Origin of the sequence: Lysinibacillus sphaericus (genome assembly GCF_001629735.1) — a bacterium.
Classification (GTDB): domain Bacteria; phylum Bacillota; class Bacilli; order Bacillales_A; family Planococcaceae; genus Lysinibacillus; species Lysinibacillus pinottii.
In genome coordinates this window covers 3,341,128-3,571,813 of sequence record NZ_CP015224.1, presented here as the reverse complement: position 1 = coordinate 3,571,813, position 230,686 = coordinate 3,341,128, and the positions used below count along the sequence as shown (strand labels likewise).

225 protein-coding genes, 9 tRNA genes, 3 rRNA genes, 1 pseudogene, 2 riboswitches and 2 other annotated features (1 of these 242 cut by a window edge) are annotated in these 230,686 nt (G+C 37.3%); of the genes and pseudogenes, 173 read left to right on the top strand and 65 right to left on the bottom strand.

Annotation, left to right across the window (positions count from 1 at the left end):
• Positions 1 to 272: the 3' end of a ring-cleaving dioxygenase gene (locus tag A2J09_RS17545; protein ID WP_031416660.1), read on the top strand. It extends 667 nt beyond the left edge of the window; the window shows 272 of its 939 coding nt (coding positions 668-939); its start codon lies beyond the left edge, outside the window; its stop codon occupies positions 270 to 272.
• Positions 273 to 432: 160 nt separating this feature from the next.
• On the opposite strand, the gene A2J09_RS17540 is transcribed toward A2J09_RS17545, so the two are convergent.
• On the bottom strand, positions 433 to 822 hold the full coding sequence (locus A2J09_RS17540) for a RidA family protein (protein ID WP_012295979.1): 390 nt from the start codon (positions 820 to 822) through the stop codon (positions 433 to 435).
• 436 nt (positions 823 to 1,258) lie between these two features.
• Here A2J09_RS17540 and A2J09_RS17535 point away from each other — a divergent pair, with 436 nt between their 5' ends.
• The 3 genes from A2J09_RS17535 (at position 1,259) to A2J09_RS17525 (ending at position 3,614) form a co-directional block, all read left to right on the top strand.
• Positions 1,259 to 2,311 (top strand): AI-2E family transporter, encoded by a 1,053-nt coding sequence (locus tag A2J09_RS17535; RefSeq protein ID WP_012295978.1) that lies wholly within the window; start codon positions 1,259 to 1,261, stop codon positions 2,309 to 2,311.
• A gap of 94 nt (positions 2,312 to 2,405) precedes the next feature.
• The gene (locus A2J09_RS17530; protein WP_036162936.1) at positions 2,406 to 2,939 is read left to right on the top strand and encodes a GNAT family N-acetyltransferase; all 534 of its coding nucleotides are present in this window, start codon (positions 2,406 to 2,408) and stop codon (positions 2,937 to 2,939) included.
• Positions 2,940 to 3,158: 219 nt separating this feature from the next.
• On the top strand, positions 3,159 to 3,614 hold the full coding sequence (locus A2J09_RS17525; RefSeq protein WP_012295975.1) for a GNAT family N-acetyltransferase: 456 nt from the start codon (positions 3,159 to 3,161) through the stop codon (positions 3,612 to 3,614).
• 44 nt (positions 3,615 to 3,658) lie between these two features.
• Here the strand turns inward: A2J09_RS17525 and A2J09_RS17520 are convergent, their stop codons facing one another.
• Together A2J09_RS17520 and A2J09_RS17515 are read right to left on the bottom strand one after the other, a co-directional pair.
• Positions 3,659 to 5,002 carry an MATE family efflux transporter gene (locus tag A2J09_RS17520; protein ID WP_036162418.1) on the bottom strand — a complete coding sequence of 448 codons (1,344 nt, stop codon included), beginning with the start codon at positions 5,000 to 5,002 and terminating at the stop codon, positions 3,659 to 3,661.
• Positions 4,989 to 5,456, bottom strand: a complete 468-nt coding sequence (locus A2J09_RS17515; protein ID WP_012295973.1) for a GNAT family N-acetyltransferase — start codon at positions 5,454 to 5,456, stop codon at positions 4,989 to 4,991. Before A2J09_RS17515 ends, A2J09_RS17520 begins: the two co-directional genes overlap by 14 nt.
• An 86-nt stretch (positions 5,457 to 5,542) precedes the next feature.
• On the opposite strand from A2J09_RS17515, the gene A2J09_RS17510 reads away from it, so the two are divergent.
• The gene (locus A2J09_RS17510; RefSeq protein WP_012295972.1) at positions 5,543 to 6,373 is read left to right on the top strand and encodes a MerR family transcriptional regulator; all 831 of its coding nucleotides are present in this window, start codon (positions 5,543 to 5,545) and stop codon (positions 6,371 to 6,373) included.
• A gap of 33 nt (positions 6,374 to 6,406) precedes the next feature.
• On the opposite strand, the gene A2J09_RS17505 is transcribed toward A2J09_RS17510, so the two are convergent.
• Both A2J09_RS17505 and A2J09_RS17500 read right to left on the bottom strand, forming a co-directional pair.
• Positions 6,407 to 7,816: an alpha/beta hydrolase family protein gene (locus tag A2J09_RS17505; protein ID WP_036162417.1), complete on the bottom strand. Its 1,410-nt coding sequence runs from the start codon at positions 7,814 to 7,816 to the stop codon at positions 6,407 to 6,409.
• Positions 7,817 to 7,933: 117 nt separating this feature from the next.
• Positions 7,934 to 8,575: a TetR/AcrR family transcriptional regulator gene (locus A2J09_RS17500; RefSeq protein WP_012295970.1), complete on the bottom strand. Its 642-nt coding sequence runs from the start codon at positions 8,573 to 8,575 to the stop codon at positions 7,934 to 7,936.
• 285 nt (positions 8,576 to 8,860) lie between these two features.
• Between A2J09_RS17500 and A2J09_RS17495 the strand changes: the two genes are divergently transcribed.
• Together A2J09_RS17495 and A2J09_RS17490 are read left to right on the top strand one after the other, a co-directional pair.
• The gene (locus tag A2J09_RS17495) at positions 8,861 to 10,138 is read left to right on the top strand and encodes an SMI1/KNR4 family protein (RefSeq protein ID WP_012295968.1); all 1,278 of its coding nucleotides are present in this window, start codon (positions 8,861 to 8,863) and stop codon (positions 10,136 to 10,138) included.
• A gap of 29 nt (positions 10,139 to 10,167) precedes the next feature.
• Positions 10,168 to 11,343, top strand: coding sequence for a DUF4272 domain-containing protein (locus tag A2J09_RS17490; RefSeq protein ID WP_036162416.1), 1,176 nt, complete (start codon positions 10,168 to 10,170; stop codon positions 11,341 to 11,343).
• A 44-nt stretch (positions 11,344 to 11,387) separates the two neighbouring features.
• Here the strand turns inward: A2J09_RS17490 and A2J09_RS17485 are convergent, their stop codons facing one another.
• From A2J09_RS17485 to A2J09_RS17475, 3 genes are all read right to left on the bottom strand, one after another.
• Positions 11,388 to 12,797, bottom strand: coding sequence for an erythromycin esterase family protein (locus A2J09_RS17485; protein WP_012295966.1), 1,410 nt, complete (start codon positions 12,795 to 12,797; stop codon positions 11,388 to 11,390).
• Positions 12,798 to 12,958: 161 nt separating this feature from the next.
• The gene (locus A2J09_RS17480) at positions 12,959 to 13,312 is read right to left on the bottom strand and encodes a hypothetical protein (protein WP_012295965.1); all 354 of its coding nucleotides are present in this window, start codon (positions 13,310 to 13,312) and stop codon (positions 12,959 to 12,961) included.
• Between the two features lie 22 nt (positions 13,313 to 13,334).
• Complete coding sequence (locus A2J09_RS17475; RefSeq protein ID WP_012295964.1) at positions 13,335 to 14,018, bottom strand: DUF2225 domain-containing protein; 684 nt, start codon at positions 14,016 to 14,018, stop codon at positions 13,335 to 13,337.
• Between the two features lie 324 nt (positions 14,019 to 14,342).
• On the opposite strand from A2J09_RS17475, the gene A2J09_RS17470 reads away from it, so the two are divergent.
• Both A2J09_RS17470 and A2J09_RS17465 read left to right on the top strand, forming a co-directional pair.
• Positions 14,343 to 15,116, top strand: a complete 774-nt coding sequence (locus tag A2J09_RS17470) for a Cof-type HAD-IIB family hydrolase (protein WP_031416644.1) — start codon at positions 14,343 to 14,345, stop codon at positions 15,114 to 15,116.
• 91 nt (positions 15,117 to 15,207) lie between these two features.
• Positions 15,208 to 15,804 carry a DedA family protein gene (locus A2J09_RS17465; RefSeq protein ID WP_012295962.1) on the top strand — a complete coding sequence of 199 codons (597 nt, stop codon included), beginning with the start codon at positions 15,208 to 15,210 and terminating at the stop codon, positions 15,802 to 15,804.
• A gap of 29 nt (positions 15,805 to 15,833) precedes the next feature.
• Here A2J09_RS17465 and A2J09_RS17460 read toward each other — a convergent pair whose 3' ends face one another.
• From A2J09_RS17460 to A2J09_RS17440, 5 genes are all read right to left on the bottom strand, one after another.
• The gene (locus A2J09_RS17460) at positions 15,834 to 16,571 is read right to left on the bottom strand and encodes a cyclase family protein (RefSeq protein WP_031416641.1); all 738 of its coding nucleotides are present in this window, start codon (positions 16,569 to 16,571) and stop codon (positions 15,834 to 15,836) included.
• Between the two features lie 88 nt (positions 16,572 to 16,659).
• Positions 16,660 to 16,766: riboswitch (SAM riboswitch) on the bottom strand.
• Between the two features lie 100 nt (positions 16,767 to 16,866).
• A complete protein-coding gene (locus A2J09_RS17455) occupies positions 16,867 to 17,268 on the bottom strand; it encodes a YuzC family spore coat inner layer protein (RefSeq protein ID WP_031416640.1) in 402 nt (133 codons plus the stop codon).
• A gap of 162 nt (positions 17,269 to 17,430) precedes the next feature.
• A complete protein-coding gene (locus A2J09_RS17450; protein ID WP_036162414.1) occupies positions 17,431 to 19,002 on the bottom strand; it encodes a helix-turn-helix domain-containing protein in 1,572 nt (523 codons plus the stop codon).
• A gap of 78 nt (positions 19,003 to 19,080) precedes the next feature.
• Positions 19,081 to 20,031 (bottom strand): ABC transporter substrate-binding protein, encoded by a 951-nt coding sequence (locus tag A2J09_RS17445; protein WP_012295958.1) that lies wholly within the window; start codon positions 20,029 to 20,031, stop codon positions 19,081 to 19,083.
• Positions 20,032 to 20,193: 162 nt separating this feature from the next.
• Positions 20,194 to 21,378, bottom strand: coding sequence for an MFS transporter (locus tag A2J09_RS17440; protein ID WP_036162412.1), 1,185 nt, complete (start codon positions 21,376 to 21,378; stop codon positions 20,194 to 20,196).
• A 109-nt stretch (positions 21,379 to 21,487) separates the two neighbouring features.
• On the opposite strand from A2J09_RS17440, the gene A2J09_RS17435 reads away from it, so the two are divergent.
• On the top strand, positions 21,488 to 21,871 hold the full coding sequence (locus tag A2J09_RS17435) for a winged helix-turn-helix transcriptional regulator (protein WP_012295955.1): 384 nt from the start codon (positions 21,488 to 21,490) through the stop codon (positions 21,869 to 21,871).
• 53 nt (positions 21,872 to 21,924) lie between these two features.
• Here A2J09_RS17435 and A2J09_RS17430 read toward each other — a convergent pair whose 3' ends face one another.
• Entirely contained in the window at positions 21,925 to 22,770 is an 846-nt protein-coding gene (locus A2J09_RS17430) for an aldo/keto reductase (protein ID WP_012295954.1), read from the bottom strand.
• 349 nt (positions 22,771 to 23,119) lie between these two features.
• On the opposite strand from A2J09_RS17430, the gene A2J09_RS17425 reads away from it, so the two are divergent.
• Positions 23,120 to 23,560: a VOC family protein gene (locus tag A2J09_RS17425; RefSeq protein WP_012295953.1), complete on the top strand. Its 441-nt coding sequence runs from the start codon at positions 23,120 to 23,122 to the stop codon at positions 23,558 to 23,560.
• 283 nt (positions 23,561 to 23,843) lie between these two features.
• Here the strand turns inward: A2J09_RS17425 and A2J09_RS23505 are convergent.
• Positions 23,844 to 24,088, bottom strand: a pseudogene (locus A2J09_RS23505) (transposase); the annotation flags it as partial.
• A gap of 419 nt (positions 24,089 to 24,507) precedes the next feature.
• Between A2J09_RS23505 and A2J09_RS17420 the strand changes: the two are divergent.
• The 8 genes from A2J09_RS17420 to A2J09_RS23160 all read left to right on the top strand — a co-directional run bounded on the left by A2J09_RS17420 (position 24,508) and on the right by A2J09_RS23160 (position 31,506).
• Positions 24,508 to 25,176, top strand: a complete 669-nt coding sequence (locus A2J09_RS17420) for a response regulator transcription factor (RefSeq protein ID WP_012295951.1) — start codon at positions 24,508 to 24,510, stop codon at positions 25,174 to 25,176.
• A complete protein-coding gene (locus tag A2J09_RS17415) occupies positions 25,173 to 26,555 on the top strand; it encodes a sensor histidine kinase (RefSeq protein ID WP_012295950.1) in 1,383 nt (460 codons plus the stop codon). Before A2J09_RS17420 ends, A2J09_RS17415 begins: the two co-directional genes overlap by 4 nt.
• Before the next feature lie 101 nt (positions 26,556 to 26,656).
• The gene (locus tag A2J09_RS17410; RefSeq protein ID WP_031416626.1) at positions 26,657 to 27,568 is read left to right on the top strand and encodes an ABC transporter ATP-binding protein; all 912 of its coding nucleotides are present in this window, start codon (positions 26,657 to 26,659) and stop codon (positions 27,566 to 27,568) included.
• On the top strand, positions 27,565 to 28,275 hold the full coding sequence (locus tag A2J09_RS17405; protein ID WP_012295948.1) for an ABC transporter permease: 711 nt from the start codon (positions 27,565 to 27,567) through the stop codon (positions 28,273 to 28,275). The genes A2J09_RS17410 and A2J09_RS17405 overlap by 4 nt, the downstream gene beginning before the upstream one ends.
• Positions 28,275 to 29,012 carry an ABC transporter permease gene (locus tag A2J09_RS17400; RefSeq protein WP_012295947.1) on the top strand — a complete coding sequence of 246 codons (738 nt, stop codon included), beginning with the start codon at positions 28,275 to 28,277 and terminating at the stop codon, positions 29,010 to 29,012. Before A2J09_RS17405 ends, A2J09_RS17400 begins: the two co-directional genes overlap by 1 nt.
• A gap of 19 nt (positions 29,013 to 29,031) precedes the next feature.
• The gene (locus A2J09_RS17395) at positions 29,032 to 30,291 is read left to right on the top strand and encodes an erythromycin esterase family protein (RefSeq protein ID WP_012295946.1); all 1,260 of its coding nucleotides are present in this window, start codon (positions 29,032 to 29,034) and stop codon (positions 30,289 to 30,291) included.
• 68 nt (positions 30,292 to 30,359) lie between these two features.
• Complete coding sequence (locus A2J09_RS17390; RefSeq protein ID WP_012295945.1) at positions 30,360 to 31,244, top strand: helix-turn-helix domain-containing protein; 885 nt, start codon at positions 30,360 to 30,362, stop codon at positions 31,242 to 31,244.
• Positions 31,245 to 31,347: 103 nt separating this feature from the next.
• Positions 31,348 to 31,506: a DUF1540 domain-containing protein gene (locus A2J09_RS23160; protein ID WP_004231699.1), complete on the top strand. Its 159-nt coding sequence runs from the start codon at positions 31,348 to 31,350 to the stop codon at positions 31,504 to 31,506.
• Between the two features lie 49 nt (positions 31,507 to 31,555).
• Here A2J09_RS23160 and A2J09_RS17385 read toward each other — a convergent pair whose 3' ends face one another.
• Together A2J09_RS17385 and A2J09_RS17380 are read right to left on the bottom strand one after the other, a co-directional pair.
• Positions 31,556 to 31,798 carry a hypothetical protein gene (locus A2J09_RS17385; protein WP_031416620.1) on the bottom strand — a complete coding sequence of 81 codons (243 nt, stop codon included), beginning with the start codon at positions 31,796 to 31,798 and terminating at the stop codon, positions 31,556 to 31,558.
• Between the two features lie 74 nt (positions 31,799 to 31,872).
• Positions 31,873 to 33,210: an aminotransferase-like domain-containing protein gene (locus A2J09_RS17380; protein ID WP_012295943.1), complete on the bottom strand. Its 1,338-nt coding sequence runs from the start codon at positions 33,208 to 33,210 to the stop codon at positions 31,873 to 31,875.
• Positions 33,211 to 33,328: 118 nt separating this feature from the next.
• Here A2J09_RS17380 and A2J09_RS17375 point away from each other — a divergent pair, with 118 nt between their 5' ends.
• From A2J09_RS17375 to A2J09_RS17365, 3 genes are all read left to right on the top strand, one after another.
• Positions 33,329 to 34,252, top strand: coding sequence for a DMT family transporter (locus tag A2J09_RS17375; RefSeq protein WP_036162410.1), 924 nt, complete (start codon positions 33,329 to 33,331; stop codon positions 34,250 to 34,252).
• Positions 34,239 to 35,117, top strand: a complete 879-nt coding sequence (locus A2J09_RS17370; RefSeq protein WP_012295941.1) for a DMT family transporter — start codon at positions 34,239 to 34,241, stop codon at positions 35,115 to 35,117. The genes A2J09_RS17375 and A2J09_RS17370 overlap by 14 nt, the downstream gene beginning before the upstream one ends.
• A gap of 65 nt (positions 35,118 to 35,182) precedes the next feature.
• Positions 35,183 to 35,728, top strand: a complete 546-nt coding sequence (locus A2J09_RS17365; protein WP_036162928.1) for a histidine phosphatase family protein — start codon at positions 35,183 to 35,185, stop codon at positions 35,726 to 35,728.
• A gap of 40 nt (positions 35,729 to 35,768) precedes the next feature.
• Here the strand turns inward: A2J09_RS17365 and A2J09_RS17360 are convergent, their stop codons facing one another.
• The 4 genes from A2J09_RS17360 to A2J09_RS24480 all read right to left on the bottom strand — a co-directional run bounded on the left by A2J09_RS17360 (position 35,769) and on the right by A2J09_RS24480 (position 37,786).
• A complete protein-coding gene (locus A2J09_RS17360) occupies positions 35,769 to 36,413 on the bottom strand; it encodes an SIMPL domain-containing protein (protein ID WP_012295939.1) in 645 nt (214 codons plus the stop codon).
• Positions 36,414 to 36,467: 54 nt separating this feature from the next.
• Positions 36,468 to 37,091: a DUF2238 domain-containing protein gene (locus tag A2J09_RS17355; protein ID WP_036162408.1), complete on the bottom strand. Its 624-nt coding sequence runs from the start codon at positions 37,089 to 37,091 to the stop codon at positions 36,468 to 36,470.
• 121 nt (positions 37,092 to 37,212) lie between these two features.
• Positions 37,213 to 37,515: a YunC family protein gene (locus A2J09_RS17350; protein ID WP_008175342.1), complete on the bottom strand. Its 303-nt coding sequence runs from the start codon at positions 37,513 to 37,515 to the stop codon at positions 37,213 to 37,215.
• Between the two features lie 148 nt (positions 37,516 to 37,663).
• On the bottom strand, positions 37,664 to 37,786 hold the full coding sequence (locus A2J09_RS24480; protein ID WP_012295936.1) for a hypothetical protein: 123 nt from the start codon (positions 37,784 to 37,786) through the stop codon (positions 37,664 to 37,666).
• Positions 37,787 to 38,044: 258 nt separating this feature from the next.
• On the opposite strand from A2J09_RS24480, the gene A2J09_RS17345 reads away from it, so the two are divergent.
• Positions 38,045 to 38,782: a polysaccharide deacetylase family protein gene (locus A2J09_RS17345; protein WP_031416614.1), complete on the top strand. Its 738-nt coding sequence runs from the start codon at positions 38,045 to 38,047 to the stop codon at positions 38,780 to 38,782.
• 66 nt (positions 38,783 to 38,848) lie between these two features.
• Here A2J09_RS17345 and A2J09_RS17340 read toward each other — a convergent pair whose 3' ends face one another.
• A complete protein-coding gene (locus A2J09_RS17340) occupies positions 38,849 to 39,100 on the bottom strand; it encodes a hypothetical protein (protein WP_012295934.1) in 252 nt (83 codons plus the stop codon).
• A 105-nt stretch (positions 39,101 to 39,205) separates the two neighbouring features.
• Here A2J09_RS17340 and A2J09_RS17335 point away from each other — a divergent pair, with 105 nt between their 5' ends.
• The 5 genes from A2J09_RS17335 (at position 39,206) to A2J09_RS17305 (ending at position 44,872) form a co-directional block, all read left to right on the top strand.
• On the top strand, positions 39,206 to 40,000 hold the full coding sequence (locus A2J09_RS17335; RefSeq protein WP_012295933.1) for a DUF2268 domain-containing putative Zn-dependent protease: 795 nt from the start codon (positions 39,206 to 39,208) through the stop codon (positions 39,998 to 40,000).
• Between the two features lie 18 nt (positions 40,001 to 40,018).
• Positions 40,019 to 40,531: a DNA-deoxyinosine glycosylase gene (locus tag A2J09_RS17330; protein WP_036162405.1), complete on the top strand. Its 513-nt coding sequence runs from the start codon at positions 40,019 to 40,021 to the stop codon at positions 40,529 to 40,531.
• Positions 40,532 to 41,687: 1,156 nt separating this feature from the next.
• Positions 41,688 to 42,050 carry a hypothetical protein gene (locus A2J09_RS17315; protein ID WP_036162402.1) on the top strand — a complete coding sequence of 121 codons (363 nt, stop codon included), beginning with the start codon at positions 41,688 to 41,690 and terminating at the stop codon, positions 42,048 to 42,050.
• Between the two features lie 360 nt (positions 42,051 to 42,410).
• The gene (gene abc-f, locus A2J09_RS17310; RefSeq protein ID WP_036162926.1) at positions 42,411 to 44,039 is read left to right on the top strand and encodes a ribosomal protection-like ABC-F family protein; all 1,629 of its coding nucleotides are present in this window, start codon (positions 42,411 to 42,413) and stop codon (positions 44,037 to 44,039) included.
• 71 nt (positions 44,040 to 44,110) lie between these two features.
• Positions 44,111 to 44,872: a hypothetical protein gene (locus A2J09_RS17305; RefSeq protein ID WP_036162400.1), complete on the top strand. Its 762-nt coding sequence runs from the start codon at positions 44,111 to 44,113 to the stop codon at positions 44,870 to 44,872.
• 44 nt (positions 44,873 to 44,916) lie between these two features.
• Here the strand turns inward: A2J09_RS17305 and A2J09_RS17300 are convergent, their stop codons facing one another.
• Positions 44,917 to 45,402 carry an SRPBCC family protein gene (locus tag A2J09_RS17300; RefSeq protein ID WP_012295926.1) on the bottom strand — a complete coding sequence of 162 codons (486 nt, stop codon included), beginning with the start codon at positions 45,400 to 45,402 and terminating at the stop codon, positions 44,917 to 44,919.
• A gap of 137 nt (positions 45,403 to 45,539) precedes the next feature.
• On the opposite strand from A2J09_RS17300, the gene A2J09_RS17295 reads away from it, so the two are divergent.
• A complete protein-coding gene (locus A2J09_RS17295) occupies positions 45,540 to 45,908 on the top strand; it encodes a YybH family protein (RefSeq protein ID WP_012295925.1) in 369 nt (122 codons plus the stop codon).
• Here the strand turns inward: A2J09_RS17295 and A2J09_RS17290 are convergent.
• Complete coding sequence (locus tag A2J09_RS17290) at positions 45,901 to 46,647, bottom strand: sulfite exporter TauE/SafE family protein (RefSeq protein WP_012295924.1); 747 nt, start codon at positions 46,645 to 46,647, stop codon at positions 45,901 to 45,903. The genes A2J09_RS17295 and A2J09_RS17290 overlap by 8 nt on opposite strands.
• 194 nt (positions 46,648 to 46,841) lie before the next feature.
• Between A2J09_RS17290 and A2J09_RS17285 the strand changes: the two genes are divergently transcribed.
• The 9 genes from A2J09_RS17285 to A2J09_RS17245 all read left to right on the top strand — a co-directional run bounded on the left by A2J09_RS17285 (position 46,842) and on the right by A2J09_RS17245 (position 55,917).
• Positions 46,842 to 47,306, top strand: a complete 465-nt coding sequence (locus tag A2J09_RS17285; RefSeq protein ID WP_012295923.1) for a DinB family protein — start codon at positions 46,842 to 46,844, stop codon at positions 47,304 to 47,306.
• Positions 47,307 to 47,316: 10 nt separating this feature from the next.
• Positions 47,317 to 48,147: a helix-turn-helix domain-containing protein gene (locus tag A2J09_RS17280; protein WP_012295922.1), complete on the top strand. Its 831-nt coding sequence runs from the start codon at positions 47,317 to 47,319 to the stop codon at positions 48,145 to 48,147.
• A 204-nt stretch (positions 48,148 to 48,351) separates the two neighbouring features.
• Entirely contained in the window at positions 48,352 to 49,332 is a 981-nt protein-coding gene (locus A2J09_RS17275) for an ABC transporter substrate-binding protein (protein ID WP_031416602.1), read from the top strand.
• Positions 49,333 to 49,436: 104 nt separating this feature from the next.
• Complete coding sequence (locus A2J09_RS17270) at positions 49,437 to 50,444, top strand: FecCD family ABC transporter permease (protein WP_036162397.1); 1,008 nt, start codon at positions 49,437 to 49,439, stop codon at positions 50,442 to 50,444.
• Between the two features lie 28 nt (positions 50,445 to 50,472).
• Entirely contained in the window at positions 50,473 to 51,468 is a 996-nt protein-coding gene (locus A2J09_RS17265; RefSeq protein WP_012295919.1) for a FecCD family ABC transporter permease, read from the top strand.
• 29 nt (positions 51,469 to 51,497) lie between these two features.
• Complete coding sequence (locus tag A2J09_RS17260; RefSeq protein WP_012295918.1) at positions 51,498 to 52,280, top strand: ABC transporter ATP-binding protein; 783 nt, start codon at positions 51,498 to 51,500, stop codon at positions 52,278 to 52,280.
• Positions 52,277 to 53,047: an alpha/beta hydrolase gene (locus tag A2J09_RS17255; protein ID WP_036162395.1), complete on the top strand. Its 771-nt coding sequence runs from the start codon at positions 52,277 to 52,279 to the stop codon at positions 53,045 to 53,047. The genes A2J09_RS17260 and A2J09_RS17255 overlap by 4 nt, the downstream gene beginning before the upstream one ends.
• Positions 53,048 to 53,175: 128 nt before the next feature.
• A complete protein-coding gene (locus tag A2J09_RS17250; protein WP_012295916.1) occupies positions 53,176 to 54,744 on the top strand; it encodes a BCCT family transporter in 1,569 nt (522 codons plus the stop codon).
• Positions 54,745 to 55,389: 645 nt separating this feature from the next.
• Positions 55,390 to 55,917, top strand: coding sequence for a YfiT family bacillithiol transferase (locus A2J09_RS17245; protein ID WP_012295914.1), 528 nt, complete (start codon positions 55,390 to 55,392; stop codon positions 55,915 to 55,917).
• 98 nt (positions 55,918 to 56,015) lie between these two features.
• Here A2J09_RS17245 and A2J09_RS17240 read toward each other — a convergent pair whose 3' ends face one another.
• Both A2J09_RS17240 and A2J09_RS17235 read right to left on the bottom strand, forming a co-directional pair.
• A complete protein-coding gene (locus A2J09_RS17240; RefSeq protein WP_031416594.1) occupies positions 56,016 to 56,630 on the bottom strand; it encodes an exosporium glycoprotein BclB-related protein in 615 nt (204 codons plus the stop codon).
• A 169-nt stretch (positions 56,631 to 56,799) separates the two neighbouring features.
• Complete coding sequence (locus A2J09_RS17235) at positions 56,800 to 57,999, bottom strand: hypothetical protein (protein WP_012295912.1); 1,200 nt, start codon at positions 57,997 to 57,999, stop codon at positions 56,800 to 56,802.
• 235 nt (positions 58,000 to 58,234) lie between these two features.
• On the opposite strand from A2J09_RS17235, the gene A2J09_RS17230 reads away from it, so the two are divergent.
• The 4 genes from A2J09_RS17230 to A2J09_RS17215 all read left to right on the top strand — a co-directional run bounded on the left by A2J09_RS17230 (position 58,235) and on the right by A2J09_RS17215 (position 60,539).
• Entirely contained in the window at positions 58,235 to 58,873 is a 639-nt protein-coding gene (locus A2J09_RS17230) for a BMQ_0737 family morphogenetic spore coat protein (protein WP_012295911.1), read from the top strand.
• Positions 58,874 to 58,958: 85 nt separating this feature from the next.
• Complete coding sequence (locus tag A2J09_RS17225) at positions 58,959 to 59,537, top strand: hypothetical protein (RefSeq protein ID WP_012295910.1); 579 nt, start codon at positions 58,959 to 58,961, stop codon at positions 59,535 to 59,537.
• Entirely contained in the window at positions 59,524 to 59,808 is a 285-nt protein-coding gene (locus A2J09_RS17220) for a hypothetical protein (protein ID WP_012295909.1), read from the top strand. The genes A2J09_RS17225 and A2J09_RS17220 overlap by 14 nt, the downstream gene beginning before the upstream one ends.
• Positions 59,809 to 59,819: 11 nt before the next feature.
• The gene (locus A2J09_RS17215) at positions 59,820 to 60,539 is read left to right on the top strand and encodes a hypothetical protein (protein ID WP_012295908.1); all 720 of its coding nucleotides are present in this window, start codon (positions 59,820 to 59,822) and stop codon (positions 60,537 to 60,539) included.
• 76 nt (positions 60,540 to 60,615) lie between these two features.
• On the opposite strand, the gene rpmG is transcribed toward A2J09_RS17215, so the two are convergent.
• Positions 60,616 to 60,765 (bottom strand): 50S ribosomal protein L33, encoded by a 150-nt coding sequence (gene rpmG / locus A2J09_RS17210; RefSeq protein ID WP_012295907.1) that lies wholly within the window; start codon positions 60,763 to 60,765, stop codon positions 60,616 to 60,618.
• A gap of 174 nt (positions 60,766 to 60,939) precedes the next feature.
• Here rpmG and A2J09_RS17205 point away from each other — a divergent pair, with 174 nt between their 5' ends.
• Positions 60,940 to 62,127, top strand: coding sequence for a GTP-binding protein (locus tag A2J09_RS17205; protein WP_012295906.1), 1,188 nt, complete (start codon positions 60,940 to 60,942; stop codon positions 62,125 to 62,127).
• Positions 62,128 to 62,145: 18 nt separating this feature from the next.
• Here the strand turns inward: A2J09_RS17205 and A2J09_RS17200 are convergent, their stop codons facing one another.
• Positions 62,146 to 62,688 carry an isoprenylcysteine carboxyl methyltransferase family protein gene (locus A2J09_RS17200; RefSeq protein ID WP_012295905.1) on the bottom strand — a complete coding sequence of 181 codons (543 nt, stop codon included), beginning with the start codon at positions 62,686 to 62,688 and terminating at the stop codon, positions 62,146 to 62,148.
• A 1-nt stretch (position 62,689) separates the two neighbouring features.
• Positions 62,690 to 63,772, bottom strand: coding sequence for a type III polyketide synthase (locus A2J09_RS17195; protein ID WP_036162393.1), 1,083 nt, complete (start codon positions 63,770 to 63,772; stop codon positions 62,690 to 62,692).
• 390 nt (positions 63,773 to 64,162) lie between these two features.
• On the opposite strand from A2J09_RS17195, the gene rsgA reads away from it, so the two are divergent.
• The 4 genes from rsgA (at position 64,163) to metG (ending at position 68,404) form a co-directional block, all read left to right on the top strand.
• Positions 64,163 to 65,242: a ribosome small subunit-dependent GTPase A gene (gene rsgA, locus A2J09_RS17190; protein WP_171821127.1), complete on the top strand. Its 1,080-nt coding sequence runs from the start codon at positions 64,163 to 64,165 to the stop codon at positions 65,240 to 65,242.
• Between the two features lie 10 nt (positions 65,243 to 65,252).
• A complete protein-coding gene (gene fosM / locus A2J09_RS17185; RefSeq protein WP_031416589.1) occupies positions 65,253 to 65,678 on the top strand; it encodes a FosM family fosfomycin resistance protein in 426 nt (141 codons plus the stop codon).
• A 15-nt stretch (positions 65,679 to 65,693) separates the two neighbouring features.
• Positions 65,694 to 66,341 (top strand): HAD-IA family hydrolase, encoded by a 648-nt coding sequence (locus A2J09_RS17180; protein WP_012295901.1) that lies wholly within the window; start codon positions 65,694 to 65,696, stop codon positions 66,339 to 66,341.
• A 110-nt stretch (positions 66,342 to 66,451) separates the two neighbouring features.
• Positions 66,452 to 66,712 (top strand) — a binding site (T-box leader).
• A gap of 57 nt (positions 66,713 to 66,769) precedes the next feature.
• Positions 66,770 to 68,404, top strand: a complete 1,635-nt coding sequence (metG, locus tag A2J09_RS17175; protein WP_036162391.1) for a methionine--tRNA ligase — start codon at positions 66,770 to 66,772, stop codon at positions 68,402 to 68,404.
• Between the two features lie 47 nt (positions 68,405 to 68,451).
• On the opposite strand, the gene A2J09_RS17170 is transcribed toward metG, so the two are convergent.
• Positions 68,452 to 70,023 carry a 2-isopropylmalate synthase gene (locus A2J09_RS17170; protein WP_036162389.1) on the bottom strand — a complete coding sequence of 524 codons (1,572 nt, stop codon included), beginning with the start codon at positions 70,021 to 70,023 and terminating at the stop codon, positions 68,452 to 68,454.
• A gap of 92 nt (positions 70,024 to 70,115) precedes the next feature.
• Positions 70,116 to 70,354, bottom strand: a binding site (T-box leader).
• Positions 70,355 to 70,849: 495 nt separating this feature from the next.
• Positions 70,850 to 72,544, bottom strand: coding sequence for a methyl-accepting chemotaxis protein (locus A2J09_RS17165; RefSeq protein WP_012295897.1), 1,695 nt, complete (start codon positions 72,542 to 72,544; stop codon positions 70,850 to 70,852).
• 311 nt (positions 72,545 to 72,855) lie between these two features.
• Between A2J09_RS17165 and A2J09_RS17160 the strand changes: the two genes are divergently transcribed.
• The 4 genes from A2J09_RS17160 (at position 72,856) to A2J09_RS17145 (ending at position 75,355) form a co-directional block, all read left to right on the top strand.
• Complete coding sequence (locus tag A2J09_RS17160) at positions 72,856 to 73,350, top strand: DUF1648 domain-containing protein (RefSeq protein ID WP_012295896.1); 495 nt, start codon at positions 72,856 to 72,858, stop codon at positions 73,348 to 73,350.
• A 145-nt stretch (positions 73,351 to 73,495) separates the two neighbouring features.
• Positions 73,496 to 73,675 (top strand): hypothetical protein, encoded by a 180-nt coding sequence (locus A2J09_RS17155; protein ID WP_012295895.1) that lies wholly within the window; start codon positions 73,496 to 73,498, stop codon positions 73,673 to 73,675.
• A 277-nt stretch (positions 73,676 to 73,952) separates the two neighbouring features.
• Positions 73,953 to 74,330, top strand: coding sequence for a VOC family protein (locus A2J09_RS17150; protein WP_012295893.1), 378 nt, complete (start codon positions 73,953 to 73,955; stop codon positions 74,328 to 74,330).
• A gap of 44 nt (positions 74,331 to 74,374) precedes the next feature.
• Positions 74,375 to 75,355 (top strand): GNAT family N-acetyltransferase, encoded by a 981-nt coding sequence (locus A2J09_RS17145; protein ID WP_012295892.1) that lies wholly within the window; start codon positions 74,375 to 74,377, stop codon positions 75,353 to 75,355.
• 48 nt (positions 75,356 to 75,403) lie between these two features.
• On the opposite strand, the gene A2J09_RS17140 is transcribed toward A2J09_RS17145, so the two are convergent.
• On the bottom strand, positions 75,404 to 75,841 hold the full coding sequence (locus A2J09_RS17140) for an Rrf2 family transcriptional regulator (protein WP_012295891.1): 438 nt from the start codon (positions 75,839 to 75,841) through the stop codon (positions 75,404 to 75,406).
• 190 nt (positions 75,842 to 76,031) lie between these two features.
• Between A2J09_RS17140 and hmpA the strand changes: the two genes are divergently transcribed.
• From hmpA to A2J09_RS17085, 11 genes are all read left to right on the top strand, one after another.
• Positions 76,032 to 77,198, top strand: a complete 1,167-nt coding sequence (hmpA, locus tag A2J09_RS17135; RefSeq protein ID WP_036162387.1) for an NO-inducible flavohemoprotein — start codon at positions 76,032 to 76,034, stop codon at positions 77,196 to 77,198.
• A 180-nt stretch (positions 77,199 to 77,378) separates the two neighbouring features.
• Entirely contained in the window at positions 77,379 to 77,639 is a 261-nt protein-coding gene (locus tag A2J09_RS17130) for a metal-sensitive transcriptional regulator (RefSeq protein WP_012295889.1), read from the top strand.
• Positions 77,640 to 77,681: 42 nt separating this feature from the next.
• Complete coding sequence (locus A2J09_RS17125; RefSeq protein WP_012295888.1) at positions 77,682 to 78,023, top strand: rhodanese-like domain-containing protein; 342 nt, start codon at positions 77,682 to 77,684, stop codon at positions 78,021 to 78,023.
• 11 nt (positions 78,024 to 78,034) lie between these two features.
• Positions 78,035 to 78,334: a rhodanese-like domain-containing protein gene (locus A2J09_RS17120; RefSeq protein WP_012295887.1), complete on the top strand. Its 300-nt coding sequence runs from the start codon at positions 78,035 to 78,037 to the stop codon at positions 78,332 to 78,334.
• A 63-nt stretch (positions 78,335 to 78,397) separates the two neighbouring features.
• Positions 78,398 to 78,946 carry a sulfurtransferase TusA family protein gene (locus tag A2J09_RS17115; RefSeq protein WP_031416580.1) on the top strand — a complete coding sequence of 183 codons (549 nt, stop codon included), beginning with the start codon at positions 78,398 to 78,400 and terminating at the stop codon, positions 78,944 to 78,946.
• A gap of 16 nt (positions 78,947 to 78,962) precedes the next feature.
• The gene (locus tag A2J09_RS17110) at positions 78,963 to 79,358 is read left to right on the top strand and encodes a DsrE/DsrF/DrsH-like family protein (protein WP_012295885.1); all 396 of its coding nucleotides are present in this window, start codon (positions 78,963 to 78,965) and stop codon (positions 79,356 to 79,358) included.
• A gap of 84 nt (positions 79,359 to 79,442) precedes the next feature.
• Positions 79,443 to 80,570: an MBL fold metallo-hydrolase gene (locus tag A2J09_RS17105; protein WP_031416578.1), complete on the top strand. Its 1,128-nt coding sequence runs from the start codon at positions 79,443 to 79,445 to the stop codon at positions 80,568 to 80,570.
• A 145-nt stretch (positions 80,571 to 80,715) separates the two neighbouring features.
• Positions 80,716 to 80,943: a sulfurtransferase TusA family protein gene (locus tag A2J09_RS17100; RefSeq protein ID WP_012295883.1), complete on the top strand. Its 228-nt coding sequence runs from the start codon at positions 80,716 to 80,718 to the stop codon at positions 80,941 to 80,943.
• Between the two features lie 68 nt (positions 80,944 to 81,011).
• A complete protein-coding gene (locus A2J09_RS17095) occupies positions 81,012 to 81,797 on the top strand; it encodes a sulfite exporter TauE/SafE family protein (protein WP_012295882.1) in 786 nt (261 codons plus the stop codon).
• A 2-nt stretch (positions 81,798 to 81,799) separates the two neighbouring features.
• On the top strand, positions 81,800 to 82,504 hold the full coding sequence (locus tag A2J09_RS17090) for a DsbA family oxidoreductase (protein WP_012295881.1): 705 nt from the start codon (positions 81,800 to 81,802) through the stop codon (positions 82,502 to 82,504).
• Positions 82,505 to 82,735: 231 nt separating this feature from the next.
• Positions 82,736 to 83,686, top strand: coding sequence for a c-type cytochrome (locus A2J09_RS17085; protein ID WP_012295880.1), 951 nt, complete (start codon positions 82,736 to 82,738; stop codon positions 83,684 to 83,686).
• Between the two features lie 38 nt (positions 83,687 to 83,724).
• Here the strand turns inward: A2J09_RS17085 and A2J09_RS17080 are convergent, their stop codons facing one another.
• Positions 83,725 to 85,419 carry an FAD-dependent oxidoreductase gene (locus tag A2J09_RS17080; protein ID WP_012295879.1) on the bottom strand — a complete coding sequence of 565 codons (1,695 nt, stop codon included), beginning with the start codon at positions 85,417 to 85,419 and terminating at the stop codon, positions 83,725 to 83,727.
• 249 nt (positions 85,420 to 85,668) lie between these two features.
• Here A2J09_RS17080 and A2J09_RS17075 point away from each other — a divergent pair, with 249 nt between their 5' ends.
• Positions 85,669 to 87,657 (top strand): ABC1 kinase family protein, encoded by a 1,989-nt coding sequence (locus A2J09_RS17075; protein ID WP_036162384.1) that lies wholly within the window; start codon positions 85,669 to 85,671, stop codon positions 87,655 to 87,657.
• Positions 87,658 to 88,005: 348 nt separating this feature from the next.
• On the top strand, positions 88,006 to 89,142 hold the full coding sequence (locus A2J09_RS17070; RefSeq protein WP_012295877.1) for a C40 family peptidase: 1,137 nt from the start codon (positions 88,006 to 88,008) through the stop codon (positions 89,140 to 89,142).
• 84 nt (positions 89,143 to 89,226) lie between these two features.
• On the opposite strand, the gene ytvI is transcribed toward A2J09_RS17070, so the two are convergent.
• Positions 89,227 to 90,285, bottom strand: coding sequence for a sporulation integral membrane protein YtvI (gene ytvI / locus A2J09_RS17065; RefSeq protein ID WP_012295876.1), 1,059 nt, complete (start codon positions 90,283 to 90,285; stop codon positions 89,227 to 89,229).
• 90 nt (positions 90,286 to 90,375) lie between these two features.
• On the opposite strand from ytvI, the gene A2J09_RS17060 reads away from it, so the two are divergent.
• From A2J09_RS17060 to A2J09_RS16965, 20 genes are all read left to right on the top strand, one after another.
• The gene (locus tag A2J09_RS17060) at positions 90,376 to 90,927 is read left to right on the top strand and encodes a hypothetical protein (RefSeq protein ID WP_012295875.1); all 552 of its coding nucleotides are present in this window, start codon (positions 90,376 to 90,378) and stop codon (positions 90,925 to 90,927) included.
• Between the two features lie 86 nt (positions 90,928 to 91,013).
• Positions 91,014 to 91,559 (top strand): glutathione peroxidase, encoded by a 546-nt coding sequence (locus A2J09_RS17055; protein ID WP_012295874.1) that lies wholly within the window; start codon positions 91,014 to 91,016, stop codon positions 91,557 to 91,559.
• Positions 91,560 to 91,661: 102 nt separating this feature from the next.
• Positions 91,662 to 91,862, top strand: a riboswitch (cobalamin riboswitch).
• Positions 91,863 to 92,025: 163 nt separating this feature from the next.
• Positions 92,026 to 92,583, top strand: coding sequence for a hypothetical protein (locus tag A2J09_RS17050; RefSeq protein ID WP_031416569.1), 558 nt, complete (start codon positions 92,026 to 92,028; stop codon positions 92,581 to 92,583).
• Positions 92,567 to 93,517 carry an ABC transporter substrate-binding protein gene (locus tag A2J09_RS17045; protein WP_012295872.1) on the top strand — a complete coding sequence of 317 codons (951 nt, stop codon included), beginning with the start codon at positions 92,567 to 92,569 and terminating at the stop codon, positions 93,515 to 93,517. Before A2J09_RS17050 ends, A2J09_RS17045 begins: the two co-directional genes overlap by 17 nt.
• 135 nt (positions 93,518 to 93,652) lie before the next feature.
• Entirely contained in the window at positions 93,653 to 94,417 is a 765-nt protein-coding gene (locus A2J09_RS17040) for a tyrosine-protein phosphatase (protein WP_031416567.1), read from the top strand.
• A 149-nt stretch (positions 94,418 to 94,566) separates the two neighbouring features.
• Positions 94,567 to 95,922, top strand: coding sequence for an MATE family efflux transporter (locus A2J09_RS17035; RefSeq protein ID WP_012295870.1), 1,356 nt, complete (start codon positions 94,567 to 94,569; stop codon positions 95,920 to 95,922).
• Positions 95,923 to 95,924: 2 nt separating this feature from the next.
• Positions 95,925 to 96,758, top strand: a complete 834-nt coding sequence (locus tag A2J09_RS17030; protein WP_012295869.1) for a putative RNA methyltransferase — start codon at positions 95,925 to 95,927, stop codon at positions 96,756 to 96,758.
• A 79-nt stretch (positions 96,759 to 96,837) separates the two neighbouring features.
• Positions 96,838 to 97,440 (top strand): lysophospholipid acyltransferase family protein, encoded by a 603-nt coding sequence (locus tag A2J09_RS17025; RefSeq protein ID WP_012295868.1) that lies wholly within the window; start codon positions 96,838 to 96,840, stop codon positions 97,438 to 97,440.
• A gap of 61 nt (positions 97,441 to 97,501) precedes the next feature.
• Positions 97,502 to 97,963, top strand: a complete 462-nt coding sequence (locus A2J09_RS17020; RefSeq protein WP_036162380.1) for a low molecular weight protein-tyrosine-phosphatase — start codon at positions 97,502 to 97,504, stop codon at positions 97,961 to 97,963.
• A 201-nt stretch (positions 97,964 to 98,164) separates the two neighbouring features.
• Positions 98,165 to 98,884: a YebC/PmpR family DNA-binding transcriptional regulator gene (locus tag A2J09_RS17015; RefSeq protein ID WP_031416559.1), complete on the top strand. Its 720-nt coding sequence runs from the start codon at positions 98,165 to 98,167 to the stop codon at positions 98,882 to 98,884.
• A 71-nt stretch (positions 98,885 to 98,955) separates the two neighbouring features.
• Complete coding sequence (locus A2J09_RS17010) at positions 98,956 to 100,251, top strand: arsenic transporter (protein ID WP_036162377.1); 1,296 nt, start codon at positions 98,956 to 98,958, stop codon at positions 100,249 to 100,251.
• Between the two features lie 76 nt (positions 100,252 to 100,327).
• Positions 100,328 to 102,076: a methyl-accepting chemotaxis protein gene (locus tag A2J09_RS17005; protein WP_036162376.1), complete on the top strand. Its 1,749-nt coding sequence runs from the start codon at positions 100,328 to 100,330 to the stop codon at positions 102,074 to 102,076.
• A 208-nt stretch (positions 102,077 to 102,284) separates the two neighbouring features.
• Complete coding sequence (locus A2J09_RS17000; RefSeq protein ID WP_012295862.1) at positions 102,285 to 104,027, top strand: methyl-accepting chemotaxis protein; 1,743 nt, start codon at positions 102,285 to 102,287, stop codon at positions 104,025 to 104,027.
• Between the two features lie 77 nt (positions 104,028 to 104,104).
• Complete coding sequence (locus A2J09_RS16995; protein WP_036162374.1) at positions 104,105 to 104,680, top strand: YdcF family protein; 576 nt, start codon at positions 104,105 to 104,107, stop codon at positions 104,678 to 104,680.
• 77 nt (positions 104,681 to 104,757) lie between these two features.
• Positions 104,758 to 106,455: a M3 family oligoendopeptidase gene (locus tag A2J09_RS16990; protein ID WP_036162372.1), complete on the top strand. Its 1,698-nt coding sequence runs from the start codon at positions 104,758 to 104,760 to the stop codon at positions 106,453 to 106,455.
• 210 nt (positions 106,456 to 106,665) lie between these two features.
• On the top strand, positions 106,666 to 107,763 hold the full coding sequence (locus A2J09_RS16985; protein WP_012295859.1) for an AI-2E family transporter: 1,098 nt from the start codon (positions 106,666 to 106,668) through the stop codon (positions 107,761 to 107,763).
• An 11-nt stretch (positions 107,764 to 107,774) separates the two neighbouring features.
• Positions 107,775 to 108,398, top strand: a complete 624-nt coding sequence (locus A2J09_RS16980) for an NUDIX hydrolase (RefSeq protein WP_012295858.1) — start codon at positions 107,775 to 107,777, stop codon at positions 108,396 to 108,398.
• Between the two features lie 130 nt (positions 108,399 to 108,528).
• Positions 108,529 to 108,990: a hypothetical protein gene (locus tag A2J09_RS16975; RefSeq protein WP_012295857.1), complete on the top strand. Its 462-nt coding sequence runs from the start codon at positions 108,529 to 108,531 to the stop codon at positions 108,988 to 108,990.
• A gap of 23 nt (positions 108,991 to 109,013) precedes the next feature.
• Complete coding sequence (locus tag A2J09_RS16970; protein WP_012295856.1) at positions 109,014 to 109,205, top strand: hypothetical protein; 192 nt, start codon at positions 109,014 to 109,016, stop codon at positions 109,203 to 109,205.
• Between the two features lie 18 nt (positions 109,206 to 109,223).
• A complete protein-coding gene (locus tag A2J09_RS16965) occupies positions 109,224 to 109,832 on the top strand; it encodes an alpha/beta hydrolase (RefSeq protein WP_031416552.1) in 609 nt (202 codons plus the stop codon).
• Between the two features lie 47 nt (positions 109,833 to 109,879).
• On the opposite strand, the gene A2J09_RS16960 is transcribed toward A2J09_RS16965, so the two are convergent.
• From A2J09_RS16960 to A2J09_RS16950, 3 genes are all read right to left on the bottom strand, one after another.
• A complete protein-coding gene (locus A2J09_RS16960; RefSeq protein ID WP_012295854.1) occupies positions 109,880 to 111,991 on the bottom strand; it encodes an MMPL family transporter in 2,112 nt (703 codons plus the stop codon).
• 107 nt (positions 111,992 to 112,098) lie between these two features.
• Positions 112,099 to 113,115 (bottom strand): inorganic phosphate transporter, encoded by a 1,017-nt coding sequence (locus A2J09_RS16955; RefSeq protein ID WP_012295853.1) that lies wholly within the window; start codon positions 113,113 to 113,115, stop codon positions 112,099 to 112,101.
• A gap of 21 nt (positions 113,116 to 113,136) precedes the next feature.
• Complete coding sequence (locus A2J09_RS16950; RefSeq protein WP_012295852.1) at positions 113,137 to 113,757, bottom strand: DUF47 domain-containing protein; 621 nt, start codon at positions 113,755 to 113,757, stop codon at positions 113,137 to 113,139.
• Positions 113,758 to 114,180: 423 nt separating this feature from the next.
• On the opposite strand from A2J09_RS16950, the gene A2J09_RS16945 reads away from it, so the two are divergent.
• The gene (locus tag A2J09_RS16945; RefSeq protein WP_012295851.1) at positions 114,181 to 114,867 is read left to right on the top strand and encodes an ABC transporter ATP-binding protein; all 687 of its coding nucleotides are present in this window, start codon (positions 114,181 to 114,183) and stop codon (positions 114,865 to 114,867) included.
• A 1-nt stretch (position 114,868) separates the two neighbouring features.
• The gene (locus A2J09_RS16940) at positions 114,869 to 116,188 is read left to right on the top strand and encodes an ABC transporter permease (protein WP_012295850.1); all 1,320 of its coding nucleotides are present in this window, start codon (positions 114,869 to 114,871) and stop codon (positions 116,186 to 116,188) included.
• 119 nt (positions 116,189 to 116,307) lie between these two features.
• Here A2J09_RS16940 and A2J09_RS16935 read toward each other — a convergent pair whose 3' ends face one another.
• Positions 116,308 to 117,468: a class I SAM-dependent methyltransferase gene (locus A2J09_RS16935; RefSeq protein WP_012295849.1), complete on the bottom strand. Its 1,161-nt coding sequence runs from the start codon at positions 117,466 to 117,468 to the stop codon at positions 116,308 to 116,310.
• Positions 117,469 to 117,657: 189 nt separating this feature from the next.
• On the opposite strand from A2J09_RS16935, the gene putP reads away from it, so the two are divergent.
• From putP to A2J09_RS16875, 12 genes are all read left to right on the top strand, one after another.
• Positions 117,658 to 119,145 (top strand): sodium/proline symporter PutP, encoded by a 1,488-nt coding sequence (gene putP / locus A2J09_RS16930; RefSeq protein ID WP_012295848.1) that lies wholly within the window; start codon positions 117,658 to 117,660, stop codon positions 119,143 to 119,145.
• 137 nt (positions 119,146 to 119,282) lie between these two features.
• On the top strand, positions 119,283 to 120,569 hold the full coding sequence (gene hflX, locus A2J09_RS16925) for a GTPase HflX (protein WP_031416550.1): 1,287 nt from the start codon (positions 119,283 to 119,285) through the stop codon (positions 120,567 to 120,569).
• A gap of 415 nt (positions 120,570 to 120,984) precedes the next feature.
• Positions 120,985 to 122,472, top strand: coding sequence for a peptide MFS transporter (locus tag A2J09_RS16920; RefSeq protein WP_031416549.1), 1,488 nt, complete (start codon positions 120,985 to 120,987; stop codon positions 122,470 to 122,472).
• 207 nt (positions 122,473 to 122,679) lie between these two features.
• Entirely contained in the window at positions 122,680 to 123,825 is a 1,146-nt protein-coding gene (locus A2J09_RS16915; RefSeq protein WP_031416547.1) for a M20 peptidase aminoacylase family protein, read from the top strand.
• Positions 123,825 to 124,649, top strand: a complete 825-nt coding sequence (locus A2J09_RS16910; RefSeq protein WP_012295844.1) for a GNAT family N-acetyltransferase — start codon at positions 123,825 to 123,827, stop codon at positions 124,647 to 124,649. Before A2J09_RS16915 ends, A2J09_RS16910 begins: the two co-directional genes overlap by 1 nt.
• 21 nt (positions 124,650 to 124,670) lie before the next feature.
• A complete protein-coding gene (gene menC, locus A2J09_RS16905) occupies positions 124,671 to 125,777 on the top strand; it encodes an o-succinylbenzoate synthase (protein ID WP_036162369.1) in 1,107 nt (368 codons plus the stop codon).
• 51 nt (positions 125,778 to 125,828) lie between these two features.
• The gene (locus tag A2J09_RS16900) at positions 125,829 to 126,881 is read left to right on the top strand and encodes a YkvI family membrane protein (protein WP_031416543.1); all 1,053 of its coding nucleotides are present in this window, start codon (positions 125,829 to 125,831) and stop codon (positions 126,879 to 126,881) included.
• 286 nt (positions 126,882 to 127,167) lie between these two features.
• Positions 127,168 to 128,118: an ABC transporter permease gene (locus A2J09_RS16895; protein WP_031416542.1), complete on the top strand. Its 951-nt coding sequence runs from the start codon at positions 127,168 to 127,170 to the stop codon at positions 128,116 to 128,118.
• On the top strand, positions 128,111 to 129,064 hold the full coding sequence (locus tag A2J09_RS16890; RefSeq protein ID WP_031416540.1) for an iron chelate uptake ABC transporter family permease subunit: 954 nt from the start codon (positions 128,111 to 128,113) through the stop codon (positions 129,062 to 129,064). Before A2J09_RS16895 ends, A2J09_RS16890 begins: the two co-directional genes overlap by 8 nt.
• A complete protein-coding gene (locus tag A2J09_RS16885) occupies positions 129,061 to 129,822 on the top strand; it encodes an iron ABC transporter ATP-binding protein (protein ID WP_008175175.1) in 762 nt (253 codons plus the stop codon). The genes A2J09_RS16890 and A2J09_RS16885 overlap by 4 nt, the downstream gene beginning before the upstream one ends.
• A gap of 64 nt (positions 129,823 to 129,886) precedes the next feature.
• The gene (locus A2J09_RS16880) at positions 129,887 to 130,906 is read left to right on the top strand and encodes a siderophore ABC transporter substrate-binding protein (RefSeq protein ID WP_012295840.1); all 1,020 of its coding nucleotides are present in this window, start codon (positions 129,887 to 129,889) and stop codon (positions 130,904 to 130,906) included.
• A gap of 1 nt (position 130,907) precedes the next feature.
• The gene (locus tag A2J09_RS16875; RefSeq protein ID WP_012295839.1) at positions 130,908 to 131,222 is read left to right on the top strand and encodes an antibiotic biosynthesis monooxygenase family protein; all 315 of its coding nucleotides are present in this window, start codon (positions 130,908 to 130,910) and stop codon (positions 131,220 to 131,222) included.
• A 104-nt stretch (positions 131,223 to 131,326) separates the two neighbouring features.
• Here the strand turns inward: A2J09_RS16875 and A2J09_RS16870 are convergent, their stop codons facing one another.
• Positions 131,327 to 131,866 carry a hypothetical protein gene (locus tag A2J09_RS16870; RefSeq protein ID WP_012295838.1) on the bottom strand — a complete coding sequence of 180 codons (540 nt, stop codon included), beginning with the start codon at positions 131,864 to 131,866 and terminating at the stop codon, positions 131,327 to 131,329.
• A 340-nt stretch (positions 131,867 to 132,206) separates the two neighbouring features.
• Between A2J09_RS16870 and A2J09_RS16865 the strand changes: the two genes are divergently transcribed.
• From A2J09_RS16865 to zupT, 8 genes are all read left to right on the top strand, one after another.
• Positions 132,207 to 133,109 carry a polyprenyl synthetase family protein gene (locus A2J09_RS16865; RefSeq protein WP_099805356.1) on the top strand — a complete coding sequence of 301 codons (903 nt, stop codon included), beginning with the start codon at positions 132,207 to 132,209 and terminating at the stop codon, positions 133,107 to 133,109.
• Positions 133,110 to 133,123: 14 nt separating this feature from the next.
• Positions 133,124 to 133,288 carry a competence pheromone ComX gene (gene comX / locus A2J09_RS16860; RefSeq protein ID WP_012295836.1) on the top strand — a complete coding sequence of 55 codons (165 nt, stop codon included), beginning with the start codon at positions 133,124 to 133,126 and terminating at the stop codon, positions 133,286 to 133,288.
• 5 nt (positions 133,289 to 133,293) lie between these two features.
• Positions 133,294 to 135,582, top strand: a complete 2,289-nt coding sequence (locus A2J09_RS16855) for a sensor histidine kinase (RefSeq protein ID WP_031416533.1) — start codon at positions 133,294 to 133,296, stop codon at positions 135,580 to 135,582.
• Complete coding sequence (locus A2J09_RS16850; RefSeq protein ID WP_031416532.1) at positions 135,557 to 136,177, top strand: response regulator transcription factor; 621 nt, start codon at positions 135,557 to 135,559, stop codon at positions 136,175 to 136,177. Before A2J09_RS16855 ends, A2J09_RS16850 begins: the two co-directional genes overlap by 26 nt.
• 414 nt (positions 136,178 to 136,591) lie before the next feature.
• Entirely contained in the window at positions 136,592 to 137,491 is a 900-nt protein-coding gene (locus A2J09_RS16845) for a hypothetical protein (protein WP_012295833.1), read from the top strand.
• 24 nt (positions 137,492 to 137,515) lie between these two features.
• Positions 137,516 to 137,680 carry a hypothetical protein gene (locus A2J09_RS23795; RefSeq protein ID WP_155726279.1) on the top strand — a complete coding sequence of 55 codons (165 nt, stop codon included), beginning with the start codon at positions 137,516 to 137,518 and terminating at the stop codon, positions 137,678 to 137,680.
• 48 nt (positions 137,681 to 137,728) lie between these two features.
• Positions 137,729 to 138,337, top strand: a complete 609-nt coding sequence (locus A2J09_RS16840; RefSeq protein WP_012295832.1) for a phosphatase PAP2 family protein — start codon at positions 137,729 to 137,731, stop codon at positions 138,335 to 138,337.
• Between the two features lie 166 nt (positions 138,338 to 138,503).
• Positions 138,504 to 139,313, top strand: coding sequence for a zinc transporter ZupT (zupT, locus tag A2J09_RS16835; protein ID WP_036162366.1), 810 nt, complete (start codon positions 138,504 to 138,506; stop codon positions 139,311 to 139,313).
• Between the two features lie 54 nt (positions 139,314 to 139,367).
• On the opposite strand, the gene A2J09_RS16830 is transcribed toward zupT, so the two are convergent.
• From A2J09_RS16830 to thrC, 3 genes are all read right to left on the bottom strand, one after another.
• Positions 139,368 to 140,054 carry an MtnX-like HAD-IB family phosphatase gene (locus A2J09_RS16830; protein WP_031416525.1) on the bottom strand — a complete coding sequence of 229 codons (687 nt, stop codon included), beginning with the start codon at positions 140,052 to 140,054 and terminating at the stop codon, positions 139,368 to 139,370.
• A gap of 114 nt (positions 140,055 to 140,168) precedes the next feature.
• Positions 140,169 to 141,083, bottom strand: coding sequence for a homoserine kinase (gene thrB, locus A2J09_RS16825; RefSeq protein WP_012295829.1), 915 nt, complete (start codon positions 141,081 to 141,083; stop codon positions 140,169 to 140,171).
• The gene (gene thrC / locus A2J09_RS16820) at positions 141,080 to 142,132 is read right to left on the bottom strand and encodes a threonine synthase (protein ID WP_031416520.1); all 1,053 of its coding nucleotides are present in this window, start codon (positions 142,130 to 142,132) and stop codon (positions 141,080 to 141,082) included. The genes thrB and thrC overlap by 4 nt, the downstream gene beginning before the upstream one ends.
• Before the next feature lie 204 nt (positions 142,133 to 142,336).
• Between thrC and A2J09_RS16815 the strand changes: the two genes are divergently transcribed.
• Positions 142,337 to 143,566: an MFS transporter gene (locus A2J09_RS16815; protein WP_031416519.1), complete on the top strand. Its 1,230-nt coding sequence runs from the start codon at positions 142,337 to 142,339 to the stop codon at positions 143,564 to 143,566.
• 317 nt (positions 143,567 to 143,883) lie between these two features.
• Positions 143,884 to 144,750 (top strand): MurR/RpiR family transcriptional regulator, encoded by an 867-nt coding sequence (locus tag A2J09_RS16810; protein ID WP_031416518.1) that lies wholly within the window; start codon positions 143,884 to 143,886, stop codon positions 144,748 to 144,750.
• Positions 144,751 to 144,854: 104 nt separating this feature from the next.
• On the opposite strand, the gene A2J09_RS16805 is transcribed toward A2J09_RS16810, so the two are convergent.
• A complete protein-coding gene (locus A2J09_RS16805; RefSeq protein ID WP_031416517.1) occupies positions 144,855 to 145,658 on the bottom strand; it encodes a GNAT family N-acetyltransferase in 804 nt (267 codons plus the stop codon).
• 395 nt (positions 145,659 to 146,053) lie between these two features.
• On the opposite strand from A2J09_RS16805, the gene A2J09_RS16800 reads away from it, so the two are divergent.
• Complete coding sequence (locus A2J09_RS16800; protein WP_012295824.1) at positions 146,054 to 146,980, top strand: manganese-dependent inorganic pyrophosphatase; 927 nt, start codon at positions 146,054 to 146,056, stop codon at positions 146,978 to 146,980.
• Positions 146,981 to 147,015: 35 nt separating this feature from the next.
• Here the strand turns inward: A2J09_RS16800 and A2J09_RS16795 are convergent, their stop codons facing one another.
• Positions 147,016 to 148,395 carry an FAD-dependent oxidoreductase gene (locus tag A2J09_RS16795; RefSeq protein ID WP_012295823.1) on the bottom strand — a complete coding sequence of 460 codons (1,380 nt, stop codon included), beginning with the start codon at positions 148,393 to 148,395 and terminating at the stop codon, positions 147,016 to 147,018.
• 125 nt (positions 148,396 to 148,520) lie between these two features.
• On the opposite strand from A2J09_RS16795, the gene A2J09_RS16790 reads away from it, so the two are divergent.
• From A2J09_RS16790 to A2J09_RS16780, 3 genes are all read left to right on the top strand, one after another.
• Positions 148,521 to 149,228: a DsbA family oxidoreductase gene (locus A2J09_RS16790; RefSeq protein WP_012295822.1), complete on the top strand. Its 708-nt coding sequence runs from the start codon at positions 148,521 to 148,523 to the stop codon at positions 149,226 to 149,228.
• Between the two features lie 195 nt (positions 149,229 to 149,423).
• On the top strand, positions 149,424 to 150,050 hold the full coding sequence (locus A2J09_RS16785; protein WP_012295821.1) for an FMN-dependent NADH-azoreductase: 627 nt from the start codon (positions 149,424 to 149,426) through the stop codon (positions 150,048 to 150,050).
• A gap of 304 nt (positions 150,051 to 150,354) precedes the next feature.
• Positions 150,355 to 152,715: a bifunctional 2',3'-cyclic-nucleotide 2'-phosphodiesterase/3'-nucleotidase gene (locus A2J09_RS16780; RefSeq protein WP_036162363.1), complete on the top strand. Its 2,361-nt coding sequence runs from the start codon at positions 150,355 to 150,357 to the stop codon at positions 152,713 to 152,715.
• Between the two features lie 21 nt (positions 152,716 to 152,736).
• Here A2J09_RS16780 and A2J09_RS16775 read toward each other — a convergent pair whose 3' ends face one another.
• On the bottom strand, positions 152,737 to 153,108 hold the full coding sequence (locus tag A2J09_RS16775; protein WP_012295819.1) for a DUF2500 domain-containing protein: 372 nt from the start codon (positions 153,106 to 153,108) through the stop codon (positions 152,737 to 152,739).
• Between the two features lie 35 nt (positions 153,109 to 153,143).
• On the bottom strand, positions 153,144 to 153,656 hold the full coding sequence (locus A2J09_RS16770; protein WP_275406140.1) for a YceI family protein: 513 nt from the start codon (positions 153,654 to 153,656) through the stop codon (positions 153,144 to 153,146).
• Between the two features lie 372 nt (positions 153,657 to 154,028).
• On the opposite strand from A2J09_RS16770, the gene A2J09_RS16765 reads away from it, so the two are divergent.
• From A2J09_RS16765 to A2J09_RS16710, 12 genes are all read left to right on the top strand, one after another.
• Entirely contained in the window at positions 154,029 to 154,334 is a 306-nt protein-coding gene (locus A2J09_RS16765) for a winged helix-turn-helix transcriptional regulator (protein ID WP_012295817.1), read from the top strand.
• Between the two features lie 208 nt (positions 154,335 to 154,542).
• Positions 154,543 to 155,457, top strand: a complete 915-nt coding sequence (gene murB, locus A2J09_RS16760; protein WP_012295816.1) for a UDP-N-acetylmuramate dehydrogenase — start codon at positions 154,543 to 154,545, stop codon at positions 155,455 to 155,457.
• A gap of 54 nt (positions 155,458 to 155,511) precedes the next feature.
• Entirely contained in the window at positions 155,512 to 156,267 is a 756-nt protein-coding gene (locus A2J09_RS16755; RefSeq protein ID WP_012295815.1) for an exodeoxyribonuclease III, read from the top strand.
• Positions 156,268 to 156,582: 315 nt separating this feature from the next.
• Positions 156,583 to 158,952 (top strand): penicillin acylase family protein, encoded by a 2,370-nt coding sequence (locus tag A2J09_RS16750; RefSeq protein ID WP_012295814.1) that lies wholly within the window; start codon positions 156,583 to 156,585, stop codon positions 158,950 to 158,952.
• Positions 158,953 to 159,096: 144 nt separating this feature from the next.
• Entirely contained in the window at positions 159,097 to 159,468 is a 372-nt protein-coding gene (locus A2J09_RS16745) for an ArsR/SmtB family transcription factor (protein WP_008177117.1), read from the top strand.
• Entirely contained in the window at positions 159,449 to 161,572 is a 2,124-nt protein-coding gene (locus A2J09_RS16740; protein WP_012295813.1) for a heavy metal translocating P-type ATPase, read from the top strand. Before A2J09_RS16745 ends, A2J09_RS16740 begins: the two co-directional genes overlap by 20 nt.
• 164 nt (positions 161,573 to 161,736) lie before the next feature.
• A complete protein-coding gene (locus A2J09_RS16735) occupies positions 161,737 to 162,039 on the top strand; it encodes a late competence development ComFB family protein (protein WP_031416504.1) in 303 nt (100 codons plus the stop codon).
• Between the two features lie 122 nt (positions 162,040 to 162,161).
• Positions 162,162 to 162,581 carry a transcriptional regulator MntR gene (gene mntR / locus A2J09_RS16730; RefSeq protein ID WP_008177112.1) on the top strand — a complete coding sequence of 140 codons (420 nt, stop codon included), beginning with the start codon at positions 162,162 to 162,164 and terminating at the stop codon, positions 162,579 to 162,581.
• Positions 162,582 to 162,610: 29 nt separating this feature from the next.
• Entirely contained in the window at positions 162,611 to 163,468 is an 858-nt protein-coding gene (locus tag A2J09_RS16725) for a CvfB family protein (RefSeq protein WP_012295811.1), read from the top strand.
• Between the two features lie 137 nt (positions 163,469 to 163,605).
• Positions 163,606 to 164,520: a DUF1002 domain-containing protein gene (locus A2J09_RS16720; RefSeq protein WP_012295810.1), complete on the top strand. Its 915-nt coding sequence runs from the start codon at positions 163,606 to 163,608 to the stop codon at positions 164,518 to 164,520.
• Positions 164,521 to 164,652: 132 nt separating this feature from the next.
• On the top strand, positions 164,653 to 164,934 hold the full coding sequence (locus A2J09_RS16715) for a GNAT family N-acetyltransferase (RefSeq protein WP_012295809.1): 282 nt from the start codon (positions 164,653 to 164,655) through the stop codon (positions 164,932 to 164,934).
• Between the two features lie 432 nt (positions 164,935 to 165,366).
• A complete protein-coding gene (locus tag A2J09_RS16710; RefSeq protein WP_008177106.1) occupies positions 165,367 to 165,675 on the top strand; it encodes a hypothetical protein in 309 nt (102 codons plus the stop codon).
• Between the two features lie 17 nt (positions 165,676 to 165,692).
• Here the strand turns inward: A2J09_RS16710 and A2J09_RS16705 are convergent, their stop codons facing one another.
• From A2J09_RS16705 to A2J09_RS16695, 3 genes are all read right to left on the bottom strand, one after another.
• A complete protein-coding gene (locus A2J09_RS16705) occupies positions 165,693 to 166,835 on the bottom strand; it encodes an MFS transporter (protein WP_031416502.1) in 1,143 nt (380 codons plus the stop codon).
• 121 nt (positions 166,836 to 166,956) lie between these two features.
• Complete coding sequence (locus tag A2J09_RS16700) at positions 166,957 to 168,477, bottom strand: succinyl-CoA:acetate CoA-transferase ScpC (RefSeq protein WP_012295807.1); 1,521 nt, start codon at positions 168,475 to 168,477, stop codon at positions 166,957 to 166,959.
• Between the two features lie 349 nt (positions 168,478 to 168,826).
• Entirely contained in the window at positions 168,827 to 169,477 is a 651-nt protein-coding gene (locus A2J09_RS16695) for a LytTR family DNA-binding domain-containing protein (protein ID WP_008177095.1), read from the bottom strand.
• A gap of 505 nt (positions 169,478 to 169,982) precedes the next feature.
• Between A2J09_RS16695 and A2J09_RS16690 the strand changes: the two genes are divergently transcribed.
• The 4 genes from A2J09_RS16690 to A2J09_RS16675 all read left to right on the top strand — a co-directional run bounded on the left by A2J09_RS16690 (position 169,983) and on the right by A2J09_RS16675 (position 172,940).
• On the top strand, positions 169,983 to 170,777 hold the full coding sequence (locus A2J09_RS16690; protein WP_031416499.1) for a helix-turn-helix transcriptional regulator: 795 nt from the start codon (positions 169,983 to 169,985) through the stop codon (positions 170,775 to 170,777).
• Between the two features lie 168 nt (positions 170,778 to 170,945).
• Complete coding sequence (gene yidC / locus A2J09_RS16685; protein WP_012295804.1) at positions 170,946 to 171,704, top strand: membrane protein insertase YidC; 759 nt, start codon at positions 170,946 to 170,948, stop codon at positions 171,702 to 171,704.
• Between the two features lie 51 nt (positions 171,705 to 171,755).
• Positions 171,756 to 172,007: a hypothetical protein gene (locus A2J09_RS16680; protein ID WP_012295803.1), complete on the top strand. Its 252-nt coding sequence runs from the start codon at positions 171,756 to 171,758 to the stop codon at positions 172,005 to 172,007.
• A 150-nt stretch (positions 172,008 to 172,157) separates the two neighbouring features.
• A complete protein-coding gene (locus A2J09_RS16675) occupies positions 172,158 to 172,940 on the top strand; it encodes a M15 family metallopeptidase (protein ID WP_012295802.1) in 783 nt (260 codons plus the stop codon).
• Positions 172,941 to 172,990: 50 nt separating this feature from the next.
• Here the strand turns inward: A2J09_RS16675 and cls are convergent, their stop codons facing one another.
• Entirely contained in the window at positions 172,991 to 174,448 is a 1,458-nt protein-coding gene (cls, locus tag A2J09_RS16670) for a cardiolipin synthase (protein WP_031416497.1), read from the bottom strand.
• 167 nt (positions 174,449 to 174,615) lie between these two features.
• Positions 174,616 to 175,776 carry an MFS transporter gene (locus tag A2J09_RS16665; RefSeq protein ID WP_031416495.1) on the bottom strand — a complete coding sequence of 387 codons (1,161 nt, stop codon included), beginning with the start codon at positions 175,774 to 175,776 and terminating at the stop codon, positions 174,616 to 174,618.
• Between the two features lie 334 nt (positions 175,777 to 176,110).
• Between A2J09_RS16665 and A2J09_RS23995 the strand changes: the two genes are divergently transcribed.
• Positions 176,111 to 176,248, top strand: coding sequence for an Lmo0850 family protein (locus tag A2J09_RS23995; RefSeq protein WP_164908744.1), 138 nt, complete (start codon positions 176,111 to 176,113; stop codon positions 176,246 to 176,248).
• Between the two features lie 57 nt (positions 176,249 to 176,305).
• Here A2J09_RS23995 and A2J09_RS16660 read toward each other — a convergent pair whose 3' ends face one another.
• Entirely contained in the window at positions 176,306 to 177,493 is a 1,188-nt protein-coding gene (locus tag A2J09_RS16660; protein ID WP_031416494.1) for an FtsW/RodA/SpoVE family cell cycle protein, read from the bottom strand.
• A gap of 341 nt (positions 177,494 to 177,834) precedes the next feature.
• Between A2J09_RS16660 and A2J09_RS16655 the strand changes: the two genes are divergently transcribed.
• The 8 genes from A2J09_RS16655 (at position 177,835) to A2J09_RS16620 (ending at position 186,559) form a co-directional block, all read left to right on the top strand.
• On the top strand, positions 177,835 to 178,587 hold the full coding sequence (locus A2J09_RS16655) for a hypothetical protein (RefSeq protein ID WP_036162361.1): 753 nt from the start codon (positions 177,835 to 177,837) through the stop codon (positions 178,585 to 178,587).
• Positions 178,588 to 178,701: 114 nt separating this feature from the next.
• Entirely contained in the window at positions 178,702 to 179,781 is a 1,080-nt protein-coding gene (locus tag A2J09_RS16650) for a D-alanine--D-alanine ligase (protein ID WP_031416492.1), read from the top strand.
• 11 nt (positions 179,782 to 179,792) lie between these two features.
• Positions 179,793 to 181,160: a UDP-N-acetylmuramoyl-tripeptide--D-alanyl-D-alanine ligase gene (locus A2J09_RS16645; RefSeq protein WP_012295796.1), complete on the top strand. Its 1,368-nt coding sequence runs from the start codon at positions 179,793 to 179,795 to the stop codon at positions 181,158 to 181,160.
• 75 nt (positions 181,161 to 181,235) lie between these two features.
• Complete coding sequence (locus tag A2J09_RS16640) at positions 181,236 to 181,928, top strand: alpha/beta hydrolase (protein WP_031416489.1); 693 nt, start codon at positions 181,236 to 181,238, stop codon at positions 181,926 to 181,928.
• 352 nt (positions 181,929 to 182,280) lie between these two features.
• Positions 182,281 to 183,807: a degradosome RNA helicase CshA gene (locus A2J09_RS16635; RefSeq protein WP_012295794.1), complete on the top strand. Its 1,527-nt coding sequence runs from the start codon at positions 182,281 to 182,283 to the stop codon at positions 183,805 to 183,807.
• Between the two features lie 124 nt (positions 183,808 to 183,931).
• A complete protein-coding gene (locus tag A2J09_RS16630) occupies positions 183,932 to 184,411 on the top strand; it encodes a PH domain-containing protein (RefSeq protein ID WP_012295793.1) in 480 nt (159 codons plus the stop codon).
• Positions 184,404 to 185,876, top strand: a complete 1,473-nt coding sequence (locus A2J09_RS16625) for a PH domain-containing protein (protein WP_012295792.1) — start codon at positions 184,404 to 184,406, stop codon at positions 185,874 to 185,876. Before A2J09_RS16630 ends, A2J09_RS16625 begins: the two co-directional genes overlap by 8 nt.
• Before the next feature lie 107 nt (positions 185,877 to 185,983).
• Entirely contained in the window at positions 185,984 to 186,559 is a 576-nt protein-coding gene (locus A2J09_RS16620) for a GNAT family N-acetyltransferase (RefSeq protein WP_012295791.1), read from the top strand.
• 71 nt (positions 186,560 to 186,630) lie between these two features.
• Here the strand turns inward: A2J09_RS16620 and A2J09_RS16615 are convergent, their stop codons facing one another.
• Positions 186,631 to 187,254: a rhomboid family intramembrane serine protease gene (locus A2J09_RS16615; protein ID WP_036162360.1), complete on the bottom strand. Its 624-nt coding sequence runs from the start codon at positions 187,252 to 187,254 to the stop codon at positions 186,631 to 186,633.
• Between the two features lie 64 nt (positions 187,255 to 187,318).
• On the opposite strand from A2J09_RS16615, the gene acpS reads away from it, so the two are divergent.
• The 23 genes from acpS (at position 187,319) to rrf (ending at position 203,485) form a co-directional block, all read left to right on the top strand.
• Entirely contained in the window at positions 187,319 to 187,672 is a 354-nt protein-coding gene (gene acpS / locus A2J09_RS16610; RefSeq protein WP_036162359.1) for a holo-ACP synthase, read from the top strand.
• A 125-nt stretch (positions 187,673 to 187,797) separates the two neighbouring features.
• Positions 187,798 to 188,856, top strand: coding sequence for a LolA family protein (locus tag A2J09_RS16605; RefSeq protein WP_012295787.1), 1,059 nt, complete (start codon positions 187,798 to 187,800; stop codon positions 188,854 to 188,856).
• A gap of 195 nt (positions 188,857 to 189,051) precedes the next feature.
• Positions 189,052 to 190,173, top strand: a complete 1,122-nt coding sequence (gene alr / locus A2J09_RS16600) for an alanine racemase (protein ID WP_036162357.1) — start codon at positions 189,052 to 189,054, stop codon at positions 190,171 to 190,173.
• Between the two features lie 295 nt (positions 190,174 to 190,468).
• Entirely contained in the window at positions 190,469 to 190,732 is a 264-nt protein-coding gene (locus tag A2J09_RS16595) for a hypothetical protein (RefSeq protein ID WP_036162355.1), read from the top strand.
• 4 nt (positions 190,733 to 190,736) lie between these two features.
• Positions 190,737 to 191,087, top strand: a complete 351-nt coding sequence (locus tag A2J09_RS16590; protein WP_008177055.1) for a type II toxin-antitoxin system PemK/MazF family toxin — start codon at positions 190,737 to 190,739, stop codon at positions 191,085 to 191,087.
• A gap of 352 nt (positions 191,088 to 191,439) precedes the next feature.
• The gene (locus tag A2J09_RS16585; RefSeq protein WP_012295785.1) at positions 191,440 to 191,841 is read left to right on the top strand and encodes an anti-sigma regulatory factor; all 402 of its coding nucleotides are present in this window, start codon (positions 191,440 to 191,442) and stop codon (positions 191,839 to 191,841) included.
• 12 nt (positions 191,842 to 191,853) lie between these two features.
• Positions 191,854 to 192,852 (top strand): PP2C family protein-serine/threonine phosphatase, encoded by a 999-nt coding sequence (locus A2J09_RS16580; protein WP_036162353.1) that lies wholly within the window; start codon positions 191,854 to 191,856, stop codon positions 192,850 to 192,852.
• Between the two features lie 69 nt (positions 192,853 to 192,921).
• Positions 192,922 to 193,254, top strand: a complete 333-nt coding sequence (locus A2J09_RS16575) for an STAS domain-containing protein (RefSeq protein WP_031416479.1) — start codon at positions 192,922 to 192,924, stop codon at positions 193,252 to 193,254.
• The gene (gene rsbW, locus A2J09_RS16570) at positions 193,254 to 193,724 is read left to right on the top strand and encodes an anti-sigma B factor RsbW (protein WP_008177047.1); all 471 of its coding nucleotides are present in this window, start codon (positions 193,254 to 193,256) and stop codon (positions 193,722 to 193,724) included. Before A2J09_RS16575 ends, rsbW begins: the two co-directional genes overlap by 1 nt.
• Positions 193,702 to 194,487, top strand: coding sequence for an RNA polymerase sigma factor SigB (gene sigB / locus A2J09_RS16565; protein ID WP_012295782.1), 786 nt, complete (start codon positions 193,702 to 193,704; stop codon positions 194,485 to 194,487). Before rsbW ends, sigB begins: the two co-directional genes overlap by 23 nt.
• 143 nt (positions 194,488 to 194,630) lie before the next feature.
• Positions 194,631 to 196,802, top strand: a complete 2,172-nt coding sequence (locus tag A2J09_RS16560) for a Tex family protein (protein ID WP_012295781.1) — start codon at positions 194,631 to 194,633, stop codon at positions 196,800 to 196,802.
• A 67-nt stretch (positions 196,803 to 196,869) separates the two neighbouring features.
• Positions 196,870 to 197,328, top strand: a complete 459-nt coding sequence (locus A2J09_RS16555; protein WP_012295780.1) for a SprT family protein — start codon at positions 196,870 to 196,872, stop codon at positions 197,326 to 197,328.
• A 91-nt stretch (positions 197,329 to 197,419) separates the two neighbouring features.
• Positions 197,420 to 197,496 (top strand) — tRNA-Asn (locus A2J09_RS16550).
• Position 197,497: 1 nt separating this feature from the next.
• Positions 197,498 to 197,569: transfer RNA gene (locus A2J09_RS16545), tRNA-Glu, on the top strand.
• A gap of 28 nt (positions 197,570 to 197,597) precedes the next feature.
• Positions 197,598 to 197,673 (top strand) — tRNA-Asp (locus A2J09_RS16540).
• Positions 197,674 to 197,678: 5 nt separating this feature from the next.
• Positions 197,679 to 197,753, top strand: a tRNA-Gln gene (locus A2J09_RS16535).
• Positions 197,754 to 197,768: 15 nt separating this feature from the next.
• Positions 197,769 to 197,841 (top strand) — tRNA-Lys (locus A2J09_RS16530).
• 66 nt (positions 197,842 to 197,907) lie between these two features.
• Positions 197,908 to 197,993: transfer RNA gene (locus tag A2J09_RS16525), tRNA-Leu, on the top strand.
• A 30-nt stretch (positions 197,994 to 198,023) separates the two neighbouring features.
• A tRNA-Arg gene (locus A2J09_RS16520) sits at positions 198,024 to 198,100 on the top strand.
• A gap of 16 nt (positions 198,101 to 198,116) precedes the next feature.
• Positions 198,117 to 198,190, top strand: a tRNA-Gly gene (locus A2J09_RS16515).
• A 206-nt stretch (positions 198,191 to 198,396) separates the two neighbouring features.
• Positions 198,397 to 199,948, top strand: a 16S ribosomal RNA gene (locus A2J09_RS16510).
• A 307-nt stretch (positions 199,949 to 200,255) separates the two neighbouring features.
• Positions 200,256 to 203,183: ribosomal RNA gene (locus tag A2J09_RS16505) — 23S ribosomal RNA — on the top strand.
• A gap of 186 nt (positions 203,184 to 203,369) precedes the next feature.
• A 5S ribosomal RNA gene (gene rrf / locus A2J09_RS16500) occupies positions 203,370 to 203,485 on the top strand.
• Together the 16S, 23S and 5S rRNA genes with 8 tRNA genes alongside form the textbook arrangement of a ribosomal RNA operon.
• A gap of 38 nt (positions 203,486 to 203,523) precedes the next feature.
• On the opposite strand, the gene A2J09_RS16495 is transcribed toward rrf, so the two are convergent.
• The 5 genes from A2J09_RS16495 to A2J09_RS16475 all read right to left on the bottom strand — a co-directional run bounded on the left by A2J09_RS16495 (position 203,524) and on the right by A2J09_RS16475 (position 208,906).
• Positions 203,524 to 204,975, bottom strand: a complete 1,452-nt coding sequence (locus A2J09_RS16495) for an alanine/glycine:cation symporter family protein (protein WP_012291911.1) — start codon at positions 204,973 to 204,975, stop codon at positions 203,524 to 203,526.
• Positions 204,976 to 205,243: 268 nt separating this feature from the next.
• A complete protein-coding gene (locus A2J09_RS16490) occupies positions 205,244 to 206,464 on the bottom strand; it encodes an NAD(P)/FAD-dependent oxidoreductase (RefSeq protein ID WP_012291912.1) in 1,221 nt (406 codons plus the stop codon).
• The gene (locus A2J09_RS16485) at positions 206,454 to 206,795 is read right to left on the bottom strand and encodes a (2Fe-2S)-binding protein (protein ID WP_012291913.1); all 342 of its coding nucleotides are present in this window, start codon (positions 206,793 to 206,795) and stop codon (positions 206,454 to 206,456) included. The genes A2J09_RS16490 and A2J09_RS16485 overlap by 11 nt, the downstream gene beginning before the upstream one ends.
• A complete protein-coding gene (locus tag A2J09_RS16480) occupies positions 206,792 to 207,061 on the bottom strand; it encodes a (2Fe-2S)-binding protein (protein ID WP_012291914.1) in 270 nt (89 codons plus the stop codon). Before A2J09_RS16480 ends, A2J09_RS16485 begins: the two co-directional genes overlap by 4 nt.
• Positions 207,062 to 207,199: 138 nt before the next feature.
• A complete protein-coding gene (locus A2J09_RS16475) occupies positions 207,200 to 208,906 on the bottom strand; it encodes a sigma-54 interaction domain-containing protein (protein WP_231112972.1) in 1,707 nt (568 codons plus the stop codon).
• 153 nt (positions 208,907 to 209,059) lie between these two features.
• Between A2J09_RS16475 and A2J09_RS16470 the strand changes: the two genes are divergently transcribed.
• The 5 genes from A2J09_RS16470 to A2J09_RS16450 are packed head-to-tail and all read left to right on the top strand — an operon-like array spanning position 209,060 to position 214,574.
• On the top strand, positions 209,060 to 210,241 hold the full coding sequence (locus A2J09_RS16470; protein WP_036160363.1) for an NAD(P)/FAD-dependent oxidoreductase: 1,182 nt from the start codon (positions 209,060 to 209,062) through the stop codon (positions 210,239 to 210,241).
• Entirely contained in the window at positions 210,238 to 211,257 is a 1,020-nt protein-coding gene (locus A2J09_RS16465; RefSeq protein WP_012291917.1) for a proline racemase family protein, read from the top strand. Before A2J09_RS16470 ends, A2J09_RS16465 begins: the two co-directional genes overlap by 4 nt.
• A gap of 12 nt (positions 211,258 to 211,269) precedes the next feature.
• Positions 211,270 to 212,142 (top strand): proline racemase family protein, encoded by an 873-nt coding sequence (locus A2J09_RS16460; RefSeq protein ID WP_012291918.1) that lies wholly within the window; start codon positions 211,270 to 211,272, stop codon positions 212,140 to 212,142.
• A gap of 27 nt (positions 212,143 to 212,169) precedes the next feature.
• Entirely contained in the window at positions 212,170 to 213,072 is a 903-nt protein-coding gene (dapA, locus tag A2J09_RS16455) for a 4-hydroxy-tetrahydrodipicolinate synthase (protein ID WP_012291919.1), read from the top strand.
• 20 nt (positions 213,073 to 213,092) lie between these two features.
• Positions 213,093 to 214,574: an aldehyde dehydrogenase family protein gene (locus tag A2J09_RS16450; RefSeq protein WP_036160366.1), complete on the top strand. Its 1,482-nt coding sequence runs from the start codon at positions 213,093 to 213,095 to the stop codon at positions 214,572 to 214,574.
• 69 nt (positions 214,575 to 214,643) lie between these two features.
• On the opposite strand, the gene rpoN is transcribed toward A2J09_RS16450, so the two are convergent.
• Both rpoN and A2J09_RS16440 read right to left on the bottom strand, forming a co-directional pair.
• Positions 214,644 to 215,930, bottom strand: coding sequence for an RNA polymerase factor sigma-54 (gene rpoN / locus A2J09_RS16445; protein ID WP_012291921.1), 1,287 nt, complete (start codon positions 215,928 to 215,930; stop codon positions 214,644 to 214,646).
• 181 nt (positions 215,931 to 216,111) lie between these two features.
• On the bottom strand, positions 216,112 to 217,176 hold the full coding sequence (locus tag A2J09_RS16440) for a M24 family metallopeptidase (RefSeq protein WP_012291922.1): 1,065 nt from the start codon (positions 217,174 to 217,176) through the stop codon (positions 216,112 to 216,114).
• Positions 217,177 to 217,314: 138 nt separating this feature from the next.
• Between A2J09_RS16440 and A2J09_RS16435 the strand changes: the two genes are divergently transcribed.
• Positions 217,315 to 218,991, top strand: a complete 1,677-nt coding sequence (locus tag A2J09_RS16435) for a peptide ABC transporter substrate-binding protein (protein ID WP_012291923.1) — start codon at positions 217,315 to 217,317, stop codon at positions 218,989 to 218,991.
• A gap of 40 nt (positions 218,992 to 219,031) precedes the next feature.
• On the opposite strand, the gene A2J09_RS16430 is transcribed toward A2J09_RS16435, so the two are convergent.
• The 4 genes from A2J09_RS16430 to opp3b are packed head-to-tail and all read right to left on the bottom strand — an operon-like array spanning position 219,032 to position 223,356.
• On the bottom strand, positions 219,032 to 219,397 hold the full coding sequence (locus A2J09_RS16430; protein WP_227256952.1) for a DUF3899 domain-containing protein: 366 nt from the start codon (positions 219,395 to 219,397) through the stop codon (positions 219,032 to 219,034).
• Positions 219,394 to 221,385 carry an ABC transporter ATP-binding protein gene (locus A2J09_RS24555; RefSeq protein WP_012291926.1) on the bottom strand — a complete coding sequence of 664 codons (1,992 nt, stop codon included), beginning with the start codon at positions 221,383 to 221,385 and terminating at the stop codon, positions 219,394 to 219,396. Before A2J09_RS24555 ends, A2J09_RS16430 begins: the two co-directional genes overlap by 4 nt.
• Positions 221,386 to 221,398: 13 nt before the next feature.
• Positions 221,399 to 222,430 carry an oligopeptide ABC transporter permease gene (opp3C, locus tag A2J09_RS16420; RefSeq protein ID WP_012291927.1) on the bottom strand — a complete coding sequence of 344 codons (1,032 nt, stop codon included), beginning with the start codon at positions 222,428 to 222,430 and terminating at the stop codon, positions 221,399 to 221,401.
• Positions 222,427 to 223,356, bottom strand: a complete 930-nt coding sequence (gene opp3b / locus A2J09_RS16415) for an oligopeptide ABC transporter permease (RefSeq protein ID WP_036160369.1) — start codon at positions 223,354 to 223,356, stop codon at positions 222,427 to 222,429. Before opp3b ends, opp3C begins: the two co-directional genes overlap by 4 nt.
• Before the next feature lie 149 nt (positions 223,357 to 223,505).
• Here opp3b and A2J09_RS16410 point away from each other — a divergent pair.
• From A2J09_RS16410 to tsaD, 6 genes are all read left to right on the top strand, one after another.
• Positions 223,506 to 223,581 (top strand) — tRNA-Asp (locus tag A2J09_RS16410).
• A 471-nt stretch (positions 223,582 to 224,052) separates the two neighbouring features.
• Positions 224,053 to 224,391 carry a hypothetical protein gene (locus tag A2J09_RS16405; protein WP_012291929.1) on the top strand — a complete coding sequence of 113 codons (339 nt, stop codon included), beginning with the start codon at positions 224,053 to 224,055 and terminating at the stop codon, positions 224,389 to 224,391.
• A 274-nt stretch (positions 224,392 to 224,665) separates the two neighbouring features.
• A complete protein-coding gene (tsaE, locus tag A2J09_RS16400) occupies positions 224,666 to 225,115 on the top strand; it encodes a tRNA (adenosine(37)-N6)-threonylcarbamoyltransferase complex ATPase subunit type 1 TsaE (RefSeq protein ID WP_012291930.1) in 450 nt (149 codons plus the stop codon).
• Positions 225,112 to 225,819: a tRNA (adenosine(37)-N6)-threonylcarbamoyltransferase complex dimerization subunit type 1 TsaB gene (gene tsaB / locus A2J09_RS16395; protein WP_031416319.1), complete on the top strand. Its 708-nt coding sequence runs from the start codon at positions 225,112 to 225,114 to the stop codon at positions 225,817 to 225,819. Before tsaE ends, tsaB begins: the two co-directional genes overlap by 4 nt.
• Complete coding sequence (rimI, locus tag A2J09_RS16390; RefSeq protein WP_036160375.1) at positions 225,812 to 226,264, top strand: ribosomal protein S18-alanine N-acetyltransferase; 453 nt, start codon at positions 225,812 to 225,814, stop codon at positions 226,262 to 226,264. The genes tsaB and rimI overlap by 8 nt, the downstream gene beginning before the upstream one ends.
• Complete coding sequence (gene tsaD / locus A2J09_RS16385; RefSeq protein ID WP_012291933.1) at positions 226,264 to 227,280, top strand: tRNA (adenosine(37)-N6)-threonylcarbamoyltransferase complex transferase subunit TsaD; 1,017 nt, start codon at positions 226,264 to 226,266, stop codon at positions 227,278 to 227,280. The genes rimI and tsaD overlap by 1 nt, the downstream gene beginning before the upstream one ends.
• A 438-nt stretch (positions 227,281 to 227,718) precedes the next feature.
• Here tsaD and abc-f (A2J09_RS16380) read toward each other — a convergent pair whose 3' ends face one another.
• A complete protein-coding gene (abc-f, locus tag A2J09_RS16380; RefSeq protein ID WP_036160378.1) occupies positions 227,719 to 229,662 on the bottom strand; it encodes a ribosomal protection-like ABC-F family protein in 1,944 nt (647 codons plus the stop codon).
• A 253-nt stretch (positions 229,663 to 229,915) separates the two neighbouring features.
• On the opposite strand from abc-f (A2J09_RS16380), the gene A2J09_RS16375 reads away from it, so the two are divergent.
• A complete protein-coding gene (locus A2J09_RS16375) occupies positions 229,916 to 230,551 on the top strand; it encodes a redox-sensing transcriptional repressor Rex (protein ID WP_012291935.1) in 636 nt (211 codons plus the stop codon).
• Positions 230,552 to 230,686: the final 135 nt, after the last annotated feature.

Here is a 230,686-nt window from a genome sequence, read left to right as displayed (position 1 = left end):
AAGATAATACGGATCATTTAGAATGGCAAGAGTATGTTATGAATCATGGACAACATGTAACGGAAGTCAAAGATCGTAATTATTTTAATGCGATTTATTTCCGAGAACCCGGTGAAATTTTATTCGAAATTGCTACAGATCCTCCAGGATTTGCTCATGACGAAACAATAGAGACGATGGGAAGTCAATTAATGTTACCATCTCAATATGAACAACATCGAGAGCAATTAGAAAGAACACTAATTCCGATTAAAGTACGTGAGCTTGACTAAGATATAGAATCTACTTAAATGAATGCGAAATGTTGAGAACTCAACATTTTCGCATTTTTTTGATCCGGCAAATCCTCATCTGCCGTTGAGCGCACGGGCCATGGCATTTTCTATGATTAAAGACAAATCACATATTTATAAAGCTCAACATAAAATGAATCTATAATTCTTTACAAGCCCAAGCATCGATTTCAACTTTTATGGCCGGAGCAGCCAGTGCCACTACATACAGCAAGGTTGTACATGGAAGATGCTCTTGCAAAAAATCATTAATTATTTCTTTTCGTTGATGAGCCTCCATATCGCCTACCAAATAAAACACGAGCTTTGTAATGTCTTGAATCCCCATATTAGCATGATCCAGATTTTTCCGAATATTCTCTAGCGCTATCTTCAATTGGGCGACAGGATCTTCAGGTATAGACCCATCAATATTCATGCCAATTTGTCCAGATAATGTTAACCATCTGCTTGGTTCTGTTATTTCAATTTGATGTACATAAGGGGCTACAGGTGGATGAATGTTTTCAGGATTTCTACTAATTTTCATGGAATCAGTCCTTTGCTATTATTCATTATTATCTCTCCATAAAAATAGCATAAAGTATTCATGGGTAAAAGTTATACAAATACCATTATAAATGAACTTTCAAATTGGATATGTGGTTTCAAAGGGTTATAATAGATTCATAAAATAAAGGCTTATACGCTGATAAAGCATTCAAAATAGATAAAAGTATTAACTTTTTAATTTGACTAGACATACAATTCACTTCACGCCCTTAGGTTTGATACAGATACTTCTAAAGAAACATGAATTTCGTCTTATTTTGAAGGTGGATGGTTATACTCATTAAATGAGAGGGAAATTTTTACATAAGAATGATGCGTATTGATGTAAATTAATGTTTACTACTGATGTTTAGTTACTAGTGCAACCTTAGGTAGCAGAGGCAGCGAGGCCGTTTTGTAGAAGGAGTGAATAAATGAGTAAATTCTTTCAGAGTAATGGATTTAAACGTTTTATTATTCTAGTTGGAATTGCTATTGCATTATATTTAATGCGAAGTATGATCAACTTAATTTTGCTTACGTTTATTATTACCTATTTGATGAATCAGCTTACTACGAAGACAACAAAAAGCATAAGAAAATACACACCTATGAATGAAAAAGCTGTTACTGTAACATTATATTTGTTACTGGTCGCTGGTATTGTCGCTGTGATCTACAAATACTTGCCAATTGTCACACAGCAAGTTACACAGCTTTTTGATCTTATTGCCAGTTTTAACCTTGATCCAGATGACAATGAGATTGCGAGATATTTAGCTCCGACTTTTGAGAAGATTGAGCTTGGCAAGTATTTAGAACAGGGTGTGGATATAACTCTCAAAAATATTACGAATATTGGTAAAATCATTATGCAAATTTTGATTTCCCTAATATTGAGTTTGTTCATATTGTTGGAAAAGAAGCGAATCATTGAATTTACGGCAAAGTTTAAGGATAGCAAAATTGGACCTCTTTACGATGAACTGAATTATTTTTCAAGAATATTCATCCGTTCATTCGGTAAAGTGATTGAGGCACAGTTTATTATTGCTGCTGTTAACTGTGTATTATCAGTGATTGCCCTTTCGATTATGGGCTTCCCACATCTAATTGCTCTTGGGATTATGCTCTTTATCCTTGGCTTAGTGCCAGTTGCAGGTGTTATTATTTCATTAATCCCACTCAGTATTATCGCCTATAGTATTGGTGGCTTAATGTACATTGTCTACATTTTAGTAATTGTTATGGTCTTACATGCAATTGAAGCTTATTTCTTAAATCCAAAGCTTATGTCAGCTAAAACAGATTTACCGATTTTCTACACATTCATGGTCATTCTTTTCTCAGAGCATTTCCTTGGTGTTTGGGGATTAATCATTGGTATCCCACTGTTCATGTTCTTGCTTGATATTCTAGGTGTTACTTCCTCGGAAGAAACTAAACAGAAAATGGACGCCGTAGAGAACAAAAAATTGATGGAATAGCTTTACAAAAGGATTCATCTCGTACGTAGAGATGATCCTTTTTTACTTTCTGGCTTAGCTCATTTAAAATAAGTAGGGGGTGTTTTTTACAATGATGGTAAAGGGACAGAAGGTATATTTAAGGGAAATCTCTGTTAATGATAGTGAAAGCGTTGAAAGATGCTTTCAAAATGAGGAAATCATGTATATGACAGGGACTCGTAACTTGCTAACAAAAGAACAGATTAAAGAGGCTATCTACCGCTTTAAAGAAGATTCTACACGCTATGATTTTGCTATTTGTTTAGTAGATAATGATCAAGTAATTGGTGATTTAGCTATTATGGAAGTTGATCGAGATAATAAAAAGGCAATGTTTCGTATAGCCCTGCATGAGTTAGAGGATTGTGGCAGAGGATTTGGATCAGAAGCAGTTCAACTTGCTCAAAAATTCACATTTGAGGAGCTATGTCTGAATCGTTTGGAATTACAAGTGTACTCTCATAATATAAGAGGGATTAAATCCTATGAAAAGGTCGGCTTCAAAAAAGAAGGAGTGTTGAGGCAGGCATTATTGATGAACAATACCTATTCAGACGAAATCATTATGAGTATTCTTCTGGAAGAGTATATGAACAGATCAAAATAGACATGGAGCCAGCATAAAAATTCTTTGTGCTGGTTTTAATTTTGCTAAAAGAAAAAAATGTTAATCGTGTATAAAAAAGTATGTTATTATAGGTGTGAATCTTTGTTGAAGGGGGCGGTCATTATGACAAATACATTTATTTTTATCGTTCAATACTGGGGGACAACGCCTTATTAACAGAGTGTTTAGCGTTTCCCTAAATTCGGAAGGGGACCATATATGTCTAGCAATACTGTAAGAATCGAAGAAGTAAATAATAATAATTGGTATGATTGCTGCCTATTAGAAATATCAGAAGAGCAAAGGGATTATGTTGAATCCAATGCTATTTCTATTGCGCAATCAAAGTTCGAACCGACTTTAAAGCCGTACGCCATTTACTATAAAGACCAAATTGTTGGGTTTTTAATGTTCAATGCTGTAAAGGAAGAGCTTGGCGGGTACTGGATCTATCGCATAATGATTGATCGGCACTTTCAAGGCAAAGGTATTGGCAAAGAAGCCACAAAGCAAATAATAAATGAAATAGCTAAGTTACCGGATGCTACAAAGGTTATAGTAGGCTATCATCCAGAAAATAAAGCCGCGCATCATCTGTATGCAAGTTTAGGGTTTGTCGATAACGGTGATCGTTTCGGTAAAGAAATGGCTGTTATTCAATATTTAACTGAGTAAATAGTAGGAAAAGGGACCTGTTTAATGACAAGGTCCCTTTTCATTTAAGCATCGCCAGGAGAGGCAATTATTCGTGGATTTTTTTTGATATACCCGTAAATAAGCAAGGCTGTAATCCCTTCTGCCACTGGGAAAGTCCACCAAATAGCTTGAGAGCCAAACACTTTAGGTAGAAGAATAAGCGTTGGAATAAATAAAATAATACTCCGAAGTAACATAATAGTCGTGGCAATACGAATTTTTTCGATAGATTGAAAGAATTCGGCGAGCACCATATTGATACCTAAAAATACATAGCCTATAGCAAAATGAACAAAGCCTTGAGTTGCCATATGACGAATTTCGAATGAACTATCTCCGAATAACGCCATGAGCTGTGAAGGAAAAAGCATGGCTATAAGTGCTGTTGTTAATCCTAAAATAAAAGCCGTAGCTAATCCGATTTTTAGTAATGCTGTTAACCTCTCCAATAATCTTGCCCCATGATGATAGCTAACTAATGGCTGTAGGGCCATGCCAATACCTAGAAAAATTGTTAACAGGACTGTATGAATATAATTGACCATTGCATAGGCTGTCACGCCACTTGCCCCTAGATAGTGTAAAAAGGTAACGTTATATAAAATGATAATAACTGCTACAGAGGCCTCGACAATAAAACTAGGTAAGCCTATAGCAAAAATTTTTCTTAAATCTGTTTTATTGAAGAATGAAGAGACAAACTTTAATTCAGATTGTGGACGGAAAAAATGAAGACATAGTACAGCTGTACCTATGATAGTAGCTATTGCTGTTGCTAATGCACAGCCTGTTACACCATAATCTAGAACGAAGATAAAAATATAATTTAAGATAATATTCAATACGGATGTTGTAATTAAACCTAGCATAGCTAGCTTTGGATTACCATCATTGCGAATAAAAATACTTAAAAGATTTTCAATTGTATAAAACACCCCAAATAACAAAATAACGTGTAAATACTCTTGCACATATGGATACGTATCATCACTCGCACCGAATATATAAGAAATATCTTTTAAATTAAACGCAAGGAACCCGATAATTGTTAACACGACCACAAGCATTGTAGTAAACGCCAACGTAAAGAGCTGATGGGCTCGTTGCTTATTGCCCTCCCCAAGAGAAATGGAATAGAGTGTAGCTCCACCCATCCCAATCCAAAGAGAAATAGACAGCAGAATAGAGAAAATCGGAACAGCAATATTAACGCCTGCTAACGCTGTAGGACCCACGCCGTGACTGACGAAAATGCCATCCACTAAAATATTCACGGACATTAGGAGCATGCCAATCATCGCTGGAAATAAATAGGATAAAAACAGTGGTTTGAGCGGCCTTGTTTCTATTGGATTAATGGTTGTCATGTCCATGCACCTCTAAGACCATTACTTTTTCCCCTTTATCATCTAGTTCACCATTAAATATAAAGCCAAACTGTTTATATAGCTGAATAGCTACTGCATTATTGTCATAAACACTTAAATATATTTTGTGACAGTTGAATTTTTCTGTTAAGTAATGTATAAGCTGCTGTAAAAAATGTTTACCTAAACCTTGTCGCTGATAGCGCTCATCAATTAAATAACGATCAAGCCATACTCGTTGACTATGATCCTCATGAGGAAATACGCCATACATAGCGAAGCCTATCACGGTGCTATCCTTATACAAGCCTAAAGGTGTAAAGCGCCGATCCATTTCCGCCTCTGCTAAGCATTGGTCTGTACTTTCGATAAAATTTTGCTGATTGTCAGCAATGCGTAATGCTAATATTTCTTGTTTGTTAAAAGCTGTAATGTCACGAATCTCCGTGAACATAATGTCAAAACCTTTCTATTTTTATTGTGAATAGGTACAATTTAAAGTATATAGTTACTATATAGTCAAGAGAGGATACTCAAAAAATGCTTAATAAAAATGTAAAATATTTTACAACTGGTGAATTTGCTAAAATATGCAAAGTTAATAAACAAACTTTAATTTATTACGATCAAATTGGCTTGCTATCTCCTGTTATGAAAGATAGTAAAGATTATCGATATTATTCACTCGCTCAGTATGATTTTTTTGGTGTCATTGAGTTATTAAAGGCTGTTGGCATGTCTTTGAAAGATATTCAGCAGTATATGGCTGAGAAATCACCTGAAAATTTTTTAGAATTGATGCATCTACAAAAGGAAATTGTTGCGAAAAAGCGGCAAGAACTGGAGATGATTGAAGGTATTATTGATGTCAAAATTGATTTAACGAAGGAGTCCCTACAACTTGATTTTGATAGCATTACAATTGAACATTTTCCAGAGGCAACCTTGTATTTAAGTCAAAATATTGAGGATTCAACGGAAGAACAATTTGTGAAGGCGGTCTCTGATTTTATTGATGAATTGGATCGCTCTCGCTTAGACACAGGTTATCCCATTGGCGGAATTACCAAAAGGGAGCAGGTATTAGCGGGCAACTATGATAATTATAGGTATTTATATATTGAACAGCCACATCCACAGGAAGGTCATCCTTATTTTAAAGCGATTGAAGGAAAGTTTATTGTTGGATACCATGTTGGAACATCTACGACACTAGGTGAAACTTACAAGCGATTATTTCAGGTCATGAGAGAACAGGGGTATGAACTGGGGCAATATGTTTATGAGGAATATATTTATGATGCGGTTATTAAAAACCGTGAAGAAGAATATGTAACAAAAATTATGGTGGAAATAAAAGAAGGCTGTTGATGCATCTCTGCCTATCAACAACCCCAAATGTACTTAATGCAATGTTAAGTTTATTTCCGGATGTGCCTTTTGTATTTTATTTAATTTATTGTCTTGGATTCCTTTTAAATTTTTATCGAAAAAGCCAAGTGATAATTCATTAATCAATTTATAAATTGCATTTACGTCTGCCCCAGATTCATTAATAATCGGCGAAACGGCTGCTAAATCTGTAAAACTTCCGTGATTTGTTTTTGGAATAATAGCTGTGTAGACACCAGGCTTTTCAATTGTTTTATTTCGTAGATAAGCTTCTGCAAACAATTCATCACGATTACCAGGCTGCTGGTTATACGCATCTTTCATAAAGTTAATGGATGCCTCAGCATTCATCAGCATAAAAGGCTTTTTAGGACCATTTTTTGGCATTGGATCGCCATATAACCCACCATCCATATCAATGGCTGCTTTAATACGATTATCCTTTACTAGCATTTGAGCTGAAGTAGCACCGCCAAAAGAATGACCTAGCATACCAATGCTATCGTAGTCAATTAGTGAGGCTATTGCACGAAAGTTCTTATCAAAATCGCCTTTAATGACTTCATCTAAAACAAATGATGCATCCTGCTCCCAAAGATGGATTCGATTATTCAAGAATGTAATGGTGTTTTCAATTGGTGTAAAATCAACCCGATCACCATCGGGGAATATTGTTGTTGCCGCATCACCTGTAAAGTTAAGAGCAACGACAATATAGCCATGACTCACTAATTCTTCTAGTTGGAAGGTATTTTGGCGACTATATAAACTCATACCATGTGCAAATAATAAAAGTGGAAATTTTTCTTTAGACTTTATAGCTGTGGCATCTTGATAAGAATGGGTTTTCGTCAGTCCTAAATGCGTTGTCGCGATATTGGGAAAACCCTGTGTCGTTGCTAACTGTTGTGTTAACGCATCTATATCTTTAAAGTAGGGTGACGGTTGTCCTGTCTCTTTTTCAGCAGGATAATAAACTTGAATCATCAGTTCGCGATTCACCTGATGATTAGGTACGACAAATTCTTTGCGATTCTTATCGGTCAGGTGAAATGTCTGTGTTCCTACTGTGTATTTTCCTGTTGGCTCAGGAAAAGACATGATTGGAAATAACGTTGGTAATGTGAACATTGTAATAGTGGCCACAACAATACCTGAAGTTTTAATTATTTTCATCCTTAATTTTTTTGAAACAATTGTACTTTTTGGCTTCACAAAAACTTGTAATGTTAATAACATCAAAACAAAATAAGCAGGGATCATGCGCCAGTTAGCACCAATTGTCATAACTGTTCCAATTAACAAAACATAATTGGTAGCTATCATAATAAGATTTATTGTAGTTACTCCACGTTGTCTAAAAGTTAGTGAGATACTCGATAGTATTAAAATAAGTGTAAATAGTACTTCTAAGGTTTTCATCATTTATCTCCTTTTTCATACATACAAATGTATGAAATTAATTAAAAATATTTTTAAGTATATATACATACGAATGTATGTATAAGATTAAAATAATAAACTACATATAGTAGTTTATTATTCCTGCACTTTATCAAATAATGCTAAAAAAACATCTTTCAATTCATCATTCATAAGTGGTATGCCAATTCCTTTGAACATCAAACTTATATGTTCAATTTTATGAATAAATTCAGCTCGGCTTACACGAAATATTTCAGGATTCATCCAAATGTCAAAAAGCATTGTAAAAGTTTCAGCTGCTTGCTTCGGGAAAGCAACTTGCAGTGAGCCGTCTTGATTGCCCTCATCAATAATTTTTTGAATTCCTGGTGCAACAACCTGAATTCCTTCTGTGATGCGGCTATAAACAAACTCGGCAGAATTCATTTTCAAATGAATCGAGGATAAGTTTTCTTCCTTTCCGCTTTGAGAAATTGAGAAAGAAATGCCTTGTCTTAAACGCTCTAAAGCATTTAAGTTTTCCAAATCTGAGATGTCATTAAAATAATTATTTGCTGTTAGCATTTCCTTTGTGATGGCATCAATAACATCAGCACGCGTTTTAAAATGATGATAAAATGCTCCTCTAGTAATATCCCCTACATCATCGACAATTTCTTGAATCGTTACATTATCCCAACCGTTTAAAGTAAATAATTTAACAGCTGATTCAATGATTCTTTTTCTCGTAACTTCTGGATATTTATTTCTGGCCATAAAATATCTCCTTATAGATACATTCGAATGTATTTATAATAATAGGCGCATCCTTCCAAATTGTCAACATGATACGATTTATGAGAATTGCTGAAGAAAACTGGAAAGAACTAGTAAAGGTAAGTAATTTAGCATATATTTTGAATTTAAATAGAAGTAAAATCCGAGTGTTTTTAGGCAAAGTAAAACCAAACTCTAATACATAAATGACTTTCTGACGATACATTAGTAGAGAAAAAAGTAGAGCATTATCCGAAATATTTTTCTAAGCATGGAGGAATAGATATGCAAATATGGGTTGATCGATGGACGCAATTATTAAAACAGCTTGAACAGCAGGGTGCTTGGATTCATCCACTGGAGATAAAGCCTATGGCTACTGTGCATGAACTATCAATGGTAGAGATGCGGCTCGGCGTCCCGATTCCTTCTGAGTTCCGTGATGTATTACTTCATTGTTCTCGGCAAGTGGGGGTGTATTGGTCTTTACCTGACGAGGCACTACTTCCTATTGAGCTGGAAGACACACCTTTAGGTGATTTTGGCTGGAGCTTGGAAGAACTCGAATTCCCTGATTTTGGCGGAGATAGTGATAATGCAAAAGAACAACTATACCTACAATTTCATACGGCTGGCAATGGTGATGCGCTTCTGATTAAGATTGAGGATGGTTCCGTTTGGTATTGGAGTCATGAGGGGGGTGAGTATGACCTTCTTGCCTTGAATTTTAAAGATTATGTAGAGAGAGCTACAACTTTAGGATGCATAGGGGCAGATTGTGGACAGTATCTACAGTTTTGTAGTGAAGGTGGACTAGATTTAAGTCTGACCACTTCTCAAATCTGGCTGAAGTGGTTTGAACAATTTTTAACTTCAACGTGGGAGAACGTTATGTATCAACTGGATACTTTACTCCTATATGTGTCGATGCATGGTATGAAGGATACTAGGGTTCGTGAAGCATTTACACGGTTAAATACTGGGGAAGTGTTTGCCGCACTTCAAAATCAAATTGAACAATCACGGCGTTTATCGGATAAAGAAGTATGGTGCAAAGTGCTAGTAGAGGTTTGTGCAACAGAGGCCAGTCATTGGGTGATGACACTTTGGGAAGACCAAAATGATTTGCCTACTAGTATTAGAGATTATTTAACCGCCTACTGTCTACCAGAAGAAGTGGGGTTATCACTTGTTCTTCAAGATATTGTAAAAAGGAGAATTGAATCTTATACAGCTTTACATCGACTACGTCATTTTCATAACCCTAGAACAATAGCATGGATGAAACGTTATGTTTCTTTTCCGATAGAGGGGTGGGATACGCTTTTAGTAGAATCACAGCCGAGTGCAGAAACTTTATTTGAGTGGTTGAATGGTAGGGAAGTAGAGCGTCAAATAGCAATACGAGCCGTATGCCAAATGTTGCAGCAGGGAATTAAACCGACAACTCCAGTGGATATGGAGAAATGGCTGTCATTGCTTATGTTTTGGAAGGACAATGAAGTACTACGAAAACATAAACAATTTTTTAGCCAAGCTCTAGAGGGCATTGAACTTTGGTGAAATCTAATAATTGTAAGGGGGAGAAATAATTGAACAATTTCACTATATTCGCTTCTATGAATAATACAAAAGAAATCGAATGTAAGATTTTCGATGTTTTTAGTAAAGGTTTTGCTATTGAAAAAAATGAAGATAACTATCTTATAAAATCCAAAGCATTTTTTAACAAATATAAATTGATGGTTAGGGTGATGTCTGAAGATACAAACTCAGAATACTTTGTCAATAATATCCCTGGAATGATGAGCTATTACAACAGTATTCCATTTGAGGATAACCATTTAAAAGAATTAGTTTTAACGCAAATTTCTGTGTTAAATACAGTAATTGCGATCGAATGTGAAAAAGAAATAAAGGATGAACAAATGCAGTTATGTTTGAGCCTGCTATTAACCATTGGAGGAATTGGATTTTTACCAAATGGTACCTTGTTAGACAAAGAAGGTGCAGTCATTGTTTATCCTGATGGGCAATCAGGGCCATCTAACTTTAGGCCTTATGCTTGTACACTGAAGGTGAGGGGACAAGAGGTGACATCGGAAGAAGGTCATCAAAGAAAGAATAAAACGATAGCGTATTTAAAAGAAAACGGTATTCCATACACAGATTCACTCCCGCAACTTCCGCCAATTGGAGCTTGTCAGCTTAAAGCCAAAGAGGATATTGCTAGAAGAGCTGTAGCTTTACTAATTGTTATTCAATTTGCTTGTGATGTGGCACAAGGAGAAAATGTTGAAGAATCAAGAGATTTCTTCATCAATATGTTGCATAAATATGAAGTCGAGGCAAATCTAACGGACAATGAAAGGGCCTTTTTATATGATCAACAACCAAATGCACAAGACGCCATTAATATTTCATGGCAATATGAAGCTTATTGGATACTGATTTGGGTACTGGGATTTGTTAAAGAGCTTGATTTCCCTGATGAAGTATGTGATTGTGAGTACGCTATTCAAGTTATTTCTAACTGCGAAACGTTTGAGCAATTTTATCTTCAAATTATGATGCGTAGTCAGAAAGAAATAATGGATGAAGCCGACAAGATATTCAGATTACACTGGGCGTGCGTAAATAGTCGTATACAAGAACGACCGGCTCCTGTTGGAATGAATGAAAGTATTGTTATGGAAAGACGTAGAGCCTTATTCTGGTTGATCGGTCATCAAAATGAAGAGTGGGAAACGATATCAATGGATACTTAGAAAGTAATAGCAAACTAGGATACTAGTTTGCTATATTATAAAGGTTATTTTACATATGTGGGTTTATTCACCTTATCAATTAAAAGAATACCATCGTATTGATCTCGTGGAACAAGACTTTCTTGGATAACTCCCCAGCTATAGGATAAGCGAGGTTCAAACATCCATGAGTTACCACGTTCATTTTGACGATTACGTAAATCAATGAATGTGTAAGGTTCGTTGACTGACGATACAATATCTTCTATGGATCCTTTTATAGGTGGTAAAACGGCCATCGTCTCGCCCATATTATTGGCAGTCTCTCCGCTTGTCATATATAGACCTAATACATAGCTGTATTTTTTGTAGATATCCGGTAAACGTTCACCCATTAATTTAACTGGATATGGGGAGCCCATTACGTCTGATTGTGCCTTACGAATATGGTCATTATGCGCCCAAACGATAAACTTTTCGGTTGGATAAACTTCCTCAGCTAGCCAAAGTAAGTTCTCCATCATTGCCTGATCACGCCACTCCATTGTTTTTAAAAATGACTCATATTTATTTTGCTCCATCTCGATGTTGGACTGAATTGTTAGCTCTACATATTCGTCTGCCAAACGGATACGGTCTGCTAAAGTGCGCTCCATCAATTTTACTATTTGAAGTTCATTCGGATAAACCTTTTGAAGCTCTTTTTCTTTCTGTTGAACTTGAGATTTTACTTGTTTATATACGTTGATAATAGCTGTTTTTTCTTTCTGGTAGCCTTTTAGATCTTTGCTAGAGCTCCACTCCGCGAGTTGCTTCTCCGCATCCCTAAACTGCTTAGCCAATTGTGGGGTTTGCAACCAATCCCCATTTGTAAATGCCCCTTGCTGTTGAATATCAAAGCCTGCTAGAACAAGAGGCTTCTCTGTAGCTTGAGTTGTTTTTGCATATTCAAAAAGAGGTAAAGTTTCTTTTGTCCACCATACTCCAAAAATAGCATCCTTCATTGTTTGTTGAGCAGCTTGTTTGTCAATTTTTCCTTGGGCATTCATGACATCGCCAAGACCACTTTCAAAGGCTAAAACATTGTAACCCATTTCTTGATGTAAAAATTGTATTAAACGTGTTTTAACGAGATTAAACTGTGCCACTCCATGAGAGCTTTCTCCTAAAAAAACAATGCGTTTATCGTGTAATATCGGCTTGAGCATCTCTAAATCCTCGAATTTATTAGAAGGGATTTTTTGCGAACTAGCTGGCTCTGGCTCAATGGAAGTCAAGCTGTAAGCATGATCATTCATCCATTTTTTCCAATCCTCTAATGTTTCAGTAGTAGTTCTAGCCTGTTGAACCACTCCGTATTTTTCCTGCTCCTTTAACGCAGGGGTAGCCGCTGAAGCACTTGCTATACCACTAAATACGATTAAGCCTGTCAGTGCTGTGTTTAATAAAGCTTTCCATTTTCTATAACTTTTCATTAAGAATCAGCCCTTTTCTTTATGTTAATCTCCTAAGTATAAGGGGCTATGTTTAAAGCATAGGAGAAGTTTGTTTAAATTTTGTTTAAATTTGGACTGATTATAAAAAAGAAAGCATCTCCATTTGTAAGGCAAGAAATACAAATGGGGATGCTCAATAGCTATTTATAATGATACGTACTAGCTCTAACATGGTTACGTTGAATTTGGTTAAACCATGCCCGATCCTTTTCCTCTTGATTTAGGGTGCCAATAATAGAGGAGGAGCAGCTCACGCAAATTTTCGCTTGAGTAATTTGTCCACATCTTTCACAAGGTGCTCCTAAATTTGGGAAAATGGAATTTTTTAATTTTCCGGCTTTGACCCATTTGTACAGTAGCTCAGATGATACACCTGTCAAAGTCACGACCTCTTCGTTTGTTAAATAACGATTATTTTTTCTTAATAAAAAGTGATGTAGCTCTGAAAAGATATCCTCTTCTCTCACATCTATCTTTTTTTGAAATAGCAACATAACTAGTCATCTCCTCGATACATCAATGAATGCTTTCATTAACTGTTATAGGTTGTTCATCATATTTATAATTTTCCCAACGATTACGTGCTAGCTTTCGATATTTTGGCGAGACGTTCCTATCAGCAATTAACCTTGAAAATCCTTTTTTAGCTTCTGTCATATCACCAAGTCGGAGGCTTAGCTCGGCATGTAAAAATTGAATTCGCTCTCCACCTTCCTGATTAGAAGCAAATGATTTACTGTAAAAATCTCTAGCGGCAAAAAGGTAGCGTTTTTCTGATTCTTCATCGTTTTTTATACGATATAACCAGGCAATTTTTAAGGCGAAATTAGCCATCAAAAGCGATTCTTCCATTGATGCGCGAGATACTAAGTAAGCAAGCTTAAAGCTTATAATGGCATCATCGATTGTACGCTCTTGACAGATACTCATAGGTTTCTGTAGCTCTTTAATGTATAGTTCATCTATAAGCTGCATGAAAGGTCCGTATGTACGTGTCATGGATTTATGGAAGGCAAAGCCACAATGTGGGCACACGGCAACTTCATACAGCAAAGGGTTAAGACCATCATAGACGGGCATGAAATCTGTTTGTTCCTCGATAATTTTATATCGATTTGGGCGTACTTTATACGTTGTAAAATGCTTTTTGCAAAATTTACAATCTACGCTACTTTCATAGTAGTAGATGTTAAATGCCATAAGAATCAACTCCTTTGCATGCTCAATAATATTATTTCTTTTGTTCTATTTATACGTAATCAATAATCGTTCAATGTATTTAATTCATTATCTTCCATTTTAACAATTCTGTGTTCTTTGGTATACTCCTTTGGAATTATAAAATTAAAAATAATACTCGTTTTTTTAGTTAAATATCATTAGAAATGTGCTTGTAATAGTATTTATCGGTGTAGTTAAAGTAAGTTATATAGTTACCGAAAAGTTTGTCGAATTATGTACAATTTATTTAATGGACAGTTCGAATTGTATAGTTCAAAAGTTTACTATGAGAGGGTGGAGCAGATGACGTATAAAATAGTATTTTTTGATGTGGATGGTACACTAATCAATTATGAGAATGGTGCTGTGGAGGAAAGTACGAGGCAGGCTATTCGACTATTACAGGAAAAGGGAATCTATCTTGTGGCTGCGACAGGAAGACCGTTGTCCATGTGTGAAGAGCTGAAAAATTTAGGGATTGAAACCTTTATTACGGCGAATGGGGCATATGTGAAACACAAGGATGTTGTGATACATAAAATTCCGATTGAGAAGGGCATTGTTCAAAATGTTCAAGCTTTTGCACAGCAACATCAGCATTCCTTAACATTTTTTACAGAACAACTTACGATGAATGATATACAAAATCCATTAGCCTTAAGCGCGATGCAAGAGACATTGTCTTTATGTGATTTTCCAGTTAGAAAAGAAAGCATTATGGATGAAGAGGTTTTTCTTATGTGCCTTTATGCTGATGAACAGGCTGAAAAAAGATTAGCTCGTCAATTTTCGAATATATTACGGCAACGATGGCATCCTTATATTGTGAATGTTTTACAGCAAGATGTGTCCAAGTCGATAGCCGTAAAGGCTGTACTGGATTATTTTGAGATTAATGCTAAGGATGCCATAGCTTTTGGAGATGGAGAGAATGATATAGATATGCTAGAGCTGGTTGGCCTTGGGGTAGCTATGGGGAATGGGAGCCAAGCTCTAAAAAATGTTGCAGATTTTGTTACAAAGAAGTCCATTGAAGGCGGCATAGATTTTGCTTTACGAAAGCTGCATATTATTTAACGACATGGAAAGGAAGTAAAGTGGAGGCTTGAGAGACTCTTTTGGTATACAGTTATGAGTATATAGAACAATGTATTAGGTGGGATGAAAAATGGCGCAGCATGTGCAATCTCTAATTGAACATTACGGGTATTTTGGCATCATCGTGATCCTAATTGGAGGCATTGTTGGGTTGCCACTTCCCGATGAAGTATTTTTAACTTATGTAGGCTATAGTGTTTATCGAGAAAGCCTTGGACATATCCCAGCTTTAGTAAGTGCTCTGATTGGCGCAATGGGGGGGATTACTTTAAGCTACTATATCGGCCGTCGATTTGGCTTACCGCTCTTGCAGAAATATGGGCCAAAGATTCATATAACTGAGCAAAAAATTGAATTTACTAAAAAAATGTTTATGAAAGTGGGGCCTTTTTTATTAATTGCTGGCTATTTTATTCCTGGTGTACGCCATCTAACAGCCTATATCGCCGCTATTAATAATTATCCATATAGGAAATTCGCTTTCTTTGCTTATACAGGGGCATTTATATGGACTTTTACATTTATAACCTTAGGAAAAGTGCTAGGAGAGAAATGGCGATTCGTCGGTTACTATTTATCTCATTACAGTATGTACGTCATCTTGCTGTTTGTCCTAGTCATGTTAATTGTTTATTATTTATTTAAAAAAAGAAACGTACAAAAGTAAAAGTCAGTAGGATTCCTACCGACTTTTTGTTATGGCAAGATGGCAAATGAACGTACAGGGAATCCAGATGCTTTTTCAGGCTTGGGTACTATATTAAAAATAATAGCACCTTTAGGAGGTAGCTTGTCTAAATTAGTCATGAGCTCAATTTGATAAGTGTCTTGATTGAGGACAAAATATTCACCAACCAATTGGCCACTTTGACGAAAATCAGTGGCAGAATCAGTATCAAAAGTTTCATGACCTATTGCACTTACTTTACGTTCCTTGAATAGAAATTGTAAGGCCTCCAAGCCCCAACCTGGGAGATGATTATCTCCATTGACATCTTTATTACTAAATGCCTCTTTATCTGGCCAACGCTTACTCCAATCTGTTCGCAGTGCCACAAATGTACCTTCTTCAATCTGTCCATAGTGTGTCTCGAATTCTAGAATATCTTGTACACTGAGCGTAAAGTCATGATTACTAGCAGCCTCCTGTGATTTATCAATGACGATAAGCGGAAGAACAAGCTCCTTTAGTGCTAATTCATCTAGAAATCGAGTATCTCTTACAAAGTGAATGGGTGGGTCAATATGTGTTCCATATTGTCCAGGAAAAGAAAACTGCTGTGCAAAAAATCCATCATCATGCGAGAATAATGTTTCAAATTTAGCATCTTCAAACATGAAAAAATGAGGTGAGTCTGGGCCGAAGGTATGTGTCAAATCGACCCACTGTTTTGATTTTAGTAAGTGCAATGCTTGTAAAAGTTCGTTAGACATTAAATTCCCTGCTTTCTAAAAGTAGTAGTCAATAAAAAAGAGTCCTCAATCGAAGAGGACTCCCGGAATCAAACATAGGTAGTGCGTCTTCTCATCTTTCAGGCTTAAATTTTGCCAATAGGAATTAGCACCATACTGCTTGAGCTGGTTGCTGAGACTTCATCGGGCCGATCCCTCCGTCTCTCTAGATAAGAAATAGGATATAAGAATTTTCAGAAATAATAGTATAAATACTTTAACATATATTTTTATAGTTTACAACTTTGATAGGATTACAGGGTTAAAATTAATTTACTTACCAATTCAAAATTAACGTTACTCGACAGCAGGCACTATCCATAAGCTGTATTCTAAAATTATCTGGTGTATAGTTGGTTTCAAATTTTGTAGTAATGCCTGTGGATGTAATTAATTTTTCGACCTCTGTTTTATTTGAAAGCTGTGCAGCATTCTTTAAGTCATGTGCAAATTGTTGAGAACTATCAATTTTATCTGTAAGTAATTGTGCCTGCTGCATAATCGTCTTTATCCGCGTAGCTGAAGATATTAATTTTTGTGTATCAACAGGGGGAAAGGGACTATTACTAGTCGGCATTGCTAAATGTTGTGAAAAGGTTCTAGCTGCAAGTTGATGGTCTGTCGATGGTATCGGGTAATGGTAGGGGTGAATAAAATAAGGATAAGGATTATAATACAAATCAATTCCTCCTAGCCAGAAGCTGATATCTTATCTTATGTATCATGATCTTTTTAGGTGTTTGAATAACGCCATTCCTGTACTGAAGTGTTAATATACTATGCTGAATGGTATGCCACACAAACTAAAAAAGGAAGCGATGGCGCGCTTCCCTTTTGTTCTTTAGCCAAGAACGTTTAATACATCATCTATTTTTTTGCTATGTGACAGGATTCCATAATTCATCCACGTTAAAAAATCCACCTCATAGACACAGTTTCTTTTAACAGCCCTTAGGTTTTTCCACATAGAGGATGTTAAAATAGTACGCTCTTCATTCTCATAAATGGAGTGTTGCTTGTCGAAGGTGATAAACAAATGATCAGCTTCTAGTTGTTGCAGCTGATTTGAAGTCAGATGAGCTTTACGCTGATTAAGCGGTATTTTCCACACCAATGGATCAGGCGTTAAGCCTAAGTCACGGTATAGAATTGGCCCTGTATAACCGCAATCAGGGCCAGCATACAGTGTAATGCCAATGGCTGAAATGCGAAGAAATGCCACACTTTGTCCGTAAACGGATCTACCTAGAATTTTTCGAGCCCTCTGTACCTTGTCCTCATATTCCGTAATAATATCTTGCATCATAGCGGTTTTCCCTGTTAAATCTGCAATTTTAAATAGAGTCGATTGCCAGTCCTCTCCAGGGTTGTTTAGGTGACAGATTGGGGCCAACTTATTTAAATGAAGACAGGTTTCCCAACGCTCTATACCAGCATCTAACATAATTAATGTTGGTTTATAGTGAAAGAGGTGTTCCATTTTTCCATACTGTACATCGATATCAGGCACATCCTGTAGACCTAAATAGTCTTGTTTTCCCCACTTGGAATGACTGAATTGCGCAATGGGCGTAATACCTAAAGCTACAAAGAAGTCCTCTAAGAATGGTGCGAATACACGTACATTATTGCTCTGACTTCGTCGGAATTGCCCTGGGGAAATACCTACATGCTCTTTAAAACGACGATTGAAATAGTATTCATTATTAAAGCCAATAGACTGACTTATTTCAAATACACGATCATTCGTTGTCATTAATAACTGTTTGGCTTTTTCAATACGTATACTATTTAAATAATACAGAGGTATTTGTCCCGTAATATCTTTAAAAATGCGTGAGTAACTCCATTTTGGTACACCTGCCAGTTCTGCTAGCTGTTCGACAGTCCAATCCTTTCCAAAGTGGTTGTGCAAATATTGGATAGATTGCTCTACAGATTGACGATCACTTTGTTGTAGAGGCTTCGTTCGGTTTTGCTCAAAAATAAATAATATCAATTCTTGGAAACGAACATGCTGCTCAAAAACAGTGTGCTCATCTTTTGTTTGACGACACCGATAAATAGCTTCTAATAGTCTATTGCATTGAGAGAAGGGAAGAAGACGTAGTTCTCTAACACTTGTAAAGAGACTAGTAGGAGTATGAGCTTCACTAAGATAAATCGTATTAAATGTCAATTGGTAATAGCAGAGTGTCTCATCGGCAATGTGAATTTCGACAGGGCTATTAGGTGGAATAATCACACATTTTCCTTTCATAAGGTGGATAGTTTCATGGTTTGTCTTAAGTGTTCCGTTACCACTAATAAGGATGAAAAGAGAATAGTATGTATTGCTATATGACTGCATACCTGCTGAGAGAATAGTATATGAAATAGTTTGTAAATGATAGATTTGTATTAAATTACCCATTGTCCACGCACTCCTAAGTAAAGTTTAAATTTGGAAAACAACACAAAGAAAGCCCCATAAAGAGCTTTCTATTGTAAATTATTTCACGAACCATTTCTCAAGATCATCATATTTTAGTAGGTTTGCAGTAATGGCACCAGACTGCCAATAAGTTCGATCAGCAATATAAACTTGTCCATTTTTTACAGCAGGAACTGTATTCCAAAGCGTACTATCTAACCATTTAATCGCCTCTTGATTTTCTTCAGTTTCCCAAGTGCCATTTGAAGGGAAGAGTATAATATGATCAGCATCTAATTCTGGAATAGCTTCTTCAGACAAGACCTCGTGGAACTCTGTCATATCCCGAGCTAATGGATGTGGATTTAAACCAGCTTCCGTATAAATGTAGCCCGTGTAGCGATTCTTTATACCGAATAATGCCAACGTTTTATCTGCCACATTTAGGCGGACAACGGCAACAGTTTCGTCACCAACGGATTCTTCTAACTTAGCTTTTAAATTCGTAACACGTTCCTCATATTTATCAACGATTTCATTCGCTTTCTCAGGGATATTTAAAACATCAGCTATCGTTTTCACAATTTCACGTGGATCTTGTAGTATGTCTTCTTTTAAGCGATAAGTAGGTGCAATCTTTGAATATTCTTCATACTTTGCCTTATCTGCTGCACCATCTACAATGATTAAATCCGGCTTAGCTTGAAGTAATGTTTCTAGACTACCTGTAACGTCAAACTCAGGTACGTCTAAGCCTAAATAATCTTGTTTACCCCAGGAAGGGTGATACCATTGCACAACAGGCTTGACATCTAAGGCAGTTAAATAATCTTCCATATAGATGGCTGCTACTCGCTGTGGATTTGTTGGAATTGTTACTTCTCCAAACTCATCCTCTACAACTCGTGTATCTTCTTTTGTTGGATTCACACTCTCTGAACTTGTTTGTGTTTCATTTGAACCACAGGCACTTAAAACGAACAGCAGTACAAGAATAAGTACAAATGTAAAATATCGACTGATACGCATGGCTATTCACTCCTATAAATTTACTAAAAACTGATAAATGTTTATCTTAATTTAGAATGATAATCATTCTCGTTTGATTCAAATAAATTATAGGATACCATATAAAAACAAACAATACATATTCTCAACATCTTTTTTATACAAAATGAAGAGTTTAGAGTCCTATTGATTCTTTTTATCAAAAAGTAGCCATAGGAGTGTAACGACCGCTGCCAGCATAACCATAAGGAATCCATATACAGGCGTTTGTGCTAATGATTGATGACGAATAATAAAACCACCCATATACGAACCTAAAAATATACCAATATTGAAAGCAGAAATATTTAATGCAGAGGCCATTGAAATAGCTGATGGTATATATTTTTCAGACAGTATAACTGCATATAGTTGCAAGCCTGGGACATTCATGAACATAAATAAGCCCATTATTAGGACCATGAATAACCCAATAATTGGCGATTCAAGAGTAAAGCCAATACCAAGTAAAGCTAATGCAAGTCCTACAAAAATAATAAAGATGGAACGAAGCGGATTTTGATTTGCAAAATGGCCTCCTAGTGTATTACCAATAGCAACGCAAATACCATAGACAACTAATATAATAACTACCGCGTGTGGTGAGTAACCCATATATTGCTCTAAAATAGGTGAAACATACGTGTAGACCACAAAGGCACCACCATAGCCAATTGCTGTAATGAAAAGAATTAATAACATTCGAATATTGCCTAATACTTTACCGATATCACGAAGAGAGATTGGGTTACCTTTTGATAATTGGCTTGGTACTAACAAAGCATTACTTATTAAACCAATTATCCCTATAATAACAATAAAAATGAATGACATACGCCAGTCTGTTACCTGTCCAATGAATGTACCTAATGGGACACCCGTCACAGTAGCTAATGTAAGTCCAGTAAACATAAAGGCAATTGCACTTGCGCGTTTATTTGGTTCAACTACATCTGCCGCTATGACAGAAGCGATGGACATAAACACACCGTGTGCTAATGCTGAAATAATACGTCCTATTAATAAAATCGAGAAATTTGGTGCCATAGCTGCAGTTAAGTTCCCAATTATAAAGATTGTCATGACTAACAATAAAACAGTTTTTCGACTAAGGCGAGATGTTAGGGCTGTTAATAATGGAGCTCCAACAGTAACGCCTAATGCGTATATTGAAACAGTTAAGCCAGCTGTGCTTAAAGATATACCGAAGTCATCTGTCATTAACGGTAAAAGCCCAACACTGATAAATTCAGTGGACCCTATTCCAAAAGCACTGATTGCAAGTGCTAGCAAAGTTAATTTAACACTTGGCTTTTTTGAATGTGACATACTACTAATATCTCCTTTGATTTTTTTTATCATGTATAGTAATATTCATACATACCTAAAAGATATGTAGAGTACTTTTGGTTACTTTTGAATATAACGGGGGTTTACAATGCAAAAAATTTATAATATTGGTGTAGAAGCTACACTTGAAGTCATTGGTGGTAAATGGAAACCAGTCATTCTTTGTCATTTAAACCACCATGGTAAAATTCGCACAAATGAGTTTCGACGATTAATTCCAGGAATCTCGCAAAAAATGCTCACTAGTCAATTAAGAGAGTTAGAGCAAGCTGGATTGATCCTTCGAAAGGTCTTCAATCAAGTTCCGCCGAAAGTTGAATATTCCTTAACGCCTTATGGACAAGGAATGGAGCCTATTTTAAACATGCTTTGTACTTGGGGCGAGAAGCATGTTGAAGTATTACAGGATAAAGGCGAAGATGTACTATTAAAACAACGTGACGAAGATATAGCTATGCAGCAAACATCGTAATGAGGGAAAAAGAGACTGTCAAACACGCGACAGTCTCTTTTCCTTTTTAATGCTTATAGAGCGAAGTCATATTCATCAGGATTAGGTCCAACACGTTGTTCAAGGTTCATCGCATTGATGATAGCCATCTCTGCTTCTGTTAAAGTAAAGTCAAAGATATCGGCGTTTTGTATCATGCGTTCTCTACGCACAGATTTAGGAATAGTAATCACGCCATTTTGTACATCCCAACGCAAAATAACTTGAGAGTTTGATTTTCCGTATTTTGCTGCTATTTTAGAAATCGTTTCATCTTCAAGAAGCCCACCTTGCATTAAAGGTGCCCATGCTTCAAGTTGAATTTGGTGCTCTTTACAGAATGAACGAAGCTCCGCTTGCTGTAAGCGTGGGTGGAATTCCACCTGATTCACAACAGGTTTAATACGAGCAAATGATAATAAGTTTTCCAAGTGTGCCACAGTGAAATTACATACGCCAATGGCTTTGATCTTACCTTGTTTATATAGGTCTTCAAGAGCTTTCCAAGATTCAGCAAACTTATCTTTACCTGGCCAATGAATCAGGTAAAGATCTAAATAATCTAACCCTAACTTTTGTAGGCTCTCTTCATAGGCAGCCTTCGTTTCATCAGAGCTTAATCCATCATTCCACACTTTTGATGTTATAAACAGATCTTCACGATTTAAGCCAGTCGATGCTAGCGCCTGTTTAATGCCTTCCCCGACACCTACTTCATTGCCATAAATAGCGGCAGTATCGAGGCTGCGATAGCCAACTTCTATAGCGTTTTTAACCATTTCAGCAGTAGCATCATTTGCTACTTGAAAAACACCTAATCCCATACCAGGCATTTGAAGACCGTTATTTAATGTAATTGTATCTTGTAAATGATTAATCATTGCGATTCCTCCAATTGTTTGGATTGCTTATTGCTTTTTCATTATGCTGCTAACATACCTTCAAAAAAAGTACGCACTTTTTTGTGTCATAGAAACGTAGAGGTAACTTTTGTGAGCTAACAATGGCTAGAGGGATAAAAATATTCATCAGCCTCTTATTCAATATCAGATAAATGAAGTTGTCCAATAAAATAGTAAGCACCTTTATTGGCTATATCTACTAGTCGTTGTGGCAAGATAATTGTCTACAAAATGAACAGACGGAAATCTTGGCTTTATTTAAGTAGTAAAAGGAAATGTTTGTTCGATGGAGAATATATGTAGTAATACTGTAAAAGGGGTTTTGAAGATGAATCGTTTAAATTTAATTACATTAGGTGTTAAAGATATGGTGAAGTCTCTCGCTTTTTACCGAGAAGGTCTAGGTTTTGAGGTTGTAGTTTACGGAGAGGAAACAAATCCTGATGTTATATTCTTTAATAATGGTGGGACAAAAATATCACTATTTCCAATTGAAAGATTGGCAAAAGATATTAATGAAGCTAACCCACCTGAAATTGACCATGGCTTTGGCGGAATCACTCTTGCTTATAATGGTAAATCAAAAGAAGAGGTGGACAGTATTTTTGCATTAGCTAAAAAGGCTGGTGCAAAAATTATTAAAGAGCCTGAAACTGTATTTTGGGGTGGTTATAGTGGCTACTTCCAAGATCCGAATGGCTTCTATTGGGAAATTGCTTACGGCGATATGTGGCAGTTCGATGAGAACGATATGCTGATTATTCAATAATTGATATAGATAATTTAGATAAGAAGAGCGTCTATTTTTTATTTTATAACATAAAACGCAACTTTTTTAATTAATAAAAAGTTGCGTCAGACTGTCGACAAAAGGAATTGAGAAGTTCACACTCGATTCCTTTTGTCACTTTTTTTCTTTCATTATGTTTAAAAATGGTAATTTTATATCCCATAAAACAGACTCTTCAAGTATAAGAACTCTTTTAAACCGCCAGCCACGTCCAAGTAGCTAGTTTCTTTAAATTCATGGCAGCAAGAGTAAGCATCGCCTACATGGACAATTTTTTCAGACCTCTAGGTTGTCCATCGCATACCATGCTTTTCCTTTGCATCGGCAAAGACACGCTCAATCGTTACTTTACGCTTGCATAAATTTGTTTGATGTCATAGGAATGGCGTAAATGTTCAGCTTCCTCCACATACAGTTCCCAAATATGAAGTTGAATGAGTTTTTTGTGATCCTTACTTTCCGTACATTGGGAAAGGCTTGACACTTAGTACAAATCAAAGGTTTCGATGTATTATCACCTCAAAAATTTACTTTTCACCCTATGTAGGTGGGGTACTTTATGTAGAAGTTGATGGGAACGAAGAGCGGTGACTCCAGTGGGAAAAGCGGGAAAGTCGAGATTCTGGACTGAGCGAAGCGAGGGAAGCAGCTCGACCCCGCCCGCGGAAAGCGTCCGCCCGTAGTGGAAATCAACGGCTTTACTTTATTTCATTGAGTTTGTCTGCAGTCTGATGCAACTTTTTTAAATTAGTAAAAAGTTGCGTTTTTTTCACTTTCACGTTAAAAAATAGGAAGAAAATAAGTAGGGGATTACCATATAATAACCAAGTATGGAATTTATCTTGTACTTCAATTTAAGATAAATGTATAATGCAAAATATGGTATTTTGGGATAGCTTTCGAATAGATATAAGGAGGGTGAAACAATGATTCGTATATTATACATAGAGGATGAAAAGGAAATAGGATATTGGGTTAGTAAAGAGTTAACTGAAAGGGGCTATGAAGTAACATGGTTAGAGTCTGGGGACGGTATGGAACAACATATTTCCTCAAAGGATATTGCCATACTGGATGTGATGTTACCTGGTTTAGACGGCTTTTCTATCGGTAAAAGAATTAAAAGGGAAAATAAAGAACTGCCGATTTTAATGCTATCTGCTAGAACGGCAGTCGAAGATAAAATAGAAGGTTTGAACTTCGCAGATGATTACTTAACAAAGCCATTCCATCCAGATGAATTAGTAGCAAGGCTAGAAGTATTACTAAGAAGATATCAAAAAAATGATGATGTGTTGGAACTACAGCATCTTAAAATGTATACAAAAGATATGAGGATAATGAATACATTGACTAAAGAAGAAATTCTCTTGACGGGTAAACAGTTTTATCTTTTACAGTATTTCATTCGCCATCTCAATCAAATTTTAACGAAAGAGCAACTTTATGAGGGGGTTTGGGGTGAGAGCTATATCGAAGGTGATAAAACATTGATGGTACATATTCGATATTTAAGAGAAAAGATAGAAATAAATCCCGCAAAGCCAACGATTATTGAAACGATTCGAGGGATTGGTTATAGGGTGAAACTATGAAATTCTTCCAATCATTACAAGCTAAATATATGTTGATCATCATATTAGCCTTATCAATTGTTCAAATTTCTTATATGGTAACAGCCATGTTTGTATTAGGAATTACAAAGACTGGGGTGGGCGAGTTTTCTAGTGAGGTACTTTTGGAAAGTGAAATCGAGAAACAATGGCATGCACAATCTAAAAATATAAGCAATGTATCAAATGATGCCATTACCCAGCTTTTTCAAAAGTGGCAAGAGCAATTACCTTCGGCTTCTATGTTCTGGGTAAGTGAGGATGGGACATTATTGACTACAGTAAATGTTCAGGAGGAGCTTCCAGCAAAGTGGACACCCGCATTTACTACTAAATTCATAAAACAGCGGTATGGGGAAGACCCATTTACAGTTATTTCCTTCTTGGGCGATGATGTATCCAATGGCTTTATTGTTTTAGAAGTTCCAAGGAACGTATTTAATCCGCCACTTATCAATATTTATGAAAACTATGGTAACTTCTTATTTCTTGGCGTTATAGCCATTATTCTATTTTTCATAGTCGTATCTTGGTTATTTTTCAAAGGAATCCGAAAGAGACTTTTATATCTTCAAGATGCCATGGAAATACGGGATGTAGATGGTTTACCTATTGAAATCCATGTGAAAAAGAAAGACGAAATTGGGCAACTGGAGCATAGTTTTAATAGGATGGTTTGTGAGCTGAGAGAAAGCAAACAGCGTCAGCAAAAAGAAGAGCAACTAAGACGGGAGCTGATTGCGAATCTCTCACATGATTTGCGAACACCTTTAACAAAGGTAAGAGCTCAATCCTACTCAATTAGTAAAGAAGCATTGTCAGAGGAAGGTACGCATGCATTACGAGCGATGGAAACATCTATAGTGAATATTGATGCTTTAATTGAAAATTTAATGTCCTACACATTGCTCATGTCAAGTAAATATAAATTTGAACCGAAAGAAATCAATGTTATTCGTTTTGTACGAGAGCACCTGACGACCTGGTATCCCGTTTTTGAACGAGAAGGCTTTGCCATTGATATTGAGCTACAAGCATTTGAGCATCAGGAATGGTATATAGACCCCATTTGGTTAGGCCGTATACTGGATAACCTCTTCCAAAATGTACTACGACACGCCAATAGCGGGAAATACATAGGTGTGAAAACAGAGTCGACAGCGAGTTATACGGCATTTATTATTGAGGATCATGGAAATGGTATGAAAAATGAATCAAATGCAAAGGGTGCAGGAATAGGTTTATCAATTGTAGATGTTATGGTAAAGGGCATGCATTTAGATTGGGATATTTGTTCGGATCCATCGGGTACAAAAATTATAATAAAACATGTAAATCCATCTGCGAAGCTTGGTCTGTAAAGGCTCGCAGATTTTTTTTAGGCTTTTTTAAACAAAATTTAAACTTAGCCCTTACCTGTTTTTAAACTTCTATTCTTATGATAGTTAAAGAGGTGAGGAAATTGGAATATATCGTACAAACACAAAACTTATCAAAAAACTTTGGAAAAGAACAAGCTGTATCAAATATAAATTTGCAAATACGCAAAGGTGAAATTTATGGGTTTTTAGGGCCTAATGGAGCGGGGAAAACAACAACGATTCGTATGCTTCTTGGTCTAATGAAGCCATCCTCAGGAACAATAAAAATTTTTCAAAAGGACATAGTGAAGGATCGTATTCAAATATTAGCGAATGTAGGTTCATTAGTTGAAAATCCATCTTACTACCCACATTTGACGGCCTATGAGAACTTGGAGGCACTACGAAAAATACTAGGTGTACCAAAAACCAGAATCGATGAAGTTCTGCAAACTGTTCGTTTGAAGGAAGCTGCAAATAAGAAAGTAAAGGGCTTTTCACTAGGAATGAAACAACGCCTTGGTATTGCTGCTGCTTTACTGCACAACCCGGAGCTACTCATTTTAGACGAACCAACGAATGGTCTCGACCCTTCAGGTATTATTGAAATTCGCAATTTAATTAAAAGACTACCAAAGGAATACGGGATGACCATTATTATTTCCAGTCATTTATTATCAGAAATCGATCAAATGGCTACACAGGTAGGTATTGTTTCTAAGGGGACATTGATTTTTCAAGATTCCATTGAGGGAATGCGTAAATTTGCACAACCAAAGGTTACTTTTAAAGTGAGCAATGGTGAAAAAGGATGGCGTTCCCTTTTAGCAAATGGCATTAAGGCAAACTATCAGGATGACGTCATTTTCTTAGAGGAATGTTCTGACGAGAAAGTAGCACATATTGTTCAGGTCCTGGTTCAGGAAGGGATTTCAGTATTTCGAGTAGAGGAAGAAAAACGCTCATTGGAGGATATATTCCTGCAAATGACGGCGGGAGAGCTAAAGTTATGATGAGTAAACTATTAATTGCTGAATTTTTAAAGATCAAACGGAAAGGTATATGGTTTTTAACGCTTTTAGGTCCCGTTGGCGTAGTTGCTCTGCAAATGGTCAATTACGGTGTGAGGAAAGACTATCTTTTACAGCAGAGCGAGAATGATTGGGGTTATTTTTTACTGAACATTCATTCCTTTACACCGTTGGCAGTTGTATTAGGTATTGCTATCCTAACGTCATTCATGGCGAGTATAGAAAACGAGACAAATGCGTGGAAACAGCTCATCGCTTTACCTGTTTCAAAGCTATCCGTGTATTTATCTAAATTTACAGTATTAACGATTCTGTTATTTTTGTCTTCAACACTATTAATGATTTTTACACTGGGTTACGGACTAATTTTAAGCTTAGGTGAAACGGTCCCTTACTTAGAGCTTGCCAAGTATAGTTACTTCCCAGCTCTTGCAGCATTACCAATACTAGCTCTTCAGCTGTGGATTGCTAGTGTTTGTCATAACCAAGGTATCTCGATTACTGTAGGAATTTTCGGAGTGATTTTTTCCTATTCTTCCTATGTTTTACCGGATTGGATGATATGGAAGTGGCCATCATTGATGAATCAATGGGATGAGCCGATCATCAATGTCATGTTAGGAGTGGGGATTGGTATCTTACTCTATATTGCTGGCATGATTGATTTTGCAAGAAGGGACGTGAAATAATGACGGCTATACTGCGAGCTGAATGGTTTAAATTACGAAAATCAAAAATGGTACCAATTATCTTAGCAGGACCCATTATTGGGCTATTTATCGGATTATCAGCCAATTTAGAGGATAATATGTCAGGGGTATCAATCAATGAATGGTATATTGCGTTGTTCTCCATGAATTTAACATATGCTTTATTATTCTTACCACTTATTACGGGGGTTTTGGCTAGTCTCATTTGTAGGTACGAACATCATTCTGGTGGCTGGAAGCAGCTATTAGCATTGCCTGTAACGAGGGGGAAAGTATTTGTAGCTAAATATGTGTTAATCGTACTGCTTGTTATGGCGATGCAGCTACTGTATCTATGTTCAGTTTTTGCTGTAGGGATGATAAAGGGGTATACGGATCCTTTTCCAATGGAGATTGTATGGAAAAGCATTGTGGGAGGATGGGTAGCGACATTGCCTTTAGTAGCCCTTCAATTATGGATATCGATAATGTTTAAAAGTTTTGCTGCTCCTTTTGCAGTCAATGTGGTATTTACCTTACCCTCTATTTTTGCTATTAATTCTGAACGTATTGGACCTTACTATCCATGGGCACAGCCCTTTTCGATGATGTATATTGGTGGCAGTACAGACGATGTATTTTTTGTGCCATGGGAGCAATTGTTAACAGTTGTCGGTGGTGGCTTCATCCTATTTTTTCTTGGTGGGTATTTCTACTTCCAACGAAAAGCCATTTAACCTAAAGGGGAGAATTGACATGAAAATGAAACGAAGTTTGAGAATATTAACTACATGTATACTACTAGCAGTTTTAGCTGGCTGTGGACAGGGGGCGGCTGTCAAAGATGCCTCTCAATATAGTAGTGAAATAAAAGATATTACTATACCTGATGATGTAAAAGTTATTGGCTTTGGAGAGGCAACACACGGAAATGTGGAATTCCAAGCCTTAAAAAAGGATCTATTTGAAGCAATGATGAAGAATGAAAATGTTCGTGTCTTTGTTTTAGAGGGGGATTTTGGAGGAGCCCAACAAATAAATCAATTTATTGTCAATAGTGTTGGCACGGCGCAAGATGCTATTAAAGCACTGGATTACGGCATTTATCAAACTGAACAAATGGTGGACTTTGTGCAATGGATGCATGACTATAACCTAACAGTCAAGGAAGAAGATAAAATTTATTTTTATGGTAATGATATGCAGCGCTATGATGATAGCAAAAAGGGCTTACTTGATTATTATGGGGATGTCGATGCTGAAACAGCTAAGCAATATACGGCTCAGCTTGAACATGTGTCCAACAAAACAATGAGAGATTTATCGAATAGCCAGTTAGTAGAGCTAGATAAAACAATTGATGCCATCATCAAAGATTTACAATCAAACAAGGAAGCCTATGAGAAAAAGTCATCAAAGGATGCCTTCTCTTTTGCGGCGCAATATGCACAAATTTTAAAGCAACGTACGCAATTGTTTTTAAACGATGGTAATTACATGAATTTACGTGATGAATACTTAGCTCAAAATTTACAATGGATTGTTGATTTCGAGACGACGAAGGGCCATGATAAAGTATTGATGTCTGGTCATAATGGCCATATAGATAAAACGTCTGCTACAATGGCAGGTTATAAGTCGATGGGACAATATTTAAATGAGTACTATAAAGATCAGTACTTTGCCATTGGTACGGATTTTGTGACAAATACATTCCAAGCACCGAATGGGTCTGGTGAACGTAAGGAGTATACGATAGAACATCATAACGCTCTAGTGGATGCCTTTAGTGATATCCATGACAACATCTTTTATGTGGATTTTGAAAATGCTAGTCAATCAGAACAGCTATCTAATATCCTTACAAAGGAGCAAAGAATGGGCAATATAGGCGATGATTTTCGTCCTTGGTATAAGCTTACAAAAATGCTCTATACCATTAAAATGACACCAGCAGACGCATATGATGGTCTAATAATTGTGCAGGAAGCGACACCAACCAAAGTAACCGATTAGTTAAATATAGCAATCTCCATCAAAAAATCTTTGTTCTTCTCCATTATGATAAAAGTGAGGTGAGAAATATGGAGTATAGTCAGGCAACACAAAGGATTATTACTTATATCGAGGAGCAATTGATGGAAGAAATAGAACTTGAGTTTATGCCGAGTATTACGGGCTATTCGAAGTTCCATCTAAGTCGAATCTTTAAACAAGAAACAGGGCTTACGATTGGTGAATATATTCGGATGCGGCGATTAGCTGTGGCTGCCAGTTGTTTAATATACTCCAATGCATCAATCATAACGATTGCCTTTAAATTTCAGTTTCAATCTCAAGAGGCTTTTACAAGAGCTTTTAAAGAAGTGTATGCTTTACCACCAGGAAAGTACCGAAAATTGATGCAATCATTAGCTATGATGGAGGAGGAAAAGTTGATGGAATTAAATGAACAGGTTAAGGGATGGATGCTGAGCGGCGCAAATCCAGAATTATATCAATTTCATACGGATGATAAGGTATTTCATTCAGGAAAGCGCAGTGGTGTATTATTTTCCACCAATGCATCAGCAAATAATGGGCAATTTGCTACGATGATGCAAGGATTTCAGGCAGCTGACTATAAAGGCAAGAGGCTGAAAATGTCATGTTACTTAAAAACGGCTGAAGCTACAAAATGTGGGGCGTGGATGCGTATAGATAATGGTACGGGTGATACGATTCAATTTGATAATATGGATCAGCGCTCTGTGACAGGAACTACTGAATGGAATCATTATTCTATTGTTCTAGATGTACCCGAGGAAGGTGATTCCATTTATTTTGGTGTGTTGTTAATCGGCTCAGGAAAAGTGTGGGCAGATGGTTTCCGCTTTGAAGAAGTCAACAATTGGGTACCCACAACCAATATGCTTTCGCAGGAACGTTTACCGAAACAACCAGCTAATTTAGACTTTAGCATGGAGTGAATTGGATACGCTACACTCACGTGTGAACCGAGAATGGACTTTGTTGAACAACGTATTGTTTATCTCTAATTTGTTAAAGCTAACAAAGAGGAGGTGTGAAACGATGGCACAAGAAATTCTTTGTGAAGTCAATAACTGCACATTTTGGGATTCTGGAAACAAATGCACAGCAGAAAAAATTTATGTTGTCAGCCAGAAGGGACAACATGCTTCCAACAGTGAGGAAACTGACTGTAAAACTTTTGAACCTGAAACGCATTAATGCAAAAAAGGGTAGCCACTTATATGGTTACCCTTTTTCCCTGTCTTTATTAATAAGCATCGACCTTTTCTTTATTAAATAAAAGTTCATGTGCATTGTTTACTTTTTCCTCTACGTAATCCAAGGAGTACTTACCCACCGAATCTGTTAAATCACCAATTGCCCGCGACAAGTTATCAATGATCGAGATTAATTTATGCATTTCCGTGTGGTCTTTTTCTTGGTGCATCTCATCCATAATTTCATATGCAAGACGCTGAATTTTCCTTAGTCGCAATTTCTCAGAGTGCATTGAATCCTCCTTATTGAACCAATTTATGATGTCTAAATATATGAAAAATAAGTAGGTTTCATGAATGACTTTTTTTAAAAGTAATTGTTAGGATCATTAAGGGACAATGAAATTTCCTTTATACCAACATCAATTTTTGACTCTTCCACATTGGAAACATTTAATTTCAACATTCGCTCATGAAAAAATCCCTCTAAATAATTACGGTTAATCGAATCTAAAAGTATATTGCTTTGTTTCAAGTGCTGGATAAGCTTATCGATATTGACCTGTCTTGGTAGAATAATATGGCTATGCATACAGATTTCCTTAGAAGCTTTAAATTTTGCTAAATGGGCTGTTATAGATTGTTGAAGTCTGTTAGCACGTATGGCATAAGACTCGCTGACCTTCTTTTGATAACGTTCAAACATACCACTTTTTAAGTAAAGCTCTAAGGCTGCCTGGGAGATCATTGAGCTATCAATATCAGTTGTATTTTTAAATTGCCTAAATGTTTGAATGAAGACCTCTGGTAAAACGGCTAGCCCTATACGTAAACCCGGAAACATGATTTTAGAGAAACTTTTTAAATAAATGACATGTTGCTGTGTATCATCTGTATAAATAGGATCTATTTTCGAATTTTGCTCGAAATCCGCTAAATAATCATCCTCAACAATGTATACATGATATTGATAAGCAAGTTGACGAATCATATCTTTCTCCTGTTTGCTATAAGAAGTCCCTAGAGGGTTGTGCAAGCGAGGCATAGTGTAAAAAAACTTAATGTCATAACTATTAAAAATGCGCTCTAACTCATATAAATTAATGCCATCTGTTGTTCTTTTTATGCCGATGGCAGGAATTCCATAGGTTTTCAAATAATCCATATACAAATGATAACTAGGTTGCTCCACTAAAATTGTTGAGCGACCATTTGGAAATGGCATAATACTCAGCAAAGACAGGGATTGTTGTACGCCCGAAGTGATAAAAATGTTTTCTTCTTTAGTGAACACTTGATAGTTTGTTAATAGTTTTTTTGCCTCTTTTATTAAGGAGGGTAAGCCTTGTGATGTCCCATATCTAAATAGGTCTGCTTGGTATGTATCGATTGCCTTGTTGAGGCAATGTTGAAAGTCTTGGTACGGAAAAGCATGCCAGCTAGGTGAGGAGGTAGCAAAATCTATATGGTCTTGAACCTGTGGCTGAAGGGGTAATTGATGATCAACAACATAGTGGCCGCTTTTCGGTAATGCATAGATAAGATGCTGATCCTCAAGTTTTTTTAAAGAAGTTAAAATAGTACTTTTACTGCAGGAATATTGTAGTGATAACTGACGTATTGAAGGGAGCTTTGCCCCTGATTGAAGAGTACCTGTTTGTATTTGAGTCAAAAGCTGTGAATAAATCCATTCATATTTAAGCATATTTAACCTCCAGCACACCTGTATCGGTACAGATGCGTTTTTTTCATATCGTCAATGTGTGTTCTTTTTTATACGATAACATTACCGGCCGGAAATGATGGAGAAGGAGCGTTATCGTATGTTAGAAAAAAGAAAAGCCTATATAGCAGCAATTTCGTATGCATTTGTTATTGGACTTTCATTCCTATGTGTGAAACTTACTTTGTCGGTGGCGAGCCCTATTGATACATTAGCTCACCGCTTTACAGTTGCTTTCATCGGCATTGTTATTTTACTAGTATTTACGAAAAATAAGCTAACAATAAAAAAACAGGATTTATTAAAAATTTTACCTTTAGCCCTATTGTACCCTATAGTTTTTTTCACGTTTCAAGTGCTTGGGCTTGCTAGAATTTCATCCTCAGAAGCTGGAATTATTCAAGCAACAATCCCTATTTTTACATTAGCACTAGCAAGTTTATTGTTAAAGGAAAAAGCTACATGGGGACAGTATGTTGCTATCTCGATTTCTGTACTTGGTGTGATTTATATGCTAATGATGAATGGGGCAAATGCTACTACTGGAAATATTTTTGGCAGCGGATTTATTTTGCTTTCAGCTTTTGCAGCATCAATTTATAACGTCTTTGCAAGAAGGCTTACAAAGCAATATTCTTTACTGACATTAACCTATGTCATGACGTTATGTGGATTTGTTATTTTTAATGGGATAGCTATAGGAGATCATGTGATGAAGGGCACCATCCATGATTTTTATAAGCCATTTCTACATGTTGACTTTATCATTGCCATTTTATATTTAGGCCTATTATCCTCGCTAGGCACGTCTTATTTATCAAATTATGCTCTATCTATATTAGAGGCCTCTAAAATGAGTGTTTTTAGTAATTTGGCTACGCTTATTACTATATTTGCGGGTGTTTTATTTTTACATGAAACCTTCCAGAAGTACCATTTAATCGGGGGAGTCATGATTGTTATGGGGGTTATAGGAACAAATTATTTCGGCATGAAGAGGGTAGCGAAAAATGAGCAAATATAGCCTCTTATTATTAATAAGCTGTATATGGGGGTCTCAATTTTTCTTTGTAGCGCTAGTGACAAATGATGTTGGTGCAATAACCTTATCGTTGTTGAAAGCGCTAATAGGTGCCATTTGTTTAAGTGTCATTAGCATATTTTTGAAAAAGGACAGCAATCAGGTGAATAGTAAATACTATTGGGCAATCGCCATTTTTGAAGTAGTAATTCCATTTGTCCTGATTGCACAAGGTCAAAAATATGTTAGCAGTAGTAATGCATCTATGGTAATAGCTATGGTTCCCATAATCACGTTAATTTTTGTCGTTTTTTTCTTTAAGAAAAAGGTTAGTAAGTTCCAACTCATTAGCATTTTATTAGGTCTCGTGGGAATCAGTATTCTTTCATGGCCAACACAAGAGATGGACGGTTCAAGTACAGTATTTGGCAATGCATTACTGCTCTTGGCCGCAATGAGCTTTGCACGATCATTAATATTAATGGAAAAGCTGGGGGCTGGCTCACCTATCGTACATATGCGAAATGTTTTAGGAATAGCCACGGTCATTTTATTACCAATGGCGATGATCTTTGAACAGCCATTCCAACTAAATATGAGTGGCATACAGATTGTTGCCGTAACCATTTTGGGGATTTTCCATTCGGGGATTGTTTACATGCTTTATAATTTATTGATAAAAAAAGAGGGTGCCTTATTTGCATCTCTTAGTAATTATGTAGTTCCTGTAGTAGGTGTACTATTGGGTTATTTTATACTAAAAGAGACATTGGAAATCAGACAATTCGTAGGCATATGTATTATCCTTTGTGCCCTGCTATTATCTAAAGAGCGGGTTGTTTATAAAAAGACAAATGATGAAAATTAATGATTTGGGATTATTTAATGACGTACTATTCTAATAAAACTACTTTTTCAAGACGAGAGGCATTTATGAGTAATATCTATGTCATTAGACATTGTCTTGCACAAGGGCAATCACCTGACGCCCCTTTAACACAGACAGGCATGAGGCAAGCAGATAGCTTAGCTGATTTTTTCAAAGATACTACCATTCATCGAATTCTCTCAAGCCCCTTTTTACGCGCAGTCCAATCCATTGAAGCTATCAGTAAAGAAAAGGGTATTCAAATTGAAATAGATCATCGATTGTCTGAACGACTTTTAAGTACAAAAGATTTGCCAGATTGGTACGAAAAATTACAGGCAACATTTATGGATATGGACTTATCATTTGATGGGGGAGAATCCAGCAAAGAAGCAATGGACCGCATTGTGAATGTTGTAGAGGAGGCTGTTGCTCGAAATGTTGAAAATACCTTACTAGTGAGTCATGGCAATATCATCACCTTATTATTGAAACATTATAATAAAGATATTGATTTTCAATGTTGGAAAGATTTAAGTAATCCAGATGTTTTTGTATTACAGGTAAAGCACAATAACATCGTAATAGAACGGGTATGGAATCCACAGTAGGAAAGCCTTCTGCCGTTGCTTCGCTGAAGGCTCAAATCGTTCAATATTGAAAGTTCACACGGACAGAGGCATTTATGTCGATTTGCCCTTGTTCAATAGGTGTCATATCGGAGGAAATTGCCATTGAGCGATATAGAATAGGCGTATTAACTTGTTCTTCCACAATTTCAGTGGGGAGTAGTTGCAAAGGTAAATGCATCGTTTCAGCAATGGTTTTCGCCTTTGCCTGAGCATTATGCAGCGCTAAACTCAATGCTTGCTGATAATAGGCATCTACATGGTCAACTTTGAATTGAATGTTTGTGATACGATTTGCCCCATTATCTACTGCTGTATCAATGATTAAGCCAATACGTTCAGGATTTGATACATGGACGGTAATGGCATTAGTTACTTCATAACCATTAAAGATTTGTTGGCCGTCTTCAAAATGATAAAGTGGGGTAATTGTATAGGCAGCTGTTTGAATTTGTTCGCTTGGAATGCCAAGGGCTGTAGTGGATTGAATAACTCGATTCATAGTTGCCGCATTCTCCTGCTGTGGCTCTTGTACATTTTGGCCTCGCGTTTGAACTTCTATTTGAAGTTGAATGGAGCTTGGCTTAGCCTTTACCTGCCCATCGCCCCTTACAGTTATAACACGTGGGGGAATGGATGCCTGATGATGGAGCTGAGCATAGTACATACAATACCACCTTTCATAAGATTTTTTATTCATCATAGTATGCAAAAAATGATTTTATTTGTTTAATCTCTTTAAATATTTATCATGGAGCTTTGTCAATAAAAGCAAGGTAATAATAGAACCTAGCAACGCTAAAGACATGTCCCATTGAGCGTCCCAACGATCTCCCTGCATCCCTAAAAAGTCTTTGGCCCCTTTACTGCCCTTGGAGATTCGGGTGCTTAACCATTCAATGATTTCATAAAATGCAGCAATCGCAAGTAAAATACTAATGGAAATGAACGATAGCCAAGCGCCTTTTGTAAGAGGCGTTTTTCGAATTAAAATTTCCCTTATAACAATCGCCAGCAAGCCTTTTAAAAAATGTCCGAAGCGATCGTAATTATTACGGTGCAAATTAAATTCTTCTTTTATCCAATTAAATAGTGGCACCTCCGAATACGTATAATGCCCACCAATAAATGTTAGAATCGATAATAAGGCAATGATTGAGTAAGAAATGGTTGTGAATCGAAATTTAGGATAGATACAAACTACAATAATAATCGCAACTATTCCTGGGCTAACTTCAGCCAGCCAATCTAAGTAGGAAGATGGTTTAATAACAGACCAGATCAAAACAATTAAAGTGATGGCAAGAAAAGTTACATGTATTTTAAAATGCTTATTACTATTCATGACAACACGCTCCTTTGTCCCACAGTATGGGGAAGTAGGAGTTTGCTTATTCAACCGATGCTGCGTTAAAAAAAGGAAAAGCGTCTAGTTATTCGTTCTAAAACTGACGCTTTTGTACACATTAAATCATTTTTAAAAGTGCCTCGACACCACTCATACCTTCTGTAATGCCAAGTTGCTCGGCTTCATAAGTCACGGATTCTAACGGGGCTGTTAATAACTCATCAATCGTTTTTACACCAACTGCCCGACCAGCAATGATTTTTCGATCCACTAAGCGACTATTTAAAAGACCTACATCTAATGCGCCGCACATAATGTAGCCTGTATTATTGGAAATGGTTAATAGTGTTGTTTTAGGTAATTGAACAACTACTGCAGTAAAGAAATGCCCCTTAATCATGATAGGTTCAATTGTCACCATTGAAATCACTCCTTTTCTCTATATACATATGGCGATAACTAGCAAGGTGTTCGACATTTCTAATAAAAAATCTTTTAATAGTAAAGAAAAGAAGTCCAATATCAAAATAAAAGGAATCTACTCTTGGCGAATAGATTCCTTTTAGCATTTACTTGGTATAAGACAATAAAGCTGTTTGTTTAAATGTATTTAATGCAATGGTTGCTTCACTTTTAGAAGTATATTCAAACATACGATACGTGTTTTCTTCAAATACGGTAATGATCCACATTTATATTATCCCCTTTTGTGTTACATAACATTTATTAAATTTAATTAATTGTTATATATCAGTGATGATTTTATTTTACATGAATAAAGAAAAAAATAAAGGAATATTAATGATGTTTCACATTTCGTTCAAATTTATAAAATTTTTTTAAAATAATTAAAACAGGAAAACAGACAATCCTTCACAAGTATAATTCACTGTAAATCGCAAATAGTAAGTTGACGGAGTTCTGTGAATATGGACTTGGGAGGTGATGCTATGACACGTAAATATGTAAGGGTTTTAACGGTTTTCGTTTTAATCATCTCGGGATTTTTTGTAGGATACAAAGCCCAGGCTAATAAAGGACGTCCGTATTATGAGGAAACAGGAAAAGTTGTGTGGGATATTAACACAGAGGATAAAATAGTGGCACTTACCTTTGATGATGGACCACATCCCAAATACACAGCGGCGGTGCTTGATTTATTAGCCAAATATGATGCCAAAGCTACCTTTTTTATTATTGGAAAAAATGCTGACAAATATCCAGAGCTTGTTTTACGTACTTATACAGAAGGGCATGAATTAGCGAATCATACGTATACACATCCGTTTAAAGTTTCCATCAATAAATTGCAAGAAGAGCTTCGACAGACGAATAACACGATATATGGTATTACTGGATTTTCCCCAGTTTTATTCCGTCCTGTTGGTGGAAATTACACAGATGCTATGATAAATGCCGCTGTTAAGGATGGCTACAAGGTCGTGATGTGGTCTTGGCATCAGGATACTCAAGATTGGAAAGAGCCCGGTGTAAAGAAAATTGTACAAAAGGTTATGAAAGGCACAAAGCCTGGCGATGTCATATTATTTCATGATGGTGGCGGTAACCGTACACAAACCATTAAAGCATTAGAGGAGATAATACCGGCATTAAAGAAGCAGGGCTACACATTTGTTACAATATCCGAGTTGATTGAAAGTAAACAGCAGCAAGAACAAGTTCAATAATGAAAAATGAGCCATCTCAACAATGTTTGAAATGGCTCGTTTTTCACATATATAAAATCGCTTAGGCTAGAAGAAAATAATTGGAGCTAGTGCAATACCTAGAACAGTCCCTAGTGCAATACCAACGCCAAAGCCGCCTCCACTAAATCCCCAAAAGCCTAAACCATAACCACCATATCTTCTATCAGGTAGAATCCATACCTGTCTTCTGTCGACCCTCGTGATTTCCCCAACATGTACTCTACCAGATGTATCCGAAATTCTAACTCGTTTACCGTGATATTTACAACAAAGATTGTAAGCATCAGTTGGATTCACAATAATCCCTCCTTTCTACTTCATTACAAGTTAATATATGCTAATTAATGCATTTATCTTTAGCCGATTGTCTATCCATCACATATACTATCAAGAGGTGATGACATGGCAGTTATGCCTACAGATAAGTGGCTTGAGGAGTATGAATTTTCCAGAAAATCTAAGAGCAGTGATGAGCTATATAGCTTACAATGCTCGGTGCTATGTGATCGTTTGATCAAACTATTTCAAGAGGGATATACAGAGGAAATACACTTTGAATTACAGCAGCAAGGTCTTTTCCTACCAGAGGAAGAGATTAATTTAAAGAGACTAAAACAGATGAATGTGTGGGGCTGCGTGGAGCAGGAGTTTATGTATCTACAGCAGAAGTGGAATGGTCCAGCTATACCTATTTATATCTTTCCAATTACAAGGCAGCAGAATATCACTAATAAAAATGGTGTGGCTTATCCTCATTCGCTTTTTTTATTTGTGGGAGAAGTAGAAAAACAGGAGCTTCAAGCATTACTCGCCCATGAATACAACCATGTTTGCCGTTTACATTATCTTAAAAAATCCTTAGATGAAATGACTTTATTGGATTCTCTTATATTAGAGGGTTTAGCAGAATGTGCTGTGAAAGATCTTTACGGAGATAGATGGCTAGCACCATGGTTAACTAACTATACATTTGAGAAGCTTATCAAACTATGGAAATCTCAGTTTTTGCCAAACCTACAACTGCAGGGATTGGAAAAGCATCGACCATTCTTATACGGTGGGGAGCTTCCGCTGTGGATAGGCTATTGTATAGGCTATCAAATTGTTCGGTCATATATGAAGAATCTTTCATCACAGCTTCCTTTATTAATAACAAGCCAAGATATACTTGCTGGCTCAGAGTTTCCGCTACAATAGAGTAAAGGAGTGATTGCTGTGTCTAGTGAAATAAAAAATGTATTATTACCAATTGTAGATTCATCCACAAAGGTGCTAATTGTTGGATCCATGCCAGGAAAACAGTCATTAGTAAAACAGCAGTATTATGGTAATCCACGCAATCACTTTTGGCCTATCATTGGCCAGCTATTACAGGTCGAGGTTCCTGAAGATTATTGTGAGAGAATAGCTTTATTAAAAAAGCGTGAAATCGGTCTTTGGGACACAATTGAAGCCTGTGAGAGAGAAGGGAGCTTGGATGCAGCGATTCGTAATGAAAAGCCAAATGATTTTCAAACCCTTTTTGAAACCTACCCGAACATCAAGTTAGTACTCTTTAATGGGGCGAAGGCATTCGATGTTTTTAAAAAGCATATTGGATTAGAGCTTTTAGCAGGACGAGCCTATAAAAAAATGCCATCAACGAGTCCGATACCCGGGAAAAATATTAAATCCTTTGACGAAAAAGTTGAGGAATGGCGAATTATATTGTCATATTTATCACAATAGTTTGCGGGTCATTCAAGCATTGCTTTGTACATAAAAATTTACATAGTTAAGGGTGATGATATGGCGAGAAAGAATGATAAAAAATCGTTAATGAACTCGTTTTCGCTTCCTGCATAAAAAGATGTATGAAGAATGTTCATAAGAAAAGTCACGAAAACGTTGATATCTCAACATTCGTGGCTTTTTGATGTGTTTTCAAACTTTTATTTGGGAACGTTTTTTTGTTTGAAATTTATATTATATTTACTAAAAAAGCGATAGTCTATCAGCCTTCTATAGTTGGCTAGAAGAAAGGGAATAAAAAAAAGAGTAAGAGTAGCAACTTCTAATCCATTTTAATTTTCTTATACTTTGTGAAATACATTATAGAAAAAAATATAATCCAAAAAATAATTATTAAATACACAAGAGCAGTGAGAGGTTCGGTAAACGGATTAACATTATTTTGATAATCTTTAATAATTAGAATAGCTAACACCAAAATTGAACTCCAAAACATAATCATCAAATATAATTTCATAAGATTCTAGACTCCTTTCTATTAACATTTTTTTATTTATAATGTAAATTATGGATATATCGTTAAAAGGGATGGAGGAAAAGTATACGACTGTTAAAACTAGTAACAATTTAAAATTTTTAACTTCTTTCGTTACCATCTTTTTATTAAGTGTAATTTATTTTTCGGAAAATTCCAACGTTGAAGAAAATATTACTCATACAGTAATTGAAGTGCATAAACGTGAAGAAAGTAAGAGCATGGAGCGTTAGAAAGAGATGTATATTTTTAAAACAGAGTTTTTTTTCGGAGCAAATAATAAATATATATTTATTATTAAAAAGATTAATTACTTTATTTATATTTTGGACAGGCTATAAACCTTAGAGCTGCAAGTGTTTCAGGTTTTAAATGTGTATTTAAAATCGTTCCTAAAGACGCAACTTATCCGTTAGTTTGTTGTTGAAAATAAAAAGACATATCAAAAAATACTTTTCCTATGCGATAAAGTTGGAAATCATAAATATACTTTATTAGAAATGCCAAAGGTTATAGGATGAGGAAAATTGGCCTGTTATTATCTTCGCTTAGGTGGGCAATGGCTCAACGGTTAAATGCCCTATTACATATATTGAATTATGTAAAAGGAGGGCTTGTGTGTACAATAATCCATTTAGAGAAGATAATTTTAGAAGACCTGGCTGGGGTGGCAATGATAATTTTGAAACACCGCCATTTGGTCCACCTAATTTTGGTCCGGCTCCAGCTGGACAAATGCCAATGAGTGCACCACCAGGCTTTTCACCGCCAGTGCCCGCACGGCGAGAAGGATCAAGTGGTATTCACTCCTGCTTATTTAGAAACACCTTTATTTGGTTGAATACAGGTAGGAGCTTTTGGTTTTTCCCCACAGTTATAGGAAGAGATTTCATTGCGGGTTTTCGTTGGAGTAATCGGTATGGCTGGTATTTCCGTACCATAACAAGAAATCAAATTCGTTCATTTGAATGTTTTAGATAAAGCTCACACAAAGAAAGTTTCATTTTCAAAAAAATGGTGTTACAATGACGGTAATAAAAGATGAAGGGACGATGGGTGGCTAATGAATAACTAATCTTATTTTTTAAAGATGAAATTAAAATTTCACCAGCAATAAAAATAGGATTAGTCTGCCCATTTTCCATAAATAACACTTGTATTGGTCTTAATCTGCCAATATAAAGCGATTCCGCAAGCTTATTTTACTATGTCTAAAATAAGTAATGGAGTAACAAATATAGCTGTTGCAACAGTTTATTTGTGTATATGTAGCGATGACTAATCCTTCCAAAATACTTGGAGGGATTTTTTTGATTCCTCCTACTGGAGAGGATGAATGTTATGAAGGAGCTTTTAAAATTACAGGATATTAGTTATGAAATAAAGGATACATTCCTATTTGAACATGTGACTGCTACCGTAAAGCAAGGTGAGGTAATCGGCATTATTGGTAGAAATGGTGCTGGAAAATCCACATTGCTTCAATTGATTCGAGGTATGTTAGTGCCCACAACAGGAGAAATCAAGGGGCTACAAACTGTAAAAACGGCATTTGTAGAGCAGGAATTAGCTCATTTTAATAGGATGGAAATAACAACTAAAGAGGCAGATTTGCTATCTAAATGGAAAGTGCCGAATGTGCCATTTGCAGCATTAAGTGGTGGGGAAAAACTCAAAATGCGCCTGGCGGAAGGTTTCTCGCAGGGAGTTCAACTTCTAATGCTGGATGAACCAACCAATCATTTAGATGAACAGAGCACCAATTTTTTGATTAAACAAGTACAAAACTATAGGGGAACGGTTATTGTTGCCTCGCATGATCGATACTTTTTAGATAGCGTAGTGACCAAAATTTGGTCGATTGAGGACAATAGACTTATAGAACATAACGGCAATTATTCAAACTATATGGCTGAAAGAGAGCATCGAAGATTAACACAACAACGTGCATACGACAAGCAGCAAAAAAATATTGAGCGCATTGAGGCACAGATGCAGGAATTGACAGCATGGTCTCAAAAGGGCCATGCTCAGTCTACAAAGCTAGAAGGTTTTAAGGAATACCATCGTGTGAAAGCAAAGCGTCTTGATTCCCAGGTGAAATCCAAGAAAAAGCGATTAGAAGCAGAGCTTGAGAAGGCAAGGGTGGAAGCTGTAAAGCCTGAGGCAGAAATACGCTTTTCTTTAGGCACCCATCAACGTGTCGGTAAACGCTTTTTAGAGACCAAAAATGTATCCTTACACTTCAATGACAGAGTGTTGTTTAAGGATGTGAACGTCACTGCGCAGTTTGGAGATAAAATTGCCATCACAGGAATAAATGGTAGTGGAAAAACAAGTTTTTTAAAAGTCATCTTAGGTCAATTAAAGGCAGAGGGCAGAGTATGGCTATCTCCGGCTGCTAACATTGGTTATTTATCACAAGAAGTCTTTGATCTACCTCTTGAACAGACACCGGAGCAGTATTTTTATCAAGAAACGTTTGAAGAGCGAGGGAAAGTCCGTAATCTCATGAAAAATCTAGGGTTTACTTCTACTCACTGGACATCTGCTATAGGGGAGATGAGCATGGGTGAGCGGGTAAAATGTAAACTGATGGCTTATATATTAGCAGACAAGAACGTTCTTATTTTAGATGAGCCAACGAATCATCTTGACCTGCCTTCCCGTGAGCAATTAGAGCAAACGCTTGCCCAATATAATGGGACATTACTTGTTGTCTCACACGATCGCTACTTTCTAGAAAAGGTAACGAATAGTGTATGGGAGATTCATGCTCAACAGATAGAGAAAAAATGGAGAAAAGAGGTTAAGCAAGACGAGGGTGTAGTGACACTTCGCTTAAAGCTAGAAACCGAGCGGCAGGAAATATTAGGTAAACTTAGCTTTCTCACAGCTAAAGATAAGGACTATGTAATGCTTGATGAAAAATTTAATGAACTGACGAAGCGAATTAACGACCTAAAATAGATAACGTTTAAGATGGTTTTCACTAGGGAAAAATACCGAGAGAGGGAAATTAATAGATGGAGGTACACGCAATGAAAAGAAAGCTAGTTCTCCTTTTTTTGAGTATTTGCTTTATAGGTGCCTGTGCTAATCGGGAAGAAAATCAACAAGCACATGAAAGTGAGACCCAAATACCTGTCGAACAAGCTAATCAACATGATAATGGAACAGCTATGGAACAAACAGAGGTCCTGCAACAAATCAAGGATCAAATACAAGCTGATTTCACCATAAAAATGCCAACAACTTTACCTATTACACAGGATTCTTTTTTATCAGCTACTACAAGGACAGAAGGGAATCAGGTGGAAATTGTCTTTTATGAAAGTAAAGAGAGTATGCCGATTAATGATATTCGATTAAAGAAATCAGCAAACGTTATAGCACGATTGCTCGTTAAGCAATACAATAATGCAGAAGGGGCAAGCACCCAAATAGCGTTTGATAATTTTAATCAAAATGGTGGACAAAAAGTGGATCTTGGTGACAATATTAAAGGTTATCAAGACGCGGGGGCAGGCTCCTTATGGACTGGATGGAATGAAGGACGCTGGGCAATTGCCACACATACCCGAACAGAAAATCCTGAGGCTGGTGTCAAGCTTGCAAAGCAAGTAGTAGAATATTTAAAAAGTCATATGCTCCCTATTCCAAAGCAATATGGCATGGCTCAATTGGACGTTTATCAAACAGGCAATTTAATCGTTTGGCAGGATGAAAAGCTTGTGTATACACTCGATTCCATAAAAGACCCACTAAAGGCCATAGAAATAGCTACAGCGTTTGACCAATAATTAAAATCCTAGAGTCTTGTGGCTCTAGGATTTTTTTAGTTGTTTTACTTTATAGAATCAATAAGGCCACTGTAGTCGTGGAATCGCTGTTGCCAACTCTCCATTGGGAAATTTAGTTGTTCCTTTCTATCTAGCAAATCAGTCAACAAGTTTAGACATATATGCCACCCCGCTAAATCCTTTGGCGTATGCTCTGTCAATTCTTGAAGTGTCTCTACTAATAGGAGGAATGTGCCCTCGTCATTAGAAGAAAGTTCGAATCGTACCGTATCCGTACCCCAATCAAATTCGAGAGTTTCATTTTCTGCATAATCGGTAATGGCTATTGTTTCATAGGCATCTGTTCCATCGTTCATATTAAAATGCATCTTACCATTCTTACGAAGATCAATGATTTCTAAATTGCTCATCCACTTTTGCAGCTTGTCATTTTCAGTGATTGCTGCCCAAACAACATCTATTGAATGAGGGAGCTGGCGTTTGAATGTTGCAACATGATGATTGGATTGTTCTTCAATAGTAGCTAGCATAGTATCCTCCGTCTTTTATGTGATTTTGTCCTTATTATAGGTGTTCTTTATGAACTGTTCAAAGGAGAACATCCCATAAATATATTATTTATAAGAAGTGAGATTTGGGATACTATTGTTAAAAAGGGGGCGTGAACATGACATATGAACAAGCATTAGAACGTTATATCCAAGCAACAAATACTCATGATTTTAATAAGGTAAAGGTTATTTTGCATCCACAGGCTGTCTATTGGTTTTCGGATAAAACATGTACGACTACAGAAGAAATTGGTGCTTACTTCAATCACGCATGGAATGTAATTCAAGAAGAGGTCTATTCAGCAACTGATATAACTTGGCTAACCGTTGATGAAAAAACAGCCACCTGTATTTATACATATCACTATGAAGGCTATCATAATGGGAAATCTGTATCAGGTAGCGGTAGGGCGACAAATATTTTTACATGGATGAATGGTGAATGGAAGTTAATTCATGAACATTTGAGTGGATATATTAAATAATTTCCCATACCATCTGAATAATCAACATCGAGATAATCACAGTTAGTAGTCGTTTGGCTACTTTTATTGGAATGTGTGGTAGCACAAGGAGGCCTAATTGAGAGCCTATAATGGAGCCTAAGGCCATGGCAATTGCATAATGCCATTGAATAAAGCCTGTTTGATAAAAAACAATAAAAGCTCCAGTACAACTTCCAAAAAGCAGTGCACGCGTGAGCTGTACGGCCTTTATGTAAGTGTGTTGGCAACGCCAATAATATAAAATACTAAAAGTTGAAGAACCAGGACCAAACCCACCATCATACATAGCGATAAAAAATGGCTGCCAAAGGGAGGACGTTGTATGCTCTGTAGGATTCACAGTGTCAGTCCAAGCCTTGTTTTTTAAAGTGACAACTAATGCAAAAATCAGTAGGATACAGGCTGTAACATTCATATTTTGTTCGGATTGTGACACGGCTAGAAGTGCACCACCAGCTCCTCCTATAACAGCAATAGCTATGTATTTTAAAATAACTTTGAAATGTAGCTCCTTATGATACAGTAAATAAAAAATGCTAGATAAAGCCGATATACCGGTCGAAAATTTATTTGTAGCAATACTAGTTTGAATGGGAATACCGACCAGCATCATAGCGGGTAGCGTCATAAGACCTCCACCTCCCGCAAGTGTACCGATAAAGGCAGCTATTATACCAATGCATACGAGGGTTAAAGAGATTTTTGTATAATGTGCCATGAAACTAAGGAGTACAAGGAACAATATCCATAAAATTTTTTTGATAGGCTACTCTCCTCACTTGGATAGCTTTAGGGTAAAGGTATTTAATTTATAAATCTAATATATTATTTTTGAGTACATATAAATATTATTTATCTTTTGGAAGACTAAGGGAGATTGCTGCATACAAAGGAAGAAAGAGGCGAAATCCAATGCTGCGAGACAAAAAGTCGATTATTAAACACTATGAACATTCTCTTCATTGGGTAAAGAATTTGAGGAATTTAACTGAGGAGCAATGGCGTATGCCAATTGAATCTGGAAAATGGTCAGTTGCAGAGGTGATAGGGCATCTTACACCCTGGGATAAATTTGTGTTAGAACAACGAATACCATATTTATTTACTAATACATCGTTACCTAAAGGACCAGATGTCACGAATATGAACACGAGGGCAGCTGAGAAAAGTCGTGAACAGCAGTTAGAAAAAACGATTATTGAATTTGTTTTGACAAGACGTCAATTGCTTCAAACCATTCAGCAATTTACAGATGAGCAATGGCAGCAGTCGTTCAATATTGGGCAGTCTAACATAACGGTGGCTGATTATTTTGGCGGATTAATTGACCATGATTTACATCATTTTTCACAAATTCAGAGTGTTTTACATGTATAGGAGCTAGCACATGGATATCAAGTATTTAATAGATTACTTTGCACAGGCATCTGTAAAGTTTACCGATGTCTTTACCAAAAGAATGGAGCCAGGAGAGGTTGATTTAGGGAGAACTACTGCACCAGAAAAATGTGGAATTATTGTGCCGCTTGCAGGAAGTGCTATCTTTAGCTTGAATGGAACGCCATATGTGATGGAGCCAGGAGTAATAGTGCATGCTGGTCCTCAAATGCCAATTGAAGTGAACGTAACAAGTCAGAAGGTTTGGGAATATGCTGTAGTTCACTATAATCTACCTATGGAGGAGACGGCATTATATCCACTGGTGGAACAACATTTTCTCATTAAAACAGGACATAATACGCAAATTATTACCCAGGTACAGCAGCTAGTAGAAAGCTATTCCTTTCCAGGTAATATGGCCGTATTTAAGTCCAAGACATTATTCATGAACTTGCTGGAACACATTCTTATAGCGGCAAAAGTGAAGGTTCTGGATAATGCCAATGAATTAATGGAGCAGGCTTTACAGTATATACATGAGCACTATGCGGAGCAGATTTCGGTATCAAATATTTCTAGTGAATTTGACATTGAACGGCGTCGTTTTGCCTATTTATTTGAGCAGCATACAGGTATGAATCCAAGCAAATATATAACAGAATACCGTATACGACGTGCGAAAGACTTACTAGAATATGGTGGAATCCCTGTAGCTGAAATTGCAGAATGTGTTGGATATGTAGATTGTTTTTATTTTAGTAGAGTATTTAAAAAGTGTACGGGTTTATCTCCCTCAGCCTATCGCAAGTTAAAAATAGAGGAAGCCAAATATGTATGAATGACTGTTTCTTATAAAAAAGGAGCAGTTTTTTTATGGCATAAATCGGCAAAAGTCCATGTCATTTTCGAAATCGTCCATTCACAATCTATTTTCACTTTGTTAGGATAGTATCCGTAAATGATAATGAGTATCAATTATATGTTGACATACATATGTAAATGATTATCATTATCAATATGAGCTTGTTAGGAGAGAATATCTATGAATAAATATTTTAAAATGTGTGCACCAGCACTTTTAGCACTATCATTAGCTGCATGTGGAACAGATAAGGCAGAGGAGTCTACTTCAACAAATAATACAACGGAGACAAGTGTAACAGAATCACAAACAGAACTAGCTAAGACACAGACAATTACGTACTTGGGTGAGAAATATGAGCTTCCAGTAGAAGTGAAAAATATTGTCGCTGCAAGTCTTGAATCTATGGAAGACGCTGCAATGCTTGGAATTAAGCCCGTAGGTGTACTTGAAGTAGGTGGCAAAGTGCCAGCATATCTAGCATCTGATTTTGAAGGTGCTACACTGGTAGGAAATAAAATGGAGCCAAATGCAGAGGCCATTCTTAATTTGGATCCAGATGTCATTGTAGGTACTTCAAAATTCCCTAAAGAAACGGCTGAAAAGTTGAACAAAATTCAAACAATGATACCTTACTCACATATTTCAACAAACTGGAAGGAAAATTTGACAGTGCTTGCACAGCTAGCTGGTAAAGAAGATGATGCTAAAAAAATCATTTCTGACTATGAGGCAAAAGTTGCTGATGCACAGGTTAAATCGAAGGAGCAATTAGCTGATAAACAAGTATTAATCATCCGTGTTCGCGGTGGTGTAATGTACATTTATCCAGCTGGTGTTTATTTAAATCCTGTTTTGTATGAGGATTTAGGTGCTCCAGTTCCAGAGGTAGTGACGACAGCTAAAGCGCAGGCAGAATTATCGCTAGAAACATTAGCTCAAGTAAATCCAGATGCAATTTTCCTTCAATTTGAGGAATCCGAAAATAAGGATACTCCTAAGGCGTTAGAGGAGCTACAAAAAAATCCAATTTTCACTAGCTTAAAGGCATCACAAAATAATGAAATTTATGTCAATACAATTGACCCGTTAGCACAAGGTGGTACGGCTTGGTCTAAGGTTAAATTCTTAGATGCAGCAGCTGAAAAATTACTTAAATAGTATACACAGGCTGGTAGTAGGTTTGGTGATATCACCAGGCTATTACCGGCCTTTTGTTCAGTAGAAGTTTGGATACTAAAATGGTATAGAAAAAGGTGTGAAAGTTGAAAAAAACAAACGTAGTGTCATTTTCAATATTAGCAGTATCTCCTCTCCTTATTGCCCTTGTGGCGCTTGTTTCTGTTATGTATGGAACAAAGGATATTAGTGTAATCACTGTGTGGCAAGCAATATCAGCATTCGATCCTTCTAATGTTGATCATCAAATTATACGGACAGGACGTATTCCTAGAATAGGCGCAGTCTTGTTAGTAGGAGCCTTTTTGGCAGTTGCGGGTGCAGTTATGCAGGGAATTACACGAAATTATTTAGCATCTCCTTCATTGATGGGTGTCAACGATGGCTCTGCATTTGTTATAACATTAGCCATTGTCTTTTTCCCAGGACTGCCTAATTATCAAATGATTTTATTGTCAATGCTAGGTTCTGCACTGGGTGCGGGCATTGTTTTTGGCTTTGGCTCGTTAATTCGGAATGGTTTATCACCAGTAAGGCTAGCCATTATTGGAACCGTTATTGGGACATTTTTAAGTAGTATAGCTACAGCGATTGCGATGTATTTTCAAGTATCACAAACAGTCAGTGCTTGGTATAACACTAAGGTACATATGGTAGATATGGATATGTTGATGCTCTCTATTCCATTTGGATTAGTTGGTTTATTATTGGCCTTACTATCCGCGAGGGCCATTACGATTACCTCGCTAGGTGAGGATATTGCAATGGGACTAGGTCAAAAAACAAAGGCCGTACGGATTATTAGTATGCTAGCTGTCGTATGCTTGACAGGGACAGCAGTTGCTCTCGTTGGGAAAATAGCCTTTGTAGGGTTAGTTATTCCGCATATTACTCGTTTTCTTGTTGGAGTAGATTATCGCTATATTATCCCTTGTGCGGCGGTTATTGGTGCCTTTTTCTTGGCGCTTTGTGATGTCCTTAGCCGCTTTGTTAATTATCCATTTGAAACGCCAATAGGAGTCTTAACAGCATTAGTTGGTGTGCCATTCTTCTTATATTTAGTTCGAAAGCACGGAGGTGAAAAACGTGCGTAAACATACCTCAAGTGTATTCTTAATGACTATGTCGACGCTTTTACTTTTGATTTTAGTTGCAAGTTATCTACATATTACAAATGGTGTTTTTGATATGTCTGTGATGGATGTCATAAAAACATTATTGCGTATTGAACCTAATCCAAAATTTGATCTTGTTATTTTTGAATTCCGCTTACCACGAATTGTCATAGCTGGGCTCGTTGGTATTGGATTAGGAATGGCGGGGGTTGTATTACAGGGTATTACGCGCAATGGGCTCGCAGATCCAGGGATATTAGGAATTAATGCTGGAGCTGGTGCCGCGGTCGTAATTTTTATGTTTTTCTTTCAATTAAAATTAGTGAGTGCAGATATGAACAGCTGGCTATCCATTTTAATGATGCCATTGTTCGGTTTTATCGGTGGAACAATTGCGGCTATATTAATTTTTACGTTTGCTTTGAAAAATGGTCATCTCGATATGCAGCGATTAATATTAACTGGGATTGCCATTAACAGTGGATTTGGCGCTTTATCATTGTTTCTATCTCTAAAAATGAGTGCGCAGGATTTTGAATCTGCAGCTATTTGGATGGCAGGTTCCATTTACAATGCGAATTGGATTTTTGCTCTTACTATGTTACCTTGGCTTGTAATTTTAGGAATTTATGTGCATAAAAAATCGTATTTACTTGATTATTTTCAGCTGGAAGAGGATAACATCACAAGTTTAGGAATTGCTGTTGAAAAAGAGAAAATGAAGCTGTTATTAGCCAGTGTAGGACTAGTTAGCGCATGCGTATCTGTATCAGGAAGTATTGGCTTTATTGGGTTAATGGCACCACATATCGCCAAGCAGCTTGTTGGTATTCAGCACCGCTATGTCATGCCAGTAAGTGCATTAATTGGTGCAGGCTTGCTAATTCTAGCTGACTTTATCGGCAAAACGGTATTCGCACCGTCTGAGCTGGCTGTTGGAATAGTAGTATCGATTATAGGAATTCCATATTTCTTGTATTTACTAGTGAAATCTAAGGCATAGGAGGAAATGGTGTGCAAACAGCGTTTAGAATGGAAAATTTGGCTTCAGGCTATGAGCAGGTTCGAGTGTTTGAAGGGTTAAATTTAACGATTGAAGAGGGCAAGGTCACAACGATTATCGGACCGAATGGCTGTGGTAAATCAACGCTTCTCAAAACAATAGGAAGAATTTTGAAAAAGCAACAGGGCACGGTATACTTGCAGGAGCAAAATATGCAAAATCTGTCGACAAAGGATATTGCACAGAAGCTAGCAATATTATCACAAACACCCGTTGCACCGGGACAATTAAAAGTCGAGGAACTTATTGCTTATGGCAGATATCCGCACCGCAACAATGTCAATCGATTAACAAATAAGGATGAAGAAATGATTGAGTGGGCGTTAACGGTCACAAACACGGTGGAATATCGAAATCGGGAGCTAGCACAGCTTTCTGGGGGTCAGCGTCAACGTGTATGGCTCGCTATGGCATTGGCACAGGAAACAAATATTTTGTTGCTCGATGAGCCGACTACGTATTTAGATATGGCCCACCAATTGGAAGTACTTGATATCGTGAAACATTTAAATGAACAGCATCAATGTACAATCGTCATGGTTCTTCATGATATTAACCATGCTGCTAGGTATTCAGATCATCTGATCGCCATGCGAAATGGTGTTATCATGCAAACAGGAACACCACAGGAAATCTTAAGCGCAGAGGTGATGCGTCAAGTCTTTAACATTGATGCACGTATTATGGAAGATCCAGCAACCAATACACCTGTATGCTATGGCTATGACATATTGAAGGAGGAAAACAAATGAATCCAACAGAAATAGATTACTCAACACAGCAAATGACTTCAAAATTGGCAGACTATACGTATGGGATTAACGTTTATGTACCAAATGAGGAAGCGCCAACGGAAGGCTTTCCGGTCATCTATGTATTGGATGGTTCTTCTTATTTTTCTCTTATTAAGGAAGCAGTTCGATTGCAAAGTCGTAATGCGCCAAAAACGGGTATTTTACCATCCATTGTTGTTGGTATCGGGCATGGTGAAGATATGCGTGAACGACGTTTTTATGATTTTACGGCACCAGCAGAGACGTATATTTATCCCGCAAGATTTAAAGGTAAAGGGCATGAAAAGCTTGGTGGGGCAGTAAACTTTAGTCGATTCCTAGAAGAAGAACTAAAGCCAATGATTGAAGCCAACTATCCAGTAAATAAAGCACAGCAATCGATATTTGGTCACTCATTAGCTGGTTATTTTACGCTTTGGCAATTATTTCACCATCCAACAAGCTTTCAACATTACCTGGCTATCAGTCCTTCCATCTGGTGGAATGAGCATGAATTAGTCCCATGTGCCTCAGTATTTTTAAATGAGCATCAGGCTATGAAGGAAACATTGTTTATTAGTGCTGGTGAACTGGAAACCTTTATGGTGGATGATGCACGACAAATGGCAACAATACTTGAAAAAGTAATGAAGGTTGATTTTTATGAAGCTTTAAACGAAAATCATGCATCTGTTGTGCCTACAGTTATGAGTAGAGCCATACGTTTTGCTTTTACAAATGAATAAACAATAGCCGCATTATCTATTGGTAGTGCGGTTTTTTATTTTCAAGAAGTTTTGATTTATAAAATACTTGAAGGAAACTCATAATAAAGGAAATTTGGTAAAACGTCTGGGATTAATGGAGGCGCTGTATGCAAAAAATTAAAAATTTAATCAACCCAGTATTTATTATTTCTAGTGGAGCCATTTTATTTTTAGTAATTATTGGGGCAATAATACCGGAACAGTTTAAGAATGGTGCGAACAGCGTCTTTCATATGACGACGGATTTTTTTGGTTGGTTTTACTTAATGGCGGTCTTTATAATCGTGGTTTTTCTATTTGGCTTGGCGATTAGTAAATATGGCACTATTCGGTTAGGAGCAGAAGATGGTCGACCAGAATTTAGCTTTCTCACATGGATTTCTATGCTCTTTTCTGCAGGTCTAGGGGTTGGATTAGTCTTTTGGGGAGTAGCTGAACCAATGAGTCATTACTTTTCACCGCCCTTTAGTGACACAACACCTCTAACGACAGATGCAGCGCGACTGGCAATGGGTTATTCTTTCTTTCATTGGGGAATCAGCCAATGGTCTGTTTATGCTATATTGGGGCTTGTCATGGCTTATGTGCAATTTAACAAAAAAAGAAATATGCTCATCTCTACCGCTTTAGAGCCTGTAACGGGGACAAATCGAGTCGTGAAGGGCACAATTGATATTTTAGCGGTTATTGCTACAGTTATGGGGGTAGCTACTTCTATTGGCTTGGGCGTGCTCCAAACAAACGGAGGTTTAAGCTTTGTCTTTGGTTTACCTAATACATTTCTCATACAGGTAGCCATTATTCTTATCATGTTTATTGGCTATATGTTCTCTGCCACTACGGGCCTTCAAAGGGGAATGAAAATCCTAAGTAATGTCAATATGATGCTAGCGATTGTTTTACTGCTATTTGTCTTTATAACTGGCCCAACAGTTTTTATTATGGAAACCTTTACACTAGCAATAGGGGATTATATTTCAAACTTCATTCAATACAGCTTAAGGATGCAACCGTATATCGGGGGGACTTGGGTGAAGGATTGGACGATCTTTTATTGGGCGTGGGCGATAGCATGGTCGCCCTTTGTTGGTTCTTTTATTGCCCGTGTATCTAAAGGAAGAACGATTCGAGAATTCATTGTTGGCGTATTAATTATTCCTCCTCTTATTGCTTGTTTTTGGATTGCTGTTTTTGGAGGAACTGCCATGTGGTTCGACCTGCATAAAGAAGCTGAAATTGCGCAAACCGTTCATAACGACGTAACAGTGGCCTTGTTTCAAATGCTAGAGTATTTACCTCTTTCAATGATAGCTTCTTTTATTGGAATTTTGCTCATTTTCATTTTCTTAATTACATCAGCCGATTCAGCTACTTTCATTATGGCGAGTATGACGACAAGGGGGTCTTTAAACCCGACAGTACTATCCAAGTTAGTATGGGGTATATTGATGGCCTCTATATCAGGTGTTTTATTGTATACAGGTGGGCTGGATGCACTACAAACAGCCTCATTAATTGCCGCGTTACCGTTTACAGTCCTATTACTGTTGTTAATGATTTCTTATATTAAAATGATGAAGGAAGAGATTGTTCCTCTGAAGAAAAAAGACATTCAACGATTGAAGATAGCAAGGAAGCATCTTGAAAAAGAAGCAAAAGCCAAAGAAAAAAAATAAGGTGATAAGCTGTATTATTCTTTGATGAGTAATACAGTTTCTTTTTGTGTTATTGCTATTTGGTATTTTAATGAACGGAATTGTCTGTAATAATTGAGGGTAAAAAGAATTTTTTTAGGGGATGGGGGTTGTCGTGAGAAGATTTGTCCTTATATGTATGATGCTGTTAGTGGTAGTAGTTATACAAATATAGGTAAAATTGTAATAACAGAGAATGCCCCAGATTTTTTGCAAATAAGTGATTTTGCAGCTATTAATTGGAATGAAAAAGCAGTGAATTTGGTGATAGAGCCATTATAGGTAATGCCAATAAATCGGGTGTTATTGGTGCTAGTATGCAAAGTATGAGCCCACAAAATGGATGTGGCATCTTTGAAGAATTGAAGGAAATGGTAATACAGAGTTAACAGTTGTAGGATACTATAGAGATTCTAAAACTAACCAGTCTATTTTAGTTGGCGGATGGAGCACAGGTCTTAGCGGGCCAGCAAACGAAGCAGATGCTCATAGCCCTTTAAGCGTAAAAATTCCTAGTCTTGGAAAAGGGCTGTTTTACTGATACAAATGGAAAACACTCTGATACGTTGATTGTTGATATCCAGGAATAATAATGACCTAAACATTTTGGAAAAGTAAGAGGGAAAAATGGAGGAGAGCAATTTGATTGATTTACGATATCCCATTGGGGAGTTTCAATGTCCAAAAGAAGTGACATCACAGCAAGTAAAAGAATGGATGGGAGATATTTACCTATTACCAAAGCAGCTTAAAGAAGTATTAAGTGAAGCAAGTGAGCAGGCATTGGCAAAATCGTATCGTGAAAATGGTTGGACCGTTAGACAGCTAGTCCATCATATTGCTGATAGTCATATGAACAGCTATACCCGTTTTAAGCTAGCACTAACAGAGGATGTACCAACGATTAAGCCATACAATGAGGCTGAATGGGCAATGCTCCCAGATTCAGAAATGCCAATAGCAACTTCGCTGACATTAATTGAAAGTTTACATGAGCGTTGGGTTTATTTACTGACAAATTTAACGGATGAACAATTACAACGAGCTTATAATCATCCTGATTCGGGGTTAACAACATTGGAACAAGCAGTAGGTTTATATGCATGGCATGGCAAACATCATTTGGCACATATCCAGCATGCATTAGCATTTTAGCTACATAAAAAGTAGACGATTTAGTTAAAATCGCCTACTACAATTTAATTATTAGGTTTGAAAAGATACTTATAACTTTAAGAGTTAGCGTTATTTACTTATACAATAGTAATTCCTGCACTTGCGTTACCAGTAAGAGTAACCAGAACAGTAGCTCCTGAAGTAGTCATGGAGAACACCATTAATAAACGATCACCAGTAGTTACTGGCACTGATACGTTGGCACTACCGCTTGCAATTGCACCAGCTAATAATGCTGCTAATGGTAAAGCTGGAGTTAAATCAACAAATGCTGCAGTAGGGCTGAAAACATTGCTTCCTTGAACTGCACGGTAAATTTGTGCTCTCACTGTAGCTGTTCCTGTTAGTGTTAAAGCGGCAGTTGCTGAAATTGTTGCAGCAATAGATGTAATTGTTCCTGGACGTGGAACAGTAAAAGCTTCTGTGGCAAGAGAACTTGTTAAATCAATATTAACGCCAGCAAGAGCTACACCTGGAACAGATGTACCAAAACCAACAAGGCTTACAGTACTAACTAAACCAGTTGCAAGAGATACTAATACAACAGGAATTGTTCCTGAAGAAAATGGGATAATGGAACCTGTAGCTGCTGGTGGAGTAATACATGCCGCATCAATACCGATAAATGGTCCAAGGGCAGTACAATCACCATTGCCTTTAGAGCAACCACACATTGAGTTGTTAAAACACATTTTTACACCCCCTTTCTTCATTATTCTATTCATATGTGAAAAGGGGGGAAGGGCAAATATCTACCTCTCCTATAAATTCAATGATTTCATAAAATCAATTTTCTATTGAAACAAAAAGACATCCACTATGTGTTTTCATACATAGTGGACGTCTTATAAAGTGATAAATTTAACTCCATCTTTTAAAGAAATCAAAAAATGAATTTTTTCCCTTCTTATTTTCTTCCTCAATCGGCATATTTACAGGATCAGGTTGCTTATTTTCTTCTTCCAGGGATGGATGAACCTCATAGACTGCTTCAGAATTATACACTTCGACATACTCTTCTGTTTCGATTGAAGGAGAATGATGTGTTTCAACTGTGTCAGCTGGCTGTGCTACTGTTTCTGAAATGACTTCGTTGAGAGGCTCACTAGCTATTGCAGTAGTGTCTTCACTAACTGTCTTGCTAAGTTTCTCTGAATTAACCTGTTCAAACGATCCTTTAGTTACTTCGGAAATCTCATGGTTGTTACGTTCATTTTCCGTTGGCACAGCCTCTGTAGGATCATCTGATTTTTCGGTTCCAGTACTCGATTCATGAACAAGAGTTGATAGTAAATGATCATTCTCGATGTTTTCCTCACTTAAAGTGGGCTGTACAGCAGATGGATCATAAACACTTACTGGAACTTCCTTTGCATCCGTGGCATTTTTAAAATGGAAGGTGGATTCAACTGTCGTGTTTCTGAATAAACCATTGTATATATGGCTTGGATGCGTATTAATGGATTGAAAATATTGCTGATTAAAATGCCGCTCTTCTGGTTTAGCTACCTGCTGGTCATTGTGAGGAGGTGGAGCCCCATTATTATTGACATTTTGTTGGTGGTTTATGGCTTTACCTGCCAAACTTTGTAATAGTCTATAAGATGGTTGTGCTGATGTTATCGTAGTTTTATCTGCTGTCTGTGTCATTCTAGGTTGTTGTCTAGGCAAATGAGTAGCCGAAGTTTGAGAAGGCATTTTAATGGCGGGAGAAATGGTTGTTGTATCATTTCCTTCAACAGTTAATAATTTGTTTAAAACTGCTAAAATTTCTTGATTCATTTCTTCCATGGTTTGATTCAGAGACTCAATCTGTATGGAAAGAAGCCTTATTTGATCATCATATCCTTTTATATAGGAATTTTGCTTAGTATCCAATGTCTCTGTAATCCCCTCTAAATGGGCTATCTGTGTTTTCAGTCCATCAAACCCCTGCTTCATATAAAGGAAATCTTCAATTGACGATCCCGTTTTTAATGATGATAACGATTCTCTATAGGTTTCAATTTTTTGCTTTAAATTTTCAATTTCTTGAGTGGTATACAATTTTGACTCCTCCATTGTAGTTCACCCCTTTCATTCCATTATTAGTTTATTAAAAATATTGCCTTTCTGTTACAAATATACCTGTTCCTTCAACATTTTAGTTCTTATTATAAAGAAAGAACTGTAAGACAAAATGATTGTCGCTGATTTTTATAAATATCCAATGTAACTATTTATTAGCCCATGCACTTATAGCTGAAAAACATATGCTACAAACGAAAGATAAAAAACTTATGGAGGTGTCAAAAGGATGCAAGAACATATGCCATCCCAGGCGCAGGAACTGATTTGTATAAATGTTGATAAGGTATATGACTGGATTGTAAAGGAAATGTCATTTGATATTTCACCAACTGGAGCAATTACATTCCCAGGCGTAACAGCAGCTACTGACTTAACAGGTGCAATTGTTACATGTCGAGTAATTCCAGCAGCTACAAATCCAATTGTGATCCTAAACCGTGAGAATCGCCAATTCTCTATCGATGGATCAACTGTTTGTCTACAACATTTAAATATTCAAAAGAATTTCATTCTTACGATCGTTGTTACATTACCAAATGGAACAATGTTCACAAGCGCAGAGATTCCTGTTTCACGCTGTGAGCAAGTGACATTATGTGCACCTAAGGGTACAGATGTAGAAATTCTATATACAGATTTAGATTGCTTCGTTTGTACAACTGGTACACTTACAGCTGCAGCAGGTGCAATTACGTTTTCTGCGTTAACAATTACTGTTGCTGTTTGCCAAAGCATTCAATCAACATTCCCAGTTACTGTGGAATTTTTAGCAACTTTCTGCGAACCAAGAGCAGATTTACCATTCACATGTCCAACTGCGGTTCGTCCACAACAATGCCCAGTTATTTTCCCAACTGTTGGTTAGTAGTGCTAACAAATAGAGGAAAGTCATATCATGAAGAGAGGGTTATCCTCTCTTTTTTTTATGAATCATAGTAAGGGGGCATTAAGTGATAACACGAATAGAAGACAAGATACAAGCGGTGAAAGAACAGACAAACATGTATGTTCAAGAAATAAAAAAGCTGGTAGAAGAGCTAGCAGTTCAAAATAAGATTAGTCTAATCAGTTATTTTACATCCTCGTTCAATATATCCTATGACTCTGAGCAAGAAAGTCTTTGTTTAGGCTCCTACCATATTCGTAATATTGGTCAAACACCCGTCACAAATCCATATCTATGTATTAAATTACCGAAAGATTCTCCGTTTTATTTCTCGGGAAGGTATGTTCACGAAAATTACACACCTACTTTAAAGACACAGGGGCAAAGTAATTGGGAACGTTTTAATGACAAGTCTAGTAAGGAGGAATATTGGCTTAGACCAGTAGGGAAGTCCACCATCGAACCAAATGAAACGATTTCATTTACCAATTTTCAAATTAAATGGTCCCATAATTTATCGTATTCTGGCACTATTATGGGTTTTACATATTGTGATCAGCTAACAGATGGTGTGGTTGTGTTAAACCCAATTAATCTCAATGGAATTAGTCAAACGCAGGAGGGAAACAATGGTGGATCATGAAAAACAAGAGCTTAGTAGCGTAATCCAACAATTGCTGAAGGACCAGCTTAACCGCCGTAATGTACAAGATAATAGCTTTGCCTTTCTTGAAAAAGATACATTGCAACAATTAATTGGCTATCTTGTCTCTGGGGAAAAAAATAATATCTTTGAACAACATGAACATTCGAAGCTTCAAACAAAGTGGTTAAAACAACTAGATGAGGTGTTAGATGACAGTAAAGCACAGTTTGAAGAAGTCATTGAAATTCTAAAAAGTTTTTCAGGCTAGGAGGTGCAAGGATGGACAACGATATTGTCAAAAACAATGATCCTCTACAGCTCCAACAAATGATAATTTTTTTAAGGGCCGAATTAGCCAAATATAAAAATGAAGTGAAAAGGCTAAGGGATAGTGATTATTATGCATTAGTGCTACGGCTTGAACGGGAAAATATACAATTAACAAGACTCAGAAAAGATCTCTCGATGGAGCTATTAAAGTTGAAGAGAGATTTTGATAAGGAATTGGAAGCATATGATGAAGAGATACAAAAACGAGAGTTACAAAGGAAAAAACAAATTACTTCGATAGAGTCCTTATTAAAAGAGCTAAATGAGTTGCGAGCAGAAAATAAGTTATTAAAGGACAGCGTTAACGTATCTAATGAAGATAAAAACTATAGGTCAATGATTGAAGGGTTTGATAAAAGATTACATGACTTTACCATCGTTACAGGTGGACAAATGGAACGTATCGTAGAGACAATAGAACAATCCTATAGAGACAAAGTAGAGACGGACAGCCTATATCAACAATTAGTCAAAGAATTAGAGACGAAAAATCAAGAAATCGAAAAACTAACGAATGAGATAAAAGGCTATAAAAATCAAACTGATGACAGTAGAGTAAAAATGAATGGATCTATTAATCTAGACGAGCAGATCGATTATAGATTACGAATGCTTGATGAACTCGATCAAAAATTGAACGAGCTTGCATTCGAAATAAATAGAGAATAGATGGGATAAAACACTGTTTCTAGGGGGTAAGCATACCCCTTTTGAAACAGTCCCCAATTAATTAACTACTGCTAAATTACTTTGTTTCACGATGTAAAGTAGTTCGTTTTAAGCGAGGGGAATACTTTTTAAGCTCCAATCTCTCTGGATTATTACGTTTATTTTTCGTCGTGATATAGTTTTTATCACCAGTTTCTGTGCAGGCTAGAGTTATTTGTACGCGCATAATTATGCCTCCTTTTAAATAGTAATTATTACGATTTAAACAATATATTTTAGGTTGTAAATTGTCAAGTTTATTTCGTATATAATAAAAAGCTTTGCATTTTATAAAATTATATGTTTTAATTACAAATTGTAAATAGTAATGATTACGATTTAAGGAGTTGGAGAGATAACAATGAAAATACCTGTGACTGTATTAAGTGGATACTTAGGTTCTGGTAAGACCACAATGATGAATCATGTATTGCAAAACGAAAAGGATTTACGTGTTGCTGTTATTGTGAATGATATGAGTGAAATTAATATTGATGCTGAGCTTATTGCAAATGGCAGCGGTATCTCACGAACAGAAGAGAAATTTGTGGAGTTATCCAACGGCTGTATTTGTTGTACATTGAGAGAAGATTTATTACAGGAGGTGGAACGTCTTGCGAAGCTTGGCAATATTGATTATATATTGATTGAATCGACAGGTATTAGTGAGCCGATTCCAGTTGCGCAAACATTTAGCTATTTAGATGAAGAGCTCGGCATAGATTTAACGAGATTTTGTCAATTGGATACGATGGTAACGGTCGTAGATGCGCATCGCTTTTGGCATGATTTTCAATCAGGAGAGAGTTTATTAGAGCGTAAGGAAGCAATTGGTGAATTAGATGGACGGGATGTTGCAGACCTTCTTATTGATCAAATAGAATTTTGTGATGTCCTTGTATTAAATAAGTGTGACTTAGTTTCAATAGAAGAGTTAGAACGGTTGGAGGGTATATTGCGCGCACTACAGCCCGAGGCAAAAATAATCCGAACGGTTAATGGTGAAATTGATTCTACTGACATTTTGAATACAGGCCGTTTTGACTTCGAGCGTGTATCAGAATCAGCTGGCTGGTTAAAAGAATTAGAGTTGGGGCATGAAAACCATATGCCGGAGACGGAGGAGTACGGGATATCTTCATTTACCTATACAAGTAGAAAGCCATTCCATCCGATGCGCTTTGTCGAGTGGTGTGACCACATGCCCCAATCAATTGTGCGGGCAAAGGGGATTGTTTGGAGTGCTAAACATCAAGATGTTGCGTTATTGCTATCACAGGCAGGTTCATCTGCAAAAATTGAACCTGTTTCTTATTGGGTAGCTGCACTACCAAAAGCTCAGCAGGAAGATGTTTTCCAACAAAGTCCAGAGGTGTTGGAAGACTGGGATAGCGAGTTTGGAGATCGCATGACCCAACTTGTTATTATTGGTATTGACTTAGATAAAGAACGTATTTTCAAACAGTTGGACAGCTGTTTATTAACAGATGAAGAGTTTCGTAACCCGTGGGAACAACTACAGGATCCGTTTAACTGGGAATGGCATTAATAAAAAAGAAGATTTCGGCTACGACTCCGAAATCTTCTTTTCAAACACTCGATTATAATTAGTGGCATCTCGTAAAGCCTTTTCTTCTATTGGGATTCGTACAGATAGCATTGTAATGTTTAATAGTGTAAAGCAAAACGCTGTAAAATATGCCTGGAACATAAGAGGTAGAAGGAGAATTTCCAAGCAAACGACGGCATAATTAGGGTGGCGCATAAATTCGTAGGGACCTTTACGCACAACTTGTGCGTGAGGTAGAATGAGAATCTTTGTATTCCAAAATGTTCCCAAAGAACGGATACACCATATACGCAATGCCTGAACGGCTACAAACAAAATAAAAAGTAATGGGAATAAGGGCGAAATACCATTGTTATTTGTTACTACTTCAACAATTAGAAACAAGAAGAAACTAATATGCATAGTGACCATATAAGAGTAGTGAGAGTTACCTACCTCATAAGCTCCCTGAGAAAACATCCATTTCTCGTTTCGTTTAGCAATGAAAACCTCTGTCAATCTTTGTAGAATGACAAGCGTCACAATTAAATAGAAGATCATGCTACTCCCTCCAGTTTAATAATACAGCTTCTGCACAAAAACCAGGGCCAAGAGCGACGAGTAAACCTGTATCCCCCACTTGTCCTTCATGTAACATAAATTGTTTTAACACGTATAACACGGTTGGCGAAGACATATTACCATGTTGTCGTAATATTTCCCGAGAAATGTCGGTTTTTTGAGAAGAAAGATAAAGCGTGTCTTCATAGGCTTTTAATACTTTTTTTCCTCCAGGATGTGCAATGAAATGAGTAAGCTGTTCACTGTAAAATCCTTGTTCCAGTAAAAACTGTTCAATATATGGTCCAAGCCAACTAGTAATAATAGCCGGAATGCTTTTTTGAAAAATGACATGAAGCCCATTATTTTTAATGTCCCATCCCATTACATTTTCTGAATTAGGCATCCATTTAGAGCCTGTCGCTAGAATAGCTGGTGATGGTTTTTTTGTATCAATCATGATTTCATCGCCACACACGAGCATACAGGCAGCACCGTCAGCAAAAAGCGAAGCCCCAATTAAATTACTTTTAGAAAAATCGTTTGGCTGAAATGTGAGGCTACATAATTCAACACAAACAACAAGCACCTTTGCATTTGGGTGTGCTTTACAAAAATCAAAGGCTCTGCTAACACCCGCCGCTCCTCCCGCACAGCCTAAGCCCCATAATGGAATACGTCTTAATCGATCGGAAAAAGTAAGCTTGTTCATAATACGAGCATCAATGCTAGGTGTTGAAATTCCCGTACTACTAACAAATATGATGGCATCGATTTCTTCAGGAGAAATGGGTGAATGTAAGAAGGCTTCATTTTGTAAGCATGCCTGAATGACGCTTACGCTGTATTGTGTAGCTAGTTCAATATATAAATTATTTCGCTCCTCAAATGAGTGATTTGTACGATGCCACTCAGGTGGTACACAAAAATGACGTGTTTCAATTCCACCATTTTCGAAAACCTTTAGATAGCGTTCTAATTTTGGGATTTTTTCATAGAAAAGCTCTTTTGTTAGTTCCTCTGCATTTGATTGCTGTAATGTGTAAGGTGGTTGATGTGTGCTAATAGAAATGATTTTAGGCAATTCAACATCTCCTCGCATTTATTGGTCTTGTACATTCTATGCGTTGAGGAAGTAGATACATGCTTATAATATTGTATTTGACAATTCCTAAAATTTTGTATATATTGGTAACAACTAAATGGAAAGTAGGTGATGTGACATGATGAATAAATCTATTTTTAGCGAACTGCAATTCGGTTTGTTTCATTTCACACGCCTAATATATACAAAGAGACGTCGTGCATAGCTCGATGTACTTGTATATCCTTTAAACGTGCGTGTGAAACCTTGTAACTGCCGAATTATGCAGGTACAAGGTTTTTTATCGTGGTTCAAATTTGCTGAATCAAGATAATTGCTTCTTGTGGAAGTCTGCACAGAAGCCTCATAGAAACGCATATTTAGGAGGAAATTAATTTGAATTTAACAACATTAGGTTTTACAAAATATTTTGAAGAGCAAATATTAGAAATGAAAAAACAATCTAAGTTTAAAAATTGTGTGCCTGCGAGGGTCACTTTAGAGCATAAGCATTCCTATCGAGTGTTAGCTCAAGAAGGGGAATGGCTTGCAACAATCGCTGGTCATTATGCCTATACATCTTTAGCTCGTGAAGACTATCCGGCAGTGGGCGATTGGGTGCTGGTAGAGAAAATGCCTGGTGAGGAACGAGCAATTATTCATCAGTTATTCAAACGAAAATCTGTCTTTTCGCGAAAAGTTGCTGGTCTAGAGATACAGGAACAGATTGTTGCATCGAATGTGGATATTGTGTTATTAGTCATGAGCTTGAATGCTGATTTTAATATTCGCCGTTTGGAACGATATTTAGTAGCTGCCTGGGATTCAGGTGCAAAGCCCATTATTGTTCTTACAAAGGCAGATTTATGCGAGGATGAATCAAGCTTAGTAAAAGAAGTTGAGTCAGTAGCATTGGGTGTAGATATTTTCGTAACGAGTGCTATTTCTGGAGAAGGCTTAACGGAAATTCAGGCCTTATTTACTGAAGGGGTCACTGGAGCATTGCTGGGCTCCTCCGGTGCAGGAAAATCTACATTGACGAATGCTCTGTGTGGCGAAATGCTGATGAAGGTATCAGACATTCGTGAAGACGATGCAAAAGGACGTCATACAACGACCCATAGAGAGCTAGTGATATTACCCTCAGGTGGCTGTTTAATTGATACGCCCGGAATGCGTGAGCTACAGTTATGGAATCAAGGTGATAGTTTATCATCCAGCTTTCAAGATGTTGAGGAATTAGCAAAAGCTTGCCGTTATCGTGATTGTACCCATCAAAAAGAGCCGCATTGTGCAGTGCGAAAAGCTATTGCTGATGGTGAACTTGATCAAAATCGTTTGCAAAGCTATTTTAAGCTACAAAGAGAATTAGCTTACATGGAACGTAAAACAAATGTCCAGGCAAAGCTCGAGGAGCAACGTAAGTGGAAGCAAATTTCTAAAGGTGTTAAAAAGGGAAAAAACAAATAGGAGCACACATATGACAGTACAAAGCATAAATCATCTACTCTTTTCAGTGTCTGATCTAGAGAAATCCATTGCATTTTATGAAAATGTTTTCGGTGCTAAGTTACTTGTAAAGGGAAACAGCACAGCCTATTTTGATGTAAATGGGCTGTGGCTTGCCCTCAATGTTGAAAAAGATATACCGCGCAATGACATTCAATATTCCTATACACATATCGCTTTCACGATCTCTGAGGATGAGTTCGATAAAATGTATGATAAATTAGTACAATTGAAGGTTCTTATTTTAGATGGCCGACAAAGAGATGAAAGAGATAAAAAATCAATTTATTTTACCGATCCTGATGGACATAAGTTTGAATTTCATACGGGGACTTTACAAGATCGTTTGGATTATTATAAGAAGGAGAAGTTACATATGGAGTTTTTTAATCATTAAGCAAGGAGTGATTTTATGACGAAAGCTTTTATTTTTGATATGGATGGCACTTTATTTCAAACAAATCTTATTTTAGAACCTGCGCTAGATGCCACATTTGATGTGTTGCGTACAAAGGGCTTATGGCAGGGAGAAACACCCATTGAAAAATACCGTGAAATTATGGGTGTTCCTCTACCGGTAGTATGGGAGACCTTATGTCCAATGCATTCAGTAGACATACGTGAGGAGAGCAATGTGCTCTTTCATGTAAAGTTGACGGAGCAAATCCGTAGTCGTAAAGGTGCGCTTTATCCACATGCTGAGCAAACTCTTGCCACATTGTCAAAAAGCTATCCGTTATACATAGCGAGTAATGGACAGGTTGACTATTTACAGGCAATTGTAGAAACCTATCAATTAGAGCGATTTATAAAGGGGACTTACAGCATTCAATCCATTGCTAGCGGTCATAAATCAGACTTAGTGAAAAAAGTAATGCAAGACAATGGAATTCAGGACGGGGCGGTAGTTGGTGATCGTTCTTCCGATATTCAAGCTGCCCGCGATAACGCGCTACTTTCAATAGGTGCTCGCTTTGACTTTGCTCAGGACCATGAATTGCAACAGGCACATATTGTGATAGATGATTTAACGGAGTTACTAAACATAGAGTTAGGCTAATTATGATAAACCCATTAACATTAGGTGAGCCTATTCGAAAAAATGGAAGCGACTTAACGACAATTATTGCATTTCATCGTAATAAAGCGTAGAATAGTGCCAATCCTATAGATAAAGCATTGAAAAGGAAAAGTAGATAGGAATAGCATTTTGTAGAGAGCCTCTGTTGGTGGAAATGAGGTAAATGAATCCTTTTGAAAATGACCTTTGAGCTTCGTACCGAAAGCTTATAGCAAGTAGATTACGACGAGATGGGCACTCGTTACAACAGCGGCAGTATCTTTTACTTTAAAAAAAGACGTACTGAATAAGGCAAATAGTGTGAGCTATTTGTAAATATAGGTGGTAACACGGGTAGACTCGTCCTAATCAGATTTGATTAGGGCGATTTTTTTTTACCATTTTTAATGAGAGGGGAGCAATTTAGAATGACTATCGTTATTGGAGGCGCTTGGCCGTATGCAAATGGCTCTTTGCATTTAGGACATGTAGCCGCATTATTACCAGGTGATATTTTGGCCAGATATTACCGTCAAAAAGGTGAACAAGTACTATACGTATCGGGTAGTGACTGTAATGGTACACCAATTTCTATTCGTGCAGCTCAGGAAAACACAACAACCGAGGCGATTGCTAATCATTATCATGAAGAATTTAAAAAATGTTTTAATAAGCTAGGATTTACTTATGATTTATACACAAGAACGGATGCAGAGCACCATCATGAATCCGTTAAGGGCTTATTTTTACAGCTACTTGCCAACCACTTTTTATATAAAAAGAAAATTGAACAGGCTTACTGTGAGACAGATCAGCAATTTTTGCCAGATCGATTTGTAGAGGGTATATGCCCAAATTGTGGTGCAAAGGCGAGAGGAGATCAATGTGATAACTGCTCGGAAATTTTAGACCCACTAGATTTAATCGATAAGAGCTGTAAAATATGTGGGAATGAGCCAGTAATTCGAGAGACAGAACATTTTTATTTTACCTTTAGTCAATTTCAAGGGAAATTAGAGTCCTTCTTATCCGAGGCAAAGGCAGAGAAACGTTGGAGGGATAATGCATTAGGATTGACAGAGCGCTACTTAGCAGAGGGCGTTCCTGACCGAGCAGTAACGAGAGATTTACCAAATGGAATAGATGTTCCGGTTCCTGGCTTTGATGGTAAGAAAATATATGTGTGGATTGAAGCAGTGGCGGGGTATTTAACTGCTAGCCTAGAATGGGCAAAGCAACATCATATGGCGATTGAAGACTTATGGAATGAAGAAACGATTTCGTATTATGTCCATGGTAAGGATAATATTCCATTCCACACAGTTATTTGGCCAGCTATTTTGATGGGACTAGGTGTGCAAGCTTTACCGACACATATCGTATCTAATGAATATTTAACATTAGAAAAACGCAAATTATCGACGAGTCAAAACTGGGCAGTATGGGTTCCTTATATTTTAAGTCGTTATGATGCTGACTCTATTCGCTATTTCTTAACGACTAATGCACCAGAAAATCGCGATACTGATTTTTCATGGCGAGAATTTATTTACAGTCATAACGGTGAATTACTTGGTGCCTATGGTAATTTTGTGAACCGAACATTGAAATTTATAGAGAAATCCTTTGCTAGTCAAGTGCCACAGGCTGAAGTGGATAGTACTATTCGTAAACAAACTATTCAGCTATTTAATGAAGTGGGTATTCTTATTGAGGGTGGCCGTTTCAAGCAAGCGTTAGAGACCATTTTTGAGTATATTCGTGGAGCTAATCGTTACTTCGATGAACAACAGCCATGGTTACAAGTAAAAGAAAATGTGGAGGCGGGCAATTGTACACTAGCTACCTGTGTCTATATCATTGCCAATCTCGGACAATTACTACAACCATTTCTACCGTTTTCAGCAGCGAAGGTAAGAGATATGTTAGGAATAGATGAAATAATGTGGCATGAGCAAGTAGAGTTACCTAAAACCATTGAAGACATAACACCTTTGTTTGAACGGCTGGACATTGAACTAATAGAAGAAGAATATCAAAAGTTAGTAAGGGATAGTCGCTAGACTTGAAAAAGCAGTATGGCTGAATGAGGCCATACTGCTTTTCTTGTTTAATTCATAACAGGTGTTAATTTGGCCACGACAATGCTATTGATGGCATTCATATAGGCTAGGGCACTAGCTTTTAAAATGTCAGTATCTGCAGCTTTTGCCATATACTTTTCACCCTCATGCTCGATCGTGATTTTTACTTTTCCTAGCGCCTCTTTGCCGCGCGAAACACTATTGATATTATATTCCACTAGTTTTACATCCATGCTTGTAATTTCTGCAATGGCAGAATAGAGAGCATCAATTGGACCTGAGCCAACTGCGCTAGCCTTCAATACTTCGTTACCTTTCCGTACTTTAACGCTCGCTGAAGGGAAACTTGTATTGCTGACGACTTGTAAATCTTCAATATCAAAGAATTGGTCACTATAGTGAGTTGCATTCTTGTGAGAAGCATCATGTTTTTCATAATAGCTTTCAACAATAACGTATAAATCGTGATCGTATACTTCCTTTTTGGCATCCGCTAGCTTTAGGAAACCTTCAAAGATTCCCTCAAATTCATCTGTAGAAAGATTTGAAAACCCTAACTTTTCAAGAGCATTTTTCACAGCATGTCGGCCAGAACGTGCTGTCAGTACTAGCTCCATATCATCAAGACCAACGTCTTCAGGGTGCACAATTTCATAAGCATCACGAGATTTTAGTAATCCGTCCTGATGGATACCCGATGAATGGGCGAATGCATTATCTCCCGTAATAGCTTTATTGACTTGAACATCTAAGCCCATAAAACTAGAAACAAGACGAGAGGTATTAATAATTTCTTTAGTGTTAATACGAGTATCAGCATTATAGATAGTGCTACGCGTTTTTAGTGCCATAACGACTTCTTCTAATGCCGCATTACCTGCGCGTTCACCGATACCATTAATTGTACATTCGACTTTGTCGGCACCATTTTTTATGGCAGCAAGCGTATTTGCAGTTGCCATTCCAAGGTCATTGTGGCAATGAACGCTAAGAAGGACACTGTCGTCTAAATTTTTCATACGGTTGTTTAATTTAAAAATCATCTCACCAAATTCTTCTGGTTCTGCAAATCCGACTGTATCAGGTACGTTAATCATAGTGGCACCAGCCCTCATAACAGCTTCAATTGTTTTCCAAAGATATTCAAAATCTGAACGAGATGCATCCTCTGTGGAATATTGAACTTGAGGCAAAAGAGTTTTGGCATACTTTACAGCATCTACTCCAATTTGCAGAATTTGATCTTTTGATTTACTAAATTTTTTCTCCACATGTATATCGGATGTCCCAAGAACCATGTGAATCATAGGGTTTTCAGCGTATTTCACAGCATGGTAGACGGCATCAATATCTGCCTTTACTGCACGTGCTAATGCTGTAATCATAATATCGCCAGTAGTACCGACCTTCTCAGCTACAGCTTTGACAGCATCAAAATCTCCCTGTGATGAAGCGGGGAATCCAGCTTCGATAATATCGACACCTAATTTTTTCAGTTGCTGTGCTATTTCTACTTTTTCATATAAATTTAGCTTAGCTCCTGGCACCTGTTCACCATCACGTAATGTTGTATCAAATACCCAAATTTTTCTTCCCATTCTTTAACACTCCTCTTGTAGTTATCAGTATCTAAAAGCTACACGTAGGCCAATGATTCACTAAAAAATAAAAAAACTCATCTCTATTTAAAAATAGAGACGAGTTTATGCTCGCGGTACCACTCTAATTGACCTTCTCTGTACAGAAAAAGTCCCCTTATCGACAGCTATCACTGTCTATCCTGTTAACGGGGGAAACCGACATCCCTTACTAGACTGTTCAGGGAGTAGCTCATGGACGAGTTCAAAATGTGTGTCTACCGATTTACACCAACCATCGGCTCTCTACAAGTACATCACCATTTTTACTATTTCCAATCTTGGCCTGTAATGTGTTGTTGAAAGCAATATTACTTGGATATTAATAACCTGTCAATAATTTTCTAAAAATTTTTTTAATTCTGTCTAAAGTAGTGCTCGTTTTGATAAAAATTTGATAATTGTGAAGTAAATAAATGGCTACTAAAAAAGCAATGTCTGTTAGAAAATAAAAGTTGTGAATGAACGTTAGAAAGGTAGAAGAAAAGAAGAAATTTGTCTTTGATTTAGAAGGTACAATTTGCTTTAAAGGAAGTCCTTGAATGGGGGGTTATCAATGCGTATAGACATGTAGACAAAGTGTGCATGCAGTTATTTTTTTGCCTCCTTTAGAGCAATACGTAAATCTATTGTGTTTGTTTAGGGAAGCGTCAGGTTGGTAAGAGAGCTACTTTACAAGTTGCTAGTGAGGAAGCAGCCATTATATGAAAAATATAAGTGAGTGAAAGCCTATACATATATAGAAAAAAACTGCTCGTTTCCTAGAAGGAATTCGAGCAGTTTTCATTTATTCTATTTTAAAGCGAGAGACTTCTGTTTGAAGCTCCTCAGCCATATTTGAAAGTGTTGCTGCGGAAGCAGCGACTTCCTCGATAGTTGCTAACTGCTCCTCAGAGGCAGAAGCGACATTTTGTAAATTACTAGAAGACATTTGAGCGATTGTTGCTATTTCATCGAAGGATGCATAAATTTGTTCCGCACTGGATGACATTTCTTCTGAAACTGTAGTAGCATCTTGAATTTGCATGGACACTTGTTCAATTAACTCTACAATTTTAGAGAAGCCTTCTTCAGCTACCTGTACCACCTGCATACCGATTTGAACCTCTTGTGTCCCTGTATCCATCACCTTTACAGCACGGTTTGTATCTTGTTGGATTTCTGCTATTAACGTAGCAATTTGCTCTGCAGATTTTTTGGATTGCTCTGCTAACTTTTTCACCTCGTCTGCCACGACGGCAAAGCCTCTCCCGTGATCACCCGCACGAGCTGCCTCAATAGCGGCATTGAGTGCTAATAAATTTGTTTGCTCTGCAATATCTGTAATAATGCCAATAATGTTACCGATTTCTATAGAATGACCGTCTAAATTCTTAACTACGCTTGCAGATTCTAATACAGCAGTATTAATAGTAGTCATTTGTGAAATCACTCGATGTAATGATTTATTGCCCTTTTGAGCCTCTGAATTCGTTTCCATTGCTAGTTCCGAAACCGCCGCCGTAGTAGATGCTAATTGCTGTATGCCCTTTGTCATATTTTTCATCGCTTCAGAGCTTTCTGTAGCATTTTTACCTTGAGCTTCAGAGCCACTTGCCACTTCTTGAATCGAAGAAGTAATCTGCTCTGTCGCTTGGATGGTTTGGTCAGCACTTGCTGTTAATTCTGCAGCAGAGCCACTAACTTGTACAGTGTTGTGACGTACATTTGTAATTAAATCTTTCAAATTAACGGCCATTTGATTAAATGCTTGGGCTAAGTCACCCACTTCATCACGATTTTTAATACGAATCTGTTCAGCCGTTAAGTCACCTTCTGCTATTTTTTTAGCTGCCTTAGCCATACCGTTAATTGGTCGAGACATTAGACTACCAACAACCATTGCAATTATCAGACTTATGACAACTGCAAGAACCCCAAGAAGTATCATTTGGAACTTAATATCTTGAATTTGTTGAGATGTGGCAGCAATTTTTCCGTCAATATATTCATGTTGATAATTGGAAAGGTTTTCAACGCGTTCGTCAAATTGTTTAATAATGAGCCGCCCTTGCGTACTATCGAGCTTTTCGTACTTTTCCGTTTCACCTGAAGCCTTTAACTCAAACATACGATCGGCAAACTGCTGAACATTTTGCTCGCTTTTATTAATAGCTTCTAGAAATTTAATGGATTTTTCGGTCGTCAGAGATGCCATGAGCTCTTCAGATTTTTGTTTAAATTCTGTCCGAGAGTCTTGATTGCTTTGGAGATTTTGTTTATCTCCAAGCAGTAAATAGCCACGCAAACTAACAATCTCTTGTTTGGCAATAACGCGTAATTCCTGAATAGCGATAGATTTAGTTGTTTGCTCCTCCAATAATGTACGATAAGTTTTGTTCACAGAATCAAGCTGCTTTATATTTAAGCCGATAGTAGCAACTAGAACTAAAATAACTATAAAAAAACCGAGTAATAATTTCTTGTAGATAGTAAATCGCATAGATGAAATTTCCTTTCTCAGTATTTAGTAGAAATGTTACAAATTAATGAAATATGTATATATATCATTTATATCAGAAAATATGAATTTTACAAAGTATTATGAGTATTTCTACTGTAATAAATAGTTTAAAGGTGGCAGAAATTTGTGATTGAAGTAATAAAAAAAGAAGATTTTTTGCTAAAATATGCTAGAAATAAAGCGATAGTTAATGGTGTATATTGAATATTAAGCCAATATTCATAAATTTTGAAACTTATAGAGAAGTCAAAACGTAAATTACATATGAAGATGAACTGAGGTGGCACGTAATGTATAGGCCTATTTTAAAAATACCTAAAACAAAGTCTGAAAAGGTTTGTGATTATATTGGAGTTATAATATTCCTCTTATCTATCCTTTATATTTCAGTTATGTGGGGTAAATTGCCTGAAGAAATTCCTGTTCATTTTGATGGTAAAGGTGAGGTTGATCGATGGGGTTCGAAAATAGAGCTCATTATTCTTCCGTTTATAGGTGTGTTTTTATGGATAACAATGAGCCTTTTAGAGAAAGCTCCACATATCCATAACTTTCCGGCTCGTTTGAATGAACAGAATGTAGCAGCATTTTATTTGAACAGCAGAAAAATGTTAAACGAAGTAAAAAATTTCTGTCTTATTTTATTCGCATGCTTATCATTCCAAATGGTACGAATTGCTCTGGAAGAGACTACTTCCATAGGATGGTGGTTCTTGCCAACTGTCATAATTGGGATAATGATACCGATTATTAAAGGCATAGTAGGTACGCGCAAAATAAAATAAAGCTGAACTGTAAACGCTTGGAATATTTCGAGCGTTTATTTTTTGTTTCCAAGCTGTCATTTATTCAGTATACTATCAAAACTAAGATGCAAATGTATGAGCATTTCTTTAGCGGCTTAAAATGAGGGGGAGAAGAGGTGTTTAAATGATGCAAAAGAAATTTAAATTAAAGGATGATTTATCTATTTCCATTCATATCCAGCCACCTCATTCGATAGTAGACGATGTTTTTCACTCTAGAGAGGCACCGTATGACCGTATTATTTCTTTTGCGTTTTCCATAGATGCCATGGTAACTTATTTACAAAAAAGTGATAATAGATAATAGTCTAATGGAGCAAGGCTATTTATTTTTTGTTTATCCTAAAAAGGGTAATAAAAATATGAACAATTTTTTTATCGAGATGAAATTTCCTCAGCAATCCATGTGGATGAGGAAAGGTATGCTGATGGTAGTGATTTAAAGTTTTCTAACCTAATGTCATTAGATGAAACTTTTTCAGTCTTAAGTATTAAGATGGATGGTAAAGGAAGAGGCAAGAAGAAATAAGCCAATAGTCAATGTGTAAGGGATTATGTATGATGAGGGAGCGAAAAAATAGATGAAAAGCGCGACAACTTTTTTAATGTTTCAAGGGCAAGCACATGAAGCTATTGAACAATATCGGCGATGGTTTACAGATTTAGAAGTTGTGCATGTAGAATATATGGAAAATTCTCAGCAGGTAGCAATGGCCACCCTACAATTAAAGGGGTTAAAACTAATGGTGAATGATAGTGTCATACAACATAATTTTTCGTTTACGCCATCGACCTCTATCTTTCTAGAGTGCGAATCTGAGGAAGAAATAAAGAATTTAGTAGCCCAAATAGTGGAGAGTGGGCAAGCGTTGATGCCACTTGATCATTATGGATTTTCAAAGCGATTTGCGTGGATTCAGGATCGCTTTGGTGTCTCCTGGCAGCTATCGTATAGTTGAGAATGGAGTACGACAATAGAATGTTAATAAAAGGGGAATAGAAGATGACGGTAACTTTAGTGAGACATGATATCAAATATGCTGAGGCCATGCATGAGTTGTCTTCTATGCCACAGGTTCGAGATGCACTTGGGTTACCTGTTGGTAAAGTAGAAGATACTATACATTTTATCAAACGTGAATGTATCGATGAAGAAGAAGGGAAGACCGTTCCTCGAGTTGTTTTAAATGAAGAGGGACAGCTAATCGGTGTAACGGCATTAATGTTTATAGACCAACAAAAAAATAGTTGTCATATCGGTTCTTGGCTCGGCCATCCATTTTGGGGGAAAGGTTATAATCTTGAGGCTAAAACAGCTATTTTAGATATCGCCTTTTTTGAGCTTGGATTAAAGCGCGTTTTTGCGGGAGCTAGGAAGGTGAATATTCGTTCCCAAAAGGCACAGGAAAAGCTGAGCTTTATTCGATTAGGGGTGGAAGAAGATTATCCAGAAGAGCATTCATGGTTAGAAGCTAAGGAGAAACAACCATGTGTTTTAAATGTTTTTGAACGTGAGGATTTTGTACGATATCGAACATCTCTAAAAAAAGTAAATGGGAGTCGAGAGGCCTTTTTACCACAACTTTTACTTGCAGATGAGAGTGAAGAGGCTATCCAAAAATACCTAGATGAGGGTACCTTATTTGAAGTAAAGTGTGGAGAAAATCTTGCGGGAGTAGCATTATTAATCCCTCAATCTAATACAACCATCGAGCTGAAGAATATTGCCATTGTGCCAAAATTCCAAGGGAAAGGGCTTGGCAAAGAGGTATTGAGACAACTCACGACATTTTGCGAGAAGGAAGGCTATGAAACGCTTTTAGTTGGAACAGCAAATTCAAGTATTGATAATATAGCCTTTTATCAGAAGGCAGGCTTTCGCATGGAGTCTATTGAAAAGGATTTCTTTCGTGACTATCCAGAGCCCATATATGAAAACGGCATTCGTGCATTAGATATGATTTTCTTTACTAAGCAATTGTGAATATTTTCATAAAGAAATACCCGTCCAACATAGGTTGAGCGGGTATTTTTATTTACCTAGCAGGAGAGCCATTAATTTTTCCTTCGAATGTAAAAAGTCATCTAATGTGTAGCGATCCAGTACAGTCAAGTAAGCCTGTAAAGCTTCGTATAGTACACCTTTTAACTGACATTCAGGAGCTATTTTACATAGATTATTCTCTTTATCGAAACATTCTACTAAATGAAAATCCTCTTCTGTATGACGAACGATTTCACCAATGGTGATGGATTTTGGATCGATGGCTAAGCGAATACCGCCACCTCTTCCGCGAATTGTTTCTATATAGCCTAACAATCCAAGCTGGTGCGTCACTTTCATTAAATGGTTTTTCGATATATTATAAGCCTCTGAAATCTCTTGAATAGTTGATAATTGGCCATCTTCTTTAGCACCTAAGTAAATAAGCGTACGAAGAGAATAGTCTGTGTATAAAGTTAAGCGCATAAGAACACCCTACTTTCTATAATTCAAAACAATTATAGCATTTTTATAATGAAGTATAATATTTTCAAACCTTTTTTAAAGATGTATTTAAAATACATTAATTATGTCCATTTTGTTAAAGATGTATTTTACATATTGCTTTAAGAAAATGAAAGCGTTATATTGTAATCACGAAAGGATGGTAAGCGATATGTTAAAACAAGAAACTATTCAAATCATTAAGGCAACAGTTCCTGTATTAGAAGTTCATGGTGTAGAAATTACAAAGACGTTTTACAAAAATATGTTTCAAGCTCATCCAGAATTACTGAATATTTTTAACCACACTAACCAAGAAAAAGGTCGTCAGCAAACAGCATTAGCAAATACAGTTTATGCTGCGGCCGTTCATATTGAAAATTTAGAGGCTATTTTACCAGCAGTCATGCTTATTGCACATAAACACCGTAGTTTAGGTATCTTACCTGAGCATTATCCAATTGTTGGTGAAAACTTACTAAAAGCGATTAAGGAAGTACTTGGCGACGCGGCGACAGACGATATTATTAATGCATGGGCTGAGGCATATGGCGTTATTGCAGATGTTTTCATTCAAGTAGAAGAAGAGTTATACCAAAAAGCGGAAAATAATGGTGGGTGGCGTCTATTTAGACCATTAAAAGTGGCGAAAAAAGTGGTAGAAAGTGACTTAGTTACATCTGTTTATTTTGTCAATGAGGATGGCTCAGCATTGCCAGCTTACGAACCGGGACAATACATTAGTATTCGTGTGAAAGTTCCTGGTGTAGAGTATTTAATGAACCGTCAATACACACTTTCTCAAGCAAGTGCAGAAGATGGTTACCGTATTTCAGTAAAACGTGAAAGTGATCAGACGCCAAACGGAAAAGTGTCAAACTTTATTCATGATGACTTACAAGTTGGAGATTTAGTAGATGTAAGTGTGCCAGCAGGATTATTCGTTTTGGAAGAAACTACTGCTCCTATTACATTTGTTAGTGGTGGTATAGGTGTAACACCATTAAACAGTATGCTACAATCCCTAAAAGATGATGCAACGAATAAAGTTAACTTTATCCAATGTGCACGCAATGAGAAAGTTGTAGCGTTTAGCGATGATATTCAAGGAAAGGTAAATGCGCTACCTAATGCATCGTATACGGCTCTATATTCTGATGAAAACAAGCAAATTACGAAAGAATTATTAGCAGAAAGAGTGGCTGATAATGCTGATGTCTATGTATGTGGACCTGTAGGCTTTATGGAAGCAGTTATTAAAAACTTACAAGAAATTGGCGTTAAAGATGAAAAAATTCACTATGAATTCTTCGGACCGGCTATGCAATTAGCTAAATAATATAGTGGAATCCCTGTGATGAGTAATGACTCATAGCAGGGTTTTTTGTATAAGTCGATACCGATAGTGGTCTTCAAGAAAAAGAGTTGAAGCTTTCATGTTGACAATATACCTATTGGGGTATAATATGAATCTCGTAAGTAAGTTCAATCTATCGTTTTGAAAGGAGGCTGGAACAGAATGGCTTATGACTCTAAAACAGCTAATCGAGTAAAGCGGATGGAAGGTCAATTACGCGGAATCTTACGCATGATGGAGGAAGGTCAAAACTGTAAGGATGTGATTACACAGCTGTCGGCCGTGCGTTCAGCGGTTGATCGGACAATAGGAGTTATTGTTAGTGAAAATTTATTAGATTGTGTCACCACTGCTGAGGGCAATGCGGAAAAGATGAACTCAGCCATTCAAGAAGCAATGGATTTAGTGGTGAAAAGCAGATAGTTTTATATACCCTTTAACGTATAAAAAAGGAGGAGTGATAACTTGGAAACATGGATCGTTATTGCAATTATTGCAGCATTTTTCATTTGGCGAATGAAACCAACAAAGGGTGTTCAATCTATTTCTACAGTCCAATTAAAAAATATGCTGAATGATAAGGATAAGATATTTATCGACGTACGCACGCCAGCGGAGTTTAAAGGACGCCATATCTCTCAGTTTAAAAATATGCCGCTTGGGTCCGGCTTTAACAAACTACCGAAGGATAAAGAAGTGGTTGTGATTTGTCAAAGTGGTATGCGTAGTAGTCAGGCATGTAAGCAATTGAAAAAGCAAGGCTTTGAGCGTGTTACAAATGTTCGCGGTGGAATGAGCGCGTATTAGGAGGAAAGTAAATGAAGGAAATTACAGCAAAGGAAGTAGAGCAAGCAATCATTCAGGGGAAAAAACTGAGCCTGATTGATGTACGAGAGGTAGAAGAGGTAGCGGCTGGTCATATTCCGGGTATAATCCATATTCCACTCGGTTTATTAGAGTTCCGTGTACAGGATTTGAATAAGGATGAACCGTATATTATGGTTTGCCGATCAGGTGCTCGTAGTGCTCGTGCTACCGAAATTTTAGAAGGTAAAGGCTTTCATGTTTCAAATATGGTTGGTGGAATGTTGTCCTGGGAGGGCGAAGTACAATACTAGCTTATAGCTATATTTTTTTGTTGAAAATAATACCCTTGTAGGTATATGGAGGTTGTAATGAGAATGAAGGCAGATTTTCAGCTAGATGCCAAGGGCCTTTCTTGCCCGTTACCCATTGTTAAAACGAAAAAAGCAATGGCTGATCTTATAGACGGTCAAATTTTAGAAGTATGTGCGACAGATAGAGGCTCTAAAGCTGATATTGCAGCTTGGGCAGAAACTGTAGGTCACCAATATATTGGCACTTTAGAAAATGAAGGGGTGCTCAAGCATTATATTCGCAAATGTACAAACGATCAAATAGAAGAAATTTCGTTTGATCAAACGATTGATTTAGAGCAAATCATCAATCGTGACGGATTAATTCTTGATGTGCGTGAAGAAGCAGAGTTTGCCTTTGGACATATTGAGGGCGCTAAATCTATTCCAATGGGTGAATTGGAAGCGCGACTGTCAGAGCTCGATAAAGAGCAAGAGATTTATGTTATTTGTCGTACTGGAAAGCGCAGCGATATGGCTGCACAGAAGCTAGCCTTACATGGTTTTATAAAGGTCTTTAACGTTCTACCAGGAATGACATCCTGGCAAGGTAAATTAACAAAAAACATTTAATAGGAGGAATTTTATTATGTCAAACAAAGTAGCAATTATTGCAAGTAACGGTGGTTTATTTGATGCGTATAAGGTGTTCAATATTGCAACAGCGGCAGCAGCTTCTGAGAAGGAGGTAGCGATTTTCTTCACGTTTGAAGGATTGAATCTCATTCATAAGCAAGGGATGCATGCGTTACCAATACCTGCTGGAGCAGAGCAATTTGAGGAAGGCTTTGCGAAAGCGAATGTTCCTGCCATTCCTCAATTAGTGGACATAGCCCAAGAATTAGGTGTTAAATTTATTGCTTGTCAAATGACTATGGATGTAATGGGCTTATCGACAGATGATTTTATTGATGGTATTGAAGTAGGAGGAGCTGTTACTTTCCTTGAGTTTGCAAAAGATGCAGCACCATCACTAACTTTCTAAAGAATTCTTTTGTACCAGTAAGGCGGAGGGGAATGCCTCTCCGCTCTAAAAAACTTTGAAATTATACCTATGGGGGTTATATACATGCCGATGCAGAAATGGAATGCTTCACAAATTGCCAAAAAGGTCATTAACAATGAAGAATTGTTTATTTTAGATGTTCGTAATGCAGATGCATTTGAAGACTGGAAAATAGAAGGACATCGATTTGAGTACTTAAATGTACCATATTTTGAACTGTTAGATGGTGTTGAGGAGATCTTGCCGAAAATCCCCTCCAATAAAAAAATTCTAGTCGTTTGTGCTAAAGAAGGATCATCATTGATGGTGGCTGAAATGCTATCGGAAGCTGGTCGAGATGTTGCCTATTTAGCAGGTGGTATGAAATCTTGGAGTGAATATTTAGAGCCTATTAAAGTGGGTGATTTAACGGGTGGGGGAGAGCTGTATCAATTTGTCCGTTTAGGGAAGGGCTGTCTTTCTTATATGGTGATATCTGAAGGTGAGGCAGCTATCATTGATGCTGTTCGCTTTACAGATGTATTTATAAGTTTCGCTGAACAGAAGAATGTGAAAATCACACATGTTTTTGATACACATTTACACGCCGATCATATTTCAGGTGGACGTCATATAGCTGAGGCAACTGGTGCGGTCTATTACTTGCCGCCGAAAGATGCAGAAGAGGTTGTATTTTCCTATATACCGTTAGTTGATGGAGTGACTGTTCAAATTGGTAATTCAAAAATAGATGTAGGAGCTATTTACTCACCAGGTCATACAATTGGCTCTACATCATTTGTAGTCGATAGCAAATATTTGTTAACAGGGGATATTTTATTTATCGATTCTATTGGACGTCCTGATTTAGCAGGCCTTGCTGAGGATTGGGTTGGAGATTTACGAGATACACTTTACAAACGTTATCGAGAATTATCGGGTGAGCTTATCGTGTTACCAGCTCATTTTATGATAATTGATGAACTTAACGAAGATGGGACAGTAGCAAAACGACTAGGGGATTTATTTGTACAAAATCATGGTTTGAATATTTATGATGAAGTTGAATTTAAACGTGTCGTGACAGATCAATTACCACCACAACCTAATGCCTATCAAGAAATCCGTCAGGTAAATATGGGGAAAATAACTCCCACACCAGATGAACAAACTGAAATGGAAATCGGTCCAAATCGCTGTGCTGTTCGATAAAATTTGCTAAAAGTACAATAGGTACGTCTGTGTATTATAAATGTGGATATTCCAGATATTGAAGGTGCTCATCCTTCAGGAATCTAAAATAACAAGAAGAACCGGCAAATCGCTTACAACCTTTGCCGTGCTGAAGGGGATCAATATGAAGTCAAATTTACAATTAGATGCAAAAGGTCTTTCGTGTCCAATGCCCATTGTGAAAACAAAAAAGGCGATAGATACATTAAATACTGGAGAAATTTTAGAAGTTCAGGTGACAGATAAAGGAGCTTTAGCGGATATTCCTGCTTGGGCAAAAGCTGGAGGTCATAATATATTAGATCAATCTGAAGAAGCAGGTGTTATTACGTTTTTAATTCAGAAAGCTTAAGGCTAATGGAGGGTTGTCTATTAAATAGAACAACCCTTCTTTCACTTTTCGGAAGGAAGGAAAAATGTATGGATATTACATGGATATTAACGATCTTTTTGATTGGTTTTCTTGGTTCGTTTGTATCAGGGATGTTAGGTATTGGTGGTGCCATTATTAATTACCCGATGCTACTGTATATTCCACCATTATTAGGATTTATGGCCTTTTCAGCTCATGAGGTTTCCGGAATTATTGCCATACAAGTATTTTTTGCTTCCATAGCTGGTGTATGGGTATATCGCAAAGGTGGATATTTAAATAAATCACTCATTATCTATATGGGTGGTGCTATATTAACAGGAAGTTTTGTTGGTAGTTTTGGTTCCAAATTTTTATCAGAGGCAGGCATAAATATAGTTTATGGTGTGCTAGCCTTAATAGCCGCAGTCATGATGTTTATTCCCAAAAAACAAATTGACGATCAACCTATGCAGGATGTTACTTTTAATAAAACATTGGCCATTTTATTAGCCGTAGTTGTTGGTATTGGTTCAGGTATTGTCGGAGCAGGTGGTGGGTTCTTATTAGTCCCCATTATGCTAGTGGTTTTAGGAATCCCTACGCGTATGACCATTGCGACTAGTTTAGCGATTACATTTATCTCCTCTATAGGGGGAATGGTTGGAAAATTAATGACAGGACAAGTTGAATATTTCCCTGCGCTCATAATGATTATTACCAGTCTTATAGCGGCCCCACTTGGTGCAAAGGCTGGGAAAAAATTGAATACCAAAAGCTTGCAAGGCATTTTGGCAATGCTCATATTGGCTACTGCCATTAAAATTTGGGTAGATATTATTGGGGGGGGATAACTTTGAAAATTGAAGTTTTCACGGATTTTACTTGTCCATTTTGTTATATTGCCAAGTTAGAATTGGAACGTGCAATTGATACAAGTGGCTATTCGGGACAAGTAGAAATTGAATACAAGGCTTATCAAATAGCTCCGGATACGCCTAAAGTAAGTGCACCGACTTTTTTAGACGCGTTGGCTATAAAGTATAACGCAACACGTGAAGAAGTATATGATATGACAGCGAATATGGCATCCAGAGCTGCAGAAGTTGGGTTGTATTATAATTTTGAAAAGATGAAAACAGCTCACACAGAAAAAGCACATCGTTTAGCAAAATGGACGCAGCAATTTGGTCAAGCATCGGCATATACAGAAGCACTGATGGCTGGTCATTTTATGGCTGGGGAAGATGTGAATGATGATTCTTTTTTATTAAAAGTGATTGGGCAATTAGGCTTAGATATAAATGGGGCGCAGGAAGTTCTAGCTACTAATGCCTTTCTTGAGGCTTTAAACCTGGATCGATATGATGCGCAGCAACTTGGTATACAAAGTGTCCCATTCTTTGTATTTGAAAATCGTTATGGCATTAAAGGGGCAGAGCCAAATGAAGTCTTTGTGCGAACTTTACATCAGACAGCTAAAATAGTGGGAATTCAGCCAAGCATTAAATTAGTGGGAACAGGTGAGGATACGTGTACAAATGGGGCGTGTAACCTGTAAACTGATGAATGGGTGTCGAGTACTTAAAGTACTCGACATTTTTTTGATTCAACTACATACTGCAAGAGGTATTAAGTCTTGATTTTGGTGTAGTAGTACAATAAATTATGGTTAATTTATCCATTTTTATCATCTGAATGGTTCTATTTTATAGTAGTGTGAGAAAAATCACATCCAATAAAATGCTATGTTGCTAAAATATAAGTGAGTATACAAAGGGGGGTATTATAGATGAAACCTATAGTAGCAGGAGTAGCAGGGACAGTATTGTTAGTAGGCACAATTTTTGTAGCAACAATTATTAGTGACAAAATTACAGTTGATTCGATTGTGGAGGAGAACGATACGACAGTGCAGGCGCAATTACCAACGACAGCAGCTGCTCAGTCAGTTGTCTACGCTCCACCAAGTATTGATGAAGTGCCAGAAGGACCTATGAAAGAGGCAATATTAAACGGCTATGAGCTTGTTAATAATACGCATGTTGCGGCGGACGAATATGTTGGGAATCAATTATCATGCACAAGCTGCCATGCTGGTGCTGGCTATGACGAGCAAGCATCTTCATTAGTAGGAGTAATGGCCAATTATCCACAATATATTGGACGCTCGGGTGGTGTAGTTACAATTGAAGAGCGCATTAACGGCTGTATGGTTCGTAGTATGAATGGTAAAAAATTTGAAATGAATAGTGATGAGCTAGAGGCTATGGTCGCTTATTTTGCATATATTTCTGAAGGTATTCCAATTGGAGCAAAACGAGAATGGGCAGGTACTAGTGATATGAAGAATGTACCAATTCCAAATGTTGATAATGGTGAGGAGCTTTATGGTCAGTCCTGTATAGCTTGTCATGCGGCTGATGGCTCTGGAACGGGTGCTAATACTGGTCCAGCATTATGGGGAGATAATTCCTTTAACGACGGTGCGGGCATGGCACGTATGTCAAAAATGGCTGGCTATATTCAAAATAATATGCCAGTAGGTGCAGCAGGGACGTTAACAGATCAAGAAGCAGCTGATTTAGCAGCGTTTATTTTATCTCAAGATCGCCCTGAATGGCCAAATCACGATAAAGACTGGCCAAAAGGCGGAAAACCAAATGATATTATGAGTAAAGAAAAACGTGAGCAAGTTAAAAATGGTACTATTGATTGGGAAAAGGTACTATCTACAAACTAACTTAAAAGGGATGCCGTTTTATGGGCATCCCTTTTAAGTTATTTAAAATTATAAGCAGTAACAATTTTATCTCTGTTTGTTGTGATATCTGTAAAATATTCATATAGGCTAATACCGAGAAATGACCCACTTACGTTAAAGACATTAGAGAAACCGCTATTCTGAAGGGCCATAACAGCATTATAGCTACGTTGACCGGATCGGCAATGTACATACACAGGTTGATCCTGCGGTATCTCATGCATTCTTTCTCGAAGTTCACTTAGAGGAATATTGTGTGCATGAAGGAGATGTCCAGATTCAAATTCATTCTTTTCACGTACGTCTAAGAAGTAGGCTTGATTTTCAATAAGTGGTCTCACTTCATCTACTTTTATTTGTTTGAAGTATCCGTGTAATAGATTTTGAGCTACAAGAGCTGCCAAATTGACAATATCACGGGCAGTGCTAAACATTGGAGAATAGGATAGCTCTAGCTCCTTCAAATCTTCTAAAGTACCACCCATGGAGATGAGGGTTGCTATCACATCAATCCTTTTATCTGCATTGCCTTTACCTATAGCTTGGGCTCCAAGGATTTTACCTGTGGGTGTTTCATAAACGAGCTTAAAATGAAGAGCATGACTATTTGGCATTAAGCCTACTTTATCTGGAGCTATCAAATAAACGCTTTTAGACTGAAAGCCATTTGCTCGAGCTGTTTTTTCGTTCAAACCAGTTGATGCACATACGAGGTCGAAAATTTGTACACTTGAAGATCCAATAACCCCTTTATTGTGTTGAGTGATGTTAAACATATGATTAGCTGCAGCACGTGCCTGTCGCTGAGCGGGACCAGCCAAAGCGAGGCGCGTCTGTTTATGGGTAAGTTGATGGAATACTTCAATCGCATCTCCCACAGCGTATATGGAAGGATCAGATGTCACATAATTAGCATCAACCAGAATGCCCCCTAGTTCACCGATAGTTAGCCCAGCCTCTTTAGCTAAGTGGATTTCAGGACGAACGCCAATCGCTAACACTACTGCTTGTGCTGTCAATTGTTTTCCAGAATTTAACGTCACATAATCTGGAGTAACCTTTGCAAGACCGTCATTGACAATGACTTGAACCCCCTTATCAATCATTTCCTTGTGCAATATTTGAGCCATATCAACATCAAAAGGAGCCATAATTTGTTGGCCGAATTCAACTAAAGAGACATTATAGCCTGCTAGCTTCAAATTTTCTGCTACCTCTACACCAATAAAGCCCCCGCCGACCACTGCAATGTCCTGTACATGATCTGTTTGTAGATATCGATTTAAACGCTCAATATCAGTCACGTTTCTAATGGTAAAGACGTGCTCAGAATGAATACCCTCTAAGTCGGGGACGATAGGACTTGCTCCTGGAGATAAAATTAACGTATCGTAACTTTCCTCATACTCTCTATTTATTGTTAAATCCTTAATAGTGATGGTTTTTTGCTCTCTGTTAATACGTACAACTTCTTGCTGAACACGAGCCTCGATATTGTATTTTGCTTGAAAGCCTTGAGGCGTCATTAAAATTAATTTGTCACTATTTTCAACAATCCCGCTTAAATGGAAGGGGAGAGAACAATTAGAGAATGAAACATTTGGCCCTTTTTCAAACATAATTATTTCTGCCCTTTCATCGAGACGACGGATACGAGCAGCAGTGGATGCCCCACCTGCAACGCCACCAACTATTAAAAATTTTTTACTCAATTGTAAACACTCCTTTTAAAATTAATACATAATAGGGTATATAAGTGCTTTTAAATAAAGGTTGAAGTTCTCTGAATAGATAAATTATGCAGTATAAACACTACAATTAAATAATATACCCCAAAAGGTATTTTATCAAGTTAATAACTTAACAAATTTCCTTAGGTGTACCTTGTGACAGCAAGTTGATGTATAAATTTGCTATACTTACAGTAGTAGGAAATGGGACTGATATGGGAGGTGACGCTGTTGATTTTTTTGAAGTTTTTGTTCCAAATCATGATAGTATCGGGTTTGATTTATATTGTGAGCGGACGATTAATTGGCTCAAATATCAATTTTGTGCGAAGAGTGCTTTCAGTCGTTATTAGTGTGACATTAACCTCTTTTGTTTACTGGTACTCTTATTTGCGTCATACAGATTTTTTGTCTGAAACAATGATGCAAACAGTGACAGAGGTCAGCACATTAATTTGGATAGGGAGTATGCTACTCATTTCTATGTTGCTGTATTTGGTTTTTGAGCTCTTTGATCCAAGTGGCATAACAACGGGAGATCGCAGAAATGGCCAAAAATCTTTGCTATTACGACTGCGTAGCTATTGGCGACAGCAGAAACGATTGCGACAAGTTTTAAAAATTGCTGTTACAAACGGTGTCGTACAAACGATTAAATATGCAAGGCAACGTGAAAACGAAAAAGAGCTGGCGATTGCATTGCGAGCAACATTAGAGCAATGTGGTGGGATATTCATTAAATTTGGACAAGTACTATCTACGCGTAAAGAATTATTTTCACCCATCTTTATAGATGAGCTAGAAAGGCTACAGCATCGTGTGAAGCCTTTACCAGTAGAGCAAGTAACAGATATTTTAGAGGGCTCACTTCCTCAACCTATGGATGAAGTATTTAGTCAATTTCAAATGGAGCCCATTGCAGCGGCCTCAATCGGTCAGGTGCACAAGGCCCGACTAAAAAATTATGAAGATGTTGTCGTCAAGCTTCTGCGTCCTGAAGTAAAAGGGATTATGCGCGATGATCTTGAAATATTAGAGGAATTTGCAAATTGGCTTTCATCTAAATCTACATGGGCAGAGTCACTAGGCTTTCGTGAGCTTGCTGGTGGATTTGCAGATGGGCTACGTGAGGAGATTCATTTAGATATTGAGGTACGTAATACGCTACAGGTAAAGAACGCATTAGCTAAAAGTGATTATAAGGTCCGGATTCCGAAAATTTATACAGCTTACAGTAATGAAAATATTATTGTGATGGAATATATTCGTGGACATAGTGTGGCGGATGGGGGAGCTGAATTCAATCGTCTGTCCATTGATCGCAGACGATTTGCTAGAACGGTATTATATTCTTTTTTCGAACAGATGCTTTTTTCAGGTATTTTTCATGCTGATCCTCATCCTGGAAATATTCACATTGATGAGAAGGATGGTACACCCGTATTGCTCGATTTTGGAGCAGTTGGAAGATTGGGGGCCACACAACAAGAGGGTTTAAAGCTATTCTTGATGGGTATTCAGCTCAACGACTCCAGCGTTTTGTACGATGGCTTAACACTATTAGTGGAAAATGCGGATCATGCGGAACGCGCAAGAATGGAACAAGCAATTGATCAAATTTTACTAAAAATCTCATATGTAGATCGCATACCAACAGAAGAATTAATACATGCTTTATTTACCGTGGTGCGGGATTTTGGACTTGCCTTTTACCCTGCGGTAGGTTTAGCACTCCGCTCATTGGTGACATTAGATGGAACATTAAGGGTAATTGATCCACGTTTTGATATTTTTACGGAAGCTAAAGATTTTTCTGCTACATATATGCGTGCTTCTTTCCTAAAGCCATTTAAAGAACCTATGGCTACAAAAGAACGGTTGCAAGAGGAATTATCCATGCTGATACCAACTTTGCGTAAAATGCCAAGAAGAGTGGATCAACTAATTCAGCGTGTAGAAAGTGGGAAAATTATTTTACATCACGATATATTTTCTGATGAACATAATGCCCGATTCATCACCCATTTGTTTTCACGATTTGTACTGCTTTTAGTAGGGATTACATTTGGAATTATATCTGTTGCCCTTTTGGCAATCTCACAATTTATTCATGATTCTTATGCAGTGTACCTAAACACTGCTGCTTATTTAGGGTTATTTTTATGTGCAATTTTGTTAGTAAGGTTATCAATACAGGCATTGCGTTCCATGAAACAGTAGGTAGGGATCAATTCCCTGCCTCTTTTTTTTGAAACATTTCTGAGTAATATTACAAAAACATTACAAAGTAGATCGTGGGACTAATGTCGAATTAGCTAAAAACAGATGTATGTAGAATAAATAAGTGCGTTGTAGAATAATTGGTATTTTACGCGAATGTTACAGAAATGTTTCGAGTTTTACTAATGTATTAAATAGATAGGAAATAGTATAAAAGTTATGCTGGAAATGCTAAACTTTAAAAGGCTAAAACAAATATATAAGAACAAATGATTAAATATAGAATCGTTCAACAGATTACATAGAGTATTCAGAGCGAAATTGATAAATGAAGGGAAATGAAGGTACGTGGGTAAGCGCAATAAATGGCGTAAGTCGATGGTGCTAGCTTTAGCACTAGCAGGCGGCTTATTATTTAATACAATTCAACCAACAGAAGTACATGCTGAAGAAACTTCTCAACAAATGATTGAGAAAAAGGCTGAAATAGATGCACAGGTTAAAAAATTACAAGAAGAACTAACGAAATTACAACAAGAGATCGACGAAAAAGTAAAAGTATTTAAACAAGTACAAGCGGAAATTAAAGAAGTGGATGCTAGTATTGTTGAAACAAAAAAACGTATTGAGCAACGTTCTAAAATCTTAAGTGAACGTATGGCTGCATACCAAGCACAAGACAACACAGTCGGTGTTTATTTAAATGTAGTTCTTGAAGCAAAAAGCTTTGCCGATTTAATGGACCGTGTCGTAGCGGTTAAAACATTAATGGATGCGGACCAAGAATTAGTGGATCAACAAGAAGCTGACAAAGCGAGCTTAGAGCAACAAAAAGCTACATTAGATGAAAAACAAAAAGAGCTTCAAAAACAATTCCAAGAGCTTCAACAAAAAGAAAGCGAAATGGAAGTGAAAAAGGCTGAAAATGAAGCAAAATCATTAGCCTTAAAAGCTCAAATTGCTACAAAACAGGAAGAAGAGCGTTTAGAAGCAGAACGTAAGGCAGCAGAAGAGGAAGCGGCTCGTTTACGTGCTCTTCAAGCAGCAACACCAGTAGTACAAGCTACTCAAAATAACGGTGATGGTGAACAACCACAAAAAATTATCGTTGGTTCAGGCGCTGGTACTGCCTCTTCAGGTGATGCAATTTCTACAGCAAAACAATTCCTTGGTCGTCCATATGTATGGGGTGGTAATAATCCAACTTCAGGGTTTGACTGTTCTGGTCTTGTACAATGGTCTTACAAACAAGCAGGCGTTTCTTTACCACGTACTGCATCACAACAATATTTAGCAACACAACGTATTTCTGCTGGTGAAGCACGTGTTGGTGACTTAGTATTCTTTAGCTATGGCTCAGGTGTAGCGCATGTAGGTATCTACTTAGGTAACAACACAATGATTGATGCTCAAAATAATGGTGTTGTCATTGAATCACTTGATTGGTGGAATCAATATTTAGTAGGCTTTGGTCGAATTCAATAAGCCACCATATTATATAGACGATTAACTTGATAAAAAGGTCATCTTTGTAAAGAAAAAATACAAAGATGACCTTTTTTATTGGGATTAAATTTTAAAGTTCACTTTAATGATGCCTGTTTCCTTCAAGGCGATAAAGAAAATAATGACAAAGGGTCCAATAAGCAAACCGATAATTCCAAATAACTGTAGACCAATAAACATAGCAATTAATGTTGGTAAAGTTGATAAACCGATATGGTCTCCCATTAGTTTAGGCTCGACTACACGACGAATAATGAGTAAAATAGCAGCTAAGATGAATAATTTTACAGCAATAGCTGTGTTTCCCATTAAAAGGTGATAAAACCCCCACGGTGCTAGAATAATGATGGAGCCTAAAAAAGGGACTATATCTATCAGCCAAATAATAATAGTCATCGTTATGGCGTATTTCGGCTGGATTAATAAAAGTCCAACAAGTGTAACGCCTCCAATAATGAAGCTTACAAATAAATGTGCTTTCATATAGCCTAATGTTGCATCCTTTAAACGGTTTAAAATAATTTTTATTTTCTTTGCTGTATTAGGCTTTAAATACTTATAAGTAATGCGCTTCAATTTTGGCAGATCAAGCATAAATAGGAATAGGGCAATCATATAGACGAGAAGACTGATAAATAGCCTTGGAATCTCTGAAAAGAAGGCTGAAACTTTGCTATAATTAAAGAAACTTAAAAAAGTTTCTTCAATTTTCTTTATGAAATCCATTGTGGTTTTTTGAAGCGAAGTACTAACTTCAGGTGGAAAGTCTTCAGTGTATTTAGAAATATTTTCTTGCATATGAAGCCACATATCTGATAGCTTGGAAATATAATAGGGAGCTTGCTTAGACAATAAAATTATTTGCGTCATGATCTGTGTAATTGAAATATAGCAAATAATAGAAATTATAATGACACTCACTATGTATATAAAGGCAACTGCAATTTTTCGAGACATTTTCCAGCGCCTTTTAAAGAACATGACGATCGGTTCAAGGAAAAATGCGCTAATAGCTGCTAATATTAACGGCATAGATACAGGAATAATAAAATAAGCAGCTATAATTAGGGACAGAATCACTAGCAATCGAAAAATCAATTTCCTAGCATTAAATTTATTCATAAACTCACCTTCTTTGCGAAAAAAATTAAGTTAAGTGTACCATAAATAAAGTTTAATGACGTTCTGAAACAATAAAGGTAGGGATAAATTATGGAAAAAGAGATTTTGCAACTTTTTAATAATCTAACAGAGCGTAATCGAGATATACAATATGAATCTTACGAGGAACTGATGAAAATTCTGCAGGAGCCCGTAGATTGGACATATGCAGTGTGGGAACAGCTTGTACAAGCACTTACATATAAAAATGGCCATGCCCGTGCACTTGCCGCGCAAATTTTATGTGCTTTAGCTGCAAACAGTGATCCCGAAGAAAGAGTATTGGAAGATTTTTTAAAGATTTGGGCTGTGACCTATGATGATAAGCCTGTCACGGCAAGGCATACATTACAAGCTATTTGGAAAATTGGTTTAGCAGGCCAAGTACAAAGCGATTTAGTTGTATCTTTTTTAGCCAAGAGATTTCAAACTTGTTTAGATGAGAAGCATCCTACTCTCATTCGCTATGATATTATTGTATCCTTAAAAAAATTATATGATCATACGAGTGATTCTAAATTATTAGACATAGCACATCGATTAATTAATGAAGAGCAAAATGTTAAATATAAAAAGAAATATAAGTCAGCCATCCGTTCCTAGTAACGAGATGGTGTTTTTTGTGCAAACTCTTTGGTTATTGGAGAATAGTCAATTATAATATATAAAAAAACAAAAGGGGTTAGGGAATGAGCATTTATAATTATTTAGTACGAAAGCCGAATGGTGAAATTTTATCAATGGAAACATTTCGCGGTAAAACATTGCTAATAGTTAATACAGCTAATCAGTGCCGATTTACATATCAATTTGAAGACTTACAAAAAATGTACGATAAATATGGAAAAAATAATTTTGTCGTTCTAGGTTTTCCTTGCGATCAATTTGGCCACCAAAATCCAGAAGATGGAGAGGAAACTGCGCATCTTTGTAAAGTAAACTACGGAGTTACGTTCCCCATTTTTGAGCTTATCCAAGTAAATGGTGAGACGACACATCCTTTATTTAATTATTTAAAACATGAAGTCGATTTCCGTGAATTCGGGAAAGCAAGCATGCAGGAGAAAATGCTGGCTGAGGCGATCGTTCAATTTGCTCCAAGTTTCTTAGATGGTCGAAATATTCGCTGGAATTTTACTAAATTTTTAGTAGATGCAAGCGGAAAAACCGTAGCTCGCTTTGAGCCTACAGACTCACAGCTTGATATTGAGCAAGCAATTGAAAAAGTATTATAGTCGAGTAACTTTAATGCTATGATATCGCCTATAAAACGAGTATCCTTTTTGTACGTAACTATTTTTTCCTATCAATCTATGATAAACTGCATTACAAGTGAATTATTCTTGCAGAATAAAGGTGCTTGCTAGCATAATCGGGAATTCGGTAAAAGCCGAAGCTGTTTCCGCAACTGTAAGTACAGCCATTATAAAGATTAGCCACTGTTTCGTAGGAAATGGGAAGGTTCTTTATAGCTATTATATATTTCATATAATAGCATTGTACAAGCCAGGAGACCGACCTTTATTTGAACGTATAACAACTCTTCGGAAGCTAGGAGGATATACGGCAAATACATAGGCAGTGTCGTGTTTGTATGACAATCATTATGTTATTTTCGTCGTTCCTTTGCGTGAGGAGCGACGTTTTTTTATGTACTGAACAAGCGAGAATTTTCATTTGGAAAAATGGGGGGATAGTAGATTGAAAAAAGATGCACGTTATTCTTGTTATCCTTTTATGCGTGAGAGGGCTTCAACTGTCGATTTTGAGATTCGCACAGATAGTTTAACAACGCATATAGGGGTTGCACTAGCTGTAGTGAAGAAAGAGGATGTCCAGGCTGTTGCAGATGATTTAATGCAGATTTTACCTATGGCTTATCATGTTAATGGCTCTGTTCGTGGAAAGCTAGCAGTTACAGATGAAGATCTATCCTGGTTAAGTGCGCGCTATGATTTTTATGTTCGTCATGTGAAGGATGAGATTCAAAATTTTGTTTTACCTCAAGGAACAGAGGCGGCGGCTGCTCTACATCTTTGCCGTAGTGAGGCGAAAAAATCGTATCGAACTTTACACAAGGTTTCAGAAGAACAAGAGGTGCCGTCTATTCTCTTTGATTATTTAGGCTTATTAGCCAATGTATGTTTTGTAATGGCTGTCTATATGAATCAACAAGCCGGAATAGCTGAAATTCCGTTTATGAGTAAATCCTATCCAATGAAAAAGAAAAAGGTGAATAATAATGAAGAAACTATTTAATTTACACTGGCTATCGGTCTTATTGCTAGCGCTCGTTTTAGCAGGTTGTGGTACCGCGGGAGATACAAAAAATAAGGATGTGTCTCAAGATGAACAAAAGATTGAGCAAACAAGTTATAAAGTAACCGATGATCGTGGTGTGGAAATAGAGTTTAAGGAAGTGCCAAAAACAGTTGTGTCTTTACAACCTAGTAACACAGAAATTCTATTTGCACTAGGGGTTGGCGATAAAATTGTAGGTGCCACTGAATATGATACTTATCCAGAAGCAGCTCAAAAAATCGAACGTGTTTCTGATACTGTGAATTATAACAGTGAGCGAATTATAGCGTTAAAGCCAGATGTTGTGATTGCGTATACGATTGGTAAGAAGGATGCACTTAAGCCACTCGAAGATGCAGGAATTAAAGTGTTTGTTATTCAATCAGCGGCTACATTCGATGATGTATATGGAGATATCGAACAAATTGCTGCCGTTATGGATGTGAAGGATAAAGGAAAGGCATTAAACGAAGAAATTAAAGCAAAAATCGCTGATGTGAAAACAAAGGTTAAAGAAGTAAAAACACCCAAAAATGTTTATTTAGAGATTAGTCCAAAGCCAGAAATATATACAGCAGGCTCTAGCACTTTCCAACAAGAAATACTAAATACGGCAAATGTAAAGAATGTGTTTGCAGATTTAAATGGCTGGAAGCTAGTATCTGAGGAAGATGTTATTGCGAGAAATCCAGACGTCATTTTAACAACAGTCAACTATACAGAAAATCCAATTGGAGAAATCCTTGCTCGTGATGGGTGGAATACGGTATCAGCTATTCAAAATAAGGCAGTTCAACCCCTTGACACAGATATCTCAAATCGCCCAGGTCCGCGTATCGGTGAAGCAGTTGAGCTAGTTGTTAAAGCTGTGTATCCAGAGTTATATAAATAAGATCGTAGAAAATGCTAGTTGTTTATTACAGCTAGCATTTTTTATTTTATTACCTAGTGTGAAAATTGGTATTCATGTAGTTTGTTCGATAGAATAAAGATAAGAACACTTATTAATATAGGGAGGTGTAGTTCAGTGAAGCAAGTACAAAAAAATATTTCGTTTGAGGCCGTTTATAATTTCCGAGATATGGGGGGGTATCAAACGAGAGATGGGCGTGTTATAAGGGAGGGCTTATTTTATCGCTCCGCCGCACTTGGTAAAATGACATCGACAGATAAAGAATTATTTGAAACATTAGGTATTAAAACAATTTTTGATTATCGTGACACGAATGAAGTACAACATAACCCTAATCCTGTATTTCCACAAACTCGATATATTCAAATCCCGGCGAAGGGAAAGCATGCTTTTGAAATGCCAACAAATACAGGTGGTAGAGAGTTTTATAAAGTAGTTAACGCTGATATGTTCAAGGACTTTTATGCACAAATGCCTTTCCATAATCCCTCTTTTAAGGAATTAATGTTGACGATACAAAACCCTGATAATTTAGGACTAGTCCATCATTGCGCAGTTGGAAAAGACCGAACAGGAATTGGCGGAGCTCTTATTTTATTGGCTTTAGATGTACCTGAGGAAACTATTATGGAAGATTATTTAGATACGAATATCCATTTGCGTCCCATGGTAGAAAGAATGGCTCAAACGATTGAGCACCAATATAACGAACAAGAATTACAGCAATTTTATGCTTTAATGTCTGCTCGTGAAGACTACTTACAGGCAGCACTTGACGCTATGGATCATCGTTATGGCTCAAAGACAGCCTTTTTGGAGCAGGAGTTTGGCCTAACAGCCGATAAGCGTGAGCAATTACAGTCCTTTTGCTTAATTTAAATAAAAACCCTTTCACAAATTTAGTGAGAGGGATTTTTTATGTGGAAGCGCTGTCTTCCTATAAATCTCTTTACAGTCTGAAATTTTATGATAAGATACAATAGATTTTTAAGAAAAGTGTAGGAGAAGTGAAGGTATTGGCAGACACAATGAAAGGAACGAATAAGTTAAGTCTATTCCATTTAACATGGCCTATCTTTTTAGAAGTATTTTTATTTATGTTAATGGGACTAGCCGATACTTTTATGCTTAGTGCTCTATCAGATAATGCTGTATCAGGGGTTGGTGCAGCAAATCAATATATTCATATCGCTATTTTAATTCTTGAGGTAGTCGGCAATGGTGCGTCCATCGTTGTATCACAATATTTAGGTTCAAAACGTTTTTTTGAGGCAGCGAAAATATCCGCTCTAGCAGTCACAATGAATTTGGCAGTTGGACTTATAATGAGTGTTCTATTTTTCTTCTTTGCTAGTCATTTAATGTCGATGATGAACTTGCAAGGTGAAGTACTCCATTATGCTCAAAGTTATTTAGTTATTATTGGGAGTTTTATTTTCCTTCAAGCAATCATTAATGCACTTGCAGCAATTATTCGTGTTCATGGTTGGACGAAGCAGACGATGTATGTATCACTTGGCATGAATGTACTGCATGTTGTACTTAATTACGGCTTAATCTTTGGAAATTTCGGATTACCAGAGCTTGGTGTAAAAGGTGCAGCCATATCCTCAGTGATTAGTAGAGGATTAGCGATGCTCGTATTTTTCTGGTTGCTTTATCAAGTGATGGAAGTACGAGTAAAGCTACATTACTACTTCGAATATTCTAAGGAATATGTAAGAAAAATTTTAAACATTGGTTTACCGTCTGCCTTTGAGCAGGTTCTTTATCAGTTTTGCCAGATCATATTTTTATATTATGCCACATATTTAGGGGCAGAAACTTTGGCGGCGAGACAATATGCTATGAACATATCTATGTTCACCTATTTATTCGCTATTGCCATTGGGACAGGAACGGCCATCATTATCGGCAGGCATGTAGGTGCTGGAGAAAAGGACGAGGCTTATCATCAACTATGGAAAAGTGTCCGAGCAGCATTTATTTTTACCATTATTATGGTTGGTGTAGTGACCATTTTCCGCAAGCAGCTTATGCATATTTTTACAGATAACCCTGAGGTCATAGCTATCGGAGCATCTGTTTTGGCGTTAAGTATAGTGCTAGAGACTGGTCGAACGATGAACATAGTCGTCATTAACTCCTTACGTGCCTCAGGAGACGCAAGGTTCCCTGTTAAAATCGGTTTTTTGTCGATGGTTTGCATGAGCCTCCCATTAGGTTACTTTTTTGTATTCGTCCTCGATTGGGGTTTGGTAGGTATTTGGTTAGCTATCTCTGCAGATGAATGGGTAAGGGCAATTATTGTATACTTTAGATGGAAAAGCCGAAAATGGGAGCGTTTCGCCCTCATTTCACCGAATGAACAGAAGGAGGAGTAGCAATGGGAGCACTATCTAAACGTGCAATAGGAGCAGCATTGATAGATCAATATATCACACTTTTTGCATGCCCTTTATGTCAGCAATCCATGCACGTCTATGAGCAGGGGAGACTCGTTTGTTCTGCCAATCACTCGTTTGATATTGCCAAGCAGGGCTATATCAACATGCTGACACAGGGCTCTACTTCTAAATATAGTAAGGATCTTTTTGAATCTCGTAAGGCTGTTATTGATAGCGGGGTTTATGATATTGTAGAAGCAAAGATTGGGGAGCTTATTAATTCTGCGAATACAGTGCTCGATACAGGTTGTGGAGAGGGATCGCATTTAGCCCGAATTATGAATGAGAAAAAGAATGGAGTAGGCATTGGTATTGATATAGCTAAAGAGGGAATTTTGGCTGCGGCACGTCATTATCCACAGCAAATTTGGTCTGTTGGCGATTTAGCGAAGAGTCCTTTTTCGCAAGGCAGCTTTGACGCTATTTTAAATATTTTATCGCCAGCAAATTATCAAGAATTTAAAAGGCTTCTTGCGCCTAATGGCTGTATTGTAAAGGTGGTGCCACAAAGCGGCTATTTACAGGAGCTGCGTGCTCAATTATATGCAGATTCGAGCAAGGAAACATATTCTAATGAACAAATTGTTGCTCGTTTCCAAGATAGTTTTGGAGAAGTGAATGTAGAACGTGTTACCTATACGTTGCCACTCGCTAAGGAGCTTGTACCTGCACTACTGGAGATGACACCGATGGGCTGGCATAAAAAAAATGAGACAGATATTGTTTTAAATGAAATTACGATTGATGTAGATCTATTGGTTGGAAAGGTGTAAGATGGTCACCTACAATTGCAGTATACGGATCTTTTCGATTACAATGGGAATAACTATTGAATAAGGTAGGAATGTAACAGTGTATAAATTAGTAGCAAATATTGTTAAAGTAATATTAAAACTAATGGGTTCGAAAGCTCGTGTATATGGAGAAGAAAACTTGCCAAAAGAAGGTGGATATATTATAGCTTGTACGCATACAGGCTATGTAGATATTTTAAACCTCGGCGTTGCCATGTACCCTCAGGAAATTCACTTTATGGCAAAGAAGCAATTATTTGAAATGAAGGGTCTTGGTTGGCTTATTGAACATTTAAATGCCTTCCCAGTGGACCGTGATAATCCTGGTCCAAGTGTTATTAAAATTCCTTCACAGTTATTGAAGGAGGGAAAAGTAGTTGGGATATTCCCATCTGGAACACGAAATGCGGAGGGAACGGACTTAAAGCAAGGAGCCATTACAATTGCTCAACTGGCAAAGGCGCAAATTGTTCCAGCTGCTTACGTTGGTGCACGTAATGTAGGAGATGTCATGAAGCGTAATAAAGGCTATTTAATTTATGGCGAGCCGTTTTATGTGACAGGTAAAGGAAAAGAAGGGCGCGAGCAATTCACTCAACACCTGGAACGTGAACTGGTCGCTTTAACAGAAGAATTACAAAATCGTATTGCAGTAAAATAAAATGAAATGGCACTCAGAATCACATTGATTTTGGGTGCTTTGTTGTAGGAGGATAATCGTAATGATACAAGTACTTTTCGTTTGCTTAGGCAATATTTGTCGTTCGCCAATGGCGGAGGCAGTTATGCGAGAGCTAGTGAGAAAAGAATGTTTAGACGATAAAATTATTGTGGACTCTGCGGCTACAAGCTCATGGCATATTGATGAACCTCCTCACCAAGGCACACAGGATAAGCTTAGAGAATACGGTATTTCTACAACGGGAATGCTAGGTAGACAGCTACAAAAGTCTGATTTAGAAAAATTCACATACATTATTGGTATGGATGAAAGTAATATTCGTAATATCTGGACGATATTGGGGAATCCGTCTTCACCAAAGGTTTTTCGTTTTTTAGATTTAACAGAACATCGAAAAGATGTTCCTGATCCTTATTACACAGGGGATTTTCAAGAAACCTATGATTTAGTGCTAGAAGGCTGTACGGCATTGCTAGAAAAAATTAAAGAGGAATTGTTATAGAAGGATGCTAAATAGCGTAAATTTTTACAGCAATTGCTACAGAAAAAATAAGCATAAACATTGGTATATCTAGCTTTGTAAGCATCATTATGTTATTATTTGCAGAGTAAAGATACGATAAGTATTTAATTACCATTTTAAGATGTGCAACTGCATATCTATCATTTTTATAAATCTATCCTTTGAAAGAGAGTGGAAACAATGGGTCGTAAGTGGAATAACATTAAAGAAAAGAAAGCGTCTAAAGATCAAAGCACTAGCCGTATCAATGCTAAATTCGGGCGAGAAATTTATGTGGCAGCTAAATCAGGCGAACCAGATCCAGAGTCAAACCGTGCACTTAAAGTGGTGCTTGAACGTGCAAAAACATATAGTGTTCCTAAACATATTATAGAAAAAGCCATCGATAAAGCAAAAGGTGGCGGTGACGAAAATTTTGATGAATTACGTTATGAAGGTTTTGGTCCAGCCGGCACAATGATTATCGTAGATGCTTTAACAAACAATGTAAATCGTACAGCATCTGATGTACGCGCAGCATTTGGTAAGAATAACGGGAATATGGGTGTTAGTGGATCTGTCGCTTATATGTTCGATTCTACTGCAGTTATCGGTATAGAAGGTAAAACAGCTGATGAAGTACTAGAAATTTTAATGGAAGCAGATGTAGATGCTCGTGATATTCTGGAAGAAGAGGAAGCGGTTATTATTTATGCAGAACCGGACCAATTTTTTGCCACACAAGAAGCATTAAAGGCTGCTGGCATACAAGAATTCACTGTAGCTGAGCTTTCTATGCTACCACAAACGGAAGTAACATTAACTGGCGATGATGTTGCAAAATTTGAAAAATTAATCGATGCATTAGAAGATTTAGAAGATGTACAAAATGTCTTCCATAATGCTGATTTAGGCGAATAATCCAATATATTTATTTATCGAGTAAACCAGTAGCACATAAAGCTACTGGTTTTTATTTAGGGGGTAAAACCATGCAGACTGCATTAGCGATTATTTTGTTTTTAGTGACTTTATTTTTTGTTATTGTACAGCCACGTAAAATATCAATTGGTTGGTCAGCCTGTATAGGAGCTGCCATTGCACTGATAATTGGGGTAGTTACATGGCAGGATGTTCTAGAAGTAACAGGAATTGTTTGGAATGCAACATTATCATTCATTGGTATTATTTTAATTTCACTTATTTTAGATGAAATTGGCTTTTTTGAATGGGCTGCACTTCATATGGCACAACTTGCTAAAGGGAGTGGTTTACGTTTATTTGTTTATATTGCTTGCTTAGGTGCAATAGTATCAGCGCTATTCGCGAACGATGGGGCGGCATTAATATTAACACCCATTGTTTTAGCGATGGTTAGAAAACTGAATTTGACTGAAAAAATGATTTTTCCATTTATTATTGCTAGTGGCTTTATAGCAGATACAACATCCTTACCTTTTGTTATTAGTAATTTAACAAATATTGTATCAGCAGATTTTTTTGAGATAGGCTTTAAGGATTATGCAATTCATATGGTGGTACCTAATTTCATTTCTTTAATAGCAAGTATAGCTGTACTTTATTTAGTTTTTCGTCGTTCTATACCACAGTTCTATTCTCTTGAGGCAGTTGAACAACCAAAACAGGCGATTAGAGACACGAAATTATTTTCGATATCTTGGTATGTAATAGTAATTTTACTAGTGGGATTTGTAATCGGCGAAATGTTCCACGTTCCAGTGTCATTTATTTTATGTAGTGTAGCAGCTGTTTTTTTATGGTTGGCAAACCGTAGTGCTTTTGTAGATACAAAGAGAGTTATCAAAGGGGCGCCGTGGAATATAGTGTTCTTTTCCATTGGCATGTATGTGGTAGTCTATGGCCTGAAAAATGTGGGGATGACAGGTATGCTAGCTAGTTTACTAGAACATGCTGTACAGCAAGGATTTGTACTAGCGACCATTACTATGGGTTTTGTAGCAGCCGTTTTATCAGCAGTCATGAACAATCTTCCAACTGTCATGATTAATGCACTAGCGATTTCTGAAACTAGCGCAACAGGCATGATGAAGGAGGGACTCATTTATGCCAATATAATTGGCACTAATTTAGGCCCAAAGATGACGCCAATCGGCTCACTTGCGACATTAATATGGCTTCATATTTTAGCTCAAAAAGGGATTAAAATTAGCTGGGGGCAGTATTTTAAATTCGGCATGATTCTTACCATTCCAACATTATTCGCTGCTTTAATTGCTTTAGTCATTTGGTTATCGTTATTAGCATAGTTTTATTGTCGAAATAGTGAAAATAATAGTACAATAGTAAATAGATTAACTTAGTAGTATGTTAAAGGAGGTAACTATGCGAGCAACAGGTAAATTAAGTAATAGAATTGTGTTAATGTCATTTGTGATGTTAGTAGCTTTGTTAGCATTTTTTATTGTCACAACAATCTATACAGCGAAATCATCTGTCAATAAAACAATGGGGGCACAGGCTGTCGCAGTAGCAGAAAACATTGCGAAACATTTAAACCCAGAGGAGTACGAACAATTATCTAAGGACCCAAGGGAATCCAAATTATATTGGCAGCTAAGAGAAGAACTAAATGAATTACGTGAAGTAAATGGGGTCCTGTATGCCTATACTTTCGCTGTTCCACAGGAAGATAAAAAAGTTCGATTTTTAGTCGATGGTATGCCAGCGGACGACGAAGAAAATGCGGGGGTTATAGGAGAGGAGTCTGCTTCTACATTATATAAAGATATTGAAAAAGTAATGGATGCAGGGAGTTATTATTCTGATATTTTACATAGCGGTTTTGGGGATTATTTGTCTGGTACAGTACCATTAAAGGATGCATCAGGAAACATTGTGGCGTTTATAGGGGTAGATATAGAGGCTAACGAGGTAAGTGGTGTAGCAAATGCTGTACTGACAGCCATTTTGCCAGCATTAATTATAGTAATTTTAATTTTAACCGGAATTGTCATGCTTATAATGTACCGTTACATAAATCGAGCGCTTAAGCCATTAGCGAAATTAGGAGACGCAGTGACAAGTTTTGCACAAGGAGATATAGCGAAGGCATCAATGGAGGTTGAAAAAATCCAACTCAAAGGGAAAAATGAAATCTCTATTTTTGCCCAAGCCTTTCAGGAGGCCTTGCAAAAATTAAAAGAAACATTCCAAACCATTCAGCAACAAACATTCACCTTACAAAATGTGGTGAAAAAGATTGATGAAACTACACAACATGTTGAAACATCAAATGCTCAAATTGCTGATCGTATTGTTGAAATCGCTGCTGGCAGTGAGCAACAACAGCAAAATAATCAAGAAGTTGTATTAACGATGAATGAAATGTCGATTGGTATACAACGACTGGCCGATACAACTTCTGAGATTGCTGAGTCATCTTCAACAATGACAGGTCTAGTGGAAACAAGCGTGAATCATTCTCAAGAGGTCGTATCTCAAATTCAAAATGTGGAATCCTCTGTTTTACGAACGGCTAAACATGTTGAGGAAATGGGGGATAGATTCGGTTCAATTGAAGAGATGGTAACGATTATTACGAGCATTGCAGACCAAACCAACTTATTGGCATTAAATGCGGCAATAGAAGCGGCAAGAGCTGGAGAAGCGGGTAAGGGGTTTGCAGTTGTTGCAGATGAAGTGCGTAAGCTAGCTGAACTGTCTAAAGCATCTGCGGATGAAATACATACACATTTGAACAGCTTTAAGACCATTACAGAACGAGCATTACATGAAATGTCTGGAAGTTCCATAGATGTACAAGCAGGTAATAGGGCTGTACAACGTATCGGTGAAAGCCTAGAAAAAATATTAAAATCAGTTGTTGAGGTAAACAATAAAATTCAAGATGATTCTGCTGTTATTGAAGAAATGTCGGCAGGCTCTGAAGAAATATTAGCTACTACAGAGCAGATGAATGATATCGCTCAGCATAGTGTGCAAGGAACAAAAGAAGTAGCAATGGCTTCCGACTTACAAGTAACAATGGTTTCCGAACTAAATGAGGTTGTAGCAATGTTAGATCAAACATTTAAAGAGGTTACTAAAACAATTAATACGTTCAAATTATGATTATTATAAACTATTTTTCTATGAGGAAAAGTCTTGTAGATAAATAGTTTTTTTTATGGTATTTAATAGAAGAATAAAAAAGTATAAAGACGAAATAAACCAAATAACAAGAATTAATTTGCGTTTTATCCATTGCGGAAACTTCCAAATCATAACATAATATAAGTTAATATACTCTTTGGAGGAGAAGAATTTGGGGGTCTAAAGTATGAAGTTTTTACGTTCAATACAGGGGAAACTAGTCGCTATTTCATTGGCACTACTAATTATTCCAAGTTTAATAATTGGCGTTGTTAGTTATAGTAAGGCGAAGAATGGTATGGAGGATATTGGGGAGCAGGTCATTTATAATAGTGTTCAATCTGCTTTGCAAATAATCGAACTCGCCAATGAAAGTGTTGAAAAGGGAGATATACCTTTAGATGTAGCACAAGAACGGGTACGCGAGGCTTTCTTGGGCCCGAAGGATAGTGAAGGGAAGCGGCCCATCAATTATCCAGGTGACTTGGGGGAATATGGTTATATCTATGTATTAGATAATAAGGGAACACTAACAACACACCCTACTCGGGAAGGTGATAATCTGTGGAACGATCAAGATAGTAGTGGAAATTACTTTATTCGAGAAGTAACTGATAGAGCATTGGATGGTGGTGGTTTTACGGAATACGAATTTGAGCTACCAGGTCAGAATGTATTGGCGGATAAAATAATTTATTCAGCAAAAGATCCACATTGGGGATGGATTATTGCATCAGGTACATATATGCAGGATTTTAATGCTGAGGCAAACTCGTTACTATTAGTCATTGGATTGACGTTAGCGGGTGCCGTTATCATAGGTGTCATTGTTGTCATCTTAGTATCTAGGCATTTGGCATTACCAGTCAAAAAATTATCGCAGCGCGTTCGCGAAGTAGCCAAAGGGAATTTAACTGTAGATATTGAACATTTACAGCGTTCGGATGAAATTGGTCAGTTAAATGAGGGCTTCAATGAAATGGTTGATCAACTAAAAACACTAATTTCAGATGTAGAAGAAGCAATAGTAGAAATTCAATCGACATCTGCGAATTTAACAGCAGTTGCTGAAGAAACAAATGCTTATGGCGATGAAATCGTTAAAGCTATTAATGAAGTTTCGATTGGCGCCGTAAAACAAGCATCAGAGGCGGAAGATACAAATCGAACAGCTACTGAGTTTGCTCAGCAAATTGAAGGATTACATGATAAAAATGAATTAATATTAGATGCATCACAACATATGCAAAAGTCAAATGAAGAGGGTATCGTTAATATTGCTAGCTTAAAAGATAAATCACAGGAATCTTCAATGCTTATTCAGAATATTCGATCTGTTTTTGGGAGTTTAATAGTGAAGGTACGAGAAATTGAAGGGATTGTAGGGACCATTACGGAGATTTCTGAACAAACCAATCTACTGGCTTTAAATGCATCTATTGAGGCCGCTCGAGCAGGTGAACATGGCAAAGGATTTGCTGTGGTTGCCGAGGAAGTACGAAAGCTAGCTGATCAAACATCCGTAGCAACAGAGCTAGTTCGTACTACCCTGAAGGGGATTGAAAGTGAAACAAACTTAGTCAATGATGAAATGCAAAAAACTCACGTCATTGTAGGTCAACAAAATGATTCTGTCATGGTAACAGAATCATCCTTCAAAGAAATCAAATTGGCTGTCGAAAAAATCATTTCAATTATTGGAGACATGACTGATGGCGTAGAATATGTAAACAGCGCTAAGAATGATATGATGAAATCCATTGAGAGTATTGCTATGATCAGTGAAAAAAATGCGGCTGCTTCTGAAGAGGTGACAGCGTCGGTAGATGAGCAGCAACGCGCGATTCAGCTTGTTAGTGAATCTTCCAATGATTTAACAGATGAGATTACTGGGCTGCAGGAATCTATTAAACGCTTTATTTTAAGATAAAATTATGGAGGGTGCTTGATATGCGAGCATCCTTTTTTCTGTATTCACGTTAATAAAAGGTAAGGGAGGGTTTATTTGTGAAGAAATGGATAATTAGAGTGAGTGTTGTTCTAATCGTGATAGCCATTGTCCTCTATATTTGGTTGGGGAAAGAAATCGAACGTGGAGTGGAAGCAAATGCAGATGGCTCTGCGAATTATATGATTATACTGGGAGCAAAAGTAAAACCAGGAGGTATACCATCACTTTCATTAAAAAGTAGACTAGAGGTAGCTGTTCAATATTTAACAAAGTATCCGCAAGTGAAGGTCGTTGTGTCAGGGGGACAAGGACCAGATGAAGATCGAACGGAGGCATCTGTTATGAGGGATTATCTCGAGCAAAATGGCATTGATGCTTCGAGAATCATCATGGAGGATCAATCTACTTCCACTTATGAAAATTTAGTATTCTCTAAAGAACTTTTACCAAAGGAAACAAAGAAGATTACGATTGTTTCTAATGACTTCCATTTAAAACGTGCGAAATATCTAGCTGAATCTTTAGATTTTGAGGTAGATGTAGTGTCAGCTAAGACACCAAAGTCAGTAGAAGCTAAACTAAAAATAAGAGAACGAGCGGCATTGCTAAAAACATATATTATAGGTTATTAAAAAATTGTTTCTTAATAGCTAAGATTTGACATATAATAGAAATATCACGGGGTATATGACAGAAAGAGGGGACTTCAATGAAAACATTTAAAGACTATGAGTACAACCGTCCAAATGTTGCAGGGATGAAAGAGCAACAATTAGCACTCGTCGACCAATTTCAGAAGGCGCAATCGATGGACGAACAAAGTAGCATCATTGAAAAATTAAATGGTATCAGTAATGACTTTGCTACAATGGCTAACCTAGTGTATATTAGGGCATCTATCGATACAAACGATGAATTTTATCAAGCAGAGCGCGACTATTTTGATGAAGTTAGTCCTGAGCTAGAAGAAGTAACAACAGAATATTATAAAGCATTGATTGCCTCACCTTTCCGTGAGCAACTAGAAGACAAATGGGGTCAACAATTATTCGATCTAGCTAACTATCAAATTAAAGGGTTCTCACCAGAAGTCATTGATTTGATGCAAAAGGAAAATAAGCTAGCTTCTGAGTATAATAAGCTTGTAGCATCTGCACAAATTGAATTTAATGGTGAGACTTTAACACTTGCTCAGCTTGGACCATTTGCGGAATCTACTGATAGAGCTACGCGTAAAGAAGCAACAAATGCACGATTTGGTTTCTTTGCCGAGCATGAAGGTGAATTTGATCGCTTATATGATGAACTTGTAAAAGTACGTCATGAAATTGCTGTAAAACTTGGCTATAAAAACTATGTTGAGCTTGGTTATATTCGAATGAATCGTATTGATTACAACGCAGAAATGGTAAAGAAATTCCGTGATCAAGTTCGCGATTTAATTGTTCCTGTTGCGACAAAGCTTTATGAGCGTCAGGCGAAGCGTATTGGGATTGACGATTTAAAATTCTATGATGAAGCGCTGAACTTTTTATCAGGTAATGCAACGCCAAAGGGTGATCCAGAATGGATTGTGGCGAATGGTAAAAAGATGTATGAGGAGCTATCGCCTGAAACGGGAGAGTTTTTCAATTTCATGATCGATCATGACCTTATGGACCTAGTGGCGAAGAAAGGGAAAGAAAGTGGCGGGTATTGTACATTTATCGAAAACTATCATTCACCGTACATTTTCTCGAACTTTAACGGTACTTCAGGAGATATCGATGTGTTAACACATGAGGCTGGACATGCCTTCCAAGTGTATTCAAGCCGTAACATCGGCATTCCTGAATACTTATGGCCAACTTACGAATCTTGTGAAATCCACTCGATGAGTATGGAATTTTTCACATGGCCATGGATGGAGCTATTCTTTAAAGAAGATACAGAAAAATATAAATTTACACATTTAAGTAGTGGTCTTTTATTCTTACCATATGGTGTTGCAGTTGATGAATTCCAACATGTTATTTATGAAAATCCTACAATGACACCAGCAGAGCGTAAGGCAGCATGGAAGAAAATTGAGGAAACATATCTGCCACATCGTGACTATGATCACAATAGCTACCTCGAAGCAGGGGGCATTTGGCAACGTCAGGGTCATATTTATGCTAGTCCGTTCTACTATATTGATTACACGCTAGCACAAATTTGTGCCTTCCAGTTCTGGAAGCGTTCACGTGAAGAGTTTGAAGCGGCTTGGAAAGACTATATTCATCTATGTGGTTTAGGTGGCTCCATGTCATTTACAAAGCTTGTGAAAGAGGCAGGCTTAATTTCACCATTTGAAGATGGCTGTGTTGAATCAGTTATTGGGGAGATTGAGGCATACCTCAATTCTGTAGATGATTCGTCGTTATAACAGATACTGAAATTCGCTACACTTCCACGATTAGTATAGTGGAAGTGAGCGAATTTTTTAGTTTGTCTGAAGGCGGCTTTTTAAGTAAACGCAAAAAATCTGATGATAAATTCGCTCAGAGAAAATTGATTGAGTCAAAACATACTAGGATACTTGCGAAATGGTTAATATATCAGTAGTATCTTGAGTAACGGCGATAAAAGGAAGTGAATGAAAGTGACGAGAAAGGTTTGGTTTCAGGTAGGTGTAGGGATACTGCTTACACTATTAATCATTAAATATTTTATAGAGATTCATTGGATTTTTTCACCACTAGTCATCATATTAAAAGCCATTTTTATCCCTTTATTACTGGGAGGGGTCTTTTATTATGTGACTGAACCGATTCAGAGATTTTTAGAAAAACGTAAATTTCCTAGATGGGCAAGTATATTGACAATTGTGTTTGGCCTAATAGGAATTGCAGGGATTTTTGGCTGGATTATTGGCAACCCGATTGCTGAACAGGTCAATAAATTAGTGAAGAATGCCCCGATGATTAGTTCTAGTATTAGTACGAGTATTCAGCAATTAACCGACTATGTACTGCTCAATAAAGATAACTTCCCACAGCAGGTAAATGATGTAATCGAAAAAATGGCGAATTCAGTGCAAGATGTTGCGATGGTGGCGAGTAAAGGGTTTATATCCTTTTTACAATCCATTGTATCAGTATCATTATTAGCTGTTTTAATACCATTCTTCTTTATTTTTATGTTGAAGGACCATGAGAAATTTGCACCATCTATTTATAAATATTTCAGTGGCGAACGTCAGCAATGGGTAAAGAAAACATTAAGTGAAATTGATGATGTATTACGTAGTTATATTCAGGGTCAACTGCAAATTAGCTTTTTATTAGCACTTATTATGTATGTTGGTTATTTAATTATTGGATTAGAGTATTCATTACTATTAGTAATCTTTGCGTTCTTTATGAATATGATTCCATTTATTGGGCCTTGGATTGCATTTACGCCAGCCCTAATCGTAGCGGTTATTCAGGATCCTATTTTAGTTGTTTGGGTATCCGTCGTGACGCTTGTTGCGCAGCAAATTGATAGTAATTTTATTACACCTAATGTTATGGGGAAATCGCTCGATATCCATCCACTAACTGTTATTACAATTATTCTAGCAGCAGGTAATATAGCAGGCTTTATAGGAATTATTATTGCTGTACCATTTTATGCAGTATTGAAAGTTATCGTATCCAATATTTATGATCAACGTAATGCGATTAAGAAAAAAGCAACGAAATCAGTATAGGAGTCGAAACAATGGAACAAGAAATTGTAAAGGTATTTAATGAACGGCATGAGGAAATTGGGACAGCTACAAGGTCGGAGGTGCATGAAAAAGGTCTTTGGCATGAGACATTTCATTGCTGGCTAGTTAACGAGGACTATATTTATTTTCAAGTACGAAGCTCTCAGAAAAAGGATTATCCAGGTTTACTCGATATTACAGCAGCAGGCCATCTTTTAGCTGTTGAAACAGTGGAGTCAGGTATACGGGAAGTAAAAGAAGAATTAGGGCTCCAAATAGATGTTGAAGATGTTGTCAAAATGGGCATGACCTCTTGCAGTATTGTTTCTGAAAATATGATTGATAATGAATTTTGCCATGTCTACATATATCCTTTCGAGCACGATTGGAATTCCTTTACTTTACAATATGAGGAAGTATCAGGTGTAGTGAGAGCAAGACTAAATGAGGCCGAAGCTTTCTTCTTGGGTAAAACGACGACACTTAATATTGAAGGATACGAATATTTCCCTGATGGTCAACGTGTCAAAATCGTCAGACCAGTTGGAACGGCACAATTTGTTCCTTATCGAGAACTATATGTCGCACATGTTATCAAATTTGCACGTGAAAAAATATTTAATCAAACATCCTAATTTGGGTAGGATAAGCTAGAACATAGCTTATCCTATTTTCTTTGTAAAAATGATGAGAATGTACACAATATAACAGGAAAAAATAAGTTATACTGTTAGATAGATTGTAAAGAAAAGGAGCATTTTTTATATGCTAACATTTGAACAAAAACAAGCAATTATTGAATCATTTTCTGAACTAACGAAAAAGGAAATATCATTAAAACGCTTAAATTATCACTTTATGGACAGTCTTTATGAAAAGACAATTGTAGTTGAAAAGCTCCATCCGAATGGCAATGGCTTTATCTTTGTTGGAGATTTATTGCGCTATGAGCAAGAGGCTAACAAAGGATTAGTAAATATCCGTGATTATGATGAGCAACAACTTCGTGAGATTATTGCGGATGCTATCCAATATCTATCTGAAGAGATAGAGACGGAAGAACCGATTATCGAGATTTGGCATAGTCGAGAGGGTGATCAATTACAGCTAGTATTTGAACAACGTTCTTGGAATGTCTACCATGGGGAAAATCTTGAAGAGGCGTTTGGTACGTATGATACAGCAAAAGAATATTTGCTAGAAGAAGGCTTTCGTAAAAAGAAATAATAAATACGGGGGATTATCATAAAATGAACGGGAAAAAACTAGTGGGAATTGTTATTGTTGTTGTGATTGTGGCGTGTTTACTATCAGTTTTTACTATAACTAATTTTTATAAAAACCATGAGGAACAACCAAATCGTGAAAATCGCGAAATTAATAAGTCGAAGAGCTTGAATTTAATTTTGCCACAGGCTACAATTATCTCGAATTCAAGATAATTGAGAGGTGGACTGTTAATGAAGCATATTTTTTATAAAGGTACAGATGAAACTAAACCCACTCTATTGTTGTTACACGGCACGGGCGGTAATGAAGAAAGCTTAATTGGACTTGCCAAGGAAATTGATGATACAGCCAATATATTAAGTGTACGAGGCAATGTACTAGAGCATGGAATGCCAAGGTTTTTCCGCCGATTAGCGGAAGGTGTCTTTGATATAGAGGATTTAATCATTCGTACAACGGAATTGAACGATTTTTTGCACGAGGCATCACAGCAATATGGCTTTGATCGTCAACGAATTGTAGCTATCGGTTATTCAAATGGTGCTAATATTGCGGCTAGCCTATTATTCCACTACGAGGATGTTTTAGCAGGGGCAATATTACACCATCCAATGGTGCCAAGACGTGGGATTGAGCTACCGAAGCTTTCTGCAACCCCTGTTTTTATAGGGGCAGGTACGAATGATCCGATGTGTACAGCACAAGAATCAGAGGAGTTAGAGGTCCTTTTAAGTTCGGCCGGTGCGACGGTGACGACGAAGTGGTTTGATTTTGGACATCAGCTAACGATTCCTGAAGTACACGCAGCGAAAGAGTGGTATAACAGTATTTATGCATAGTGGAAAAATCCGCTTCCTTAAACAAGGAGGCGGATTTTTTTTATTATTTATTTTTCTTTCTTTGAGAAAGGAAGCCACCAATTCCAATCACCAAATAGTTTCATGAGACTTGGTACAAGCATAAGACGAATGATAGTGGCATCAATAGCAACAGCAATGGCTATACCTACACCAATTTGTTTTACAGGCATAACATCTGTGAAGGCAAAAGCTCCTGTAATAACAATCATAATGAGCGCTGCTGATGTAATAATCCTACTTGTGGATGTCAGTCCTTCTATTGTAGCGTGAGTATTGTTGGCACCTTTTAAATATTCCTCTTGGATACGAGAAATTAAAAATACTTCGTAATCCATACTCAAACCAAAAACAAGACAGAAAACAATAACTGGGATAATCAAGACAATGGATCCTGCTTCAATTCCAAAATGTCCATATTGGAAAATATAGACGAGTATTCCGAAGGCAGAGGAAAGTCCAATAATGTTCATAATAATGGCTTTTAACGGAATTAAAACTGAACGGAATGCCAGCATTAAAATAAAGAATGTAGACACGATGATAATGGCTATCGCTAAAACAATTTTATTAGCGATTTCATCAAATATCTCTTGGTTAAATTTTGCTGGTCCTCCGAGTGCAAAGTTAACACCTAAATCTTTATCCATCCAAGTTCTTGCAAATTTTTGAGCAATAGTGGAAGAGCCTGCTGCATCAATGGTTATGGGGATGAATAGCTTTGTATCTTTTGAAAAAGTTTGAATAACCGGTTTTAATTGTTCTGCCACCTGTGGGATTGCTAAAGAAGCAGAGAGTTCCTTAGGTGTTGGAATGTTTGCGGCTGTGTATATAGTTGAAACATTCGTAACGAGTGGATCCTTTAATAGTTTTTCTTGCATAGTGTAAATCAGTTCTCTAGCCTCAGCATCCTCCCAGCCTTCTTTCCGCTCAGCCAATAAATATAAAGTAGATGTTTCACCGAGTCCAAAGGTGTCATCTAATTTATCGTACGCTACACGTGCATCATATTTTGCTGGTAGGGAATCTACCTGAGGAATTTTTAATTGGATATCCTTTAATGGGAGCATGCCAATACCAAGTAATAATAATGCAGCAATGACGATAGCTACAGGATGTTTCATGACAAAACCTGCAAAGCTACGCCAGCGATTTGCTCCACCTGGTTTAACGCGTAGTAGACGCCATTTATTGAGTCGATCGCCTAAAAGCATCATGGTAGCAGGGAGTAAGGTTAAGCCGAAAAGAACAGCCAACAGGACTACTATTGTGCCTCCTAGGGCGATATTATGGAATATTTCAACATTAATAACGATCATTGCACCTAAACCAATCATGACACATACGGCAGAAAAAACGATGGAACGTCCTGCTGTCTGGATAGCAATCTGAATAGCTTCTGCAATAGATGTTTGAGCACGCTCTTCACGGTAACGATTAATAAACAATAGTGCAAAATCAATACTTAAAGCAAGACCAAGCATTGGAACAATATTTAAAACGAAAATGGATAAATTTACACTACCGCTGAGTAATGTCATAATACCGAAGGCAGTTACGACTGTAACAACCCCGATGATAATTGGCAAAATAGAAGCAATGACTGTACCAAAAGCCAATAATAGGACGATAATGGCGATAGGTAATCCAATGGCCTCAGCAGATGCCAAATCCTTTTGACTGGCTGTATTAATGTCAGCAGAAATAACTGGGCCACCTGTAATATGAACGCCGTCTTCTTCAATTAATAAACGGACATCCTCAACGATTTCTGATAGGTTATCAGCATCATTTCTTAGATGGACCATCGCATAGGCAATCCCGTCTTTACGCAAAGAAGAGTCATCTAATGGTGACTGGATAGAATGTATGTCTTTGATGTCATTCAGCTTATTTAAAGTTACTTCAATTTTCTTATCCTGAGCAGGATCGAAAACAACCAAGATTGTATTGGTTGGAATATCGAATGTTTTTGCTAGCTCTTTTGTGACATAGTTATGATCCGCTTCAACAAAAAATCCATCTCCCTGAAGTTTATCGGGAAGTTGTAAAGCAAAATAAGCCATTGCTAGAAAAATAATAATCCACAGGGCTACGATTGCTTTTGCATGTGTGGTAATAAAAGTTGAAAAAGTTTTCATAGTTATTTATGTATCCCCCTTTTTCAATTAGTTTAAAGGATGCGTCACATTTTGTCGTGTGACAAAGTAAAGACTCCTGTCCATTTATTAGACAGGAGCCTTTGTTATTAGAAGAATAATGATAGGACAAAATAAATAACGGATGCCATTACAGCTGAAATAGGCATTGTAATAACCCAAGTAGTAACAATCTTACGGGCCATTCCCCAGTTAACGCCACGTACACGCTGTGCAGAACCAACACCCATAATAGATGAAGAAATAACATGTGTGGTAGATACAGGCAGGTGGATTAGCGTTGCACCAAAAATAACTGTTGCTGACGCTAAATCCGCCGCTACACCATTAACAGGACGGATTTTCATGATCTTACCGCCGACGGTTTTAATAATTTTATAACCACCAATAGATGTACCTAGACCCATAGCTGCGGCTGCTGCAGCACGTACCCAGAAAGGTATGTCATCACCGCTATGCAACCCTCCAGCAATTAATGCCATTGTCATAATCCCCATTGCTTTTTGCGCATCGTTTGTACCATGCGTGAACGATTGAATGGCTGCGGTGAAAATTTGCATCGTACGGAACCCTTTATTGGTACGATATAAATTAAGATTTTTAAACCATAATTTAAAAAGTGTCATCATAATAAAACCAGCACAAATAGCCAATATTGGTGAAAACACTAACGCCATAATGATTTTAGTAAAGCCACCATAATTTAACACATTAAAGCCAGCAGATGCGACAGCAGCACCTGCGATAGAGCCAATCAACGTGTGGGAAGAACTTGATGGAATACCGAAATACCATGTAAGTAAATTCCAAATGATAGCTGAAATAAGTGCGGCCAAAATAACGACTGAGCCAGTTGTGTCTCCTTCAAAAGCATTTAAAGAAAACGGATCTACAATGTCTTTTGTTAAAGCTTTAGCAACCCCTACAAAAGTGATAGCACCGATAAAATTCATGGTTGCGGCCATGATGATCGCTACACGAGGTGGCAATGCTCGAGTGGAAACCGAAGTTGCAATAGCATTTGCTGTATCATGAAAGCCATTGATAAAGTCAAATGTTAGGGCAAAGATGACGACCAGTACGGTTAGTATAATGATTGTATTCATTGTAAAGTGCCCATCTCCTAATTATGCGTTACGCATGATGATTGTTTCCATAGTATTAGCTACGTTTTGACAATGATCAGCGATATCTTCAAGTTGTTCATATATATCTTTAAATTTAATGAGGCGAATCGGATCTTTTTCGTTTAAAAACAGTTGTTTAATGGAAGAACGTTGTACTTCATCACATTCACGTTCATAGTCTTTAATTAGAATGGCGTGTGGACGCATACCAATTAGATTCTTTTTCTTTAACTCTTCGGTTGCTTTAACAATTTCATCAGCACTTTTAGAAATATAGCCTAGAAAAGTGCGCATGGATTCATCAATCTCTGTGAGTGAAAACATTTCAAAATGGGCAATACAATGTTCAGTACCATCTAAAATATCATCCATACGAATGGCAAACTCTAAAATATCTTCACGCTCTATAGGTGTCATAAATGATTTGTTTAGCATTACGATCAGTTCGTGAATGAGCTTATCGCCAGCAGTTTCGTAATTTTTCATTGTAATGCTAATCTCTTTTAGGTCAGCTACACTGTTAATACGAAAATCATTTGCGTAATGCACAGCCTCTCTCATATTTTCAGCAATTTTATGTAATGCAATAAAGAAAGGGTCTTGTTTTTTTGAGTTAAGCATGTAAATCGAATCCTCCTGGATATAAATAAATTAATCGACCTCTAAACTTTACTATCATAACAAAATCTTTAATTTATCTACATAAAAATTTTATATTCGACATAAAAATTTACATTGCTGTAATATACAATTCGTTCACAAAATAAAGGGAGAACAAACTGTATTTGTTTTTAATAGTACAGATAAATTCCTTTATTCCTCAATTTATGTCATATCGTTAACAGTGTTTAGCACAGATATACGTGTGATTTACAATGAAAATGAGTAATAAAGCTACTTGAATTGTAAAGGGAATGTAAATTCAAATTGTTTGAGCAGGAGTCTCTCCTTATTCTTAAGAATATCTTCATTTTTATCCTTCCTCTTTATTAAGAATTGTTTTCTATAATGGGCAATGAGTGAGAAAGGAGTGTTTATTATCAAATGATTCAAGTTGAAAACTTACAACATACATTTTTAATCGGAAAAAAAGGGAAGGAAAAAAAGGTTCCTGTTTTAAAAGGTGTGAACTTTGAGGTCAATAAAGGAGAAATCGTTGCCATTGTCGGAAAAAGTGGCTCTGGAAAGTCAACTTTATTACAAGTTTTAGCTGGATTTATGAAGGTTGAGCATGGATCTATTAGGGTGAATGGTAAAGAAACGGCACAACTAAATGAAACAGAAAGTGCAGCATTTCGTTTGAGACAATTCGGTTTTATCTTTCAAAACTTTCAACTAATGCCTGGCTTGACAGCATTCGAAAATATTGAATTACCTTTAAAGCTACAGGGGTTGCGCAAAGCAATGAGAAAAGAAAAAGTAAAAAAAATAATGGACAAGGTTGGTCTAACAGAAGTGGCCGATCACTATCCAAATGAATTATCAGGTGGGCAGCAACAGCGTGTCAGTATTGCACGAGCGCTCATCACGAATCCTCCTATTTTGCTGGCAGATGAGCCTACAGGAAGTTTGGATTCAGAAACAGAGCAAGATATTTTGATGCTTATTCAAAGTTTAAACCGTGAGTTTGGGTTAACCTTTGTCATTATTACTCATGATGAAGAAGTGGCGACAATCGCACATAGGCGCTTCCGTATGTATGATGGCGAACTGGTAAAGGAGGAAGCTTAATATGTTATTTAAGGATCAATTAGACTTTGTCACACAGCACATAAAGAAAAATAAATTGCGTGTTTTTATGACGGTTCTAGCTGCTACAATGGGTTGTGCTTTCCTCATCGTACTAGCATCCGTAGGTTTTGGATTACAGGAATCATTACGTAATGAAATCCTTTCCAATGAAACAGTTACGAAAATTCAAGTATATGGGGATAAACAATTTACAGAGGATCAGATTCAAGAAATTAAAAAGATAGATCATGTGGAAACAGTACTTGAAACGGTAAGCGTGAATGCCTCTGCACATTCTTTTTTAGGTGATCGAGATACAACTTCTAGTTTAGTTTTAAATGATATGAAGGATTTTGAACAGGTGAATGGCAAGCTTGCAGAAGGTGCTTATCCAGCAAAGCCAAATGAAATAGTGGTAGGCTATCATTTTGCACAAACACTATTGAATGAGGCCGACCGCAATGTAATTAAAGAAAAAAGTAAAAAGGCTGAGGCAGAAGGCACCTATTATAATGGAAGCGATGAAGGCTATAAAAAATCATTAATAGGACAAACCATTGACATGTCACTATTGCCTAACACTGGTAACAATGAAGAATCGGCAAAAATGACCTATACAATTGTTGGCGTAATGGAGAAACCATCGTATGATTGGATGATTGATAATACGATTCATATGGATACAGCACAAAAACCAGCATTAGTTGAGAATCTGTCCGCTCTCGAAGATACAACCGCAGAGGAAATGTTTTACTCAGAATTTAATATTTTTGCTGATACATTGGAAAACGTAAAGCCCATTTTAGAGAAACTAAAAGATAGTGGCTACAGTGTCTATTCGGTGACGGAGCAATTAGATCAAATGAATGTATTTTTCTTAGTCTTAAAGATTGGCTTGATTTTTGTTGGTACAATTGCTGTGCTCATTGCTTCCATCGGTATTTTCAATACGATGACAATGGCTGTGACAGAACGAACTCGTGAAATAGGTGTCTTAAAAGCGATTGGTGCAAGTCCAAAATTAATCCAACGCTTATTTTTAATGGAAAGTACGTTTATTGGGCTTTTAGGTACCTTCATTGCGGTAATCATTTCATACGCCATTAGTTTTGCTGCCAATGCAGTGCTGCCTCTGATTCTAAAAGCAGCCACGGGAGAAGATGCATTTGCAACAAATGATATTACATTTTCTCTTATTCCATGGCAGTTAGTCGTTATTGCAGCAGCTATTAGTATTGGAGTAGCGATGATCTCCGGTTATCGTCCTGCTCGTAAGGCGACGAAAATTGATGTCATCCATGCTTTACGACAAGAGCTATAATGAAAGAGATTCAATAAGGATTGAATCGTCTTTGACTGTAGACAAAACCATCGAGACGTTTTCGCGCTCGATGGTTTATTGTATTGTAAAGAGATGGTTCGGATTGCCTTTTTAGTCTGTTATAAATACTCGTTTAACTCTGTTTGTAAAAATGGTGTTGCATGTAATAAATTTAAGAAAGCATCATAGTTGGCACGTTGCTCTGTACTTGCTTTTTTGCCTGTTCGGTATGCTCGAATTAAAATATTTTTGGGCGTATTTTCCATATCAATAAATTCAAGAAGCTGTGCCTCATAGCCAACAAGGGACAAGATTTCAGCCCGAATGGAATCTGTAGCAAGGGCGGCGAAACGCTCTCGTACAAGACCGTGTTGTAACATTATATCCAATGATGGCGTATTTAGTTGACGATTTAATTCATGTTGACAACAAGGAACACTTAATATGACGCTTGCGCCCCATTTCACGGCACGCGCTAAAGCCATATCTGTGGCAACATCGCAAGCATGCAGTGTTACGACCATATCTACAGAGGTTTCCTCATTATAATCATTAATATCTCCTACAAGAAATTCAAGCTGGTCATAGCCTAAATCTTGTGCTATTCTTGAACACTCTTCAATAATCTCCTTTTTCAAATCTAAGCCTGTTACACGTATATCTAAACCTTTTTCAATTTTTAAATAGTGGTATAAAGCAAAAGTTAAATAGGATTTGCCTGATCCAAAATCTAATATACGAACTTGCCGGTTTTTTGGTAAGTAGGATAAAGCATCGTCAATAAATTCAATAAAGCGGTTAATTTGCTTAAATTTATCGTATTTTTGTTTTTTAACTTTTCCATCCTCTGTTTGCACCCCAAGTCGGATTAAAAATGGGTAAGGTTGATCGTCCGAGAGTAAATAATTTTTTTTACGATTATGTGCTAGATTTACCTGCTTGGGTGTAGACGATTGATCGGATTTCCAAAGTACTTTATTCTTTTTTGATAATTGCACTTGTACTTTTTCATCAATAAAATCAACATGGGCTTGACGATAATCTTCGAAAATATCCTCCAGCTTAGCGGGAAATTCGGTCAATTGAATATTTTCATGTTTTAAAATTCGTTCATATTGGTATTCAATTTGTATATGATAACTATTCTTTAACATTAATGGCTTTAACTTAATGCGTTTAACTTCATTAGATTTCATGCGGGGTTGACTGATTGTAGCAGTAACTAGCTGTTGCTGTAAAATTCTTTCAATGAGATGAGCTTTCATTTCTTCAAATATCATACATTTTCGCCTACTTTGTTGTGTAATAGATGGCACTAGTTTAACACATTTTATAACGAACAATGTTTTTGAAAAAATTTTCACAAAAATTCTGAGTAATTATAGGTGGAGTTGTATATTCATGGTATCTTTATGTATAGTAATTCTTTATGAATTGGTGATACTAAAGACTGAATAGGAGGAAAAAGTATGTCAGATAATATGTATCAATTATTAGCAATTATTATTTATATGGTCGCCATGCTGGTGATCGGCTGGTATGCATTCGTTAAAACTTCCAATTTAACGGACTATATGCTTGGTGGTCGTTCCTTAGGTCCGGCTGTAACGGCACTAAGTGCGGGTGCGGCGGATATGTCTGGCTGGCTTTTAATGGGCTTACCTGGTGCTATTTTTTTATCAGGTCTTGTGGAAGCCTGGATTGCCATTGGGTTAACGGTAGGCGCATATTTAAACTGGTTATTGGTAGCTCCACGGTTACGTGTTTATACACAGGTTACCAATGATTCCATTACCATACCGAGTTATTTGGATAATCGATTACGTGATCATACGAAGTTAATCAGAATTGCTTCAGGTATTATTATTTTAATATTTTTTACATTTTATGTATCTTCTGGAATGGTAGCGGGAGGAAAATTTTTCGATAGTTCGTTTGGTTATGAGTATCATACAGGTTTGTTAATCGTTTCGGCAGTAGTGGTAGCCTATACATTGTTCGGCGGATTTTTAGCAGTAAGTTATACTGATTTTTTACAAGGACTTATCATGTTTCTAGCACTTATTGCTGTACCACTATTCGGTCTTTTTGTAACAGGTGGAATAGGGGAAACAATTACTTCTATTAAAGCGGTTAGCCCAGATCTTTTAAACATGTTACCTGCCACTGCAACAGCAGCCGGTATTATCTCCTCACTTGCCTGGGGATTAGGCTATTTTGGGCAGCCACATATTATTGTGCGCTTTATGGCCATCAGCTCTGTAAAAGAAACAAAGCAGGCCCGTCGTATTGGTATTGGGTGGATGATGTTAAGTTTATTTGGTGCAATTGGGACGGCGTTGGTAGGGGTAGCCTATTATGAACAAAATGCAGGTGAGCTAAAAGACGCTGAAACAGTATTTATTGTTCTGGGACAAATTTTATTCCATCCATTTATAGCTGGAGTTATGCTAGCAGCAATTTTAGCTGCTGTAATGAGTACTATTTCATCGCAATTAATCGTTACCTCTTCGGCGCTTGTAGAGGATATTTATAAAGCGTTGTTTAACAAAACAGCAACTGATAAACATTATGTTTTTGTAGGGCGTATCGCTGTTCTAGTTGTTGCGATTATTGCGGCGGTTTTAGCTTGGAATCCAGATAGCTCCATCTTAAGTCTAGTTGGTTTTGCATGGGCAGGATTTGGTGCAGCATTTGGACCAGTCATTTTGCTTTCTTTATATTGGAGGAAGTTAACGAATTACGGTGCTTTAAGCGGAATGGTAACTGGTGCTGCAACAGCATTTATTTGGGGGAAAGTTGAATCGTTATCAAGTGCCTTATATGAAATTGTGCCAGGCTTCTTTGTATGTTTAATTGTTGCGGTTGTCGTTAGTATATTGACGTATAGACCTAATGAAGAAATTGAAGAAGAGTTTAGCCGTTCGGAAGAATTATTAAAAGAAGAAAGAAAATAAGGGAAATGCGCCTTTACAGAGAGGCGCATTTTTTGAAATGTTTTTCGTAAAGTTCTGAACATACGTAAAGCTGTAATTTATGGTAAGATGAAGAAAATTTGTCGTAGGGACACCGAGGCTTTGGTGGGAGGTTTCTAATGGATAGAATTAAGGAAGTTGATGTATTAATTGAAAAGGCTATACTCGTTGGCGTAAATTTACGTAATGATGCGCACTTTAATTACTCGATGGAAGAGCTTCGAAATTTAGCAGAGGCACTAAATGTGGAGGTCGTAGGGGTAGTTACGCAAAATTTAGAGCGTGTGACACCTTCCCATTATGTTGGTACAGGTAAAATAGAAGAAATCAAAAATTTCTATGAAGAAGCACAAGCAAATCTCATCATTTTTAATGATGAGCTGTCTCCTTCGCAAATCCGTAATTTAGAGCGTGATCTAGCAACGAAAGTTATTGATCGAACAATGCTTATTTTGGATATTTTTGGCAGAAGGGCAAAAACACGAGAGGCGCAAATGCAGGTAGAATTAGCACAGCTACAATATATGCTCCCGCGCTTAGTGGGCTTACATGCTTCTTTAAGCCGTCAGGGTGGAGGGACAGGCGGTGGCTTCAAAAACCGAGGTGCTGGGGAAACAAAGCTTGAATTGGATCGTCGGAAAATAGAAGATCAAATAGCGAAAATCAAAAAGGATCTAGAGCAGGTCAAGGATCAACGTGAAACGCAGCGTAAACAGCGTCGAAAAAATGCCCTTCCGGTAGTGTCTATAGTTGGCTACACTAATGCTGGCAAGTCAACGATTATGAATCAATTGTTGGCTGAGATAGGCCAAGAGGAGCATAAACAAGTCTTTGAGAAGGATATGCTTTTTGCTACACTTGAAACATCAGTTCGACAGATTGAGCTACCTGATAACAAGACATTTTTATTAACAGATACAGTTGGGTTTGTCAGCAAATTGCCCCACCATTTAGTAAAGGCGTTCCGCTCCACATTGGAAGAAGCAAGAGATGCAGATCTTTTATTACACGTCGTAGATGTTTCCAATTCAGAGCATGGTTTTATGATGGATGTTACAAATGAAACGTTAAAAGCGGTTGGTGTTGAAGGTATTCCAACCATTTATGTTTACAATAAAGCTGATCTTGCTCAAGTGCCTTACCCTGTTGTAAGTGGCGATAATATATGGGTATCAGCAAAGGAAGCGGTAGGGCTAGAAGAGTTAATTCAATTAATTCGTCAACATATTTTCTCCAATTATGTGACATGTGAAATGCTCATACCTTATGACCAAGGAAATATTGTTTCTTATTTAAATGAACATGCCTCTGTTTCTAATACAGCATACGAAGAGGGTGGTACATTATTATCCCTTGAAGTTAAAGAAGCGGATTATGCAAAATATCAGCAATACGTCGTAAATTAAAAAATGAAAAAATAACCTGAAGCATGCCAAAAGATTTTGGCATGCTTTTTGTGATTAAGGGGAATATAGAATCTAGATCAACAGCCTGTAGCATTTTAATAATTGTTAGAAAAAATAGTTTAAAATTGTATAAAAAGTTATAAATCTGAATTATAAATATTTTAGAATAATTTAATGTTCAGAAAACAAGTGTGGGCTATTGAAGTGTGAGAAAACTTAGATATATCAAAGGATTTAATAATTATCAAAATAAACAATCAGAATTTAAAGAAAAATGATAAATTTTCAACATTTTTTAAAACTCTTGCTAAAGTTAAAAAAACGCTTTAGTATGATGAAACACAGTTTTTTAATCCTTATTTTAGGGTAATAATGTTTTTTAAAGAGAATATTTTTAATTGGGAGAGGGTATTGTATGTCTAGTAAAGATGAAGTTGTAAAATCTGTCCCTCAAAATGGTTTTGTTGGACACCCTAAAGGGCTCTTTACTTTGTTTTTCACAGAATTTTGGGAACGTTTCTCATATTATGGTATGCGAGCAATTCTCATTTTCTTTATGTATTACGAATTGAATCAGGGTGGATTAGGTCTAGACCGCGGAACAGCGAACTCTATTATGGCCATTTATGGTTCACTCGTTTATATGTCAGGTATTATAGGTGGATGGATTGCTGACCGAGTATTAGGAACACGTAGAACTATTTTTTACGGTGGCGTGTTAATAATGATTGGCCATTTATTACTAGCACTGCCTGGCGGTGTAACGATGCTATTTGCTTCAATGGCGTTTATCGTAATGGGAACTGGGTTATTAAAACCAAACGTTTCAAGTATTGTTGGGGATATTTATGCTGAAACAGATAGCCGCCGTGATGCAGGCTTCTCTATTTTCTATATGGGTATTAATATGGGGGCATTCATTGCACCATTTATTGTCGGAACAATTGGACAAAAGTATAGCTTCCACTTAGGCTTTGGTTTAGCCGGTTTAGGGATGCTTGTTGGGTTAATTGTTTATAAATTGACGGAGAAAAAATACTTAGGCCTAGCGGGTTTACAAGTTAATAACCCATTAAAGCCTGAAGAACGCAAAAAAGTCTTTGCGCAATTTGGTATTGTTGCTTTACTTATTATCATTCTAGGTGCCATTGGTATTAAAACTGGTACTTTAACGATGAATGTATTCAGTTTAATCATTACAGCTCTTGGTGTATTAATTCCAACAGTCTTCTTTATTTATATGTATCGTAGTAAAAAGACAACAAAAGATGAAAAATCTCGACTTCTTGCATATATTCCATTATTTTTGTCAGCCGTTATGTTCTGGGCAATTCAAGAACAAGGGGCAACAATTCTGGCTACGTATGCAGATGAGCGTACACAATTAAGTATTGGTAGCATTCAGCTTCAATCTTCTTGGTTCCAGTCATTAAACCCGTTATTTGTTATAACAATGGCACCATTATTTGCGATGTTATGGCTTAAATGGGGAGACAAGCAGCCTACTACACCACGTAAATTTTCATACGCCTTATTCTTTGCAGGTTTATCATTCCTTGTCATGATGATTCCAGCACACTTATCTGGCGGAGAAACATTAGTTAGTCCTTGGTGGTTAGTACTGTCATTCTTTTTAGTAGTTGTAGGTGAATTATTATTATCACCTGTTGGTTTATCGGCTACGACGAAATTGGCACCACAAGCATTTGCGGCACAAACCATGTCTTTATGGTTTTTAACAAGTGCGGCAGCACAAGCAATTAATGCACAGTTAGTAAAGGTTTATGAAGTTGTAAGCGAATTCACATACTTCGGCTTCTTGGGGTCGCTTTCAATCGTCATTGGTATATTATTGTTAATTTTATCGCCGATTATTTCAAAGGCAATGAAAGGTATTAACTAATTGGAAGATGTAAGTACAGTCCGGCTAATGGGCTGTATTTACATCTTTTTTTGTTATCTAAATAAATGTCTATTTATGAAGTCTAGCGCGAAATATATTATCTTAAGTAGTAATTTTATGGAGCAAGAGTATAAGTTTCTATGTGGAAGATCATTATTTTCGCTATAATAATCATAATTATAAGAAAATTTTAAGGGGTTGGATGGTATGAAAGAAGAATTGGACCGTTTGAGGTCAAGATTAATGGAGATTTTTACGTATTTACACGCCAATCCAGAAATTAGCTGGCATGAGATAGAAACAACTAATTATATAGTAGATTTATTAACGGAAGAAGGGTTTTCGCCAATTCGCTTTAAAAATTCTACAGGTCTTTATGTTGATGTGGGTCATGGTAGTCCTAAAGTGGGTTTACGAACAGATATAGACGCATTATGGCAGGAGGTTGATGGCCATTTCCGTGCAAACCACTCCTGTGGGCATGATGGACATATGACAATGGCTATTGGTACTCTCTTACTATTAAAAGAACAACAGCCATCATTTAATGGTACAATCCGTGTTATTTTCCAACCTGCTGAAGAAAAAGGGACGGGAGCATTAGCAGTCTTAGAAGAAGGTGTAATTGATGAGCTTGACTATTTATTTGGTGTGCATGTAAGACCCGTTCATGAGCTAGAGGATGGTACATACTGTGCAGCCTTGTATCACGGAGCCTCTCGTTTACTAGAAGGGGAGATTATTGGAGAGGATGCCCATGCTGCAAGGCCACATCTTGGCGTTAATGCAATCGAAGTAGGGGCTACCATCATTGAAGATTTACGAACCATTCATACCGATCCAATGGTACCTGTATCAGTTAAGATGACAAAGTTCCATGCAGGGGGAGAATCAGGCAATATCATACCTGGTAATGCCTCATTTACGATAGACATTCGTGCTCAGCAAAATAATGTTATGGATGATTTAGCGCAAGGGGTCAAACGTGTTATTGATTCCACTAAGCTATTGCATAAGGTGCAGATTGAATTACGTACTGTTGCCAATATTGTAGCTGCGGAAGTTGATACAAGTGCACAATATATTATGGAACAAGCAATTATACAGGCTGCCGGATTATCAAATTTAAGAAAGCCGGTACACACACCTGGTGGAGAGGATTTTCATCATTATGCGGTAAAAAGGCCACACTTAAAAACAACCATGTTGGGCTTAGGATGTGGATTAACACCAGGATTACACCATCCGAAAATGAAGTTTAAACAAGCACGACTTGTTACTGGCGTGGAGATTCTTACGAGAGCAGTCTTATTAGCATTGGAGTCAACAGATACAAAGGAGGCGTCAGCATAATGTTAGAGCAAGTGCAAATTCACAAAGTCATGACACCTATAGAACTGGCAGAGGTCCAAAAGTTGAATGCTGAAATATGGGGAAGCCAAGCAATTCCCACTCACCAATTACTAGCAGTTGTACAAAATGGCGGATTAGTTTTAGGTGCTTATTTAGAAGAAAGGCTAATTGGCTTTAACTATTGCTTTGTGGGCTATCATGATAGAGAAATATACTTACATTCACACATGATTGGCGTAAAGAAAGCATATCGTGAACAAGGTGTAGGTGAGTTATTAAAGCACGCTCAGCAAGAATATGCGAAAGAAAATGGGTTTCAACTGGTTCGTTGGTTATTTGAACCTCTGGAGGTGAGCTTAGCTAATTTGGCATTTTTAAAGCTAAATGCTATTAGTTATCGATACGAAAATGATTATTACGGCGCTCTTGAAGATGACTTTAATGAAGGATTACCTTCAGACAGGCTGATTGTTGAGTGGTGGATAGAACGTGAACAAATGGCTGATAGCATTGATGAACTAGAAGAAATCGCACAGGAAATCGTACCATGGACATTAACTGTCGATGGCTTGCCTGTCCTAGACGTAGATAATACATTTCAAATGGAACATTCCTTTCATCAGGAGGCCTATCTATTACCGATTCCTCAATATTTGCAGAAAGTGAAAGTTGAAAGTCCTAAACTTGCAGAGGACTGGCGCTATAAAATTAGAAAGATCTTAACAGCATTATTCAATCAAGGCTATGCAATTGTACGTGTCAAGAAGCACCCAGAATATGTCCATAGCTATCTGTTAGTCAGACGCTCCTTATTAGCCTTATAATAATTAGAGGGAGTGAAGTTTGTGAAAGTAGAAAAGATTACTTTAAGACATATTAAAATGCCGATGAAAGCACCGTTTTCAACGAGCTTTGGTACAGTCGACGAAAAAGAACTGTTATTAATAGAAGCAAAAGATGAATCTGGGATTACTGGATGGGGAGAGACGGTTGCTTTTGTAGCGCCTTGGTATACAGAGGAAACTTTAAAGACGACATGGCATATGCTGAAAGATTTTCTAATACCCATCTTGCTAAATAAAGAGATCGGGCATCCTGATGAGGTGACTACATTGTTTGCTTCTATTCGCAGAAATTGCATGGCGAAAGCTTCGATAGAAGGTGCTATATGGGATATTTATTCCCAACAAACAAAACAATCTCTCGCACGGGCTTTAGGTGGGCAAAAAACATGTATTGAAGTTGGGGTCAGTGTAGGTATTCAAGCTACAATAGCTCAATTAATAGAAGTAATAAAAAGCCATTTGGAAAAGGGTTACAAAAGGGTAAAAGTGAAAATTAAGCCTGGTTATGATGTAGAAGTGGTACGTGCAATCCGTGCAGAGCTACCAAATTTACCTTTAATGGTCGATGCGAACTCAGCTTATACATTAAATGATATCGCCATATTACAGCAGCTTGATGATTACAACTTACTAATGATCGAACAACCTTTGGCTCCTGATGATATTGTGGATCATGCAACCTTGCAGAAAAACATAAAAACGCCAATATGTTTAGATGAAAGTATCACATCGTATGAAGATGCTCGAAAAGCAATTGAGCTAGGAAGCTGTGGTGTAATCAATATTAAAATTGGACGAGTTGGCGGTCTAACCGAAGCTAAACGAATTCATGACCTCTGCAAGGAGAATCAAATTCCTGTTTGGTGTGGAGGAATGTTAGAGGCAGGAATCGGACGAGCACATAATATTGCCTTAACCTCGCTTAGTCATTTTGTATTGCCTGGAGATACCGCGGGCTCTAGTCATTATTGGTATGAGGATATTATTAATCCAGAAGTCATCGTCAAAGATGGATATATTGATGTACCACAAGAAATCGGTATTGGCTATACACCGAATATGGCAGTTATCGATAAGCTGACAATAAGCAAAGAGGTCTATCAATAAAAATGGAATGAAAATCATTTGCTCTAAAGGAAAAAACGAGGAGAGAACTGATTGAAAAAGAGCTTGCAAATCGGCGGTGCCTATGTAGGAATTATCGTTGGTGCAGGATTTGCATCTGGACAGGAAATTGTCCTCTATTTTACAAGCTATGGCTTTAAAGGGGTTTATGGTGCCCTCTTAGCTATGGTTGGTTTTTCTATTGTTGGTATGTGTGTAGCCCAGGTTAGCTCAAGATTACGCACTGCATCCCACAAGGATTTGATTTATCAGATTTCTGGTCATTCTGTCGGTCTTGTATTGGATTATTTATTATCGCTGTTTTTATTTGGCGTGGCTGTTATTATGTTTGCGGGTGCAGGTGCAACATTACAGCAAATGTTTGGGCTACCTATTTGGCTAGGGAGTATATGTATGATTCTGCTAACCATAGCCACTGTGATGATGGATGTTAAAAGCATTATTAATATTATTGCATTAGCAACTCCTTACTTATTAGCAATTGTTTCTATTATTGCTATCTATGCCATTGCAACAATGGATCTTACCTTTGTTGAACAAGCAGTAATTGCGCAGCAGGCACAAATAAGCTCAAAAAGCTGGTGGTTGACTGCATTATTATATATGTCATTCAATATTGGGGTAAGTTTCTCATTATTAACGGTGATGTGCGGCTCGGTGCGCAATGATAAAGTAGCTGGAATGGGGGGCATTATTGGCGGAATTCTATTAGGTGCTTTAATTTTGCTTATTAATTTTTCTCTTCTTGCAAAAATGAACGTTGTAATAGGACTAGATATTCCTATGCTAGCATTAGCAAATGAAATTCATCCATTGATCGGGCTATTAATGACATTCTCTTTATTAGGGATGATTTATAATACTGCAGTAGGGATGCTTTATTCTTTTATGGTAAGATTCTTTAAGCCTGATAGACCTAGCTTTAAGGTAGCGGTTGTTTTTATAGGAAGCTTAGGCTTTTTAGCCAGTCTAGCTGGATTTACGACGCTTGTAGCTAAGCTCTATGCAGTAATGGGATATGTAGGTTTAGTCTTAATCATATTTATTATTTCAGCATGGTTAAGAAAAGTAAGACGAATAATATAATGAATAAGAATGGTAATTGAGACGAAGGGATGTTCTCAATTACCATTTTGTTTGGATAAAAAAGTTGTAGAAATAGTGAATTATGTAAGGTAGAAAGTTTGGCGAAAATACTAATATTTCGTTAATTAGACACGTTTTTTAGTTCCTTTTAAATAAAACGAGAATAATTCTCATTTACAGGTTGACTGAGAATAAAAACATGACTATAATGGAAATCGTGAGTAATGATAATCATTTTCACTAAACGTAACATTACACACAAAATTGAAATCTACCGGGGATTACTATGAAAATAAGATATCTTTTAACAGCAACTGTTGTGTTGTCTATAGTATCGCTATTTATCGGAGTAGTAGATATTAAACCAAGTGATCTATTAGACTTCCAATCAGAAGAAACTAGACTATTTTTAATTAGTCGTGTACCCAGACTTGTTGCCATTTTGCTAGCAGGCGCAGGTATGAGTATTGCTGGTTTAATTATGCAAAGCTTAAGTAGGAATAAGTTCGTATCACCAACGACAGCAGGTACTTTAGATGCCACTCGACTGGGTATATTGATTTCCATGATGTTTTTCACAAATGTCACGTATTTCCAAAAAATTTCCTTCGCTTTCATATTTGCTCTAGCCGGCACATTATTATTTATGCAAATATTAAATCGAATTAAGTTTAAAGATGCGATTTTTATACCGCTTATTGGCTTAATGTATGGTAATATCTTGTCTTCCGTGACAACGTTCTTTGCCTATAAGGCAAATATTATCCAAAACATTTCTGCATGGTTACAAGGAGATTTCTCGTTAATCATGAAAGGCCGTTATGAACTGTTATACATAAGTGTACCAGTACTTATCTTAGCTTATATTTATGCCAATCGTTTTACAGTAGCCGGTATGGGTGAGGATTTTGCTAAAAATCTTGGCCTATCCTATAAGTTTGTGGTGAATTTAGGCTTAGTATTGGTGGCTCTTATCTCCACAACAGTGGTGCTAACAGTAGGTGTCATTCCATTCCTTGGTTTGATTATACCGAATATTATTTCACTGTTTAAAGGTGATAATTTGGCAAAAACATTGCCACATACAGCATTACTTGGTATGTCCTTCTTATTATTCTGCGATATTTTAGGACGCGTACTGATATTCCCTTATGAGATACCAATTAGTATGACTGTTGGTGTAATTGGAAGTGCTATCTTCCTAGTTATGTTGTTTAGGGGGAGAGCATATGCGTAATCGTACAAGAATGTTCATTTTACTAGGACTTGCCGTGTTAGCTATCTTATTGTATCTATTTTGGGGATTAAATGGTAATTATCATTATGCTTTTCCGAGACGTGTCATAAAAGTTATAGCGATGGCATTAACGGGTATAGCTATTGCCTATTCAACAGTTGTTTTCCAAACCATTACCCATAATCGGATTTTAACGCCAAGTGTTATGGGGTTAGATGCTTTGTATATGTTGATTCAAACATTCATCTACTTTTTCTTTGGCTCTACATCTATTTTAGTTATCAATATTTACTATAATTTTACTCTTGCTATCGTATCAATGATTGTTTTCGCTTTAGTTTTTTATCGAGTATTGTTTAAAGAAGGAAAGCGACCTATTTATTTTTTACTACTAGTGGGTATGATTGTTGGTACGTTTTTAGGGAGCATTACAACATTCTTCCAAGTATTAATCGATCCTAATGAATTTTTAGGTTTACAAAGTAAAATGTTTGCAAGTTTTAATAATGTTAATTCAGATTTAGTTTGGCTAGCTGGTGTAATCATTTTGATAACATTCATATATGGTTGGCGTCATATGAATCAATTAGACGTCATGTCGTTAGGACGTGATACAGCAATTAATTTAGGTGTACCATACGATAAGCTGGTACAACGTATGTTAATTTTAGCTTCTATCTTGATTTCCATTTCAACAGCATTAGTTGGGCCTATTACATTCTTTGGTTTAATTGTTGCGAATTTATCGTATCAGTATTTTAAAACATACAAGCATTCCATCTTAATTGCTGGTTCTTGTGTAATGAGTATTATTGCTTTAATCGGTGGGCAGTGGATGGTTGAGCGAGTATTCACTTTCAGTACTACACTAAGTGTCATTATTAATTTTGTGGGTGGGGTATACTTCATCTACTTATTATTAAGAGAAAGTAGGTCAGCAGGATGATACAAGTGAAAGAAATTACGAAGTTTTTCGGAAAAAAACCTGTCGTTCAAGATGTAAGTGTCGATATTGTTTCAGGGAAAATTACGTCTTTTATTGGACCAAATGGTGCAGGGAAGTCCACGCTACTTTCAATGGTAAGCCGTTTACTGAATGCAGATACTGGAGAAGTTCTACTCGATAAAGCAGATGTAAGGCGCTGGAAATCGGATGATTTTGCCAAGCGAGTATCCATATTAAAACAGTCTAACTTTATGAATGTCCGCTTAACGATTCGTGAGCTTGTATCCTTTGGACGTTTCCCTTATTCAAAAGGAAATTTAAAACCAGAAGATGAAGAAAAAGTGGATGAAGCTATTCAATATATGAATTTAGAAGATATTCAACATAATTACTTAGATGAATTATCAGGTGGTCAACGTCAGCGTGCTTTTATCGCAATGGTTATTGCTCAGGATACAGAATATATCCTATTGGACGAGCCATTGAATAATCTAGATATGAAACATTCTGTTCAGATTATGAAGATTTTGCGTAAGCTAGTGGATGAGTTAGGGAAAACAGTTGTAATTGTACTACATGACATTAATTTTGCTTCCGTTTACTCAGATAATATTGTTGCATTAAAAGATGGTCGTGTTGTGAAAAATGGTTCTACCAACGATATCATTAACTCAGACGCACTCAAGGAAATCTATGATATGGATATTCCTGTTCAAGAGCAGGATGGCTGCAGAATTTGTGTTTATTTTAATTCTTAGAAATAGTAGCAGATGGTTTAACCATCCATTAACTATAAAATAAATTTAAAGGAGAAATTTCAAAATGAAAAAATGGAAATTACTAACAATATTAATGGCGATGATGCTATTAGTTTTAGCTGCTTGCGGTTCAAAAGACGAAGCAAAAGAAGGAGATAAAGGTACGTCAACTGACAAACCAGCAGAAGAAAAAAACGAGGCATCTGCAGCATACCCAATAACAATTCCAGGTAGCACAATTGAAGGTCGCGATGGTAAGACTACATTTGAAGAAGTAAAGCTTGATAAGATCCCAGAAAAGGTTGTTGTTTTTGATAATGGTTTCCTAGATACTTTAGATGCATTAGGGGTTAATCCTACTGCAGTAGTACAAGATTCATTACCATCTTACTTAAGCAAATATAAAGATAGCACTTATGTAAATGCTGGTACTTTATTTGAGCCTGATTATGAAAAATTATCTGAAATCAACCCAGATATTATTTTCATCTCTGGTCGTGCGTCAGCAGCTTATGCTGAGTTATCTAAAATTGCTCCAACAGTTTACATTGGAGTAGATAATAAAAACTTCCTAGAGTCATTCAAAGCTAATACAGAATTAGCTGGTAAAATTTTCGGTAAAGAAAAAGAAGCGGCAGATGCAATCGCTGCATATGAAGCTAAAGTTGAAGAAGTAAAAGGCAAAGCAACAGCATCAGAAGAGAAAGCTTTGATCGTATTAGGTAGTGAAGGCGCATTATCAGCGTATGGTTCAGGTTCACGTTTTGGTGTTATCCACGATGTATTTGGTGTGAAAGCTGCTGATGAGAATGTTAAAGTTGGAACACATGGTGATAATGTAAGTTTTGAATATGTACGTGATACAAATCCTGATATTCTATTTGTAGTTGACCGTGACGCAGTTGTAAACGAAAACGGCGAGTCTGGTACTAAAGGCGCGATTGAAAACGAAATCGTAAGTGCAACGAATGCTGTGAAGAACGGTAAAGTGTTCTACTTAGACCCAGAAGTTTGGTATCTTTCAGGTGGCGGTTTACAATCTGAAACACTAAAAGTTGAAGATGTATTAAAGGCGTTTAACTAATATGTTTGTACAAATTAAACGTATCGTTGTGACGGAAGGGAATTCGGATAAAGTGGTGGAACGTTTTGGCGCAAAGCCAAACAGTCCATCATTACTTGAACAACAACCTGGTTTCATTGATAAGCAGGTGCTGGTCAAGAAAGTTCGCCGTGGTGATGAGGAAGTGCTAGTGATGGTTCGTTGGGAATCAGAAGAAGCATGGAAAAATTGGGAGAAGAGCCCTGAGCATATTGCCGGTCATAAGGCAAGTGCAGGTAAGCCAAAGCCTGAGCATATCGTTGAAAGCGGACAAGAAGTTTATTATGTAAAAGGTTAATAGCCTAGAGGTGTCTCAAGCGATTGAGGCACCTTTTTGTTGTATATAAAAGCAGATAACGATGGAATCAGAGAAGGGACACCAATGCTATCTGCTTATTTATATCAATGGGTAATCGGTGTTTTTATGGAACTACAAAATGTAGCATCCATATTAAAGGAAATAGTGCTTTCATTAATGGACAATCCCGAGATATTTATATTTTCATCTAATTTATGAGTAATAGATGAGTCTGTCACTGCTGCTAGCCCTCTAGCATTAATAATCGTGTAATTCGCTGTCATGTAAGTGGTAGGTGATTCTATATTTAATCCAAAGGTTAATGGATTGACGGATGGCATACTAAATAAATTGTCATTCGGTACTTTTATAATGCCATATTGCTGAATATAGTAATCTCTTTTTTGCTGAAAAGAATCTTCAAATCCAGGAACATCACTAATTAAGTTTGAGAAGGTTGAAAGCTTTTTATAGACCGTTAAAGTTTCTTGATAAGCTTTTAATTCAGATTGAGTAATAATCCTTTCAATTCGTAGTTGCTCCTCTGTAGGCTTTTTAATTATAATCTCTTCAGCTGAGACAGAGATATTACATGAAAAAGTAGCCGTAAGTATGAAAACAGTTTCGTTAAATCCATTTTTCATTTTTAAAACACTCCCAGTACATAAAAATTCATGTTCATCAATCTATCAGGACAATGAGAAAATCAAATGTTATTACTATAAGCGTAACATCTGTCATAACGCCATTTCAATGGTGAGTTTACGCCAATTTTATGGCGGTACATCGTTCTCTACCGCCATTTTATCCTTATCAATTAGGTAAAAAAATGGCGTGGTTTAAGTAATTAACGCCACTTTTTGGCGCTCTTCAACTTTATATAGTGATTTATGGAATTATATGTATATATTATTGGTGCTGCTAGTATTAATTCCCACTAATCTATATAATATCTATTAATATATCGGAGAGGAGAGAGGACTATTGAACGGGTTGGATGAGTGTATTAATAAATCATTGGACATTCTCATTGAAAGTGAAACATTTCTTAGTCATGAGCTAAAACATTTGTTTAAAAGCTTTAAAGAAGAAAAAATAGATGCAGGTTTTTCTTTTGGTAAATTATGCTGTTTGCATTTTGAGGCGTTTTCAAATAGTAGAAATAACGACATATACAAAATTGCTGCAGCAGTTGAACTCTTAATATTGTCATTTGATATTATCGATGATCTTCAAGATAAGGATTCAGATAATAGTTGGAGCAGGACACCAGAGCTTTCTTTAAATGTTGCTCTAGCTATGCTGATTATGGCTTCAAAAACAATTGATGAAACGTCTTTTGAGCATAAAAGAGCTGCTATAAAAATACTTGAAGAATGCGCATTAAAAAGTATAAGTGGTCAACAATTAGACTTATTAAATAATTGCCGCGATGAAGATTCTTATGTACAAATGATTACGCTTAAATCAGGTTCCTTAACAGCGATGAGTTGCTTAATTGGAGAGGTTCTTGCCAAAGGGGAAGTATCCCAAGAAGTAGAGGCTTATGGAAAGTACATAGGCATTATTCAGCAAATTAAAAACGATATCCAAAGTTTGAAAGCATGGGGACCGAAAAATGACCTACTAAACAAAAGATTCTCCCTGCCGATTATTTATCTTTTATCCCAGAAAAATGATGTTTCAAAATCTGTAGCTGACTATTATAATGATGATATAGTTACAATTTTGGATCATAAAGAAGCAGAAAATGAGTTAACAAATGGCGGGGCAATACGCTATGCACTTACTGTGAAAAATGTCTATAAATTGAAGGCAATAAGTTATCTTGAAAATGTAGAATTAAATGATTTAGCTAAAGACTACCTACAAAAATTAATAAAATGATGAGGAGCGATAGGATGATTAATGTAATTCAGTACTTAGAACAAAACCCAAGCCTAGTTGCATTATTAAAAGAACAGAGAGCCTCATTAATTGGAATTTCATCTATAGAACAAGTAGCAATTTTAGAAGCTTTTATTGATGAAATGCAAATGCCTATAGAAAGTGATATTTGGAACTAAATACGTTGCGTTCAAATTTTTTTTGGCCCGCTATAGTCCTTTATTTAGCGTTAGGTTTATATTTAAATTTTGTGAATTATAGCGCGCCATATATTCAAATTGGGGTAGAAGAAAAAGATGGTAAATGGCTAGTATCTCAACTATATTATAAAGATTGGGCTAAGGGGCAGAATATAACCATTGGTGATGCAGTTTTAAACGTAGATAATGGCCCGATTGCCGAGCTAAATCAATTGAAATATAAATCAAAAATATTATCTGCCAATGATCTTACAATTATGAAGCCAGATGGAAAAATAATAAATATACATATTAAACATTTAGATATTCCTCAGCAGTTCTTTTATGTATTAATTGTTCCGGCTTGCTATTATTTATTAACGTTATTTGTTGCTTTTTATTTATATTACAAACAAAGAAATACTAGGTTAACAGATTTACTAATTCTTTTTATATTAACTGTTTCGCTAGCTTATGTAAGTAGTGGAGTCTCCGGTAGGCTGGATGGGATAGGAATTATTGTAAATCGTACTACTATGTTATTATGTTTAGTGATTTTATTACATTTTTTAAGAAATTATTTTTCATTTATGAAAACAACATGGATGTTTACGAATAATATCCGGTTCTTTTATTTAATGCCTTTCATTGGTTTTGTATTGGCTTGTATTGGAACTGCTTTCCCTGCTTCAAATGATGGACTTTCAAATATTGTATTATTGTTATTTCTTATTCTGCTTATAATTATCTTAGGTATTTTATTAGTAAGCTATTTCAAATATAACTCACCTCAGTTGAAGATTTTATTGAGTAGTATAATGATTCCATTTTTACCATTTCTATTTTTGTATGTACTTCCAAAAATCCTTTTTCATACGTATATCCTTTCATCTGAGATTAGCTCCTTATTTTTATTACTGATACCTTTTAGCTTTATCTTTACACAATTAGCAGAACGACTATTTGACATCGAGTACCATATTACTAGATTGCGCTACTATATTATTTTTTCTTTAATATTTACCCTATGGTTCACAGTTGGATTGTACTTCATTGCGGGTCAATATTTAAAAATCAGTGTTATGTCAGGTGTGTCCTTCTTTACATTTTCTTCGTTAGTCATACTCTTTTATGTAAAAGAAAAAGTTGATTATCGTAAGCGGAAAATACTATTTTCAACAAAAGGTGATTATATTCATCAGCTGTACACGGCTGTAGATAAAATTGGGAAAACCGTTAAAATTGATGAGCTTTTAGAGAAATTCGCTTATGAGGTTTCTGTTCATCTGGAGCTAGAGGATGTTTTTGTCTTAACGTATAGCTATGGTACGAATGAATTCCTTACAAATAGTGGGGAAAGAATTTTGTTACAAGCTGACACAATGGATGATATTAGATTAGGAGAAATACGTAAGATTGATAAAATTTATTTAGCATTTCTCCATCAGGATGCACATTATAAAAGAGCTTTAGTGCTGGGACATAACAATACCATTCATTTAAAAGACGAGGAGCTACTATGGCTCGAATTGCTCCTATTGTATGTAAATAATTTTATTGAAAATACAAAGATGGTGGAAGAACTATTAGATGAATTAAAGCATATGAAACAAGCTGACGACGGTCAATTGCCGTGGCTTAATAAGCTATTATGGTTGAGATTTGAAGAAGAAAAATATCAGTTAGCTCAAGAGTTACACGACACTAATTTGCAGGAACAACTTCATATTGCCAGAGAGGTAGATGTCCTTGTTAACGCAAAGGATACATCAGACATGCAGGAGAAGCTTGCTCAAATTCATAAGCAAATGGTTGACTCTCTATATGAATTACGAGCATACTGTGAGAATTTAAAGCCTCCATTACTGGATACATTAGGTTTAAATGCGGCATTAGAAAAGTTAATTCGGAAGGTTCAAGAGAGAGCTAACTTTGTGTTAATCTATTCAATAGACCGTTTATATTTAGAAGATGAGCGTATGAATTTAATGATTTATCGATTATTCCAAGAGCTATTGAATAATGCCTTAAAACATTCCTATGCAACAGCTGTTGAAATCCATCTAAAGGAAATGAATGATGGTTTTGAAATTATTTATTATGACGATGGTGTAGGGTGTAATGTAGAGGATATTATCGTAGCAGAGTCAATGGGTATCCGAGGTATGCAGGAGCGAGTAAAAGCCTTTAATGGTTATTTTTATGTTGACTCACAACTAAACCAAGGGATGTCTATTAGAATAGCAGTTAAAGAAGGGAGTGAAACACATGATTACCATGCTCATAGTGGATGATCACCCTATAGTTTTAGAGGGAACTAAAAACTTATTTCAAGAAAATGAAGATATCATTATTGATACGGAAAGTGATGCCACTTGTGTCATTCAAAGAATAAAAAATAAGCCATATGCTATTTACTTGATTGATATTAACATGCCGTTGGAAAATGGCATTAATTTAGCCCGTAATATTAAAGCCATTCAGTCGGATGCTTCCGTTATCCTTTATACAGGAGACGATATAACAGATTATTATCCCCTAATTTTAGAGAGAAAAATAGAAGGTATTTTAGCAAAAACAGCCTCTAAGGAGCAGATCATACGAACAGTTAGGGCGATTGCAAATGGTGAATTTGTTTTACCGAAAAATTTCTTAGATTTTCTCGATGATAAATTTAAACTTCAAAATGCTAAAGATATTCATTTAAATGAAAAAGAAAAGAAAATTTTAAGACTTATTGCAGAAGGTCATACAAATAAAGCAATTGCGATTGAACTCAATATTCCTCAGCGAACTACTGAGAGATATTTAACACAGCTGTTTTCTTTGCTAAATGTAGATTCAAGAACAGAGGCTGTCAATCTTGCTGAAAGAATGAATTTACTCTAAGGAATTTCCATGTTATACTTTTGATGTATTTTCCTACAAAAGGTACTTTCTTACAAAAATTCTTCTCTTATAATACTGTGTAAAAAAATACCTTATTTATATGCTGAAGTTACTATAATCTTTTTAAAACACCGCCAAAAAAATGGCGGTGTTTTTTGAGAACCGCCAAATCACGCCATAATTTTGCATGAATCACGCCAAAAAATTGGCGTAAACCCGAAGTTGAAATATCGGTATAAGTACTGGTACGCTTAAATTACCGTGGTTAAGTAGATTTGCTATAGTGAGTAGTAATACAAATGATTTTCTTCAACAAAAAGTAACCCTAACTATGTATGTAAACGGTAGATTATAGAATGGTAACTAGCAGTCAATATACTTCACCATAAAACTTTATAAAGGTAGGCGTGTATTGTGAAAGTAGAACTCGAAAATTTGTTTTCTATAGATGAATCTAGTCAAGATCAAGTGATTAACGTTTATAATCGTCATGGTATTGCTATTGGTGCGCCTGAAATTAGAAAGAGAAATTTAAAAACAAAATTTAATCCTATTTTTACATTAAACGAAGATGTAACATACGAGAAAGTAGCTGCTTTATATGAGTCATTAGAACGTGAATTTGGTATTGTCTCAATTGGAGAACGATTCTACTTTGAATTTTCTGATTTGGAGTATGAACGAGCACCGTTGTTTACTTTAAATTCAACAGGAAATTCACCTGAAATGTTTCTAGAGGATAAAGGGACATTATTTACTTTGAGTACTCATTGTAAGAATTGCGGACTTATGGATAAAGAGCAATTATCTCCTATAGTTATTGACACTTCACACATGAATGGACGTCATTTAGTGCATGTAAGTGGATATTGGGTAGCTTCTGAGGAACTGGTAGCACTACTGAAAAGGGAAAAACTAGAAGGGTTTGAATTTTTAGAGGTAATCCATCAGGGACCTGAGCAAGGAAAACAGCCAGCTTATCAAATTATTCCTACACAAATCCTACCCGCATGTAGTCATGATAGAGTAAAATTATACTTTGCAACTGAACAACCTCCATGTAGCTGTGGTTTGAATGGAGTTATCAAAGGGCCAGATATGTATTATCAGGAAGATTTAGCAGCGTTGAAAGGCGACGTCTTTTACTCAGCTGAATGGAGTCATGATGGAAGATATCTTTATAAAAAAACCTTATTTAGTAAAAGGTTTAGAGAAGTTATTATCAAACATGGAATCTCCCGTGAAGTAAGAGGAGAAAAAGATCCAAACTTTGGTCCAACGGATTGGCTATTTGATCCAGTGCTCATCAAATAATAGCTGTAGAACAGGAGTGTGTGGATGATATTTAGAAAAATACTACCTATCGTGGCTATTTTATTCATTGTTGCATTGGTTGTCTCTAATTACTTTAACAAACCTAATGAACAGTCCACGATGATCACTCAAGAATGCAACGATGTATTTAATAAAATTAATGCTTCTCTCCCTCTAGTTCGGACATAATTATGTTATGATGTGAAGATCATAGCAATATGTTTTTGAGGTGAAAGTATGAAAAAATGGGCCTATCCTTTGGCAATCATTACACTAATTATATTTATTTTTTTAAGTTTAACTTTTCAAAGTGATTGGATGAATAAGTTTGATACAAAAATGGCACATGTCTTTTTTGGGAATCAATTTCTTGAAGTTTTTCATTATATAGGAGAACCTATATTTGTTGTTATTGTAGCAGTAATTTTGATTGTGTATTTAGCGTGGAAGACAAAAAATTATCGAGGTATGCTATTTATTGTTTTAACATTTGCGGCAGGGAATGTGTTAAATCAAGTATTAAAAAAATGGATTCAACGAGCACGACCTGAAATTGAAGATCAATTAACATCTTATAGCTTTCCATCGGGACATGCGATGACCGGTATTCTGTATTTATTTGCAACCGCATATATATTAGCTGAAAATAATAGTAAAGGTCGTAAAATCCTATTGTGGCTTGGAGCTACGATCCTGATGGTGCTTATAGGATTATCCCGTATAGCTGGCGCAAGACATTTTGCTACTGATGTACTCGCAGGCTGGAGTATGGGATATACTTGGTTCATTATTTGTGTCATCTGGTATGAACGTCGTAAAAGAATATTCCAATCGGATCATAAATAGATAGTGAGAGCAGTATCAAAATTCATATGAATTGATACTGCTTTTTTGTGCGCAAACGGATGAAGCAAGGTCAATGGACCAAATTTACCTTGTAAAAAAGAATTGCTCTTAGGAAACTTCTGCGTTAAGATGAGTACAATAAAAAAAAGGGAAAAGGAAGAAGGGTATGGACGGAAACGTTTTACTAGCATTTGGACTGACTCTATTTGCAGGGCTTGCAACTGGAGTAGGTAGTTTAATAGCTTTTTTTACATCAAGAACAAATACAAAATTTCTATCGCTAGCATTGGGTTTTTCAGCAGGCGTTATGATTTATGTCTCACTTGTTGAGATTTTCGTTAAGGCTAAAGATGCTTTAACGAATGCATTAGGTAATACGAATGGTTATTGGATGACAATTGCCGGATTTTTCGGTGGTATGTTATTCATTGCCTTAATCGATAAATTCATTCCAAAATCAACAAATCCTCATGAAGTAAAGCTAGTAGAAGATGTGAATGCAATAAAGCCACAGGTGAATGAAGATCATTTGATGAAGATGGGTATTTTTACAGCTCTGGCTATTGGAATCCATAACTTTCCTGAGGGTATCGCTACGTTTATGTCAGCTATTAACGATCCCAATGTAGGAATTGCCATTGCCATAGCAGTAGCGATTCATAATATTCCTGAGGGGATAGCAGTGTCTGTTCCAATTTTCTTTGCAACGGGCAACCGTCGAAAGGCTTTTAAATTATCATTTTTATCAGGGTTAGCAGAGCCAGTTGGTGCATTAGTTGCCTTCTTGCTGCTTATGCCATTTTTAACAGACGTTATGTTTGGCATCATTTTTGCTGGAGTTGCAGGTATAATGGTCTTTATTTCATTGGACGAATTATTACCGGCAGCGCAGAGGTATGATGAAACCCATTTATCAATGTATGGCTTGGTAGGGGGAATGGCTGTCATGGCCATCAGCCTAGTATTATTAGTATAAGTCAATATGAAAAGGGAGCCATTTATAAAATGGTTCCCTTTTTTTAGGCATGCATTAAGTTGTTGGTACAGCATGGTTGGTTTCCATAAGTTCTTGCACAATTTTTAGACAGTCATGGAATGTGATAAATGGTTTATATGAAACATGAAGCTCTTCACAGCGCTGAATGAGATGGTCTCTAGCCAGAACAATATCAGCTTGTTTAGCAGCTTCAAAATCTGAAAGAGAATCACCGATAACAATTTTAAAATGCTCTTCTTTTGCGACTTTCCGCATAACGCTAGGCTTACAGCAGCCGCATCCTTGAGTACTATATTTTGCACATTCCTCATCACAGCTATTTGAATAAATTAGTTTAATTTGTTCACCAGAAAAATCCGCTTTATTGCAGTATATACCTGAGAAAGGGCCGTATTTTTCTACTAAAGGCTCAATAAAAAAATCGACTCCTCCACTTACAATATAAAACGGAATGTCATGATTTTGAGCATATCGAACAAAATCTTCGAATCCTTCACGTATGACGGCTGTATCCATAAGATATTGAATGACTTCATCTTTTTGTTCAGTAGAAAGTAAATGAAACATAGCAGAGAGTCCATCTTTAAATGAAATTGTTTGCTCCATCATAGCTTTCGCAATCTTCTCAGATTCTTGCGGAACAAATTCTGTCATCAGGGAAAAAATATTATCAGTTTCTGTTATCGTGCCATCGAAATCACAGAATATAATTGGCTTCAAGATAGTTCCTCCTTAGAAAAGCGCGTATCTCAATAATAGGTGTTTCAGGTCATACCCTATACTTCTATAATATTAGTTTTATCCTCCCTTGCTTTCAAGAAAAAACGCCTACTATTAAAGTAGACGTTTCATATATTCACGTACTTGTATACCTTGCTCATCAGCTTTTGTTACAATCACTTGATGTTCAGGAAATTGTTTTTTCATAGTTTGAACAAAATCACCAGCAATAGTAGAAGGAATAATAGAAATCAATGTAGGACCAGCCCCGCTTAAAGCAGTCCCGTAAGCACCATTCTTCTTAGCGGCTGTACGAATTTCACTATACTCGGGAATTAACTTTGCACGAAACGGTTCATGAAATAAATCTTCTTCCATATAACGACCCGCACGCTGGAAATCACGTGCCATTAGTGAAGCAGCTAGCATATTAGCATTTGCTGAAGCATGAACAGCATAAGCTCTGTCAAATTGCTCTGGTAATACAGATCGAGATTCGCTCGTTTTTAATTCAACATTCGGTATATATACCACAAAGGAAGCATCAATTTTATTGATATGGAAAGTATCAACATTTCCTTTTTCATCCATAGATGAAATGGTTAACCCCCCTAAGACTGACGCGGTTGCGTTATCTGGGTGTCCTTCAATTTGAGATGATAAGTTGAGTTTATCTTGTACCGATAAGCCAAGCCCACATACTTGATTGGCTAGTTCAATACCTGCAACTATCACAGCCGCACTGCTTCCAAGCCCACGTGCTAATGGTAGCTCACTAGCCATTTCCACACGACATGCAGGTAATTGTTGCCCATATTGCTCAGCAACTTTTTTTGCAATGACGTATAGTAAATGTTCTTCAAGCTCAAACTCTTTAGGACCGTTATCATCAAGATGGATGATAGCCCATGTATCCTGTAAAGTAACTGTTAATTGTAAGTATAGAGACAAGCCGAGTCCTATGGAATCAAAGCCAGGCCCTAGATTGGCTGTGCTTCCTGGAACTGAGATTTGCCACGTTTTATTCATAGTATTCCCTCGATATATTCTCGAATTTCATTTTCATCATTTTTAAGGGATACTACTTCTACTGTGGATACATCCATGGCTGTATCAGGATCTTTTAGTCCATTACCTGTGAAGATTGTCACTACTTTTGAACCCATTGGAATTTTTCCGCTTTCCACCGATTTAATAACACCTGCTAATGATGCAGCAGACCCTGGTTCAACGAAAATACCTTCTGTATTTGCGATTAACTTATAAGCTGCAATAATTTCTTGATCCGTTACGGAGTCAATTATACCTCCAGATTCATCTCGAGCTGCTTCTGCCAATTTCCAGCTAGCTGGATTACCAATTCGAATAGCAGTGGCAACTGTCTCTGGATTGGCAATGGGCTCTCCTTTGACGATTGCTGCTGCACCTTCAGCTTCAAAGCCATACATCTTGGGTAGACCAGAATCTTTAGCAGCATGATATTCTTTAAAGCCCTTCCAGTAAGCAGTAATATTCCCTGCATTTCCAACTGGGATGCATAGATAATCAGGAGCTGAGCCTAAGGCATCTACAATCTCAAATGATGCAGTTTTTTGACCTTCAATGCGGTATGGATTGACGGAGTTGACAAGAGCGACAGGAGTTGTTTCACTTACTTGGCGAACAATACTTAAAGCATCATCAAAGTTACCGTCAATCTCAATGATTTTTGCACCATACATAGTTGCTTGTGCAAGCTTACCAAGGGCAACTTTTCCTTTAGGAATTACAACGATGGATTGAATACCAGCTCTTGTAGCATAAGCAGCTGCAGCAGCAGATGTATTTCCTGTTGAGGCACAAATAACACATTTACTACCATCTTCAATAGCTTTGGCCACTGCAAATACCATACCACGGTCTTTAAAAGAGCCGGTTGGGTTTGCACCCTCAATTTTACCGTAAAGCTCAATGCCTAATTTCTTGGATAAATTCACTAAATGTATAAGAGGCGTATTGCCTTCGTTTAAAGTTAATGCAGGTGTATTTTCTGTTACAGGTAAAAATTGTTTATATTCTTCAATAAGGCCTTTCCACATAAAGATATGATCTCCTTTTGTTCTCATAGAAAGAACAGTTGTTTTTGTATAAAAGACATTTTAACGCAAATCACACTATTATTTCAATAGCATTTCATAAATTGTCGAAACAATTCGGTAATTTGAATTTTGCTTGTCACTTTCTTGAAACAACTGTATAGTAATCTTGTAATGTAAAGTCAAGTGTAAAGACAGGTGGTTGAAATGACGACAAATACTGTAGGAACAAATAAATCGAAGCAAACAATTTCTAGAAATAGACTGTTGGGTATTGCGGGTATTGGGTGGCTTTTTGATGCAATGGATGTTGGGATATTATCGTTTGTCATTGCAGCATTGGCAGCAGATTGGGGACTGACACCAAGTCAATCTGGTTGGATTGGTAGTATTAATTCAATTGGAATGGCTGTAGGAGCCCTTGTATTTGGTGTTTTTGCCGACAAGGTAGGGCGAAAGCAAATTTTTATGTGGACACTTGTCCTATTTTCCATTGCGAGCGGTTTGTCTGCTTTTACGACTACATTAACAGCATTTTTAATGCTACGATTTTTAGTAGGAATGGGCCTGGGCGGAGAATTACCTGTTGCATCCACATTAGTGTCTGAAAGTGTGGCAGCAAAAGAAAGAGGGCGCGTAGTTGTTTTATTGGAAAGCTTTTGGGCAGCGGGATGGCTAATTGCCGCATTAATATCCTATTTTGTTATTCCAACGTGGGGATGGCGAGTAGCGTTAGTCTTAACAGCACTCCCTGCATTTTATGCTATTTATCTTCGATGGCATCTCCCAGATTCACCGCAGTTTATGGTGAAAAAAGAGGCCAAAGCGCGTAGTATCCTTCAAAATATAAAAGAAGTTTGGTCAAAAAAATATGCACGTTCCACATTGATGCTTTGGGTGCTGTGGTTTACAGTTGTATTTTCGTATTACGGTATGTTCCTATGGCTTCCAAGTGTCATGGTTGGTAAGGGCTTTGATATGATTACAAGTTTTAAGTACGTTCTCATTATGACATTAGCTCAATTACCTGGTTATTTTACTGCCGCATGGTTTATTGAAAAATTTGGGCGGAAATTTGTGCTTGTTTCCTATCTAATTGGTACAGCAGTGAGTGCTTTCATTTTTGGGAATGCTGATACACTTGTCGTACTAGTATTATCTGGCATGTTTTTATCTTTCTTTAACTTAGGTGCATGGGGGGCGTTATATGCTTATACACCTGAGCAATACCCTTCTATTATTCGTGGCACTGGTGCAGGAATGGCAGCTGCTGCAGGGCGAATTGGTGGGATTTTTGGGCCCTTACTAGTAGGTTCTTTATTAACAGCTGGCTATGATATAGGCTTCATTTTTGCCATTTTCTGTGGAGCAATAATTATAGGTGTTGTGGGCGTCATATTTCTTGGGAAGGAAACCAAGCAGCTAGAATTAGAATAATAAATAAAATAATGTCCTGGATAAGAGTAATCGATCCAGGACATTTTTGTCTTTATTCGCTAGTGTAATACATAATAATTAGGAATTATTAATTTTTATTCAAAGCAATTAATAATTTTGATAAAATGAGAAGTCATCATTGAAAAGGAAAAAAGTATAAAAAATCGACATATTAGCAGGTTAATGCGCTGAAGATTTTTCAGAAAAGTCATTGTATTCAAATTGCAATCGTGATACTGTATTTTTAATCGAATTTTGAGTAAGTAGGAAACAATCTCCCATTCGTGATAAGGTCATTGAAAGAAAGGTTGTTAGGAATGAGCATTCGTGAGGATATAAAGAAAAGGTTTGTAAGACTCTCAAAGGGGCAGCGTAAAGTAGCACAATTTGTAATGGATAATCCCAATACAGTGATTGCTAATGGAGCAGCAGAAGTAGGCAGACTGGCTAATGTAAGTGAATCAACGGTTATTCGCTTTTGCTATGCCATGGATTTATCGGGATATGTGGAGCTGCAAGAAGAAATAAGAGGCTATATTATGTCCCAAGATGTAGGAACAAATCTACAATCTACCTATACGGGTAATAAGCTAGTTAATTCTAGCTTTGGGAAGGTAATGCAGCGGGATAGCCGAAACATTCAGGAAACAATTCAATTAATTAATGATCAGCAAATTCAAACAAGTTCAAAATGGATGCATGAAGCAGAAAATATCTATATTCTAGGGACTCGTGAGGCTGTATCTATAGCAAATTGGTTATCCAACACATTAAAAACACTACGTTCTAATATTAAGCAGCTTCGAATAGATTCGGATGAAATTATGAATCAAATTAATAACATGGGAGAGCGTACAACATTAATAGTTTTATCGTTTGATCAACAGTTAAAGGATATTCAAACGATTGTTGAAATTGCAAAGATGAAGAAAGTAAAAATTATTGCGATTACCGGAACTGCATTTTCACCGGTTCGTGAATATGCTAATATTTTGTTTGCACTTGGAACCAACAAGCATTCCTCGTTAGATATAGTGCCCGTTTTGTTTTCTTTCTTACACGCTTTATTAGAGGAAATGATTAACCAAGACAAGGGGCAGTATGAAAAATATCAAAAATCCAATGAGCAAGTAGATAGTAATATATTATTCCTGAATGCTGCTAGAGAGAAAAAGGTATTTTAATGTTATGCATAGAAAAGTATTATTTTACTTTTCTATGCGTTTTTTTATAGGGAACATATATAAAAAGATGTCCAAATACGCTTTAGACATCTAGGTAAAGTGAATTATAAAATTTTACTCAAGTTGTACTCGTTAATGTAAGTATCATTTAATTTAATAGCATTTTGTCGAATGCCCTCTTGTTTAAATCCTAATTTTGTAAAGAGATGTAAAGCAACATTGTTATGTTCCATGACTGATAATTCTAAACGAGATATGTCACGTTGTTTTGACCAACCTTCCACAGCCTTCATTAGGGCGGAGCCGATGCCTTTTTGTTGGTACTCTTCCTTCACAGCTAAGCGAACAGAGGCAACATGTCTAGCTTTCGTTTGTTTATACCCATGTATAACTGCATAGCCTGCAAAAATACCATTTAATACGCAAAGTAATATAGTACGATTTTTAAGCTGCTTCCAATAGGTTAAATTTTTACGAAGTTGTTGGACAGTTAGATCTAATTCATTTTGAACATTGTACATGAAGTCGGTTTGTTGAAAAATTTCCTCCTGTAAAAGAATAAATGATCTAGCATCAGATGCTTCAATCCCTCGAATTATGTATGCAGAAGGGTCCTCTTCCCTTTTTGAAAGATTGTTTTCAGTTGTCTTTGTTTGCGTGCATGAGAAAGTTACACTAGTACCTAGTCTAATATCAATGACATGATAACCTGCATTTGTCCATGACAAATAGTGCGATAGAGGGGGCTTTGTTTTTTTCCACCAGCTCTTATTTAAGTAGGCGGCATTCGGTAAGGCTTGTCCCATAATGTTTTCTAATTCACTAAAGGATAAAGTGATTTCTTGTTGTAAAGCTACTTCAAAATAATTAGCTAAAGGAATGTACTTTTTTTCCATCTTCTTTGTCATTGTAATCCCCATTTCCTAAAATCCAAAAATATAGACTATCTGATAATAGCATAAAATTATGCTTACATAAATATGAAAATACGACTAAATATCTATATAAAATAAATAATATTAGAAAAAGATGCACTTTTACTATAGAATGTTAAAAAAAGGATGGTAAAAAAAGAAAATAGAAATGAAGAGGGTAGGTGTACAAAATATATGTATATGACAGCTTGAAGGTCTTATATACTTAATTCATATTTGTAAAGTTGGTTATTGGTAGTGGAAAATTATTATTGTATATTAAATGAAAGAGCTTAGTTTACTTAATGTTTCAATTTATCATTTGTTAGTCCATAAGATATGATAAAATAAAAGATAAATGTAAGGTCATTTTAGGAGGAATAAATTCAATGAGTAAAGTATTAGTTTTTGGACATAAAAACCCAGATACAGACACGATCACATCTGCAATCGTATATGCTTATTTAAAACAACAAATTGGAGAAGAAGCAGAGGCAGTACGTCTAGGAGATGTTAATAATGAAACTCAATTTGCTTTAGATAAATTTGGCTTTGAAGCGCCACGTTTAATCTCTTCTGTTGTTGATGAAGCGGACAAAGTTATTCTAGTAGACCACAATGAATTCCAACAATCGGCTGACGGTATTGAGGAAGTGCAAATTGCAGAGGTAATTGATCACCACCGCATCGCCAACTTCCAAACAGCTGATCCACTATATTATCGTGCAGAACCAGTAGGCTGTACGGCTACTATTCTTAAGAAAATTTTTAACGAAAACGGTTTAGACATACCTGCGAACATTGCTGGTTTAATGTTATCTGCAATTGTTTCAGATACATTATTATTCAAATCACCGACTTGCACAGAGCAAGATGTAAAAGCGGGCGAAGAGCTAGCTAAAATTGCTAATGTGGACGTTGCAGAATATGGTTTAGCTATGCTAAAAGCAGGTGCAGACCTATCTGATAAATCTTTAGAGGATTTATTATCATTAGATGCTAAGGAATTCCAATTTGGTGAGTACAAATCTGTTGTTGCACAGGTTAATGCTGTAGATATTAATGATGTACTTAATCGTCAAGAGGAATTAGAGATTTTATTAAATAAAAATGTTGCTGAAAATGGTTTAGATTTATTCTTCTTCGTTGTGACAGATATTTTAAACAACGATTCTACAGCTGTAGCAATTGGACAAGTAGCACAAGCTGTAGCAAAAGGATTCAGTGCTGAGCTTATCAACAACCGTGTTGTGTTACCAGGTGTTGTTTCTCGTAAAAAACAAATTGTGCCAGTATTAACAGAAGCTCTAAAATAATTTAAAAGAGGCTGTCTATGAGGACAGCCTCTTTTTTAATCTAGTTTCAAAGGTTGTACGGCAGGTCCTTCTAGTACTTCTCCTTGAGCGTTGAAGCGGGAGCCATGGCAAGGACAATCCCAAGTTTCATCAGCCTCGTTCCATTTCGTCTTACAGCCTAAGTGCGTGCATGTTGGGGCACTGGCATGTCTCATATACCCAGTAATAAACTCTTTTGCGACAAAGCCGCCAACTTTAAGCATTTGCATAAATTGTGCACCGAATTTTGTACGTGAGGGTGAATAGAGTGCAATGGCACCATCTTCACTTCTCGATCCAGTGATTAGGCTGGATAAAATGTCACCAGCAACAAAGGAATTAGAAATGCCCCACTTTCTATAGCCAGTAGCAATGAATACGTTCGGCAATGAGTTTGTAATTCTTCCTACATAAGGAACGATGTCAGGAGTCTCGATATCCTGAGCTGACCATCGATAAATGGGCTCTTGCTCAAAATGTTCTTTCATTTCATTTGAAATGGCATCATAGTACGGTTCTGTATTGACTGTTTCCCCAGCGATATGATTCGCTCCACCAAGTACTAAAAAATGCTCGTTCTTAATTGTAGCTGTGCGAATGGAACGGGATGGGAAATCAACGGATAAATATTGACCCTGCATAGTTTCAGAAATTTTACTAGCCACCATATAAGAACGACTATTTGATAGTTTGAACAGCTTTAGTCCCTTAAAAGCCTCAATGGGATAATGTGAGCACAAAATAAGCTTCTTATATTGAACCGACATGTTCTTTTCGGTATGTAAGTTATTTTGAGCTATGTTTAATTGTTGAACCCGTGTATTTGTATAAAGCTTTGCCCCCATCGCCTGTGCTTCTTTGGCAAGAAAATTACTTACCTCTACAGGGTTTATTTGAGCTTGCTGGGACATGCATAAGGCCTTTTTAATGGGGAAGGGAAGCTCCGTTTCTGTGGTGATTTTTGATTGGATATTTAAAACTTTATAAGCATTCCATTCTTTTAATAATTGCGCATACCCATCCTTTGTTTGAGCATACAATAGTGAATCTACTTGCTTAACACTGCCTTTTGGAAGTAATTGTGTTACCTTTTCAATGGCTTGTTGATTGAGTTGGTAGTAAAGCTGTGCTTCATCAACAGATAGTTTTTCTAAAAGGTTTGCATAAACGATACTATGCTGGGCAGTTAATTTACCTGTGGAGTGGCCCGTGGTACCATGACCAAAATGGGTGTTCGCCTCAAGTAAAAGGACATCAACACCTGCTTTTGCCAAGACATAGGCTGTATAAAGACCGGTTAAGCCTCCTCCGACTATACATACATCACAAGTTGTCGATGAAGTAAGTGAAGATAGTGAGACAGATTCGGACGTAGCGAGCCAAAGAGATTGAGTCATAGATAAACCTCACAATGTTTTTATGTTCAGTATGTAGATGTACTGGTGAATTTATGCAATGAAGCATAAAAATTGCCTTGTTATTTAGTCTATCGCTACAATGTAGCAAAAGGAGAGTGTAAGTAATGAAAATTGAAATTTGGTCTGACTATGTATGTCCGTTTTGTTATATTGGTAAAAAACAATTAGAGCAAGCTATTGAAGATACTGGCCTTGGTGGGCAAGTGGAGCTGGTTTATAAAAGTTATCAACTTGATCCAAATACCCCAGTAGATTCGAATATTACGGTGTATGAATCATTAGCAAAGAAATATGGCATGTCTTTAGAAAAGGCCAAAGAAATGACATTGGGCGTTACTGCGCGTGCGAAAGAAGTAGGATTAAACTATGACTTTAGCAATCTAATGGAGGAGAATACGTTAAAGGCACATCGACTTGTTAAATGGGCAGAGCAGCAGGGAGATGTTACGGCATTAGTGGAAGCACTATTGCATAGTCATTTTATTGAAGGAAAACGTATTGGACAAGAGGAAGTATTATTAGATATAGCAGAACAAGTAGGGTTGCAACGCGAGCAAGTGGCTAAAATTCTTGCTGTGGATGAATTTAAAAATGAGGTAGAAGCGGATATTCAAGAAGGGTTGCAGCTTGGAGTTCGTGGGGTTCCATTCTTTGTCTTAAACCGCAAATATGGTATTTCTGGAGCACAGCCACAAGAAGTATTCGAAGATACATTATGTAAAGTGGCTGAGGAAGAGGGCTTACAACCTGGTCTGAAAATGGCTGGTACAGGTAACGCTGGTGTTTGTACAGATGATAACTGTAAATTATAGCGCTAAAATTACTATTATAACTGAGAGGCTTGACATATCAAGCCTCTCTTATTCGTTTAGTGAAAAATCTTATCTAATATTTCAGTCAAAAGTCTGAGGAAAGTATCGTTGACTTTTTAAAAGAATTTTTTTAAGATAGGTTTATATCTTGAATTCGAGATAATAGACTATGAGATTTAAGGGAGATTTTATATAATGAACGTTTTAGTAGTAAAAGCAAACAACCGTCCAGACGGTATTTCAACAAAAATGTACGATACATTTATGGAAAACGTACAAGGTGTAAACGTTACAACTTTTGACGTATTTGCAGAAGATATGCCATACTTTGGGCAAGATCTTTTCAATGCGTTTGGTAAAGTACAAAATGGTGGAGAGTTAACAGACATCGAATCACGTCTTTTAGCTGCTAAACAAAAAGCGATGGATGCATTAACAGCAGCTGATTTAGTCGTATTTGCGTTCCCACTTTGGAATTTAACTATTCCAGCACCTTTACAAACATTTATTGACTATGTATACCAAGCAGGTTTCACATTCAAATACGGTGAAGATGGCCAAATGGTTAGCCTAATGACTGATAAAAAAGCGATTATCTTAAATGCTCGTGGTGGCTACTACTCACTACCAGAAACACAGCCTATGGAAATGTCCGTAAACTACATTAAAAATGTAGCAGGCGGTGTATTTGGTATGGAAATTATCGAAGAAGTAATTATTGAAGGTCACAATGCATCACCTGATAAAGCACAAGAAATTATTGCAAATGGCCTAGAAGAAGTGAAAAAAGTAGCTCAATCACTTCAAGCGGTAAACGCGTAAAAAATATTTTTTAATAAAAGACCTTTCAAATTTGAGAGGTCTTTTTTTATTTTGTGAACAGAGGTATGGTGTGGCACTGAGGTCGGATATATTGGTATTAACTATATATTCGGAATTTACATTTCCTAACATTCTATTGGATGTGCGAAAATAAAAATGATAGAAAAATGCGATTTTATAGGAAAGTAATAATCCATTCTTTTAAAAATACATATAATTAGGACTAATTATTCAGTAAAAAATACAGTTAGTTTAATATAATAGTATTTGTAGGAAAATACTAGATGAATAAGGAGGTTGTTGTATGAACAAGAAATTAATAACTAAATTCTTAGCCATGCTACTAGTTTTATTCGCGTTGATACCATTTGGATGGACTGCTAATGCTGCTTCCAATGAAGTTACACGCGCTGATTATGTAAAAGAATTAGTAGAAAGCTTAGATGTCGAGATAGGTGATGGTTCTTCCCTTACTTTTACTGATGTCTCTAAGGATTTAGCGCCATATGTAGAAAAAGCTGTACAGTTAAAACTTATAAAAGGAAAAACGGCAACTACATTTGGTCCAAACGATAAATTAACACGTCAACAAGCATTTGTTATATCTGCTCGTGGACTTGTTAGTGAAAATGCGTCCCTTACGGTCTTAGATCAATTTAAGGATGCTGATCAAATTGCTGAAGCTTATAAACAAGATTTAGCTAATGCTGTTGTAGCAAATATTCTTCAAGCGTTCGAGGATAATACGATTCGTCCTCGTGACTATGTAACACATGAGCAAATGGGAAGTATTGTGGAGCGCTTTGTAGCTGAATACAAGGCACCATCTCATGGAGTCTCAGTAGATCTTCAAATTTTAGGAACTACAGATATTCATACAAATTTAGCTAATTATAATTACTATTTAGATGCTCCGTCATCTGAGGTAGGTTTAGCTAATACAGCTACATTAATTGAACAAGCTCGTGCGAAAAATCCTAACACACTATTATTCGATAATGGGGATTTAATTCAAGGTACGCCACTTGGCTCTTATAAAGCGTTAGAAAGTGTATTAAAGCCAGGGGAAGTACACCCAGCTATTGCAGCGCTTAACGCTTTAAAATACGATGGCGGAACTTTAGGGAATCATGAATTCAACTATGGTCTAGACTTCTTAGATGAAGTATTAAATGATGCAAAATATCCAGTCGTAAATGCTAATACTTACGATGCCAAAACAAAAAAGCGTATGTTTACACCTTATGTCATTCTTGATAAAGAAGTAGTGGACAATGCAGGTAAGAAACATACACTGAAAGTTGGTGTGACTGGAATTGTACCAACGAAAATTGTTGAATGGGATGCCATTCATTTAGCTGGTAAAGTTAACATGCAAGAGCCTGTTGAAGCCGTAAAAGAAGTAGTACCTGAAATGCAGAAGGCTGGAGCAGACGTAATAGTTGTTCTTTCCCATTCAGGTATTGGTGAGGATACTTATGTGAAAGGCGCTGAAAATGTTGGTTATCAACTAGCTGGAATTGATGGAATTGATGCTTTGATTACAGGGCACTCTCACTTAACATTCCCAGGTGACTACAAAGATTTGAAAGATGTAGATCAAGAAAAGGGAACTATTCATGGTGTTCCAACTGTTATGGCAGGTAGCTATGGTAGCCATCTTGGTGTCATTGACCTAAAAATTGAACAACAAGGATCAGAGTGGGTTGTAGTTGATGGTAGTGGGTCATTACAATCAATCAAGCAAGAAGGTTTACAACCTTCCACTACGGTGTTAAAGGCTGTGAAACAAGCACATGAAGGCACTTTAACATATATTCGTCAGCCTGTTGGTGAAACAACTGCGCCAATCCATAGTTATTTCTCAATGGTGCAAGATGATTCTTCTATTCAAATCGTAACACAAGCACAAAAATGGTTTATTGAACAAGAATTAAAGGGAACGAAGGATGAGAAAACGCCGCTTCTTTCTGCTGGGGCTCCTTTTAAAGCGGGTTCACGAAATAATCCATTAGATTATACAAACATTCCAGTTGGTCCACTTGCCATTAAAAATATGGCGGATATTTATCATTACGATAATACTGTAGCAACCATTAAAGTGACAGGTGCACAAGCAGTAGAGTGGTTAGAGATGGCTGCAGGTATTTTTGCAACAATTGATCCGAATAAGTCAGAAGAGCAAAATATCATTGATCCAGAAGCACGCTCTTATAATTTTGATGTGTTAGATGGCTTAACCTATCAAATTGATGTAACATCTCCATCTAAATATGACCGTCGTGGTAATCTTGTTGATGAAAAGGCAAACCGTATTAAAAATGTACAGTATAATGGTAAACCAATTGATTTAAATCAAGAATTTATTATCATTACAAATAATTACCGTGTTGGTGGTTCGTATGGAGCGACATTTAAAAATACGGACGGCTCCAATATAACAAACTATGCTTATGAAAATCGTCAAGCTGTAGTTGATTATATTATGGCAAATAAAACAATTAACCCTGCTGCGGATAATAACTGGTCATTTGTACCATTCCCAGCTAAGACAAAAGTTGTTTATCTATCTGCAAAAGATGCACAAAAATTTATCTCAGCAAATAGTGGCATTGAATATTTAGAGGATACAGAGGCAGGATTTGCTAAATATTTAATTAAATAAAACAAAAAGAGAGAGTGCGATTTAATCGCTACTCTCCCTTTTTTGTCTTTCAAATGTATGAAAGCGAGTGCCCTGATATGTTAAAAGGCCAGTGTCACCCTCAACTAGCTGTCCAAAATCGCGACCATTCACTTTTAATTCCTGACGCTCCCCATTTCGTTCTTCAAACGTGATGAAATAAGAAGTATATGCCGCAGAATGATTGGAACCTCCCCGAATATTCGTACGTTTTGTCACAACCTTAACGGGTATAGTAAAGGTTTGTGATTGATTATTGGTAGACCAGGTGACAGTAGCTTTAATAAGGCTGAAAGCGATGCTACCAAAAACGATAAAAAAGACGATTGTAATAAAGCTCGATTCAAATGTAATCCCGTTATGAAACCATAGCATTTATAGTTCCCTCTTTCCTTAAGGTAAATCTATAACTAAAGGGGGCTTAACTCGACATCTACCACTATGTCAATCTCATCACTGATTAATATGCCGCCTGTTTCTAAAATCGTATTATAGACTAAATTAAAATCACGGCGATCAATTTGTGCCTTTGCCTGAAAGCCATATACTTCTTGTGCCCAAGGATTAACACCGTTTCCTGTATATACTGTTGTAAATACGATAGGCCTTGTTATATTTTTAATCGTTAAATCCCCATGTATTAAAAAATTATTATCATTTTGTTTATCAATATATGTAGAGGTAAAGACTATTTTTGGATAAACGTCTGCATCAAAAAAGTCTGGAGACACAAGGTGTATATCACGGTCATGATTTTTTGTGGAGACACTAGCCACTGCAATGGTAATAGAAATACTTGCATCCTGCATTTTCTCAATATTGACTGCAGCAATTTCAGCGTTGTACGATTCGAATGTACCGTGAATTTTAGATATCATCATATGTCGTACAGAAAAGCTAAGTGTGGAATGACTGACATCAATAGTGTATTTTTTTATATAAAAACCCCCTAAAACAGCATTCTACAACGAATAATAAAGTAAACAAATACCATATTCAATGTATTTTTCATAAATAGGAAAGGATAACCTTCCATAAAAGTGTAAACTGTGAACATTTACAATACGTAAATAAATAGTTAGTCACATTACTGATATCTATGGCATTTTATGATTAGGAGGACAGATGTTTTAACGATGGTAAGTTCCGCCGTGATTATGAAAAGACGAAAATTCAAAAGTTACTTTTTGTAATTAAGTATATAAAAGTGTATAAATTATGTTATGTAAATAAGTTACTCTAAATTTACATTTCCTTTAATAATCGTTACAATAGGTACATAGAGGTGAAGAAATATGAATGAGACAACTTTATGTCCTCGTTTAGCTAAAGCAATGGATTTAATTGGAAAACGATGGACGGGTTTAATATTATATCAATTATTAGATGGATCGCAGCGTTTTAATGAAATAGAGTCAGCATTACCTGTTAGTGGGCGTTTATTATCAGAACGCTTAAAGGAACTGGAAAAAGAAGGGCTTGTTGAACGTAAAGTGTATTCTGAGGTTCCAGTACGAGTTGAATATTCATTAACAGATAAAGGGCAAGCATTAGAAGGGGCTATCCGCAATATTGAAACATGGGCAAGTAGCTGGCTCTAAAATAAGTCCTTTGTCCTTTAGGTAATATTGTGCCAAAAACGACACTTGGAATGACTGTCAATTTTCTTTATAATATTCATCATCTCTGCACAAGACCTACCTGTCTTTTTATGTGAGATAAAAATACCCTTCATTTTACTTGTCAAATTGGGGTTCTAAATCCATACTGGTGTAGAGTAAGAAGGACGTTAGAAAGGAATTAGCTCTCATGACAAAACAACAATGGGCAAAGGATTTAGCGAAGAGCATTAGTCCTGCCAATATTAAGTTAGATGAATCTTTACAACAATATACAATGACAAAATTAGGTGGCAAAGCAGATGTTTTTGTTCTTCCTGATACAGAAGAAGAAGCAGCATTTGTAATTCGCTATGCATATATAAATAATATTCCTTTATTAATGTTAGGTAACGGATCTAATATGGTTGTTCGTGATGGTGGTCATAGAGGAATCGTTGTTACATTTTCAAATTTAGATGAAATTCGGATTAATGGTGAACATGTTTATGCCCAAAGTGGTGCGCTGATTAAAGATGTGTCAAAACTATCCGCAAAAGCAACCTTAACAGGCTTTGAATTTGCCTGCGGTATCCCTGGATCAATAGGCGGTGCAATGGCTATGAACGCAGGAGCTTATGGCGGTGAGATTAAAGATATTATTGTTTCATCTAAGGTGTTAACAAAAGAGGGAGAAGTTTTAACCTTGTCAAAGGAAGAGCTTGAACTTGGCTATCGTAAAAGCATTATTGCGAAGAAAGGCTATTATGTGTTATCCTCAGAGTTCCAATTAGCTACTGGCAAACAAGATGAAATTGATGCGAAGATTGCCGACTTAACATTTCAGCGAGAATCAAAGCAACCATTAGAATATCCATCTGCTGGAAGTGTTTTTAAACGTCCACCAGGTCATTTTGCAGGTAAGCTTATTCAAGATAGTGGCTTACAAGGCAAAGGGGTAGGCGGTGCAGAAGTCTCTACAAAGCATGCAGGTTTTATTGTCAATAAAGGCAATGCTACTGCTTCTGATTATATAGCAACTATTCAAATGGTACAGCGTATTGTGAAGGAAAAATTTGGTGTCGAATTAGAAACAGAAGTTAAAATTGTTGGTGATGATCTATAATGGGACGCTCTTCGCTTGAGTCGAAGGGCGTTTTTTTTAAGGAGTGAGGATAAGATGAAATTTATTTCATGGAATGTCAATGGGATTAGGGCTTGTCTGGGGAAAGGCTTTCTAGATTTCTTTCATCAAATAGAGGCAGATTTTTTTTGTATCCAAGAAACTAAATGTCAGGCTGGACAAGTGGAGCTTGCGCTAGATGGATATGAGCAATATTGGAACTATGCTCAAAAGAAAGGCTACTCTGGTACGGCTATATTTACAAAGCATACACCGTTGTCCGTTAAGTATGGAGTTGGAGATGAAGATTCTCAGGATGAGGGTAGGATTATTACTTTAGAATATGAAGATTTTTATTTAGTAAATGTTTATACACCCAATGCACAGCGTGATTTAGCGAGATTACCACTTCGCCTAACTTGGGAAGAGCATTTAGCGAGCTATTTACAAGACCTGAATAGCAAGAAGCCAGTTGTCTATTGCGGAGACCTAAATGTTGCACACACTGAAATAGATTTGAAAAATGCTAAATCGAATATAGGTAATTCAGGATTTACATATGAGGAGCGTGCAAAATTTTCGGAGCTTTTAGCAAGCGGTTTTGTAGATTCTTTCAGATACAAGCATCCAAATGAAACTGACCATTTTACATGGTGGTCCTATATGAATAAAGTACGTGAACGAAATATCGGTTGGCGCATCGACTACTTTATTGTTTCGGAGCAATTAAAAAACCAAATAAACCAAGCAACTATTCACCCGCACATCATGGGCAGCGATCATTGTCCCATTGAATTACAACTACATGTCTAGCATTTAAAATCGTATTTTCTATATGGAAATACGGTTTTTCTTTGTAAGAATAATAGAATTATAGTAGTTCATTCAAAAAAAGAGACTAATGAAAGGAAGCTAATATACAGATAGATATGTTTTTTAACAATGCTCTGTAGCCTAGGTATATCCAATTGTTTATACTAGTCTAATAGTGGGTGTTGACAGAAAATTGTATTTATAGAGTGAATTACTTACATGAAAAACAAATATCCACCTGCTATAATCTTTTGGACATTATTTTAAGGATTTTGAGAGGTAGTAAGGAATATAGTGCACAGAGGGGGTAATAAGGTGGAAAAGAGAAAGTTCAAATGGAGAAAGTGGCTCATCGTCATTGCAGGAATCGTAGCGACTTTAGCAATCGTAGCTTTTATCGGATTTACATGGTTTATGAATAAATCTAAGCCGATAATTGATGGTGAGTTAGCAGTCAATATTTTAGATCAGGATGTGAAGGTTACAAGGGATGACAAAGGGATTCCTCATATTTTTGCAAAGACAGATGCTGATTTGTATCGCGCGCAAGGTTATGTTCAAGCACAAGATCGATTGTTTCAAATGGATTTAGCAAGAAGACAGGCGAGTGGCCGATTATCAGAGATTATTGGAGAAGCGACGATAAATACGGACAAACATTTTCGTACTTTTAGCTTACGCAATGCCGCTGAGAAATCACTCGCGGCTTATGATGAGGAAAGCAAGCAAGTATTAAAGTGGTATGCAGAAGGGGTAAATGCATTTATTGAACAGGCTAAGGAAAATAAAACTTTAAGCTATGAATTTTCTTTATTGGGCTACGAGCCAGAGGAATGGTCCGTCGTGGATTCTTTAACGATTGGGAAGTATATGGCTTATGATCTGGGGGGGAATTGGAATACACTTGCCTTCCGACACTGGGCTTTACAAAATTTTGATGAAGATAAGGCGAAAGAATTATTTATTAAATATCCTGAGAATGCCTCATCTATTATTGAGGCAAATATTCAAAATCCTGTTGCGGTAGTAGGGCAATTTAATCCAAATCTATTGCCTAATGAATTTAATGGCAGTAATAACTGGGTTGTTTCTGGAGAGAAAACTAAATCTGGCACACCTATTTTGGCGGATGACCCTCACCTAGGTTTAAGTACTCCATCTATTTGGTATCAGATGCATCTGCAGTCCCCGCAACAAAATGTTAGTGGTGTCATTTTTGCAGGAATTCCAGGTATTATTTTAGGTCATAACGATGATATAGCATGGGGTGTAACAAATGTTGGCCCAGATGTGCAGGATTTATATATTGAAATACCAAATCCTAATAATTCCACACAATTCCGCTACGATGGGAAGTGGGAGCAGGCCGAGATACGTGATGAATCTATTAAAGTGAAGGAAGGAGAAACTGTAGACTTTGAAGTGGTTGTGACACGCCATGGTCCAATTATGACGGATCTGGCATTCAAAGATACCAAGCCAACTGCACAATTTTCAATGCAGTGGACAGCACTTCAGCCGACTGCGGAATTACGTGCAGTAATTGGTTTTAATAAAGCGAAATCCTGGGATGACTTTGAAAAAGCTTTAGAAGACTTTAAGGCCCCTGCGCAGAACTTCGTTTTTGCCTCGAAGGATGGCACAATTGCTTATAAAGCAAATGGTCAAATCCCTATTCGTAAGATAGGCGATGGTCAATTGCCAGTTCCAGGTGATTCTAGTGACTATGGTTGGGAGGGTTTTATTCCATGGGATGAGCTGCCAACAGTAGTGAATCCAAAGGAAGGCTTTATTGCGACCGCTAATAATCAAGTGGTAGGAGAGGAATATCCTTATCACATTACAGATTTCTGGGCTCAGCCTTACCGTTTTGAACGGATTAAAGAAGTACTTGAGGCGAATGATTCGATAACGGTTGAGGATATGATGAACTTGCAAATGGATCAACATAATCTCTATGCAAGGGAATTCCTTCCTAGTTTATTAACATCGATAAAAGCGCAAGATCAGGATGGTAAGTACGCAGAGGTTATCGCTATGCTAGAGGATTGGGATATGGTTGATGCTAAGGAATCAGGAGCACCACTCGTATTCCATACACTGATGACCAAATTACAGGAAGTATTGTTTAAAGATCAAATGCCTGTAGATATGTACAACATCATGCATGGGAAATTTAATATTACAGATCAGCTTTTACGGACGGCCTATGCAGGTGGTAAGAGTATTTGGATAGAGGAGCAAGGTGGGGTTGATGCAACCGTTTACAAGGCACTTGAGCTTACTATTACACAATTAGAAGATCAATTTGGTAAAAATGTTTCTAAGTGGACATGGGGCGATTTTCACCAGCTCACTTTTAATCATACTTTAGGAGGTGCTTCGCCAATTTTAGCTGCCTATTTTAATGCTAAAAAGGTGCCAATTGGTGGCTCCAAGGTGACGGTACAGGCTGCAGATAATGATCTTTCTGGTAATGTGGATCATGGTGCTTCTTGGCGTTTTGTTGTGGATGTGGGTGATTTAGGCTCAGCCTATCATATTGTTGGACCTGGTCAAAGTGGTCATATAAAGTCGGATTGGTACCAAGACCAAGTAATTGATTGGGCAAATGGTGATTATCATCAAACTTTTGTAAAACAGGAAGATATTAAAGGTAAAACATTAAATTTAAAAGCGCAGTAACAAAAAAGATTAGCGTACTTATAAAGTACGTTAATTTTTTTTACTAGGATATAAATCACAACATTCAAACATTCATTTGAATAAGATGGAATAATATGTTACATTGAATACAATCAAACGAATATTTGAATGAGGTGAAAGACTATGCCGAAAGAAATTTGTGAGGTGACGCAAGTACATGAAGAAGCTGTCACCAAGGTACAACAACAAATGCCTGATTTATCAGGGGTAGCAAAGTTTCTAAAAGCATTATCTGATGAAACAAGACTTAAAATTGCCTTTGCTTTAACGGTGGAGGATGAATTATGTGTTTGTGATGTAGCATCGATTATTGGCTCGTCAGTCGCAACAGCATCACATCATTTACGTTATTTAAAAGATAATAATTTAGCAAAGTCACACCGCAAAGGGAAGCAAATGTATTACTCTTTAGCGGATGAGCATGTATTTCAAATTGTAACAATTGCCTATGAACATGCGAAAGAGGGGATTGCGAATGGTAGCGACGCCAACTAAACAAGAATACAGATTGCAAAATCTTTCCTGTGCCAGCTGTGCTGCGAAGTTTGAGAAAAATGTAAAGGCCATACCAGAAGTGGAGGATGCACAAGTCAATTTCGGTGCTTCTAAAATAACAGTAGTCGGTAACATTAGTGTGAATCAAATTGAAGAAGCAGGTGCTTTTGATGGGATCAAGGTGTCCCAATCAGCAGTGAGAGCAGTTGAAAAATCTATACCTTTTTACCGTAAGAAAGAAAATATTTTGGCAGGGGTATCTTTGTTCTTTGTCATACTAGGATATTTATTTGTTTCTATTCAGGGAGAGACCAACCCAATCCCGATAGCCATGTTCATCATAGCGATTCTTGTAGGGGGAATGGGTATTTTTAAAACGGGCTTCCGTAATTTAGCTCGCTTTGAATTTGATATGAAGACCCTTATGACTATCGCTATTATTGGCGCTGCTATTATTGGGGAGTGGGAAGAGGCGGCAGTTGTAGTCTTTCTATTTGCTGTAAGTGAAGCACTTGAAGCCTATTCCATGGATAAGGCAAGACAATCTATACGAGGGTTGATGGATATCGCTCCACCAACAGCTATCATCAAAAGAGCACATGGTGAACATTTTCATGAGCTTGAACTGCGGACGGAAGACATTGAGATAGGAGATATTTTAATTGTAAAGCCTGGGCAAAAGATTGCGATGGATGGTATTGTCATTAGCGGGTTATCTGCAGTGAATCAAGCAGCTATAACAGGTGAGTCTATTCCGGTGAATAAAACAGTGAATGATGAAGTATTCGCAGGTACATTAAATGAAGAGGGCGCGCTTGAGGTTCGTGTGACAAAGCGAGTAGAAGACACAACAATTGCTAAGATTATTAATCTTGTAGAAGAGGCACAGGCAGAGAAAGCCCCTTCTCAGCAATTTGTTGATCGATTTGCCAAGTATTATACACCAGCTATTATAATTATTGCTTTTTTAGTAGCTATCATTCCACCTTTATTTATGGGTGATTGGCAGCACTGGATTTACCAAGGTTTAGCGGTGTTAGTAGTAGGATGTCCTTGTGCACTCGTTGTTTCTACACCTGTGGCTATTGTCACTGCGATTGGCAACGCAGCAAGACAGGGTGTCCTTATTAAGGGCGGTATTCATTTAGAACAATTAGGACATATTGAAGCGGTAGCCTTTGATAAAACAGGTACATTAACCGAAGGACAGCCAGCAGTCACAGATATAGTGACAATGGAAGGTTGGTCAGAGGACTATGTACTACAGCTTGTAGCTGCAGTAGAAAAACAATCTCAACACCCTTTGGCAAAAGCCATATTAAATAGATTACATGATAAGAATTTATCTGAGCTAGTGCCTACTGATTTCCAATCAGTCACAGGCAAAGGAGCCTTTGCAACGGTTGATCAGCAGATTATTTATGTAGGTAGCATGAAATGGGCTTCGACACTAGGTTCTATCGATAAAAATATAGAAAATCAGGTTAAAAAACTGCAGGAACAGGGTAAGACAGTAGTAGCAGCGGTTTCGAAAAGCCAACTCATTGGATTAATTGGGATTGCTGATCAATTACGTCATGAAAGTAAGGATGTATTGCTAAAATTAAAAGCCCTAAAAGTTAAGCATATGGTGATGCTAACAGGTGATGCAGAGCCTACTGCCCAAGCTATTGCTACATCATTACAGGTAACAGATGTGCGTGCTGGTTTATTACCAGAGGAAAAATTAATGGCGATTAAAGATTTACGTGCACAGTTTGGAGCCGTAGCAATGGTTGGAGATGGTGTAAATGATGCGCCAGCATTGGCAACTGCAAATGTAGGAATTGCAATGGGGGGAGCAGGTACAGATGCAGCTCTCGAGACAGCGGATATTGCCTTAATGGGTGACGATTTAACAAAGCTCCCATACACCATTGGCTTAAGCAGAAAAACACTACGTATTATCAAAGAAAATATTATTTTTGCCCTAGCCTTAAAATTAATTGCGTTGCTGCTAGTTATCCCCGGATGGCTAACGTTATGGATTGCAATTTTTGCAGATATGGGCGCAACCTTATTAGTTGTTTTTAATTCATTAAGACTAATAAAAGCAAAAAAGTAGTAGGTAAGATGTGATTTAACAGGAAAAAGTAGGAGATTAATCTTACTTTGACACTACTAATTTTGTGCGAATAGATGCTACTAGTGATTCTTGAAAAAGAACTTTTTAAAGGCTATTATAGTTTCAGGAGTAATGTAAGCATTCAATATAAATGAGGCGAAAGTTTGAATAAGTCAGATCCTATTTTAGTAAATGTTACAGAAGAGATTGTGCGTGGTTTAGTAAGCTTTTTACTACGAGGACCGGAATATCAAACATTTTGTAAATGCGAAACCTGTGAACTCGACACGGTGGCACTTACACTAAATGCATTGCCGAGTAAGTATGTTACATCAATGGAAGCTAGAGACGAGGCATTTAAGGAAATGAATACTCCTGAAAGTATTGAGCGCATTAACAAAGAGATTATTCACGCGTTACATGTGGTAAATAAGTATCCTCGACACAAAGTGGAGCCTACTTCTTAAATGAAGAGGCTCTTTTTAAGTTGTACAGGTAGTGATTTTCTGGCATATGTATTTTCAGTTAACTTTTAAGCCAAGCTTGTAGTAAACTAGAGAGTAAGAAAAGGAAAGAGAGGGAAAAAGATATGCCAACACCTAGTATGGAGGACCATATCGAACAAATTTATTTACTAATCGCTAACAAAGGATATGCGCGAGTGTCTGACATTGCTGAAGCATTATCTGTTCTTCCTTCTTCTGTTACAAAAATGGTTCAAAAATTAGATAAAGATGGTTATTTAGTTTATGAAAAATACCGTGGACTGACATTGACGCCGAAAGGTGAAAAGCTTGGTAAGCGTCTTGTGCAGCGTCATGAATTGCTCGAGCAGTTCTTACGAATGATTGGTGTGGATGAAGAGCGTATATATAATGATGTTGAAGGAATAGAGCATCATTTAAGTTGGAATTCAATCGATCGTATAGCAGATCTTGTGCAAGTAATGGAAGAGAATCCAGACATCGTGAAAAAATTAGAGGCATCAAAGACACAGCACAATCTATAAAAAGATGGTGTGAGGGAAAGGGAGACAATATGGACGCATTAAAATCAGGTGAAGTCGTTACATTAACGGTATTAGAGCAACAAACATCCAAATGGATTTTAACAAATGGAGTTGAAGAACTACCTTTAAATGCTTCAGAGGTAACAGAGCCGCTAACAGTAGGTGATCGCCTTGAAGTATTTTTATTTGTAGATCGACGAGGAGACCTAGCCGCTACAACAGCTATTCCAGCTTTTACACAAGGGGAATATGGTTGGGCAAGAGTGCTAAAAGTAGTAGAACGTGAAGGGGCTTATGTAGATATTGGTTCCTCCCGTGAAGTATTAGTAAAAGCAGAGGATTTACCACCATTAAAAGAGGTGTGGCCGGTTCCAGGTGATCATTTATTTATGACACTACGAACAGACCGGAACGGTGATTTATTTGGGCGATTAGCAACGGAAGAGAAGATTTCTGAGCTATATGAAGGTGCATTTGAAGATTTGCATAATAAAAACATTCAGGCACGTCCATATCGTTTGTTACCAGTTGGCTCGTTTTTACTAGGTGTAGAACATCCATATCGTATTTTTGTACATGAATCAGAGCGCAGTGCGGAGCCACGCTTGGGACAAGATGTAGTAGTTCGAATTATTGATGTAAAAGAAGATGGCTCCATGAACGGTTCTCTTTTGCCACGAAAACATGAGCGTCTTTCCGATGATGCACAGCAAATTTTGAGCTATCTACAGGATGTTGGGGGCAAAATGCCATTTGGTGATAAGTCCTCTCCTGAAGAAATTCAAGAAATGTTTCATATGAGTAAGGGTGCCTTTAAACGTGCATTAGGAACATTGATGAAAGCTGGTAAAGTGAAGCAACAGGACGGCTGGACGGAAGAAGCCTAGTGGACGATTGATAAACCAAAGACAAGCGATAAGAGACATCCTTGAAACCTTCTCTTCTTTTTTACGTACTAATAACTGTATAGTGGTATACATTATACGGGCTAATTATGAGGTTTTATCGAAAGGGGTCACACGATTTGAAAAAAGCTTGGATTAAAATTCTAACAGCTACTATGTTAGTATTCGGTGTGATGGCACCAGCAACAGGGTTTGCAGCTGATAATACGCCTCCGAAAGCAATTGATGAAAAGTTAGGCGTACCAATCGTTGTATATGGGGCAAATTTATCTGAAGCTGAAAAAGAATCAGTAAAGAAATCATTAAAAGTAAGTGAAGAGCCTGAAATCGAAGAAATAACGGTATCAGGTCAGGATTTAGTTAAATACATTAAAGATAGTAATTCAAGTTCCCGCATGTATTCTTCTGCTAAAATTACGCGTAGAGATGCAGGGGACGGTCTAGTAATAGAAATTGTCACACCCACAAATATTACACAGGTGACATCTGAAATGTACGCGAATGCCATGTTAACGGCGGGGATTGAAGATGCCACAGTACAGGTGGCTGCACCTAAGGCGGTAACAGGGCATTCAGCGTTAGTAGGTATTTACAAGGCCTACGAGGTCACTACAGGTGAAACGCTTGATATTGAACGAACAGATGTAGCAAATGAAGAGTTATCAGTTGCAACATCTATTGCTGAATCTGCAGGTGTGGATGATGCAAAGGTTGCTGAATTACTAACCGAAATTAAAAAGCAAATTGCTGAAACAAAGCCAGCTACACGTGAAGACGTTGAAAAGATCGTTCAAGAGCAATTAAACAAGCTGGAAATTAATTTAAGTGAAAAGGACCGTCAATTGCTCGTAGATTTGATGGATAAAATCAGTAAACTGGATATTGATTTTAGTAAATGGTCTGAACAGTTAAACGATATTAGTAATACGATTCAGGAGAAGTTTGGCTCTCTCATGGAGGATAAAGGATTCTGGGAAAGTGTGAAAACCTTCTTTGCTAATCTAAAAGATACTATATCTTCTTGGTTTAACTAACAATGAAAAATAAAAGAATCTGTCATACTCATTTACTAGAATGAGTGGACAGATTCTTTTTATTTAGAAGAGTCGCAAGCTTTGTGAAAATACAAAAAGCTATGGTACTATGAATAAAAGGAGTGGTGAGAAATGGAATTCCAATTACAGCAATTAGCAGGAAATAAATTTGCATTTTTGAATGAGCAAGCAGGGGAAAGGCTTGCCGAAATTACTTGGCAGCAAAATGGGCAAGTAATGGTAATGGATCACACATATGTATCAGATAAGCTCCGCGGTCAAGGGGTGGCCAAACAATTGCTTGATCAGGCAGCCCAATATGCACGTCAACACGACTACAAGATGGAAGCTGTTTGTTCCTATGTAGTAGCTGCCTTTGCCAAATCAGATGCATATAATGATGTAAAACGATAAAATAAAGGCAATCTGCTTATAGGTAAGCGGATTGCCTTTTAATTACTAAAGTAAATCATTTAAGCAGCTCCTTACAAAAGAATGACACCATAAATTAGTATGGTTAAAAGGCCTGCCCCACCTACTAATGAAGCCATGTCTACCCAATCGTACGCTAAATCGAATTCCTTCATTATAATCACGCTCCTATTTTAAGTATTAATTCATTAATTCCCATTACTTGCTTTTTGTAATCATAAATAATTATGATAAATGTCGAAAATTATACTGAATTTTAATAGAAGAATGATAAGTACGGCGGATATTAAGCAAGTATACTTCTTATTTTTATATATATGCAGATAGAGATAAAAAAATAAATGTTTATTCTTCTAAGAATAGGGAAAAACTATAGTACAGAGCTAGTTTCTATATTTTTAGGAGGTAATAAATATGGCTAAACGAAAAGGAACAGGTGTTGTCATTGCAGGATTAGCGGGATTAGCAGCATCTTATTTAAGTAAAAAAGAGAACCGTGATAAAGCACTATCGATGTTTAATAATATGAAATCAAGATTAGAGTCTTATCTGACAACAGGGCCGGATATGCATGACAATATTGCAGAACGCGTATCAACAGAGGTGGCAACAGAGGCTGGTACTTCTCCAACGAAGATTGCCTCAAATGAGATGGTAGCTGAAGGTGGAGGACATACTGGTGTCCACTTCTATAATGAGGAAATTCAAGACAAGGAAAAATAACCAAAAAACCTTCTCATCTATGTATGAGAAGGTCTTTTGTGTGGGAGTAGGATTGCTATTGCAAATATTAATAATATAATTCCCGTAAAGATAAAGCCGCTAATCACTCCAAGTGATAGCCATCCTAACAAGGAAGACCCTATTACTACACCAAGAGAGAAAAATGCATAGAAATAACCATATGCTTTTCCTCGTATTTCAGCGGTTGTGGAATCTATTAAGAGTGAATTTATGGAAGGGAAAAGGAATCCAAACCCTACTCCATAACATGCCATTGCTAAGTAAAGTAAAGAGCTAGAATCCGCTTGGCTAATTAATAATTGGCTTAATCCCATTAATCCAATACCAAGTGACAATGTTTTTAGGGGATTTACTTTATCAAAAATACGATTAGTTGGTAATAGAAAAACGAGTACAGCGATAATACCAAATGTGCTCATCAATGTGCCACTTAAACGGGAGTCAAAGCCTAAAGATTGGACTTTGAGCGGTAGAAGATAGGCGATTACACCTTGTGAAAACATTAAGAAGAAGGCTCCTGAAAATGCCTTTAATGTTCCTGGATTATTAAAGAATACACTTATCGGAATATATGTACTTGGTGCCGATTTCTCTTTTTTTACTTGATTTGCTCTTAGTAAAAAGAAAGAAAGGATCCCTAATATAAGCATAAAGCTTGCAGTGATGTTAAAAACGAATGGGACACTTGTTCGGCTTGCTAGAATGCCACTAAAAGCAGGGCCAATAATGGCAGCAATACCAACAAATGCGCCAGATATAGCACTGCCCTTACCTCTTTTTTCGTGTTCGGTAGCGTTTGCTAGAAAGGTAAAGGCGGCAGGTACAATGAAGCCTGCAACAAGTCCATGAATAAATCGGACTCCTAAAAGCGCAATAGGCTCCTCTATTAAGTTATAGAGTGTTAACGATAAACCTGTTGTTAAGAGACCAACAATGAGTATGATAAAAGGTCCTTTGCGATCCGTTAAAAAGCCTGAAATGATATTACCAAATGTATTGGATAACGAATACATACCTACTGCAAGGCCTGTAAGGAATGCTGATGCTCCTAAAGACTCTGCATATGTACTCATAACAGGTAGCTGGGTAAATAGGTCGAAAAAAGAAAAGAAAATAATGACATAAATAAATTTTTTCATAGCTCCTCCCATGAATTAGAACAAATTAGTAAGTTAGTTGCATATATTCCTATTATAACATTTCCAATAAAAAAGAACGCCCAATAAGTTTTCACTTAGTAGGCGTCCTGAAAATTGAAGATTAAGCTTTTGAAACTTCTTTTTTCATTGTTTTGTTTTTAGCAAGGTTTACATGCCAAGAAAGTGCTTCCTCTAAAAGGTGAGGTGTTTGATGGCTACCAGTTGCTTCGACAGCACGGTTGTAGTAATCCCATAATTGCTCTTTATAATCTGGGTGTGCACAGTTTTCAATAATTAAAGGTACACGTTCTTTTGGTGCAAGACCACGTAAGTCAGCGATACCTTGTTCTGTTACGATAACATCTACATCATGCTCAGTATGGTCAACGTGAGATACCATTGGTACGATAGAAGAAATTGCTCCACCTTTTGCGTATGATTTTGTAACAAAAATACCAAGGCGTGCGTTACGAGCGAAGTCTCCTGAACCACCGATACCGTTCATCATACGAGTACCAGAGACATGCGTTGAGTTTACGTTACCATAGATATCTAACTCAAGAGCTGTGTTGATTGAGATTAGACCCAAACGACGGATAAGCTCAGGGTGGTTAGAAATTTCTTGTGGACGTAAGCAAATTTTATCAGCATATTTTTCTAAATTGCCATATACTTTTTGCTGTAATTCTTCAGTCAGTGTAATTGAAGTGGCAGCGGCAAATTTAACTTTACCTGCATCGATTAAGTTAAATACTGCATCTTGAAGTACTTCTGATGCCACGATTAAATCTTCAAATTCTGAATCTGCAAAGCCATCAAGTACAGCGTTTGCAACAGAACCAACACCAGATTGTAATGGCATTAATTGTTTTGTTAAACGACCTGCTTTAATTTCAGCGCTGAAGAAGTCTAATAAAATGTTTGCCATAGTTTGTGTTTCTTCATCTGGAGGTACGATTAATGAAGGAGCATCTGGCTCTTCAGAAATAACAATTGCTTTAATTTTAGCTGGATCCACTTTAATACCGATATCACCAATGCGTTGCATAGCGTCTGTCATTGGAATAGCTTCACGCTTACCTTGTTCACCAGGTACATAAATATCATGGATGCCGATTAAGGCTTCTGGGTGTGAAATGTTTAACTCGATAATAATATTTTCTGCATATTCTGCAAAGATAGGTGAGTTACCTACAGAGTTTGTTGGAATAATTAATCCATCTTCAGTAATAGCAACCGCTTCAAGAATTAAATACTTGATTGGTCCGATAATTCCTTGGCGCACTAGCTCAGCATTATGAGAAAGGTGAGCATCTACATATAAAACATCCCCAGAGTTAATTAAATTACGGATACCAGCGTCTCCTTGGAATGGTCCACGTTTACGAATGGCACCAGCTTCTGCTAAGTACTTATCCACTTCTGGTCCTAATGATGCACCTGTATATACATCAATTTTGAATTCTTCATTTTTAGCTCGCTCAACTAAAGCCATTGGCACAACTTTTGCGTCCCCAGCACGAGTAAAACCACTCATCCCAACTACATCACCGTTAGAAATAAGTGCTGCTGCTTCTTCAGCAGTGACAATTTTACTCTCAAGTTCTTTTAAACCTAGGCGTTTTTGAACATTTGCATCCATAAAAAAATCCTCCCCTAAATAATTTTGATGGAAACCGATTACAAAACTAGAAAAAACATTTGAGAATTTTCTGTTTATTCAGTTGTAGTATGACTCCAACCATTTGAATAATACTATCACCAAATTGTCACAATTACTTTATGAATAGCATTAAATTGAGTAAAAAAAGGAAAATCGAGCATTAAGATGATTTTTCGACAGAGAAAACGTTTTATTGTAGAGCTGTATAAATATAGGTGATTTACACATTAAAACTATGCGAAAATTGTTAATAGGGGACAAAAGGAGGTTTCATAGGCATCAAAAAATACAGCGAACAATCCACATACATTGCTCGCTGTACTTATAATTAGAAACCTAAAGAACGACGGAAGTAGCTTGCATAGCGTTGGCTAACAGGGATACGAGTACCATCTTTCATAATTAATAAAAACGTTGAGTGAGAATCTGGTTGAATTTCATCGATGTAGTCAATGTTAACGATGTAAGAGCGGTGACAACGAATAAATGAATCAGGTGCTAAAAATAGCTCTAGATCACTTAGGTTTAAACGGTGATAACCTTCACGAGACATTGTTTTAACAAATGTTTTACGGAGCTGTGTTTCTAAATAAATTACTTGATCGTGCTTAATTGGGTACCAGCAGTCATCGATTTTAATTGTAATGTAGTTTGTTAAGAATGCTGATGGTTTTTGCGGGAAGATAGCAGTAATAGCTCCTTTAGTTTCGCCTTCCTCCATTAAAGGAATACTCATACCGTAATAGGCTACACCGAAAACATCAGGTTCGATGTAAGAGCTAATTTTTTGACCATAGCTTAGGGCTTTGTGAGCCGCTGAACCTTCTTTAATAGGATCGCCTGGTTTAATCTTTAAATCAACTTTTTTACTTGGCTGGTAATACAAATACTCATTGGTATCAGAGATAGCAATGGAAGTATTCTCTGGGAAGAATTCCTTAATGATCTCCATAATTTCTTCTATTTGTTTTGGTTCCACTTTAAACACCTCGTCTAAACTTTTAAAAATAGTATTATCATCTATTTTACTACATAATCGTATAAATTATATAGAGAAGATTTAGGAATAAAATAGAAAAATGTCGATTGACTCATTATAATGGTGTAATTTGTCTTGTATAATTTGTAAATAAATTTATATAATGACTAATTTATTTTGATAGGTATATGGTAAAATTTAATTGTTAGGATTAAGTTTACAAGGTTTCTACTATGTCTATGTGATAAATTAGAACTAGAGTAGCAATTAAAATGTGGTTGAAAGGAAATCGCAGAATATGGTAAAATTCACTGTATAGTCTATTTTCTTGTGTTCTGGTGTTTAAGTTAGGTTATTTATAAGGTTGTTTTTTTGAAAAAATGTGAAATAGGACTCAGTTCTTAAGATAAATTAATAAATACTATTTTCTTATTTTTATTCAATTGGGATTGATGTCAAATATTGTAATGCAGTTCGTGCACTCTGAGGAAAGATGGGGAAGATTATGCAACTACATCAACATTCTATGTCAGAAACGATTTCCAAAAGATACTTCCAAGAAATCGATAATATAAATCAATATATCGGCGTCGAAGAATTTTTTAATATTGAGTCGAAATTAATTTTTGAAATTTACCATTTAGAATCCGCCAAAGCGAAGAAATCTTTACATGAGTTAATTGATATTCTTTCAATTCGTTTTGGTAAACAGGTCATAAAAATTGTTCGAGGTTATTTTTCTGTTTTGTCTTCGATTGTTGCTCGAAAATTGCTAGACAATCAAGTACCTTCGAAAAAGGCATTTGCTTTCAATATTGCTTGTAATGACATGATTGAAAACCAAATGAAAGACGCAGAATTTTTGCAATTTGCCGATGATTTAATTGATTTCTTTGTTTATTTTATTGCAGATCGCAAACAACCGACTTTCCGACATCAAACTGTCAACAAGGTGATCATGTTTATAAATGATGAATTGGAGAATGATTTAACCGTGGAAAGTATAGCTAACAACTTCCATATAAGTACTAGTCATTTATCGCGTATTTTTAGAGAACATGTAGGTATTACACTAGTTGAATACTTAAATGTTCGACGTGTAGAAGAGTCACAATATTATTTACGACATACAAACAAAAGTATTACATCTATATCTGATCAATTCCATTTCTGTAACCAAAGTTATTTTACACGAATCTTCAAAAAATATACGGGTGTTACGCCAAAGCATTTTAGAGATGAACTTCATCATGAATTTTATCGATTTGAAATGGCTGAGACAGAATTACAAAATGCATAGCTTTTGAATAAAAAAATAAGAGGTGCGGAGATGTTTAGTCATATTGCTAAAGCTCGCACCTTTTTTTTATGAAAATAACAAACATAAATAGTAGCACTTGCTATTTGATAAAGACAGACCCTATAAGGTATACTTCACAGTAGTTGATAAATTATAGTAGGTGGAAAAATGAAAAATTTGAAACTATTTTCAATGCTTGGGCTAGCTGTTTTTGTTCTTAGTGGCTGTCAAGCAGTGCAAAACAAAGAAGGTATTTTCTATAGTATTTTTGTAAAACCTATGGAATTTTTACTGGAATTTTTCGGGAACGATATCTTTGCAGGTAGTTATGGTTTAGCAATCATTGCGATTACCGTACTCATCCGTTTAGTCTTAATGCCGATTATGTTGAAAAATTATCGTCAACAACAATTGATGAAAACAAAAATGGATGCGTTTAAGCCTGAGATGGAAGCAGTTCAGAAAAAAATGAAAGAAGCTAAGACAAAAGAAGAGCAAACGCAATATCAACAAGAAATGATGGCTCTCTATCAAAAGCATGGCATTAATCCATTAAATATGGGATGCTTACCAATGTTAATCCAAATGCCAATTATTATGGGTCTTTATTTCTCGATTTTATATTCAACAGATGTGAAGTCACATGAATTTTTATGGTTTAGCTTAGGGTCACCTGATATCGTCATGACGATTGTAGCGGGTGTTGTATATCTCGTTCAGGCACGAGTATCATTATGGACTGTACCTGAGCAGCAAAAAGCCCAAATGAAAATGTTTATTTATATTTCACCAATTATGATTGTCTTTATTTCAATGTCATCAATGGCAGCATTACCTTTATATTGGTCAGTCAGTGGTGCGTTGTTAATTCTTCAAACATATATTGGCCGTAAATATTATTCGCAACATCCAGAAAAAGCAAAATAATTCATTCATGTCGAGGCGCCTTTGTTGCCTCGATTTTTTTAGGGGGACAACATGATGAACAGAAAATGGCTATCATCAATTTTAGTCGCTATATTTAGTATTGCGGCACTTGTATTTATTATTATAGGGAAATTTAATTTCGCTGTACTTGCAATGACGATTATGTTTGCCTTGTCCAATGGCTTTAGAGCAAAAAGTTTTGAAGAACAAGGTTATGGAAAAGAAGCAAAATGGATGAAATATATGGCGATCTTTTTTGCGGTAGCTTCAATCATCGTATTCATCATTATTCTTACAGACTAATATTGACAAAATATCAAAAGAATTTCACACCTGAAAATGTGAACAGTGCTAAAATGAGATTATATCAATCAAGTAATAAAATAAGATAAGTATTTACAGAGGGAGGACTTACTCTTTTCGTATGTGCTATTTTTAAAAGGGGCATAAATAGTGAAAAACAATCGTCTTTTGCTCATCATGGGTGCTTTGATTTCTGTGGCGTTAATCGTATCTATTTTTGTAGTTTACAACTATAAAAATAATCAAGTAAATAATGCATCTGATGAGCAACCAACATCTACTGAAACAAACAAATCAACAGAGCAAGATTCTTCTAAAACAGAGAAGACAGACATTACACCGGAAAAACCTGAAAAGCCAGAGCAGCAACCAGACGAAAATGGCTATCTACCTAATCAAACTTTACCTACCGAACCAACTTATATAAAAGGCATTCTGCTAGCAAATAAAATTTATCCGCTTCCATCTACCTTTGCACCTGAGGAAAATCCAGAAGCAAGACAAGCACTAAATCAAATGCTAGAGGCTGCCAAGCAACAAGGGTTTGATTTAGTTGCTTTTAGCGGTTATCGTTCTTTCGAATATCAAACAACACTGTATAACAACTATGTTAATCGTGATGGACAAGCAGCTGCAGATCGATACAGTGCTCGTCCAGGCTATTCTGAGCATCAAACAGGCTTAGCGTTTGATATAGGAGAGCGTGGAAAAGAAGATGTATGGCTGACAGAGGAATTTGGTGAAACACCAGCTGGGCAGTGGCTATTTGCGCACGCTCAAGAGTATGGGTTTATACTGCGATTCCCTCAAAACAAAGAGGAAATTACCGGCTATATGTATGAGTCTTGGCATTATCGTTATGTTGGTAAGGATATAGCTCAAGAAATTGCTACGCAAAGCATTACACTAGAAGAATATTTAGGTGTGAAATAAAGAAAGGAAGAGAGGCGGTTCTGCGCGAACAAGCTCTCTTCCTTTTTAGTTTATAGGATAGGGGTTAATAAACGAGATATTGATTCTTTAAATTTGATTAATGATGAACGGTTTTGGTACATCTCCCACGTCAATTCTGTACAATCAAAAATATCCTTTTCAAACAGCTCTGCCAGCTGATGTGAAATATTGGCATCATAAATAAAGGCATTGACCTCGAAATTTAAGCTAAAGCTTCGTACATCGATATTAGCTGTACCAACAGAGGAAGCTTCATCATCGATAATAATTGCTTTGGCATGAATAAAGCCCTTTTCATAGATATACACTTTTGCTCCTGCTCGAAGTAATTGCCCAACATAGGAATATGTAGCCCAATAAACAAACATGTGATCTGGCTTGTTAGGGATCATAATTCGTACATCGATACCTGACAATGTTGCAATTTTTATGGCATCTAAAAAGCTTACATCCGGAATAAAATAAGGCGTTTGAATATAGATATACTTTTGGGCCATGTTGATCAACTTTAAGTAACCAATCTTAATTTGCTCCCAATCTGAGTCTGGTCCGCTTGATACAATTTGTAAACCAACATCACCTTTTTTGGGGATAGCAGGGAAGTAGCGATCTGAGTAACCCATTTTTTGCTGGGAGCTTGCTTGATTCCAATCTAATAAAAAGCGTGTTTGGAGTGGATGTACAGCACTACCTTCAATGCGTAAGTGTGTATCTCTCCAATACCCAAACTTTTTTTGTAAGCCTAAATATTCATCCCCAACATTAAAACCTCCGATATAGCCAATGCGGCCATCAATGACAACAATTTTCCGGTGATTTCTAAAATTTAAACGGGGATTAAGGAGTGGGAAGATGGAAGGAAAGAACACTTCTACCTCGCCTCCGGCATTAAGCAATTCTTTAAAATGACGCTTCTTCACATTACGTGAGCCCATCTCATCATAGAGGAGGCGTACCTTGACACCTTGCTGCGCCTTTTTAATTAGCGCATGAACGATTCGTGTTCCTAAATCATCAAGGCGGAAGATATAGTATTGAATATGGATATGGTCCTTAGCTGCTTCAATATCTTTAAGGAGCTGTTCAAATTTATTGGCCCCATCATCAAAAATATCTAGATGGTTGTCCTGGGTTAAAACGGCATTGTTTGTTCTAAGGTGCATGTAAATCATCTCTTGATAATTTTCGGCATTTGAAATGCGAAACTCAAATGTTTCATCACGAATGGCATTCATTTGATAACTGATGAGCGTATCAATACCGATATCTTTACGCCCTTCCCAACGGAATAAATGTTTTTTTCGTAACTGTCTTCCAAGTAATAGATACAAAATAAATCCAACTAATGGTATGAAAAATAGCACGAGAATCCATGCCCATGTAGATGTAGCATCTTTACGTTCTAAAAAAATGATAGTCATGGCTAATAAAATATTAAAAAATAAAGTTAAAGGAACTAAATATTCTATATCTGTAAAAATGCTCATTCCTACACCTGCCTTTACTATTGATAATAACATACTTAGTATAGCCTACTTCAAATGAGGAAAGAAGATTTTAAGTAGCTAGTTAGCATAGAAAAGGATTATCTCTATGACTTTTTAGAGATAATCCGAATTGCTTGTTAATAATTCTCTCGAACCATTTATGAATGTTAATCAAAACGCAATGATTTTTTAGAGGCTTTAAAGATGAAAATTAAGCTAATAGAAAGAATGGCGATTACTGCTGATGTATAGTAACCGAGACTTGCATGCATTGTAAATAACCAGGTAAAAAATAGCGGGCCAAGTATGCGCCCTAGATTATCCATGGAATATGACAGTCCAGCAGCTGTTCCATATTGCCCGCCAGATTCTTTAGAGGACAGTGATACAACACATGTTCTAGCAAGTGCATTTCCTGCTGTAAAGACACATAGTGCTAGCCCTGCGATAAATAAGTTAGCGGTTAATGTGAATAAAAGCATCCCCACGGCTGTTACAATTTGTGCACCGATTAACCAAGTTGTCTCACTGCCATTTTTGATACGGCGAACGACACCACCCTGTATCGCGGCATCAACAAAGCCACTAAACATAAATAAATAACCAATTTGTAATGGTGTAATTTGAATTTTTTCGATTTGGAACAATTGGAATGTTGCTTCTACACCGGCCAACATAAAAGTTACTAAAAATGAAAACATAAATAAGTAACGCACACGATATTGAAGCATTTTCCCAGCGCCTTTTGGCACAATAGCACGTTTATTTGAATCTTTTCGTTTTTCAGGTTCTTTTAAGACGAAACTTGCATAAATAAATAATAGTCCAATTAATATAGCTGATGCGATAAACGGTAATTGCAAGCTAATATGCCCTAACATTCCACCAATTGCTGGACCAAAAATAAAACCTAGACCGATGGACATACCCATAAAGCCCATATATTTATTACGTGTCTCCTCGCTAGACATATCTGCAATAAATCCTGTTACAGCCGTATATAATGCTCCTGAAAATAATCCTCCTACGATACGGGAAACATATAAAATAGCTAAGTTATCAATAAATAATGAAAAAATAACAAAGCTTAGGCTAAAACCAATTAGTCCCGTTAAGATTAGCTGTTTACGTCCTACCTTATCTGATAACATGCCCCAAAGGGGTGCAGTGAAAAAGCTAGCTAACGAATAGACGGTCAGTAAGCCACCGACGTGGAGATTATCCCAATTTTGCTGCACAATAACCTCTGGTAAGACAGGAATAATAATGCCAAAACCTAGGTAAACGAGGAATTGAACAGACATTAATAATAAAATTGCCTTTTTCATAAAGTTCCCTGCTTTCATACAATATTTCAATATGTATATTCTAACCCCGTTGTTCTTGCTATTACAAGAAAACGGAAGGAGAAACATGGATAGACGACATTTCTGTTGTTGAGAAAAAAAGTAAATGAATAAAATAAGAGGGTTTAGGTTAGTTTATAAATGTTTGGTGGTGCATAGGGCAGGGTATAAAAAATTACACTGTCACAAAAAAGAAAAATTTTAAAGTAAAGTTAAATGGTATGATAAACTTGTCAGACATCATACTCATAGAAAAATGAAACTTTTTTGGCAATTAAACGTTATATAAAATCGAGGAAAGATTGAGGTGGAATGTATGAGGAAAGAAGTAGATTTGAAAAAGATTGTTTCGAATTTATCTAAGTTGGGTGTAACAGCCACTGTAACAAAGTCTCGACTAGAACTTTTAAAAGTGCTAACACCACCAACGCAGACACCGCAAGTTCAAGCTTAACTCGTTTAAAATAGAAAAAGGGAAGTCTCCGTAATAGAGGCTTCCCTTTTTCTATTTTTAATCATCTTCATCATGTGTAGTAAACATGTACGTCCGATAGTGGAACCTCATACTAAAGACTAGTCCAATAGCTAAAGCATTCCCCATTAATGAACTACCACCATAGCTTATGAATGGAAGTGGAATACCCGTAATCGGTAATAGTTGAATCGTCATTCCTATATTCTCGAACACATGGAATGTAATCATAGCAATAATACCAGCACAAACATATGTTGAGAATGGATCTTTCAATAAGAGAGTAGTTTTTGTTAAATGATAAATTAACAGGAAGAAAATGCAAATAACAATACTTGCCCCAATAAAGCCCCATTCCTCACCGATTACAGTGAAAATGAAATCGGTATGGTTCTCTGCAACATAAACTTCTCGATTTCGAAAGCCCTTACCGAAAATTTCACCTGATCCAATAGCGTTGAGTGATGTGATTAAATGGTATCCATCACTGGAAGAATAGGAGTAGGGATCTAACCAAGAATATATTCGAGCAAACTGATACGTTTTAAAACCGAATGTTTTCTCTAAGAAATCTTGCATATAGAGAGCCATCCATAGTAATGAACCACCTGCTACAACGCCACCTAAAAATGTAGGTAATATTATTTTCCATGAAATACCTGCTACAATAATAAGGGCAGCGGTAATGGCGAAAAATACAAGTGCTGATCCAAGGTCTGGTTGTTTCATAATAATAGCTAATGGCACGAAAAGGGTTAAAGCAATTTTTCCTAATAATAAGAAATCTGTTTTTAATGATTTTAGTGAATAGACTTCGTGGTGCTTACTAATTAATCGTGCCAATGCTAAGATGTAAAATGTTTTCATAAACTCAGAAGGTTGAATATTTCCAAGCGGTGTATGGTACCAGCTTTTTGCACCATTAACCGGTGCGCCAATTTGACCTTCTCCTTCAGGCATAAAAATAAGCAGTACCAATAAGGCAATCCCTGCTCCATACATATACCATGACATTTTTTTATATTGATCTGGCTCAAAAAACATCACTATACCAATAATTACTGCACCAATTACATACCATTGCATTTGTTTTGGAACGTAGTTAATGCCATATTGACCGGATGTTTGGGCAGATGCAATAGCTAACAAACTAATGACTAGAAACGTGAAAAGAATAAAAGCAAGGGTCCAGTCAAAACGATTTGCGAAATTTCGTTTATTTTCCATAAAATCCACCTAAATTAAAATAGTATCTCAATATGAGTAAATATAATGCGTTTCTTCCATTTTCGTTTATAATGTTGAAAGAATAGAACAAATTCAAAATCAGAAAAAACTAACGTCTACTGATTAAGCTTGCAATTTGCTTCGAACGTTGTCAATGGAACTTTTAAGCAAATATTTTAACTCATTGAGTAATCGAAAACCTGTATGCAAATGCATGTTTAACATTCCTATTATAACGCAAAAAACACTTTTATGCCTGCGTATATAGTTGTGACGACAATTAACATAAAATGTTTCAAAAAAACCGAGTTTAGTCTTATAATGTAGTGAAGAATGGGGTGATGGTTGTGGCTAAAAAATTAAAGTCAGCTGATGATTTTATGTATCATATTTATGTTCATATGAATGACGTTGATAAATTTGTCATTTTTAGCGGGTTGAAATTCTCGCAATTTGCGGCTGCGCTTGAACCACTGCATCACTTACTTTTATTAAAACATTCCTATGAAGAAGGTTCTTTTAATATGCATACGCAATTTGAATATGTATTGGATGAAGAGGTACCCCATTTTGTAAAGAAATCGGCTGAGTCCAAGGAATTATGTTGGATCGATTTTATGGATGAGAAGAGGCTAGACCATCTAACACCCATGGAACAAGGGGAATTGCTTTACATAAGTCATAAAAAAGAACCGATTACATCTGCATTTTTTAACAAATTGCAAAATAGATTCGTCTATTACTCTTCAGATTTAGAAAAAATGACAAAAATTTACTTCCGACATTTAAGTGATTCGGATTTATTGGTAGCAAATGTTTTTAATAGTTTAATTCGAGAAAAGGAACGTAGCTCTGGATTTTGGCGTCGAAAAGTAAAATCGAGTATCCCTACTATTTCACCTGATTTCTTGCGTTCTTATCGATCATTTGCTAAAGACGGTGCATTATTATCGTTGTACCGTATTGAAAAACCAAAAGTTGCATATGGGATAGAAGTTCGCAACCTGTCAGAATATTCTTTTCCTGATGAAGTTTGGGACGATTTAAATACCATTTTGAAAACAGAGCACGATGAATTGATTTATATTATTTAACGAAATATACACTCAAATCTCACCGTCGAACATTACGGTGGGATTTTTATGTCATTTGTCAAGACGTTTCGTGATAAACTAATAGTACTCAAGAAGTATGTGGAGGGCACAAAAATGAAAAAAAGAATCGGTTTATTATACGGCGGAAAGTCAGCTGAGCATGAGGTATCATTATCAACAGCTCGTGCAGTCACTGGTGCTTTGAATTTCGAGGAGTATGAAGTATATCCGATTTTCATAACATCTGAAGGAGAATGGCGACGCGGAAATCGTTTAGAAAAGCCTGTAAGTACTATCGAAGAACTACAATTCGGTGATAATACTACAATTTTAGAAAATAATATTACTGATTTTTTAATCGATGAACATGGCAATGCAGTGCAGTTCGATGTTGTTTTCCCATTACTACATGGAACAAATGGTGAGGATGGAACTGTGCAAGGTTTATTAGAAGTTCTAAATCTACCCTATGTAGGAAATGGGGTTTTAGCATCTTCTGCTGGAATGGATAAAGTAGTTATGAAGCAATTATTCGAGATTGCTGGTTTACCACAAGTGCCCTATACGTACTTTATTCGCAGTGAGTGGAAGAATGAACAACAGACTATCATTGAACGCTGTGAAAAAAGATTGACTTGGCCAATGTTTGTGAAACCTGCAAATTTAGGGTCAAGTGTTGGGATTAGCAGAGCAACAAACCGTGATGAATTAATAAAAGCAATTGAGGTTGCCTTACAATACGATCGTAAAATTGTGGTCGAGCAAGGTATCATCGCTCGTGAAATAGAACTTGCCGTATTAGGAAATGATTATCCGGAAGTTTCGGTACCAGGTGAAATTAAACCGGTTACAGAATTTTATGATTATGATTCTAAGTACAAGGATGGCTCCACAGCACTTATTATTCCAGCTGAGTTACCAGAGGAAACTGAATCGAGCTTAAAAGAACTGGCAAAACGGGCTTTTAAGGCGATTGATGGTAGCGGTTTAGTGCGTGCCGACTTCTTTGTAACAGCTGATAATAGTGTTTACATTAATGAAGTAAATACATTGCCTGGTTTCACGCCAGTAAGTATGTATCCATTACTTTGGCAACATACAAATGTAAGCTACCCAGAGCTGATTAATCGTTTGATTACATTAGCCATTGAACGTTTTGAAGAAAAACAACAGCTTCACTATAAAAAAGACTGAGTGGGATTATTGTGAAAAAAACATTAAAACAATTAGCTGCATGGTTAAATGAGGATATGTCGGCTTACGATGATACTGTTGTATCAGGAATTTCCATTGATACAAGAACAATTCAACAGGGAGATTTATTTGTACCATTTCGTGGTGAGCATACGAATGGACACCGGTACGTGACTCAGGCATTTGAAAAAGGTGCGGGTGCTTCACTTTGGCAAAAAGATGAACCTAATCCGCCAGACGGTATACCTTTATTGTTTGTGGATGACCCAGAGATAGCCTTGCAGGAAATGGCACGAGCTTATCGACTTGAACATAAAGCTAAATTTATTGGTATTACTGGCTCTAACGGTAAAACATCAACAAAAGATATTTTAGCGGGTACGCTCGCACCATTTTTTAAAGTTCAAAAGACCATTGGTAATTTTAATAATCAACTAGGTTTACCGATTACCATTTTACAGCTTGATGAAGATACAGAGGTAGCAGTCCTTGAAATGGGAATGAGTGGATTTGGCGAAATTGAATTTTTAACGAAGCTTGCTCAGCCGCATATGACGGTTATTACAAATATTGGTGAGGCGCATATGCAGGACTTAGGCTCCCGCGCGGGTATCGCACAGGCAAAGTTTGAGATTATTCAAGGAATGCAGCCAGAGGGTCTATTATTCTATGATGGAGATGAACCATTGCTACAGGAGTTAGTGGCTAAAGAACAGCATATAAATGCAGTAGCGTTTGGACTAGAGCCAGATAACCTTTTATATGCGGATCATATTCATGCTAATGCTAATGGTAGTAGCTTTACTACCCACGGAATGATAGAGGGTGATTTCTTTATTTCTGTACTTGGAAAGCATCAAGTAAAAAATACTTTGATAGCGATGTTAATTTCTAACCAACTAGGTTTAAATAATGAGCAAATTCGTACATCCTTAGAGCATGTCGTATTAACAGATATGAGGATGCAACAAGTCCAAGGAACAAATGGTGCGTTATTTATTAACGATGCTTATAATGCTGCCCCAACCTCTGTAAAAGCAGCAATTCAATTTATCGCTACATCAACAATTCGACCTGAGAAATGGCTTGTATTAGGGGATATGTTAGAACTTGGGCCAGATGAACAGCGTTTCCATGAAGGGCTAGCGGAGTATATAAATGAGCAAGAAATCGATTACGTTTGTCTATTTGGAGCTCGAATGACTCATCTTTATGAAGTATTAAAAGAGGACTTTGAAGCAGATCGATTGTTATATACCGAAGATGATTACACAGCTATTATTGAAAAACTAGAACTTGCTAATGAGTCATCTATCGTTTTACTAAAGGGTTCTCGTGGTATGAAATTAGAGAAAATTTTACAAGCTTTTACGTCATAGTTTTTATTGAATCGGTGGGATAAAATGCTCACCGATTCATTCGTGAAAGAGGTTTTTGTTAAACGAGGTGAGGATTTGTCAATAGGTGTACTATGCATACATGGGTTTTCAGGTGGTCCCTATGAGATAGAGCCGTTTACAACATACTTACGGACACATACAGATTGGCTCATAGTAGAACCAACATTATCGGGGCATGGTGAAGCTTTGCACATGGATGGATTTACGGCAAAGCACTGGTTAATGGATGCAGAGCTAGCCATACGGTCATTAGCTAAAAAGGTAGAAGAGATCATCGTTGTAGGATTTTCAATGGGGGGCATCATAGCTTTATACTTAGCAAAACGTTATAAGGTAAAAAAGCTAGTATTATTAAGTGCTGCTGCAAAATATGTCAGCCCTAAGCAACTGGTAAAGGATTTCAAACTGCTTGCTACAGATGCTTATCATCATAATTTAACGAATAATGAGCTGTTCTTACGTTATCGGCATAAGTTTAATAATGTCCCATTAGCTTCAACAATTGAATTTATGAAATTGGTTAAAATAGTGGAACCGTATTATCAGCATATCCAAATTCCAGTGTTTATTGTGCAAGGGAAACAGGATGGAATTGTACCATTTAACACAGCGCAATTTCTTTATGATGAATTAGCGTCTAATCATAAAATTTTGTATTTTTCTGATAATGGAAGGCATCATATATGTCTTGAGGAAGATTGCTCAGAATGGTTTCCGCGGGTTTTGCTATTTTTAAAAGGCACATGAAGTAGTCAGATTATTACGACTCATGCGTTATCGTTGCATACGTATTAAAGCCATGTTAGACTAGTGTAAGCAATGGATACATTTTGTGCGAAGACTCTTCATATTTGGTTGAAGAGTACTTTTTTTTGAACACAACGGTTTTATTCTAAAGTGAATAATTACGACAGAATCGAACCGCTCGGTAAAGACCGGGCTTTCCTTTTCATATAAGAGAGCTCTATATGAACAATCATGTAGAGAGAATTTTTAAGTAACGGAAACGTTCCACTACACAGGCTCGAATTTGCCGACAACTTCATCTGAAAATGTAACCATTTGTCAACTTAAAAGGAAAAAAAGGAGATTGAGAAGTTTGACAAATTTTTCAGAATTAAATATTAGCGAATCTACATTACGCTCTGTAAAGCGTATGGGATTTGAAGAAGCAACACCAATCCAAGAAGGTACTATTCGTTTTGCAATTGAAGGCCGCGATGTATTAGGTCAAGCGCAAACGGGTACTGGTAAAACTGCCGCTTTCGGGATTCCACTAATTGAAAAAATTGACCCAAAAAACCCTAATATCCAAGCATTGGTTATTGCTCCAACTCGTGAACTAGCTATTCAAGTATCTGAAGAGCTTTACAAGATTGGCTATGATAAACGTGTGAAATTATTATCAGTTTACGGTGGGCAAGAAATTGGCCGTCAAATCCGTGCACTGAAAAATAGACCTCAAATCATTGTTGGTACGCCAGGACGTATTATTGACCATATTAATCGTCGTACGTTAAAATTAGAAGATGTGCAAACATTAGTACTGGATGAAGCTGATGAAATGTTAAATATGGGCTTTATCGATGATATTAATGCCATCCTAGAAAACGTTCCTTCAGAGCGTCAAACATTACTGTTCTCAGCAACAATGCCGCCAGCAATCCGTAAAATTGCTGAAACATTTATGCGTGATCCAGAAATCGTAAAAATTAAAGCAAAAGAATTAACTGTTGATAATATTGATCAATATTTCGTTAAATCGGCTGAACGTGAAAAATTCGATGTTTTATCTCGTTTATTAAATGTTCACCAACCAGAACTTGCTATTATCTTTGGTCGTACAAAACGTCGTGTAGATGAGCTAGCACAAGCTTTATCAATTCGTGGCTACCTTGCTGAAGGGATTCATGGTGATTTAAGCCAAGCTAAGCGAATTTCTGTATTGCGTCAATTTAAAGAAAATAAAATTGATATCCTTGTTGCAACGGATGTAGCGGCACGTGGTCTTGATATTTCTGGTGTCACACACGTATACAACTTCGATATTCCACAAGACCCTGAATCTTATGTTCACCGTATTGGTCGTACTGGTCGTGCAGGTAAGTCAGGTCTTGCTGTTACGTTTGTAACGCCACGTGAAATGGGTTACTTACGTATCGTAGAAGAAACTACGAAGAAACGTATGACTCCACTTCGTCCGCCAACATCAGATGAAGCATTAGTAGGTCAACAACGATTAGCTCTAGATACTCTTGAGGGTCTTATTGCTAATAACAACTTAGGTGATTACCGTACACTTGCGTCAGAAATACTTGAAAATCATGATGCAATTGATGTTGTAGCAGCTGCTCTTCGCTCATTAACAAAAGAGCCAGATGATACACCGGTAACAATTTCAGAAGAACGTCCATTACCAATGCGTCGTGAACGCTCTAGCAGTAATCGCGGCGGTGGAGATCGTGGTCGCGGTGGTAATCGTAACTACGGAGGACGTCGTGACTCTCGTGGTGGAGATCGCCGTAATAGTAGTAGCAGTAGCCGTCGTGAAGGTGGTCGCCGTGAAGGAGGCCGTCGTGAAGGTGGACAAGGTCGTTCTCGTTCTCCTCGACGCCACGAAGATTAATTCTCGTAAGTGGATATTTAAACCTTGCAGTCATACTGGCTGTAAGGTTTTTTTTCGTATATAGTTGAAACAAAACAGTTATTTATTCCGTATAACCTAATATAGAAAAAGAGGAGGAACGACAATGAGAGCTCAACCAGTGCATCAAATTTCCCGTAAAGGGTTAACTGTATGGCGTTTATATGGGGTCATACAAACAGTGGTGCTATTAATAGCAGCAGGGATCGCGGGCTATGGTACTTATTATTTTGAATGGCCGACGTTTATTTACTACATAGCTGGGGCAATTGTAATATTAAGTGCCATACTGTCAATTTTTATTTTTCCTAAAATTAGATGGGAACGTTGGAGATATGAGGTGAGGGAACATGAAATTGAAGTTCAACATGGCTTATTTGTAGTAAAACGTACACTCATACCAATGGTTCGCGTCCAACATGTTGATACGACACAGGGACCGATTTTAAAGAAATATGATTTAGGTAACATATCAATATCAACGGCAGCAACCGTACATACAATTCCTGCACTTATCATGGACGAAGCAGATTCACTTCGTGCTCGTATCTCTGAATTAGCAAGGGTGGCGGAAGATGATGTCTAAGGAGATTAATCGTTTACACCCTATATCAGCAGTAATTACGAGCGTCAAAGCATTAAAAAGTATGATTTTACCTATTGCAATCATTATCATAACTAACGGTTTTAATTTCTCGCTAAATTTCCGTAGTGATCATTTTTTTGATACCATTTTACTCTTTGGTGTTTGGGGTGTAGCCGCACTCCTTGCATTGATTGGAGGCATTATAAAATGGCGGACATTTGTTTATTGGTTTGAGGATGGAGAACTCCGCATCAAATATGGATTGTTTGTTAAAAAGAAGCGTTATATTCCCTTTGAACGTATTCAAAGTTTGAACTACAATGAAGGGATTTTCCACCGCATTTTTGGGTTGGTCAAAGTTCAAGTTGAAACAGCGGGTAGTAAAGGTGGCAAGCCTGAAGTAGAGCTTACCGCAATTCGTAAAGAAGCAGCAGATGTTATTGAATTAGAAATGCGTCGTGCCAAAAATGAAATAGTAAATCAACAACATGAAGAACAGACGGAGGTCGTAGATCATTCGATTTCTACGCCAGCTATTTACCATATGTCCATGCGAGACTTACTAGTGTTGGCCACAACCTCTGGTGGGATTGGTGTTGTGTTATCTGGTCTTGCTGCTATCGCCTCGCAGTTTTCAGATATTATTCCTTATGAAACTGTTTTCCATGAGTTGGCTGATTTTATCAAAGTCGGGGCCTTTTTAGTAGCGATATCGATTATGTTAATTTTAATAGTTGCCTGGGTTGTTTCTGTCCTCATTACCCTTATTAATTACTTTGACTATACAGTCCGTATCGAAGAAGATAAGCTGATTATTACTAAAGGACTTTTAGAGAAAAAGCGTATAACTTTGCCTTTAAATCGTATTCAAGCTATTCGTATTGTTGAGAATCCATTACGCCAATTAACAGGCTTTGCAACGGTTGTTGTTGAGAGTGCGGGGGGGAACGGTGAAGAAGGGAAGGATAAAAAAATTACCTTGTTCCCACTCATTAAGAAACATGATTGTATGCAGACATTAGAGGATCTTTTCCCAGATATGAATTGGAATCCTTCCTTCATTCGATCACCTAAAAAGGCAAGACCTTTCTTTTATCGCATAGATTTTATTTGGCTTGTCCCTATTATTGGAGCTTGTAGTTATTTCTTCTATCCGTATGGTCTATTGTCATTGTTACTGATTCCATTAACGATAGTACTCGGGATTTGGCAGCATAAAACGGCAGGCTATCAAATCGATGGAAAGCAGCTGGCTTTACAATATAGAGTATTCAGTCGAATAACATTGATAGTGGAGAAAAAACGTATACAATCTATGGGGAGTACACAATCGTATTTTCAAAAGAGAAAAAATGTTATGTCTATAAAAGCGACAGTCATGTCGGGAGCATCAGGTACAACTGGCAGTGTTTCAAGCCTGGAACAACAAGATGCTGAAACGATATTATCGTGGTATGAACATTAAATGGAAAGCTAATCCTTTTAAATTTTATAAAGGATTAGCTTTTTTACATACAAATATTTGGAAATAGTGTTTATAATAAAATAAATAGAACAAAAGGGGTGGGGACTATGTTTAAATATGATTTGAATGAAGACGCTTATTTGAAATTATTGGATTTAAGTGATGTTCATGATTTATTTGCATTGACTGATCGTTCAAGAGATACATTACGCGAATGGTTACCTTTTGTAGATAGTGTTCAAACAATTAAAGATACAGAGGTGTTTGTAAAAAAGGCTATGCGACAATATGCTGATAACAAGGGTATACAGGCTGGAATTTATTATAATGGACAGCTGGCGGGTGTCATTGGTTATCATCAGATCAATTGGCAGCATAAATGGACAAGCATTGGTTATTGGTTAGGGAATGAGTTTGTTGGCAAAGGGCTCGTAACAAATTCAATGAAAGCATTCATTGACTATGCCTTTCATTATTTGAGGTTACATCGTATTGAAGTAAGGGTAGCGGTTGGGAACATTCGTAGCCGTACGATTCCAAAAGTGTTGGGTTTTCATGAAGAAGGTCGATTGAGGGATGCGGAGTGGCTGTATGATCATCATGTAGACCAAGTCGTTTATGGTTTAACGGCAGCTGAATGGAAGAAAATTAAGATGACCAATGAAGCTACGGTTGTCCTATAAAAGGGGATTCATATCAAAAGGAGCAGTACCATGGAATCTAATGATCGTTCATGGTGCTGCTCCTCTTTTCATTATGATCTACCAGCCATTTTTTGTTTGCGCCAGCTTAAAATTCTTTTTGGGTGCAAATAGATAAGCCCTAGAATAAATCCAGTGACTAGCCCACCTAAATGTGCAAAAACGTTTACATTCGGTTGAAGAAAAGTCATAATGACACTGATGATGATGATTGGTAAAATAAGCTTACGAAGCATTGGCATTGTTTTACGAGTATAATACACTAATGCTCCAAAAGCACCAAAAATTCCAAAAATAGCCCCACTTGCACCAAGACTCGCATAGCTACTATCGTAGAATATGTAGGTTGCCATGTTGCCTACAATACCCGATACTAAATAAATTGTAATAAAACGGGCTTTACCTGCAATTTTTTCAAGCTCTGGTCCAAAGAGATATAAGGAAAACGTATTAAAAAACATATGCATAAATCCTGCATGTAAAAACATAGCAGAGAATACACGCCACCACTCACCTTTTTGAATCAGGAAATTCGCTTGAATTCCGTAATTCCACAAAAGAGTTCCTACACCGGGTAAAAGAGACAATACATAAAGAATTAAATTGATTGCTATTAACGTTGACACAACAGGGTAATACTTTGTATATTGCTTAAAATTTTCTGTTCTACTAAACATGGCTCCACCTCAATTTACAATTATTATACATGCCTTGTTGGAAATAGGTAAAGGAGAAGGTCACATGATTAAGGGAATTGGTCTTGATATTGTAGAAATAGACCGTATTGAAAAAGCGATGAAGCGTACAGATAAATTTAAAGACCGCATTTTAACAACAAGGGAAAAAATTTTATTTGATAGTTACTCAGAAACTCGTAAGGTAGAATTTTTAGCAGGGCGATTTGCTGCCAAAGAAGCATTTTCGAAAGCGATGGGTACTGGGATAGGGGAACAATGTAAACTACATGATATGGAAATATTACGCGGAAAGGCTGGAAATCCTGTTTTATATTTTAAGGAAGAGCTTGCCCATGGTTTTGTTAGTATTACGCATTCCAAGCAATATGCAGCTGCTCAAGTAATCTTATTAGAATAGGGATGAAGTTGTCTAAAAAGGTTGGTCAGTAAATTTAAATATATTGCCTTTTCTACAAATGACATAACTGACAAATATGGTTCATATATTGTCGTAGTGGATTTGAAAGAAGAAAGGGTGAAAGCGTGGGCAACCGAATAGTTAAATGGCTCGTCTTATTTTGTACAATATTACTTCTGTCGGCATGTGGTACAGCCTCACAGGAAAAAGTGTTGAAGAAAGTGAATGGTAAATGGGGAGAGACAAATGGCTATGAATTAAATGCTACGATGGAGATTAAATCTGGTGGTGAGCCTAGAAATTATAATGTAACAGTTTGGCATACTAAACCTGATTTCTATCGAGTAGAAGTCATGGAAAGTGGAAAAGATGTTTCTCAAATGATTGTGCGTAATGCGGATGGCGTATTTGTTGTGACACCAACATTAAACAAAATGTATAAATTCCAAAGTGATTGGCCTAAGAAAAATAGTCAAGCTTATCTGATAGGAGCTCTAGCAGAAGATTTAGCAGAAGATAAAAATCTTGTCATGAAAGAGGAAGAAAAAGCATATATATTTGAAGCGGCTACTAGAAATAGCTATAAAAATAGTATGCCTCATCAGGTCATTACAGTAGATAAGAAAACATTATTACCAACTTCTGTTGTTATTATGAATGATGTGAAAGAAGAACAAATTCGAATTACATTTAAGAAAATCAAATTAGGTGTGCAACATGCTGCCAAAGAGTATGCAGTTGAGCAATTTACAGATAAAGATAACACGAAAGGTGAACAAGCTACACCAGCTGAAAAAGATGGTAAAGAAGAAAAAGAAGACAAAGAAGCAGTTGGTGCAGATGTAGAGTACCAAGAGTTCCAAACTAGCTACCCAGTATTGAATTGGGCCCAATTGGCGAATGAAAAAGTGGTTCAAGAAAGTGGGATGGAACGCGTTATCTTAACATTTGAGGGTGAAAAAGCCTTTACAGTTATGCAGCAGCCAGTGACAAAGGAAAACTCTATGCTACCAGTATCTTCACCAGGTGATCCAGTTGATTTAGGTTTTACAATAGGTGCGATCACAGATACTTCAATTAGTTGGGAAAAAGATGGTGTTGAATTCTTTGTAGCGTCCAGTAAATTAACGCGTGAAGAAATGATTGAAGTTGCTACATCCATGACGATAAGTAGTATGAAGTAACTTTACTAGCTACAGCTTTCTAGTTGAAGAAAGCTGTAGCTTATTGACAATATAAAAGTTTGTGGTTTAGAAAATGTTAAGTGATTGCCTTTAAAGTAAAAGTCTCACGACTAATAAACGTAAAATTGTACAAGCTATATAAAAAATATGTATGTAATACATAATGTTTTAATAAAAAATAAAGAGGGTATTCTTATGAAGACACAGCAATATTTTCGACCAACGAAAGCAATGATTGATTTACAAGCAATCCAACAAAACATTAAAAACTTAAAAAAATTTATACGACCTAATGTTCAAATAATTGCAGTAGTAAAGGCGAATGCATATGGTCATGGAGATGTAGCCGTAGCACAGGCAGCTCTTGAGGCTGGTGCCACAATACTTGCAGTGGCCACGCCTGATGAAGCATTACATATTCGAGCACATTTTGAAGAACCAGACATACTAATATTAGGTGCATCTCCAGTTTCTTTTGCTCCTATCGCAGCTCAACAGCGTATTATGCTTACTGTATATGCAAGTGAGTGGGTACAGCAAGCAGCACCACTATTAGCAAAGGAAGCGGAACCTTTGCAACTACATATAAAAGTAGATAGTGGTATGGGTAGAATTGGCATTCGCTCTGAGCAGGATTTGTTAGCATTGTATCAAACAATTGAGTCTATTGATAATGTAGAGCTGAATGGAATATTTACGCATTTTGCAACAGCGGATGAGAAAGATACAACTTATTTTGATGAACAAGTACAATTTTTTGAAAGTTGTTTAGCGGTGATGCCGAAAAAGCCACTACTTGTGCATGCATCTAATACAGCAGCTTCATTAGTTAAGGATTCTAACTTGCAGTACGATGCTGTTAGATACGGGATTTCAATGTATGGTTTATCACCTTCCTCCTATGTAGAAAGTATACTACCCTTTGCCTTACAACCTGCATTTTCACTTGAAAGTGAACTTGTTCATGTAAAGGAAATAAAAAAAGGTGAATCTGTAGGCTATGGTGCAACATATGTTGCGCCATCAAATATGTGGATTGGAACTATTCCAATAGGCTATGCAGACGGTGTTATCCGTAAGTTAGGAGGACAAGAAGTTTTAATTGATGGACAGAGAATGCCGATTGTTGGACGAATTTGTATGGACCAATGTATGGTTGCCCTTCCAAAAGCATATGCTATAGGTGAGAAGGTAACACTTATTGGCCAACAAGGACAGAACAGGATTTCGATCGATGAATGGGCAACTAAGCTTGAAACCATTAACTATGAAATACCATGCATTATCACAGCAAGAGTTCCTAGAATATACTTTTAATGAACACACTTATGCCAATATATTATAGCTTTCAATTTTTGCCAGTATGAAGAATTTGGTTAATTAATGAGCACTGGAGATTTTATTTCTTTTCCAAATGTTAGATAGATGGATCATAACTGGTAATAAGTTGCAATAATAATTATTCGTCATATACCTTCGACAGCCAACATATTTTTACAATTTGCACTTCAAATTGTCAGATATTTTGTCATTTCATGTCTTTTCAACAATATCTTTCAATGATAGAATGGGAAGTAATGAAAAGTGTATGGTTCCGTTGGAGGTGCTTGCTGTGTACGATAAAAAGTTAAGAGAAGCTACAATTGCTGTTCAAGACAGATTATTTCTACAAACAAAGGAAGTAATTGAAGGTGAATCTTTTGTGCGTTCTTTAGCGCGCAAAAATTTAATGCAGGAGCAACCAAATCAAATACGGGAAGCTATGATTAAAGGATATGTTGAAATGTCTCATATTAATTTAATGATCGCGAGTGAATGCTTGCATGCAGAATATGAAGCACAACATATGGTGGAGCGTCTCGTAAGCGGGGGATGACACTTTGAATGTAAAACGTGGTGACGTTTTTTTTGCAGATTTATCACCGGTAGTAGGCTCTGAACAAGGGGGTACTAGGCCGGTGCTGATTATTCAAAATGATATTGGCAATCGATTTAGTCCGACTGTCATCATCGCGGCTATCACTGCACAGATTCAAAAGGCAAAGTTACCGACACACGTTGAAATCAATGCTGAAAAGTATGGTTTTGAACGTGATTCGGTTATTTTGCTAGAACAAGTGCGGACAATTGATAAGTCAAGATTGACAGATCGTATTACACAACTTGATCATGCAGTAATGGAAAAAGTTGATGGTGCGTTGATGATCAGTTTAGGTCTAGTTAAATTTTGATATACATATGTGTATAGAAAGCATTGGGATAAGTGATATCTCGATGCTTTTTTTATTTATTTATTCATCAGATTTTGAAACACCTATTTCATTAGAACGTAGGAAGAGGGTTGAAATGTTTGATGTGGGCAAAAAATCTCACCGTCAGTATGCTAGGACGTATTTGATAAATGGTAGAAAAAGAATTAAGATATACACAAGATTTTTAATAAAAATAGATTATTGAAAAAATTCTTAAAGGTATATGAAAATATACATAGAATATTCCATTTATAAATTCGATATAGTTTGTGTGTAATATGTCGAATAAAAGTATAAGGGTATTACTCCGTAAGGAAATGGAGGGACAGCAGTGACAAGTAAGTCTTCGGTTGAAATTATTACAGAGTGGGATATTATTGCAGCAAGACAACTGGGGCGTAATGAGGCAAAGGCACTTGGATTTGGCACTGTTGATCAAGCTCGTATAACCACAGCTATTAGTGAATTGGCAAGGAATATCTATTTATATGCCAGAATAGGTATAATTGAAATTGAAAGAATTGAGACAGAAACTGAAAAGAAAATAGTAATTGTTGCAACTGATCAAGGACCTGGAATTAAGGATATCCGTAAAGTAACAGAAGATGGTTATTCTACTTCGGGGGGCCTCGGTGCTGGCCTTCCAGGCGTTAAGAGATTGATGGATAGCTTACACATCCAATCTGTCATGGGAGAGGGTACAACAATAAGAACCGAAAAATGGCTGCGTTAGGACGTGAAGAAATTGAAACAATTAGAAGCTCAGTATAAAAATATATTGTCAGATTATATGATGAATCAAACAGAAAATAATTTATATATTGCTCAAAATTTCACACGTCAATTAATTCAAAAAAGCATAGCCCCTGAGGATGTTGTTAGTATTCATAAAAATGCTGTGGAAGCATTATTTCCTAATCGAAATGATGAATCTCAGCCAGCATATGATTTTCTTATTGAAGTTATGGTGCACTATGGTATGGCACATCGAGAGCATCAAAGCTTACTTCAAAAACAGGCCGAATATGAATTGGAAATGAGGATTGCGACTAACATTCAAAAGACCCTATTAAAATCAGATGTGCCCGAGCTACAAAGTATTGATATAGGAATGATTTCTGTTCCTATTCGTAAAATGAATGGTGATTATGTTCATTTTTTTCATGATGGAGAAGAATATTTAAGTATGGCAGTAACTGATGTTGTAGGCAAGGGAGTACCTGCCGCTTTATGTATGTCTATGGTGAAATATGGACTTGAGACATTGGGTTATGCCTATAAAGATCCTTCATATGTTTTAGAAGTCATTAATAGGGTAATAGAAAAAGGTGTTGATGATAGTATGTTTGTTTCTATGTTCTATGGCTGCTTAGATATTCGCCAAAACATATTTTCCTATGCTTCTGCAGGACACGAACCGGCTTTACATTATAGGGCTAAGCAAGATGAATTTGTTCCATTAGAAGCTAAAGGCTTATTACTAGGTGTGTTGTCAGAAACCAAATATACATTTCATGAAATTGTCTTAGAGGAAGAGGATTTAATCATCATGATGACCGATGGCGTAACAGAATTTAGAGGGCAGGATGACTTAAATTCAAGAGATATTATTGCTACAGTCATAAAAGAAAATAAGTATTTATCAGCTCAACAATTATGTCTGCTTCTATATAGAGAGATAGAGAAAGTACAGAATTTTAAACTGAGTGATGATTTTACTGTAGTTATTTTTAAAAAAATTTAAAAATAGGTTTACGTTTTAATGAAACAGGGAACAGAAAATAGTCTAACAAATATGGTGGAGGTGTGCTATATGGACGTGACAATACATTTTAAAGAAATTGATCATAAATTATTTGGCTTTGTTGAAGGTGAAATTGATACGTTTACGGCATCTGGATTACGTGAAGAATTGGAAGCTGTGAAGATTACAGAAGGAATGGAAATTGAACTTGATTTATCCAAGGTAAATTACATGGATAGTACAGGACTCGGGATTTTTGTTGCCTTTTACAAAAGAACATTACGTGAAAATGGCAAAGTGAAGCTCGTTGGTTTATCAACTAGATTACAAAGATTGTTTGAAATTACAGGACTAAGTGATTTGATGGATATCGAAACTGATAAAAAGGTGGAATTAAGATAATGAAGGAATTTGACTATATTGAAATTAGAGTTCCTGCTAAACCGCAATTTGTCAGTGTTATTCGGTTAACTGTCTCGGGCTTAGCAAGCAGGATTGGCTTTAATTATGATGATATCGAAGACTTAAAAATTGCTGCAAGTGAGGCTGTCACTAATGTCGTCCATCACGCTTATAAAGAAGATGAAGAAGGTGAAATCGTCATCGGATGTGCGTTATACGACAATAAAATGGAATTGATGATTGCTGACTACGGCAATAGTTTTAATTTCGAGGAAATTAAGACTAAGATTGGACCGTACCATCCTGAGGAAAATATTGCTGGGCTAAGAGAAGGTGGGTTAGGACTTTATTTAATGGAAACTTTGATGGATGAGGTGATGATCAATAACGATGGTGGCGTAACTGTCTTTATGACAAAGTATGTCACTAGGGAGCAGGTGGAAAAAAATGTCGAAAGAATCACTACATAAATCTTCATCCAAGGAAGATGTATTAAAGTGGATTGAATTGTACCAATCAACGGAGGATGATGAAGCGCAAACGAATTTAGTGATTCATTATCGATATCTAGTTGAGTCAATAGCACGTAAATATTCGAATGGTAAATCTTATTATGATGATATTGTTCAAGTAGGGATGCTGGGTTTATTAGGTGCAATCAGACGTTTTGATCCAAATGTTGGCCGGAGTTTTGAGGCATTTGCTGTCCCAACAATTGTTGGGGAAATCAAGCGCTTTTTACGTGATAAAACATGGGATGTTCATGTGCCTAGACGCATAAAAGAGATAGGGCCGAGAATCAAAACAACAGTGGAGGCGCTGACTATTGAATTGCAGCGTTCTCCGTCCATTCAAGAAATTGCCGAGCGTTTAGAGGTAGCGGAGGAAGAAGTATTAGAGGCTATGGAAATGAGTCGTAGCTATCAAGCTCTTTCTATGGATCATTCAATAGAGTCAGACTCAGATGGTAGTACAGTTACACTTTTCGATATTTTGGGTAGGGAAGACGATGGTTATGAAATGACTGATAAACGAATGATTGTTTCCGAGGCAATGGTTGTTTTGAATGAAAGAGAAAAACAAATCATTCAGCTTACATATTTAGAGCAATTAAGTCAAAAAGAAGCTGGAGAACAATTAGGAATTTCTCAAATGCATGTTTCTAGAATACAAAGAAAAGCAATCAAGAAATTACAAGAGGCTATTCTAGCAAGTGGCGGTGTATCGCTCTAATCCATCAATGGGTGTGCTGTGAATCATACTAAACACCTTTTAAATGTTTCAAAATAGTCTACTCCTTTTCGTTTGGGTAGACTATTTTTTTGCATTTTTAGTAATGTGTAATGGTAAAATGAAAAGAAAAAGGTAGTGATGATGTGGAACAAAAGCAAATGTTACAGCTCATTGCAAAAGATGTAGCGGTTAAACCAGGGCAAGTTGATGCTGTTATTAAATTATTAGAAGAGGGAAATACAGTTCCGTTTATTGCGCGTTATCGAAAAGAAGTAACGGGCTCTCTTGATGAGGTGCAAATTAAAGCTGTAGAGGATCGTTATCACTACATACAGCAGCTCGAACAACGGAAAGAAGAGGTTATCCGATTAATCCAAGAGCAAGAAAAGCTTACGCCAGAATTAGAAAAATCTATTCTTTCAGCAACAGTTCTACAACGTGTAGAGGATTTATATAGACCGTACAAGCAAAAGCGACGTACGAAGGCAACCATTGCAAAAGAAAAGGGATTAGAACCACTGGCCGATCTTTTATTAGCTTTTAGTCACGATACGTTAGAGCAACTAGCCATTAAATTTGTCGATCATGATCAAGTAGCCAATGCTGAAGACGCGCTTGCAGGGGCGAGAGATATTTTGGCAGAACGCTTTGCTGATGATGCTGCTATTCGAGAGAAAATTCGTACGTATTCTTTGAAAGATGGCGTACTTGTAACAAGTGTGAAAAATACAGAAATAGACGAGAAAAATGTATTTGAAATGTACTACGAATATGAGGAGCCTGTTAATCGAATTGTTCCGCATCGTATTTTAGCAATAAATCGTGGAGAAAAAGAGGATGTGTTAAAAGTTTCGATTCATGTTCCAGTGGATCGAGTATTGATGATTATGTGGAAGGAATGGATACCAGCAACGGGTTCATCCCCAGCTATTGCTGAAGTGAAGCTGGCTATCGAAGATTCATACAAGCGTTTGATTCAACCTTCTATAGAAAGAGAAATACGTAATGAGCTTACTGAAAAAGCAGAAACACAGGCGATTCATATTTTCTCAGCAAACTTACGGAATCTATTATTACAGCCGCCTATGAAAGGCAAATATGTCTTGGGCGTCGACCCAGCCTATCGTACAGGTTGTAAATTAGCTGTTGTCGACGAAACCGGGAAAATGCTAGAGGTTACCGCTATCTATCCACATCCCCCTAAACCAGATGTGGCAAAATCGAAAGCTGTTGTAAAAGCAATTTTAGCAAAATATCCAATAAGTATAATTGCTATTGGTAATGGAACAGCTTCCCGTGAAACAGAACAATTTATTGTTGATGTATTAAACGAGCTAACTACTGAAGTAGCCTACGTTATTGTGAATGAAGCGGGAGCATCTGTGTACTCAGCATCGGATATTGCTCGGGCGGAATTCCCTGATTTACAGGTTGAGCAACGAAGTGCCGTGTCTATTGCCCGACGTTTACAAGACCCTTTATCAGAGCTAGTAAAGATTGAACCAAAAGCAGTTGGAGTGGGTCAGTATCAGCATGATGTTTCTCAAAAGAAATTAAATGAATCACTAACATTTATAGTAGAAACAGCTGTTAACCAAGTGGGAGTTGATGTAAACACGGCCTCTTCATCACTTTTGCAATACGTTTCTGGATTATCAAAAACTGTTGCAGAGAATATTGTGAAGGTTCGAGAAGAAAATGGTCAATTCACTACCCGCGTGCAATTAAAAAAAATTCCAAGATTAGGTGCTAAAACCTATGAACAAGCCATTGGTTTCTTACGTATCTCCGAGGCGAAAAATCCATTTGACGCTACTGGCATCCACCCTGAAAGCTATCATCTTGCAGAACAGATTTTATCAGAGGCCAAAATCGATAAAAAAGAACTTGGAACGAAAAAAGCGGAAGAAGCAATTGCTGCTTTGGATATTCATCAATTAAGTGAAGTACTAGAGATTGGTGTTGTAACAATTCAAGATATAGTAGATACTTTAATGAAGCCAAGCCGTGATCCACGTGACGCGTTCCCGCAGCCATTGCTGAAAACAGATGTATTGAAAATGGAAGATTTAAAGGTTGGTATGGAGCTACAGGGGACTGTGCGGAATGTAGTAGACTTTGGAGCTTTTGTTGATATTGGTGTGAAGCAAGATGGACTTGTACACATATCTAAACTTCAAAATAAACGCATTAAACATCCATTAGAAGTTGTAGCGTTAGGAGATATTGTAACCGTTTGGGTAGAACAGATTGATGTTAGTAAAGGGCGAATTTCTTTAACAATGCTCCCTCCTAAAAATCAATTAATAGATTGAGTAATAAATTTTTACCACGCTGTGCATACTACACAGTGTGGTATTCTTGTTGTTGGAGGTGATCAAGTTGGACAATGAGGAACTACAACAGCTTGTATGTCGAATTTCTTTGGAAAGTTTTCAAAAGCCATTTATACACCAGGCTTACTTTAATGGAAGATTACGTTCAACAGGCGGTCGATATCTTTTACAATCACACAATATTGAAATCAATCCTAAAGCCTTTGAGTTATATGGTATTAAAGAAATCCAGGGCATTGTACTTCATGAACTATGTCATTACCACTTGCATATCGAAGGTAAAGGATATCAGCATCGAGATAAAGAATTCAGAGAACTATTAAAGAAAGTAAAGGCACCTCGTTTTTGTTCAGCGTTACATACTTCTAAACCATCAATTAAAAAGCAACGACGCTACACATATACCTGTGTTAATTGCCAGCAATTATATATAAGGAAAATTAAAATGAATGTTGAAAAGTATTGTTGTAGCAAGTGTTTGGGCAAGCTTGAATTATTAAAGTAAAAAAAAATAAAAAAAAGATTGACGTATTGTTTAGTTATCCCTATAATAGTAAAAGTCGACAAGATAACGACGACAATATAACACTTATTATTCCGAAGTAGCTCAGTTGGTAGTAGCACCTGACTGTTAATCAGGTTGTCGCAGGTTCGAGTCCTGCCTTCGGAGCCATGGCCCCTTGGTCAAGTGGTTAAGACACCGCCCTTTCACGGCGGTAACACGGGTTCGAATCCCGTAGGGGTCATTTTCATCATTTACTTTACAATAATATTGGTCCCGTGGTGTAGCGGTTAACATGCCTGCCTGTCACGCAGGAGATCGCCGGTTCGATCCCGGTCGGGACCGCCACTTATTGGGGTATAGCCAAGCGGTAAGGCAACGGATTTTGATTCCGTCATGCCTAGGTTCGAATCCTAGTACCCCAGCCATTCATTTCTTAATTTGAGCCATTAGCTCAGTTGGTAGAGCATCTGACTTTTAATCAGAGGGTCGAAGGTTCGAGTCCTTCATGGCTCATCTTTTATAAGAAAAAGGTTGACTTTCTATTATTATATAGTACAATGAGAAAGTTACTAATTGAATGCGGTCGTGGCGGAACGGCAGACGCGCTAGGTTGAGGGCCTAGTGGGGGCAACCCCGTGGAGGTTCAAGTCCTCTCGGCCGCACCAAAGTCACTTACAAAATCAATTAATTTATATGCGCCCGTAGCTCAATTGGATAGAGCGTCTGACTACGGATCAGAAGGTTGTGGGTTCGACTCCTGCCGGGCGCGCCATATTTTATTAAATAATGCGGGTGTAGTTTAATGGTAAAACCTCAGCCTTCCAAGCTGATGTCGTGAGTTCGATTCTCATCACCCGCTCCAAAAAAAAGCATTGACAACCTCTTGGTTGTTTGATAAGATTAAATAGTTGTCTGATTTGACAATGCTATGAACCTTGAAAACTGAACAAGCAAAACGTAATCAATAAAGTTTTAAGTAGCTAGCCTAGCTAGCCTAGCTAGTGAACGAAACAAAACTTTGGACATCAAAATGATGCCAGCAAAACAATTTGAGCTAATCAAATTTCTTTTATGGAGAGTTTGATCCTGGCTCAGGACGAACGCTGGCGGCGTGCCTAATACATGCAAGTCGAGCGAACAGAGAAGGAGCTTGCTCCTTTGACGTTAGCGGCGGACGGGTGAGTAACACGTGGGCAACCTACCTTATAGTTTGGGATAACTCCGGGAAACCGGGGCTAATACCGAATAATCTATTTCACCTCATGGTGAAATATTGAAAGACGGTTTCGGCTGTCGCTATAGGATGGGCCCGCGGCGCATTAGCTAGTTGGTGAGGTAACGGCTCACCAAGGCGACGATGCGTAGCCGACCTGAGAGGGTGATCGGCCACACTGGGACTGAGACACGGCCCAGACTCCTACGGGAGGCAGCAGTAGGGAATCTTCCACAATGGGCGAAAGCCTGATGGAGCAACGCCGCGTGAGTGAAGAAGGATTTCGGTTCGTAAAACTCTGTTGTAAGGGAAGAACAAGTACAGTAGTAACTGGCTGTACCTTGACGGTACCTTATTAGAAAGCCACGGCTAACTACGTGCCAGCAGCCGCGGTAATACGTAGGTGGCAAGCGTTGTCCGGAATTATTGGGCGTAAAGCGCGCGCAGGTGGTTTCTTAAGTCTGATGTGAAAGCCCACGGCTCAACCGTGGAGGGTCATTGGAAACTGGGAGACTTGAGTGCAGAAGAGGATAGTGGAATTCCAAGTGTAGCGGTGAAATGCGTAGAGATTTGGAGGAACACCAGTGGCGAAGGCGACTATCTGGTCTGTAACTGACACTGAGGCGCGAAAGCGTGGGGAGCAAACAGGATTAGATACCCTGGTAGTCCACGCCGTAAACGATGAGTGCTAAGTGTTAGGGGGTTTCCGCCCCTTAGTGCTGCAGCTAACGCATTAAGCACTCCGCCTGGGGAGTACGGTCGCAAGACTGAAACTCAAAGGAATTGACGGGGGCCCGCACAAGCGGTGGAGCATGTGGTTTAATTCGAAGCAACGCGAAGAACCTTACCAGGTCTTGACATCCCGTTGACCACTGTAGAGATATGGTTTCCCCTTCGGGGGCAACGGTGACAGGTGGTGCATGGTTGTCGTCAGCTCGTGTCGTGAGATGTTGGGTTAAGTCCCGCAACGAGCGCAACCCTTGATCTTAGTTGCCATCATTTAGTTGGGCACTCTAAGGTGACTGCCGGTGACAAACCGGAGGAAGGTGGGGATGACGTCAAATCATCATGCCCCTTATGACCTGGGCTACACACGTGCTACAATGGACGATACAAACGGTTGCCAACTCGCGAGAGGGAGCTAATCCGATAAAGTCGTTCTCAGTTCGGATTGTAGGCTGCAACTCGCCTACATGAAGCCGGAATCGCTAGTAATCGCGGATCAGCATGCCGCGGTGAATACGTTCCCGGGCCTTGTACACACCGCCCGTCACACCACGAGAGTTTGTAACACCCGAAGTCGGTGAGGTAACCTTTTGGAGCCAGCCGCCGAAGGTGGGATAGATGATTGGGGTGAAGTCGTAACAAGGTAGCCGTATCGGAAGGTGCGGCTGGATCACCTCCTTTCTAAGGATATTTTCGGAATACAAACCTAGGGTTTGTAAGATTACGTTTTGCGTTCAGTTTTGAAGGTTCATTCTTTCTGAATGAAATACTTCAAAACTTGTTCTTTGAAAACTGGATAAAACGACATTGAAATTGTAACAAACACATTTATTTTTTTAAGTTTTTTATAGGCTTAATAACATGATAAGGTTTTCAGACACGAGCAGTTCTAGGAAGCAATCGAGTAAATGAAGGAGCGTACTTCAGTACGTGACTGATTGAACGAGTGAGGCTGACAACGAAATGTGATGTGTATGGAAAGCTGATAGGTTAAGTTATTAAGGGCGCACGGCGAATGCCTTGGCACTAGGAGCCGAAGAAGGACGGCACTAACACCGATATGCTTCGGGGAGCTGTAAGTGAGCTTTGATCCGGAGATTTCCGAATGGGGGAACCCACTACGTTTAATCGCGTAGTATCTTGACGTGAATACATAGCGTCTTGAAGGCAGACCCAGGGAACTGAAACATCTAAGTACCTGGAGGAAGAGAAAGAAAAATCGATTCCCTGAGTAGCGGCGAGCGAAACGGGAAGAGCCCAAACCAAGAGGCTTGCCTCTTGGGGTTGTAGGACACTCAATACGGAGTTACAAAAGAGCGAGTTAGATGAAGCGACTTGGAAAGGTCCGCCAGAGCAGGTAAAAGCCCTGTAGTCGAAAGTTCGTTCTCTCCTGAGTGGATCCTGAGTACGGCGGAACACGTGAAATTCCGTCGGAATCCGGGAGGACCATCTCCCAAGGCTAAATACTACCTAGTGACCGATAGTGAACCAGTACCGTGAGGGAAAGGTGAAAAGCACCCCGGAAGGGGAGTGAAAGAGATCCTGAAACCGTGTGCCTACAAGTAGTTAGAGCCCGTTAATGGGTGATAGCGTGCCTTTTGTAGAATGAACCGGCGAGTTACGATTACGTGCGAGGTTAAGCTTTAGAAGGCGGAGCCGCAGCGAAAGCGAGTCTGAATAGGGCGAAATAGTACGTGGTCGTAGACCCGAAACCAGGTGATCTACCCATGTCCAGGGTGAAGGTAAGGTAACACTTACTGGAGGCCCGAACCCACGCACGTTGAAAAGTGCGGGGATGAGGTGTGGGTAGCGGAGAAATTCCAATCGAACTTGGAGATAGCTGGTTCTCTCCGAAATAGCTTTAGGGCTAGCCTCGTGATGAGAATACTGGAGGTAGAGCACTGTTTGGACTAGGGGGCCATCCCGGTTTACCGAATTCAGACAAACTCCGAATGCCAGATATTTATACACGGGAGTCAGACTGCGAGTGATAAGATCCGTAGTCAAAAGGGAAACAGCCCAGACCACCAGCTAAGGTCCCAAAGTAATCGTTAAGTGGAAAAGGATGTGGCGTTGCACAGACAACCAGGATGTTGGCTTAGAAGCAGCCATCATTTAAAGAGTGCGTAATAGCTCACTGGTCGAGTGACGCTGCGCCGAAAATGTATCGGGGCTAAACGATTCACCGAAGCTGTGGATTGACATCTACGATGTCAGTGGTAGGAGAGCGTTCTAAGTGCGTTGAAGTCAGACCGGAAGGACTGGTGGAGCGCTTAGAAGTGAGAATGCCGGTATGAGTAGCGAAAGACGGGTGAGAATCCCGTCCACCGTATGACTAAGGTTTCCTGAGGAAGGCTCGTCCGCTCAGGGTTAGTCGGGACCTAAGCCGAGGCCGATAGGCGTAGGCGATGGACAACAGGTTGATATTCCTGTACCACCTCCTCACCGTTTGAGAAATGGGGGGACGCAGTAGGATAGGGTAAGCGCGCTGTTGGTTATGCGCGTCCAAGCAGTAAGGCGTGTGTGTAGGCAAATCCGCACACTGTAACGTTGAGCTGTGATGGCGAGTCCGTATGGACGAAGTTCCTGATTTCACACTGCCAAGAAAAGCCTCTATCGAGGTGAGAGGTGCCCGTACCGCAAACCGACACAGGTAGTCGAGGAGAGAATCCTAAGGTGTGCGAGAGAACTCTCGTTAAGGAACTCGGCAAAATGACCCCGTAACTTCGGGAGAAGGGGTGCTCTTGAGCGTGCAAGCGCATGAGAGCCGCAGTGAATAGGCCCAGGCGACTGTTTAGCAAAAACACAGGTCTCTGCAAAACCGTAAGGTGACGTATAGGGGCTGACGCCTGCCCGGTGCTGGAAGGTTAAGAGGAGTGGTTAGCGCAAGCGAAGCTGCGAATTGAAGCCCCAGTAAACGGCGGCCGTAACTATAACGGTCCTAAGGTAGCGAAATTCCTTGTCGGGTAAGTTCCGACCCGCACGAAAGGCGTAACGATCTGGGCACTGTCTCAACGAGAGACTCGGTGAAATTATAGTACCTGTGAAGATGCAGGTTACCCGCGACAGGACGGAAAGACCCCGTGGAGCTTTACTGTAGCCTGATATTGAATTTTGGTACAACTTGTACAGGATAGGTAGGAGCCAGAGATCTCGGAGCGCCAGCTTCGAAGGAGGCGTCGGTGGGATACTACCCTGGTTGTATTGAAATTCTAACCCATGCCCCTTAGCGGGGCAGGAGACAGTGTCAGGCGGACAGTTTGACTGGGGCGGTCGCCTCCTAAAAGGTAACGGAGGCGCCCAAAGGTTCCCTCAGAATGGTTGGAAATCATTCGTAGAGTGTAAAGGCACAAGGGAGCTTGACTGCGAGACCTACAAGTCGAGCAGGGTCGAAAGACGGGCTTAGTGATCCGGTGGTTCCGCATGGAAGGGCCATCGCTCAACGGATAAAAGCTACCCCGGGGATAACAGGCTTATCTCCCCCAAGAGTCCACATCGACGGGGAGGTTTGGCACCTCGATGTCGGCTCATCGCATCCTGGGGCTGTAGTCGGTCCCAAGGGTTGGGCTGTTCGCCCATTAAAGCGGTACGCGAGCTGGGTTCAGAACGTCGTGAGACAGTTCGGTCCCTATCCGTCGTGGGCGTAGGAAATTTGAGAGGAGCTGTCCTTAGTACGAGAGGACCGGGATGGACACACCGCTGGTGTACCAGTTGTCTTGCCAAAGGCATCGCTGGGTAGCTATGTGTGGACGGGATAAGTGCTGAAAGCATCTAAGCATGAAGCCCCCCTCAAGATGAGATTTCCCATTACGCAAGTAAGTAAGATCCCTCAAAGACGATGAGGTAGATAGGTTCGAGGTGGAAGTGTGGTGACACATGGAGCTGACGAATACTAATCGATCGAGGACTTAACCAAAAAGTTTGAAGCATTCAATGAACCGTTTATCCAGTTTTGAAAGAATAATTTCTTTTATAAAGGGTTTCAAGATACGAGTAGTTCGAGGAAGCAATGGAGAGAGGGAAGGAGCGTACTCAAGTACGTGACTGACTGAACGACAGAAGCTGACGAAGAAATGCGATGTATATTGAAAGCCGAACATAGTCTAGTGATGATGGCAAAGAGGTCACACCCGTTCCCATACCGAACACGGAAGTTAAGCTCTTTAGCGCCGATGGTAGTTGGGGGCTTCCCCCTGTGAGAGTAGGACGTCGCTAGGCAACAAAAACAGTCAGCTGTGTGCTGACTGTTTTTTTAGTTAATTCTTTTTATGCATATTACTGTATTCTATCCAAAACTCGGCGTTTTTAATTCCAACTTCTCTTGGATCAAAAATAGGATCTAGACCGGCCTTTTTTTGTCGGTCATAATCTTGCAAAACTCGAATGGCTGGTTTGGTTAATAATACAATAGCAATAAAGTTCAAATAACTCATACTCCCAAATCCAATGTCTCCAAGTCCCCACATAAGACTAACAGATTGAACACTTCCAACATAAACAACTAGTAAGAAGACCATTTTTAATACTAATTTTAAAATGGGGAGGCGTAGCTTATTATCTAAATATACAATGGTTGTCTCTGCAATGTAGTAGTATGCCATTAATGTAGTGAACGCGAAAAGGAATATGGCTGTAGCCACGAAGCCACTTCCAAAATCATTGAACACTGTAGATACAGCTGCTTGTGTATAAGCAGTGCCTGCTACGACGCCTGGAATATTTTCAACTAATGGTGTCGTTGTTCCAGAAGGAGTAACATTATACATACCTGTAATGAGAATCATTAAAGCTGTAGCTGTACATACAATGATTGTATCAATATAGATGGAAAAACCCTGAACTAAACCTTGTTTAGCAGGGTGAGATACTTCAGCAGCAGCAGAACTAAATGTTGCTTCTCCCGCTCCAGCTACGTTTGAAAATACCGAGCGTCTTACACCCCAAGCGATTGCAGTCCCCACTATACCACCAAAAATGGCATTTGTACCAAAAGCACTTGTAATAATAAGTTTAACCATACCTGGAATTTCACTTACATTCGCCCCTAAAATAATGAGTGTTAAAATTACATAAGCAAGTGCCATGATAGGAACAACTTTATCTGCAACACGTGCTATACGCTTTACACCACCAAATATGATTAATCCTAAAAGAATAACAATTAAAGCACCTGTTATAAATGGTGGAATATGAAAAGCCGTATTAAAGGAAGTGGCAATGGTGTTCGCCTGGATTCCTGGCACTAGAACACCATATGAGAGACAGATCACACACGCAACAAATATAGCAAATCCCTTTAGTCTCAACCCCTTTTCGATATAATATGGTGACCCCCCGCGATACTGATCATCAGCCTTTTCTTTATATAATTGAGCAAGAGTAGATTCAATAAATGCACTTGCTCCACCTAAAAAGGCCATAATACCCATCCAAAATACTGCACCTGGTCCACCTGCAGCAATAGCCGTAGCCACTCCTGCAATATTACCAACACCAACCCGCCCAGACAATGCCATACAAAAGGCTTGGAACGATGAGATTCCTTCCTTTGACTCTTTCCGTTCACGTAATAATCGAATCATCTCAGGAATATAACGAAATTGAACAGCTTTTGTTAGGACGGTAAAATAAAGACCTACACCTAATGCTAAGTATACAAGTGCATTCCCCCAAATATAATCGACCAATGTATTAACGATTGTCTCCATAGATGTTTCCCCCTTGTTTTCTTAAATCAAAACGCGAAATTACCACCCCAAAAAATTGTGTTCGATCCATTATTAGCATTCATCTCGTTACCCAAATGATGACTAAAGTGTGTATACAGCTTTAATTTAGATGAATACTTAAATAGGCTAAAACCTCCCTTCATAATTTTTAGGCTCATCATATGTATTGCATGTTTTATGCCATAAAGTAAAAAAGCCTTTTACTCACGAAAATGAGTAAAAGACTTTTACACTTTCATATGGATTTTTAATGAATAGAAAGCGACCCAACAGATTCATTCCAAATTTGCTTCATTTGCTGACGGCCAGCTAAAATTTCTGGATGAAATTGAATATGTGCAGTGGCTCGTGTTTTTTCAACAGCCTGGATGGCAAGCTTAATATCATGGTTGGATGCTCCTCCATTTAGGTGTTGAGCAATTGTAAGAGCTGCAACCTCTCCCTGCGCTAATGCTACCTTGGCTCCTTCAATGCCCGTAATATTTCCTGCTACATATAATCCCTCTAAATTAGTTTCCATTTGTTCATTATGTAAAGGAATGAACCCACCTAATTGTTCGATGTAATGAAATGGACAACCTGCTAAAGAAGCAAGCTCTGCAAGAGGGTACAAACCACCAGCGATACAAATAAAATCTGCTTTGATATGTTGTTCGCTTCCTTTCACAATAGAGCCATCTGTATTCACTGTTGCTAAAATGACCCCTTCAACTTGATTTTTACCAACGATTTCAATAACAGCTTTACGTAACATAATAGGAATATCCCACATTTTCACACCATTTTTGGGATAAAAGGTAATACCAAGCTTTTTCATAAAGTCATTTTTCATCAATTTGCTGCCTATTTTAACAAGAGGGGAGGGAGCCATATGAGCCACATGCAATAATGAGGTCATAACTTCTAAAGGATTGCTATAACCCTCTGTTAATAAGTTAGTGGGGGGTAATGTAATAGCGGCTACATGAACACCTGCTAATTGTAATTCCATTGCAATAGCTGAAGAAAGTACATTAACTCCGACAATGACACCACGTTTTCCAGGTTTCACACGATGCACATTTGTCATTACTTGTGCTGCTCCAACAGACATGACCCCTGGAAGAGTCCAACCTGGAATAGGGAAAGGCGATTCGGCAGCTCCAGTAGCTAATAGCAGGTGTTGGGTACGAAATGCACCTTTAGTTGTATGGATGACCCACATTTGACCTATTTTTTCTAAGTCAGATACACTCGTTTGTAATAAAAATTCAACATGGACTGCTTTAGCTCGTTCTACTAAACGTTCTGATTCTACAATACCGTTCCACCATGTTCCTGGCTTCTCTTCATAAAGTTGTCCTAGTAATCGCCCTCCAGCATATAAATATTCATCGATAACAAGGACTGCAATATTTTTTTCTGCTAATGTAATAGCCGCCGCAAGACCCGCAGGACCAGCCCCAATTATAATTACTTTATTGTTCATCGTTCTTCCTCCAGTCTCTTACTGTCGTAGGAAGTGTCTGCCCACTTTTTACAGCCATGCCATCTGAAAGAGGAGTTAAGCATGCTCGTCCACCTTCTAAGCCATTTACATTGACACGGCATTCAAAACAATGACCAATATTACAATAGATGCCTCGGGGCTGGCCAGTTTCTTCGTGCAATCTTAAAGTGCGTATTCCTTGTGCTAGCAATGCAGCAGCTAGGGACTCGCCTTTGTAACCTTCAAACAAATGATCGTCATAAGTAAAAGTTACTTTTTCTTTTTGCGTTAAAGCCCCTAAAACTGGGTGGTTTATTATACGCTCTGTCATGATTTTACCTCCCCTAAATTGGAGAATCGTACTGGTCGAATAGGGGCTTGATGTTTTAATGAAACTTCATCATTTTTGCGAGGATGATGAAGATGAGCAATAGAATCTACCATGGTACGGCATGTACGACCGCCACAATAGCCCATTCCTGCACGCGTTCGTAATTTCAGTTCTCGTGCAGAGCACTTATATTTTGATGCGCTTTCTACTAATTCATCGTAACTAATTTCTTCACAACGGCATACAATCATAGATTTATTTTGCATAGTTCCACCTCTACTATATAAAATACTTAACATAGTACATAATGCAAAAACTATGCCAAAGAAAAAAATAAATATGAAGGGGATATCTAGTTGAATGTGAATAATGTGTATAAAAATATTGACATATATTTAATAAAATTAGACATCTATGTTTAATTTCTTTAATCGATTATATAAAGTGGCGCGAGTAATACCTAAGTTTTTAGCACATGTTTTTTTATTACCATTTACTTTGGCAAGCTGGTCTAAAATTATTTCACGTTCATAATGTTCAAGCTGATTGTTAAGCTCTGTTCCTAGAGGAAAATCTATCTTAACGTCCATTGCTTTATCTTTTGGCATCACCGCTAAAATATCAGTAGGGAGGTCTTCCATATGAATGGCCCCCTCATCAGAAAATACAACCAGTCGCTCGATAACGTTCGATAATTCACGGACATTGCCTGGCCAATGGTATTTTAAAAGAGCATTTGCTATTTCAGTTGGGATTCCTTGAATAGGTCGATTATATTTAATTGACTTTTCATATAAAAAGTAATTGCTAATTTCTAATATATCTGATGCCCGCTCCCTAAGAGGAGGAACGGTGAAATTCACCACATTTAGTCGATAATATAAATCTTCTCTAAATTTCCCCTCTGTCACCAATTGCTTCAAATCTCTATTAGTAGCTGCTACTAGGTTAAATTCGACATCCATTTCCTTTGTACCACCAACTGTATAAAAGGTCTTTTCCTGTAGTAATCGCAAAATTTTGACTTGCATTTCTAATGGCATCTCACCGATTTCATCTAAAAATAAAGTACCTCCACGTGCAAGCTCTACCTTACCTTTTTTTCCTTTTTGATGGGCACCAGAAAAAGCTCCTTTTTCATAACCAAAAATCTCACTTTCAAATAGGCCACTTGGAATGGCACCACAATTGATAGCAACAAAGGGTGCTTCAGACTTTTCTCGAATAGCATGAACCGCACGTGCAAATAATTCTTTACCAACGCCACTCTCTCCGTAAATTAAAATATTTGCCTCGGTTTCTGCGACCTTTTTTACTTTTTCTAATACTTCTTTAAGCTTTGGACTATTGCCACGAATAAGGGTGAACGGGTCAAATGCTAAACCATTAGTACTCATCTGTTTCTCTAAATTTAATAATTTCTCAGATGTAATATGGAGCTCTTCGTTTAATTTTTTGACATGGGTAATATCTGTTTCAGCAACGACTGCCCCAATTGTCTTATTATGCAGCATAACTGGATTAGAATTAATCATGACGACGAGATCTTCCCGAGGAAAATGCTGCTGTTGATAAACAGATTTTCTATGCTGTAAAGTATGTAAAATTTCTAGTTGATCTTCTTTGAAAAAATGAGTGATTGGCTTTCCGATAATATTTTCTCCTGACACAGAAAAAATGCTTTCGGCTCCTTTCGTCCAATAAACTACATTTTGTTCAGCATTAATGACTGTGCATGATTCATTTATTGTATTTAAAATGGTTTGTAAATAAGCATTTCCACATTCTAATTCATAGGCAAGATCGTAGGCTAAGGACTCTCTCCGTAAATATCCTAAATATTTTTTTTCCTCATTACAAACTAGTAAAAATTCGTATTCCTTCATATATTCAATAGCATTCTTGAGTGGGCAATCCAACTGGATGGTATGACAGGCAACATAGTGAACATCGTTTTTTCTTTTACCGCGAACTGCTCCATAAGGTTTATGATTTTCAATCACAAAATATTGCTTGCTGGCATCGTTTATTTTGGAAACAATATCGTCAGTAGATGTTATAGCAAAATTCCGCTTTAATATTTTATTCATTATTAAATGATATGGATGCAAGGTAAGTACCCCCTCATTTTTAATTTGTCTAATTATTTAGAATAATATAAATAATTTTGACACATAGTGCCTAGTTTATCAAACAAATTCCAGTTTGGGAGGTTGGCATGTTTTTTGCATCATACAGTCATGAATAGAAAGGAGGAGGGAGATATGAAGAATTCCCATCATGATATCGTAATTATTGGCGGTGGCATTATTGGTGGAGCAATAGCTTATTATTGTGCAAAGGCGGGCCTAGATATCACAGTACTTGAAAAAAACGAACTTGCAAGTGGGACTTCTTCTCGTTGTGATGGCAATATTTTAGCTATTGATAAAGATCCTGGCTTTGACAGTCAAATGTCTTTAGTCAGTCAAAGATTGGTTCATGAGTTAAATAGAGAGTTAGATATGAGCTTTGAATATCGGAATCCTGGCAGCATTCTTGTCTGTGAAAGTGAGCTAGAGATGGAGGCTGCACAGCAATGGGTTAATCGTCAACAAGAGGCGGGTCTAGATTTTACAATGTTAGATCGTGAGGACCTGCGGAACGAATCAAAATACTTCGCAGATGATTTATACGGTGGATTGGAATGTAAAACGGATTCAACAGTGAACCCATACATGCTGACATTTTCTATGTTTCACTCCGCTGAAAAATTGGGTGCAAAGATAAAAAAACATACAGAGGTCAAAAATATTAAGAAGCAGCCAGATGATACATTTTCACTTGAAACGAATGAGGGGTGGATAACCGCAAATAAAGTCATTAATGCTTGCGGAATTTGGGCACCGTTTATTGGACAAATGCTTAGTGTTGATATTCCCATTAAACCTCGTAAAGGACATATTTTGGTGGCATCACGTCAGGAACCAGTAGGACTAAGAAAAGTTATGGAATTTGGTTATTTAATTTCAAAGTTTGGTGGAGAGCGTAAGGTGGATGCGGATATTGAAAAATACGGAGTAGCCTTAGTGTTTGAGCCGACAGAGGCACAAAATTTTTTAATAGGAAGTAGTCGAGAATTTGTAGGATTTGACACGAAGGTGAATCATGATGTGGCAAAAATGATTGCTAGACGTGCGGTACGCTTCTATCCAAAAATTGCTGATATGTCGATTATTCGTACATATGCAGGGTTAAGACCATGGACAGAAGATCATTTACCTATTATTTGTGAAGTAGAGGAAGTACCTGGCTTCTATATCGCTGCAGGTCATGAAGGAGATGGCATTAGCTTAGCTGCAGTTACCGGAAAGCTTATCCAAGAATTACTACAGCACAAAGATTCATGCATTCCTACTGAACCGGTTCATCTTAGTCGTTTTCAGAAAGGAGTGCTTCACGAATGAATTTTCAAAAACTATTTACGACCATTGATACACACACGGGTGGAAATCCGACCCGTTCATTAATAAGTGGGATGCCCAAGCTTGAAGGCAAAACTATGTCTGAAAAAATGTTATTTATGCAAGAGAATTATGACTGGATTCGAAAATTTCTTATGAATGAGCCACGAGGGCATAGTGTAATGTCAGGTGTTATCATTACAGAACCTTGCCAACCAGAAGCCGATTTCGGAGTGATTTATATTGAAACAGGTGGTTATTTACCAATGTGTGGACATGACACAATAGGTGTTTGTACAGCACTTATTGAAGCGAATTTAATAGAGGTTACTACACCCTTTACAAATATAAAATTGGACACACCTGCAGGTTTAATTGATGTACAGATTAAAGTAACGGATGGTGTAGCGAAGGAAGTGACCTTTAAAAATGTACCATCCTTTTTATTAAAAACAATTGAAATTAATGATTCTGAGCTAGGTGTAGTGGAATGTGAAATAGCATATGGTGGGAATTTTTACGGCATTATTGATGCTAGAAAAATCAATCTAGACTTAGCTGTAGACAATTCGACGAAGATTATTAACACGGCTATTCGTCTCCGCAATGCTGTGAATGCTGTGGAGGATATTGTCCATCCGGAGTACTCGTTTATCCATGGACTTACACATATTGAGTTTTATACAGATCCAGTTAACCCATTAGCTGATTTAAAAAATACAGTTGTTGTTCCGCCAGGAGGAATCGACCGTTCTCCTTGTGGCACTGGTACATCTGCCAAAATTGCTACACTCTATTTAAAAAATAAGCTCGTTCTCAATGAGTCCTTCGTCTATGAAAGTATTGTGGGGACAATGTTTAAAGCACGTGTACTAGAAGAAGTAACTATTAGTGGTTTAACAGCTGTTATTCCGGAGGTAACAGGGTCTGCATGGATAATGGGGATGCATCGTTTTTTTTACAATGATCAGGACCCATTAAAAGAAGGCTATTTGATGATTCCACCAATGGATCACTAAGGGAGGATAAACATGAATTTTCATAAGTCTTTTCAAACGATAGATACACAAGTAGTGGGAGAAGCCTTTCGCATTATTGTGCAATCTCCAATCATGCTGATGCATGAAGATATTTTGGAAGCGGATCATCAGTTAAATACACAATTTGAAGATACAAAACAATTGCTGTTGAATGAGCCGAGAGGACATCGTGGAATGAATGGCTGTCTTGTTTTACCATCCGCTATTGCTTCCTATCGATTATTATTTTTCCAGCATGCAGCTTCTACAAATTTTAAGTATGAAGCACTTGTAGCCACAATGACTGCATTGATTGAACAAGGAACAATAGAACTCTCAAAAAATAATACTTACTCTATTGAAACAGTCAAAGGTGTCTATGAAGCCTATGTCAAGCTTTCTGAAAAGAGAGATGCAGTATTATCAGTTCATTTAATATTGAAGCCAGCACAATTAGAAGGTGAGCAAGTCATTATCGATAATGAGCGACGATACATTGTTGTAGAAAAACCACAGCAATTTAAAGCAATTGTTTTAGAAGAATTAGCAGAAATCAGTACATGGGGATTACTAGAAAGTGAGAAATATAGTACGGCAGATGGGGTCATTATGTATGAACAATTAAATAGCTCTGTCAGGTCCGTTACCTTTGAGCGAGATGGCTATATATTACGTTCACCTGGTGTAGACAGTATATTGGCATTAATAGCAGTTTTAGGGGAAGAGGCTGTCAGAAAAAATGACAGTATTTTTGGTAGTAGCATTGAAATTATACAAAAACATGAAGCTGGCTACGAAGTTGCATTAACAGCTTATATCACAGGAATCCATCAATTTGTAGTGGACCGTGAAGATCCTTTGCATCATGGATTTATCATTGTGTAATAAAAGAGTTTAGAGGAGGAAGAAAAGATGAAAAAACTTGAAGGTGTATTTCCTGTATTAGTAACGCCGATGAAAAATCAAACAGACATTGATTGGGACGGTTACCGACAAAATATTGAACATTTTATTGAAGCTGGGGTCACAGGTATTGCTATTAATGGTAGTACGGGTGAATTTGTAAGTTTAACTAAAGAAGAACGGTTTAAAGCAGTAGAAGTAGCTGTAGATCAAATTAAAGGGCGAATGACATTGATTGTTGGGACAGCAGCTGAAACAACTGCAGAGGCAATCATCTATACACAGCAGGCAGAACAGGCTGGTGCAGATGCAGCATTATTAATTAATTCCTATTACGCACATCCAAAAGATGAGGAAATATATGTTCATTTTAAATCAGTAGCCGAATCTGTAAAATTTCCCATCATGATCTATAATAACCCGTTTACTTCGGGGGTAGATATTGGCTTAGAAACGATTTTAAAAGTAGGTAGAGATGTTCCAAATATTACACATATTAAAGAATCGAGCGGCAGTATTGGTAAAGCGCGTGATATCGTACGTCAAGGTCAAAATGATATAGAAGTATTTTGTGGCTCTGAGGACTTAGCTATCGAATCACTTTTAGTTGGGGCTGTTGGGTGGATTTCTGTATCTGGAAATATTGTGCCAGAGCTTGTCACAAAATTATATAGTCAAGTAAAAGAGGGGAACTTAGAGGCAGCTTGGGCAATTTACGATCGTTTATTACCTTTATGTGCATTTTTAGAGGGATCGGGTAAATATGTACAAATTACCAAACGTGCAATGGAATTAAAAGGGTGGGCAGGGGGGCCCTGTCGTCTACCACGACTCCCACTAACAGAGGAAGAAGATGCACAACTAAAAGCAATTATGACTAATTTAGACGTACTGGCAATCGAACATTATTAATGGAAAAGGGGGGAAGACTGATGGAGGCAGTGTTGACATTAAAGCCACAAATAAAGGAATTTCTGCAGTCTACAATTGGCTTATATATCGATGGTAAATATGTGCAAGCTCAATCAGGTAAAACATTAAATGTTTTAAATCCTGCTAATGAAGAGGTCATTGCCGTAGTAAGTGAAGCACAGGCAGAAGATATCGATCTAGCCGTGCATGCTGCTCAACAAGCTTTTGAAGGTCAATGGTCAATGATGGAGGCAGCTGAACGCTCACGAATTATTTATAAATTGGCAGATTTACTAGAAGAGCATCGTGAAGAGCTGGCACAGCTAGAATCATTAGACAATGGAAAACCATATAAAGCTGCTCTTGCAGATGATGTGGATGGCACAGTTCAACATTTCCGTTATTATGCAGGCTGGGCAACAAAAATTACAGGACAGACTGTACAAGTGTCAAAGGATTACTTAAATTACATTGTACATGAGCCCGTTGGAGTTGTAGGTCAAATTATTCCTTGGAATTTTCCTCTTGCAATGGCGGCATGGAAGCTAGGGGCAGCGTTAGCTGTAGGATGTACGGTTGTCATCAAACCAGCAGCTGAAACGCCATTGTCGTTATTATATGTTGGCCAGTTAATGAAACAAGCTGGTTTTCCAGATGGTGTAGTAAATATTGTTCCAGGTACGGGAGAGGCGGGTGAAGCGATAGTTACACATAAAGGTGTAGCAAAAGTAGCCTTCACTGGGTCAACAAAGACGGGAATACACGTGATGAAAAAGGCTGCTGATGATGTGAAAAGTATAACATTAGAGCTTGGAGGAAAATCGCCTGCTATTGTGTTACCAGATGCAGATGTCGAGGAAGCGATCGAAGGAACTTTTGCTGGTACGATGTACAATCATGGACAAAACTGTAGTGCATGTACGCGGGTATTTGTGCATAGTAGTCTATACAATCTATTTATTGAACGACTCGCAGAAAAGGCTAAAGCATTAAAGATAGGGTCAGGTTTAGACCCAGAAACAGATATGGGTCCATTAGTGTCACAAAAGCAATTAAATACAGTTCTTGATTATATCGAAAAAGGAAAAGAGGAGGGTGCTCGTATAGTAGCAGGTGGCGATCGAGCACTGGAAAAGGGATATTTTGTCCAACCAACTATCTTTGCTGATGTACAGGACACGATGATAATTGCTCAAGAAGAGATTTTCGGACCAGTGATGTCCATTCTGTCGTTTGAAACAGTAGATGAGGTAATCGTACGTGCTAATAATAGTAAGTATGGACTTGCTGCAAGCATTTGGACTGAAAATGTAAAAAAGGCACATTATATAGCTAGTAAACTACAAGCTGGGACCGTATGGATTAATGATTTCGGTTTAGAATGGGAAACGATGCCATTTGGTGGTTACAAACAGTCAGGAATTGGTCGCGAAATGGGCGGTGAATATGGTTTGTCCAATTACACTGAGGTGAAAAGTGTATTTGTTAATATGAAGCAATAATTAGTGAGTATGCATTAAATTTGTATAGAAGTAAAAGGAGCTAACTTCAATAGATAGCTCCTTTTCACGTTATTTAAAAGGTATTATTTTACGTCTTGCCGAGGAGGGGATACTCATGTCCTCGCGATATTTAGCTATGGTACGTCGAGATATTTCAATACCTAAAGCAGAGTTAAAATATTCAGCTATTTTTTGATCAGAGAAGGGCTTTGCCTTATTTTCTGATTTGATATAGTCTGATAGCAAAGATTTTACCTTTATTTGTGACACACTATGACCATTTGCTGTCGACAATTTAGAGCTGAATAATTCTTTTAATTCAAATGTACCAAAAGCAGTTTGTACATACTTATTAGTTGTAATGCGACTAACCGTCGATTCATGAACATCTATTTGGTCAGCAATTTCACGCAACGTAAGTGGTTGTATGGCGTCAAGGCCATCAAGAAAGAACTTTCTTTGTTTTTCAATAAGGGCCTTCATAATGTTGATCATTGTATTTCGACGTTGTTCTATGCTGTTCACTAGCCAGTGGTAGTCAGCTAAGTGTTTTTTAAAATAACTCTTTTCTGAGGAATGAGCTTTTATATAAGGAAAGTAGTCAGCATGAATACTAACCTTTGGTAAATAATAATCGTTCAACGAAAAGGTAATCCCACCGTCCACAATATCAACAATAATATCTGGTATTGTTGTATGTACCAATTCCTGATAAAACAATGAGCTTAGCTTTGGCTGTAGTGATTGTATAAAAAGATAGATGATTTGTAAGTCATTTAGGGATATATCCAGCTCTTTTGATATTTTTTTCCAATTATTATGAGCGAGCTCTTCTAGATAATTAGAAATAATGGTATCGGCATGAGCAGGGCTGTTAGGACCATAAATAGTTTGTAATAGTAAACACTCTTTTAAATTGCGTGCACCGATTCCTAGAGGACCAATCGTTTGTAATAAATGAATGCCCTTTTCTATTTCTAGGTCATTATAAGAAGATTGTATGGATTGCTCATAATACCCATTGTCATCTAAATGGTAAATAATATGTTTTAAGAGCTGAATGTCCTTTTCATTATCAAAAGTTAGCCTGACCTGCTGAAACAGCTCATCACGGATATTTTTTTCACATTTTGTAGAAAGATGCCAATTGTTATAGTGTCTGCCACACGTTTTGGAAATCTGTAGATGCTCTTTAAATGTTGGTTCACTTAGCTCGATTAAAGGATTAACGAGTTCTTGTTCACGTATATATTGTTCTAGCTCCTGAGTTGAATATTGGAGTAGCTCAATTGCCTGACGAAGTTGGGCAGACATAACTATTTGTAATTCTTGTGTTTGTTTAATAGAAAGTTGCATACAAAAAACCTCGATTCTCTATCAATCTATCTAACTAATTTAGAAAAATATAGTGACAAGAAACTTTGACATGTGCAACAAAATGAATCCTAAGCTTTCAATAAAAAGCTCAAAATGTTGAAATAAAAGGTTTTAAAAAGTGTAAAAAAAGTAAACATCTTATAGTTAAAGTGTAAATAAATTATAAGATAATGAGTTCTTTTGGTGAATGTGTGATTACTTCAACACCATCTTTTGTAATGATGACATCATCTTCTATTCGAACACCTCCAACTTGTGGGAGGTAAATGCCAGGCTCCACGGTAAGTACCATATTCTCCTCTAAAACGTCTTCACAAACTGTCGACATAAATATATCCTCGTGAATATCTAGGCCAATGCCATGACCTGCTCCGTGTCCATAATTGTCCCCGTAGCCTTTAGCTGTAATGTAGTCTCGTGTATAGCTATCTGCATTTTGCCCCGTAATACCAGCCTTCATATTAGAAAGAGCATGTTGTAAGGAGTCGTAAACAATTTGATAAATCTCCTTTAATTGTTCAGGAGGCTCGCCGACTGCAATAGTTCTTGTCATGTCAGAACGATAGCCTTGATAATAAGCGCCAAAATCAAGTGTTAGCATGTCACCTTGCTCAATAACTTTTGAAGATGCCACACCATGCGGTAGAGCAGAGCGGTGGCCTGAAGCAACAATCATATCAAATGCTGCACCAGTTGCCCCGTTCTTACGCATATGAGATTCCAATTCATTGGCAATTTCAATTTCTGATAAACCCGGTTTAATGAATGTCAGAATATGCTTAAATGCCTCATCTGAAATCCAAGCTGCTTTCTTAATGATTTCAATTTCCTCTGGTGTCTTAATCATACGCAAATTTTCCACAATAGTAGATAAAGGCTTTAAAGTTGCTGTTAATTTATTAGCCATTAATTGATAAGTGTAGTAAGTTACGTGATGCTGTTCAAAGCCAACAGATTGAATAGATTCCTGATCTAAAATTTCCTGAATCATTTCATATAAACGATTGCGATCTATCTCATGAACCTCAAATGTTTTACTTTGCTCAGTTGCTTGCTGAGTATAGCGGAAGTCCACCAATAAAAGTGCACGTGTGTTAGTCACTATAACCGTTCCTGCACTTCCTGTAAATCCTGTTAAATAACGTCGGTTTTGTGCATTTGTAATAATAATTGCGCTCGTACCTTGTGCTTGTAGAGCATTTCTTAATTGTTCTAATTTTGACATGTTGTTATTCTCCCTTCTTTCATGAAATTATAATGCAAAATCCGTGCCAATTTTTTAAAAATTAGAATCGGCATGGAAATTGCATAGATTTTTATAGTGCGATTTCTTTCGTGCAATAAACATAAAGGGGTTTTGAGGATGGCTAAAAAAACAAAATGGCTCTTCGTATTGTTAGGATTAATGCTCGTTATATTGGTAGGGTGCTACGGAAAACCAACTTCTGGAAATACTGCTAAAAGTAATGAATCAGACAATGCAACTGCTGATGGGGACGACAATATTGCTACACAGGAGCTTCATTTAGTGGCAACAGGAGATTTAACGACGATGAGCTCTTTGGGGAGTGTAGATGCACTTGCTGTAACAGCAATGAACTCTGTATTTGAGGGATTATATCGTATAGGTCCTGAAAATACACCCATCCCAGGAATGGCGGAGTCACATGAAGTTTCGGAAGATGGTACAGTATATACATTTAAAATACGGAAAGATGCTGTTTGGAGTAATGGGTCTCCAGTGACGGCATATGATTTTGAGTATGCGTGGAAAAGAGCAATAAATCCCGAAACTCAAGCAATTTATTCATACTTAATGTTAGATATAAAAAATGCTGCCAATGTGCAAACAGAAGAGGATCCCCTTTATGGGAAGGTGGAGGAAATAGGTATTAAAGCTTTAAATGATGATACATTAGAAGTGCAGCTAAATGCGCCCATCCCATACTTTATTAGCTTAACGACGTATGCCCCGTTTTTCCCATTAAATAAAGAATTTACAGAGTCCCAAGGTGATCAATATGCGCTAGAAGCGGATAATATGATCTATAATGGGCCTTTCATGATGGAATCTTGGCAACATGGTCAAGGATGGACATTCGTTAAAAATGAAAGTTATTGGGATAAGGACACTGTAAAGCTTACTAAAATTACGCAAAAAATTGTTAAAGATACAGCAACGGCTGTCAATCTCTATGAGGCTGGTGAAATAGATACTGCCGAGTTATCTAGTGAGTATGTGGCTCAATATAAAGATAGTCCAGAGTATTCTACGTTTTTAAAGCCAAATACGTATTTTATTCGTATGAATCATGAGAATAAATATTTATCTAATCTAAACATTCGTAAAGCCATTGATATGGCATGGGACAAACAAGGCTTCGCTGATGTGATATTGCAGGATGGTTCCATCCCTGCTTACTATTTAGTACCACAGGGATTATCAACAGATGACAAGGGGAATGATTTCCGTGATGGCAACGGCGATATGAATAAAACAGATATCGAGCTAGCAAAGGAAGCGTGGGCTACTGGATTAAAGGAACTTGGTGTAGACCAAGTAAAGCTGGAGTTTTTAACATATGACCGTGCAGAGTCTAAGAAAGCAGCTGAATTTATTAAAAATCAACTGGAGACGAATTTAGAGGGCTTAGAGCTAACAATTAATATGCAGCCGAATAAGCAAAAGCTTGCATTAGAGGGGGCTGTTGATTTTGATTTAGATTATGGTGGTTGGGGTCCTGACTATCAAGATCCTATGACTTACATTGAATTATTTGAGTCAACTGCTTATTATAATCAATCAAACTACAAAAATGAAAAAGTGGATGCATTCATTAAACAAGCGAAAACTACCTCTGATGTTACAGAGCGTTGGGAACTTATGCAGCAAGCCGAAAAATTAATGATGGAAGATGTAGCATTTGCCCCAACCTTCCAAAAGGGGTTAAGCCGTTTGACAAAACCATATGTAAAAAATTTATATGAGCATCCATTCTCAGCTGACATAAGCTATAAATGGGTAGAAATTGTAAAATAAAAAATGCTGTCCTCTTCTTTCAGAGGACAGCATTTTTTATTTATAGATAGAAAACTATAGATAAAATCGCTGTCGTAGAGCAGCCAATTATACCTGCTAATAAAAGCGGATAAGTAAAGTTGCAGGAGGGAGCATGAACAAATTCTAAATCACCATCTAATTCAAAGGCATAGACACCATTTTTAGTAACACGTGCAAAAAAACGTTTGAAGCTATAGGTGATACCATTAAAAAGCCCACCTTGCACAACAACCAATGAAGCACCTGTAATTGTAGAGGTAAGTGATACAAGAAAAATATTGTTAATCAATGTTAAAAAAGTGATTGGTTGATGGAGGAACAAAATAAAGCTAAGGGAAACTATGATCATACAGCTAGCAAGTAAGAGGAAGGTCTTTTTTTTCAAAGTAATATACCTCCTTCTTGGGCAGAACGATAGTGGATAAGCTCCTCTTCTGTCAGCATAACAAAGTGACCAGGGCGTATCTCAACAAAGCTTTCACTTTCAGTATTTCGATTAGCTTGATAGGTAACTTCATTAAAAATAATGCGTTTGCGGTCTCGCTCTAGCTTAGGATCTGGTAATGGAATGGCTGATAATAATGACTTCGTATAAGGGTGTACTGGATAATCATAGAGTTCTTGACTGTTCGCTAACTCAACGATTTTTCCTTGATACATCACACCAATACGATCACTAATATATTTCACCATTGATAAGTCGTGTGCAATAAAAAGATAGGTCAATCCGCGTTCCTTTTGTAACTGCTTCAGCAGATTCACTATTTGTGCCTGAATGGAAACGTCCAATGCAGAAATAGGCTCGTCTGCAATGATGAGCTCAGGCTCTACAGCAAGGGCGCGTGCAATACCAATACGCTGACGCTGCCCACCACTAAGTTCATGAGGATAACGGTTTGCATACTCTTTTGTTAAGCCCACTATGTTTAATAACTCATATATTTTAGGCTTCCATTCACTTTTAGGCACTTCATGGATGGCCAATCCTTCTGCTATAATATCCATTATTTTCATACGCGGATTAAGAGAAGAATAGGGATCTTGAAAAATCATTTGCACCTTGCTATTGAAGGTAAGCTTGTCTTTTTTTGTTTGATTGTCATTGATATTACGACCATCAACAAGAATTTCCCCGCTCGTAATCGAATGGAGCCCAATAATGGAACGTCCAGTTGTAGATTTACCACAACCTGATTCTCCTACGAGGCCAAAAATTTCCCCTTTATAAATATCGAAAGTAATGCCATCTACAGCTTTATTAACTGAGTTTTTCCCTAAAGAGAAATGCTGCTTGACCTCTTTTAATGATAGATATGGATGTTCTTTATCTAAAATAGCTGATGCATTACGCTTCTCTTGCTGTACTTGAGCAAGGTGCTGATGAACCGGTACTATTTTAGGTGCGTGTTTATGCAATAACCAAGTTGCTGCGAAATGGGTGTCGCTGACCTGGAACATAGGTGGCTCCTCTATAAAGTCAATTTTTAGTGCATGTTTATTACGAGCTGCAAAGGCATCACCAGTAGGAGGATGAAGTAGGTTTGGTGGTGTCCCAGGAATAGCATACAATGAATTTGTACCCATATCAGGATTAGGCATGGCTGCCAGCAGTCCTTGTGTATAAGGATGTTGACAATGATAAAAAATTTCATCAACTAAGCCAATCTCAATGATTTTTCCAGCATACATCACGGCCACACGATTAGCCATTTTGGCGACAACACCTAAATCGTGGGTAATAAAGATAATGGATAAATTCATGTTTTGTTGTATATTTTTTAATAATTCTAAAATTTGTGCTTGGATCGAAACATCTAGTGCTGTGGTAGGCTCATCAGCAATAATAATACGTGGTTCACAAGCAAGGGCCATAGCAATGACGATTCGTTGGCGCATTCCTCCAGAAAATTGGTGTGGATACTGTTTATATCGTTTATCAGCTTCTTTAATACCAACGAGTTGCAATAGTTCTATAACACGGTTTGTTATTTGTTTGCCACGTAACGTCGTATGTTTTTTTATACTTTCTGCGATTTGGTGACCAATTGTCATCGTAGGGTTTAAAGCGGTCATTGGATCTTGAAAAATCATAGCTATTTCAGCTCCGCGTATTGCTCGAATTTCCTGCTCACTGGAAGATAAAATATCATGTCCGTTATAAAAAATATGGCCGCTTTTCACCATTGTTGACTCAGTTGGATTGAGACGAAGAAGGCTTTTCGAAGTAACTGATTTTCCTGAGCCAGACTCGCCAACAACAGCTAAGATTTCGCCCTCAAATAAATCAAATGAAATATTGCGTACGGCTTGTACCTCACCATTGTACGTGTTGAAGGAAACACTTAAATTTTTTACTTCTAATATTTTCTTCATTTAGAGCACCTTCCTATTTACGAGTTTTGGGATCGAATGCATCACGCAGTCCATCACCGAGTAAATTAAAGCTAATCATAATTAAGCTAATGACAATAGATGAAATAATCATGCCATGTGGATAAATTCTTAATAATTTATATGAATCGTTGACAATTGTCCCCAAAGAAGCAGTTGGAGGCTGTAGCCCTAGGCCAATGAAGCTTAATAGGGCTTCCGTGAAAATAGCACCTGGTATTGTAAATGTAGTCGCAACAATAATTGGCCCAAGCGTATTGGGAATTAAATGCTTCCATATGAGACGTTGGTTACTAGCACCAAGTGTTCGTGAAGCAAGCACATATTCATAAGATTTTAGCTTCAATATTTGTGCTCGAACAATTCGAGCCATACTAATCCAACCCACAATTACCATTGCAATCGTAATCGAAATAATTCCAGGCTTTAAAATAAGAATCAGCAGTATGTTCACAATTAATCCAGGTATACCGACCAACACTTCAATAATACGTTGCATAATATTATCTGCTCGACCACCATAAAATGCTGAAACAGCCCCATAAGCAACGCCTATAATTAGATCAATGGTTGCTGCTAAAAAAGCAATATAAAGAGAAATTCTTGTTCCTTCCCAGATACGTGTCCAAAGATCTCGCCCTAATTCATCTGTACCGAACCAAAAATATTCCCCAATACCTTTCGCTTCATATTGGTCTATGCCTCGGCTATCGACACCATTCAAGCCTAAGAAGGAAATATTCTCAAGGATAGGGATTTTTGGCGGTAAATTAGTGCGTGCGATATTTTGTTCATCATAGCCATGGCTATTCATAAAAGGGCCGAAAATGGCAAGTAATAGAACAACAATAATAGTACATAGCCCAATAATAGCTGCTTTATTTTTTCGCAAACCCCGCCAGGCATCCTGCCAAAATGATTGCTCAGGACGATAGGTGAAATCATCCGTAATATCAGTTTCCGGTGCATATTCAAATAATTCCTTTGGATGGCTTTTAGTTGTACTATCTGTCAGTTTACTAGTCATGTATTATCGCCTCCTGTCACACGAATTCGGGGGTCAATCAATCCGTATAAAATATCGATAATTAAAACGATGGTTACAAATAACACCGCATAAAAAATAGTCGTTCCCATAATGAGCTGATAATCATTCGTTATAATTGAATTAACAAATTGCTCACCTAAACCTGGAATACTGAATATCTTTTCAATGACAAGTGAACCAGTAATAGTGTTAACGGTTAAAGGACCAATAATAGTCACGATTGGGATCATGGCATTTCGAATACCATGCTTTGTAATGATAATTGGCTTTGATAATCCTTTAGCTTTTGAGGTTAAGATATATTCTTGACTAAGGACTTCAAGCATTTCCATGCGCGTAAAACGAGCAATTGTTGCAACTACTCCAACTGCTAATGCAATTGTTGGTAAAATGGAATATTCAAAGCCATTCCAAAAGGCAATGGGTAACCAGCCCAATTTAACGCCAACCCAATACTGTAAAAAACCTGCAAAGACAAATGATGGAATGGATATACCTAGTACAGCTAATATTGTGGCACTATAGTCAATAATTGTGTTGTGTCTTAGAGCAGCGATAATGCCTAATAGAAGCCCAATAATTGTGCCTACTATTATGGCTTGAAAGCCCAAAATCGCCGATGCACCAATACGTTCTTTAATAATCTTAGTTACTGGACGGTTATCAAAGACAAAAGAAACTCCTAAATCCCCCTGTACAAGATTCGTTAAATAAATTCCGAATTGCACAGGAACGGGCTTGTCTAATCCATATTTTTTGTAAAGAAGCTCTTTTTGTGTCTCTGGAAGGCGTTCATCATTAAATGGTGAACCTGGCAAAGCTTTCATTAATAAAAATGACAGTAGGATAATAATAAAAAGCGTAATAATCATATATCCAATTCGTGTAAATATGTACCGAACCATGGCACCAACCTCCTACTAAAAAGTGTGTTAAAACTATTAAATTATTTGCAAGATTGATGCCAATTGTAAGGAAATAAGAGAAGAAAAAATATGAAAATATATATTGCATATCATTTTTTTATATGATATATTTATAAATGTCTTAAAGAGGTCCCGTGGTGTAGCGGTTAACATGCCTGCCTGTCACGCAGGAGATCGCCGGTTCGATCCCGGTCGGGACCGCCATTTATACTTGATATGATCGCTCTTATGTACTGTTACAGTCATAAGGGCTTTTTTGTATATAAGGAGGATTTTCTTTCTGCTTAGCTTTTTAATCATAAAATCTTTTCAAGCATTTGTTGTATGTATAAACGTATCACTCTATGAAGACCCAATGCACAGGGTGGAAACATAGAGGTTAAAAGCTTTACATTTGGTGAAGCCTTTATGACCAACCTCCCATTGATTTTAATGAAATAACATCTATTGCCCTAAATAACCCCACTACGTTCGCTTAAAAAACGCTCAATTTCAATGAATTTAGTTGAATTACTGAAGTAAGTCTAACGAATTGCATATATTTAACATTATCTAAAAATAGTAAAAATTACCGATAAATGATGATGATTTTATAAGGTAAAATGAGTTATGTTTCTAAAATAAAAACTAAGGGTAAAAATTAGAGGTAATTGGATTGACTACGGAGGTGTTTACATGAGCAAAGATCAATTTTTAAAATATTTTTATTTACCTTTGCTTATTGGTTCCATGTTAATGATGGTAGGCTGTGGAGATCCTATTATAGAGATTGAAGAAGCAAATACGTATCACTGGCAAAAAAATATGAACGAAGTAGAATTTGAGAAATTAAAAAATGATATGTCATATATTGAGGTAGTAGAGACAGCAGGTGGTGCAGGTAAAAAGGTGAAAAATAATGAATATCGTTGGAATGATGAAACCTTGTTGACTCAGGCTTATATAGTGAAATTTAAGGATGATAAATTAATTGCTAAAGAGATCGTAGCTGTAAAAGGCCATTCTAATCGATAGTTGTAAAAGAAGACATATTTGACTGTAGGCAGAAGCCATTGAGAAGGTTCACTCTCGATGGCTTTTTCTTCTTATCACATTCATTAAATGGATGCCCATGAGGATACTGATGCGACAATGAAAAATGGAATAATAATAGCTCCTTGAATCTAATCGTTTAATTGTTCACATATTTTTGGATTTTCAAAGCAAGTATAATGAGTATTGGATGCTTTGAACATTTTCGCTAGTTTAGGTAAACTAGAGGTAATGTAGTGATGAGAGGAAAAAGAATATGTATGAAATAATCATGAATTCACTTGATGATACAGAACGTTTTGCCAGCAAACTTGCAAATAAATTAGAAGCTCAGGATACGATTACATTAGAAGGTGATCTAGGTGCGGGGAAGACGACATTTACGAAAGCCTTGGCGAAGGAGCTAGGGGTCAAACGAACAGTCAACAGTCCAACATTTACGATTATTAAGCAGTATGAGGGAAGATTACCGTTTAATCATTTAGATGTATATAGGTTAGCAGAAAGTGATGAAGACCTTGGGTGGGACGAGCTTTTTTATGGAGATGCGGTATCAGTGGTCGAATGGGCGCATTTAATAGAACAGGATTTGCCACAGGATCGCCTAGCGATAGAGATTTACCGAATCGGAGAAAATGAACGACGCTTTGTGTTAATACCTCGAGGAGAACGCTATGAGGCACTATGTGAGGAGCTAATGAAATGATTTGGTTAGGAATAGAAACAGCAAATACACCACTTTCCATTGCAGTTATAAAGGACGGCAAAATAGTGGCCGAGATGGTACAAAATATAAAATTAACGCATTCTGCAGGTGCGATGCCAGCGATTGAAGAAATTCTAGCACGCATAGATGTAAAACCGAATGATCTGGATGCGATTGCAGTATCTGAAGGACCAGGTTCTTATACGGGTGTCCGTATAGGGGTGACATTAGCAAAAACATTAGCATGGACATTACAGAAACCTTTAGTGGGCGTATCTAGTTTAAAAGCATTGGCTGCCAACGCTGCCCTTTATAACGGGTTGGTTTGTCCAATTTTTGATGCTAGAAGACGCAATGTCTATACGGCAGTTTATCAAGGTGAAACTTTAGAGGCACTTGTGGAGGATCATCATGCACATATTGATGATGTATTAGTGCGTTTAAAGGCATTAGAGCAACCTATTCTATTTGTAGGAACAGATGTTGATATATTTTGGGAGAATATTGTGCAGATGCTTGGTGATTATGCAGTACGTGCACCATTTAGTATTGATTTGCCACGTGCGACGGAAGTCATTCATATAGCGACGAAAATGGAGTTACCGAGTGTCGAAGCTACCCATCACTTCGTTCCACAATATAAACGGATTGCCGAGGCTGAGGCAAACTGGCTGAAAGAACAGAAGGAGAAGGAACATGACTAGGAATGTAACTTATCGAAAAATGGTTTCGGACGATGTGCCAGCAGTTTATGAAATTGAATTGGCTTCATTTCCAGTGCCATGGACGTTAGATTCCTTTTACTACGAAGTGCATGAAAATCAGTATGCGCATTATGTGCTGGCTTTAGATGAAAATGGTAGTATTATTGGTTTTTGTGGAATGTGGATGGTCATAGATGCAGCTCAAATAACAAATGTAGCGGTAATTGAGCAGGCTCGTGGCAGAGGGATAGGCGAAGGATTGATGCGTGAGGCGATGCATATAGCGCGTTTACATGGAATGGAGGTTATGACGCTTGAGGTACGTGTAACAAATACGGTTGCACAAAATCTCTATCGCAAGCTTCATTTCCAAGATGGTGGTATACGGAAAGGCTATTATACTGATAACGGGGAGGATGCCCTTGTCATGTGGGTGAATTTATAATGAATAATGGGTTGATATTAGCAATAGAATCGAGCTGTGATGAAACAGCTGCAGCAATTATTCGAAATGGTCATGAAATTGTTTCGAATGTTGTTGCGTCACAAATAGAAAGCCACAAACGATTTGGTGGAGTTGTTCCTGAAATCGCTTCACGTCATCATGTTGAACAAATTACAGTGGTTATTGAGGAAGCTTTAGCACAAGCGAATATAAAGCCAGCCGATTTGGATGCTGTTGCCGTTACGGAGGGTCCAGGTTTAGTCGGTGCGCTGCTAATTGGCATAAATGCGGCTAAGGCGTTTGCTTTTGCCAATAATTTACCGATTATTGGTGTACATCATATTGCAGGTCATATTTATGCGAATGCTCTAGTCCAACCAATGGAGTTTCCTTTATTGGCACTTGTTGTATCAGGTGGGCATACGGAGCTTGTTTATATGAAGGAACATGGCTCCTTTGAGGTTATTGGTGAAACAAGAGATGATGCAGCAGGTGAGGCATATGATAAAGTGGCACGAGTTTTAAATTTACCTTATCCAGGTGGCCCACGCATTGATCAGCTCGCTCATGAGGGCGAAGAGGCTGTACCTTTTCCAAGAGTATGGTTAGAGGAGGGGTCTTATGATTTTAGCTTTAGTGGCTTAAAATCAGCGGTCATCAATTATAAACACAATATGGATCAACGTGGCGAAGCCATTTCACCAGCAGGCGTTGCAAAGGGCTTCCAGGAAAGCGTTGTCGAAGTACTAACAGCGAAAACATTGCGTGCTGCTCGCGAATATCAGGTGAAGCAGGTCATCGCAGCTGGCGGTGTAGCAGCCAATAAAGGCTTACGTGCTTCATTAGAGGCAGTGTTCACTGAGGAAGGGATTCCGTTTTTTGTACCACCACTCAAATTATGTACGGATAATGCGGCAATGATTGGAGCAGTTGCCATGCCAATGTATGAAGCGGGTATCCGAGGAAACTTAACGATGAATGGTCGTCCAGGAATGGAGTTAAAATCCTGGGTGTAGTAGTAAGGGAAGGAGGTATCTTATGGAAGATATCTCTTTTTTTATTTGTCGAAAATTTGTTGATAAAAAATGAATGTAATGAAGGGATTCGTAAAATAGTGCACTTTAATTGACAAATTTTTCAGAAAATTATCCACAGGTAATGGAGCGAACTAAATACCGAACACGCGTACTTATGCACAAATTGTTGATAACTTGTGCATAACTTGTGATTATTCAATATATAGTAGCATGTTTTACACGGGATGATGTGGATAAAATAATTTTTAATTGTGGACAGTGTGGAAAACTCTGTTGATATGTTGGTATTACTAGATTTATGGTGTGAATAAAACTGTGGGCATTTTTTGTCGAAAAATAGCACTTGACCAATATATATGAAAAATGAAGGAGAGTAAAGAAAAAAGCCATGTGACAATGCACACGGCTTAAATCAAATTACATATTTATATGTTCTAATTCTTCATTTAACTCTAGCCACTCTAATTCTAAAAGCTCATGCTTCTCCTTTGCAGTAGCCAATTCGCCTTGCAGTTGGGCAATTTTTTCATGATCTGTAAAAATTGCAGGATCACAAAGAGCTTCCTCTAGCCTATCAATGATAGTCGTCGTTTCTTGCATCTTGCCTTCTAGTTCTTCGATAGCACGTCTTATTTGTCGTTCACGTTTTTTTGCCTCTTTATCAATTTTGGAGGTTGAGGTCTTATCAGGTAGAGCCTGCTGTAGTTGCGGTTGGGAAGCACTCTTCATTTGTGCTAGCTCAAACAGCTCCTGTTTTTTCTCTACATAATAATCATAGTCCCCTAAATATTCGAACGACCCAGTTCCAGACAACTCCACCACTTTGGTAGCGATACGATTAATGAAGTAGCGGTCATGAGAGACAAATAGAAGCGTTCCAGGATAATCGATCAAAGCATTTTCAAGAACCTCCTTACTATCTAAATCTAGATGGTTGGTAGGCTCGTCGAGAATTAAAAAATTGGCCTTTTGCATCATTAATTTTGAAAGTGCAAGGCGTGCTTTTTCACCACCTGATAAAGAAGAGACCACTTTATCGACATCTTCTCCACTAAATAGGAAGCGTCCCAATACAGTACGTATATCTTTTTCATTCATAAGCGGCCATTCATCCCATAGCTCTTTTAAGACACTTTTATTGCTCGAAAGCTTTGCTTGCTCTTGATCATAATAGCCAATTTGCACATTCGTACCATAACGGATATCACCTGCAAGAGGCGTTAAATCTTTTACAATCGTTTTTAATAATGTCGATTTACCAACCCCGTTTGGTCCAACAAGAGCAATTCGATCCTCGCGAAAAGTACGTAGCTTAATACCACTAGATATACGCTGATCGCCATAGCCGATTGTTAAATCATCAACGGATAAAACATCATTACCACTTTGACGTTCAATCGTAAAACCAAAACTAGCGGATTTTTCATCACCATCTGGCGATTCCATCCATTCTGTTCGTTCAAGCATTTTTCGTCGACTTTGTGCCATTTTTGTTGTAGAGGCACGTGCAATATTCTTTTGGATAAAATCTTCTAGCTTGGCCTTTTCATCTTGCTGACGCTCAAAAAGTTTGACATCACGTTCATAGTTTTTAGCTTTTACATCTAAATAAGCACTGTAGTTACCTGTATATTTTGTGACACGATGGCGTGATACTTCGTAGACAATAGAAACAACTTGGTCTAAGAAGTAGCGGTCATGGGAAACAATTAAAATAGCGCCTTCATAGCTCTTTAAATAAGATTCTAACCAAGATAATGTTTCAATATCTAAATGGTTCGTAGGCTCATCGAGAATTAGAAGATCTGGTTTACTAAGTAAGAGCTTAGCTAGTGCTAAGCGTGTGCGTTGGCCACCAGATAGGGAGCTAATGGGTTTATCGTAGTCTTCCGGATAGAATTGCATTCCATGAAGCACTGATCGCATGTCCGATTCATATTGATAGCCGCCAGCATCCTTAAAAGTATGCTGTAGTTGATCATATTCTGACATAACTTTCGCATACAAAGTAGGATTTTCATAAACAGTAGAATCTGCCATTTGCTGTTCGAGCGAGCGGAGCGTTTGTTCTTGGGCTAAAAGGGGTTCGAAAATGGTCATCATTTCATCCCAAATAGTTAACGTAGAATTTAATCCGGCATGTTGCTCTAAATAGCCAACCTGGATGCCCTTTGGAATAATGATATCCCCTGAGTCATAGGACATTTGCCCAGCGATTATTTTTAATAAAGTCGATTTACCTGCACCGTTTCGCCCTACTAAGGCAACACGATCACGGTGTTGAACTTCTAATTTCACACCACTCAAAATTTCATCTGCAAGAAAGGATTTAGTTAGTTGATTGACCTGTAAAACAATCATTCTTGACACCTCAATTCTACCTTAGTGTAATGGATGAACGATTTGCATGCAATGTCGGTGCTTTACTTATTCCAAGCAGTCATGTAAGATTGAAACGATTTCTTTTTAGTTAGCTGCGTACATAGCGCCATTAACTAAAGAGAAATACGCTAGTGGATTGCAAAAATGTTGTATATAGTTAAGGATAAATGTATTAAAATTAGTAGTTAAATACAGTAAAATTGATTGAGGTTCAACATAAGGAGGAGAAAGTTTGAAACAAGAATTAAAAATTCCACAAGCCACTACAAAAAGACTTCCTCTTTACTATCGATTTATTCAAAACTTTGCACAAGAAGGTATGGAACGTATTTCGTCGAAGGAACTGAGTGAAGCGATGAAAATAGATTCTGCAACCATTCGCCGTGACTTTTCTTATTTTGGTGCACTTGGAAAGAAAGGCTATGGCTACGATGTACAGCATCTATTACAGTTTTTTAGCCAGACGCTTGATCAGCATGAAACAACAAAAGTAGCGTTAATTGGCGTGGGGAATTTAGGCAGTGCATTATTAAAATATAATTTTCAAAAAAACCACAACACACATATTGTTGTAGCATTTGATTCGAAAGCTCCGAAGGATGGCAAAATGATTAGTAACATTCCTGTTTTTCATCCTGATTTGCTAGAAGAAAAGTATGCAGAATACGGGGCAGAGCTAGCAATTTTGACAGTATCACCACGCTCTGCACAAAAAATGGCAGATCGCTTAGCGGCTATGAATGCAAAGGGAATTTTAAATTTTACGCCCGAGCGATTGACTGTGCCAGATAGCATGCAGCTCTTAACCATTGATTTATCGGTAGAATTGCAAGCGCTTATTTATTTAATTCGTAATCAGGAAGTGTGAAAATTTTACATATTTTAAAGTGGAGTTCACCGTTTCTGTCAAATAGTAATTTTAAACAAAACGCGGTAATATCAGTGAGAGTGACGAAAAACTTTCACATATAATTAGTTAGCAAAATGGCGAAATATGCGTTAA

Bases quoted from the DNA above. Each gene is read 5' to 3' on its own strand.
- A2J09_RS17540 (WP_012295979.1), bottom strand. From the start codon at position 822: ATGAAAATTAGTAGAAATCCTGAAAACATTCATCCACCTGTAGCCCCT.
- A2J09_RS17535 (WP_012295978.1), top strand. From the start codon at position 1,259: ATGAGTAAATTCTTTCAGAGTAATGGATTTAAACGTTTTATTATTCTA.
- A2J09_RS17530 (WP_036162936.1), top strand. From the start codon at position 2,406: ATGGTAAAGGGACAGAAGGTATATTTAAGGGAAATCTCTGTTAATGAT.
- A2J09_RS17525 (WP_012295975.1), top strand. From the start codon at position 3,159: ATGTCTAGCAATACTGTAAGAATCGAAGAAGTAAATAATAATAATTGG.
- A2J09_RS17520 (WP_036162418.1), bottom strand. From the start codon at position 5,002: ATGACAACCATTAATCCAATAGAAACAAGGCCGCTCAAACCACTGTTT.
- A2J09_RS17515 (WP_012295973.1), bottom strand. From the start codon at position 5,456: ATGTTCACGGAGATTCGTGACATTACAGCTTTTAACAAACAAGAAATA.
- A2J09_RS17510 (WP_012295972.1), top strand. From the start codon at position 5,543: ATGCTTAATAAAAATGTAAAATATTTTACAACTGGTGAATTTGCTAAA.
- A2J09_RS17505 (WP_036162417.1), bottom strand. From the start codon at position 7,816: ATGAAAACCTTAGAAGTACTATTTACACTTATTTTAATACTATCGAGT.
- A2J09_RS17500 (WP_012295970.1), bottom strand. From the start codon at position 8,575: ATGGCCAGAAATAAATATCCAGAAGTTACGAGAAAAAGAATCATTGAA.
- A2J09_RS17495 (WP_012295968.1), top strand. From the start codon at position 8,861: ATGCAAATATGGGTTGATCGATGGACGCAATTATTAAAACAGCTTGAA.
- A2J09_RS17485 (WP_012295966.1), bottom strand. From the start codon at position 12,797: ATGAAAAGTTATAGAAAATGGAAAGCTTTATTAAACACAGCACTGACA.
- A2J09_RS17480 (WP_012295965.1), bottom strand. From the start codon at position 13,312: ATGTTGCTATTTCAAAAAAAGATAGATGTGAGAGAAGAGGATATCTTT.
- A2J09_RS17475 (WP_012295964.1), bottom strand. From the start codon at position 14,018: ATGGCATTTAACATCTACTACTATGAAAGTAGCGTAGATTGTAAATTT.
- A2J09_RS17470 (WP_031416644.1), top strand. From the start codon at position 14,343: ATGACGTATAAAATAGTATTTTTTGATGTGGATGGTACACTAATCAAT.
- A2J09_RS17465 (WP_012295962.1), top strand. From the start codon at position 15,208: ATGGCGCAGCATGTGCAATCTCTAATTGAACATTACGGGTATTTTGGC.
- A2J09_RS17460 (WP_031416641.1), bottom strand. From the start codon at position 16,571: ATGTCTAACGAACTTTTACAAGCATTGCACTTACTAAAATCAAAACAG.
- A2J09_RS17450 (WP_036162414.1), bottom strand. From the start codon at position 19,002: ATGGGTAATTTAATACAAATCTATCATTTACAAACTATTTCATATACT.
- A2J09_RS17445 (WP_012295958.1), bottom strand. From the start codon at position 20,031: ATGCGTATCAGTCGATATTTTACATTTGTACTTATTCTTGTACTGCTG.
- A2J09_RS17440 (WP_036162412.1), bottom strand. From the start codon at position 21,378: ATGTCACATTCAAAAAAGCCAAGTGTTAAATTAACTTTGCTAGCACTT.
- A2J09_RS17435 (WP_012295955.1), top strand. From the start codon at position 21,488: ATGCAAAAAATTTATAATATTGGTGTAGAAGCTACACTTGAAGTCATT.
- A2J09_RS17430 (WP_012295954.1), bottom strand. From the start codon at position 22,770: ATGATTAATCATTTACAAGATACAATTACATTAAATAACGGTCTTCAA.
- A2J09_RS17425 (WP_012295953.1), top strand. From the start codon at position 23,120: ATGAATCGTTTAAATTTAATTACATTAGGTGTTAAAGATATGGTGAAG.
- A2J09_RS17420 (WP_012295951.1), top strand. From the start codon at position 24,508: ATGATTCGTATATTATACATAGAGGATGAAAAGGAAATAGGATATTGG.
- A2J09_RS17415 (WP_012295950.1), top strand. From the start codon at position 25,173: ATGAAATTCTTCCAATCATTACAAGCTAAATATATGTTGATCATCATA.
- A2J09_RS17405 (WP_012295948.1), top strand. From the start codon at position 27,565: ATGATGAGTAAACTATTAATTGCTGAATTTTTAAAGATCAAACGGAAA.
- A2J09_RS17400 (WP_012295947.1), top strand. From the start codon at position 28,275: ATGACGGCTATACTGCGAGCTGAATGGTTTAAATTACGAAAATCAAAA.
- A2J09_RS17395 (WP_012295946.1), top strand. From the start codon at position 29,032: ATGAAAATGAAACGAAGTTTGAGAATATTAACTACATGTATACTACTA.
- A2J09_RS17390 (WP_012295945.1), top strand. From the start codon at position 30,360: ATGGAGTATAGTCAGGCAACACAAAGGATTATTACTTATATCGAGGAG.
- A2J09_RS23160 (WP_004231699.1), top strand. From the start codon at position 31,348: ATGGCACAAGAAATTCTTTGTGAAGTCAATAACTGCACATTTTGGGAT.
- A2J09_RS17385 (WP_031416620.1), bottom strand. From the start codon at position 31,798: ATGCACTCTGAGAAATTGCGACTAAGGAAAATTCAGCGTCTTGCATAT.
- A2J09_RS17380 (WP_012295943.1), bottom strand. From the start codon at position 33,210: ATGCTTAAATATGAATGGATTTATTCACAGCTTTTGACTCAAATACAA.
- A2J09_RS17375 (WP_036162410.1), top strand. From the start codon at position 33,329: ATGTTAGAAAAAAGAAAAGCCTATATAGCAGCAATTTCGTATGCATTT.
- A2J09_RS17370 (WP_012295941.1), top strand. From the start codon at position 34,239: ATGAGCAAATATAGCCTCTTATTATTAATAAGCTGTATATGGGGGTCT.
- A2J09_RS17365 (WP_036162928.1), top strand. From the start codon at position 35,183: ATGAGTAATATCTATGTCATTAGACATTGTCTTGCACAAGGGCAATCA.
- A2J09_RS17360 (WP_012295939.1), bottom strand. From the start codon at position 36,413: ATGTACTATGCTCAGCTCCATCATCAGGCATCCATTCCCCCACGTGTT.
- A2J09_RS17355 (WP_036162408.1), bottom strand. From the start codon at position 37,091: ATGAATAGTAATAAGCATTTTAAAATACATGTAACTTTTCTTGCCATC.
- A2J09_RS17350 (WP_008175342.1), bottom strand. From the start codon at position 37,515: ATGGTGACAATTGAACCTATCATGATTAAGGGGCATTTCTTTACTGCA.
- A2J09_RS24480 (WP_012295936.1), bottom strand. From the start codon at position 37,786: ATGTGGATCATTACCGTATTTGAAGAAAACACGTATCGTATGTTTGAA.
- A2J09_RS17345 (WP_031416614.1), top strand. From the start codon at position 38,045: ATGACACGTAAATATGTAAGGGTTTTAACGGTTTTCGTTTTAATCATC.
- A2J09_RS17335 (WP_012295933.1), top strand. From the start codon at position 39,206: ATGGCAGTTATGCCTACAGATAAGTGGCTTGAGGAGTATGAATTTTCC.
- abc-f (WP_036162926.1), top strand. From the start codon at position 42,411: ATGAAGGAGCTTTTAAAATTACAGGATATTAGTTATGAAATAAAGGAT.
- A2J09_RS17305 (WP_036162400.1), top strand. From the start codon at position 44,111: ATGAAAAGAAAGCTAGTTCTCCTTTTTTTGAGTATTTGCTTTATAGGT.
- A2J09_RS17300 (WP_012295926.1), bottom strand. From the start codon at position 45,402: ATGCTAGCTACTATTGAAGAACAATCCAATCATCATGTTGCAACATTC.
- A2J09_RS17295 (WP_012295925.1), top strand. From the start codon at position 45,540: ATGACATATGAACAAGCATTAGAACGTTATATCCAAGCAACAAATACT.
- A2J09_RS17290 (WP_012295924.1), bottom strand. From the start codon at position 46,647: ATGGCACATTATACAAAAATCTCTTTAACCCTCGTATGCATTGGTATA.
- A2J09_RS17285 (WP_012295923.1), top strand. From the start codon at position 46,842: ATGCTGCGAGACAAAAAGTCGATTATTAAACACTATGAACATTCTCTT.
- A2J09_RS17280 (WP_012295922.1), top strand. From the start codon at position 47,317: ATGGATATCAAGTATTTAATAGATTACTTTGCACAGGCATCTGTAAAG.
- A2J09_RS17275 (WP_031416602.1), top strand. From the start codon at position 48,352: ATGAATAAATATTTTAAAATGTGTGCACCAGCACTTTTAGCACTATCA.
- A2J09_RS17265 (WP_012295919.1), top strand. From the start codon at position 50,473: ATGTCGACGCTTTTACTTTTGATTTTAGTTGCAAGTTATCTACATATT.
- A2J09_RS17260 (WP_012295918.1), top strand. From the start codon at position 51,498: ATGGAAAATTTGGCTTCAGGCTATGAGCAGGTTCGAGTGTTTGAAGGG.
- A2J09_RS17255 (WP_036162395.1), top strand. From the start codon at position 52,277: ATGAATCCAACAGAAATAGATTACTCAACACAGCAAATGACTTCAAAA.
- A2J09_RS17250 (WP_012295916.1), top strand. From the start codon at position 53,176: ATGCAAAAAATTAAAAATTTAATCAACCCAGTATTTATTATTTCTAGT.
- A2J09_RS17245 (WP_012295914.1), top strand. From the start codon at position 55,390: ATGGAGGAGAGCAATTTGATTGATTTACGATATCCCATTGGGGAGTTT.
- A2J09_RS17240 (WP_031416594.1), bottom strand. From the start codon at position 56,630: ATGTGTTTTAACAACTCAATGTGTGGTTGCTCTAAAGGCAATGGTGAT.
- A2J09_RS17235 (WP_012295912.1), bottom strand. From the start codon at position 57,999: ATGGAGGAGTCAAAATTGTATACCACTCAAGAAATTGAAAATTTAAAG.
- A2J09_RS17230 (WP_012295911.1), top strand. From the start codon at position 58,235: ATGCAAGAACATATGCCATCCCAGGCGCAGGAACTGATTTGTATAAAT.
- A2J09_RS17220 (WP_012295909.1), top strand. From the start codon at position 59,524: ATGGTGGATCATGAAAAACAAGAGCTTAGTAGCGTAATCCAACAATTG.
- A2J09_RS17215 (WP_012295908.1), top strand. From the start codon at position 59,820: ATGGACAACGATATTGTCAAAAACAATGATCCTCTACAGCTCCAACAA.
- rpmG (WP_012295907.1), bottom strand. From the start codon at position 60,765: ATGCGCGTACAAATAACTCTAGCCTGCACAGAAACTGGTGATAAAAAC.
- A2J09_RS17205 (WP_012295906.1), top strand. From the start codon at position 60,940: ATGAAAATACCTGTGACTGTATTAAGTGGATACTTAGGTTCTGGTAAG.
- A2J09_RS17200 (WP_012295905.1), bottom strand. From the start codon at position 62,688: ATGATCTTCTATTTAATTGTGACGCTTGTCATTCTACAAAGATTGACA.
- fosM (WP_031416589.1), top strand. From the start codon at position 65,253: ATGACAGTACAAAGCATAAATCATCTACTCTTTTCAGTGTCTGATCTA.
- A2J09_RS17180 (WP_012295901.1), top strand. From the start codon at position 65,694: ATGACGAAAGCTTTTATTTTTGATATGGATGGCACTTTATTTCAAACA.
- metG (WP_036162391.1), top strand. From the start codon at position 66,770: ATGACTATCGTTATTGGAGGCGCTTGGCCGTATGCAAATGGCTCTTTG.
- A2J09_RS17170 (WP_036162389.1), bottom strand. From the start codon at position 70,023: ATGGGAAGAAAAATTTGGGTATTTGATACAACATTACGTGATGGTGAA.
- A2J09_RS17165 (WP_012295897.1), bottom strand. From the start codon at position 72,544: ATGCGATTTACTATCTACAAGAAATTATTACTCGGTTTTTTTATAGTT.
- A2J09_RS17160 (WP_012295896.1), top strand. From the start codon at position 72,856: ATGTATAGGCCTATTTTAAAAATACCTAAAACAAAGTCTGAAAAGGTT.
- A2J09_RS17155 (WP_012295895.1), top strand. From the start codon at position 73,496: ATGATGCAAAAGAAATTTAAATTAAAGGATGATTTATCTATTTCCATT.
- A2J09_RS17150 (WP_012295893.1), top strand. From the start codon at position 73,953: ATGAAAAGCGCGACAACTTTTTTAATGTTTCAAGGGCAAGCACATGAA.
- A2J09_RS17145 (WP_012295892.1), top strand. From the start codon at position 74,375: ATGACGGTAACTTTAGTGAGACATGATATCAAATATGCTGAGGCCATG.
- A2J09_RS17140 (WP_012295891.1), bottom strand. From the start codon at position 75,841: ATGCGCTTAACTTTATACACAGACTATTCTCTTCGTACGCTTATTTAC.
- hmpA (WP_036162387.1), top strand. From the start codon at position 76,032: ATGTTAAAACAAGAAACTATTCAAATCATTAAGGCAACAGTTCCTGTA.
- A2J09_RS17130 (WP_012295889.1), top strand. From the start codon at position 77,379: ATGGCTTATGACTCTAAAACAGCTAATCGAGTAAAGCGGATGGAAGGT.
- A2J09_RS17120 (WP_012295887.1), top strand. From the start codon at position 78,035: ATGAAGGAAATTACAGCAAAGGAAGTAGAGCAAGCAATCATTCAGGGG.
- A2J09_RS17115 (WP_031416580.1), top strand. From the start codon at position 78,398: ATGAAGGCAGATTTTCAGCTAGATGCCAAGGGCCTTTCTTGCCCGTTA.
- A2J09_RS17110 (WP_012295885.1), top strand. From the start codon at position 78,963: ATGTCAAACAAAGTAGCAATTATTGCAAGTAACGGTGGTTTATTTGAT.
- A2J09_RS17105 (WP_031416578.1), top strand. From the start codon at position 79,443: ATGCCGATGCAGAAATGGAATGCTTCACAAATTGCCAAAAAGGTCATT.
- A2J09_RS17100 (WP_012295883.1), top strand. From the start codon at position 80,716: ATGAAGTCAAATTTACAATTAGATGCAAAAGGTCTTTCGTGTCCAATG.
- A2J09_RS17095 (WP_012295882.1), top strand. From the start codon at position 81,012: ATGGATATTACATGGATATTAACGATCTTTTTGATTGGTTTTCTTGGT.
- A2J09_RS17085 (WP_012295880.1), top strand. From the start codon at position 82,736: ATGAAACCTATAGTAGCAGGAGTAGCAGGGACAGTATTGTTAGTAGGC.
- ytvI (WP_012295876.1), bottom strand. From the start codon at position 90,285: ATGAATAAATTTAATGCTAGGAAATTGATTTTTCGATTGCTAGTGATT.
- A2J09_RS17060 (WP_012295875.1), top strand. From the start codon at position 90,376: ATGGAAAAAGAGATTTTGCAACTTTTTAATAATCTAACAGAGCGTAAT.
- A2J09_RS17055 (WP_012295874.1), top strand. From the start codon at position 91,014: ATGAGCATTTATAATTATTTAGTACGAAAGCCGAATGGTGAAATTTTA.
- A2J09_RS17045 (WP_012295872.1), top strand. From the start codon at position 92,567: ATGAAGAAACTATTTAATTTACACTGGCTATCGGTCTTATTGCTAGCG.
- A2J09_RS17035 (WP_012295870.1), top strand. From the start codon at position 94,567: ATGAAAGGAACGAATAAGTTAAGTCTATTCCATTTAACATGGCCTATC.
- A2J09_RS17030 (WP_012295869.1), top strand. From the start codon at position 95,925: ATGGGAGCACTATCTAAACGTGCAATAGGAGCAGCATTGATAGATCAA.
- A2J09_RS17020 (WP_036162380.1), top strand. From the start codon at position 97,502: ATGATACAAGTACTTTTCGTTTGCTTAGGCAATATTTGTCGTTCGCCA.
- A2J09_RS17015 (WP_031416559.1), top strand. From the start codon at position 98,165: ATGGGTCGTAAGTGGAATAACATTAAAGAAAAGAAAGCGTCTAAAGAT.
- A2J09_RS17010 (WP_036162377.1), top strand. From the start codon at position 98,956: ATGCAGACTGCATTAGCGATTATTTTGTTTTTAGTGACTTTATTTTTT.
- A2J09_RS17005 (WP_036162376.1), top strand. From the start codon at position 100,328: ATGCGAGCAACAGGTAAATTAAGTAATAGAATTGTGTTAATGTCATTT.
- A2J09_RS17000 (WP_012295862.1), top strand. From the start codon at position 102,285: ATGAAGTTTTTACGTTCAATACAGGGGAAACTAGTCGCTATTTCATTG.
- A2J09_RS16990 (WP_036162372.1), top strand. From the start codon at position 104,758: ATGAAAACATTTAAAGACTATGAGTACAACCGTCCAAATGTTGCAGGG.
- A2J09_RS16985 (WP_012295859.1), top strand. From the start codon at position 106,666: ATGAAAGTGACGAGAAAGGTTTGGTTTCAGGTAGGTGTAGGGATACTG.
- A2J09_RS16980 (WP_012295858.1), top strand. From the start codon at position 107,775: ATGGAACAAGAAATTGTAAAGGTATTTAATGAACGGCATGAGGAAATT.
- A2J09_RS16975 (WP_012295857.1), top strand. From the start codon at position 108,529: ATGCTAACATTTGAACAAAAACAAGCAATTATTGAATCATTTTCTGAA.
- A2J09_RS16970 (WP_012295856.1), top strand. From the start codon at position 109,014: ATGAACGGGAAAAAACTAGTGGGAATTGTTATTGTTGTTGTGATTGTG.
- A2J09_RS16965 (WP_031416552.1), top strand. From the start codon at position 109,224: ATGAAGCATATTTTTTATAAAGGTACAGATGAAACTAAACCCACTCTA.
- A2J09_RS16960 (WP_012295854.1), bottom strand. From the start codon at position 111,991: ATGAAAACTTTTTCAACTTTTATTACCACACATGCAAAAGCAATCGTA.
- A2J09_RS16955 (WP_012295853.1), bottom strand. From the start codon at position 113,115: ATGAATACAATCATTATACTAACCGTACTGGTCGTCATCTTTGCCCTA.
- A2J09_RS16950 (WP_012295852.1), bottom strand. From the start codon at position 113,757: ATGCTTAACTCAAAAAAACAAGACCCTTTCTTTATTGCATTACATAAA.
- A2J09_RS16945 (WP_012295851.1), top strand. From the start codon at position 114,181: ATGATTCAAGTTGAAAACTTACAACATACATTTTTAATCGGAAAAAAA.
- A2J09_RS16940 (WP_012295850.1), top strand. From the start codon at position 114,869: ATGTTATTTAAGGATCAATTAGACTTTGTCACACAGCACATAAAGAAA.
- A2J09_RS16935 (WP_012295849.1), bottom strand. From the start codon at position 117,468: ATGATATTTGAAGAAATGAAAGCTCATCTCATTGAAAGAATTTTACAG.
- putP (WP_012295848.1), top strand. From the start codon at position 117,658: ATGTCAGATAATATGTATCAATTATTAGCAATTATTATTTATATGGTC.
- hflX (WP_031416550.1), top strand. From the start codon at position 119,283: ATGGATAGAATTAAGGAAGTTGATGTATTAATTGAAAAGGCTATACTC.
- A2J09_RS16920 (WP_031416549.1), top strand. From the start codon at position 120,985: ATGTCTAGTAAAGATGAAGTTGTAAAATCTGTCCCTCAAAATGGTTTT.
- A2J09_RS16915 (WP_031416547.1), top strand. From the start codon at position 122,680: ATGAAAGAAGAATTGGACCGTTTGAGGTCAAGATTAATGGAGATTTTT.
- A2J09_RS16910 (WP_012295844.1), top strand. From the start codon at position 123,825: ATGTTAGAGCAAGTGCAAATTCACAAAGTCATGACACCTATAGAACTG.
- A2J09_RS16895 (WP_031416542.1), top strand. From the start codon at position 127,168: ATGAAAATAAGATATCTTTTAACAGCAACTGTTGTGTTGTCTATAGTA.
- A2J09_RS16890 (WP_031416540.1), top strand. From the start codon at position 128,111: ATGCGTAATCGTACAAGAATGTTCATTTTACTAGGACTTGCCGTGTTA.
- A2J09_RS16885 (WP_008175175.1), top strand. From the start codon at position 129,061: ATGATACAAGTGAAAGAAATTACGAAGTTTTTCGGAAAAAAACCTGTC.
- A2J09_RS16880 (WP_012295840.1), top strand. From the start codon at position 129,887: ATGAAAAAATGGAAATTACTAACAATATTAATGGCGATGATGCTATTA.
- A2J09_RS16875 (WP_012295839.1), top strand. From the start codon at position 130,908: ATGTTTGTACAAATTAAACGTATCGTTGTGACGGAAGGGAATTCGGAT.
- A2J09_RS16870 (WP_012295838.1), bottom strand. From the start codon at position 131,866: ATGAAAAATGGATTTAACGAAACTGTTTTCATACTTACGGCTACTTTT.
- comX (WP_012295836.1), top strand. From the start codon at position 133,124: ATGATTAATGTAATTCAGTACTTAGAACAAAACCCAAGCCTAGTTGCA.
- A2J09_RS16850 (WP_031416532.1), top strand. From the start codon at position 135,557: ATGATTACCATGCTCATAGTGGATGATCACCCTATAGTTTTAGAGGGA.
- A2J09_RS23795 (WP_155726279.1), top strand. From the start codon at position 137,516: ATGATATTTAGAAAAATACTACCTATCGTGGCTATTTTATTCATTGTT.
- A2J09_RS16840 (WP_012295832.1), top strand. From the start codon at position 137,729: ATGAAAAAATGGGCCTATCCTTTGGCAATCATTACACTAATTATATTT.
- zupT (WP_036162366.1), top strand. From the start codon at position 138,504: ATGGACGGAAACGTTTTACTAGCATTTGGACTGACTCTATTTGCAGGG.
- thrB (WP_012295829.1), bottom strand. From the start codon at position 141,083: ATGAATAAAACGTGGCAAATCTCAGTTCCAGGAAGCACAGCCAATCTA.
- thrC (WP_031416520.1), bottom strand. From the start codon at position 142,132: ATGTGGAAAGGCCTTATTGAAGAATATAAACAATTTTTACCTGTAACA.
- A2J09_RS16815 (WP_031416519.1), top strand. From the start codon at position 142,337: ATGACGACAAATACTGTAGGAACAAATAAATCGAAGCAAACAATTTCT.
- A2J09_RS16810 (WP_031416518.1), top strand. From the start codon at position 143,884: ATGAGCATTCGTGAGGATATAAAGAAAAGGTTTGTAAGACTCTCAAAG.
- A2J09_RS16805 (WP_031416517.1), bottom strand. From the start codon at position 145,658: ATGACAAAGAAGATGGAAAAAAAGTACATTCCTTTAGCTAATTATTTT.
- A2J09_RS16800 (WP_012295824.1), top strand. From the start codon at position 146,054: ATGAGTAAAGTATTAGTTTTTGGACATAAAAACCCAGATACAGACACG.
- A2J09_RS16795 (WP_012295823.1), bottom strand. From the start codon at position 148,395: ATGACTCAATCTCTTTGGCTCGCTACGTCCGAATCTGTCTCACTATCT.
- A2J09_RS16790 (WP_012295822.1), top strand. From the start codon at position 148,521: ATGAAAATTGAAATTTGGTCTGACTATGTATGTCCGTTTTGTTATATT.
- A2J09_RS16785 (WP_012295821.1), top strand. From the start codon at position 149,424: ATGAACGTTTTAGTAGTAAAAGCAAACAACCGTCCAGACGGTATTTCA.
- A2J09_RS16780 (WP_036162363.1), top strand. From the start codon at position 150,355: ATGAACAAGAAATTAATAACTAAATTCTTAGCCATGCTACTAGTTTTA.
- A2J09_RS16775 (WP_012295819.1), bottom strand. From the start codon at position 153,108: ATGCTATGGTTTCATAACGGGATTACATTTGAATCGAGCTTTATTACA.
- A2J09_RS16765 (WP_012295817.1), top strand. From the start codon at position 154,029: ATGAATGAGACAACTTTATGTCCTCGTTTAGCTAAAGCAATGGATTTA.
- murB (WP_012295816.1), top strand. From the start codon at position 154,543: ATGACAAAACAACAATGGGCAAAGGATTTAGCGAAGAGCATTAGTCCT.
- A2J09_RS16755 (WP_012295815.1), top strand. From the start codon at position 155,512: ATGAAATTTATTTCATGGAATGTCAATGGGATTAGGGCTTGTCTGGGG.
- A2J09_RS16745 (WP_008177117.1), top strand. From the start codon at position 159,097: ATGCCGAAAGAAATTTGTGAGGTGACGCAAGTACATGAAGAAGCTGTC.
- A2J09_RS16740 (WP_012295813.1), top strand. From the start codon at position 159,449: ATGGTAGCGACGCCAACTAAACAAGAATACAGATTGCAAAATCTTTCC.
- mntR (WP_008177112.1), top strand. From the start codon at position 162,162: ATGCCAACACCTAGTATGGAGGACCATATCGAACAAATTTATTTACTA.
- A2J09_RS16725 (WP_012295811.1), top strand. From the start codon at position 162,611: ATGGACGCATTAAAATCAGGTGAAGTCGTTACATTAACGGTATTAGAG.
- A2J09_RS16715 (WP_012295809.1), top strand. From the start codon at position 164,653: ATGGAATTCCAATTACAGCAATTAGCAGGAAATAAATTTGCATTTTTG.
- A2J09_RS16710 (WP_008177106.1), top strand. From the start codon at position 165,367: ATGGCTAAACGAAAAGGAACAGGTGTTGTCATTGCAGGATTAGCGGGA.
- A2J09_RS16705 (WP_031416502.1), bottom strand. From the start codon at position 166,835: ATGAAAAAATTTATTTATGTCATTATTTTCTTTTCTTTTTTCGACCTA.
- A2J09_RS16700 (WP_012295807.1), bottom strand. From the start codon at position 168,477: ATGGATGCAAATGTTCAAAAACGCCTAGGTTTAAAAGAACTTGAGAGT.
- A2J09_RS16690 (WP_031416499.1), top strand. From the start codon at position 169,983: ATGCAACTACATCAACATTCTATGTCAGAAACGATTTCCAAAAGATAC.
- yidC (WP_012295804.1), top strand. From the start codon at position 170,946: ATGAAAAATTTGAAACTATTTTCAATGCTTGGGCTAGCTGTTTTTGTT.
- A2J09_RS16680 (WP_012295803.1), top strand. From the start codon at position 171,756: ATGATGAACAGAAAATGGCTATCATCAATTTTAGTCGCTATATTTAGT.
- cls (WP_031416497.1), bottom strand. From the start codon at position 174,448: ATGAGCATTTTTACAGATATAGAATATTTAGTTCCTTTAACTTTATTT.
- A2J09_RS16665 (WP_031416495.1), bottom strand. From the start codon at position 175,776: ATGAAAAAGGCAATTTTATTATTAATGTCTGTTCAATTCCTCGTTTAC.
- A2J09_RS23995 (WP_164908744.1), top strand. From the start codon at position 176,111: ATGAGGAAAGAAGTAGATTTGAAAAAGATTGTTTCGAATTTATCTAAG.
- A2J09_RS16660 (WP_031416494.1), bottom strand. From the start codon at position 177,493: ATGGAAAATAAACGAAATTTCGCAAATCGTTTTGACTGGACCCTTGCT.
- A2J09_RS16655 (WP_036162361.1), top strand. From the start codon at position 177,835: ATGGTTGTGGCTAAAAAATTAAAGTCAGCTGATGATTTTATGTATCAT.
- A2J09_RS16650 (WP_031416492.1), top strand. From the start codon at position 178,702: ATGAAAAAAAGAATCGGTTTATTATACGGCGGAAAGTCAGCTGAGCAT.
- A2J09_RS16630 (WP_012295793.1), top strand. From the start codon at position 183,932: ATGAGAGCTCAACCAGTGCATCAAATTTCCCGTAAAGGGTTAACTGTA.
- A2J09_RS16625 (WP_012295792.1), top strand. From the start codon at position 184,404: ATGTCTAAGGAGATTAATCGTTTACACCCTATATCAGCAGTAATTACG.
- A2J09_RS16620 (WP_012295791.1), top strand. From the start codon at position 185,984: ATGTTTAAATATGATTTGAATGAAGACGCTTATTTGAAATTATTGGAT.
- A2J09_RS16615 (WP_036162360.1), bottom strand. From the start codon at position 187,254: ATGTTTAGTAGAACAGAAAATTTTAAGCAATATACAAAGTATTACCCT.
- acpS (WP_036162359.1), top strand. From the start codon at position 187,319: ATGATTAAGGGAATTGGTCTTGATATTGTAGAAATAGACCGTATTGAA.
- alr (WP_036162357.1), top strand. From the start codon at position 189,052: ATGAAGACACAGCAATATTTTCGACCAACGAAAGCAATGATTGATTTA.
- A2J09_RS16575 (WP_031416479.1), top strand. From the start codon at position 192,922: ATGGACGTGACAATACATTTTAAAGAAATTGATCATAAATTATTTGGC.
- rsbW (WP_008177047.1), top strand. From the start codon at position 193,254: ATGAAGGAATTTGACTATATTGAAATTAGAGTTCCTGCTAAACCGCAA.
- sigB (WP_012295782.1), top strand. From the start codon at position 193,702: ATGTCGAAAGAATCACTACATAAATCTTCATCCAAGGAAGATGTATTA.
- A2J09_RS16495 (WP_012291911.1), bottom strand. From the start codon at position 204,975: ATGGAGACAATCGTTAATACATTGGTCGATTATATTTGGGGGAATGCA.
- A2J09_RS16490 (WP_012291912.1), bottom strand. From the start codon at position 206,464: ATGAACAATAAAGTAATTATAATTGGGGCTGGTCCTGCGGGTCTTGCG.
- A2J09_RS16485 (WP_012291913.1), bottom strand. From the start codon at position 206,795: ATGACAGAGCGTATAATAAACCACCCAGTTTTAGGGGCTTTAACGCAA.
- A2J09_RS16480 (WP_012291914.1), bottom strand. From the start codon at position 207,061: ATGCAAAATAAATCTATGATTGTATGCCGTTGTGAAGAAATTAGTTAC.
- A2J09_RS16470 (WP_036160363.1), top strand. From the start codon at position 209,060: ATGAAGAATTCCCATCATGATATCGTAATTATTGGCGGTGGCATTATT.
- A2J09_RS16465 (WP_012291917.1), top strand. From the start codon at position 210,238: ATGAATTTTCAAAAACTATTTACGACCATTGATACACACACGGGTGGA.
- A2J09_RS16460 (WP_012291918.1), top strand. From the start codon at position 211,270: ATGAATTTTCATAAGTCTTTTCAAACGATAGATACACAAGTAGTGGGA.
- dapA (WP_012291919.1), top strand. From the start codon at position 212,170: ATGAAAAAACTTGAAGGTGTATTTCCTGTATTAGTAACGCCGATGAAA.
- A2J09_RS16450 (WP_036160366.1), top strand. From the start codon at position 213,093: ATGGAGGCAGTGTTGACATTAAAGCCACAAATAAAGGAATTTCTGCAG.
- rpoN (WP_012291921.1), bottom strand. From the start codon at position 215,930: ATGCAACTTTCTATTAAACAAACACAAGAATTACAAATAGTTATGTCT.
- A2J09_RS16440 (WP_012291922.1), bottom strand. From the start codon at position 217,176: ATGTCAAAATTAGAACAATTAAGAAATGCTCTACAAGCACAAGGTACG.
- A2J09_RS16435 (WP_012291923.1), top strand. From the start codon at position 217,315: ATGGCTAAAAAAACAAAATGGCTCTTCGTATTGTTAGGATTAATGCTC.
- A2J09_RS24555 (WP_012291926.1), bottom strand. From the start codon at position 221,385: ATGAAGAAAATATTAGAAGTAAAAAATTTAAGTGTTTCCTTCAACACG.
- opp3C (WP_012291927.1), bottom strand. From the start codon at position 222,430: ATGACTAGTAAACTGACAGATAGTACAACTAAAAGCCATCCAAAGGAA.
- opp3b (WP_036160369.1), bottom strand. From the start codon at position 223,356: ATGGTTCGGTACATATTTACACGAATTGGATATATGATTATTACGCTT.
- A2J09_RS16405 (WP_012291929.1), top strand. From the start codon at position 224,053: ATGAGCAAAGATCAATTTTTAAAATATTTTTATTTACCTTTGCTTATT.
- tsaE (WP_012291930.1), top strand. From the start codon at position 224,666: ATGTATGAAATAATCATGAATTCACTTGATGATACAGAACGTTTTGCC.
- tsaB (WP_031416319.1), top strand. From the start codon at position 225,112: ATGATTTGGTTAGGAATAGAAACAGCAAATACACCACTTTCCATTGCA.
- rimI (WP_036160375.1), top strand. From the start codon at position 225,812: ATGACTAGGAATGTAACTTATCGAAAAATGGTTTCGGACGATGTGCCA.
- tsaD (WP_012291933.1), top strand. From the start codon at position 226,264: ATGAATAATGGGTTGATATTAGCAATAGAATCGAGCTGTGATGAAACA.
- abc-f (WP_036160378.1), bottom strand. From the start codon at position 229,662: ATGATTGTTTTACAGGTCAATCAACTAACTAAATCCTTTCTTGCAGAT.